Raw genomic sequence first — 230,686 nt, 5'->3', positions numbered from 1 at the left:
GTGGGTATAGCCTATGGTTTGGAGTTGAGCCAAATCACTTACTGCATCCAACTTTTCATAGTATTTGACAATCAAATCGTATCGGGTGTGCCAATCACCGATAGGGTAGCCTAGAAATTCTTCCGGAGAAGGGATAGCAGGATCAAAACTTTCGCCTGGAAAGAAGTAATCTACTTGTGCATTGGCTTGCAAAAAGGTGAATAAACTTAAAATTAGTGCGGTTAGTAGTCTTTTCATATTTGGTAATTTTCTGAAAATTAGGAAAGGAATTTGGCCTGACAATGAAAAATCCATCAATGGTTTTTTGATTGCGTTCATTTGGGCTTAATTTAATGGAATAAAAATTTTACCCTAAATAATCTATTGTATGAAGACTTCTTTGAAACTTCTTTTTGTCTGCATGTTTTTGTGTGGATTTAGTGTCACCACTTTTGCTCAAAATCCAACTCCTCCCCAATTACCGCCACAGGCTACTGAGTTTTATACCCCTGTTCCACCTAAAATTATTCCCGGAAGCCAGAATAATCTTCCGCCATCTGATGCCATAGTTCTATTCGACGGAACAAGCCTCAATAATTTTGTCTCAGCGAAAGACGGTTCAAGTCCAGCTGATTGGAAAATAGAGAATGGCGAATTGGTTGTGGTGAAAGGAAAAGGTGATATCCAGTCCAAGCTTCCATTTGGAGATGCTCAATACCATGTAGAATGGTCAGCTCCTACAGAGATTGTAGGAGAAGGGCAGGGTAGAGGTAATTCTGGATTCTTCCTGATGGGTATGTATGAAGTACAGATTTTGGATAGCTATGAAAGTAAAACCTATACTAATGGACAAGCTGGAAGTATTTACAAGCAGTATCCTCCCTTGGTGAATCCATTAAGAGCTCCCGGTGAATGGAATTACTATGATATCATATTCAAAGCGCCAAGATTTGATCAAAATGGAATGTTGACTTCACCTGCGACCGTGACGGTTTTGATCAATGGTGTGGTCGTGCAAAACAATGTGATTTTAAGAGGTCCAACTGAGTACATAGGAATACCCAATTATAAGGCACATGCGGAGAAATTACCAATAAAGTTGCAGGATCATGGGAATCCAGTGAGATTTAGAAATATCTGGGTAAGACCTTTGTGAAGGTAGAAGTGAGAAATCTAAAATTTGAAATTTCAAAAATGGAGTCTCCGATTAATGGTTCATGTTTATTTAATATGGATATCCGCTTTCTTACCAGTAACAACAAAATACGGCTAATTGTCTGCTAAAAGGATCAGAATCCGGAAGCTTCGGTCTTCGGTCATCGGTCTTCCAATCGGTCAAGCAAAGAAAATAAGGCAACTGGCATGATTGCAGATAATCAGATATTTAATAAAAATCTGGAGACAGCTAATTATGAAATCTTATACTCTTCAAATTTCCCAGGCAATCACCCAATAACTATTAACTCTAAGCCTTAATAACCTAAAACATCATGTCATCAAGAAGAAAATTTTTGCAAAACACCATGCTCCTGGGAGCTGGTTTAAGTATGCCCAGTATTTTAACTGCGGCGGATTTTGGAACTTTTACCCGAAAAATTAAACCCTCAGATCAGCTCAATTATGGAGTGATTGGTTGCAAAGGGATGGGGTGGTCCAATATGAATGCCCATCTCAAAATCCCAAATGTCAACTGTGTGGCTTTGGCAGATGTAGACCAAGCAGTATTGGATCAGAGAACGGAAGATGTTTTCAAACTACGTGGTACAAGGCCTAAGCAATACAAGGATTACCGGAAAATGCTGGAAGATCCAGATATAGATGTGGTGATTATTGGTACTCCAGATCATTGGCATTGCCTGAATATGGTTGATGCTGTTTCTGCCGGAAAGCATGTTTATGTAGAAAAGCCCATTGCGAATACCATTGAGGAGTGTCAGTTGATGGTGAAAGCTCAGGAAAGATATGGGAAGGTGGTGCAAGTAGGGCAATGGCAGCGTTCCGGCTCTCAATACGACCAGGCTATTCAGTATGTCAAATCAGGTAAACTTGGCCAAATCCGATTGGTAAAATGCTGGGCTTATCAAGGATGGATGAAACCTGTGCCCGTACTTCCCAATGGCCCTGCGCCTACCGGAGTTGATTATGATATGTGGTTAGGTCCTGCTCCAAAGCGGCCTTTTAACCCAAATCGATTTCATTTTAATTTTCGTTGGTTCTGGGATTACGCAGGAGGATTGATGACAGATTGGGGTGTACATGAAATAGATATTGCCCTTTACGCCATGGGAGTCAGCGCTCCAAAATCCGTGATGGCTTCAGGTGGGAAATTTGCCTATCCTGATGATGCTTCTGAAACTCCAGATACTTTGCAGACGGTGTATGAGTATGATGGATTTAATATGCTATGGGAGCATGCTACAGGAATTGATGGAGGAAATTATGGAACTACAGAAGGAATCGCCTTTATAGGAAATAATGCGACTTTGGTGGTGAATAGAGGAGGTTGGAAAGTAATCCCTGAAACAGAGAATGTCGACGGACAAAGAGTACCTAAAGTGGAGGAAGTTCCTCATACCAGACCCTCAGGCCCAAGTGCATTGGATCTACATGCGGTCAACTTTGTGGAATCCGTCATGGCCAATGACCCCAGCCAATTGAAATGCGCTATACAAACAGGTTCGGTAGCCGCTATCAATGCGCAGATGGGAAATATTGCTTACAAAACTGGTAAAAAGGTTTATTGGGATGCTACCAAAAATCTATTTACCGATATAGAAGCAAATCAATTGATCAAAGCCAATTATCATAATGGCTGGAAGTTACCGGTAGTTTAATGTTTGGATATAAGAAAAGGCATGGACCCCTAATCCATGCCTTTAAGATTTAAAAAAAATATCAACTCATTAAAACCTTAGAATAAAAGTCAAATTATTTGTCATTCATATTAGAAGTAATTTCATCCGCAATTGCTTTTAATTCTTCTTTGGAAAATTTTTTCCCCATCCATTTTACAGGACTGTCTTTAGAGACTATTTCACTTATATATGTCTTTTTAGTAGGGATTGAAAAAGAATAATCAGAATTTGATGATTCCTTTACTTCAAAGTATATGGTTGTTTCGCAACTTGATTCATCAGAAACTTTCACGAAATAAGAACCAGCTTTTAGATTTTCGGCAAGCTCTTTATCCTTTAATCCATGACTCCACTCAATTTTCAATGTTGAATTATCGAAATTTTTAATGCCTAATTTGGCAGTACCCAATTCGTTGGATTCAATATTGGCATTTTTGATTTCTAATATTTCTGCAAAAATTGGCATAGGTGGTTGCACCACAAATCTTTCTTCTATCTTGTTTCCATCCTTGTCCTCGATGAAAACAGTGTAAGTGCCAGCATTCAAGTCACTCAGAATATGATCTGAGACTTTATTTCTTGAGGAGATCTTGTATGGTGGATTCCCACCTTTAATGTCTATGAAAGCAAAACCCTTATCGTCAAAACTGCAAAGTTTGAGTTTGCCGGAAATGTTCACTCTCAATACAGCATTTTTCTCGTTTTCCTCACCATTTTTTTCAGTTGCATAACTGAAGGTAGTAAGGCCTAGAAACAAGAACAGGATACTTAATGTCAATTTTGCTTTCATGATCCTATATTTTCTGTTGTTTGTAATTCAATTTTTTGCTTTTCGTATAACCTTTAATGAGTTATATGTTTTAGAATAATATTTTATGTAGTTCATATACACTAAAATGATATTCTACATATCCTTATTATTTATATTATTATATGCTATAAATTCTTTATGTCCAAATAAAATTCTTGAATTATTTTTAAAATACTGAATATCATTTTTTTCAGCTAATCATAAATAGCTAGGAACTTCAACCTCTTATTTGATAAATACAGAAATCTTAATGTGGAAAAATGGCCCCTATAAATGCGTCTATAAAAATCTAACTAGATAGGATTGGTTCCTTTGTTAGATTGCTCGTGTATTAAATTGGAGATTTTAATAAAGCGAAAAATTAATATTAACTTTTATGGATATCCGCTTTCTTACCAGTATTGACAAAAATACGGCTTATTGTCTGCTGAATGGATCAAGATCCGGAAGCTTCGCCGTGGCTGGGTTTTCGGTCATCGGTCGCCTGTACTGAGCGAAGTCGAAGTATTCAACCAGTTAATCAAGGAAAATAAAGGAACTGGCATGATTGCGGATAATCAGAAAACCATTTAAACCTAATCCCAAATCCAAGTGCCCACCGAGCCTGCTGGTAAGGAAACATCAAATACTTTGCTTCCTTCCTTGATTTGAAAAGCTTGAAGTTCGGAACTTTCATTGAGGGCAATCAATACACGTTTTCTATCCGGCCTTAAAAAAGCCACGTTTGGTAGGTTTGAGATCTCTGGGCTGTCAATTCTTACAGAACCTGGATCAACAAATTTGCTTGCATGCGCTATTATATAATATGCAGGATTTCTAGTCACTTCCTCACCATCAATAGTCACTGCGCCCAAGCACCTGTCGCAACCTCCTCTGTCGGTATGTGGAGTTAAAGTCGGGTTGGATGTAAGGTTCCATTCCAACACAGTTTTCGCCCAATTCCTTGTCGCTCCTATAATCAGATTTTTTGTGTGCCAAGCCAGATCACCTGGGAGATTTCCCGGTGCACCTATCCATTGCTCCGTGAAGTAGATGTTTTTGTCGGGAAAAGCCTGATGAACTTCCGATAAAGCTTCGATTTTGCCTCCATATAGATGAAAGGCAGAACCGTCTATATAAGGATACGCAAGTGAATCCTCTAAAACCGTGATTGGATAGTCTGGCCTATCGGCATTATGATCGTAAATGACGATTTTGGTTTGGATTCCAGCCTCTTCAAAGGCAGGCCCCAAATGTTGGCCAATAAACCTAGCCTGCTGTTCGGGCAACATCAATAAGGATGGATTATTTCCAGGATGTAGCGGTTCATTTTGAATGGTTAAGGCATGAATAGTGATGCCTTGCGCTTTCATTGCCTTTATATATTTAACCAAGTATTGGGCATAGCTAGCTTCGTATTCTTCCAGTAATGATCCACCTCTGGTATCTCTGTTATCTTTCATCCAGGAAGGAGGGGACCAGGGAGAAGCCATCAATTGTATTTTTGGGTTGATGGAAATAATTTCTTTTAAGATTGGAATTACATCCAAAGTGTCTGGACCTAAGGTAAAAAACTCCAATTCAGGATCTACACCCAAAGAATCTGATAAGTCATTGTAGGAAAAAGGATATTCATTCAAATCAGAGGCTGCAACAGATAGTCTTAAATAGGAAATTCTGATAGATTTTTCATCGTCCCCAAAAAGCTCTTTTAGCAAATCAAGTCTAGCAGAGTCACTCATGCCCAAAAGGTGTTGAGCGCTACCTTGAGATAAAGTGAATCCAAACCCATCCATCTCCTGATAAATGATTTCAGAATCTATTGCTAGGCTTTGCTCTGACTCCGAAATGAAATACACATCCTGCTTTTCAAACAAAATGGGTTGATTGGGATCAGTCAACCAAAATTCAATTTCCTGCTTAGGTTTGGCGCAAGCAATGCATGTTATTAAAAGCAATATATAGGATAGTCTTTTCATAGGCATAAAAAAAGCTCCAAGATTAATTGGAGCTTGAATTTGTGTTAAATCATATCAGAAAGCAAGAGCTGCTAGTCCCAATTTCGATTTTAAGGGATTAATGCCCTTGGTTACTTGGTTGGTGTATTTTTGGAATAAAGCCTGAGTTAGCAATTGGGTTAGGAAACTGTTTCTTTTTTCCTTCAGGTTCAAAAAGCCAGCTTTTTTATCCTCATCTGAAGCATCCCCTTTATTGATACTTATCAGTTGATCCACAAAGCTCTTGTTATTATCCATCAGTTTGCTTTCCTGATCTTGATTTAAGCCTAATCCTTTGGTGTTATTCAACACCTTTAAAACCTGGGCTGCCATGTCCATTTTGGGGGCTTTCAGCGTTTGTGAGTGCGCTGTGAAAGCAAATAAAGAAAGGCAGATAACTGTTAATACTAATTTGATTTTCATTTCTAAACTTTTTGGTGATTAATATTGTCTAATTTGAGTTTATGCCACAAAACAACTTAGACGTTATAAAAGCAGCTTAAAAGTCAAATTCTACCAAACATCGGTCATCGGTCATCGGACACTTTTATCTCCCGTTTTCGGTTCTCCAACTTCACTTTCGATGCTCGCGGAATTCTGGGGAGTTAAAAACTACTTAAACAACCCTTTACCCATTCCCATCAGGCCCCCTAGATCCATTCCGCCTTTATCTCCTCTGCCAAGTAATGTACCTAGAATATCAGCACCTCCGGCTCCAGGGCCTCCCTGAAGAGCCTTAGCTACAGAATTCATGATGTCATTATTCGCCATTGGAGCGTCATTGACTCTTTTATTAAAGAAGTTCATGATAAAAGGTAAAGCGGTCATTGCAATGCTCATAGCTTGCTTGCTGTCTATTCCTAATTTATTCATCAAACCGCTGGATAAATCCCCGGCAAGGTTTTGTACAACCGGACTGTCTGGATCTGTATCATTTCCTGAAAACATTTCCTTAACCGCATTCAAATCTCCAGCTTTAGCCTTACTCTGAAGAATATTCGAAAGGGTAGATTCAATTGCACTTGCTGCACCCGGTCCGGCATTAACTCCTGAGTTGGACAGTAATTCTTGTAAAGGGCCATCGGCCATTTTTAATAGTTGGTCAATCATAGTCGTTTTTTTTATTCTTTAAAATGGCGATTTTGGCCCTTTTTTCCTAATTGAAATGAAAAAGCTCTTGGTTTCCCAAGAGCTTTGATGACTTAATTGTCTTTTTTAGGTCTAAAATAACGGATCGGAGGAGCTGGCTCAGGCTTCAGTTCTATACCCTCTGTAGCTAATCTGCTTAATGCTTCCTGCACCGCTCTTTCTAATTGTGGGTCCTTTCCGGATGCAACTTCTTTCGGTGTTTGCTCCACAGGAATATCAGGTGAAATTCCAACGCCTTCCACTGCCCATTCTCCATCTACGTCATAAAATCCCCCTCGAGGAGCCACCATTCTACCTCCATCAATAAACGGAGGAGTATCCCAAGTTCCTACCAGGCCTCCCCAGGTCTTGGTTCCAATCAGTGGCCCAATTTCCATTTTATTAAACAGGTAAGGCAAGAGATCTCCTCCTGACCCTGCGCGACCGTTTATGAGCATTACTTTAGGTCCCCAGATTCCAGAGATAGGTTGAGTAAATGGGGTATTCCCTTTTACTCGGGAGTTAAAGTAGCCCATGAGCTCCCGACTCATGATATCCACCATATAGTCTGCGGCAGATCCTCCTCCATTGTTCCGCTCATCGATAACAGCGCCCTTTTTATCCTGCTGCGCAAAATAATAGCGATTAAAATAGGTATAGCCTGGCTGACCGGTGTTAGGTAAATACACGTAAGCCAGCTTTCCTCCGGATAATTCATCCACCTTTCTTTTGTTGCTTTCTACCCAGTCCATCATTCGAAGAGAGCCTTCATTGCCAACAGGTTCTGTTGCGATCATTCTTGCTCCATCCATTCCGGGTTTGTTATTGAGATGTAGAGTGGTATATTTTCCGGCAGTTCCTTCGAAATAGGAATAAAGATTTGTATTTGGCTTAATCTCTTTTCCATTGACAGCCACTATGTAATCTCCGACTTTTGCTTCATTGCCAGGATGTGCTAAGGGTGCTGTGAGACTAGGGTTCCAGCTCTCGCCATTGTATATCTTTGATATTTTGTAATGTCCATTGATTAGCTCGTAGTCAGCTCCCAATAAGCCTATAGGAACTCTGTCTATTTCAGGAAAGTCTCCACCTCTGGTGTAGGAGTGCCCTACTGCTACTTCACCGCCGATGATATCAATGATATAATTCATGTCTGTTCGATGCCTAACATGATTAACCCACGGCTTGTACCAGTCATAAATTTCATCCCAAGGTGCTCCATGTACATTGTCCACGTAGAGGAAATCCCGCTGATATCTCCAGCCCTCCCGATAGATTTGTTGCCATTCGGCCATAGGGTCGACTTTTACTTTCATAGAGGAAATGGCCTTCAAAGCTCCGTCTCCTGGTTTTTTACCAGTAGCATTGGTTTCTAGAATTGCCCAAGTCGAGCCAGATCTGTAGAGCAGAGACTTTCGATCTTTTGAAACGACCACTTCATTCACCCGACTTAAGAACTCCTCAGCTTTTCTCTTTTTCAAATCATATTTTTTCAGGACAGTCCCTTCATTGGGGATACTTTCCATGTAAAAAACCGATCCTGAGGGTGCGGGAGCCAATCCTGTATAATTTCTAGCAGCAATATCCACGGCAACAATCCTACGATCCAGATTGGCCGGATCAATTTTGACTGTCACAGCAGCTTTATCCTCTTTCTTTTCCTCCTCCTTGGCTTTCTCTTCATCGCTTTCAGGCAAGAGAGGGGATTTATCACTTGCATCTAAAATGGCCAAGTAAAGACTTCTAGTCAGAGGTCTGTCATAGCTACTCATGTCCAGCCAACCAGAATTCAGTCCATAATCTGTGGAGGCTAGGAAATAAAGGTATTTTCCGCTTTCATCCCATACGGGTGTAATGGCATCAGCCAATTGATCGCTGATTTGGATTTTTTCATTCGTGTCTACGTTAAAAACAAAGATGGATTTAAATTGATTTTCCATCAGTTTGGAGTATGCAATCCATTTTCCGTCAGGAGACCAAACTGGATTCATGGATCGGTTGGGATGTGCAAAACGATCAGTTTCCACGACCCTTGCACTACCGGAATCTATGTTTACTATCCAAATTTGATAGTCCGTATCCGTAAAAGCCAAATGCCGTCCATCAGGAGCCCATTCGGGTTTGAAGAAGAAACTGGGATCCGGGATTACGATTTTTTTGGAAATTTTACTGCCTGTTTGATCTGCAATCACCAATTCGTACTCTCCGGAGGCATCCGAAAAATAGGCAATCTGAAGTCCGTTAGGGGACCAAGCAGGGGATCGTTCTGCAGAGGAGGAAGAGTTGGTAATATTTCTTCCTGAACCATTTTCTTTGGGGATGGTGATGATTTCCCCTCTAAATTCAAATGCTGCCCGCTGTCCGGTGGGAGAAAGATATGGGTTTTGAAGGCTATTGGCGGAGACATCTACCCACCGTTCTCTAGCCCAATGGAAGTCCCCATTCACCTCTATTGGAATTTGTTTTAAACTTTTATCCTGAGGATTGAAGAGATGAATATATCCTCCCTGTTCAATAACAATGGCATCCGGTCCCGCATCTATGGTTTTGATATCAAAGTCTTTCAAGAAAGTTTCTTGTTGCTCCGTCCCAGTCGCTGGGTCAAAAGACCATAAATTTGCTAAGTAATCCCTCTCTGAAATATAATACACCTTATTTCCAAGCCAGACAGGGTCTGTATGTCTCTCTCCATCCAACTGAGGAGTCATGGTCAATTCCAAAGAATTTCTGTCTACAATCCAAATTGGTTTGGCTTGTCCTCCTCTGTGATTTCTCCATTCCGGGTCCCAAAAGGCAATTTGCTGATAAGCAATATGCTTCCCGTCCGGTGAAATTTCACCATTGACTGCTCTTGGAATTTCCAGGGACTGAGGCATTCCAGCTTGAACAGAAACCTCATAAAATCTAGACTCCTGGGTAGGGTGACCTTCGCGGGATGAAGTAAATATGACCTTGCTGCCATCGGGTGTCCAGCCCGTTACCAAATCATCTCCTGGATGCCAGGTTAACCTTTGGGGTTCTCCACCTGAGGAAGGAATCAAATACACATCTGTGTTTCCATCATATTCACCCGTAAAAGCAATGTATTTACCATCAGGGGAAAAGTGGGGGAGTCGTTCTTCTCCCTCATTGGAAGTGAGGCGCATAGCTTGTCCTCCTTGCCTGCCTACTTTCCAGAGATCATTGGCATAGACAAAGACGATTTCTGATTGGGAAAGAGTAGGTTCCCGTAAAAGCTGAGTTCCCTGGCCCCAAGCCCAACAACTTGAGCCTAAAATCAGGAAAAGAGAAAGGATTTTTTTCATATTTAAGATTGGATTTGGGTTTGGTTAAAATTAATCCAAAAAACAAAAGAAATCTAACCATTGATGGATTAGCGGTTCCATTCAAATTGAACTGAAAAGGGTGGGGGATAAAAAAGATACGAATATTCGAAAAGCTTTTTATTAAAATTCAAAGTATTTAAAATTTGTAAATCACCTTCCTTTCTTTATGGATTAGTGGCTCAATTAAGACCAATCATCATTTTCCCTTTTTTACCTTCATTTCTATTTTTTAGCTTGATGGTTCAGAAAAAAAATCAACCCATGCAACCTATCAAAATAGCCACGGCCCAATTCGAAAATCGAAGCGGAGACAAAGCCTATAACCTAAGTGTAATCGATCAACTTTCTGCTCAGGCTGCGCAAAATGGAGCTCAGGTGATCACATTTCATGAATGTTGCATTAGTGGTTATTCCTATGCGAGAAAGCTCAGTAAAACTCAACTCCTGGAAGAAGCTGAATTTGTTCCAGATGGAGAATCGATTCAGTGCTTGATAGAGATTTCAAAAAAGAATGGAATTGTAATCCTTGCAGGCTTGTTTGAAAAAGATAAAAATGGGCAAGTTTATAATACCTATGTCTGTGTCAATCAAGAGAGGTTGCTCGCCAAATATCGTAAGCTCCATCCGTTTATTCATCCCGATTTAAGTCCGGGAAATAGCTATGTAACCTTTGATTTGTCGGGTTGGAAATGTGGTATTTTGATTTGCTATGACAATAATATTATAGAGAATGTCCGTGCCACCAAACTTTTAGGAGCTGATATCATTTTTATGCCCCATGTAACCATGTGCACCCCTTCGACTCGGCCGGGAGCAGGTTTTGTTAATCCTAAACTTTGGGAAAATCGTGAGGCCGACCCAACCTCATTGCGAATGGAATTTGATGGGCTGAAGGGGAAGGCTTGGTTGATGAAATGGCTTCCAGCCAGGGCTTATGATAATGCGGTTTATGTGATTTTTTCCAATCCTATTGGGATGGACGATGATCAGTTGAAAAATGGTTGCTCCATGATTTTGGATCCTTTTGGGGATATTTTGGCGGAGTGTAGAAGCTTTGAAGATAGTTTTGAGATAGCTACTATCGTTGCCGAGAAACTCACACAAGCCGGTGGACATCGCTACCTACAGGCACGTAGGCCAGATCTTTATAGGGATATTTTTAATCAGTCTCATCAGTCGGAACAGAAAGTGGTTTGGCTGGGAAAGCAGTGAATAAATAGGTCTATGGCAATTCTTAATGATTCGTCTTCTTTAAGTATTGCTTAGCCAAGAATGCATTATTAAAATTTTTTGAACATCCTCTTTCTTACCAATAAAATGACTTATATGGCCTAATATTAGCCCAAAGGATCAGAATCCGGAAGCTTCGCCTGGCCGTGGCTGGGTCATCGGTCATCGGTCGCCTGTACTGAGCGAAGTCGAAGTATCCAATCGGTCAAGCAAAGAAAAAATGTTAATTGGCAACATTGCGGATAATCAGATAAAATTTTTTAAAAAGGAATGGCGCTTCGGCCCATTTGAATAAGCATTCAACTGATAAATAAAAGCTATAGCCCAGACGCTTTTCCATCAGATTAAATTTTCGTAAGGATAGGATCTGGCGCACTTTTTTTCTTCAAGTCCGCAACCTAACAAAAAAAATCTCAGACAATTATCGGCAATCCCAGGGATTTCCTTTTTCTTTTCTCCAATTCCCATATCTTTAGGGGAAGTTTTTGATTTCTTTTTTCATGACCATATCCGAATATCTTCAGTCCCTCAATTCCCGATTCAAACTAGGCTTAGCCACTGAACATACATTTCGAGGTGATTTACAAAATCTATTGGAATCCCTTGTTCCAGATATCAAAGCGACTAACGAACCCAAGCGTCAAGCCTGTGGAGCTCCTGATTACATCTTGACAAACAAGAAAGGAATTCCCGTCGGCTACATCGAGGCCAAGGATATTGGGGATAATGATCTGACCGGATCCAAAAAGACCGGAAACAAGGAACAGTTTGACCGCTATAAGGGATCCTTGGATAACCTGATCTTCACTGATTACCTTGATTTCTATTATTACCGGGGAGGAGAGCTGGCTACCTCCGTTCGGATCGGTGTCATCGATCAAGGAAAGATACTTCCCCTTCCACATAATTTCCCGGCTTTCGAACTCCTCATTAAGGAATTCACCACGCATATTGGCCAGTCTATTAAGAGCCCCAAAAAACTGGCCGAAATGATGGCCGGTAAAGCCCGGCTTCTGGCTAATGTGATTTTCAATGCATTGGAGAGTGATGATGAGCACCAGGATAATTCCACGCTTCGTGAGCAAATGGCGGCCTTCAAGGATATCCTGATTCATGATATTACGAATAAGCAGTTTTCGGATGTCTATGCGCAGACCATCGCCTATGGGATGTTTGCCGCGCGACTCTATGACAATAGCCTGGATACCTTTAGCCGACAGGAAGCGGCCGAGCTCATCCCCAAGTCTAACCCTTTCCTGAGAAAGCTCTTCCAATACATCGCCGGTTATGACCTCGATGACCGGATCACCTGGATAGTGGATGCCCTGGCGGATATTTTCAGGGCGGCAGATGTCAAGTCCATCTTGAAAAACTTCGGCAAAGCTACCAAGATGGAGGATCCCATCATCCACTTTTACGAGGACTTCCTGACCCAATATGATCCCAAGCTTCGCAAGCAGCGAGGAGTCTGGTACACCCCGCATCCCGTGGTGAACTTTATTATCCGCGCCGTGGATGAGATTCTGATCACCGAGTTTGGCTTGCCCATGGGTTTGGCCGATACCTCCAAGACCAAAATCAAAGTACCCATCCCTACTCATGACAAGAGACACAAAGGAGGAATGGTCGAAGTCGAGCAGGAAGTGCATCGGGTGCAGTTCCTCGATCCAGCAACGGGTACAGGCACCTTTGTGGCGGAGGCGATTCAGCAGATCTATGATAAGATGAAAGGGCAGCAAGGAGGCTGGAACTCTTATGTAGAGAACCATCTACTTCCCCGGATCAATGGCTTCGAACTCTTAATGGCTTCCTATGCCATGGCGCACCTGAAGCTGGATCTCTTACTCAAGGAGACGGGCTATTCCCCTCCTTCAGGAGGGGCTAGGGGAGGTCAAAGATTCCGCATCTACCTGACCAATTCCCTAGAGGAATACCACAAGGACACCGGAACACTCTTTGCCAACTGGCTCTCTGCTGAGGCCTCCGAAGCCAATCAGATCAAGCGGGATGCGCCGGTGATGATTGTGGCTGGAAATCCGCCTTATTCTGGAGTGTCCTCAAATAATGGTGAATGGATTTCAAGGTTAATCGAAGATTACAAGTATGTTGAAAATCAACACATCAATGAGAAAAAACATTGGCTCAATGATGATTATGTGAAATTTATCCGCTACGGACAACACTTTATAGAGAAAAATGGAAGTGGAGTCCTTGCCTTTATCAATCCCCATGGATTTTTGGATAATCCTACCTTCCGTGGAATGCGGTGGAATCTATTAAAGACGTTCGATAAAATCTATACGATTGATTTGCATGGGAATAGCAATAAAAAAGAGACTGCACCAGATGGTTCAAAGGATGAAAATGTGTTCAATATTCAACAAGGAGTCAGTATAAACATATTTATAAAAACAAGCCTTAATTTAAAAAATGCAGATATCTATAAATATGATATATATGGAGAAAGAAATTATAAATTTGAATTTTTGATAAATAATTCTTTGAAGTCGATTTTATTTAATAAAATAATACCTACTTCTCCAAATTTTACTTTTAAAAACTTTTCTGAAAATAAAGAAGTATATGACGGATTTATTGGAGTAAATGAAATTTTTAAAGTTGTTAACACTGGATTAATGACATCAAGGGATGACTTGTTTATCGACGTCAATAAACAAAACCTCATTCAAAGAGTAAGGAAAGCCTTTGAAGGAAATTATGATTTGGGTTTTCAGAAAAAGTTTAATGTTTTCAATTCAGGGGGTTATAGATTATTAGAATATATTGATAAGTCTAAGTTTTCAGAAGATTGTGTTAGAAAAATCACTTATAGGCCATTTGATAACAAATATATTTATTATAATGTTGGGTTGACTAGTAGGCCTGCCTATGAAGTTATGAAGCATATTCTGAATGTTAATGATAATTTATTGTTGTTAACAGCCCGAAGTAATAAGTCTGAAATAATTTCTCAATTTTTTATTACTAGATTTTTATCTGAAGTCAAAACATCCGAGAGAACCACAGGAAGTATTGCTATTCCCCTCTACCTCTATCCCGAATCTTCCGATCAATTAAGTTTGGGTTCGGCTGAGACCCGCACGCCCAATCTGAATCTAGAAATCGTGGATCAGATTGCGAAGGGCTTGGGTCTGACTTTTACTCCTGAGAAAGGTGAAGAAGGAGAAGTCTGCTTTGCGGAAAGTGGGAAAGTTATGCCAGAATATCGGCAGGCCTTTGCGCCGATTGATTTGTTGGATTACATCTATGCCGTGTTGCATAGCCCTACCTATCGGGAGACGTACAAGGAGTTTTTGAAGATTGACTTCCCGAGAGTTCCTTATCCTACGGATGCTGCAAAATTCTGGGAATTGGTAAAGTTGGGAGGAGAGTTAAGAGCCTTGCACCTGATGGAAAGCCCAGTTTTGAATCAGTTTATCACCCAGTATCCTATCGGTGGAGAGAATACCGTAGAGAAGATTCGATTTGAAGAGAACTTTTCCAAAGTTTCGAACTTTGGAAAAGTTGGCCGTGTCTATATCAACCCCGACCAATACTTCGACTCCGTCCCCGAGATTGCCTGGAACTTCTACATCGGCGGCTACCAACCCGCCCAAAAATGGCTAAAGGACCGAAAAGGAAGAATCTTAGATTTTGAAGATATTATGCACTATCAGCGGATTATCAAGGCCCTCGTCGAGACTGATCGGGTGATGAGGGAGATTGATGAAATTAATTTTATGGAAGGGGGTAGTGGTGAAAAAAGTTAAACAACTACTATGGGATAATATAATTTCAATTTTAGCATTAGCTGGGTTTATTATTTTAATTTCTACAATTTTATTTCCTTGTATTTTACCAGAAGGAAAAGAATTTGAAGCCATAATTGGAGTTTTAATTTTCTTTTTTGGAGTACTCTACAATGTGTTAACTTACAAAATTTCTGCTGATAAATTTTCTAAGGAGTTATTCAATGAATTTAATAAAAGATTTGATGAAATAAATGAAGAATTGAATAATATATTATCTGGTAAATTTACTTCATTTTCGGGCAGCAATAGAACTGAATACGATGTTATTATTGATTATCTTAACTTATGTTCAGAAGAATGTTATTGGTTTAAAAAAGGTCGAATTGATATCAAAGTATGGAATTCATGGAAAAAAGGAATGCTTCATTATTTAAAACATGAAAATTTTATTGATGTGGTGGATAAACAAAGAGAGGAAGAAGATTCCTATTATGGACTCTACAAAGAATTAAATTTATAATACAATGGAAGTTTCAAGTACTTATAAGGAGATAATAAAATTATTGTCAAGTTTAGAATATATTGAAGATCCAATTAAGCGGATGGAACTATTTGCATCTGCTTTAAGCTTATCTGGTACTTCATCAATAGCAACGCCGCAGTTGAATAGTGAAATAATTCAAAAATCAATATTTGAATCGTGGAACAAATTAATGAGTATAAATAATTCAAATGAAGTGACTTCTATTGATGTCAAAAATATCAACACTTTGTATGTGTCAAAATTTCTTGAAATTATCACTAAAATTATTAATGAGTCACTATTAGAATTTAGTAATAAGGTTCAAAGCCCAACTTGTATTAAGTCTGAACTGAATTACAATTTAAGAACTATATTTAAGATTATTATTGAATTAATTTTTATTTTAAAAACTTTTAAAGTTGAGGAAGTGATCGAGAATAAATTTGTTTCTGAATCATTAAAAATATTTGAACTTGCTAAAAAATTTGGATATGGGGTTTATTCACGAAAAGAAAACTTAGAGATGGAGATTTCTGAACTGGAAGTTGATTTAAAAAAAATTGATACGAATGATTTTTATGATTCAAATTTGATCAATTTACTTGATCAAATAAAGAAAACTAATTCATGGAAATTTTTTCGAAAGATTAATCAGAAAAACGAAGAAATAAAAAAATTAAAGATTGAACTTGATAATTGTAAAATTAATTTAAAAAATAATTTTTTGAAAAGAATAGATAAAATACGTAAAGAGATTTTGCAATTTGAACCAGTATCCCGAACAGGAATAGACGATTTTAAATTCAAGGAATTTAGCGATTTCTCAATGAGTAGTCATGCAGCGCTATTAAAAGAAACTACTCTTATAAGGTTGAAAGAGTTTTTAAATTTAAAAATTACTGAGATTGATAGTAAGTATGATTTAATTAGTGTTCAAGAGCTGTATACCGAGTTTTTGTCAACCTTGGAAATATATAAAAATTCATATCTGAAAAATAAACAAAATTTTCAAATAACAGAATCTGATATTAATCAAATGTTTAAAGAAATACTGGATGAAATTTGTGAAGAATACTTTGATTAAGTATTTAAAACTAATTAAAATTTCGCTAGTAAATTAATTTCTATATATAACCACAAATTTTTTACCTGCTTCACAATTAAGATTTGATCAAATTAATGGTGATTAATTTTTAAGAAAACATTTTTTATAAGCCCTAATCATTTTCGAATGCCTCGCTTTTCTCAAATAGCCTTTCAAAAGCAGATCCAGCTCTTGGAGTTCAAGGTAGGAGCAGCTTCGTAGAAACTGCTCCACGGTTATTTCTAGGTGGAATTTTTTTTGGATTTTAGGCATGACTCACCTCCCCCTTCTAGTTGTAGAAAATATAGTTTGGGATAAGCGTAGATTGCATCTACACTTTCATATCCTTCGGAATTTGTAATTCCCATTTCCCACAAGTTCAACCCCTACAGGGTTGCTAAAACCAATAACGACCATCCATTGCCACCCCCGGTTCCACCGGGGGCTATTGAAAGGTTCGATCCTTACAGGATCGTTTATTTTCCTATGATGTGTTTCCAATCACGACCCCTGATAAGGGGTCAAACTTTTGAAGTGTGCCGGGCATGGCACTATACTATAGGGTGCGCTATCTCAACGGAGAGAGCAAGTCCCGAGGGGGCCATCTGACGGGAACCCCATAGCCAAAGCCAAGGGTGTTCCGGGCGACCGGAAATCTGAAGGAAGGCAGCGGCAAAATCCAGATGTGGACGAACAGAAACCGGATAGTAGGCTTGCAGACTTGGGGAAGTGCGCTTTGAAGCATCTAATCCCAACAGTCAGACGGAAGGTCTGTGAGTAAATCGGGCTGCATCGGAAGAAAGTATAGTGTCTTACCCCGGGAGATCTGTGGCAGGGGCAATTGCCGGAGGTACGAGCGAGTGCTGAAGGAATCCAAGCCGACAGAAGTCAGCAGAAGGCGTAGTACTGATATAAACAGGAAGGCCCGAATTTTCTAAACAAGGAAGCGAACTTAAAGTGAGTAAAAAGAACGAACCATCGAAAACAAGCGCAAATGCCGTACAGACCGAACTGTTCACCGGCAGGCTTGACTCTGGTCTTCCAAAGGGAGGCGGAACTTCCCGAAGGGATCAGAGGATGGAGTTATTTTCTCGACTGGAAGAGCAGCGTACCTTGACCAAGAGTACAATGGACAGCGTGAGCGACACCCTCCATCTACTTCATGCTTTCAAAAGAGTCAGGGAGAATGGAGGCTCAGCGGGTATCGACGGAGTTACGCCGAACGATTATGCGCAGAACCTTGCATTGAGGATCAATTCCCTCCAGCAGCGGCTAGACTCAGGTACCTATGAACCGAGTGCGGTCAGGGGAGTTGAGATTGAGAAGCCAACGGGGGGAACACGGCTGTTGGGAATCCCCACGGTAGAGGACAGAATAGTGCAGCAGAGCATTCAGAATGAGCTACAGCGAATATTCGATCCCTACTTCAGCGAAAACAGCTTTGGATTCCGTCCGGGCCGTTCAGCACATCAGGCGATAGAGCGGGCCAGTGACTATGTTAAAGAGGGTAAGATATGGGTGGTGGACATTGATCTAAAAAGTTTCTTTGACCAGATCAACCATGACAGGCTCATGAATAGGCTTAGGAACAGTATATCTGACAAGAGACTGCTGAAGCTGATACACAAGTTCCTGCGGGCCGGCCTGATGAAGGGCGGCTTGGAAACCCAACGAATGTCGGGTACTCCACAGGGAGGCCCCTTATCACCCCTTTTGTCAAACATAGTATTAGATGAACTGGATAAAGAGCTTGAAGCAAGAGGTCTGAGCTTTGTCCGATATGCAGACGACTGCAATATCTTGGTCAGCAGCGAGCGATCGGCTCACCGGGTTTTCGAATCGATGGTTGCATTTATCGAGGGTAAGCTCAAACTGAAGGTAAATCTTGAAAAGAGTGGTGTCAGGCGATGCGATGAGGTCAAGTTCCTAGGCCATACGGTTATGGGTGATGGCAAAATCCGTATAGCCGACAAAAGCATCGAGAGATTCAAGAAAAAGATCAGAGAGGTGACCAAACGAAATCGGGCCATTCCATTGGGAAGGCTGATATCGGAAACCAATCTGATCATTCAGGGCTGGGCAACCTATTTTCGCAAATGCAACACATGGCTGAGCGGACTTAAGGAGATGGATGGGTGGATACGCAACCGAATCAGGTGCTATGCCCTGAAATCCCACGGGCGCAGATATCCGACATACTGTTTTCTGAGGTCTTTGGGAGTGGAGACGAAACGGTCATGGAATGCAGTGAAATTCCATGGTTGGTGGTCTATGGCAAATCTTAACTATGTCCGCAATGGAATGGGCCTTGCTTGGTTTGCAGGATTGGGCTTAAGATCACTGGTCGTTGTACAGAAAGGTTGAAACTTTAGAAGAAACCGCCGCGGTACGTTAAAGCGTATGCCAGGTGGTGTGGGGGGGACGGCGGCTCGACCGCCTACCCATCCCGATTAGCCGCGGGTGAAACCCGTGGAAATCACGGTTCAATGGCAATGGTTTTCCCGACCCTGTAAGGGTCGAACTCATTTCATCCTTGCCAATTTTGAATTAATTCACGATTTTCAAATCATCTCCCATAAGTTCAACCCCTCCAGGGTTGCCAAAACCAATAACGACCATCCATTGCCACCCCCGGTTGCACCGGGGGCTATTGAAAGGTTCGATCCTTACAGGATCGTTTATTTTCCTATGATGTGTTTTCAATCACGACCCCTGATAAAGCCTGTCCCGATGAACGCAGGGATATCGGGAGGGTCAAACATTTCAATACCTGTGCGCCCCCCTTCTAGTTGTAGAAAATATAGTTTGGGCTAAGCGTAGATTGCATCTACGCTTTCATATCCTTCGGAATTTGTAATTCCCATTTCCCACAAGTTCAACCCCTACAGGGTTGCTAAAACCAATAACGACCATCCATTGCCACCCCCGGTTCCACCGGGGGCTATTGAAAGGTTCGACCACTATGTGGTCATGATTCTAAATCATCGAAAATTAGTTTTCCGACCCCTGATAAGGGGTCAAACTTTTGAATAGCCGCGGGTGAAACCCGTGGAATTGATGATGGATAAATAATGGTTTTCCCGACCCTGAAAGGGTCGAACTCTATTTCATACTTGCCGTTATTGAATTAATTCACGATTTTCAAATCACCATTTTTTAATCAAAATCAATACGTCATGGCCACACATACCCAACTTTTATATCACCTTGTTTTCTCCACCAAACACCGTGAACCCACGATCGTTCCCGATCAAAAAAAACGTCTTTTTGCCTACATCCACCAGCTTCTGACCAATAAAAACTGCCATCTATACCGAATTAATGGGGTGGAAGATCATCTACACATTTTGACTCATGTCCATCCTACAATATCTGTTTCTTCTTTGATTAAAGACATTAAATTGGCAGCAAATGATTTTATAAAAAAGGAAACAATTTTTCCAAAATTTAAAGGTTGGCAGGATGGTTATGGTGCCTTTTCAGAATCGATTAAAGAAAAAGACCGGTTGATCAAATACATCAAAAATCAAGAAGAGCATCATCGGAATTTCTCGTTTAAGGATGAGTACTTGGCGCTTTTGAAAGAATACGAAATTGAATTTGATGAGAAATATCTTTTGTAGTTTTAACCTCGAAACCCCAGAAGTTCAACCCCATTCGGGGTTGTTGTCCACCATCTTGACCTTCATTTCCCCCGGTTATACCGGGGGCTCCGCCACGGCGGACAAGTTATTGAAAGGTTCGACCACTCCGTGGTCATGAATTCCACAATTGATGATCAAGAAAATTTACCGACCCTGAAAGGGTCCATCCTCTGAATAGCCATGGGTGAAACCCGTGGAAAGGATGATTTCATTAAAATGGTTTTCCCGACCCCAACGGGGTCGAATTTTTTTGATTTCTGGCTCGGATTTTTAATCTTAATTCAGTCTATTTTGATCACTTTAAAAAATACTTCGCTGAAATGTTCAAAATCAGAATCCTTTGTCAGGAGGGTTGCACCTACTGCGTAGGCCGTAGCGGCAATCCACAAATCATTTTGACCTATGGTTTTTGACTTTCCCGGATTTAAACTAGGGTGATTATTTTGGCTATAAGCCTGAATTTCAGCAAAGGCTTTCATAAGCTTATCATCCTTACCATCAATGCTCAGCGTAATTGATTTTTCCAGTAGTTTTCTCCAACGTTCGGTTTGCTTTGCTCCATAACCTCTTCGGAGAAAAAAGCCCTCAATTTCTCCTACACTTATTGCCGAAATCAGGATTATACAACTTGGATCGGTTAATAGCTTATGCTCTTCTTCTATTTTTTGAAAAGTACTGTCTCCCCTCATGTAATGGAGAATTACTGATGTATCTAGAAGGAGCTTTCGCATCAATCCAAACTTTTTAGTAGCTCATCAAACTCCTCATCCGTTTCTTCTCCGGGCCAAGAACCCACAATCAATTTCAGGGGATTTAGGTCTTTTCCCTCAGCAAGTTGCCTTTGGATCTGTTCTTCCAAATTTTCATGCTTGGGTCTTTTGGAAAAAAAGTCATCTCCTGCTTCTTTATCGAAGATCCGCTCGATTTCAATGCTGAACCTCTTTCCGGGTTTATGATGCATGGTTCCTGTCACGGTTGCTTCTTTTCCCCACCATGCGGTGATATCATGAGGAATAAAATTCTCAGAGAGAAAAGCATCAACCAGTCCTTCTTGGGTCAAGATCTTTACCCGCTGATTACTGAATTTCAACTCTTCAATTCTACCACTGACAATTACCGCTTCTGGAGAGGGAATTTCAGTTTCGGTAATTTGTATTTTTTTGAAATCTGATTTGACTAAAGTGAAACCCTCTATTGAACCCTCATTGGTAATTGAAAAAATCTCTCGATCGCTTAAAAATGATTTTTTGAACGTCAAAAGATCCTTTAAAAGTGGTTTATCCAAGAGGTCACTTTTTTCTGGGTTTTCAAGTGCTTCTTTAAAGGATTCTACCACCAGCGAGATCGGAGTTTTTTCATGAAGATCTTTTTGGTAGTCTAGCCTGAATAAATCTGTTTGGAACGAGGGAAGTGTCTTTTCAAATCGCTCAGACTCCAGACATAAAATAGTACTCCCTTTTTGTACCCCAGTCAGGTTAACTTTCAGGGCGTCAGTCAAGTTGAATGATTTTTTAGCTTTACTTAGTCCTTTTATTCGTAATAAAAGCGCTCCCTCTGCAATCTTTTTGAGGCTTTCGGCTATACTACTTAGCCTGAAAAGATCAATGCTTCCGTCAGAATCTTCTGATTGCTCTATTTTGAGTTCGTACTTCATTTTCTATAGTATTACGCTGAGACCAGGATTTGATCTTATTTCCCCAACAACTTCTCCAACCTTGCCATCATCTCATCCTTTTCCTTTAGCATCCGCTCGTAAAGAGCGATTTTTTCTTCGTGCAGTTGGATGATTTTATCCATCGGATGAAAAGTACAATTATCATTCTTTTGGTAGCCGATTGCACCATTATCAAAAGTATTCGCAATGATATTCACTGCTTTTTCCTCATCAAACTTCTTAATTGCTTCCACGGGGATTTGGAGGATTTCGCCGACCTGACGAAGTAGCTCCTCCTCAATCTCTTCTCTCTGCTCTAGAAGACTGATCTTCTTTTGGGACCATTCAGGTCCAAGTTCGAAAGCCAAGGCCTCCTGCTTGATGCCCATCATCTCCCGAAATCGTTTGATATTTCTGCCGTGGTGGATTTTTTCGCTCATAGTCTATATCTCTTGCTTAAAAATAAGAATTTCCTTCGAAATGGATCAAACTAAATTATTCCATTGTCAAGCATGATCCAAGGAAATTTGGATTTTCTATGACAAGCATTGACTGAATAAATGGATTGGGCTAAAGCCCGGAAAGGCTGCTGCATAATTTCTATCCCCCAGCTAAAGTAGGGGGCTAATCAAGGGATTCATGAGATAATTTATTTTTGGATGCAACCATTTGAATAGGAATGGTGCTTTAGCCCATTTATAAGAGGACAAAGCAAGCTTGGATGGGCTTTAGCCTACTTCTACAGAATAATTTATCCCCTGATCCTTCTAAAGCATCCATTTTCTGAATAGGCTATCTCAAAGACAGTCCTGAATTTAGGCCCGAAATCAAACGCCTAAATCATGTATCACTACCTCAATACATTTGAAAATGAAGGGATCTGTGAAGATCTGATGGATTGCCACATGGGCTTATATCGATTTTTCTGTGATTATTCGGAACTGAGCTTCTGGAAAAATGACCTTTCAGCTATTTTTGAACAGGTCTTGCAACATAATCCAAGTTTCAAGCTCCTAAGCCCCAAATCGATAATTAACCAGGGAGGGGAATTTTTGCATTTGATTTATATCGGATTTTTTCTCTTCCAAAAAACTCAATTCCCTCCCTGTCCAAACCCATCATGGAAAGAACTTATTCTTAAACATACTAGAAAGAGAAGCCCTTCTCTAGTTGATAGAATCCGTCATTTACCGCAGTACCTTAATCCAAAGGAGATTCAAGATCCCTATTTAGTACTCAAGGACTTTTATTATCGACGGCAATGTTTCGATTGGGCCAGAAGGTGGAATCAACTGATTGAGGAATCGTTCACCAGTATAACTTGTCTCGAACCTGAGGATATAGCATTGTTCCAAGCAGATTTTAGGGGTTTTTATAAACTCCTAGAAGCTATCTATCTGATATATGTCCGCCATTTCTCTCCTGAAATGCCAGATGGATACGATTCCTACAATTTAAACTTTCCCGTAATGTTTTAATTCAACTGCCAACAATCATGGAAAACACCTTCAGAACATTTAGAAAAAAATACCGCTGTCAGTCCAAGGAGCAGGCTTTTAAGGTATTGGATGATATTTTTGGCACCATTGCAGATCTTCCCTATTGGATTGCTAAGGTTACTGCTATTCAAAATTCAGTTTTTGATTCTCGATTCATCCCCCACAAATTACTTCCGGATGCAGTACACTACAACGGTCAGGTATTTTTAAAGCTCATCAATGCAAGCATGTTTTTAATGGATTTTCCGCCGATATCGAAGGAGGAACTGAATTGGAAACACCTGATCGATGATTTAATTGAAAGCAGATATTTAAATCAAGAAAAACCAGATGCTTTTTATCATCTTTTGGCCTATTATCCACGGCATCTTAGCCAAGGTCAAATATTGAATCCAAGTAGATTTATCCGAAAGTTTTTTAAGCGTAAAAGCCTTGAATCCTGGATTCGTCGATGGAATCATTTCCGGGAAACAGCCTTTTACAAATTTTCTATTACAGAGGGTAATGAAGGATCGTATTTTAAAGATTTTCAATACTTCCTTAAGCTAACAGAGGCTTCCTACCTGATATACGTTCGTCATTCTCCCACCCAAAACCCAAACAGCTATGCTTCAATTTGAGACTAATCAAGCGCCTGACGATCTATTCAACCTATTTCCAAAAAATGAAATCAATAAATACCTCTGGGAAATGCTTCAAGGTTGGATCATATTCTTAACCCAGCGGGAAAAGGATGATCTGGATATTGCAACCCGAATGTACTTTTATGAGCTTTTGAATCATTTGCTGCGTCATCTTGACCGGAACCGAGAGTTGTCCAAAGAAGCACTATCTACAAGAGAAATTGATGCACTCGGTTTGGCACTTATCGAACTTCTACATCCTTTGGCCATATACTGGAAAGAATCAGCTCAAATCCAGCACTGGTATATTTTACTCCCACATTTAAGTCCTGACGAACATGATGAATTAGAGACTGTGATTGGTTTTTTGGGCTCTTGTCAGTCAGGGAATCAGATTCATTGCATATCGGCTTCCTACCTTAAAAAGAATTTGGAAATAGGCAATCCCTACCTTTGGTCCGAAGTTCTCCCAAGTGAAGCATATTACCTTGCACCGGGTTTTGAACCACTTCCCTTGCTTAAGGACAAAGAGCAACAGCAGGTATTCTCAAAAGCAGTAGAGCGACTTGAGATAGGATTAAAAAAGGCAGAGGAATTTTGGGTGTTGGCACAGCAAACTGAAGGGAATATGAAACCCTTTCTTTTGCACCAAACTACCGAAATGGCCTTAAGATCCATCCTGTTTGCATGGGAAAAGCTGGACAAGAAAACCCATGAAATTCGAGTTTTGCTCCGCTTCGCCAGTAAATACAATTCAAAATTTCAAGAAGTTTTTTCAGGAGAAGATGAATTAATCTTGAACCTGATCGACAAATGCTACACCAATACCCGGTACAAGGAGGATTTCAAGGTAGAACAGAAATACCGATTAAAATTGGAGCATAAGGTAAAGCAAATCTTAAGCTACTCAACTGATGAATTGGAAAGATTAAAGGGTTTGGCTCTTGCAAAGGGAAATTATAATTGATATTGGGCTTATTCCCAGGGTATCTTTCATTTCCACCCCGATGGATCGGGGCAGATAGCAATTTTAGGGCATTTGCTTATTAATAGGAGTGAGCCTTTAGGCCATTCATAAAAAAGTGAATGGTGACAATTGGCTGGGCTTTAGCCAAAATCTAAAGAATAAAATATCCCTCAATCAATCTAAATCATCGCCTTTTTGAATAGGACAGAAATCCTGAAATAAAGAATTTGGTATTCAATCAAAATAAAATCTATCATGAAACCAATTGTAATCCACTTATCCAATCTTGTCGATTCTGCACTTAGTATAAATGGAGACATCCATATTCATCATTCCGAATTCGATAGCAATATCCTCGATTTGCTTTTACGCTCTTTGGAGATCAATAGAAAGTTGATTTCGGGTTTTTGTACCGAATGGCAAAATGAAGAAGATCTCTACACAGAAATCCAAAAACTCATCAAGCAGCAGCGTACTTTGGAACTTGATGTGGCCAACAACCTAAAATCAAAATCAGATGGAATGCAACTTTAAAACATTTAAACGGAGATTTCGAATAAGCTCGGAAAACCAAGCTCTTCAAGAGGTGGATAACCTTTTGGAGTCCATCGCAGGTTTTCCATATTGGGTAAACAAAATGAAGATTATTCAACAACAGGTTTTTAACCATGAACCTGCCTGGGAGGATTTATTTCCTGATTGTATATTTTATCAAGGAAAGCTGATTTTGAAATTTATCTATGCCGGGGAGCATCTTATAAACTGTAGACCGAGCCCTTTGGTTTCTGCTCAATGGGATAAGATCATAAGTAACCAACCTCAAGATATAAAACTTAAAAATTATCCGGATTATGTGAAGTTGTTGGTTGAATCTCCCAAACACCTGACTAGTGAGGAGATCCTCGATCCCTGTTCTTTTTTGAACAAATTCTATCGTAAAAGATCGGCAATTCAATGGGCGAAACGCTGGAATCAATTTAGAGAGTATGCGACATTCACATATTCAATTTGCGAAGGAGATGAGGGCGAATATCTCGAAGATTTTGAGTATTTCTTAAAACTAGTTGAGGCCATCTACCTCATTCATTTATCTCAAAAATATATCCCTTTGGCAAATTCATAATTAACTGAAGTACAGTTTTTAACTGATAAATCGAGTAGGTGAATTTCCAAGAATATATCCAATAAGAAAAATCTTTAGAACTGGAAGTTTTCCAAAATTTAAACCCATCCAATCATGATACCATCTGAAATTAATTATCACAAAGAAGAGTTATTTGATTCAGTAGCTGAATCGTCTACGGAGATCTATCTTTGGGAGCTATTGCAAGCCTGGATGATTTTTCTTTCTCAAAGAGACTTAAATGCTGTGGAAGTCAGTAATCGACTTTTTTTCTTTGAATTATTAGATAACCACCTTCAAAAGGGTAGAGAAGAATTCGATCGAAACCGGCTGAAAAACACCCTTGAAGGCCTAAAAACTAATCCTCCCACATAGTTTTCAGTTTACTGGAAGTGTAGCAGCTTTATCCCTTATTTTTGACTTTTTGGGCTTTCAAATTTCACTATGGCTTCAGCAAATCTTCTATTGAAATGATGTCCGGGATTAGTTGAGTAGAATATTCTTATTCAAGAATCAACCCAGATACATACATTTACACCAATTATCAAAACTTGATATGATCAGGTTTATTTAGGGTATTTGTAGGGTTTTTACAGCTTAGATTTAGGGTTAAATCTTATTTAAGGGAGTATAAAGCCTCATTTTTGATTTAATCTGATATTAAAATATTAAGGGTTTAATTGATTTATTTATCACAACCAATTAAATTACCTTTAGTTTTAATTAAAATTGATCTAAAATGGGAAATCTACCACCAAAAAACATCTTCTTCCCCCAAGGGAAAATCGGGAATTTAGTTTTTTATACTCTTAATGGGAAAACGGTAGTTCGGACCCGTCCAGGAGGAACTCATAAAAACAAAACTCATCCCTCTAAACTTCAACTCCTACAGAGAGAAAAACTAAAAACTATTAATCAATTTCTTAAACCTCTAAAACAGGTGTTGGATTTCGGCTATCAGGAATTTCTCACCCAGAGCAAAAAGGGTGTACATTTAGCCTATTCAGAATTAAATCATAAGGGATATAACCATGATCGGAATCCTAAAATTGATCCTGCTTTTTTGAAAATCAGTAAAGGAAGTTTACTGGAGCCCCAAAATGCATTTTTTGAAAGAGTGTATTCTGGAATCAGGATCCATTGGAGCAATAATTCAGATGAAGGAAAATCAAGGTCAAGTGATGAGGCTTTTATAGTTCTTTACCAGCCTGATGCGGAAAAGTATATTTGGATAAAGGATCAATTTAAAAGATCTGATGGTTTAGCGGAAATTAATCTTAGCGAGGCAAATGGCAATTTTCCATGGCATATTTATTTTGCTTTCAGTCAATTCAATAGTTGGAAAAAATCTTACACCCTTTCAAATTCTATTTATTTGGGAAAATTGGTTTTATAGCAAGACTTTCAATGCCTCTTTAGATAATATAATAGAGTGATTCAGAGCCCTGAAGGGGCGACCTGTTTTTTTGCCGATTGGCACCGTGATTATTTATTCAAATCAATTTATTATCGACCCCAAATGGGGTCAAACCTTTCAATAACCGCGGGTGAACCAAAGGTGCAACCCGTGAATAAAATGATCCAGTGCCAATGGTTTTCCCGACCCCGAAGTGGGTCGAACTTTATTTTGATCTTTTTTTTCCTTCACAGAAGTTCAACCCCGTTCGGGGTTGTTGTCCACCATGGTATCTGGGTCGATCAAACCCCCGGTTCCACCGGGGGCTATTCAAAAGTTTGACCACTTTGTGGTCATGATTCCAAATCACCGAAAACTAGTTTTCCGACCCCTGATAAAGCCCGTCCCGATGACTGAAAGGATATCGGGAGGGTCAAATTTTTCAATACCTGTGCGCCTCAGACGTAGCCATGGGTAATGGATAAGCGAAGCGAATCCATACCCATGGAAAAGATGACTACCTTATAATGTTTTCCCGACCTCGAAGCGGGCCGAACTTTATTTTGATCTTTTTTTTCCTTCACAGAAGTTCAACCCCGTTCAGGGTTGTTTCCCACCATGGTTTGTTATGTTACCATTTCCCTAGGTTGCACCTAGGGCTATTGAGATGTTCGATCCTTTCAGGATCTTTTACTTTCCCATAATGTGTTCCAAATAATGACCCCTGATAAGGGGTCAAACCTCTGAATAACCGCGGGTGAAACCCGTGGAAATCACGCATCAATGGTAATGGTTTTCCCGACCCCGAAGCGGGTCGAACTTTTTCTTCCAATTACAGGACGTGCCTTTGGCACTTTTGGCACACTATTTCAGAATTTATGAATACCTCATAATTTATTAAGGAAGAAGGTTATGGATGCATAGCCCAGCCCTGGAGGGGCGTTTTGTATTAGCACCAAATTCGATTTGGGGCTTAGATAATATAATAGAGTGATTCAGAGCCCTGAAGGGGCGACCTGTTTTTTTGCTGATTGGCACCGGGATCATTTATTCAAATCAATGTATTTTCGACCTCGAAGCGGGTCGAACTCTTTTTTGCTGTCACAGGACGTGCCTCCGGCACCTTCACTTCGGTCTCCCGTCTTCCATCTTTTTGCCCCAAATCAAAGGTTTTTGACTGCAGAAATCATTGAGGTTATTTAGATTTATTTAATTCCTTTTTCATGATCTGAATTTGTCTGAACTCATCCTTCAATTTTTCAAAGTCGAGGCTATATTCGTAGATTTTTTGATATCCTGATTTTTCATAAAATCTTTTCGCCTGATGTTTGGAAACCATTGCCTCCAACCAAATAGCATCTAGTTTCTGCTCTTTGGCTATATTTTCTAAGTATTTCATCAATTGAGCGGCGATTCCCTGACCATGAGTAATTCGGTCCAGATAAAGTCTATGGAGCTTCATAGCATTTGGAATTTCCACTTCTCTGGGAGAAAAAGGAAAATCATATTTAAATATTCCTACCTTCTGCTCGTTCCACTCCACAAAAAAATAATGAGTTCGACTGCGTGAAATCTCCTTGGATAAATTTTCTCTGTTATAAATTAACTCTAAATACCAATCGCCGGTATCCTGCCAGAAATCCGAATAAGCCTCCTTATAAATTTTATGCATGAGTTGATGAAGCAATTCAAAGTCTTGCTCTCGTATCGGAATTAACTTGAGGCTATCCGTTAATTTTATCATGGTGTTAAAATTAAAAAAAAGGCCATTTCAAAAGCAAACGCATGTCAGCCTAAGCGTAGTCGAAGACCATTTCAATCTTTCTGGCCTACATTTCGACTTCGCTCAATGTGACAAATGCATTACTAATGAAACAGCCTTTTAGATATTTTTAGGCTCTTATTTCCGCTTCAAGGCCTTCTTAGCAGCTTTCACAATATTCGCAGCATTGAGACCATATTTCTCGAGAAGGGCAATGGGAGTTCCTGACTCTCCGAAACTGTCATTGACACCCACATATTCCAAGGGAGCTGGATTGTTTCTTGCCAAGGTCTGAGCTATCGCATCTCCCAATCCACCATTAATCTGATGCTCTTCAGCGGAGACGGCACATCCGGTCTTCTTGACAGATTCCAAAATAGCCTCTTCATCCAAAGGTTTGATCGTGTGGATATTGATTACTTCAGCAGAAATACCTTCTTCTCTTAGCATAGCCTCAGCAACATTCGCTTCCCAAACCATATGACCTGTAGCAAAGATGGTGACGTCTTTACCATCTATCATTTTCCAGGCTTTTCCGATTTCGAATTTTTGATCAGCAGGTGTGAAAATAGGCCAACTTGGGCGTCCAAATCTTAGGTAAACAGGACCCTCATACTCCGCAATCGCCAAAGTGGCAGCCTTGGTTTGGTTGTAATCACAAGGATTGATCACAGTCATATGGGGAAGCATTTTCATCATTCCCAAATCCTCCAGAATCTGGTGAGTTGCACCATCTTCACCTAAAGTCAAACCGGCATGAGAAGCGCATATTTTGACGTTTTTATTCGAATAAGCAACGGATTGTCTGATTTGATCATAAACCCTGCCCGTTGCAAAATTTGCAAAGGTTCCCGCAAAAGGTATTTTGCCTCCTATCGCCAAACCAGCGGAAATGCCTATCATATTTGCTTCAGCAATTCCTGTTTGGAAAAAGCGCTCAGGGAATTCTTTTTGAAAAGCTCCCATTTTCAGAGAACCAATCAGATCCGCACAAAGGCCAACTACATTTGGATTTTTTCTTCCTGCCTCCAGAAATCCGTCACCAAATCCTGAACGAGTATCTTTTTTCTCAGTATATGTAAATTTTAAGTCTAAGCTCATGATTTTCTTTGTGTTGGGTAGATTAATAATCGCCTAAGGTTTCCTCTAATTGTCCTAAGGCATCGGCTAATTGCTCGTCACTAGGAGGGGAGCCATGCCACTTGTGAGTTCCGACCATAAAGTCAACCCCATAGCCCATTTCTGTATACAAGAGATTCATTACAGGCTTACCTTTTCCTGTCAAGGACTTGGCTTTTTCCAATCCCTCAAGTACGGAGCTTAGATCATTTCCTTTTTTGGTTTCGATTACTTCCCAACCAAAAGCTTCCCATTTGGCCTTGAGATTTTTTAGATCCATCACTTCTGTAGTTGGACCGTCGATCTGTTGGCCATTATAATCAACTGTGGCAATCAAATTATCCACTCCAAAATGAGCTGCATACATGGCTGCTTCCCATACCTGACCTTCCTGCAATTCTCCATCACCCATTAGGATATAAACCAGGTGATCATCTTTGTCCAGTTTTTTGGCCTGAGCTACGCCAAGTGCTACGGATAGGCCTTGCCCCAGGGAACCTGATGCTACCCGAATACCGGGAAGGTGTTCGTGGGTTGCTGGGTGTCCCTGCAGTCTGGAATTGATTTTTCTGAAGGTTTTGAGTTCATCAACAGGAAAATAACCGCTTCTCGCTAAGACTGAATACCAGCCTGCGGAGAGGTGACCATTGGAAAGGAAGAAAATATCCTCACCTTTTCCATCCATTTTAAAGTCAGGATTGTGTCTCAATTGATCAAAATACAAAGCCACAAAGAATTCTGCGCAGCCAAGTGGAGCTCCGGGATGTCCGGATTGCACAGCATGCACCATTCTCAGTACATCTCTTCTGAGTTGAGTACAGATTTTTTGGAGTTGTTCGATAGATTGTTTTTCCATTACGGAGGTTTATTTTAGGATTTGAGCAGTGTGTTCTTTGGTTTTTACTTTTTCTATAATCTCCTCTATTTTCCCCTCTTCATCAATTACAAAAGTGGTTCTTGCAGTCCCCATATACTTTCTTCCATACATGGATTTTTCCACCCAAGTGCCATAGAGCTCGTGAACTTTTTTATCCTCATCTGCAATCAAAGAGAATGGAAGCTCCTGCTTGTCTATGAATTTTTGGTGAGACTTTTCAGAATCGGAACTGATCCCCAAAACTACATACCCGGCTTTTTGCAGGGCTTCATAATTATCTCTGAGGTTACAAGCCTGAGCAGTACAGCCGGGAGTATTGTCTTTAGGATAAAAATAGAGGATTACTTTTTTCCCTTTAAAATCAGAGAGTTTGATGGTTTCTCCCGTTTCAATTTTTGCTTCAAAATCTGGTGCCTTTTGGCCTACTTCTAATGACATACGTTTAATTTTTTTAATAAAACATGAATTAAGCGATGGTTCCTTTCCATTCGGCTACATTACCAGCCATGTCAGTTACCCTAAGAATAACAGGTCCGCGGAAGGGATGTTTATCCAGTTTTTCTGACCAGATCAATGCCTGCTTATGCTCATACCGCATCAACACCCATTTCCCATCTACTTTTGCTTCGAAACTCTGAATTCCGGATAAATCATCCCGAATGGAAAAGCGGATTTCTGTGGAATTTACTCTCACAGGAGTTATGCTGGGAGCCTTGATGTCTTCAGCAAGCATAAAAGTACCAAAATTTCTGGTTTTAAAGCGGATTGCTCCGTCTTCCCAAGTTCCTCCTACAAAAGATTTACTGCCTCTGCTATTGACTTGGTATACATGAGTTCTGGATTTATTCAAATTTCCTGGACTGGTGTTCCAGAGCACTTCCATGGAATTCCATAAATATTCCGAAGGGTCATTGATTTGTAATCTTGCAGCGCTACCGGTTCCACTTTCCTGAATTCTTAGATATAGGTCATCTAATAGGGTATTTTTATCAAATTTGATTTGAACATCTCTTTGCGCAAAAAGCTTTTCTTCTCCAGCAGGAATGGCTGCTTTGAGTGGGGTGCTGATTACTTCTGAGCAAAGATCAATTTCTTCAGGAATTCCAAATTGCATATCCCACAAATAAGTCCGGCTATTTGCATCTTGATAGGCAGGCAGCATTTCAAAAGTCCGGGTACCCACGTAAAATTTAGCCAAGCCTCCGAGTTTGGATACTGGAGCCTTAATTTTAAGAATATTTCCGATATAATCCACTTGAGCTTTACTAGGAGTGGCTCCATCTGCGACTACAAATTCCTGATCCTTTCCCTGCAATGAGAATTGAATTTTTTGAGTATTTCCCAAAGCATCGATCAGGCGCAATTCATAAATTTTTCTTTTTCCCGGCTCCAATTCCAAATGTCCTATCCCAGCCTGATGAGGTCTGAGATATTCAAATTTCAGGTTGGGTTGATAGTAGAGCTTCGAAAATCTGTTTTGGTGCGTATGCAGCAAAAACTGTCGGGTAAAATTGAAATCTACTTTATCAACTGTTAATTGAAAAAGCAATGAGTCATTTTCCCTGATTTCAAAATATGGAAACCCATTTCTGTTACTAGCTCCGTCCAATTGGTCAAAGCCTTGCACTTCAATTCCTACTTTCCCCGTGATTTGAATGGTTTGAGGTATTTTGTATACGCCACCACTAGCAGTTGGAGTGAACTCCATTCTCTCAAATTTTCCATTAATTCTGGAATCAATTTGAAGGGGGACAAGTGCTAATTTCTGTGGAGTAGGAGCTATGTTGTCAAGGATTTCCGGAAAACCAAAAAGAAGCGGATCCATAGCCCTGTCCAGACTGTCTCTAATTTCAAAATGTAAATGAGGACCACCTGAACTCCCAGTGTTTCCTCCATCAGCTATGCGTTCTCCTTTTTTGAAACTCAGTTCTCCTGGGGTAGGGTATAACTCCAACTCATTGACTTGGGCTTCGTACATGCGTTCTATCATGTACTGATGAAGCTTGGGATTAAAATTTCTCAAATGCCCATAAAGGGTTATGTGCCCCGTTGGATGCTTTAGATAGATGACATTTCCATAGCCGTAGGTGGAGATTTTGATTCGGTGAACCCAACCGTCTGCCGCTGCATAAATGGGTTCTCCTTCTACTCCGCCAAATTTGTAATCAAGTCCTGTGTGGAAATGGTTGGGTCTTAATTCAGAGAAATTTCCGGACAAATAATTCCTTCCTCCAGGTTTGACAGGTGATCGAAAGTAATCCCGAATGACTCCCTGAGAGAATGAATTTTGACCAAGAAAAAGAAATAAAATGAATACGGGTAGTAGTTTACTTAACTTCAAAATCAAGCATTTTTTGGGTTCCAATGAATCCTTCCAGTCGATCTCCAATTTTGACAGGACCTACTCCTGCCGGAGTTCCTGTGTAAATCAAATCGCCTTTCTTCAACGTGAAAAATTGGGAAACGTATTCAATGATGGTGTCAAAATTAAATAGCATCAAGCTGGTATTACCTTGTTGTTTTATCTCCCCGTTGATAGAGAGGTGAAAGTCAATGGATTGTAAGTTTTCAATCTCTGAAACAGGGATAAAATCACCAATAGGAGCTGAGCCGTTGAAGGCTTTTGCTATTTCCCATGGCAAACCTTTGGCCTTGCATTGATCTTGAAGATCACGGGCCGTAAAATCAATTCCCAACCCTATTTCCTCATAATACCTATGAGCAAATTTCTTTTGAATATACTTTCCCTCTTTATTGATTTTTAATACCAATTCTGCTTCATGATGAATGTTTTTCGAGAAATCAGGATAGTAAAACGCTGCCCCATTTTTCAATAAAGCTGTGTCTGGTTTCAAAAAAACTACCGGATTTCCGGGCGTCTCATTTTTTAATTCTTCAATATGAGCCGCATAATTACGGCCAATGCAGATAATTTTCATAGGTTTTAAGGCTTTTATAAAGCTTGAAAATGGTAGGAATTTCCAAACGTGAAAATAAGCATATCCTTGGCAAAAAGTGGATGAAAAGCCGAGAATAAGGATAATTTTACTCGGATGGCTTGAAGCGTATCAAGAGTTTTCCCTTTTCATCAAAAAACTCCAAAAAGTTATCCGGTGTGAGTTGATATTGGGTGGTGGATTGGACAAAGCTAAAACTTCCTTCTTGAATGGGGTTTTGGCCAAGGCAAATTTTATCGGCCTCCAACCGATAATAGGTATGCGCTAATTGAATTTTTCTTTCCCCTACTTCTCCCATACCTGTGATTCCTTTAAAACAACCTCCATACGTTTCAAGCGTTCTGCTTAATTTTTGAATCCGAATAAAAATTGGAAAATAGGGTTGTTCTGGTATGGATATATTTTGCCAAGTTCCCTCGATAGATCTTATCCAATCTTTTTGTTTCTCTAAAATGGACTTCAATTTGAATTTTTGAGAAGGTTGATCCACTTCATATTCTACTTTTAGTTTGTAAAAATATCCTTCTTCAAATTTAAAGCCTTTAATTTCGAAACTCTCCGATTGACGTTTCCACTTAGAGTAATCTAGCTCTTCATTATCTTGAGTAAGAAAAAAAATTCCTGCTTCGGCATTGGGATATAATTCTGAATTCAGGAGATACGGATATACCCAAATGATTTTTGTTTCCTTTTCAGCACAGGAAAATAAAATGGCTAAAAATAGGCATAAGTATTTGCTAGCCTTCATCTCAAATAATTTATCCCAGACAGGCACTTTCCTTTTTATAATAAATGTAAGGATAATTACTTTTTATTGGAAACTAACCCAATTCTGGAAAGGGATTATATCTATAATTAACTGATACAAGCCTAGAGTATAGGCTTCATTTATCCAAAAGATATAGTTTTATACCTGCTATCTTTTGATAGGAAATTATCTTATATCCGGCTATAGAATTATCCAATTGCATTGAAGAAGCTAATTCTAAGCTTAACCAAATGCTTATTTTTAAATTCATCAGCTACTCCTGAAATTAAAAGGCAAAGGAGTTGGGAGAAATATTCAGAGTGACAAAAAAGATCCGATCAAGGAAAGGTTTATTGCTTAAACTTGATAGAGCTTACAACCTTGAATAGTTCAGAAGCCCAGTGTTCGTATACTTTTCCTGATGGGTGCAACTGATCCTCAACGACCATATCAGGCTGAGCACCTACTCGGCGATAATGTTCAGTAATCTCCACGAACTTCACTCCAAATTTCCCGCAAACGCTTTTCTTTGCCTGGTTGTAGGCATCGATTTCAGCAGCAACTTTCTGCTTGTCAGTGGATCTTTTATCAGCAAAAGGAGTGACTCCCCAATCGGGAATAGATACGACCACCACTCGGTTTGGTCTATTTCCTGCAAATCCAATTGCTCTTAAAAGCATTAATTCAAAGTCAACCCGATAATCGTCTACGGATCGTCCTCGGTATTGATTATTTACTCCGATTAATAAGGTGACTAAATCATAGGGAGTGCCTGTTGGAGCAGCTTCATTGATTCCTTTATCCAATTCGTCAACAGTCCATCCGGTTTTGGCAATGATCTTAGGTTTGCCCCACTTGAGTTCGGTCTGAGTATTTAATTTTTCAACCAGAATGTTGGGGTATCGATCCTTTTCAGGTACTCCCTCTCCAATCGTATAACTATCTCCTAATGCAAGGTAGGTTAAAGGTTGATCTTTCACGGTGGTAAAATTTTGGGGTAGCTCTATGCTCGCTGTGTTGCAAGCTAAAAGAACTGATATAAAAATAAATAAACTATACATTTTCATCTGTTTATAATTTGTTTTTCAAAGGTCAGTACCTGTCCCGAAAATCGGGATGGAATCTTCGCATTGATTCCCCGATACATTGGGGCGTTTCTCTGTGTGTCACTTTGGGTCGTGCTCGATTTCATCTGTTTATATTTTGATTTTTAGAGGTCAGATGGAATGCCCAAAATAATCATCCCCTTGTGTGAGATTTTTCCTCATGGGCATTTCATCTGTTTATAATTTGTTTTTCAGAGGCCAGTACCTGTCCCGAAAATTGGGATGGAATCCCTGCCTGCAGCAAGCAGGTCGTACCTTTTCCCTGATACATTATGACATACAAGTGTGGGTCGCTTGCGTCGTGCTCGATTTCATTAGGATTGAAATACTGGTTTCAGCAACTCTATTGAGCCTTTTGTCGAATCCATTCTGACTTCAGCTCCATTAGGAATGATGAATTGTTTAGAAATATGGCCAATCATTGCACCTGAATAAGCTGGAATATTAAGAGGTAAAATATAATCATCCAAAACCTGATCTACGGATAATGAACCATATCCACCTCCCGGCTCACAGTCACTGCACTGACCAAAAATAAACCCTTTAATCTGGTCTAATGTTCCATTGAGCCTCAGTGTACTCATCATTCTATCCACTTTATAAGGATCTTCTCCAATATCTTCTGTGTATAGAATGGCATCTTTGAAATCTGGATAGTAAGGAGTGCCACTCAAAGCTGTCAATACGGTCAAGTTGCCACCCAAAATTTTCCCTTCTGCTGTTCCTGCTTTGAGCACTTGAATTCTGTTGTTTTTAATGACCAAATCATCTCCTTTAACTTGTTCATTTTTATATTGAACCAGTTTTTTCTCAAAAAACAGTTGATTGAAGGCTTGAACATTGAAACTGTTCCAACTGCCGGTACCATTGGGTCCATGAAATGAAATAAGGCCTGTTTGGGAATGAATGGCACAATGAAGAGCGGTAATATCCGAATAGCCCATCAAGGGCTTTGGATTATTTTTGATCAGTTTATAATCGATCAATGGTAAAATCCGAGCTGCTCCTGAGCCGCCTCGGATACAAATAATTGCCATGACAGTCGGGTCTGCAAACATTTGGTTTAAATCAGATGCTCTTTCCTGATCTGTGCCAGCCAAATGACCTCTTCTGTTTTTTAGATTTTCTCCGAGCTTAACTTGGAAACCAAGGGCTTCCAATGCTTCTTTGGCGAAGGTGAATTGCATCCTGTCGGCAGTAGCAGCTGAGGGACTTATTAACCCGACCACATCTCCTTTTTGGAGGGATTTTGGGAGTAAAGTACTTGGGTTACTTTCAGAAGAAATGGAATTGAATCCGAAGAAAGGACTGGCTCCGGCCAAGACACCGAGTGATTTGAGAAAAGTGCGTTTGTTCATCCAATGAAGATTTTTGTGAATTTAATTCAATTACAATATATCCCTGGTCATGACCAGTACCTTTTCCATTTCTCTTCTTATCTCAGAAGCTTTCCAGGGATAGTTGGAATTCATGAAAGCAAAGCAATAGAGCTTTCCCGACTTAGTTTTAATTAGTCCAACCAAGCTGTGATTATTACTTATAGTACCAGTCTTTGCAAAAATATAAGCTTGGGCTGCCTGATAGTTATTTTTGATCGTACCGGATTTACCGCCGGTCGGAAGAAGTTCAAATAGCATTTGATCAGGTACTACCCGATACAATTTTTCAAAGAGCCCCACCATCGTTCTGGGAGTAAATAAATTATATCTGCTCAAGCCACTGCCATCCACCCAAATAGGTTGATCCGGTAAATCCGATAAATAGGTTTTGATAATGTATTCTATCGCCCTTTCAGAATTTAATTCACCAAAAAGCCGATCTGAAATCATCAATAATAATTGCTCTGCTAAAAAATTGTCCGATTCCAGCATCATTTCTTTTAAAATCGGGAATAAAGGTGCTCCTCTCCAAAGTTTATGGTTTTCAGGCAACTTTTCTGCCTTGTAAATCCAATTCTTCCCCGTCTCATTTTTCGCGAACTCTGTCAAAAGCTGTGGGGAAGTAATAAATGGTAGAAAGTCCTCTCTTCCTCTGTAAGAATCGGGGTTATAGTAAAAAGTATTGGAATGGAAGTCTCTTTCCATGTCCTTTGTTTCCTTTTCATTGGTACGGATCGATGACTGAAATTTTGTTGGAAAGACTTTAGGGTTGACTCTTCCTGCAAATACGTGCATTACATTCCCATAGATGGGGAGAGAAGATCGTTCAGCTGCATAATAATATAAGTAATCATCCCATTGCCATCCTGCTCCAAAAGGTGTGGACTTAAGGTTGGTGTCTGAAAATTGAATCACGGAATAAGGCTTGAAAAAATCCTGAAATTTGGGTTGGGGCAATTTTTTATATTTCCAAGAAGGATCTCCAGCTCCCCAAATCTTTAAGGTGTCCCCTGATTGGACATATCTTAGGGTTTGGGTGCTATCATTCAAAATTAAGATACTAGAAAACAAGGTAAATAGCTTTGTGACTGATGCAGGAGTAAATCTCATTTGAGAGTTTTTCTCATATAAAACCCGCTGGGAATCCAGATCATAAAGCATAAAACCTGTCAAATGTCCTGAAAAAAAGCTCCCTTCTCCTAAGGCATTTTCCAATTTGATATACTGATCTCTTGTCAACTGGGCCTGAGCCTGCTGAAAGACGATCAAAAAAAGAAAAATAGTAATAATTCTAATCTGCAAGAATTTGGTCATTGCGAAGTGCTGAGTAAAATAATCCAAGCCAACCCATGATAAAACCTACTCCACCTAATGGAGTAATGGCCCCCCACCAAGTTACACCAGACAGGGAAAGAATATAAAGAGATCCTGAAAAGACGATTATTCCGAAAACCATACTCCAGGAAGCAAATACCAAGCTTTTCCAATTGGGTTTGGTCAATTTGATAATACCGATTAAGGCAATAGCCAAGGTATGGTAAAAGTGATATTTCACCGCCGTTTCAAAAGTGTCGGCTCTTCCGGTGGCCGCCAATGTATCTTCCAATCCATGTGCCCCAAATGCTCCTAAGCCTACAGCTATAGCTCCGGAAAGTCCGGCTAGCATGATCAATTGTTTTCCGTTCATTAGCTCTTGATTAATAATTTCTTGCTCCAAAAATTGCAGAACCTATCCTGACCATAGTACTTCCTTCTTCCTGCGCAATCAAATAGTCTCCACTCATGCCCATGGATAAAATTTCCATTTTCATGAAGTCAGGAAGGGGATTGGTTTTGAGTTCTTCGAAGTGATTTTTTAAACCCTGAAATTCTCTTCTGATCTGTTCTTCATTTTCGGTGAAGGTAGCCATCCCCATCAAGCCTTTGATTGTTACATGACTGAGCTCAGAAAAGTCTGGGTCTGCCAGCATCTCATCCATCTCTTTTCTGTCAAATCCGAATTTGCTGTCTTCTTCAGCAATATGCATTTGCAACAAGACAGAGATTTTTCGATCTATCTTTTTTCCTTGCTTATTGATTTCTTTTAAAAGCTTGAAGGAATCCACTCCATGAATCAAATGCACGTAAGGTGCAATGTATTTGACTTTATTTCTCTGCAAATGCCCGATCATATGCCATCGGATATCTTCAGGGAGTTGAGGTTGCTTCTCCTGAAGCTCTTGAACTTTGTTTTCCCCAAAATCCCTAATCCCAGCACTATATGCCTCTTTGAGGTCAGTTATAGGCTTGGTTTTGCTGACTGCTACAAGTAAGCATTCTGGATTTTTAAAGGTTTTTTTTACGTTTTCAAGATTTGCTTTGATATCCATTTTCTATTTTTAAGCTCTTAAATTTTTGAAAAAGGCCAAGACAAAGATATGGCGATCATCAGTACTTTACTAAAGAAAGGCATTCGCTTGAGAGAAAGTTTAGAGCAAGAGTACTCTCAACCTATAGAATTGCAAAAACAGGCTTTGAAAAAACTGCTCATAGCCTCAAATAGAACTGCCATTGGAGAAAAATATGATTTTTCGGGAATTTTAAAATCTTTCAAAGGAGGAAACGATCAGTTTTATGAAAAATTCAAAAACTCAGTTCCGATTTATGATTACGACAAAATCTATGAAGAATGGTGGCATAGATTACTAAATGGAGAAAGAGATATCACTTGGCCGGGAAAAGTAAAGCATTTCGCCTTGAGTTCAGGTACATCGGGAGCCGCATCGAAATATATTCCAATCACTAAAGATATGGTGAGGGCCATCCGAAGAACAGGAGTGAGGCAGATTTTAAGTCTTTCGAAATACGACTTGCCTAAATCACTTTTTACCAAAGGTATCTTGATGTTGGGAGGGAGTACCGATTTGGAATTTAATGGCACCTATTTTTCTGGTGATCTAAGTGGAATCACTGCTGGAAAGTTGCCTATTTGGTTTCAGCGTTTTTACAAACCCGGGAAAAAAATATCCAGAAATAAGAATTGGGGAGACAAGCTAGATCAAATAGTCGAAAAAGCACCTAAATGGGATATTGGGATTATTGTGGGAGTTCCAGCCTGGTTGCAGATCTTATTGGAGAAAATCATAGAAAAATATCAAGTGGCTCATATTCATGAGATTTGGCCCAATCTTCAGATTTTTGTCCATGGAGGGGTTTCGTTCGAACCCTATAAAAAAGGTTTTGAAAAGCTATTGGGAAAGCCGCTTACTTATATAGAAACCTATTTGGCTTCTGAAGGATTTTTGGCCTTTCAGGCTTTGCCGGGAAGAAAGTCAATGAGACTGGTATTGAACAATGGGATTTTCCATGAGTTTGTGCCTTTCAACGACAAAAACTTTGATGAAAATGGCTCCATTCGCCAAGACGCAGAAACATTGAAAATTGATCAGATTGAGGAAGGAAAAGATTATGCAATACTGATTTCAACTTGCGCCGGGGCTTGGAGATATTTGATTGGGGATACTATTCGCTTTGTTTCGAAGGAGGAGTCTGAGATCATTATCACTGGCAGAACCAAGCATTTTTTGAGTCTATGCGGAGAGCATTTGTCGGTGGATAATATGAATAAGGCAGTAGAGCTTGCTTCTAACGAGTTTGATATTACAATCAAAGAATTCACTGTTTTGGGCGAGCCTTACAAAAATTTATTTGCCCACCATTGGTACATCGGAACCAATGATGCAGTGGATGCCCAGCAATTGGGAGAAAGAATTGATGTCCTGCTAAAAGAGTTGAACGACGATTATGCTGTAGAGAGAAGGCATGCCTTAAAGAAGGTGTTTTGTGAGGTTAGACCCAGTTCTGACTTTTATGATTGGATGAGAAGTCAGGGAAAGGAGGGAGGTCAAAATAAATTTCCCCGAGTTCTTAAAGGAGAAAAAGCCGAATCTTGGAGGGTGTTTTTGAAAAAGAAAGGAGCCGACTTTTGATCACTGCTTTACTGGAAGGCTTGAGTATGGGGCTCTTGCTTTCTGCCCTTATCGGCCCCGTTTTCTTTACGCTGATTCAAAGTAGCTTGGAGCATGGATTTAGATATGCTGCTTTGGCCGCTTTGGGGATATTGGTGTCCGACTGTATCTATGTTTTGGTCACCTATTTTGGTGTCAGCTATCTTTCTGGAATTGATCATTTTGAATTCGTTTTAGGGGTTTTCGGAGGCCTGGTTTTATTTGGTTTTGGGATTAGTAATTTGATGAAAGCCAAAACTTCCCGTCCTAATTCTGGAGGGATTACTCTGCCAATCCAAAAAAAGACAGCTTTTCTCAAAGGATTCAGCATCAATGGAATCAATCCCTTTGTGCTGTTATTTTGGGTTTCGATAGCTAGCTTAGTGCATTTGAAACCTGACTATGGAAAAGCGGAAGCAGGTATTTATTATTCAGGTATTTTAGGAACCGTTTTTTCAATTGATCTACTTAAGGCTTATGTAGCAAAAAAATTAAGGCCATTAGTAACACCTAGATTGATGAAAATATTGGGCTTTTTGGTGGGACTTATCATGATAGGATTCGGTACTAGGATGATTTATTGGGCTTTAAACCAATAAAAAAGAGGCTGTCTCATTATATAGTTACTACGTCAGCCTGAGCAGAGTCGAAAGCCTTCTTCTAATCTGGCCAACATTTCGACTTCGCTCAATGTGACAACTCCACTATTGAGACAGCCTCTTTAAATTTATAAGCAGGAAATGAATTAGTCTGCTAGGTATTTTTCAACCATTGCGTATGGCATATCGAAAGCATCAGCTACTGCCTTATACACGATTTCACCTTGAATTACATTCAATCCTAATTTCAATTCTGCATTGTCATTACAAGCTTGTTTCCAGCCTTTTTCTGCAAGTTGGATTGCGTAAGGAAGGGTTGCGTTAGTCAATGCCAAAGTAGAAGTGTAAGGTACAGCTCCTGGCATGTTAGCCACACAGTAATGAACCACATCATCAATGATGAAGGTTGGGTTCTCATGTGTAGTCGGCTTGCAGGTCTCAATACAGCCACCTTGATCCACGGCCACGTCAACTAAAACGGTTCCTGGCTTCATATCTTTCAACATATCTCTGGTGATCAAGTGAGGTGCTTTGGCTCCCGGGATCAACACTGCACCAACGATCAAATCAGCAGATTTGATCATTTCTCTGATGTTGTATTCGTTAGACATCATGGTGTTGACATTGGCAGGCATGACATCATCCAGGTATCTCATTCTAGGAAGAGATACATCCATGATTGTCACGTCAGCTCCTAAGCCGGCAGCCATCCAAGCAGCTTGGGTTCCTACGATTCCACCACCTAAGATCAAAACTTTAGCAGGCAATACACCTGGCACTCCACCTAAAAGAATTCCTCTTCCTTTCAATGGTTTTTCGAGGTAGTTAGCACCTTTTTGAACAGCCATTCTACCGGCAACTTCAGACATTGGAATCAAGAGTGGAAGGCTTCTGTCAGCTTTCTCTACAGTTTCATATGCCAAACATACCGACTTGCTTTCAACCATAGCCTTGGTTAGTGGTTCGTAAGAAGCAAAGTGGAAATAGGTGAACAACAATTGGTTTTCTCTGATGAGTTTGTATTCAGATTCAATAGGCTCTTTTACCTTCATGATCATTTCTGCGATCTCGTAGGTAGCTTCTATAGTTTGAAGAATTTTTGCGCCTGCATTTTCATATTCTTCATCTGGGAAACCACTACCTTCTCCAGCTGTGTGCTGTACGTATACAGTATGGCCTCTTTTTACCAATTCTTTCGCTCCTGCAGGAGTAAGAGCTACTCGGTTTTCGTTGTTTTTAATTTCCTTTGGAACACCTATTATCATGGCAAGTCTATTTGGATTTAAATATGGCGGCAAAGATAGTAAGCCAGTTTATTCTAATCGCATTTTTAAGAATAGTATTTGGTCTCATTTTGAAAAATCTTGAAAATCAAAAGATTCTTCTAAAAATCGGCTGGAAAATGCTGATTATTTCAAAATTTAAATTTTAAAAGTTGAATATTTTGAGAATATAGTATCGATAAAAACCTGATTTGCAAAATAATCTAAACTCATAGAAATCGAATATTTGATCAGTGTTGATGGTATTGACAGAATAAAATTTGTTGCTGGACTAATATTTAACCAAAATACCAAATTTTAAACTGAAAATAAGTTCAGCTTAAATTTGTAAAAAAAAATGATTTGGCTATTTTTGATCTGCACTAGAACTGTGCGCACCCAAACCCAAATAACTTTAGATTAAACAAGTCTATGTCAGAATTACAAAAGATAAAAAAAAGCAAGCCTTCCTTCGTCCCGGAGCCTTCAGCTATTTTGGAAGATTTTAGAATAGCGATGATTAGCAGACACGCTTCCCTGATGGGAAGAAAAGAGGTATTCATGGGAAAAGCGAAATTTGGTATTTTTGGTGATGGAAAAGAGCTTGCTCAAATTGCAATGGCAAGGGCTTTTCAATTAGGAGATTTTAGATCAGGTTATTACCGTGATCAGACTTTTATGATGGCTTTGGGTGAGTTAAATGTTAAGCAATATTTTGCTCAGCTTTATGCTTACACTAATGTAGAGGAGGAGCCGGCAAGTGCAGGTAGATTAATGAATGGTCACTTTGCAACCCGCTCTTTAAATGAGGACGGTTCTTGGAAGGATTTGACTAAAATGAATAATTCGGCAGCTGATATCTCTCCAACAGCTGCTCAGATGCCCAAACTTTTGGGCTTGGCTTATGCTTCAAAGCTTTTCAGAGTCAATAAAGGCATGAAAAAACTAAAGCAATTCTCGGTCAATGGTAACGAGGTTGCTTGGGGTACTATCGGTAATGCTTCTACTTCAGAAGGAATGTTTTTTGAATCCATCAATGCAGCTGGAGTCTTACAAGTGCCGATGGTGATCTCTATTTGGGATGATGAATATGGAATCTCGGTTCCTAAAGAATTTCATACCACCAAAGGAAGTATTTCAGAGGCTTTAGCTGGTTTCCAAAGAACTGAGGAAAAACCTGGTTTCGAAATCATCAAAGTAAAGGGCTGGAATTATGAGGCATTGCTTCAGGCATTTCAAGAAGCTGGAGAATTAGCAAGGACAGAGCATGTTCCCGTTTTAATTCATGTGGAAGAAATGACTCAGCCTCAGGGGCACAGTACTTCTGGTTCACATGAGCGATATAAGTCCAAAGAAAGACTGGACTGGGAAAAAGACTGGGACTGCATTAAAAAGTTTAGAGAGTATATCCTTGAAAATGAATTGGCTACTGCTGATGCTTTGGATAAAATAGAAGCAGAGGCAAAAGCTCATGTTAAAAAAGAGAAAGAAGCTGCTTGGTCTGATTTCAGCGGTGAAATCAAAAAAGAACTAAACGAGGCAGTTGCCCTGATTAAATCAGCAGCTAAAGACAGCACCCGGAAAGTGGTGTTGGATCAGTTGGCCGATGAACTGAAAAAAACAATCAATCCCATTCGGAAAGATGTGGTTTCAACAGTTAGAAAAGCTTTACTGCTTTTAAGATTCGATTCTAATTCTGGAAAGAATGAATTGAAGGCTTGGTACGAAAAGCAAAACGAATTAAACCACGATCGCTATAGCAGCCATCTTTATTCTCAGTCTGAATGGTCTGTATTGAAAATTGATGAAGTTCCTGCTGAATTCAATGAAAAGTCTGCTGTTGTGGATGGACGTGAAGTTTTGCAGGCATTTTTTGACAATAAACTAGAAAATGACCCTCGATTCTTCGCATTTGGAGAGGATGTAGGGAAAATCGGTGATGTTAACCAGGCTTTTGCCGGTCTTCAGGCAAAACACGGAGAGTGGAGAGTCAGTGATACCAGTATTCGTGAATGTACCATTATAGGTCAGGGAATTGGGGCTGCTTTGAGAGGCTTGAGGCCTATTGCTGAAATTCAATATTTGGATTACCTGCTTTATGGACTTCAAATGTTATCTGATGATTTGGCGTCTCTCCAATACAGAACCAAAGGTGGTCAGAAGGCTCCTTTAATCGTGAGAACCCGTGGTCACAGACTGGAAGGAGTATGGCATGCCGGATCTCCTATGGGTATGATTCTTTCTACCTTGCGAGGAATGGTGGTCTGCGTACCGAGAGATATGACTCAGGCTGCTGGTATGTACAATACTTTGCTCAAGTCTGATGAACCGGCTATTGTAGTAGAATGTCTTAATGGCTATAGACTGAAAGAGAGGCTCCCTGAAAATATTGGAGAATTCACAGTTCCTTTGGGTAAACCAGAAATATTAAGAGAAGGTACAGACTTAACAATCGTGACTTACGGTTCCATGTGCAGAATCGTAATGGATGCTGCTCAGGAATTGTCTGAAATAGGAATTGAAGTAGAAGTCATAGATGTACAGACTTTATTGCCATTTGATGTGCATGGCATTATAGGGGAGTCTGTGAAGAAAACGAATAGAGTAATCTTTGCTGATGAAGATGTTCCTGGAGGAGCTTCAGCATTTATGCTGCAGCAAGTGATAGAAGGTCAAAAAGTGTTTAGATATTTGGACTCTGACCCTCAGACATTACCGGCTAAAGCGCATAGACCTGCTTATTCATCAGATGGAGATTATTTCTCCAAACCAAGTATTGAAGACGTGGTGGAGAAGGTTTACAGCATGATGCATGAGGTAAATCCTAAAACCTTCCCTGCGCTGTAATTTGATTAGCATAAAAATAGAAAGGGCGGTGATCATTCACCGCCCTTTTTGCTTTAGGGTGTATTTCTAGTTATCTGCCTGAGTGTTAATTCCGGGCTGGATACTTCATTACTTCGATTCAATTGCCTATCCTGAATTTGAACGTCAATTCTGATAGTGTCATTTCGGAAGATAGCTTCCCAACCTGAGGAAAGCATGGCATACTTGATATTTCCTTCTACTGCCTGCCCTTCTTCTGAAGTTAATATTCTTGGAAATCTTCCATTGAAAGTGGTGAAGAATGGAGGGTCTTGCCATCTAAATTCGGTAAATCTCCCATTTCTTTTGATGAAGAACTTCACAAAAATGTTGTACTGATTGGGGTTCTGTCTCACCCAAATAGTATCATTGACAGTTTGATTATTGACAATGGGGTTGATTACATAATCAATTGGATTGTATGTCGGTGCTGAAGGAGGTCTATTGCTGTATGTAATTAAGTTTCCTGCAGCATCCCTCTGAAAATCAAAGGCATTGAATGGAGGATTGATATCTGTTGCAGATAAACCTAAATCTCCTTCTGCATCTTGAAAATCTATCCCAACAATCAAAGAATCCGGTCCGGCAGTAGGTACGTACTCCAGTGACTCGAAGGTAATGGAAGGGACTGTTGGAAAATTATCCGGTGGATTCACGCATGCTCCCACAAAAAGGACAAGAAAGAATAAGCTGAAATAACTTTTTAAACGCATAAGGCGGATTAAATTTACAAACAGAACCAATTAGGATCCGATTGGGTTGATGCAAATTATAAAACGATGCAGGATTTTAAAAGTTTTTCTGAGAAGGTAGAGAATTTAAAGTCTGAAAACTTTGAAAATCTAGCTTTGGAGATTTTTGAGTTTCAGGCAAAACACAATTCCATTTATAGTGCTTATCTGAAGGCAAGGAAAATTGATCCTAAAAAAATCAATGCTTTAGGGCAAATACCTTTTTTACCAATTCGCTTTTTTAAAGACTTTCCAATTGTATCGGGGCCTTTGGATAAATTCAAAGGTTTCTTCTCAAGTTCCGGTACCACAGGAATGATTACCAGCAAACATTATTTCTGGTCTGAGGACTGGTATTTACAACAAGCGCAAAAAACTTTTGAAGAGGTATATGGTAGTCTGTCAGATTTTCACGTATTGGCTTTATTACCCGCATATTTAGAGAGAAAAGGGAGTAGTTTGGTGTCTATGGCTTCTCATTTTATCGAAAAGTCGGGCTCGGAGCATTCTGGTTTTTACTTATACAACCATGATGAGCTTTTGCAAAAATTGAAGCTCCTCTCTAAGGATTCAAAAAAGGTGCTGTTATTGGGTGTGACATTCGCGCTTTTGGATTTGGCAGAAAAAAAAGAATTATTTCCTAATGCTGAAAATTTAATTGTCATGGAGACAGGAGGGATGAAGGGGAGGAGAAAAGAAATGATTCGGGAGGAAGTTCACCAGATTTTAAAAGAATCTTTTCATGTTGATAAAATCCATTCTGAGTATGGAATGACCGAGTTGATGTCTCAGGCTTATTCAAAAGGGGATGGAAAATATACCTTACCTCTCAGTTTGCGCGTTATGTTAAGAGATGTCAATGATCCTTTGGAATGGACTAATCGTTCTCAAGGCGGAATCAATGTGATTGATTTGGCTAATTTCCATTCCTGTTCTTTTATAGAAACTCAGGATCTGGGCAGGATAGATGAGAAAGGGTATTTAGAAGTCTTGGGGAGATTTGACAATTCTGAGATTCGCGGATGTAACTTGTTGGTTCAGTAATTGCTTACTTAAAATTTATTAAACATATTTGAATAGCTTATATTCTTGATCAATATCAAAAGAGTCTCAAGCACATTGGAGTTAGAGACGATTTTAATTCGTCAGGAAGTTGAAGTCGACCAAGAAAAGAAATAATTAAATACACATGAAAAAATTAGCCACTATCGCATTATTGATCGGAATTTTAGCACTAGGTGCATGTGCTTCCAGTAAGCCTTGTCCTGCCTATGCAAAAGCAGAAGTTGGGCAGAAAGCTAACGTTTAAAAAAAATGCTGACTCTTAGTAGTCAGCATATTTTTTAATATCCTCCAGGCTAATAGTGGGTTCCCCCAAAATTACCAGACGTTCCACGACATTTCGTAGTTCCCTGATATTGCCTGTCCAAGGAAATTCCTGAAGTTTTGCCAAAGCATCTTTGGTAATCCCTTTTTTAGCATCTCCGCTTTCCTGAGCTATATCGTCTAAAAACTTGTCTATCAACAAGGGTATATCATCTTTTCTGTCTTTCAAGGCAGGAACCTGAATCAGAATTACACTAAGTCGGTGATATAAATCTTCTCTGAATCTTCCTTCTTCAATTTCCTTTTTAAGGTCCTTATTTGTAGCTGCTAGTACCCTCACATCTACTTTGATATCCTTATCACTACCAACGCGATTGATCAGATTCTCCTGAAGAGCTCGAAGTACTTTAGATTGTGCTGAAAGAGACATGTCTCCAATTTCATCCAGAAATAGCGTGCCTCCTTGGGCTTGCTCAAATTTCCCGGCTCTTTGCTTATGGGCAGAGGTAAAAGCACCTTTCTCATGTCCAAATAGTTCTGATTCTATTAATTCAGAAGGAATAGCTGCGCAATTGACTGCCACAAAAGGATTGGATACTCTGTTACTTTTTTGATGAATCCAGTGAGCAACCAATTCTTTACCTGTTCCATTAGGGCCTGTGATTAATACCCTGGCATCTGTAGGAGCTACTTTTTCAATAGTTTCTTTGACCAATAAGATAGGCTTGGATTCACCTACCATATCAAACTTCTTGGAAAGTTTCTTTTTTAGGACTTTGGTTTCAGTCACCAGATTTTTTTTATCCAATGCATTCCTTACTGTAAGAAGCAGGCGATTGAGATCGGGTGGTTTTGGGATAAAATCAAAGGCGCCTTTTTTGGTGGCTTCTACGGCAGTTTCAATACTCCCATGTGCAGAAATCATGATAAACTGAGGTGATTTTTCCAAAGCCTTAGCTTGGTCCAGAACTTCTATTCCGTCCATTTTGGGCATTTTTACATCACAGAGAACCAGATCGAAGTCCTCTTCCTTCAATTTGGCCAGGCCTTCTTCACCATCTTTGGCCTCACTCACCTCAAATTTTTCGTATTCCAGGATTTCCCTGAGGGTGGCTCTGATGACTTTTTCGTCATCAATGATCAGTATTTTTGACATAAGGCTAATTTAAGAGAAAAAGTGCAAGTCTGTAAGCCGGGTTCTGTTTCTTCTGAAAAATCAGAAGAAGCCTGTCATTTATCTAGTCCTGACTTCGCAGTCAGGATCTATCGATCTACCCACCCCGGAATCCCCGAAAGGAATCGAACGAGCAGCTCTTTGCCCGAGGCCTATTTGATCTTTCAACCCATAAGGTTTGCCATGCGCTGAATGTCACCATCCAACCGGTAGGCTCTTACTCTACCTTTTCACCCTTACCCCTATAGCTATCGGGGCGGTATATTTTCTGTGGCACTTTCTGTATATCCACCTTTTCTGATGAATACCCTTCCCGTTAGGAAGTATGGCGCTCTGTGTTGCCCGGACTTTCCTCCTTTCCGATAGAATCGGAACGGCGACAAGCCGACTTGCACGGAATAAAGAACGCTAAAAATCTTCAAAAGGATTCTATAAGATTTTTAAAGACTGTCTAAATAAGCCGAAAAAAAGATTAAAATATTATTTGGATTAATTATAAACAGGCTCTACTTTTGTTTTAATTTAAAATTAATCCAAATAAATAATAATGAGATTATATCAGATTTACTGTGTTGTTCTTTTGGGCTTCTTATCTTTTTCATTAGAAAATATCGTTATAGCTTCTGAGTCCAAAGAAAATGAGCTTTCTGTAAAAGGAGTTGTATATGATACAGAGCAAAACCCTGTTTCTTATGCAAATGTCTATGTAAAGGGAACGGTAAAAGGTGCCCTTACGGACGCGAAAGGTAAATTCCAGCTTTTTGATTTAGAGAAGGGGGTTTATGAGGTACAAATATCAGCAGTAGGATATAAGACCAAATCTCAAGTAGTAGAGGTAGATGCCAATGGAGTCTTGGATTTGGGCTTGGTAGTATTGGAAATAGGTGTGGAAATGCCTGAATTCTCAATAATTGCCAACAAGGATAGGATTTTTAGCCAAGTTCCGGGTGCAGTAAACTATCTGAATAAAGAGGATATCAAATCTTTGATGCCTGTTTCAGGAAATGAAGTATTCCGAAGGGTATCAGGATTGAATGTGGTGGACGAAGAAGGGTTGGGTATGCGTGTCAATATTGGGATTAGGGGACTCAATCCGGATAGAAGCCGAAATGTATTGATGCTCGAGGATGGTGTTCCTGTCGCTTTGGCACCTTATGGGGAACCGGAAATGTATTATAGTCCAGCGATTGATAGAATGGCAGGAGTGGAGATTTTGAAGGGTTCAGGACAGATTTTGTACGGCCCTCAGACCATTGGAGGCGTAGTGAATTATATCACACCTAATGCTCCTGAGACAGAACAAGGGTCGGTACAAATACAAGGAGGTCAAGGGAGCTTTTTCTCAGGCTTGGTTAATTATGGAAATACCTTTGGTAATACAGGTCTGCAAGTAAATCTTCTTAGAAAATCAGCAGATAATGTAGGTCCTACCCAATTTGGAATTACAGATTTTAATACCAAGTTTCTTTTTAAATTAAATGAAAAGAGCGAGTTAGGAGCCAAATTTGGTATTTATGATGAAAGATCAAACTCAACTTATATAGGATTGAATCAGGTGATGTTTGATCAAGGTGGGCAGGATTTTACCCGACTTGCGCCTGATGATAGGCTTGATGTATCGAGATATAGCTTAAGCTTTAGTCATGTGTATAGATTTAATCCTGATTTTAAATTAAGGACTATTGCCTATGGATATACCACAACCAGAAATTGGAATAGACAGGACTTTTCGATCAATAATTCCAATACCCCTCCCTCCAATTGGACAGGGGTAGTCTGGGGAGATACATCTATTCCTGGTGGTGCGATTTTTATGAGAGATGGAACAGGTCAGAGAAACCGGCAATTTGAAGTGGCAGGAATTGAGCCTAGGATTGAATTGAATCATGGTCTTTTTGGGCAAAAGAATGAGTTGAAAGCTGGTGTTAGATTCTTGGTGGAAAGTGCCAAAGAACAGCGTGTAAATGGAACCAAGGCTGGTGTGAAAAGCGGAAACCTCATCGAAGATGAGTTGAGAAATGGCCGGGCTTTCAGTGCTTATTTTCAAAATGAAACTGAATTGGGAGAAAAGGTTTCTTTACATGGAGGTCTACGCTTTGAAAACTTTAATTACGAGAGAAATATCTTTAGGAGGAATTTCTCTGGAATCGGGGTAAGGGATACTTCCATTGTAGCATCAAATGCTGTCAATGAAATAATTCCAGGCGTAGGATTTACAGTGAAGCCTACCAATACTATTACTCTTTTCGGCGGAATTCACAAGGGGTTTGCTCCTCCTAGAACCAAGGATGCCATTACCTCTACCGGGGATGCTTTGGATTTGGAAGCTGAAAGAAGCTGGAATTATGAGGCAGGCGTTCGTTCTGAGTTGAATAACTGGATCTATGTTGAAGCCACAGCCTTTTTGATGGACTTTTCCAATCAGATCATACCAGTATCTGAATCTGCCGGTGGCTTAGGATTTGGTGTAGTCAATGCCGGTGCTACCCGTCATCAAGGATTGGAAACATCTTTCATTTTTGATCTATCGAGAGCATTTGGTCTGAAGAAGTGGGCAATAGATTATGACATTCAGGCAACATTCATTGACGCTTATTTTTCTGAAGATAGATTTATCGGCGATGTAAATATTAATGGGAATACGACCCCATATGCTCCGGAATGGTTGTTGAATTCCTCCTTAGCGATAGAATCTGAGAGTGGATTTTCGGCCAGATTGACATATAATTTTGTAGGAGATCAATTTGGAGATGAGGTTAATTCCATAGAGCCATCTGCTAATGGAAGAACTGGATTAATTCCTTCTTTCTTTACCTTGGACGCCGTAGTAGGTTATGAAATCAAGAAGGCCAATTTGGGCTTCAATCTTTCTGTCAAGAACCTCACTGATGAGCGATATATTTCTACTCGCAGACCTCAGGGAATCCGTGTTGGATTGCCAAGATTTATAACAGCTGGAGTTAATTTTAATTTTTAAAAAAAAAAAATTCAAAAAAATTAAAACTTCTGAAAACCTTTTGGTCTATGCAATGTTCTTATTGCCAAAGGCTATAAATAGCTTTTCTTCATAGTGCTGGGTTGAGCCGCTCCGAAAGGAGCGGTTCTTTTTTTGTCCCTTTTAATTATCTTTTAGGAATGAACTCAGATAAGAAATCAAAATTTGAAAAGCTGATCAAAAAGATCAATTGGTATCCACCCTATTTATTTTCAGGGATTAAAGTGGTGGATTATAATGAGGAGTTTACCTATTTCAAAACTCAGTTGAAATTGACTTGGTGGAATAGGAATTTGGTTGGGACAGCTTTTGGCGGATCATTATACGCCATGTGTGATCCATTTTTCATGTTTATTTTGATGATTAATCTTGGAAGGGATTATATAGTTTGGGATAAAACCGCATTTATTGATTTCAAAAGCCCTGGTAAGGGACGTGTTTTCGCTGAATTCCGCTTGAGTCTGGCAGAAATTCAAAGAATCAAGGCGGATGTAGAACAAAATGGTAAAGGAGTCTTTGAATTTCCTTGTGAAGTTAGATCCGAAAGCGGTGAGCTTGTGGTCAGTTTGGTAAAAGGTGTTTATGTAAGAAAGAAGAACTTTGATTCCAAAAACTGAGTTGGCAATTCAATAGGATATGTACCTTTGTTCAAAATAAAAGTCTATGATACTGGTTGGAAATGCGGTTTTGTCTGACGACATCAAGGAGAATTTTTTTGTATGCGATTTAGAGGCCTGCAAAGGTGCATGTTGTGTGGAAGGAGATGCAGGAGCACCATTAGAAGATGAGGAAACCGAGATCTTAGAAAAAATTTACCCCATAGTCAAAGATTATATCACAGAAGAAGGACGTGCCGCTATTGAAAAACAAGGCGTATGGGTGATAGATAAAGACGGAGATAAAGGCACTCCAACTATCGGCGACAATAGAGAGTGTGCTTATGCGCTTTATGACGAAAAGGGTGTCTTAAAATGTGGAATAGAACAGGCGTATTTGGATGGGAAAATCGATTTCAAAAAACCTATTTCCTGTCATATGTATCCGATCAGAGTGACAAAATACGATCAGTTTGATGCCTTGAATTACGATAGATGGCATATTTGTGACCCTGCTTGCCAGCTTGGGAAAAGCCTTCAGGTTCCGCTTTACCGCTTTCTTAAAGATGCCTTGGTAAGAAAGTATGGAGAGGACTGGTACGAGGAATTGATTCAGGAGATAGAAGGCTAATTTTTATCCGGCTCCTTGATAAGCTTTCAATAGCCAGCCTTTCACCTCATCATTCCAATCATCTGGTCCAGTCAAATTGATTTTATGACTGCACATGCCATTGGTTTTGCTGTCGATTTCCAGTATTCCCTCGGGTTCCTGACCTTTTAAATTCAATCCGATTTCCATTCGGTTTTTTGTTGCAGGAATGATCATCGCAAACTGCTTTTTCCGCCTTACACTGACATAGGCCTTTTTTGGGGCAAACTCGATATCTTTTCCGAAACTCTCAATTTCCTTTTTAATACTCTCGTACAGGGCGAGGAAATGCTCTTTTCCCTTATATTGTTCCTGTACAAGAGTATCAAGATCATCAGCAGAGCCTGCATCGGATTTAAGTGTTTTATGGGCAATTAGATTCGCAAATCCATGGGTGAAGCCATGGTCTCCTTTAAGAAACTTAAGTATTTCTCCGTGCTTTTCTAGTTTTTGCTTTTTGACAAGATCAACCCATTCTTCCAGACTTTTTCCTGTGTTTTTCTGGAGGTTTTCAATCATAGTTTTGGCTGCATCATCCATATGTCCGGGCTTTGGTTTATACTTTAATATAAACCTTCTTTTTATCCATCCATAATCCTATCAGCCAGATGAGGAGCATGTAGCTGATGGCAAAAAGGAAAGAAGCGTTTTTTGGTCCGAGCCAGGAGGTGTAGAAATTATCATAGAGAAATCCTTTGAAAGTACTTTCTCCCACCGGAATCATATAGAAAATAGAGATGACAATTCCAGATAAAACATATAGTATTAAGGGGTTTCTGCCGAAAACCTGAAAGAAATAAGTCCAGGATTGCTGGTTCTTTACTTCTATCAAATAAATAAGAGCTCCAAGAATTATCAAGTCCCAACCTACAGTTAATAGTACATAGGAACTGGTCCATATTTTTTTATTGATAGGGAATCCCAAATTCCAAATGTAAGCTCCAGCAATTAATATCACCCCTGAAATCAAAAGAGTTCTGACAGTTGAAGGAAGATTCCCTTTGCTTTGGATAAACTTTCCAGCGATATATCCTGCTAAGACATTGACAATAGAAGTAAGAGTGCTTAAGATTCCTTCAGGGTCAAAAGGGATTCCCTCTCCCATATACATTCGATCAGAACCTATTAATACTAGATCTAATTTTAAAGCTGCATTGCCTTCTAGGCTATAGGGTGCAGCTGCATCTCCAAAGAAGTATAGAATTAGCCAGTAGGAGAGTAAAGCTATTCCTGAAAAAATCCAGGCAATCTTGGGTCCTCCCCAGTAGAGGATCAGGGCTGCAAAGAAATAGGCCAGAGCTATTCTCTGTAAAACCCCGAAAAAGCGGACTTCGGAAAGTGAAATAAATTCTATTGCTCCTGATTCGTTGTAATCAAAGAATGGAAATGCATTCAATAGCCAACCGATTATAAAGATCAATAAGGTTCTTTTTCCCACTTTTTTGAAAAACTGGGAAGAAGGCATGTCATTTAGCTTTTTCATGGCAAAACTCATCGCGTTGCCTACTACGAATAGAAACGTTGGGAAAACCAAATCAGTGGGCGTGAAGCCATGCCAATCCGCGTGGGCTAATGGACCATAAAGATTAGACCAGCTGCCAGGTGTGTTGACAATGATCATAAATGCAATGGTCATGCCTCTCAAAACATCCAAGGCTAGGTACCGATTACTTAAACCGGATTGAATAGGTATTTGAGTCATTTTGGGTGAGGGTCTTTTTTTGAATTTTTACTGAAAGGGTGAATATAAAATATTATCTTGTTTGGGTCACTTTTAACAAAATGATTAGCACTTATATGAAGCAATTCGATATTAAAAAATTGGAGGTAAATGAGCCAGTAAAATTATCCGAAAGGTCAACTTATATGGATTTGGGTCTTTCTGAGAAGAAACTCAAGGATGAATTAAATGATGTACGGGAAGATTTGAGTAAGCATCAAGACACTATGTATGCCCATGGTAAATATGGAGTATTGATTTGTTTGCAAGGAATGGATACTGCAGGAAAGGATAGTTTGATTCGGGAAGTGTTTCAGGAATTTAATCCCCGGGGAGTAGTAGTCCATAGCTTCAAGGTTCCCACCAGCAAGGAACTGAAGCATGATTATTTATGGAGACATTACTTGGCCTTGCCGGAAAGGGGGAAGTACGCGGTGTTTAATAGAACGCATTATGAAAATGTCTTAGTGACTAGGGTGCATCCTTATTATATCATGGGAGAAAATATTCCTGGAGTCGAATCAGTGGAAGACATAACACCTGAGTTTTGGGAAAAAAGATTTGAACAAATAAGAAATTTCGAACAGCATATCGCTGAAAATGGAGTCGTCGTTTTGAAGTTCTTTCTTCATCTGAGCAAAGAGGAACAAAGGCAAAGACTTTTGAGAAGACTGGAAAATGAAAAGCATAACTGGAAGTTTTCCCCCGGTGACTTGAAGGAAAGAGCTTTGTGGGAAAAATACCAAGAATGTTATGAGGAGGCTATAAATAAAACTTCCTTACCTCATGCCCCTTGGTATATTATTCCGGCAGATAATAAAGAAGCAGCTAGATTATTGGTTGCTAAAGTGATTCAAGAAAAAATGAATGAACTGGAAGGAATCAAAGAACCTGAGCTGGAAGATGAAGTAAAAGCTAAATTGGGAGAATACAGAGAGATGCTTTCTAAAGAATCGAATGATTGAACTGTAAAAAATAATTTTTGAATTCAAGACTTTTGATTTAACTTAATTGCTTGATTTTTAAATTAATATACTTCTTTGATGCTATGAGACATTCTGCTTTTTTTCTGATGTTATTTTTGTTGGGTGCTTGTTCCTGTGAAAAAGACTCGAAGGATTCTAACCTTACCACAGAACTTTCTGATCCTTTTGAATTGGTTTTTTTAGATGATATTCAATTCAAACCTTTCAAATTGGGTTCGGTTGATTGCCCCAATCCTAAAGCTTGTGAGGCGAAGGTTTATAAGTTAAAAAAAGAGGTGCAAAAACATCTGAAAGATGTAATAAAACTTCCCAAAGACATCAATTTCCAAAATATTAGTGTCTTAGACAATAAAGTCAGTGTATTGATAGATGGGGTTTCTAAGCAAGACTCATTACTTATTCAATCTTACGTTAATTCTAATTCTTCAAAATTTGAAACAAAAGCTGATATAGAAATTCAAGGCAGAAGACCTATGATGCAGGCTGAGCTTTTTCCACAAGGCAGGAGACCCATGATGCAAGAACAGCTTCGCTACGATGATGTAAACCAAACCAGTAAATTCATTCAATTAATTCGTGGGGGCGTTACGAGTTTTCCAAGCATTTCGAAGAGAGTTTGGATTGTTGATACAGGCGTGGATACCAGGCATCCTGATATTATTTTTGAACAGGCTGAAATTGATTTAAGTAAATCTTTTGCAATGAATTCAAATGATCCTTTTGAAGACCCCATTGGACATGGAACCAACATCGCAGGAATAATAGGAGCCTCATCGGCATCACCAGGAGCCAATGAATATCATATGAATGGCGTATATCCAAGAGCTAAAATGGTCTCTTTGAAGGTTTTTGATAATAAAGGAAAATCAACTGAAAACCGAGTAAAAAATGCGTTAGAATATGTATTACTGAATGGTGCTTCTGGTGATATTGTTAATTTAAGTATAGGTCAACAAGGATCTGGCCCAAATTTTTGCATCAGTGGAAAAATCAGAGATAAAATCATAGCCTTGGTTGATTTTGGAATAGATGTCGTAATGTCAGCTGGTAATGAAGCTGAGCCCTCTAATACCAATTTCCCGGGTTGTATCAATCATGAAGGAACTGGAGGAAATACTGCCAGAACTTATACCCTTGGTTCAGTAGAAGTTGATGCCTCCAACAATCCTCTATTTTCTTTCTTCTCGAATTACGAAATCAATGAAACAGATGGTATCATCGATTATTTAGAACCCGGCGAATATATCTTCACTACTGGTCATTTAGAATCTGATCTAATTCCAAAGTACACAGTAGTGTCAGGCACTTCTTTTTCAGCAGCAATTTTCTCAGGAATCCTTTATGGGAACCCTAATCCAGTGATCTGGAAAACAGTTCAAAGAGGGGCAGCCCCAGGCCAAGGAGATCCTGTTTATATAGTCGGAAAGATTCAATAAGTAGTTGAAAAGCCTATTTATCTGAAATAAAGCTTATTAAAGCTGAGCGCTGTTCAATTTTATATTTGCTTTTTCCAAGTAATGTTTGAATTTTTTCAATAAAACTTAGTAAGTTGAGTTTCAACTTAACGTATTTTATTATGAGAAAAGTGTTTTTTATCCTAGCTCTGATGATTTTTTCATCTTTAGGATATAGCCAAAGCAAGAATTTTGTAGTGGTTTTCAAAGATAGTTTTGAGGAGCCTATCAGAAAAAATCAAACTAGAAATCCAAACAGGCAAATGCAGGCAAATCAAAATGCTGGCAAGAGGACTGAAAAATTAAGTAAAGTCGATAACTTTTTAAGACAAAAAAACATTGCTCCCGGTAAGGCCAAAAAGTTTGTTGATGGAGCTGTTGGCTTTGTAGCTAATCTAAATTCTTCTCAGGTTAATCTCCTTAAATCTGATCCTTCGGTAGATAGAGTGGTGGAGGATTTTACCATGCAAAGTAGGCCAAGAATGCAAAGCTCACGACCTAGAATGCAAGGGGAGAGCTTAGGAGATTTGTTCTACAATGAATCAACCAAATCGAGTTGTGCGATTCCTTTAATGGGAGGCTCTCAGCGCTCTAATTCTAGTTCTTCTATATGGATCATAGATTCAGGGGTAGATTCTAAACACAATGACTTAAACGTAAATCCAAATCGAAATTTCTCTGTTTCATTTATATCCACTGAGTCGGATCCATTTGCCGATTTTGCCGGACATGGTACACATTGTGCTGGATTAGCTGCAGGTTCAGGAAGTGGCAATCCAGGAATAACTGGAATGTCGCCTGGAGCAGAGATTATTTCTCTCAAAGTGCTGGATAAAAATGGAATGGGTAGCTGGTCAAGCCTAGTATTAGCTTTAGATCACGTGGAGAAATTTGGAGTTTCCGGTGATGTAGTCCTCATGAGTCTTGGAGCTCCTGTTGGGCTCAATTGCGCTAACTTTGAGCCATTCCTAAATGGTATAATATCCGATTTAGGTTCCAAAGGAATCACCGTAGTAATGTCTGCTGGGAATGACAGTTCTTCTGCAAACGAAAACTTGCCTGGTTGTATCAACGGCTCCAATGTTTTTACAGTAGGAGCATTAGACTTTACTTGTGAAGGTATGGGTGGGTGCAGTGGCTTATCCAATATGGGAAATCCACCAATTGATTGGTTTGCACCGGGAGCTAATCTAATTTCCACTTTTCCTGGAAACCAATATCAGGTAATGTCTGGTACATCTATGGCTGCAGCCTTGGTGGCAGGATTGGTTCATTCCAAAGGCGGAGCGCCTTCCAGCATGTCTACTATACAATGTGGAGGGATTACTTATTCCGTAGCAGGTCGCTAGTCTGTAATTCTTGATTCATCTCCATTCGCTTCTTCTGTAATTCGCTCAGTAAGGAGCGAATGGGCTGATGACTCAAATAATTTTTAAAAATCGGGTTATTGACTAATTGAAAGTCATCTCTAAACCCTCTGTTAAAGGCCTCTTTTAAGTAAGCGCTTGACTGATTAATATTTCCTCTTACGGCCTCCAGTTGTGCCAAATCAAGCCATAGGTTGAAATCCTCTTTGAAATCTTCCAAGGTTTCTTTTCTAATAGAAATGGCTTTATCTAAAAGTACGTTTGCTTCCTTGGTTTTACCCAGGGTTTTGTAGATATAACTTAGGTAAACCGGAGAGATAAAGTATTCGTCGGATTCATAATCCGGTTTTTTTCTTAAAGATTCCTCTAAATAAAAAGCCGCTTTTTCGAAGTCACCCGCAAAAAAATGAATTGTTCCGGCGGAGACAAAACCCAAAGAGGTGGTGTCATTATTGACAAGAATTACCTGATTTGCCAGCTCTATACCTTCTTGAATTTTATTCTGCTCAAAGTATGTAAAGGCTTTTTGCTCGTAGCTAAGTGGGTCCTTTTGAATTTCTATAGATTGATCTATCCAATTATGGGCCTCATTAAATTGATCTAATACTCGGTATATCCAACCAGTAATCTGATAAGGTAGGTGGTTAGTGGGATTGAGAGTAGCTGATTTTGATTGAAGTTTTAATGATTTGGCCAAGTCTCCACTGATAAAATATACAGTTGCGAGATTGCCCATCGCAGTACTTAGGTTGGGATTGAGTACCAAAGCCTTTTCAAAAGAGATTTTGGCATATTCATTTTGTCCCTTATAGTAATAGGCTGAGCCTTGTGCAGTAAATGCCTCTGCAAGGTAAGGGTCAATGGCCAAAGCCTTGGCGCTGGCTTCCATACTGGAATCCAACCATTGGTCGCCTTCACCGAAATAAAGATACTGAGCATAGGCATTCGCCAATCCGGTGTAGGCTAATGCATATTCTGGGTCAATTCTTACTGCTTCTTTGAATAATTCTGCCGCCTCCAGGGTCGTCTGCTTTCTATATAGTGAATAAAGCTCCCTGCCCTTTAAATAGAGTTCGTAAGCATCAAAGCTACTTGTCTGAGCTTTGTTTAACTGATCTTTTTCGGCTGCACTGAGATTGCTGTTGAGTACACGTGCGATTTCTGAAGCGATTTCTGCTTGAATCTCAAAAATGTCGCTGACTTCCCTGTTATAAGTTTCTGCCCAGAGATTCTTGTTTTCAGATGGGTCGATGAGCTGCACGTTGATCCGGATTTTATCTCCAATCCATCGAATATTACCTTTCAATATGGTGCTTACTCCTAAGGTATTGGCAATGGAATCCAATGGAAGATCGGGTCCTCTGAATGGTTCTACCGCATCTTTGGTGATTACTTTAATGCTCCCGATTTTGGAGACCTGAGTGATAACATCGGCAGTCAGTCCTTCAGAGAAAAACTCTTGTTCGGAGTTGTTACTTAAATTGGTGAATGGAAGTATAGCAACTGATTTATCTTTTTCCCAAACAGAAGTATTCCATAGAATAGAATAGATCAAATAGGTCAAAAGAATGAAGGAAACACTCAAAACCGCCCAAAACTTCCAAGGGTTTTTTTCTTGAAAATGGATGTTGTCCAGTATTTGAGAACGTTTTGGAATCGCACAAGGCGGATTGGTGACCGCATGAAGCTGAACCGGATGCTCCACATTTTTGAGGCGGAACATTCCCAGTTTTTGGGTATTAAAATCGGTTTTGAAAGGTAATTGCTCTCTTGCTTTTTCTGAAATCAAAATACAGGATGGAACCCCTATGCCTTGAATCCTTGCAGTTAAGTTTACCGCGTCTCCAAACACATCCCCGTGATCAAAGATGATTTCTCCACAATGTAAACCTATTCGAATTTGCATGTCAGGAATACTCTGAAGCCTCTTGTGGATCTCTATACTGGCTTCCAAAGCTTCAGGAACCGTCTCAAAAGTAGCGAGTATGCCGTCACCGAGTTCTTTGATGATATTTCCCCTGTAGCTACCCAGAATTTCTGTATGGATTTCCAGGTTTTTTTTCATCAAATCAAAAGCATGATCCTCATCTTTTCCCATGAGTCGGGTATAGCCAACTATATCTGAAAAAAATACAACAGATTGTTTTCTATTATGATCCTGACTCATAAAAATATATTTGAGGAGCTTTTCTGATTATTCTGCACATTTCCTGCTACAAACTAGTCAATTTTGTATCCTAAGTAAGCAAAACTTTCTCTAAACTTGAAGAGATTTGTGATAGCTATAAATACAGTTTTTCTTAGAAAAGTTTAATTGTTTTTAATCCTCAGATGATACTTGCTTAAAATATCGTGTTGGAGGCTTGTTTTGGTGAATTTCAACTTTGTGCATAACTCTAAAGTGCTCGGATATCCTGTTTTTCCAGTTCAGAGCTCAATCGGTTTCTTTTCTCCGAAGCCTTACCCTCCACTAAAAAGCTTCAAAATAGCTTTTGTTCATGCTCAATTATCTCCAGCATTCCAGTAAGCCATTCGTTCCAGCGTATTGACTTCGATGGAGTAAAAGCCGAATTCTTCTACTACTTTTCCTTGGATTCTGTAAATCGCCCGACCTTTGAAGGGGTATTTTTTGACCACAGGAGGGAAGTGGACGGTATCTATCCAGTCTCCGTTCCTATCCAGAAAAGTCCCGAAGTTCATCACCTCTCCTTTGACTGTTCGGGTATATTTAACCGTTACCAAATAGCCCAAGACAGTTACCTGTTTGCCTAAGTACTGTGTCATCTCCCGGGCTTTGATTCCTTGAATGCTTTGGTCTTTGACCAGATGAAAAGGTGAGTCCAGTGGAAATTCCAGAATATCGATCTGATCCAATATTTCCTGCCGGATATCTGTTTCGTCCAGATCGGGTACTTGAGGAGGCTTTTTTCCGAAACTGATTTCTGCTGTGGGAGAACGGAAGAGTTCGTGGGTGCTCACGACCGACTTCCTCTTATTTTGGAGGAAATGAGCTTCCCATAGGAGTTCTTGCTTGGTTTTTCCTGTAAAACGAAAACAGGTCATTCGGATCAAAATCAGAAGCTGCTCCAAGCCAATTTCTACCCTTGCCACAAAGTCTGCCAAGCCCAGAAAAGCACCATTCCTTCTGCGTTCAGTCAGTAGTTTTTCTACGGTGGCCTTTTCCAGGTATTTCATATGAATAAATCCCAGAAATACCGTCTTGCCATTGATACGGGTTAGGTATTCACTTTCGTTGAGATGGGGAGCCTGAATCTCCGCGCCATTCATCCGAAGTTCGTGTACATAGAACTCGGTATGGTAAAAGCCCCCAAAATTATTGATCACTCCCACCATAAACTCCAGCGGGAAATAGGCTTTCAGGTACAGGCTTTGGTAGCTTTCCACGGCAAAAGAGGCCGAATGGCCTTTGGCAAAGGAATAACCTGCAAAGCTTTCGATCTGATGCCAGATTTCTTTCGTTACCGAATCTTCTCTTCCCAGTTTTTTACAATTGGCGAAAAACTGATCCTTTACCCGCTGAAATTCATCTTTGGAACGGGATTTTCCACTCATGCCCCGTCTCAGTACATCCGCTTCGGCGAGACTCAGCCCGGCAAAGTAATGGGCTACTTTGATCACATCTTCCTGATAGACCATGATGCCATAAGTCTCCGGCATGATCTCCCACATGACCGGGTGTGCCTGTTTTCTCCGCTCTTCGCTGATGTGTCGGAGAATATACTCCCGCATCATTCCCGAGCGGGCTACTCCCGGGCGGATAATAGAGCTGGCAGCTACTAGTTCCAGGTAAGTATCCGCTTTCATCTTGGCCAGTAGCATGCGCATAGCTGGGGACTCCACATAGAAAGCACCGATGGTATGCCCAGTTTTCAGGTGTTCCTTGATTTTCGGATCCTTCTTAAATTTCTCCACCTGTCGGATATCCACTTTGATTCCCTGATTTTGGTAAATGATTTCCAAGGCAGATTTGATGTGTCCTAATCCCCGCTGACTTAGAATATCAAACTTGTGCAGTCCAATGTCCTCTGCAATGTGCATGTCAATATGGGCTAGAGGGAAGCCCTTTGGTGGCATCTCCGTTGCGGTGTAGTAGTGGATAGGCTTATGGGAAATCAAAATTCCGCAGGCATGAATGGTCAGATGCGAAGGCATATCATGCAAGACTTTGGAATACTTGATGATCAACCTCCCAAATTGGTCCGGCTGATAGCCAGCTTTATCTGCATGATGGATCAGGGATTCGATGTCAGTTTTGGGTAGCCCGAAGACTTTTCCCAATTCTCTCAGCATGGAATTGTACTGAAAAGTGCTGTAGGAACCCAAAAGGGCAACGTGTTCGTGCTTGCCCTGATTGTATTTGCGAAAGATATAATCGGTGACTTCATCCCGGTCGGTCCAGCTGAAATCAATATCAAAGTCGGGAGGATTTTCCCGGTAGAGATTGATAAAGCGCTCAAAGTACAGGTCTAATTCAATAGGATCCACATCCGTGATGCCCAGGCAATAAGCCACGATGCTATTGGCTCCAGAGCCACGACCCACATGATAGAAGTTGCGCTGCTGCGCAAAAGTGACGATATCGTAATTGATCAGAAAATAGGAGACGAAGCCCTTTTGCTGTATGAGTTCCAGTTCCTTTTCTATCCGCTGACTGATCTGTGGTCCGAGTTCCGGGTAGCGTCGGATAGCGCCTTTGAAAGTTTCCTGTCGCAGAAAATCAAAGTCTTCCCAGTCCGAGCCTAGAATATCCCGTTTGTTTTTGACAGCCTGAAAGTAAAAGGAGAACTGGCATTGTTCGAGCAGTTTCTGAGCGTTGACGAGTAGATAGCTGTGATTTTCGCAACGGGCTATCATGTCAGCGTAGGAATAGAACTGATCACTGGGGTCAGCTTGCTCTTCCGGAGAAAGTTTGCTGAGCAGGGTATTCAAGTCCATGCTGCGTAAAAGACGGTGTGCATTAAACTCTAGTTTGGAACTGAAGGTCGCCGGCTGTAGGAGTACCAGTTTTTCTTTTTTCCGGTACCAAGGAGAGATGAGGAGCTTGTTGAGCTGCCCGGGATGCACGCCGATGAATTCATTTTCCCGCAGGTGAAAAGCTTTTTCAGAAAAGGGATAGATGATAAAGCTATGCTCAAATTCAGGAGCTCTAGGTTTGAATTCCCGCTTGTGGATCAAATGTTCCGATAGATGCTCATTCAGTTCAAAAAAGCCTTCCTGATTTCGCGCTAAACCGATGTACTGTTGCTGAACTCCATTACGGAAGTCGATGCCTACGACAGGATGAATGCCTGATTGCTGTGCCGCCCTGATAAAAGGGAATATACCGGCAGTACAATTGATATCGGTCAGTGCCAGGGCATCAAGTTTTTTGCCCTTCGCCTCAGCGATCAGCGCTTCCACAGACATCGTCCCGTATTTGAAGCTGAAGTGAGAATGGCAATTTAAAAACATTGATGATTTACGATTTTTGAATTACGGGGTGTAGGAGAATCTTTGTTTTGGCCACTGTTGTCCTGCTTCTCCAGAAGCTGGACTAGATTTGCATTAATGCTGTTTCTAGAAAAGCAGCATAACGGAGACTTTTTAGAGGCTTATTTCTGTAAGCTAAATGTCAATATTATTAACATTTATATGTTTATAATGTAAACAAAAAGTACTCTTCCTGTCAAGTATTTTGATAGGTTTTGGAAGAAAATGTCAGAAAAGTAAATTTTGAATTTGGATATCCGCTTTCTTACCAGTATTGACAGAAATACGGCTTATTGTCTGCTAAAAGGATCAGAATCCGGAAGCTTCGCCTGTCAGCCGTGGCTGGGTCTTCGGTCTCCGATCGCCTGTACTGAGCGAAGTCGAAGTATCCAACCAGTCAAGCAAAGAAAATAAGGCAACTAGCATGATTGCGGAAGTCAGACTTTGAATTTAGTCTATTATAATTCCATATTTTTCCAATAATCCGGGTAGGCCATACAAATCAAATCGGGCTCCTTTGATTTTATTGATTTCAGGATCTAGACGGAGATTTTGGGTATTTCGGAAATCAACTTTCTCCAAGACAGTCTGATCAAATACTGTCCCGGATAAGTCAGAGCCTTGAAAGTTTACCTCAGTCAGATTGCATTGGCTGAAGTCTACCTCAGTCAGTTTGCAATTTTGAAAGACTGACTTTTTAAGTTGGAGATTGAAAAAGTTGCTGTAATCCAGCTGAGAGTTTTGGAAATTGAATTCCAATAAAAATGGGTTGGCTGTATTGAAATGCACGCCCAGCATTTTACAGTTTTCGAATTTGACCTGCTGAAAGGCTACTTTAAATACCTTGGCATTGCTCCAGTCGCAGGATTTGAAAACACAATTCTCAAAAGAACTTCCATGAAAATTGAAATTGGAGAAATTGCAGTTCTCGAAGCAGCAGGAATCATACTCACCAATTTCAAACTCAATTTGGGTCAGGTTAATAAACTTTTGATCGGAAAAGTAGGCCATGATTTATACCGGATTAAATGCCTGCCAAATCCCATTTTGCAATGGTGTCTTGGATCAATTTCAGCACTTTGTCATTGACTTTTCGGAAGTATTCGTCTGCTTGGTTTTGGTCAAAATTTGGATAGCCCTGTCCTTCCTGATAGAGTCCGATTGATGAAGGGAAAGGAACTGCGGACCAAGCTCTATTTTGTGGGTAGGCTGTAGCCTGATTGGGATTGTATCGTTCTTTGTGAACTAGACTAGGATCAATAGCCTGAATATAGGCTGTCTCATTCAAACCTGCATGACCTCCATCTTCCTTAAAAACTTCCATGGTCACATCCGAAGCATAGGTCCACCAGTTGATCACTAAAGTGCGAACACCCAATTCATTGGAAACTTTTTCGGCAACCTGTTGGAGAACGGCAGTTTGACCTCCACCATGACCATTCAGGATAATGATGTTTTTAAAACCATTTCTGGCCAGCCCTTTCAAAATATCCCGGATAAAAGGGGCATAGGCTTCTTCTGAAATTTGAAAAGCCCCCGGATAATTTGCCATGGAGCCGGTGATTCCATAATTTAGCGTAGGAGCGATGAGCGCATTCAGTTTGTCTGCCAAGTCTTTGGCCATGGCAAAGGGAGCGGTATTATCAGCTCCGTTATTGATAACGCCATGAGGTTCTAAAGTGCCAGTAGGTAAGAGGACCGTGTTGATTTTTTCTGGGACAAATTCTGCAAACTCCATCCAGTTAATTCTATCCATTTCCCGTGTACTGGGATTTTGCGGATAGGCATGATTTACTAAGCAAAATAAGGTCAGGAGGGTGGCTAAAATACTTTTCATCAGTGACATCTGTTTTAGTAGGAGATTTTGTCTGTTTGCTTGTTTTTTTTGATTTTTTCAAAACTCAAAATGATTTCGGTACCTTTTCCTACCTCACTTTTGATCTCGAAAATTCCTTGATTTTTATCCATAAATTGTTTTACAAGCTGCAAGCCCAAACCTGTTCCTTTTTCATTTTGGGTTCCGTCGGTTGATTTAACGCGTACCAGTCGGGATTTAATTTCCTCTAATTTTTCAGCATCAATTCCTATTCCGAAGTCCTTGATATGAAGCTTTTGGTAAATTTCTTCTTCGTCTGACAGCCAGATATGAATTTGACTGTTTGGTTTTGAAAACTTGATTGCATTATGAAGACAGTTTTGAAAAATGATACTGATTTGATGAGGGTCAACCAGTACTTTTTCAGCGCTTTCTAAGTCTGAATAAGCAATGTGAATGTTCTTACTGCTTGTTTGATATTCCAAATGTGCAATTTGATCTCTAAGCATTGGAGAAAGCTGAGTTTCCACCCTATTAGTTAATATTCCATCTAATTGAGCATGAGACCATCGGAGAAGCTCGTTGAGCATTTGCTCTGTTTCAGTTACTTGTCGAATCAGCATTTTTCTTACTTTTTGAGATTCTGATTCGCTCAAGAAACCTTTCTCTTCAATTTCCAATAGCTGCTTTACAGAGTTGATAGGGGATTTCAAATCATGGGAAAGAATAGAAAAGAGTTTGTTTTTCTCCTCATTGATGGCTTCCAATTTTTGATTTTGGTTTTCTATTTCTGTTTGTTTGGCTTCCAATTGGGTATTGATTTCTTCTTTTTGTTTCAGAAGTCTGGCATATAGTAAAAAACCAACAATCGTTACTATTAGAGTAATGATCAAAGTGATAGCTAATTTGCTGTTGAAAGCTGCTTCTTGCTCAGCAATCTCTTTTTCTGTCAGTAAATTCAAATTGTCTGCAGCTGTAAGCTGTAATTGAAGGTAACTGATTTCGGAGTTTTTATTTTCACTGTAGAGGCTATCTGAATAGGCTTTATTGAGTTTAGTGTATCTCAAAGCATTAGCATAGTCTCCAAGATTTTCATAAGCTTTTGCAATTACTTTGGTAGCCCTTTCCTTATCCCAAAATGCTTTGGCTTTTTCAGCAAGCTGCTCAGCAATAAGTCCATATTGCAATGCTTTACTGGGGTTTTCTCGAACCAGGTAGATTTCCGCCAATCCGGTATTGGCAAATGTTTTCTCCCAAGTAGTAACTTCTGGTTTGATACTCAAGACTCTGGTATAAAACTCTTCTGCCTGAGTTAGGTCATTTAGTTCAAAATTTATCTTGGCAAAGCGGTTTAAAGCCATTGCGTACAATGGTTTTTCTTTGAATTTTTCCAATAGGTTCAATGCAGTGGTCAGGGATTCATTTGCCTTTTGGTATTGCTTTAGCTCCATCTCCGCAATGCTTTTATTGAAATAGCTCTTGCCTAGCCCATAATCATCCGCTAATTCTCTGTTTAGTCGAATACATCGTTCCCAGATTTCAATGGCCCTGGCATAATCGTGCTGACTCAGGTAGATAAGTCCGCGTCCATTTAAAGCATACGTCAATTCTTTTTTGTCGGGGTTTCTGTTGAAAATATCATTTGCTTTAGAAAAATTTCGCATGGATTCTGCATAATTACCCCTGACATAATGCAAAGAGCCCATCATATTGACCACTCTTCCTAAGTCTTTCTCATCCTGAGATTCCATGGCCAATTTTTCGGCTTCCTCAAGAAACATCTTTGCACTGTCCCAGTCTACATATAAGTATTTTTCACCTTGGGTAAGCAAAGAGTCAATTTCTTTTTTATCCTGAGCTAGGCATAAGAAGGTGCTGAGTGAAAAAAATAAAATTGATACAAATCTAAAATAGGGTATCATGACTTGATTAAAACAAAGGCTTAATGAATGATTGAATTTAAATCAAGCTTTGGAAATTAAAAATTGAATTGAAGAAGAATTCTGTTTTTAATAGGGGCTTCAAACTTGAATTTTTTTTAAGCTAAATCCAAACTGCCTTCCATTCTCGTATCTGTTTTCAGATAGTTTATAATGAAAAAATTTAAATCTGGGAAATAATTAAATAGTTAATCAAAACCTACTGATCGGACTATTGAATAGATGTCCTTTGAAAAGCATAATTTTTTGAATAGTTGAGTTGGGTAAAATGTCGCTCCGAAAGGGGCGGCATTTTTGTTTAAAAAAAGCAGGCAATGAATTAAAGCCTGCTTTTTTCATCAAATTAGTCCAAACATTTAACAGTAGGATTCCATTTTTCGAAAATTCCCTCCGGATTATTTTTCCAAACCCAGACATGAAGTTGATAGTTTCTGAAAGGAAGAGGTAAGGGAGGCTGAACTTCTTCAAATTCTTGATTTCCGAAATATGGGATATCTTCATTTTCTAAATCCCATAAGTCTGCTACAATTACAAACTCCACTCCAACAAGTCTCATCCTTCCATTGGATTGTTCTTCATAAAGCAAAGCTTCAGGTTGGGTGGGGTCAAATTCTCCATCAACTTCAGGAAAATTGACAAAATGATACCCCATTCCTCCATCTGGAGAAGCAACGCAACCTGAACCTTGGATATAGCCATCATCTATAGCAATATCAAATTTTTGATATTTAGCTGTTGCTGCTCTTAAGTTTGCTAACATACTAAGAGTCATAGGATCCATCCGAAGATTTTCCAGCGGGTTGGGAAATGGACTATCTTCCAAGTATTCAAGTTGAGGATCATTCATCGGATCCACAGTTTCTATGTCATTTGGAATACAAGAGCTTATTAGAAAAATCAGCAATAAGCATAGGGGGGGTATTAAGGAATAATTTCCTTTTAAAGATTTCATAAGTGTTAGGTTTTGTTGGGAAGTAAAGAATAGATAAAAACTCCTTGACGGAGACCGAGAGCATCCCTCAATGGGAGGTTTCAAGGTTAATAAATAAAATTAAGTGACTGAATAAAAGTAAATTGAATGGATTATTCTAATTTAAGGTTAGACTAAATCTCCACCGATTGAACTATCCAAAGAAATTTTAAAAAGGCTGAAAGGCTGTAATCTGGGATGATTTAAAAGTTCAGGATGCTCAAATTCCTCTATAAATTTCATTCCGATTTTACGCATCACTTGTAAGGAGGCATGATTTGCTGAAGTGGCGTAAGAATATATTTCTTCTAAGCCTAACTGTGAGGCATAACCTATGCAGGCAAGGGCTCCTTCGGAAGCAAGACCCTGATTCCAGTATTTTTTCGCAAGTCGCCAACCTATATCAATACAGGGAGTGAAGCTTGCTTCAAAATCCTTCCTTCCCAAACCTATGGTTCCGGCCAATTCACCACTTGCCAAAAAGTCTACCGCGAAATAACAAAACCCCTCTTTTTGAAAGGTTTGATTCATCTTTTGAATGCGCTTTTGGCTTTCTTCCAAAGTGAATGGTTTTTCGAAAAAATACATGATTTCGGGATCAGAATCTATTTGAAAAATGGCTTCTAAGTCGGATTCAGACCAAGTTCGAAAACCTAACCTTTCACTTTGGAAAATGTATTTCTTCATGGATTTAATTCGCTGAGCAAAGAATTAATATCAAGTCTTCTGGTGTACATAGTCAGCTCTCCTGATTCATCTTTGGGCCAAAGTTCCCGAGGTCTATCCCAATAAAGCTCTACGCCATTTTCATCAGGATCATCCAGATACAATGCTTCAGAAACTCCATGATCTGCAGCTCCTGTCAAGGGGTAGGAATGATCTGACAGCCTTTTGAAAAGAAAGGCTAGGTCTTTTCGGGTAGGGAAAAGGATTGCCGTATGAAACAAGCCAGGTGAGTTTCTTGGGGCAGGGGGAGAGTTCTTACTTTGCCATGTATTCAAACCTATGTGATGATGATATCCTCCCGCTGAAATAAAAGCTGCATCTTTTCCATATCTCATCATTAATTCAAAGCCTAAGAGCCCACAATAAAAGTCAATCGAACGCTCAAGATCACTCACTTTCAAGTGGACGTGACCAATGCTGGTTCCAGATGGGATTTTATAGTTATCCATTTTACCAATTAGGCTTAATTCCAGGTGCGAAAGGAAAACTCAGGCTTTTATAATATTCTAAGTCTCCTTCAGGTTGTTCAATTTCAGAAGGAAAAGGTCTATTTGCAAATGTCTGAAAATAAAGAAGACAGGCATTTCTCCACCATTCAGCCTCTTTAACTTGAACCTTCAATAGCTGATTAACATGATCAAATCGTTCCTCATCAATGACATTCTCCAATGATTGCCAAGTCTGGAGAAAACTTCTGGAGCTTTTGACTCCCTGATCATAATGTAAAGTGATTTCTTTCCATAAAGTATTTCCTGATTTCAACTTAAAATCCCAAGAGAGATGGTGAAACCACAGCAGGTATTTCTCAGGTATTTTCTTCGGATCAGACCAGACTTTTGCGATTTCAGGAGCGTACTGATTTAAGGCATTACTCCCTGAGGAAGTTCTATCAAAACCTATCCCATCTGATCCTGCACGATGGTAATAAAGGGATGTCCAGTCAGCTCTTCCACCCTCGACCCAAGGGCCAGGACCATAGTGATGACTTCTTCCCATTATATGATGCAGGCCCAAAGGAGTCATGTAATTGACAGCGGCCTCATGAGAATTAATCATAATTCCTTGAATCTTTTCAATTCCACTTAACTTAGGCCCAAAGGTTAATTCTGACCATTCTTTCGATATTTTTTCAGAACTCAAATAGGGATCCCAGGCTAATCTTCCGAAGGCATACCAGTTGGACTGCCCGAAAAGATGCCCTGTCCAATTTCTATCAGTTCCAATATTCGATACTCCAGCCATCAAGGTTAATTTTTGCCCAGAATCTGTTCCGTCAATAATTTTAGCCACTGTCGATGAAGACTTTGGTCTATAGGTTTTAGATTTCAATACCTCCTCCCAAAAAGTGCCCAAATAGACCAATTGAGTGGCCTGTCCCAAATATTCTTGGGTGATCTGAAATTCCATCCCAAGATTGGTATTTTTTACAGCTCCGAATAAAGGATGGAATGGCTCCCGAGGTTGGAAGTCAATTGCCCCATTTTTCACCTGGATAATCACATTCTCCTTAAATTTTCCATCCAGAGGTTCAAATTCCAAATTTGCCTGTTTGTGGCGATCCTCATCAATTTCGTGTGAGTATACAAATGCTCTCCAAATGACCAATCCTTTATATGGAGCGAGAGCATCTGCAAGCATATTGGCTCCTTCTGCATGATTTCTTCCGTATTCATGAGGACCGGGCTGTCCTTCTGAATTAGCCTTAACTACAAAGCCACCAAAATCTGGGATGGCTTCATAAATCATCCCTACTTTTTCCTTCCAAAATGCTGCAACATCGGGATTTAAAGGATCAGCTGTTTCCAATCCACCGAGTTCGATGGGGGCCGAAAATCGGGCAGTTAGATAGACCTTAATCCCATAAGGGCGGAAAATATCTGCCAAGACCTTCACTTTTTCTATGAAGTCCGGTCTTAAAATCCAGGCATTTGCATTCACATTAGTGAGGGAAACTGCATTGATTCCTAAACTTGCATTGGCCCGGGCGTAATCTATGTACCTGGGATCCACATAGCCTGGAAGCTTATGCCAATCCCAAATGGAAAAACCAGCATAGCCACGTTCTACCGTTCGGTCTAAATTATCCCAGTGATTCAGCATTCTGATTTTCACCTTGGGACTATCTGATAATTCTTCCTTAAAGTCTACCTGTTCTCTTTGAATTTCCTGGAGTAGTCTAAAAACGCCGTACAAGACACCTATTGGTTTGTTTCCAATAATGCTAAAGTAGGTCTTACCTTGAAGCTCAATTGGACCCATCCAGTAACCTTCATCTCCTAAATTTTTGATTTCCATTTGTTGGTCTAAGCCTATGACCTGAGCAAGTTCCTCTCTGGTACCCAGCCACATTTTAGCCGCATTGATCCGGTCAGTTGCATAGATTGGCGATTTCCCGATCATTTTCGGAATAGCCTTTTCCATCTCAAATTGGATGGCGTTGTATGTTGGGTTTTTTCCAAAAAAGTAGATTCCACTGAATAATGATTCGGCTTCGGATCGAATAGTGGGAATCTTGATGGAACTGTAGTCCAACCACAAATCATAGCCGTCCTTGGCCTGAACGGATTGGATGCAGAAGAAAAAAAGAAAAGCGTAAAATAGGTTTTTCATAGGTTTATTGGTTGACGATTGAAGTTCTCGAAAAATCAAACTTTTTCCTATAGCTTTTTGATGGATGTAAGGATTCTTTAGAATGCACGACATTTTTTGTCAAATTCAATCTTTCACTCCTTCAATTTGATCAAGCTTTCCTATCTTCAAACTCACTTTTTTCCGAGCTATGTCAGACAAACCTTTTATCATCTACAAATCTTCAGCAGGATCTGGGAAGACCTATACGCTTACGCTAGAGTATCTCAAGTTGGCACTAAGGCAACCACCAACAGCTTTCAAGCAGATATTAGCAGTGACTTTTACCAATAAGGCCACTCAGGAGATGAAGGAGAGAATTTTAGATGTGCTGTCAAGATTGTCTCAGCAAGTGGATGAGGCGGAGTTTATGGATCAGGAATTAATGAAATTTCTGCAAGTGGATGCTGAAGGTTTGAAGCATAAGGCGAAGGCTACACTGACGGCAATCCTGCACGATTACAGTCATTTTTCAGTCAGCACGATTGATAGCTTTTTTCAAAAAGTAGTCCGTGCATTTGCCCGTGAGATTGATCTCAATGCGAAGTTTGATGTAGAATTAGATCAGGATGGAGTTCTCGAAAGGGTAGTAGATAGAGTTGTCATGCAGGTGATGGATGATGAATTCCTACATAAATGGCTGGTTGATTACGCCACTGAGCAGATCCAGAATGGGAAAACCTGGGATATTCGGAGAAATATTCAGGGCTTGGGGAAACAGATTTTTCAGGAGAATTTCAAACAACATGCAGGCGAAATCAAGTCCTTTTTGAGTGAGAAAGAAAATGTCGATCAACTCCAAAAACTGGTTAAGAGTCGAAGAGATGGTCTTATCAAAATTGGTAAAGATTTAAAACAGCAAGCCAATGAAATACGAATCGCTAATGGCTTGGAATGGACAGATTTTAGTGGTAGTTCCAATTCCTTTGCAAAGAAGTTTGATCAACTCGGTGATAGAAACAAGGTCGTTCCAGATATTACAAAAACAATGGTGGAGGCCATTGATAATCCTGGAAAATGGTATGCTAAATCAAGTAAAAAAATCAATGAAATTGAAAGTGCTTTTCAGTCAGGTCTAAATGATATTCTAAGGCAATTTGAACCCTTGCTTTTCCAATGGAATACCATCAGCGCTATTTCTAGAAATATTTACGTTTATGGAGTTTTTAGGAATCTATTGGATGATTTATCCCTGATCAAATCCGAAGAAAACATGCTTTTGATTTCGGATGCCAATGAGTTTCTCAAAGAAATCACCTATGAAAATGACGCCCCATTTATCTATGAAAAAGTAGGGAATCAATACCAACATTTTTTGATAGACGAGTTTCAGGATACTTCGGGTTTTCAGTGGGCTAGTTTCAAGCCTCTACTCGAAAACTCCCTTTCTTTTGGTCATCGTAATCTTTTGGTAGGGGACGTTAAGCAGTCTATTTATCGTTGGCGTGGAGGAGAAATGAAACTCCTCCTTGAAAGGGTAGAAGAGGAGATAGGTGCTCATTTGATTGAATCCAAAAATCTGGCAACTAACTTCCGGAGCTTACCGCGGATTATCGAATTTAACAATGCATTGTTTGAAACGCTCCCAACTTCTTTTGAGCGGGTGCTTTCTGACACTTATGGGGTGGATGATCCAAGTATTTTGTCCAAAGCCTATGCCGATGTAAAGCAAAAAGTATCCTCGAAAAAAAAGCAATCTAATTTCCAAGGTATGGTGCGGATGGAATTCTTGGAAGAGAATAAGGAGCTGGAAGAGGATGGTAAATTTGATAAACAGGTCCTTGAAAAAATTCCAGAGCAGGTCAGGAATCTCCAGGATTTGGGCTATCAGTTGAAGGATATCGCTTTTTTGGTTAGAACCAAGTCAGAAGGTGAGCAGATTGCTGATTGCCTCATGCTAGAACCTGCCAGCGATCAATACCGATACGATGTGCTTTCGGATGAATCCATGTATTTGCATAAGGCAGCCTCAGTCAAAGCCCTGATCGCTGCCCTTTCATACTTGTATCAACCCGATGATGAGGTGCAGTTTAAGACCATGTGGTATTATCGAGCTGTACTTTTAGATCAGAAAGTTGATCATAACCTTTTTTCCTTGGATCAGATTGATGAAGATTTTGCTAAGGAGATTGAATTATTTAAAGCGCAGGAACAGGCATTGTTGCAGCTTCCTTTGTTGGAAATGACCGAAGAGTTGATTCGCATACTTCGAATTCAAGAGACGGGATTGGAGAAGGCCTATATTTCTGGATTTCGGGAAGCGATCTTCGATTTTATTTCAAAAAACCGCTCAGATCTGGGAGCTTTTTTGGATTGGTGGCAAGACAATAAACAAAAGCGCACGGTGAAGATTCCTGAAGGACATGATGCCATGCGAATTCTGACTATTCATAAGTCTAAAGGACTCCAATTCAAAGTGGTTTTAATGCCATTTTTGAAATGGACCATTTTTGATACCACCAAAGACAATATCGTTTGGTCTCCCTTTAAAGATGCCGAAACTGGAATTCAGGCAATTATCCCATTGAAGCTGCAGAGTAGCCTAGCCCAGTCTTTATTCGCTGAAACCTATGGTGAAGAGGCAATATTGGCCTATTTGGATAGCTTGAATATGATCTACGTGGCTCTTACCCGAGCAGAGGAGGTATTTTGGTCTCTTTCTCCCTATAAGGGTTCTTTTAATTCTCAAAATTACCTAGAGCTCCATCTGCAGCAGATTTTAGAAGTAGGAATTCAAAATCTGGGAACCTTAGAGAAAGAGTCAAAGATCTTTCAATGGGGAGATTGGCCAGAATCCAATATTCCTGATCAAACGGTATTTCAAACGCCACCCTTGCGCTGGACTTATAAGAAATGGCAAGAATTATTGGAGGTCAAACAATATGCTGTAGACTTTTCCGCTGAAGGTATGGAGCAGCGGAAAAAGCGAAATTTTGGCTTGCTTGTTCATGAAATTTTAGAGAAATCCAATACCCTGGCTCAGGCTAAATTGGAGCTGGAAAGTCTATATTTTGAAGGGAGGTTGAGTTCAGAAGAGAAAGAAGAGGTCCTCTCTCAGCTTCAGGCATTGTTCGAAAATCCACTTTTTGCTTCTTGGTTTGATCCAGCTCAGGATTCATTGAATGAGCAGGGCATTCTATTGCCTGGAGGTAAACAGAAAAGACCTGATCGTATTCGCCTCCACCAAAGGGAAGCAGTGGTGGTAGATTTTAAAACGGGAGAAGAACGGGACAGCTATGGCAAGCAGGTCAAGGAATATATGGAACTCGTTAAATCACTCACCGCAAAGCCATGCAAGGGTTATTTATGCTATTTAGAAACTGGAAAAATCGAAGAAGTACATGCATAATTTTTTAAGAAATACTGCTGAAAAAATCCTGAAGGAATCAGAATCTTTAAGAGAGGTAGTTGTGGTTTTACCTAACAGAAGAGCTGGATTGTTTTTTACGCAGCATATGGGAACCTTGATTGATCAGCCCACCTGGATGCCTGAAGTTAAGACGATTGAGGACGTATTTTATGGATTTGCGGGAAAACGTCCGGCAGATGATTTAACACTGATTTTTGAATTGTACCGGGTTTATGGGAATTTGCACCCTGAGCCCGAGTCATTTGATCGCTTTTTCTTTTGGGGAGAAATGATCCTAAAAGATTTCAATGATGTGGATCAGTTTATGGCCGATCCGGATAAACTCTATCACCATTTGGCCGAAATCAAAGAGTTGGAGTCGGATTTAAGTTTTTTGACTGAAAATCAAATTGAGTTGATCCGACAATTTTGGAATTCCTTTATCAGCCAAGACAAGAAGCATCAGGAAAAATTTCTGAAATTTTGGCAAGTACTTAAACCGCTTTATCGTTCCTTTCAAGCTTCCCTCGAGGTATCTGGATTGGCTTATTCAGGTAAGCTGTACAGACAAGTGGCCATGGGCCTAAGTGAAATCCAAAAGCCCGATAAAAAGTATATCTTTTTGGGCTTTAATGCTTTTACCAAAACGGAAGAACTCCTGATTAAACATTTTATCAAGGAGTTTGGCGCAGAAATCCATTGGGATGTTGATGCTTATTACACGCTTGATGGCAACCAAGAAGCTGGACTATTTTTCCGTGAGTATAGAAAGGATATCATTTTGGGTCCTACATTTCCCAAGGAGCTTCCGGATTTGATTCAAAGTAAGGATTCGAAAATTAAAACCTATGCCACCCCTCTAAAAGTGAATCAGGCAAATTTGGTAGGTTCATTATTGGAACAAATTCCGGATCAGGAAGCGCTGGAAGAGACAGTCGTGATTTTACCGGATGAGCAATTACTCTTTCCGGTTCTGCATTCTCTACCTGAGCGCATCAATCAGGTCAACGTGACCATGGGGTATCCGGTTAAAAATGCTCCTGTCTATGCTTTTTTAGAGGCTGTTTTAGAAATGCAGCGATTCATAAAAATAGAAAATGGAGAGTCTTTCTTCTATCATCAACCTATAAAGAACTTGCTTTCGTCCACTTATTTGAAAAGTGTAAATGAGGGCTTTTGCAAAGGAGTGTTGGGAGAGATTCAGGCCATGAACAAGGTGTATATTTCCAGAACAGAACTTGGAAAGGGAGGTAAGCTTTTTGAATTAATTTTCCAAAAGCTGGAGGCTGACCAATTATTCCCTTACCTGAGCACACTGATGCAGGAATTGGCCGAATTGCTTAAAGACGACATGCTTCAGCGCAACTACCTTTTCCAATGTTTCAAGCAATTGACCCGATTGCGGGAAACCTTCGAAAAAGAGGAACAGTTTTCGGTTGATCGGGAGTTTTTTATCCGCTTGTTCCGACAGGTATTTCAGGAAGTCAAATTGCCTTTTGAGGGAGAGCCACTTCGTGGACTGCAGATCATGGGGGTATTGGAATCCCGTAACCTGGACTTCCGTCGGGTTATCATTTGTAACATGAATGAAGACAGTTTCCCACCATCGGCCGGTCTGAATTCCATGATTCCATTTTCTATCCGAAGGGCTTTTGGATTGCCTGTTCAGGAACAAAATGACGCGATTTATGCCTATACTTTCTATAGACTACTGCATGCTGCAGAAGAAGTTCATATGATTTACACGACTGCTGCAGATCAGGGTAAGGCAGGAGAAAAGAGCCGATACCTGCAGCAGATGGAGGTTGAACTTAATCAAGACCTTTCTGAGGAAGTTATTTATGTTCCCATAGACCAAAAATCGACCGACGCAATCCGGATTGAAAAGACGCCTTCCATTCTTCAGACCTTGGAACGGTATTTAGTAGGATCGGATGGACACTCGGAAACTGCCTTTTCTCCTTCTGCTTTAAATGTCTATTTGGATTGCAGACTTAAATTTTACTTGCAATACATTGCTGGAATCAAAGAAAAAGAGGAAGTGAGCGAGGAGATTGATGCCGGTGTGTTTGGAAATTTGGCTCATTACAGTTTGGAGAACTTATATTCAGGTTTTATCCAACGAAAAAAACGAACTCAAATCGAAGAAGGGGATTTCGTTGAATTACGAAAAAACTGGATTTTTCCAGCAGTTGAAAAAGCCATTCGCGATTTTTATCATCTCGAAGACGAGGCAGAAACCAAACTCAATGGTCAATTGGCCATTGCTCGGGATGTGATTCAGGGCTATGTGGATCAGGTCTTAGCATATGATGCAAGCACAGCACCTTTTCGTTTAATCTCATTAGAAAAAGAAAAAAAGTACCAAACTACGCTGCAGATCAAAACTTTGAATGGTGCTCGTCGTGTGGCTTTGAGAGGAATCATTGACCGGGTAGATGAACTTAATGGGGTGATCCGCTTGATAGACTACAAATCTGGTGGAGATCAGAAAACCTTTCCTGATCTTGATGCGCTTTTTGACCGTAGCTTAGAGAAAAGGAACAAAGCGGCCATGCAAACACTGTTTTATGGATTAATCTATCAAGGAACCCATCCTGAAAATACTGCTCCATTGAAGCCTGCAATTTTCAATTTAAAAGAGGTGTTCAATGATAATTTTGATCCCTATTTGTACCAAAAAGAAGGTCGAAAAACCGGAATAGAAGTCCTGGATTACAAAGACTACGATCCGGATTTTCAAACCAAATTAAAAGAACTGCTCGAGGAATTATACAATCCAGAAATCCCCTTTGATCAAACAGAGGTTTTGAAAAAATGTGAGTATTGTCCGTATAAGGAGATTTGTGGGAGGTGAAGATGGTGTAGTGTATGTACGATGTACAAAGTACTATGTACCAAGTAAGAATTTTAAATAAGTATATTATTAGAAGTTGAGTATTTAGATTATTGAAATGGTTTTATTCCTCTTTTAAAAAGTCGGATACCAGATTATTATTTTGTGATTCCATTTCACAAGTCCAGCGTCCATTTTCATAATGGAGTTAGATACTATTTAGTCCTCTGATTTAGGTTACAATATTGGGGTTAGTTTGTTTTTCAACATGGACTCCAATACTGAAATTCAATCAACTTTCCTTCCCGAAAAAGAAAGAAAAACCCATCATCGGCATCAGTAAATCGGCCCTTAATACTAAATAATAGCTCATCATCTTTTCCGGAAATTTCGATGGGTCCAGCTTTTTTTTCCATAAAAAACTCAACTTCCTGAAGGGTGCTTTTTCCACTGAATTCAATTTCCTCAAAATACGTCCACTTCATTTCACCTTCCGGATCGAAAAGAACCAATTCTGAAATATAACCTTCCTCAGTATTCCCTATCCAAGTGACGTGATCATAGGTTAGCTGATGATAGCTTTTTCCCTGCTCCTGATTGGAATGGAAACCACATTCGTAGTTAGTTTCCGTGCTCTTTGTTGGTCCGTACTTTTCAAAAATCCCCTTCAGTCCCTGTTGCCGAAATGCCAATCCATCGACATAAATATATTCTGGCAAGAAGGTCTTTTCCTTTGGTGCGAAAAGAAGGACCAAAGGCATTAGAATTGAAAAAATAGCCTTGATCATCAATCTTCAACTTCCACGATCACCTCGATTTCAACAGCAATGTCATTCGGAAGGGCTGCTACACCTACTGCCGAACGGGCATGTTTTCCTTTTTCTCCAAAGACTTCCACCATCAGATCAGAAAAACCATTGATCACGGCAGGATGTCCGGTAAAGTCTGGTGCCGAATTCACCATACCTAGCACCTTTACAAATTGCTTGATTTTACTTAAGTCTCCTCCAGTTGCTGCTTTAAGCACCGCGAGGATTTCAATACCGGTCTCCCTAGCAGCCTGATAGCCTTCCTCAGGACTCAAATCTGCTCCTACTTTTCCATAAATATCAGGTCCATTCCCAGCCAAAAAGATCAGATTACCCACTTGTTTCCACTTTACATAATTGGCAATAGGGGCACTAATTTCGGGAAGCTCTATTCCCAATTCTTTTAATTTTTCTTCTGGGCTTTGTGCATTGCTAAAATTCGAAAAGCAAAAGAAGATAAAAACGAGGGCAAGTAATTTTTTCATTGGATTTTTGATTGAACCAACCTAATCTAGCAGAATAATTCATAACTACCTATTTAACCTATCTGTAATTGTGGAAGCTATTCAAATCATCCCTTTCGAAAATTCTCTCCGGGCTCATTTTGAAATTATCAATAAGGCTTGGGTTGAAGAGTTGTTTGCTATAGAGCCATTTGATAAAGAACAATTGGAACAGCCGGAAAAAACGATTTTGGAAAAAGGAGGCGCCATTATTTTCGCCAAAAAAGGAGAGGAAATCGTAGGTACTGTTGGGCTTTCCAAAATCGATGAGCAAACCTATGAATTGATCAAAATGGGCGTTTCCAAGAATGCACAGGGCTTGGGGATAGGGAAGAAGCTTGGCATTGCAATTTTGGAAAAAGCCAAAGAAATGGGTGCCCGTAAAGTGGTTTTATATACACATACTAAGCTTCAGGCAGCATTGAAAATATACCAGAACTTAGGGTTTCAAGAAGTGCCAGTTCGGGATGGGAAATATTGCAGATGTGACTTGATGATGGAAGTGCAGCTTTAATGAGCTGATTTGCTGATTTTTATCAGTTTTTTCACTGACCTTTTTCAAAGGAATTTGTCCTGCTTTTCATGAACTTGTGGGTACATCAAAAATCTAGAAGCCATGAAAACTATAGCTGTTCCATTTGATTTTTCCTCTTATTCTCTTGCAGCCCTCAAGACTGCACAGAAAATAAGCGCAAAAACCAATGCCAATATTTTAGTGATTACGGTCATTCCTTCTGAAGTCGACTTTGAAAAACTTTCTGAAGAAGCCAAGAAGAAATACTCTGAGCTAACTGAGCAAAAACAAGAAGCTGAATTAGTTTTACCTGAATACGTTCGTGAAATAGCTCCGGCAAAATCCCAGATTGATTATCAAGTAAAAGTAGGTGTTCCTTGGGAAATGATATTAAGGACTATTAAAGAGGAAAATGTTGAGCTTCTGGTGATGGGAGCTTATGGAAAAGGTTATTCTGAGGGGAAATTTATAGGCTCTACCTTGCAAAAAGTATTGAGAAATTCTCCTTGTCCTGTTTTGGCTGTGAAGGAAGCCTTGGATGGAAATGATCTAAGGAAAATTGCTTTTTGTTCCAATTTCCATCTTAAATCAAGAGAAAGCTTTTCAATCATTAAATCCCTCCTTAAAGCATTCAAGTGTAGTGTTCATTTGCTTTATGTGAATACTCCCGATCACTTTACTTCTTCCGAGGAAGTCAAAAAAGGAATGGATATGTTTCAAAAAGGAAATGAGGAAATTGTTTTTCATCAGCATATTCACAATGCAAAAGAAGTGGAAAATGGAATTATCAACTTCACTTCTGAAAATGGTATCAAATGGATAGCAATTGAAACAGGCCACCATGAGAAAAGTCTTTCTTATCAAGTAGGAACTACAGAAACGGTCTTATTTAAAGGCAATTTGGGCGTTTTGAGTATCAAGCAGTAGCCTGTTTTGGTTGATCTAGATTAGATGATTCAGTTTTTGGGTGTTGCCAATGCAAGACGGCAACACCCAAACTGTAAAGACTTCTACAATATTCATTTCCAACATTGCTTAAGGTAGAAAAAGGAATATCTGTCTGATGGCTTTTTGCTTCTTTGTATAAGTCTTCCATAAAAATTTGATCTTGATATTGAAGTTGCTGTAGCCATTGAGGTACATCTCTTTTTTCTTTTTCTTCCAGCCTCAGTTGTTCTATTTGTTCAAATAACACTTTTGCATGATCCTGGATTCTAAGCAGGAATTTTTTCGGGAGGTTTCTTTCAGCTGATTCTAACTCTTTAATGTTTTGGGTGATGCCCTTCATAGCTTTAGCTGAATAAACCATGGACCTAAGCGATTCCATGAGCGAACTTAGATGTCTTGCCTCAACTTCAGAGATTGGTTCGCTTTGAATCTTTATATGATACTCTGTAATTTCGTCTTCGATTTCTTTGATTTCGTTGTAGACATGGATTAATTCAAATGAGCGGCCCAATACTTTTTGCCAAATACTTTCATGTTCTCCTGCTTTTGCCTCGATTCCCAGAGTCTCCTTGATAAAGAATTTGGTGCGGTCGAAAACCGAGTCTAGCTCTTTCTCTACAGCTTTAATGGCTGCTTCTGGAACAGAAGTGTCTACGTTGTGAATAAATGAGGTTAAGCTAATTTTTTTGGTTTTAAAACGTTGATTGATCCAAGATCTCAAAAAACCCAAAAAAGGAAAGAAAATGATAATCCCCGCTAGGTTCATCAAAGTGTTGAATACAACCAATAAGATCAAATGATCTCCTCCAATTCTACTGTTTTCTAAGATGGTGATGAAATAGGGGATAAATGGAAAAATCAGTATCCCAGTACAGAAATTAAATATGAAATGGACTGAAGCCAACCTTTTTTTATCGGGAGTTCCACCAATTGCTCCCAGAATAACAGTGATGGTTGTTCCAATATTGGCTCCCACTGTTGCAGCTGCCGCTTGATCTAAAGTGATTACATCCGAATTTAATGCACTGAGTAAAATTACCAGTGTAGCTGAGCTGGATTGAATCAAAGCAGTGAGAACAATACCCAGCCCTAAAAAGAATATCAGCCTTACCTCTGCAAATTGACTTAATTCCATTTTTTGAGCCAGCAATTCAATGGAGGTTTTCATTAAATCAATCCCAAAAAATAAAAACCCGAAACCTAATAGAAGGAGGCCAAAATTTTTCAGATATATTCTTTTACTAAAAAATTGATAAAAAAGGGCTCCTATTCCTATAAATGGGAGTGAAAAAGAAGAAATGCTGATTTTAAACCCTAAAGTGGCAACTATCCATGCGGTAACTGTAGTCCCTAGGTTAGCTCCTAGTATTACTCCAATGGAGTTTTGAAGGCTGATGAGACCTGCTCCTAAAAATGCTAACACCATCAAAGTAACTAAAGAGCTACTCTGTAAAATTGAAGTAATAAAGGTTCCTGTAAGGATACCTTTCCAGCTTTTGTTGGTGAATTTTTGGAGTAGGGTCCTAAAGGATTTTCCAGCAAGTTCTTTGAGCCCACTTTCCATTTGGTGCATTCCCAAAAGGAAAATTCCCAATCCTGCTATAAATTCCCAATAGTTAAGATTTTCCATAGAAAGATATTACCTCGTTTAGAGGAAATCATTTACGGAAATTAATGGAAATATGAAGAATGAAAAATGATAAAAAGCAGGTTTACCAGAATCTGAATCTCTTTTCGTTAACTCTGTTTCTGAAAATCCAGTTGTCAAAAATATCTCTGGAGAAGTGGATTTCCAGCCCAACATTGACAGTCATGTAGCCATCAAAGCGGTAAGTAAGGCCCGAACCTCTACGTATTCTTCCACCATTACGGAGGATTTTATCTACATCCGGCATTCCATTGTCATCCAAAAAATCTGGGTTTCTAATAGCCAGCCTCAATCTATCGGGATTTCTTCCCGTTACATAGTCATCGACTAAGTCCAGGTAAAATTCACTGACATTATAAGCCGAAATATCATCCATGTAATCAGTCAAAGTGAACCTGTAATTTCCTTCAAATGTCAAATCCATGTAGACATTAAGTTTGTATTTGAATCCCAATCCCATAGGAAAAACTACAATATACCTTTCATAAGGGTTGCTTTCTAATTGAAGAGGTCTCAGATCTACCCATTCTCCATCAAGTTGAGCTTCTGGGTTATTGGTGGACATACCAATTCCAACGAATATATAAGGGTTCCAGAGTGGTCTATGAATATTAGGAACCTTTACAGGGTCCCAATAGTATTCGATAATTCCTGTTACTTCCCAATTCTGAGCTCGGAAATGAAGATTTCTGGGAGTTCTGAAGGCTCTTGGATCCGAAGGAGGATCTTGACCCGACATTTTATAATATGAAAAATCTCCTCTTGCCCGTAAATGAGTTCCTATTGTATAATGGAATGCAATATTCGCATTCCAATCCGGCTGAACCCCTTCATTATATTTCCAAAAGGAATATAATTCTCCAAAATACTGGGTAGGACCAATACTGGCAGAAAAAGACCATGGCTCCTCAAAACGATAGCGATAGAAGCTTTGGGAGATAGACTCAAAGCTGATAAATAAAAATAATATTAGAAGTAACTTTCTCATCTTTAGGCCATTTGTAAGCCTACTCCTCAGGTAATTTATCGAAAAATAGCCTAATTTTTTAAATTTTCAAATCCTGATTTTAGATGCAAGTCTCTTTGTGGGAATGGAATTTCAATTCCTTCTTCGCCAAATCTCTTAAATACTTCATAATAAAGTTGGCTTTTGAGCACATTGGGTCTATTGATATATTCTGAGGTCCAAACCCTTAAAGTAAAATTAATGGAGTTATCGCCATAATCCGAAAAGAGCACATCAGTTTCAGGAGTGTTAAGTACCCCCGGATTTTTCTTGGCCACATCCAACAAAATTTCTTTGACCCTTTGTGGATTTTCTTTGTAAGAAATCCCAACAGGAAAATTAAACCTAACCATTCTATCCGAGTGGGACCAGTTAATTACCTGACTATCTATAAATTGACTGTTTGGGACAATAATGGTGATATTATCGTTGGTGACAATCATTGTGGAGCGAGCAGAAATTTTGATTACATCACCAGTCACATCTCCAACCTCGATTCTATCCCCAACTTTTATGGGTTGCTCGAATAGAATAATCAAACCACTGATAAAGTTGTTGGTCACATTTTGCAAACCAAAACCAATACCAACACCAATTGCTCCGGCAAGAACACCAAATGCGCTGAGGTCAATCCCGTTTGTTTGTAAAATCGAAAAAATACCCGCCAAAATCAGAAGGTATTTGACCATGGTTCCGATAGATTGTCTGGTCCCGGTGGTGATGTCGTAGCGCTTTAATATCTTATTGACTAGGAGTCTTCTCAGCCATTCCGAGATCACAAAAAGTGCGATAAATGAAAAAATCAGGGTAAGTAGTAAGCCTATAGTCAATTTAGACTCTCCCAAATTAATTAAACTGATATTTAGGAGTTCTTCTAGCCAATCTATAAAATTAGAGACAGGAGCTGTTTTTGTATTATTTGCTTCACTTTGCATAGAAAATCGCTGTATTTTTCGAAATTCGTCGATTAATCATCAGAATTGAATACCCAATCTAAAGTAATTTTAGCTGGATTAAAAAATCCATATTTTATTTTGTTTACAGGTTGGAAATTTTCCCCTTCTGAAATTATCGATTGATTTTAGTTAATTTTGTGACATGAGTAAACACAGAGAAGAACTCGAGCACCGATTAAAACTCCGAAATATTAAGCTTTCCGATTTCGATGATATCCGTGATATCATGGTATCGATATACAAAGACAAAGGCATGGCCTGGACCCGTCAGGAATTGAAGAACCAGCTGAAGGTTTTTCCTGAAGGACAGATTTGTATTGAAGATAATGGAAAGGTAGTCGCTGCTGCTCTCAGTATAATTGTTGATTATTCTCAATTTGGAGATAACCATACTTACGATCAAATCACCGGATTCGGTAAATTCGATACCCATGATGATGAGGGTGATACACTCTATGGCACGGATGTATTCGTACATCAAGAATATCGTGGCATGCGATTGGGTCGTCGACTTTATGATGCCCGTAAAGAGCTTTGCGAAAACCTGAATCTCCGCTCTATCATTGCAGGGGGAAGAATTCCAGGCTATGCTAATTATGCCGATGAAATGACTCCAAGGAAATACATCGATTTGGTCAAGAATAAGGAGATTTTCGATTCCGTTCTTTCATTCCAACTCGCCAATGAGTTCCACGTGAGGAAGGTGATTACGAAATATCTTCCGGAGGATATTGATTCCAGAGCTTATGCTACTTTGTTGGAATGGATCAATATATATTATGAAAAAGACGAAAAGCTTATCGGAAATAAAAAATCCATTGTTCGTTTAGGATTGGTTCAATGGAAAATGAGAAGGTTTTCCAATGTAGATGATCTGATGCAGCAGGTTGAATTTTTCGTCGATACTGTTTCTGGATATAAATCGGATTTCTGTCTACTTCCTGAATTCTTCAATGCTCCGCTATTGGCTGAGTTTAATGATATGGATGCCTCAGAAGCAATCCGAAATTTGGCAGACTACACGGAAGAGATTGTAAGTAGAATGAGTGATTTGGCGGTTTCTTACAACGTGAACATCATCGCTGGATCCATGCCGGAATATGATGGCAAGAAACTTCGAAATGTAAGTTACCTGTGCAGGAGAGATGGTACACATGCCAAGCAATACAAACTTCACATTACACCAGATGAAGCAGCATATTGGGGGCTTCAGGGCGGAAATGGAATCAATGTTTTTGATACGGATGCAGGAAGGGTTGGAATTCTAATTTGTTATGACGTGGAATTTCCTGAATTAGGGAGAATCCTTGCAGAGCAAAACATGGATATTTTATTTGTTCCTTTCTGGACGGATACAAAAAATGCTTTCCTACGAGTAAATACCTGCGCAAGATCGAGAGCAATAGAAAACGAATGCTATGTAGCGATCACAGGGTCGGTGGGTAACCTTCCAAAAGTGGAAAACATGGATATTCAATACTCACAGGCTGCTATATATTCCCCTTCAGATTTTTCATTTCCACATGATTCTATCGTAGCCCAAGCATCTGAAAATGCAGAAACTACAATTGTCGCGGATGTGGACTTAGATCTTTTGACTAAGCAAAGAAAAGCTGGAAGTGTAAGAAACTTAGAACAACGAAGACTAGACCTATACTCTATACAATGGAAACAGAAGAAATAATCAATCAACTCTTTTCCGGGATTTCAGAGGAGGTTTTGCAAAAAGCATCCGCTATCAAATTACTGATTACTGATGTAGATGGTGTGCTGACCGACGGTGGGATCATCTATGATGACTTAGGCACGGAGTATAAGAAATACAATGTCAAAGATGGCTTGATTGTACAGCATTTGAGAAAAAACCGCATTATGGTGGGTGCAATTACAGGTCGTTCATCCAAGGTAGTGGAGAATAGGTGCGAGGAATTGCGTTTTGATTTTCATTATCACGGGGTAAAGGATAAATGGAAAAAACTAAGCGAAATCCTGGAAACGCTGGAAATAGAACTGCATGAGGTCGCCTATATTGGAGATGACCTGATTGACCTGCCTATTTTAAGTAAAGTTGGATTTTCAGTGGCTCCAGCAGATGCATTGGCATATGTCAAATCTCAAGTGAATTATGTCACCCTTGCTGCTGGAGGCAAAGGTGTTTTCAGAGAAGTAGCAGACCTAATATTACATTCCAAAGGCAGATTGATTCCTTTGGTTGAAAATTATATCGTAAAAGCAAAAGAAGATGAATAGAACCACTAGCACCATGAAAATCAGAGAGGGAATTGTTTTAGGTTCCGATAAACCTGTCCTTTTCTCTGGCCCTTGTGCCGTGGAGAGCTATGATATTTGTCTGGAAATAGGAACGAAGGTGAAGGCTTGGGCTGAGGAAAATGGCTTTCACTATGTTTTTAAAGCCTCATTTGACAAAGCAAATAGAACCTCTTCCAATTCTTTCCGAAGCATAGGAATGGATAAATCTTTGGAGGTTTTGCAGCGGGTAGGTCAAGCTTTGAATGTGCCCTTGGTAACGGATATTCATGAAAGTTATCAGGCAGCTGAAGTGGCCGAAGTAGTAGATGTGCTTCAGATTCCGGCTTTCTTATGTAGGCAAACGGATTTACTTTTGGCTGCAGCAGAGACCGGAAAGGCTGTAAAAATTAAGAGAGGTCAGTTTATGGCTCCTGAAGACATGCAGTATGCAGTCAAGAAAGTAAGATCTGTTGGAAATGAAAATGTCTGTTTGACCGAGCGTGGGTTCTCATTGGGATATCATAATCTGGTTGTAGATATGAGAGGTCTTCCGATCATGCGACAATTTGCTCCTGTGGTATTTGATATCACGCACTCAGTTCAACAGCCTGGAGGCCAAGGCGGAAGCAGCGGAGGTCAAAGAGAGTTTGCTCCGGTTTTAGCGAGAGCAGCGGCCGCAACTGGAATAGATGGCTTCTTTATTGAAACCCACCCAGAACCAGCAAAGGCATTGAGTGACGGACCAAATTTGATTCCTCTTGCCAAGATGGGAGAATTTTTGGCTATGTTGAAAGAGTCTTGGGCTTTGGGAAGAAAATACCAGGATTTTAAGGTCGAAGAATAATTCAAAATTTATGAAAGCTAATAGCCACTATATAAACCGCTTCTTTTTGATTGCGGTTTTTTTATTCTCAGGAGTTTGCTCGGCTTTTGCCAGTCAAAAGGAGGTTGCTGATAAGATCAGATTTATCCTGGAGACCGATCAACCCCAAAGAAAATTGGAAGTAAGGGGCTTGCCATTATTGACATCCAGTGAAATTCATACTCTTTACGGAGCGAGAGAGTTTAACCCAGTTTGGTCTTTCAATGGGGAATTGACCGAATTTGCTTATGAGATGCGATATGAAATCATTCAGTCAAAATATGATGGATTGAACCCTGAAGAGTATAATTTGAAATTAATTCAGACCTATTTTGAAGCTTTTGAAAGTAATAAAAAGAAGAAAAATGCGAATGATTTCAGTGATTTGGCAGACTTTGATTTGCTTTTGACTGATGCGTTTTTCAAGCTGGTTACTCATTTGGAAGTTGGAAAAGTTGACCCATCATCCTTGAAAAGTAACTGGGGAATTGAGCCTATTCAAAAGCAATTAGACTATATAGAATTACTGCATACAGCTCTTATGAGAAAGGAAATTCGGCCAGTGATCCAGTCTGTTTATCCTAAATTTGAAATCTATCGAAAGGGCAGAGAAGTAGTCAGAAATCTCGAATCCATTGCGAAAAATGATTCTTTGGATTGGAAACCAGTCAAAGAAAACAAATCAATTAAAGTAGGTGAGACTAATTCTGCTATTCCCGCTTTACGAGATAGATTGATTTTCTGGGGATATCTTGTCGGATCTACTGTTGCTGATAAATCGTCAAAACTCTATGACTCTCTTCTTTTTGAAGCGGTAAAAAGATATCAGGCAGACAATGGACTTGAAGCAGATGGAATCTTAGGTAAAATGACTTTAGAGGCTCTCAATCAATCTCCAAAAAGTTTGATCGATAAAGCTTCAGTAAACTTGGAAAGGCTGAGGTGGCTTCCGGACACCATTCAAAATTCCACCTACATTTTGGTCAATATTGCCAATTTTGAATTGGACTTTATTGATAATAGGGACACGCTTTTTTCTGAAAAAGTTATTGTTGGCCAGCCTTATCATCAGTCTCCAGTCTTTTCAGCTCAGATGAGTTATATTGTTTTCAGTCCATATTGGAATATTCCTTATTCCATTATGCGGAATGAAACCCTTCCTGCCATTCGAAAAAACCCCTCTTATTTAACTAGAAATAATATGGAGGTGATTACCCGATCAGGGAAATATGTAGATCCTTCTACTGTAGATTTTAGCAGCAAGTCCTTTCCATACTTGATTAGGCAAAAGCCAGGGCAAAATAATTCTCTAGGCCTAGTTAAGTTTATGTTTCCGAACAAGTACAGCGTTTATATTCATGATACTCCCACGAGAAACTTATTTGAAAAGGAAGAGCGAGCGCTCTCGCATGGTTGTATCAGATTGAAAAACCCCACCCAACTAGCACAATTACTATTAAAAAACAATCAAGATTGGGATTCACAAAAAATTGAAAAAGCTATGAATCAGCCTAGAGAACAAATTGTAAACCTGGACAAAAAGATACCCGTTATCTTGGTTTACCTTACTTTCTGGGCGGACTCAAATGGAAAGGGTCATTTCAGATCAGATATCTATCAGCGTGACTCTGAGATTTTAGCGGCCCTAAGATCTTTTTAAGGTTGAGCTAGTTCGGAATTTTCTAAGTAGTCAGGAGCTTTGCCGAACACAAACATTAATGATCCTTCTTTTATAATGTCTATTGCTTCTTTGCTGATATCAGGGGGTAGTGCTGGACAGCCTAAGCTTCTTCCTAATCGTCCTGTAGCCTTCGCAAATTCTTCCTTTGCATAATCTGCGCCATGGATAACTATAGCTCTGTTTCGTGCTTGATCATTGATTCCCTTTTCCAGTCCATCGATTCTCAAAGAATAGCCGTGCTTCCCAAAATAAGTCTCTGCTGTTTTAAAAAATCCTAAGCTACTCTTATAAGATTCGGGTTTATTGGAAAAAGATTCAGCCATCAATTGACCGGAATTTCTACCGTGTGATACAACTGTGTTGATTAAGATTTCTGATTTTTCCATATCGATTACCCAAAGTCTTTTCTCGGTAGATGGGAGGCTGAAATCGATAATTGTCAATACAGGATTTTCCAGTTTATGCTCCAACTTTTCCCACCCATGCATAGCAAGCTCAAAAATTTCTTTAGAAGGAACCAAAGGTGCATCATCAACTATCAGTTGATAAATTTTTTCACTTTCAGATATTTTAGAGGGGTTGGGAGTAGTAGTCGTGTGGATGATATTTGCTGTTAAAGCAAAGCTTATTAGCGTGTGAATTATGGTAGGTAGGGTCATAGTTTTTCCTTCTTTACAAAAGCCAAGCCAAATATTTAACTAGGATATTATTTGATTATCAAGGACTTGGCTAATCTGGGTGATAAGCGAACGTCCACTTTAAGGAACTAAAATAAAGTGGACTTTTGTTCCTTTTACGGTGAAAATTTCTATTTATTGCCTCTGAATTTGATAAATGGTTAATTTTGCCGACTGCAAAAAATAAATGGTTGAACAGCAGGAGTTTGAAATTTCTGTTTAAAGAATTTGAATAAAAATTAAACAAAAATAATTGAACTGCTGTTCAGAGAAGTAATGAAAGTAACCGTATTCCGCAAAGAGCACTTCAACGCTGCGCACAGGCTTAACAATTCTGCCTGGTCACCTGAAAAAAACCAAGCTGTTTTTGGTAAATGCAATAATCCCAATTACCACGGACACAATTATGATTTGATAGTAAAACTCAGGGGAGAAGTTGATCCTGATACAGGATACGTTTATGACATGAAAGTGCTTAGCGATCTTATCAAAAAGCACGTATTAAATAAATTTGACCACAAAAACCTAAACTTGGATACCGATGAATTCAAAAATCTCAACCCTTCCGCTGAAAATATTGCAGTGGTTATTTGGAATATTTTGAGGGAAAAAATTGATCGGAAATTCGAATTAACGATTCGACTTTATGAAACAGAAAGAAACTTTGTTGAATACGATGGGAATTAATCTGTCCCGGGCTTCATTTGAGGAAATCGGTGAAGAGCATGTTGGAACTTCTTTAGAAACTCCTTTGAGAGAGGATGCTTTCGAAATGGATGATGATTTAAAAGTGGAATTGATTGAAAAGCATTTCCGTGAAATCATGAACATTTTGGGATTAGACCTCACAGATGATAGTTTGAAAGGTACTCCTCATCGGGTGGCCAAAATGTATGTGAAGGAGGTTTTCGCAGGTTTGAATCCAAAGAATAAGCCAGCTGCAAAACTTTTTGAGAACAAGTACAAATACAATGAAATGTTGGTAGAAAAAGATATCACGTTTCATTCTCATTGCGAACATCATTTCGTTCCGATCTATGGTAAGGCTCATGTGGCTTACATTTCTAATGGAAACGTGATCGGTCTTTCAAAAATCAATAGAATAGTACAGTATTTTGCCAAAAGGCCTCAGGTTCAAGAAAGATTGACCATGCAAATTGGTAATGAGTTGAAAGAAGTTTTAGGCACTGAAGACGTAGCTATTATCATGGATGCATATCATATGTGCGTCAGCTCAAGAGGTGTTAATGATACCAACAGTTCAACCGTTACTTCCTTTTATTCAGGTAAGTTTGAAAGAGACGAACAGGCTAGAAATGAATTTCTGAAGTATATCAGTTTAGAAAAGTAAAATATATCCTACTAAACCAACTTTAAAACCGGGCAAAAGCGCGGTTTTTTTTGTTTTTCCCAAAACAAATTCCTTCATCAAATGCTTTTATACATGAAACCAAACAAGTTATGCAAGGAAAAAATATTGTTATCATCGGAGGAAACTCAGGAATTGGAAAAGCTATTTCGGAATCATTGAAATCAAAAGGTGCAAATCTCTATTTGTACTCCAAAAGTGGTGATGGAACTACTGAATTGGACATCACCGAAGATTTTGACCAGTTACCAGATTCACCTGATGTTATTGATGGTTTGGTTTATTGTCCAGGCACTATAAATCTGAAGCCTTTTCATAGAATTAGCAAAAGTGATTTCCAAAAAGAATTAGACATTAATTTTTTGGGGGCAGTCAAAGTTTTGCAAGCTACTATGAAGGCTTTGAAAAAGTCTGATTCGCCTTCAGTTGTAATGTTTAGCACGGTTGCAGTTCAGACTGGTATGGGTTTTCATGCCGGTATTGCAGCAGCAAAAGGTGCTGTAGAAGGGCTGACAAGATCATTGGCGGCTGAATGGGCTCCTTCAAAGATTCGAGTAAATGCTATAGCCCCATCTTTGACAGACACCCCATTGGCAAATGCATTGTTGTCATCTGATGATAAAAAAGAAGCAAGTAATAAAAGACATCCTATCGGTAGATATGGAACTCCGGAAGACATTGCTAATGCTGCAGTATTTTTGCTGTCTGAGGAAAGTTCCTGGATGACAGGTCAGATAGTGCATTTGGATGGAGGAATGTCCAATCTTAAATAAACTTTAAACAATTTCAATAGAATTTTGTCATTACTTAGGGTACGGTCCCGAGAAGAACGAGCTGTGAATATGAAGACTCCACCTGAATCATTCCTATTGTTTAAGGAAGAATTGAGGAAAGCCCAACTCGAAAAAGAAAGGCTAAAGAAAGACTATGAGAATAAGCTTGCAGAAGTTAATCAAGAGCTTGCGAGACTGAAAGAGCAAATTAAGTCTCAGCAGGACATGATGCGGACTACTCTCGAATATGCCTCAAACCTAGAAGTTCGCTTGGAGCAATTCAAAGACGAAGTCAATCAATCTGAAACCAAGCGTAAAAATACAGTCTATTAATCCCTCACCATCTTGCCATGAACGACACCTTATATCCATCAGAAACGCGAGATTTTGAACTGGCTTTTGAAGAAAAGTATGCACGCGTTTTAATTAATCCTGACAAAGGAATTGTGATTTGTGAATTACTTGCAGACTATATCCCCATTGAAGATTTCAAGGAAACATTCAATCAAATAGGTGAGAAAGTTAAAGCAGGTAAGTACGAAAAATTCATTTTCGACAAGAGATCTCTAAGAGCCTTCCATCAACCTACAATGGAATGGTATTTCATTCATTGGAAGAAAGATATGTTAGCATATGGTGTGAAAACCCATCGTAAAATCCTTCCAGATGAAAAGTGGTTTGAAAAAATGGTTCAAATAGCAAAGAATCAGATTTTGGAAACCTATCCAGATAATATTATTGATCAATTGGATATCAAATATTGTGATACCATTGAAGAGGCAATTAAAAAATGATCAAGCATTTCAGCAAAGAGGATATTCTGGAATCTGACTCATTCTTCAGAAGAAATCTGATTAATTGCCTATCAGGATACAAAAGCCTAAACCTAATTGGTACAAAGAGTAAATCTGGGATCAATAATTTGGCTCCTTTTTCTCAGGTTTTTCATATAGGTGCATCTCCTCCATTGGTGGGGATTCTCTTTAGGCCTCATACTGTTCAAAGAGATACGCTGGAAAATATTCTGGAAACAGAGGTTTTCACGCTCAATCATGTTACCCCAGAATTTTACAAAGAAGCTCACTGGACCTCGGCTAGATGGGAGGGTTCTGAATTTGAAAAAACTGGGCTTGAAGAGGAATACTTGGAGCAATTCTATGCCCCTTTTGTTAAAAAGAGTCCTCTCAAATTGGGCTGTTCATTAGTTGAGACACAAACATTAAAAATTAATGAAACTGTTTTGCTGATAGCTTCTATAGATCACATTTACGTGGAAGAAAAAGGGCTAAGGCAAGACGGATCTCTTGATCTAAATATTTTGGAATCTGTCACAGTTTCAGGTCTGGATGAATATCATGTCGGTGAAAAGCTAAGTAGACTCAGTAACGCCAAACCTGATAAACTTCCCCAAGAAATTTAAATCCTCGAAAGAGGATTTTATTTTTTATGAGTATTTGATAGTTTTGGAAAAAGACTTTTTATGAAATTTTTCTTTTCTACTCTTATCGCAGTTTTGGTTTTATACTCCTGCAGTCAAAAAAAATCCGAGGAAATCTCAGGTTCTTATGTCCCAGAATTAGTATTGGTAGACAGTATGCGCATAGATCGAATGGTCGTTCCAACTTTGCTGGATTATTCTGATGATGCTCAGAAATTTTTGTTTTTCGATTTTAAAAGCAATGAATTTATCCTAACAGACAATTCTGGTAATATTCTCAAGGTTGCTAATCGAGCTCAAGACGGGCCTGATAGTTACAAATCCGGATATTTTGAAGCCTCAAGATTTATTTCTAATGATAAAATTTTAGTAAAAACTTTCTCAGGAAATTTTATTTACAATCTTGAATTTGAATTAATTGAGCAGCATCCAACACAAATTCACATTTTATCAAGGTTGATGGGAGATACTCCCAGTCTTATTTCAAAAGATGGAATGGTATTTATGTTTGGGTTTAGGGAAAGTGAGCAGGATCAATTTTTAAAAAATGGTCTAATGGAAATGGATACTTATGATTTTCTTAAAGTTGGTACTGCAGATGGAAATCAGCTTCATTCTTCTAAAGTCCCGAAATCATTAAACTATATTCAAGATAAAGGTGAATATCTTAGTTATGAACCAAATGCTTATTTGAAAAATGATCAAATTTTCTTGCAGTTCAGATTAACGCCAAAACTATATCAGTATTCTTTTCCTGAATTGAATCTTTTGGATTCTATAGATTTAAATCCTGGTGAAAATTTTAAAATTACAAAGCCGACAATCCCCAATCAAAACTTCGATGTATTTTTCGAGGATCTACGAGGTTCTAGGTATCAGAATTTCACCTTTTCAAATGATTATTTAATAACCTGGTATTTGAAAGGAGCACCGGATGAAGAAGTTGATGCTTTAGATAGGAGAGTAGTTGGGGATGAAAGGTTTATGAGTGTGCAAGAAAAATATAAAACGCCTGTCTACCAGGTTTTAAAAGATGATAAAAAGCTTTGGGAAGGGGAGTGGCCAATTAAACTTCAGGCAAAAAAAGAGTTACTCTATTCAGTTAATGCCAAACCAGGTGAAGACCCGAATGCTGAAGAAAGAGATTTTCAGACTTTTTACTTTTATGAGTTGAAATAAACAAAATTGGGGTTCTATGGCTTAAATTAATCAAAGATCTCTATCCAATTGAATTTGCTAGAACTTACAGAATCTGGGTTGTATTGTCCTCCCGCCCAAGTATTTATAGATCCCTGGAGGCCGGTTGACAAAGCGCTAATCACCCACGCGCATTCAGACCACTCTCGTTGGGGCATGAAGGCTTACCTAGCTCATCATCACTCTGCGGAAGTAATGAAACTGAGGTTAGGAGAGGATATCAATCTTCAAACCCTCGAATACGGTGATGATCTTTTAATTAACGGAGTAAAAGTTTCTTTTCATCCTGCCGGACATATCCCAGGGTCGGCTCAAATTAGACTGGAGCACAAAGGCCGTGTAGCTGTAGTTAGTGGTGATTATAAAGTGGAAAATGATGGACTATCAGCTGCATTTGAGCCTGTTAAGTGCCATGAATTTGTATCAGAGTGCACGTTCGGGCTCCCGATTTATAAATGGGAAAGTCAACAAGAGATTTTCAATCAAATCAATTCTTGGTGGCAAGAAAATGCAGCTGAAGGCCGAAATTCAGTGCTATTTGCTTATTCTTTGGGAAAAGCTCAAAGAATATTACAAAACCTGAATCCTGATATTGGTGAAGTTTTCGTTCATGGAGCAGTCTGGAACACCAACCAAGCTTTATTGGCAAATGGCATTTCCCTTTGGGATGTCCCAAAAGTCACTCAAGAAATTCCAAAAAGTAAATACAAAGGGGCTTTGATTATAGCGCCACCATCGGCCATGGGAACTCCCTGGATGCGAAAATTTTCTCCCTATAGGACAGGGATTTGTTCAGGCTGGATGGCAATTAGAGGCACCAGAAGGAGGAGAGCAGCCGACAGGGGATTTGTTTTATCAGATCATGCTGATTGGGAGGGATTGATACAGGCAATTACTGCTACTGAAGCTGAAAAAGTCTATCTGACTCATGGTTCCACTGCCGTTTTTGGGAAATACCTTCAGGAAGAAAAGGGGATAGATGCAGTTGAGTTAAAAACCTTATTTGGAGAGGAAGAGGATACGCAGTAATTATTATTCTATAAATAGCTGATAATTAGTTTATTTATGAATTTTACTGGAATATTGTTTAAAACTATCACCAAATTTTCTTTGCCGTATTTCAGCAAACCGACCATCCTGCTTACCTTTGCGCATGGCAGAACAAATTTTGATCCTCGATTTCGGTTCTCAGTACACCCAACTCATCGCCCGAAGAGTTCGAGAGCTGAATGTTTATTGTGAAATTCACCCTTTTAATAATGTTCCTGAGATCAATGATGATATCAAAGGGATCATTTTATCCGGGTCTCCTTGCAGCGTAAGAGATGAAGGAGCTCCTGATTTGGATTTGGATAGCTTGAGAGGCAAGCTTCCGATTTTGGGAGTTTGTTATGGATCTCAGCTTTTAGCGCATAAATATGGGGGCGAGGTGCTTCCTTCCACGATTCGTGAGTACGGAAGAGCTAATCTTGACCATATTGACCTGCACCATGATCTTCTAAAAGAAATGACTCATGGTTCTACTGTTTGGATGTCTCATGGAGATACCATCAAAAAATTACCGGAAGGTTTTAAAGTTATTGCCAGTACTTCTTCTGTAGAAGTGGCTGCATTTAAGATTGAAGGAGAAAAAACCTACGGGATACAGTTCCACCCTGAAGTAACACACTCTACGGAAGGAAAAAATCTTCTAAGAAACTTCGTGGTTTCTATTTGCGGATGTGCTCAGGATTGGACCTCTGATGTATTTATTGATGCGACTATTGAAGATTTGAAATCTAAAATTGGATCCGATAAAGTAGTGATGGGCTTATCCGGTGGTGTGGATTCATCAGTTGCTGCAACTTTAATTCACAGAGCAATTGGTGATCAACTTACCTGCGTATTTGTGGATAATGGATTGCTTCGAAAGAATGAATTCGAAGAAGTACTAGAATCCTACAAAGACATGGGTCTGAATGTGATAGGTGTAGATTCCAAGCAAAGGTTTTATGATGCCTTGGCTGGATTAACAGATCCTGAAGCCAAAAGAAAAGCAATCGGGAGAGTCTTCATTGAAGTATTTGACGATGAGGCTCACAAAATTGACGGAGTTAAATGGCTGGGTCAAGGTACGATCTATCCAGATGTGATTGAGTCAGTATCCGTCAAAGGTCCTTCTGCCACCATTAAATCTCACCACAATGTAGGAGGACTTCCAGATTTCATGAAGCTATCCGTTGTTGAGCCTCTGAATACCTTATTCAAAGATGAGGTAAGAGAAGTGGGAAGAGCTTTGGAGATTCCCGAAACCATTATTGGAAGACATCCTTTCCCTGGTCCGGGTCTAGCTATACGAATCTTGGGAGATATCACTGCTGAAAAGGTAAAAACCTTGCAAGAGGTTGATCATATTTTTATTCAAGGCTTGAAAAATCATGGCTTATATGATCAAGTTTGGCAAGCTGGTGCAATACTTCTTCCTATTCAGTCTGTAGGGGTGATGGGAGATGAGCGTACCTACGAAAGAGTGGTTGCCTTGAGAGCAGTAGGTTCCATAGATGGAATGACTGCAGATTGGATTCATTTACCGTATGAGTTCTTGGGAAAAATGTCCAACGAAATCATCAACCGTGTAAAAGGTGTGAATAGAGTGGTCTATGATATTTCTTCCAAGCCACCAGCAACAATCGAGTGGGAATAATTTTAAAAAATCAATAAATGTTAAAACCCGAGGCTTTGTCTTCGGGTTTTGCTTTTATAATCTATTATGGTCCAAACTTTGGGTTTGGAAATAATGGCTTAAATTTGTCTATTCAGTTTGATTCATACCCTTGATTCATGAGAAAATCCTTCCTTTTCCTATCAGTTTTTTTCATTAGTATTTTGGCTTGGTCTCAGAATTTACCTGAGAGTTATAGACGAGCACAAGTTCAATTAAATTCCGGGTCCTATTGGGAGGCCATGAATTCTTTTAAGGAATTTGTTTCTGTTGAAAAATATGGGAATCTAGCCAATTACGCAGCATTTCACGGAGCTCAGGCTGCTTTGGGTGCCAATCAGCCTAATCAAGCCATAGATTTTCTTGAACCTCTTGCATCCCGAAATTGGAATAAAGGCGAGGAGGCTAAATACCTTTTAGCAACAGCATACTTTCAAAATAGTCAGGCACTGCAGGGGCTGAAGGAAGTTAGCCAGCTTCAAAATGAAGAGATCAAAAGAAAAGCGCAGAATTTAATTTATGAATTTCTAATCAAGCAAAGCCCTGATTTCTTGATTAGAAATTTGAGAGAGTTTCAGGAATTATCCGGCTACACTGCAGCTTTAAGTACTGTTTTGAATAGCAAATCGGTACTTTCTTCAGAAGAAAGAGCACTGTATTATGAGCTTCAGAGAATAGGAGAATTAAGTGGTTCATCTAAAATCAAAGATGAGATTTTGGATATTGTGGTAATTCTTCCTTTTACTGATGGCAGGTCTGGAGAAATTTCTCCATCATCATTTACCTATGAATTATTTGAAGGGATTCGGTTTGGTGTAAATCAACTTAAAAGAGAAGGGAAAAGGGTGAATTTGATTTCCTTTGATTCTAAGCGAGATTTAAACCACTTGCAGAATATTCTGAAAGAACCTGCAGTAAAACGTGCCGATGTAATAGTTGGACCTATTTACTTGGAGGAATCTGATTTAGTGAGCGCATTTGCGGAAAATGCCAAGATTCCTTTTATCCATCCTCTTTCCAATTTGGGAGAAAGATTTCAGGATAAGCAGTATAGCTATTTATTCAGACCATCTGCTGAGAATATAGTAGATGGAATTATTCAAAATCTGAAATCTCAAAGGTGGGGTAAAAGAGTGGCCATTGGATACAGCAATAGTTCAAGGGATGAAAAAATGAATGCCTTTCTGAAGGAAAAATTGACAAAAGAAGGGTTTAGAATAGTGGATTCCCAACCTTTGAATCCCAGAAATGCAGCTAGTTTTCTTGCTGATTTAGGAGTAAGGCCTGGAAGAGATAGTGCCAATTTGAAGGTAGATCAAGTGATAATGCTGACCGATGATCCTGCCATTGCCCAGTCTACACTTTCTTTGATAGAATCAGTAACAACCTCTTTACCGATTTTGGTAATGGATTCCTGGCTTGGTTTCAATTTTGCGAATTTTGAAATGTTGGAGGATCCGAATTTCTACTTTATCTCCAATAATTCTCCAGCTTTGGATAAAGAGGCAATGATTGCGTTTAAAACGGATTTTTATAACAAAAATTTAGTCTTCCCTTCTATGAATGCTGTTTTGGGGAAGGAGCTAATATTTTGGCTTTCCTCCAACTTAAGCCCGAGCTTTGGGTTTGATCTTAGGAGGAGCTTGAATCAACAGCAGTTTCAACAAGGAAACATAACCTGGGGATTTAATTTTCTGAACAGCAATTCAAATAATTATGTACCTGTATTCGGTTTTGAATACGGTGAATTGAAACCTTTAACAAATCAATGAATATTTCTGAAAGCAAGCGGCTTTTTGCCCATGCCCAAAATTTTATTCCAGGTGGAGTAAACTCACCAGTCCGTGCATTTCGTGCAGTGGGGGGTGATCCTATTTTCATCAAAAGAGCCGATGGGGCATTTATCTTTGATGAAGATGACAACAAATATATAGAGTTGATTAATAGCTGGGGGCCGATGATTATTGGCCACAATCATGCTCTGATTAGAGAGGCCGTGATTAAGGCTATGGAAAATGGAACCTCATTCGGGGCTCCTACCGCTAGAGAAATAGAAATTGCCGAATTGATTATCAGTATGGTGCCTTCGGTAGAGAAAGTGAGGATGGTTAATTCGGGAACTGAAGCAACCATGTCCGCGATTCGTCTGGCTAGAGGGTATACAGGTCGGGATAAGATTGTCAAAATGGAAGGGCATTATCATGGTCACGGAGATTCATTTTTGATTTCTGCTGGTTCAGGTGCTATTACCATGGGAAATCCCGATTCACCGGGCGTCACCAAAGGAACTGCAAAAGACACCCTGCTTGCTCCTTATAATTCTTTGGATGCAATTGAGAAATTGGTGGCTGCTAATAAGGGAGAAATTGCGGCTTTAATTTTAGAGCCAGTTCCCGGTAATATGGGCTTGGCTACTCCTATGCCTGGCTATTTGGAAGGTTTGAGAGAGATTTGTACCCGGGAGGGAATCGTTTTGATTTTTGACGAAGTGATGACAGGATTTAGATTAGCTCCCGGTGGTGCGCAAGAACTATTTGGAGTAACTCCTGACATGACTACTCTGGGAAAAATTATCGGCGGTGGCATGCCAGTAGGTGCTTATGGTGGCAAGAAAGAAATCATGGAGCATGTTTCTCCAGCAGGACCGGTTTATCAAGCAGGTACATTATCAGGAAACCCCATAGCCATGGCCGCAGGCTTGGCAATGCTGAGGCATTTGAATGCGCATCATGGGATTTACGGAGCTCTAAATGAAATCGGAAGAAAAATTTCTGAGGGAATAAAGAAGATTAATATTGAATTAGGCTACTCTTACACTGTTAATCATTTAGGCAGTATGTATTCCTTATTCTTTTCTGATGAGCCTGTGATTGATTTTGAATCTGCAAAGAAGTCAAATACAGCGCTTTTTGGTAAGTACTTCCAAGCTATGCTGAAAAGAGGAGTTTACTTAGCTCCTTCTCAGTTTGAGAGCTTATTTCTATCCACTGCTTTGACAGATGATTTGATTCAAAAAATTCTGGATGCTCATAGAGAAAGTATGTTGGAAATCCATTCATAAGTGAAAGGCCGTTAATTCGGCCTTTTTTTATGCCCACTCATAAATTGGCTGACCTGTTTGTGAAAATTTCAGGAAAGCTTTCGGGTAAATCCCTTAACTTCTTCCCCAAGAAATTTTATTTACCACCAACCCAAAAATCCATGAAGCTAAAATCATTTCTTCTGGCATGCATATTCATTTCACCTTTTTTGTCTGGCTATGGACAAAAGGTAGATGAAGCCTACAATGCTAAAATCAGGGAGTATACTACTGACACAAGATTTTTGCCCACCTCTGTTTTAGACGTTATAGATCATCCAAGTATTCCATCTCCCTCAAAGCATTTTGGAGAAATAATAGGAGCTCCAGGTGTCATGCATAGAACATCTGACATTTATCAGTATTACCAATTATTGGCGGAAAAATCAGATCATTTATCCATACAGCAGGTAGAAACTACTGAAGAAGGAAGACCGATTTATCTGGTGGTGATCGGGAATAACGAAAGTATGAATGGTCTGGATACTTATAAAGAATACCTTGATCAATTAGCGGATCCTAGAAAAATCTCAGCTGACCAAGCTGAAGATATTTTTCAAAAAGCGAAGCCTGTCTATTATTTGAATGGTGGAATGCACTCTACAGAAATGGGTTCACCGGAAATGCTCATGGAGCTTGCTTATCGTTTGATTACAAGTGAAGACAGAACTGTCAAGCAAATTCGGGATAATGTGATTGTTTTAATTAACCCTGTCTCTGAGCCGGACGGTAGAGATAAGTTGGTGGATTGGTATTATAGATTTACCAAAGCCAGAACTGAGTGGGATGACGGGTTTCCAAGATCAGCTCCTTATTGGGGGAAATATGTGTTCCACGATAATAATAGAGATGGGCTACAGGTTTCCCAGGCTATCACAAAAGGGATATTTTCCATCTTTTACGAGTGGCATCCTACGGTCATGCTGGATCTTCATGAGTCTGTGCCTTTACTTTATATTTCAACAGGTACAGGTCCTTATAATGAACAAGTTGATCCTGTGACTATAGGAGAGTGGCAAGTTATGGCTAACCATGATATTACCACTTTGGCTGCTCAAGGCATGCCTGGAGCTTTTACATGGGCGTTTTATGATGGTTGGTGGCCAGGATATGGGATTTGGGTAGCTAATAACCATAATTCCAATGGACGCTTTTATGAGACTTTCGGAAATGCCGGGGCTAATACCTACCTAAGAGATTTATCCAAATCCCGATATGCAGGGGACCCTGCCACCACTAGAGAATGGTATAGACCTGATCCTCCAACAGAAAAAGTGTATTGGTCTGCGAGAAACAATATCAATTACATGCAGGCAGGAGTATTAGCTTCTCTAACCTACGCTGCCCAAAACGGAGAGCAGTTATTGCGGAATTTTTATCAAAAAGGGGTGAATTCTATCCGAAGAGGGAAGACCAAAGGTCCAAGAGCTTATGTGATCCCAAAGGAACAACGAGATCCAGCCATGGCAGCTTATTTGGTCAATCAATTGAGAGCTCAGGCAATAGAAGTTCATCAGGCAGAAAATGAAGACTATGTCATTCTTTTGGATCAGCCTTATAGAAATTTAGCAGTTACGCTTCTTTCAGAACAAAATTATCCAAAAGATGCAAAGTTTCCTCCCTATGATGACATTGCTTGGACTTTGAGTTACTTGTACGGGGTAAAAGTTGATGCAAAAGATTCGATTGATTTTGATGTGTCTTCTTTAAAAATGCTGGAAAATAATGCTGTTTACAAAGGAGAAGTTAAAAGTTCCGGCTCCACGTATTACATTTCCTATAAGGCCCAAAATAATGTCTTACCGGCACTTTACTGGATCAAGCAGAAAAAGAGTGGCGCGGATATTCAAGTATTGAAATCTGAGTTTGCCCTCGAATCAGATACTTTAAAATCTGGTTCAATTATGATCAAGGGAATAAGTTCTTCCGATTCTGAAGAGTTATCCGAAAAATTTGCTTTGGATTTAATAAGAAGCAATTCAGCGCCGAAGCAGTCAGATCTGCAAAAAGTAAGCTTGCCAAGGGTAGCTATATATCATACTTGGATTAATACGCAAGACGAAGGTTGGTCCCGGTTTACCTTTGAGCAAAGAGAAATTCCTTACACTTCTATTGATAAAGATGATCTCAAAGCAGGAAATCTAAATTCCCGATTCGATGTAATCCTAATCCCGAGAGCTAGGGGAGAAGCTGCGGATTTTATCCATGGAATAGACAGCAGGTTTGGCCCTATGCCTTATACCAAGACTGCAGATTTTCCTTCTCATGGATATCCAGATCAAACCAATGATATGACTGGTGGACCTGGATTTGTGGGAATTGATCAATTGAAAAAATTCATTGAAAATGGTGGAGTTGTAATCAGTATTGATAATTCTACCAGAATGATAGCTGAAACTGGAATCACAAGGGATTTAGAGTCTTATACTGCCTCAGGTTTATTTCATCCAGGTTCAGTAGTCACTGTGAAAGCAAAGAATACATCCAGCCCTATTTTATATGGGTATCCAGAAACCTTTTCGATTTTCAAGGGGAATGGCCCACTTTACCAAGTTGACTTAGCAAAAAGGGATTTGATGGTACTACAATATGGAACCAAACCTCTAAAAGATGAAGAACCATACACTGGGCCAATTATGGGGATGGAGAACCCAAACAAAACCCTTGAAAAGAAAGGAGATTCAGGAAAACAGGCTCCGTATGTAAGATCTGGTATGGTGCGAAATGAGCAAACCATCATCGGTCATGGAGGAATATTCAATGTGCCGATTGGTAAAGGCAGAGTAGTGGCTTTTACTTTTGACCCATTACATCGTTTTCTTAATCACCATGATGCTCCTTTGGTTTGGAATACCTTAATCAATTGGAATCATTTGGGGCAGTAAGGAACAATTTGGCCTTTTTTTAGATTTTAAAAGGAAGTCAGGGATAGACGAATTTTAGCAAGTAGGTGCTTGTCTTAGCTTTTAATTTGGGATGATTCTTGGCTTTAATATTACTTAAAAAATAAAACTCAATACATTAATTATGTCAGTGAAAGTTTACGGAATCAAGAATTGTAATACGATGAAAAAAACCTTTGACTACCTGGATTCAAAGGGAGTTGATTATGAGTTTATCGATTACAAAAAGCAAAAACCCTCTTTCGATCTCTTAAACAAATTTTTAGAAAAGACTGAATTGGGCCAATTGGTCAATAAGAAAGGAATGACCTACCGTAAGATGGACGAGCAGCAAAGGAAAGACTTAGAACAAAAAGAAACTGCCGTTCCTATTTTGGCTGAAAATTCCAGTATGATTAAAAGGCCCATAATCCTGTATCCGGATACAAGTTTGACTTTGGGTTTCGATGAGGAGTTGATTTCAGAGAAATTATAAAAAAAGCCTGGTAGAAATTAACTGCCAGGCTTTTTTCTTATTTCCTGATTATTTTTCAACAGGAAAATAATCGGGTAAATTTTCAAGTATGTCCTTAGTCATTGCATCTAAGGTGAAATCTGGTTGCCAGCCCCAATCTTCTTTGGCTTTGCTGTCATCTATACTGTCTGGCCAAGAATCTGCAATCTGCTGCCTAAAGTCTGGTTGGTACTCTATTTCAAATTCAGGGATATGTTTTTTGATGCTTTCGAAGATTTCCTTTGGAGTGAAACTCATTCCTGCCAGATTATAACTGGATCTAACTTTTACAGCCTCCTTGGGAGCATCCATCAAATCCAAGGTCGCCTTAATAGCATCAGGCATATACATCATTGGGAGGTTGGAATCCTCTCTGAGAAAACAATTGAATTTTTCCCCTGCCAAAGCCTTATGATAAATATCTACTGCATAATCAGTAGTTCCACCTCCAGGAAGGGATTTGTAACCGATTAATCCTGGATATCTTAAGCTTCTGACATCTACACCATATTTTTGGAAGTAGTACTCGCACCATCTTTCTCCTGCTTGTTTGCTAATTCCATAAACCGTGTTGGGCTCTTTAACACAATATTGTGGAGTATTGATTTTTGGAGTATTTGGTCCAAATACAGCAATGGAGGAAGGCCAATAGATTTTATCCAAATTGGTTTCTTTTCCAAGTTCTAAAACAGAAAGTAAGCTTTCCATATTTAGATGCCATGCGAAATGAGGATTCTTCTCTCCAGTCGCAGAAAGGACAGCAGCTAAATGGTAAATCTGACTTACATTTTCTTCTTTTACCAAATCGTAAAGCGCTTCTTTGTTCAATACGTCCAGTACTTCAAATCTGCAGTAATCAAAAGAATCTCTTGCAGAATCCCTTAAATCTGTTGCGATTACTTGCTCTCCTCCAACTCTATCCGCTAATGCTTTGGTAAGTTCTGAACCCAGTTGTCCAGCAGCGCCAATGATTAAGATTTTTTCCATTTCCAGGTGTTTAAAAAAGCCCTCATCCTTCCGAGGCTTTTTGTTTATATTTGGGTTTGCTTGCGCAAAAGTAAGAAAAATCAGAGGGTCAAACAGAATTTTTGACCAATGGGAATCGAAAATTATCAGTAAATAAAATTTTAAAATGTACGATCAATTTAAACCCAAATTACAAGAGGAATTAAAATCCATAGAAGAGGCAGGATTGTTTAAGAGAGAAAGAGTAATTACCTCTCCTCAAGCTGCTGAGATTACAATATCCGGAGGAAAAAAGGTATTAAACTTTTGTGCTAATAATTACCTGGGTTTGTCCTCGCATCCTAGAGTGATTGAGGCTGCTAAAAAAGCAATTGATACCCACGGTTTTGGGATGTCATCTGTTCGTTTTATTTGCGGTACTCAGGATATTCATAAAGAACTTGAGAGAAAAATCTCTGAATTTCTGGGCACTGAAGATACAATCCTTTACGCTGCTGCTTTTGACGCAAATGGCGGGGTGTTTGAGCCATTATTAGGCCCTGAGGACGCTATTATATCCGATGCCTTGAATCATGCTTCAATCATTGATGGCGTTCGTCTGTGTAAGGCTATGCGCTATAGATATGAGCATAACAATATGGAGGATTTGGAAGCACAACTGAAAGATGCTGTCGCTAAAGGAGCCAAACAAAAAATCATTGTGACTGATGGAGTATTCTCCATGGATGGAACCATTGCTCAACTCGATAAAATTGTAGCATTGGCAGAAAAATATGAGGCTTTGGTGATGTCAGATGAATGTCATTCAACAGGCTTCATGGGTAAAACCGGTAGGGGAGTTCACGAGCTTTGCAATGTAATGGGTAAGATGGATATCATTACCGGCACATTAGGTAAAGCTCTTGGTGGTGCTTCAGGTGGTTTTACATCTGGAAGAAAAGAAATCATTGAATTGTTGAGGCAGCGCTCAAGACCTTACTTGTTTTCTAACACTTTAGCTCCTTCTATTACAGGTGCATCTATAGCTGTCCTGGATTTGTTATCAGAGACTACAGAATTACGGGATAAACTAGAAGAAAATACCCAGTATTTCAGAGCAAAGATGACCGAGGCTGGATTCGATATCAAGCCGGGTACTCATCCTATTGTACCTGTGATGCTGTATGATGCGGTGTTATCCCAAAAAATGGCAGAAAAGCTATTGGAAAAGGGAATTTATGTGATAGGATTTTATTATCCTGTAGTTCCTAAAGGGCAAGCTAGAATTCGTGTTCAAATCTCAGCCGGACATGATCGCGAACATTTAGATCAAGCAATCAATGCTTTCATTGAAGTAGGAAAAGATTTAAAAGTTATTTAAAAATAATCTGATTATCGGCAATCTTGTCACTAACCGTATTTTCTTTGCTTAACGTGTTGGAAGACCGATGACCGAAGAATCGGGATTCTGATTATTTGGCCTAATTCTAAGCCATATTCTTCTTCTTACTGATAAGAAAGCAGATATTGACATAAAAAAAGCCGAACATTCAGTTCGGCTTTTTTTATGATTTACTGGTCATAGCCAGTTTTCTTTTCTTTTTCATTTCGTAGTCTTCCAGGTTTTCAAACCTAGAGTCTACATCTAAGCTGTTGAGGTAATCGTTCAGGGTTTCCCTTACCTCTTGGAAAGACATATTATGCAAAACTTTACCATTTTTTGCCATTGAAATCTGGCCAGTTTCTTCTGAGACAATGAGAATCACTGCATCAGTTGCCTCCGACATCCCTATACCTGCCCGGTGTCTTAAACCAAACTGGGCAGGTACTTCGCGTTCTGTTACAGGCAAAATACAACGAGCTGCTTTTATTTTCCCGTTATGAATAATCACAGCTCCATCATGGAGTGGGCTGTATTTATTGAAAATCGAAACCAATAACCTTTTAGAAAGCTCTGCATCCAGAATATCTCCACTTTCAGCGTAAAATTTCAGTTCTGTGCTTTTTGAAATAACCATTAATGCGCCGGTGTTGGAACCCGCCAAAGTTTTGGACGCATCAATTATAGGACTGATATTGAAGGAGGAATTGTCCTTTTTTCTCCAAAAGAATAAAATGTCTTTCCAGACATTATCGTCTGATAATAAGGAAGATCTTCCAATCAAAAGGAGGAACTTTCTGATTTCAGGCGCAAAAATGATAATTGCCGCGATAACACCTACTCCCATAAATTGGCCAAGAATAGAGGAAAGTAATTCCATTCTAAGGGCACGCACTAATAGGTAAACAAGGTAAATTGAGAGGAAGCCCAAGAAAATCTTGATCGCAACACTCCCTTTCAGCAATTTGTAGACTTGATACAATAGAAAAGATACCAACGCAATATCGACCATATTGACGATGGATATTTCTAAGAATCCTATTTTAAAAAGTAAGGTCAAGGGTATAATTGTTTATATAATTTTAGGGTTTCATTTGCTTCTTTAACGTCATGAACTCTCAGGATGTTAGCACCTTTCAAAAGCGCTACCATATTTAAGGCAGTTGTTCCATTGAGGGCTTCCGAAGAATCACAATCCAAGGTTTTATAAATCATGGATTTCCTAGAAAGTCCTGCTAAAATAGGAAGTCCCAAGGCCTTCAAATAATCTAAGTTTCTTAAAAGAAAATAATTTTGATCTAGGTTTTTTGCAAAGCCAAAGCCCGGATCAATAATTACATCTTTGATGCCAAACTTTCTTATAACATCCAGTTTTTCCGCGAAATAGTTCAATATTTCAACAAGAATGTCAGAATAGTTCGTTTTTGTCTGCATTGTCGCCGGATTTCCCCTCATATGCATCATGATATAGGGAATTTTTAGCTTTGCGACTGTTTCAAACATTTCTTTATCCAACTCCCCTCCACTGATATCATTCACAATATGAGCACCCGATTCTATTGCCTCTTTGACAACTCTTGATCGAAAAGAATCTATGGAGATAAGCACTTCCGGAAACTCTTTATTAATCCAAATTATAGGTTGGATCACTCTATTCAATTCTTCTTCTACACTAACTTCCGAAGCACCCGGGCGGCTACTATATCCACCGATATCTAAAATGCTTGCCCCTTGCCGAATCATTTCTTCGGCCTTCTTCAAAATAATGTCCTTTTCCGCCTTTACTCGACTTTTATCAAAAAAAGAATCAGGAGTACTGTTTAAAATACCCATAATTTGTGGCTTTTCCCAATGAATAAGCCTTCCCTTAATTTGAAGTGTATATTTTTGAGGAAATAATTTATCTTCGATCGAAGAAGTCACGCTGTTGGCAGGTAACATTAAATTAGAATAAATTGGAAAACAAAACGAGTAACGAATATACGCAAGTAATTGCCCGTTGTAAAGAACTATTCCGCAAGAAAACCATCGATTATGGGACCGCTTGGAGGATATTAAGACTTTCTTCAATTACAGATCAAATTTTTATCAAAGCCCAGCGAATCCGTTCTATTCAGGAAAAAGGAAATCAGAAAGTTGAGGATCCTATTGTAGACGAATTTGTGGGTATCATCAATTATTGCCTGATCGCATTATTACAAATTAGTTTTGAAAAAGATGAAAGGATGGAAATCCCATTTGATGACATAGAGCCTGTGTACGATAAATGGGTCAGTCAAACCAAAGGACTTTTGGAAAACAAGAACCATGACTATGGAGAAGCATGGAGAGATATGCGGGTGAGCTCAATGACAGATATTATTTTGATGAAACTTTACAGAGTAAAGCAAATAGAAGACAATGAAGGCCAAACCTTGGTGTCTGAAGGAATAGAAGCGAATTACCAGGATATGATTAATTACTCAGTGTTTTGTTTAATAAAATTGAATTACCATGCTTAATAAAGGAATATTGTGGGTTTTGAGACTTTTGGTAGGAGGTCTATTTATTTTCTCTGGTCTAATCAAAGTGAATGATCCTGTCGGAACTGCTATTAAGCTGGAAGAGTATTTTGACGTTTTTTCTAATGACATTGCTGGATTTTTCATCTATTTCAAGCCATTCGCCTTATATATAGGCGTTGTTTTGGTTGTGCTCGAGGTAGTTTTGGGAGTGATGCTCATTTTGGGTGTAAAGAGTAAATTGACTGCCTGGGCATTAGCGGCTATGATTCTCTTTTTTACATTTTTAACTTTTTTCTCAGCCTATTTCAACAAAGTAACTGATTGCGGATGTTTTGGTGATGCAATAAAGTTGACTCCATGGGAGTCTTTCTATAAGGATGTGATCCTAATGATTTTGATCGGAGGGATTTTATTATTGAGAAATCACCTTCCAACTCATGCGCCGGGATGGGCTAAAAAATCTGTCATAGCAGTGGCAGTTTTATCTTTGATTTTATCAATCACAGCGATTAGAAATCTGCCTTTTATTGATTTTAGAGCATATAAAATTGGGGTCAATATCCCCAAAAGTATGCAGCCATCCTCTCCATTGCAATATTCATATGTCATGAAGAAAGATGGGCAAACAGTGTCTTTAGACCAATATCCAACAGAGGAGGGATATGAGTTTGTGGAAATGGTATTAAAAAATCCCGAAGCCCTTCCAAAGATTTCTGATTTCGCGGTTTGGAATGAAAACGGAGATTATTCTGAAGAAATTTTTACAGGAAATAAATTGTTGATTTTAATTAGCAATCGAGCTAAGATGAGTTCTTCAAATTTGGATGAAATTGATGCTTTGGTGAAGGACTTAAAGAGTTCTCCTATCCAAGTGGTTTTGGTTGCAGCGGCATCTCAAGAAGAGATCGATCAGTTGTTAGTAGACCAAGGTTGGGATATCCTTGCTTTGCAGGCTGATGCTACTGTAGTAAAGACAATAGTAAGGTCAAACCCAGGCATCATGTTACTTAAAGAAGGAACCGTTATCGGTAAGTTTCATCATAACAATACTCCTGATGCTTCAGAGGTTTTAGATTTGTATATTCAATGAACGAAAATTTAAAAGTAGTTTTGGTAGGGCTTCCAGGTTCAGGCAAAAGTACTTTTGGAAGACAATTAGCTCAGTCCTTGAATTTTCCCTTTTATGATTTGGATGCTATGATCGAGCAAAAAAATCAAATGAAAATCCCAGACATTTTTTCCAGAATGGGAGAGGGGAAGTTTAGAGAAATGGAATCTGAAATGTTGGCTCAGGCATTAAGTTATGATAGGTCATTTGTCCTAGCCTCGGGAGGAGGTTGCCCTTGCTTTAATGACAACATGGATTTGATTAATTCACAAGCAATTTCTGTGTACTTAGATGTACCTCTAAATGATATTTCTGATCGCTTGGAGGGAGCTAGAATTCAAAATAGACCCATGTTCCAAGGCATGGAAGGAGGTGAGATTATCCTTAAATTAAAAAACCTTCTGGCAGAAAGAGAAGAGTATTACAATATGGCAAAAATAAAGCTCAGCGGATCTGATTTCTCCACTGAGCTTTTAATATCTGAGCTAATTCACCAGCTTAGAAAGTAATTCCTAAAGTCAGAACCCCTGAGAAAATACTATTATTCAACTCAGTGAATGGTCCAATATTATTTCCCTGCTGATCAAGTACTTGGTAAGAGTTATATAAAGCGTTCGATCTTCTGTTTACCACAGCAAAATCGATCGTGAAATTATTTAATCTGGCTCCAAATCCTCCACTATATTGTTGCATACTTCTATCGAAGTTAGAGTTGCTATATGGATCTCCAAAGTGTGCAAAGCCTGCTCTTATTCTAAAAATATCCAATCTTGCTTCTCCACCAAGTCGGAAATTTAATGTGCTGGTATAGAAATCTCTGATAGCTTGGTTATCCGGACCTTCATTAAAATCATTGGAATTTAATCTTGCAGCGCTAAAGTCTACATAATCCACATCTGCTGAAATAAATCCATTTTTCCCTAAAAAGAAAGTCGCTCCGGCTCCAACTTTTAATGGTGAGTTTAGCCCGTAAGAACTCAGTATGAAATCTGTAGCAGCCTCCTCTCTTCGTAAGGTTATATCTTCTGGAGCGTAGTAGAAGTTATCAAACTCAGCTATAATTCTGGCATCATATTCTTCATTTAGGGAGTACCAAGTTGGACTTTGGAAGTTGAAACCAAGATTCAATTGGTCAATTGGCTTATAGATTAAACCTAAATTTAAATTCACTCCTGTCCCGTTGATAAATAAATTTTCTCTGAGAGAAGTATTGAACAATGGGCCTTCCGCAAACTCTTCATTATAAACTTTTCTAGAGGCAAAATTTAATGATCGAATTCCCAAGGATCCTCCCACAAATAGCTTATGGTTAAAGTTTGCTCCATAAGAAAAGGTTATTTGACTTGCATTTCCTTCTTGCGTGATGTTTTCATCTTGAAAAGCTCCGATTTCAAACCCAATTACCGGATCATATTCACCTGGAATTGCATTTCCATTGGAATCCAATAATGGATTGATCAAATAAGTATTATATGCCAGTCCTGTTAAGCCCATTCCTGGGATTTGAGACTCCGGAACTCCGATTGCATTTTGTAGATAGAAATCTATGATGGAAGTAGAACCAATTTCATCTGAGAAAAAGCCATATTCCGTATTAAAATTAGCGATCCTTTGGATACTGATACCAAATGAACCTCCCTTGAATGCACCTCTATTTAAGGGGCCTTTAGGGTTGGCGAAAACGACTGAAAGATTGGGGATAGAAAAATTACTGGTATTATACTGTCTAGGCTGTCCCAAGTATTGGGTATCTACTCTCCAGTCCGAGTAACCAAATGTGATACTGGCCTCAGATGTTCTAAAGAAGCCGAGTCCAGCCGGATTTCCAGCAATATTCGAAACGTCACCTCCTAAGGACCATTGAGTTCCTCCTATACCAATCATTCTTGCTGAACCAGCTGGTACATTTTGGCTAAATCTTAATGCATCCTCAAAATATCCACTTTGACCATAAGATAGTGTAGACAAAAAGAGAGTGAATGCTATGAAAATAGAAGATTGAACTTTCATTAAATAAATTGTTGATTTCTTAGATATAACGGGAAAAATGTACTTTTTGGTTAGAATTTGGCAAAAAAAAGGGGGGAATTAATTCCCCCTTCCTCCTCTAGATCCTGATGAGGAGCTGCTTCCGCCGCCCCCTCCTCGGGATCCACCAGAACTCATTCCTCCTCCGCCGGAAGAACTTCTACTTGGTACGCTTACGCTACCTCCGGAAGAACCTCTGCTAGGAGTATAAACACTTCTTGAATTTGTACCGCTTGAACCTCTGTTGTATGAAGGACTAGCACTTCTACTTGGTACCGCGCTTCTATTATAAGAAGGACTAGATGATCTACCATAGGATGGACTTGAAGAAGGTCTTCTATAATTATCCATGCTACTTCTGGAATTTGTATTTCCGTAAGATCTCATTGTTGGTCTTGCTGAAGGCATTGCACTTCTTGTTCTAATCGAAGACGATCTGTCTAAAGCAGGTGAACTTGCAGACCGGGCCCCAACTCTTGAAGTTGAAACTCTTGATCTACCTGAGTTGTAATAGTCATTTTGACTTGAGCTGAAATCACGAGAAGTAGATCTTGCTCTATCTGAACCTACTAGGCCTCGATTTTGATTCAATACGTTTCTTCTGGCCTCGGCTCTTGCTGTACTTGGTAAAGCTGCTGAACTAGCTCTATCAAAACCTGCACCTGCTAAGCCGGCACCACGTGTTGGTCTAGCTCCTCTAACAACTCCTCTGTTGCTAAATTCACTTCCTGGAAGGACGTAAATTGGATTACCCGCATATACTGGAATGCCCCAGCCTGGATAACCTCCCCATGCATAACCTGGGAATCCCCATCCTCCAAATCTAGGTCCAAAACCTGGTCCCCAGAAAGGATCATAGAAGCCCATTCCGAAAGGTCTTCCAAAAGGTCCATAAAATGGATTACCCCAGCCAAAACCTAAATTTACATTAAAGCCTGGTCTGAATCCCCATCCTGGACCCCAGAAAGGGTCGAAGAATCCGAATCCCCAAGGATTGAAGCCATACATCAATCCCATATTGAAGTTGATGGAAGGATTGCTGAATGGACTGGTATTAGCACCACCCACTCTATAATTATTGTATGCGTCGATATTTCCTGAATTTTGTTGCCCTTCAAATTCATCAAAATAAACTACCTCATCGCCAGTTTCTACTGATTCTGATTGGTATCTTGAAAGGTAATCAGGGTTAACGTTTCTGCTAGAAAAACTTTCATCAGGTACATTGCTCAAAGCATCAAACTCCTGAAAAGTCTCAGGCCTGTTGTTTTGAACCGCATACTGACTTACAAGTTTTGCGTCAGAAGCCATAAAGTACAAGTTATCCGTCTCGCCTCTAGATGCCATCTGAGATGTACTGCAAGAAGCCAGGATAAATGTCCCTATGACTGCTGGAGTTAATATTTTTGAAAATTTCTTCATACTAGAAGTTGGATTGTTACTATGTTATACGGCGTACCGAGTGAAGGGTTATACTTTTTAAGTTATATTTGCCCCGCTCAATTTAGCAAAAATATAGACATTTCATATCCAAATCAACAAGTATGAGTAAAGGATTACCAAAGCGTAGCGAGGATTATTCCCAATGGTACAACGAGTTAGTGAAGCGTGCCGACCTAGCCGAAAATTCAGCAGTAAGAGGTTGCATGGTTATCAAACCCTATGGATACTCTATTTGGGAAAAAATGCAGGCCGAGCTAGATCGAATGTTCAAAGAAACTGGCCATACCAATGCATACTTCCCTTTATTTATTCCTAAATCATTTTTGAGCAAAGAAGCTTCACACGTGGAAGGCTTTGCCAAAGAATGCGCGGTAGTCACTCATTACAGATTGAAAAATGCAGAAGATGGTTCTGGGGTTATTGTTGATCCAGAGGCAAAATTGGAGGAAGAACTGATTGTAAGACCTACTTCTGAAACAGTTATTTGGAGCACTTATAAAAATTGGATTCAATCCTATCGTGATTTACCGCTTTTAGTTAATCAATGGGCAAATGTGGTAAGATGGGAGATGAGAACTAGGCTTTTCCTCCGTACCGCTGAGTTTTTATGGCAGGAAGGGCATACCGCTCATGCTACCAAAGAAGAGGCGATGGATGAAACTGTTCAGATGATGAATGTTTACGCTCAGTTTGCTGAAGAATTCATGGCCTTACCGGTCGTAAAAGGCAGAAAAACTGAGAATGAAAGATTTGCCGGAGCTGATGAGACCTTCTGTATTGAAGCAATGATGCAGGACGGCAAGGCGCTGCAAGCTGGAACTTCCCACTTTCTAGGCCAAAATTTCGCAAAGGCATTTGATGTAAAATTTGCAACCAAAGAAGGAGGGCTTGACTTTGTTTGGGGAACTTCTTGGGGAGTAAGTACACGTCTGATGGGTGCCCTAATCATGGCTCATTCAGATGATAACGGATTGGTTTTGCCTCCAAAATTGGCTCCAATTCAGGTTGTCATTGTTCCTATTTACAGAGCGGAAGAAGAGTTGAATGCTATTTCCGAAAAGGCGAATGAAATCATGGCTGCTTTAAGAAAAGTTGGTGTCTCTGTCAAATTTGATAATAGGGATACACACAAGCCAGGATGGAAATTTGCAGAGTATGAATTGAAGGGAGTACCATTGAGAATAGCGATAGGCCCAAGAGATCTCGAAAATGGAACAATAGAATTGGCCAGAAGAGATACTTTAACAAAGTCTACTTTTGATCTTTCATCTGAACCTATCGAGATAATGATTCCTAAATTATTGGATGAGATTCAGGATAGTATTTACCAAAAGGCTTTAAGCTTTAGAAAAGAAAAAACTACTGAGGTCAACTCTTGGGATGAGTTTCAAGAAGTGTTAAATAATAAAGCAGGATTTGTATCTGCTCATTGGGATGGAACTTCTGAAACCGAGGATAAGATCAAGGAGTTGACAAAGGCAACGATTCGTTGTATTCCTTTGGATCAGAAAGAGGAAGAAGGCAAATGCATTCTCACTGGTAAGCCATCTCAAGGCAGAGTCTTATTTGCTAAAGCTTATTAAACTTCACCCGGATTTAATTCCGGGTTTTTTTTTGCAAAATGTTAAGGGTTCAATTGTTTCTAGTATTTTAGGAATCTAATCTCTTAATCAATGAGTGTTGTCATTTTAGCTAGTCTTTTGGGAATAGGATTAATATTGCTGCTAGCAGAAGTATTATTCATTCCTGGAACCACTGTAGTAGGGATATTGGGATTAATAATCAGTTTGGCTGGAGTCATTTATGCATTTAGTATTTATTCTCCAGAAACTGCTTGGTGGATCACCGGCATTGCCGCAATTTTGAATTTGGCGGCAATGATTTATGGGTTTCGATCAGGGGTTTGGGATAAGTTTTCCCTCAAGTCCGCAATAAAAGGAGGCACTTTCGACGGAAGGACTTTAGGATTGGAAGCCGGCATGAAGGGAAAGGCAATTTCAGATATCAAGCCGATCGGAAAAGCGTCCTTTGAGGACTCTATATATGAAGTAAAGTCCGAGTCAGGTTTTATACCAGTTGAGTCTGATATTACCATTATCAAGGTTGAAAACAATAAAATAATAGTCAAATAATATGGATCCATCTAGTTCAATTTTCATTTTGATTGCCGCATTTGCAGGCATCATTTTACTTTTCATCTTTTTATACTTTGTGCCGGTTAATCTTTGGATTACTGCTCAATTTGCCAATGTTAGAGTAGGCATTGGGGAGCTTATCGGAATGAGAATTAGAAAGGTGCCACCAAGCATCATTGTGAACTCAATGATTACAGCCACTAAGGCTGGATTGGATTTAACCACCAATGATCTGGAAACCCACTATTTGGCGGGTGGTAATGTGCCTAATGTTATTAGAGCCTTGATCTCTGCTGATAAGGCCAATATTAACCTGACCTTTAAGCAGGCAACGGCCATTGATTTGGCTGGTAGAGATGTGTTTGAAGCTGTTCAGATCTCTGTAAATCCAAAAGTAATCAATACGCCTAATGTAGCCGCTGTGGCCGCTGATGGGATTCAACTGATTGCAAAAGCAAGGGTTACTGTAAGGGCAAACATCGCTCAATTGGTTGGTGGAGCAGGAGAGGACACCATTTTGGCAAGAGTAGGAGAAGGGATTGTGACCTCAATCGGTTCTGCTGATACACATAAAAGCGTATTGGAAAACCCTGATAAAATCTCCAAACTAGTATTACAAAGGGGGTTGGATGCGGGAACAGCATTTGAAATCCTATCCATTGATATTGCTGATATCGATGTGGGGACGAACATTGGAGCAAAATTACAAATAGATCAGGCTTCTGCAGATTTGAAAGTGGCTGAAGCTAAAGCTGAAGAAAGAAGAGCTATGGCCGTTGCTTTGGAACAAGAAATGAAAGCTAAAAATGTAGAAATGAGGGCTAAAGTTATTGAAGCAGAAGCAGAGGTTCCTAAAGCTTTGGCTGAGGCATTCAGATCAGGAAAACTGGGAGTGATGGATTATTATAGAATGGAGAATATCAAGTCAGATACTTCTATGAGAGAGTCTATTGCAAAATCGGATGATGATTCTAAAGATTCTGGAAAATCCAGAGGAGATAAAAAATAAGAAAGGGGCTTAATTGCCCCTTTTTCTTTTTCTTCCCTGCGTTTCAGGTTCTACAACCAAGATTGGCTGGTAACTTCCCCTAACCAAAATTTGCCTGTTTGCATTATCAAAAAGGATTTCCTCATAATCAAAGGGTAAGAGCGTTTCTCCTTTTTCATCTATTAGCCCGCTCTTATTATTTTTTCTGGCTATGACCCAATTGGCTCTTTCCCTTTTTAAATATTCATAATCAGGGGAAAGAACTTGCTTTCCATTTGGGTCCAGCAGGCCAACCTTTTGATCATTTTCTACCAAGAAATAGCCATTATCGATTCTGCAAATTTTGCTGAAACCTCCAGGAGTTAATTGATTGCCTTCTTTGGAAAAAAGGTAGAATCGATTTTCTTTTTTACCTACACCAAAACCACCTTGAAAGGCTTTTATTTCTTCCCATTCTGGGTTAAGAATAACTTTTCCATAATTGTCAATGGCACCCCAATAAAGACCGGACTTAATAGCAGCTATTTGCTCGGAATAATTAAGCGAAAGATCGTATGTCGGTTTGATCAGCCATTTTCCTTCTCTATTTACATAGCCATATTGCCCCTTTTTTCTGGCAGGGAAATAACCTTCGGATCCATTTTCTATTTTCTCCAAGCTATCTGTCGGATTAACCAACCACCCTTTTATTCCAAGTAAGCCAAGCTTTCCGTCTCTGAATCTGACATTATACAGATCTTGATCGATTCTTATTACCTCTGTCATTCCTACAGCATCCAGAAGAATTCCATCTCCCTCCATCACTCTTCGGAGTTTTCCATGAATATATTCAAGCATCAATCCGTCCTGATAAGTGATTTTGTGGTAAGAATTATACCTGATATTTGCTTGGACCAAATCGCCTTCAATGAGTACATATTGCCCCTCATCAAAGCCATAATAGAAATTGCCTTTGGTATGCTGTAATTCATCAATTACCGGATCTAGGACTAGATTTCCTTCAACATTCACCAAGCCATAGCCGTCCTTGGTCTTTGCCAAAATATATTCCCCATCGTTGTCCTCTAACTTCTCAAATGGCCGATCTGGATTAGAAGAAAGCGGAAGAAAGTAGGAGTTTCCTTTTCGGGAAATGATTTGTCCAACGTTTGAAATTCTTGCTTCATCAAGTTCCCCCAAGTAATTTGTTGTCCCTTTTCCTCTTTGATATACCCAATACTCGTTTCCTTTTCGAGCTAACAAAAAGTTGTAATAAGTTTGAATTTCATCAAACTCCAAATTGAGGACTTTTTGACCGTACTCATGATAAGCACCAATGCCCTTTTCTCCTTTCATAAGAATCCAGGGTTCCAAAAATTGATAAATCTCTTTTCCTTCTAATTGGACTGCTGGTTTATAATCATTGGACAGTAAGAATAGTCCATTTTCATTTTTTCCAATCTTTACCGCATCGCTCAATATGGCGATGGACTGATAGACCAATCTGCTTTTCAGCTGGAGATCATAATCGTAAACTTCCCATGTCTGGGCTTTTGTAGAGAAATGAATCAATACAGTGCATAATAAAAGTAGGAAAGTAGAGCGTAAAGTTTTGGTCATAAGACGACTTGCAATTGAGTGGATACAAAAAGACCAAAAGAGGAAAGTCCCTTTTGGTCGTTTAATGGTATGAATTATTTTTAATTTTCAGTCTTTTCCTGATTCAAATCGAATAGATCTGAAATGAATTCTATCATTTCCTCAGCCTCATCTCTTTTACAGGCTGCTCTCAATTGAACCACTGGAACCTTGAGGACTTTTTGCATCATGCTCTTGGTAATCTTGTCGATTACTGCAAATTCCTCATCGGAAGCATTTTTCATAAATCTAGCCAGTTCTTCTTGCCTGATTTGCTCTAGAGACTGCTTCAATTTATTGATGGTAGGGGATACAAGCATCTCCTTTTTCCAGCTGGAAAATTCCTCAATTGTTTCTTCGATGATTTCTTCAACTCTTGGAATGGCAGCAAGACGCTTATCCAATGCCTCTGTAGCTTTACTTCGAATGTTGTCTACATTATATAGTATAACTCCAGGGATATCTTCAACTGTAGTTTCAATAGATCTAGGAACCGAAAGGTCAACCAGTAATTTGTAGGATTGAATTTCAAAATCACTGATCAATTTCTTGGTGATAAAGGGTTCTGAGCGCTGAATGGAGCTAACAATAACATCAGCTTCTTTCATTGCATCCAAACAATCATCAAAAGGAACTACTTCAAAGCCTAATTCAGCAGCAATTGCTTCTGCTTTAGATTGAGTTCTATTGGTGATTTTGACTTTGGCATCAGGGAGGTAGACCATATTTTTAGCCACATCCTCTCCAATTTCACCTACACCAATCAATAAAACCCTAGGCTGATAAGTATTTGATGTTAAACTCTCAATCAGTTCGATAGCAGCATAAGACAAAGAAGCAGCACCGTCTCGGAAGGAAGTTTCCTGTACAATCCTTTTATTGGTAAAAAATACCGTGTGCATTAATCGATGAAGAAATGGACCTGCCATGTCTAAATCGGCTGCTGCCTGATAAGCTCTTTTTACCTGATTTGATATTTGAATATCTCCAACAACTTGGGCTTCTAGACCCATGGAGACTCTGAATAAATGATTGATTGCAGACTTGTCATCATTGAAAATCTCAAAATAATCGAAATAATCAACGACATCAGTCATTCCTTTTTCCAAACCAATTAGCTTGATGATCTCCGTGCTAAGATCCAAATCATGGCTGTAATAGACCTCTGTCCGATTACATGTAGATAGGATCAAAGCATCACCTAGGCTGAAAAATTCTTTCAGCTTGATTAAGATACTGTGGATAGCTTGATCATCTAATGCTATCAGTTCCCTGATTTGAACAGGGGCGGTTTTGTGTGATAAACTTAAAGCTCTAAATTTTATCTGCATAGCATCAGTCTTGGGTGCAAATTTAAGAGACAAATCAGCTTCAAAGGATTTTTTCTTATAATCCTTAATCAATTTAGAATTCGTCTAAATTAAATTTAACCTTTCAAAGTTCGGTAATTTTTGAATGTTAGTCCAATATTCTTAACTTATACGTTATTGAAGAAATCTATTGATATTTTTTTATGATTAAGAAGTTTTTTTATTTCCTCAAACTCTATCTCGGCCTTAGCAACAAAGAGTCCAAAGGTTTGGTGCTGTTTGTTCCGTTTTTATTCTTAATAATCTGTCTTCCTTTTTTCATACAAAAGGTTCAGGGAAGAAAATCAGAGATAAAACAGTCTAGAATAGATTATTTAATTGACTCTTTATTGATAAGTGGTTTTGAGCCAGCTACTTCTCCTTTACCTATTTTCAACCCTTTAGATACGGGAAAAGTTATTTTTCCGGCCTCAGTTCAAAAAATATTATTCTCAGAGGCTGATTCTATCACATTGCAGATAGTTCCGGGCATAGGGCCAGCAATGGCATCAAGGGTTATTAAATTTCGTGAGAACTTAGGTGGATTGGTTCATAAGGATCAATTAAAGGAAGTATTTGGAATGAAAGAAGAGGTAGCTGACCAAATCTGGAATTATTTTGACTTTGATCGACCTAGTCTAAGGAAAATCCCAATCAACCAGGCTGACATTAATACGCTAGCGAAACATCCATATATAGGTTACGGGGAGGCTAAGGTGATTTTTGCTTTCCGAAATCAACATGGGCCATTTTCAAGCGCGGATGATCTCTTAAAAATTAAAATATTCAAGGAAGATTGGGTGAATAAATTGTCTCCTTATCTCTCATTTTCAGATTAATTTTTAAGAATTCCTGCCATCTTTGGGATATGAAATCCGAAGAAGGAAAACTTCAATTACCGATTTTAAATTTACCCGACATTCAGTCGAAGATTTCTGAAAGAGAACAAAAATTCTGGATTTTCGACAGTTTAAGAAAAAAGGAATTGGTCCTGACTCCGGAAGAATGGGTTAGACAACATTGGATTTCCTATTTGATTTCAAATTTGAATTACCCTAAGGGCTTGCTAACCTTGGAGAAAGGCCTAAAATACAATCAGCTCCAAAAGAGAACTGACTTAGTGGTTTGGAATACAGAAGGAAAGCCCTATCTATTAATTGAGTGCAAAGCTCCTCAAGTACCCATCAACCAAAAGACTGTAGAACAAGCCTGCCTTTATCATCACCAACTTCAGACTGAATATCTAATTTTGAGTAATGGTTTGGTTCATATATCTCTCCGGTGGTTATATGAAGAAAAGAAATTTGTTCAGCTTAAAAAGTTTCCGGAAGCCCCGAAATAGTTGCTTATTTTATGATATTAGTCAGTCTTTTTTTATCTTGAATAATTGAAACATATATAAAGACCCAGCATGTCTAATCAACCTCATAATACGCCTTGTGAACTCTGTGCCAGTCGCAAATATTCCTTAATGTCGGACTTGTCACATGCGCAGGTTTGCTCAATTTCAGATCATAAAAATTTGATTTCTCATCGGAAAGGTCAAATTCTGTATTATGAAGGCACCAAACCACTAGGAATATTTTGTATCAATTCTGGAGTAGTAAAAGTTTATAAAACAGCCTCAAATGGGAAAGAACAAATTGTCCACTTAGGAAAAGAGGGCGACTTTTTAGGTTATGCCGCCCTGCTGGGTGAAGAAAACTACACCAATTCAGCTATGATCGTTGAGGATGCTAAGATTTGCTTTATCCCAAAAGAGGCATTTTTAAATACTTTATTAGGCAATACTCAATTTTTTAAAAGAGTGACAAAGGAATTGAGTCATGAATTGGGAGTGATGGAAGAAAAACTTACTGATGCAACGCAAAAAAGTATTAGGGAAAGATTAGCTTTTGTCTTGATTCATCTTGCGAGTTCATACGGTATTGAAGGGGGAGATAGTCAGAAAATTGATTTGATTTTAACTCGAGAAGAAATTGCTGGAATCGTTGGTACAGCTACGGAATCCGTAATCCGTCTGCTTTCTGAATTCAAGAAAGATGGCCTGATAGAGTTTGAGGGTAAAAAAATAATCATAAAGGATAAAAGAGGTTTGGCGAGACTTTCGGATTTCTATGCCTAATCAGAACCATATTGTATTTTTTGAAGTTTTGTGTGTATGAAAGCACCAAAACCCGGCATTTTCTCCTTAATTATTGGTTTGATTCTATTTTCGATTATCCCTTTCAAAGAGGCACTTCCTCAGTCTTTTGCATATAAGACCTTGTTGAGTACGCTCTATGAAAAAGATTTCCCTGTGCTCTACCCAGAAGAAATCGATGATCTATCTTCTTATCAAGTTCTTGATACCCGTGAAAAAGAAGAGTACCAAGTCAGTCATTTAAAAGATGCGATTTGGGTTGGGTATGATCAATTTCCAACCTTTAATTTAGATCGTTTAGATAAGTCAAAACCGGTGCTAGTGTATTGCACAGTGGGAGCAAGATCTCAAAGTGTTGGGAAAAAGCTGGTAGAAAATGGCTATGAAGTTTACAACCTCTATGGAGGTATTATTCATTGGGCCAATGAAGAGTATCCATTGTACAAGGGCGAAAAAAGAACAGATAAAGTTCATACCTATACACGTGCCTGGGGCATTTGGCTCAACAAGGGCGTGAAAGTCTATGAATGAAATGTCAGACTCAGGACAATACGTTAATTTGCTCAATCTTACTTTTGCTTAACCTCGTAAATGATTCCAAACAGACACATTATGAACATTATCAAAACAGTGATCATGGTATTTTTAACCATGACTATTTTAAGCTGTAAAAACTCCAGCATAGGAATGGCAGGTACGACTCCACCAAGTCATGAACTTTGGGATCAGTTGCTAAAAAAACACGTGAAGCCAAACGGCTTGGTAGATTATAAAGGTTTCATCAAGGACAAACCTCAATTGGAGAAGTATTTAAATTCACTTTCAAACAATGCTCCTGACAGAAAGGCTTGGAGTAAAAATGAACAGCTTGCTTACTGGATTAATGCATACAATGCTTTTACAGTAAAATTAATCGTAGACAATTATCCTGTTGAGAGTATCCGTGATTTAGGACCTAAGTTGAAAATTCCTTTGATTAAGGATGTTTGGCACTATAAGTTCTTCAGCATTGGAGGTCAAGAGTCCAGTTTGGATGAGATAGAACATGGAATTCTTAGAAAAGAATTCAATGAACCAAGAATACATTTTGCTATCAATTGTGCATCTATTTCCTGTCCACCTTTGAAAAATGAGGCTTATGTTGCTTCTAAAATTGATCAGCAACTGGATCAGTCTGCGAGGGAATTTATTAATAATCCCAAGTACAATAAAATCTCAAAAGATGAGGTTCAGATTTCATCAATTTTCTCTTGGTTCAAAGGTGATTTTACCAAGAAAGGTAGCTTGATTGATTATCTTAACAAATACAGTAAAGTAAAAATCTCTTCCAACGCTAAAGTCAATCATCTAGATTATAACTGGAGTTTGAACGAGTAGAATTTACAACCAACCACCAACCTTTCACCCAGTAATGTCTCAAACCCGGCACATAGTTATCATTGGAAATGGAATATCAGGGATAACCTGTGCCCGACATTTGAGGAAGCTGGATAGTGATGTCAAAATCACTGTTATCTCAGGAGAAAGTAAGTATTTCTTTTCTCGAACAGCCCTAATGTACGTTTACATGGGGCATATGAAGTTTGAACATACACAGCCCTATGAAAATTGGTTTTGGGAGAAAAACAGGATCGATTTGAAAGAAGGGTGGGTCAAGCAAATCGACTTTAATTCGAAGGTTCTTCTGTTTACCAATGGTGACTCTATATCTTTTGATCAATTGGTGATAGCGACGGGTTCTAAGCCAAATAAGTTTGGTTGGCCTGGTCAGGATCTTGCCAATGTTCAAGGTCTTTATTCCAAGCAAGATTTGGAGTTAATGGAAAAAACCACTGAGTCGGGGGTTTCTCATGCAGTTATTGTAGGAGGGGGCTTGATAGGTATTGAAATGGCTGAAATGCTCTCCTACAAGAAAATCAGTGTCACTTTTCTAGTTAGAGAAGCTGGCTTTTGGAATAATGTCCTACCTAAAGAAGAATCGGAACTTGTAGGCAGACATATAAAAGAACATCACTTTGATTTGAGACTCAATGCTGAGTTAGATGAAATAATTGGCGATCAAAACGGAAAAGTTAAAGGAGTAAAAACCAAAGATGGTGAGTTGATAGATTGTCAGTTTGTAGGATTGACGGCTGGAGTTTCACCGAATATTGATTTTCTTAAAAATTCTGACTTGGATTTAAAAAGAGGAGTTTTGGTAGATCAATATTTCAGAACCAACTTGCCTGATGTATTTGCCATAGGTGATTGTGCAGAGTTTAGGGAAGTGCCCGGGAAAGACCGCAAAAATATTGAACAGGTTTGGTATACGGGAAGAATGCATGGAGAGACGCTAGCTCATAATTTGATTAAAAAGCCTGTACAGTATAATCCTGGAGTTTGGTTTAATTCAGCAAAATTTTTAGATATAGAATACCAGACATACGGAACTGTTCCAGCTGATTGGGAAAAAGATAATGCGATCAATTTCTATTGGGAGCACAGTTCAGGTAAAGTGGCATTTAGAATGCTGATGGATCAGGAAAAGAAAATTCTTGGAGTTAATAATTTTGGGTTTAGGCTTAAGCATGAGTTTTTTGATAAAGCAATTAGCCAAGGTTGGACTGGAGAAAAAGTGATTGCTCATTTATCAAAAGCTAATTTTGACCCGGAATTTTATGCTCCTTATATCAGCGAAATCCAAAAGGTCTACAAAGACCAATTTGGTGGAGAATTTACTCCTTCCAAAAAATCATTTATTCAAAAACTACTAGGAGCAAGATTATGAAATTAATTCAAAAATTAGGCTTGGTTTTGTTTCTAGGAGGATTGTTAGCTTTTACTATCATTCCCTTTTTGGGCAATTATCAACTTTCTGAGGAGATAGTTTTATCTCAATCCAAAGAAATCCATCAGGAGTCAATGAATGAAATATTGAGTCCCCTCTATGGAAAAACCTATCAGACGAATTTCACATTTATTTCTGAGGTTAATGGTAAAATTGATGACTACAATCAAGAACGCAAGGATAATCAGCAATGGGATCAGGTAATATGGGATGATTACACGTTTCCTTTGACAAAAGCATCTGTGCAAAGTCCAGTCAAGTCCCAACCCTTACTTTTTTTGTTTCTGTCTATTGGCTTGGTGGTTTTGGGAGGATTATTATATAATATTCCCAAACATCAAGGAGAGCCTGAAGGAATAAAGAACAATGGAATTTTTCACTCTAAAATGAAAAATAGAGGTTGGTTGGGTATGATTACCGGAACCTATCTAATCTTATTCTATATCATTCTATACTGGTTTCCTGCCTACATGGTAAATGCTGTCTGGATGGTCAATCCCCTAAGCCTTTTACTATCCGGAAATCCTGCTAGCCAATGGTTTTTGTATGGATTTATTTACACACTTGCCATTTTGGTGATGGGTATCCGAATGTTTAGAAAATACAGAGGAAATAAATACCAACAGCTTAGAACAGCGTCAGTCATGTTTTTTCAGACTGCATTTGCTTTCCTGATACCAGAAATTTTAGTATTGCTCAACCAGCCCTATTATGATTTCAAGAATATTTGGCCATTAGATTATGATTTTTTCTATGATTATCAGATAAGCACATTTCTTTCCAGTGGAGGTGTAGGTATGTTCATGTTGATATGGGGCATTCTATTAATAATCATTGCTGTACCTCTTTTCACCTATTTCTATGGTAAAAGGTGGTATTGCTCTTGGGTTTGTGGATGCGGTGGACTAGCCGAAACTGTTGGAGACCCTTATAGACAGCTTTCTGACAAAAGCTTAAAAGCTTGGAATATTGAAAGATACCTGATCCATGGGGTTTTGGTTTTGGCGGTGGTGATGACCTTGATTACTATTGCAAACTATTTTTCATCATTTAGCTTTTTGGGAAATGTCACCAACCAGCTACATTCGTTTTATGGATTTGCAATTGGTTCCGCGTTTGCGGGAGTGGTTGGAACAGGCTTCTATCCATTTATGGGAAATAGAGTCTGGTGCAGGTTTGGATGCCCTTTGGCCGCCTATTTAGGTATGGTTCAAAGGTTCAAGTCTAGATTTAGAATTACGACCAATGGTGGTCAGTGTATATCATGTGGCAACTGTTCAACCTATTGCGAAATGGGAATTGACGTCAGATGGTATGCTCAAAGAGGACAGAATATTGTGCGCTCTTCTTGTGTAGGTTGTGGGGTTTGTTCTGCGGTTTGTCCAAGAGGAGTATTAAAACTAGAAAATGGTCCTGAAGAGGGACGAATTAACGAAAATCCGATTTTGATCGGTAACGATTCCATTAAAGTCAATGCCTGAGATCTTAGCATTCATTCTTCTGGGGATATATCTCTTGGGAATGGTACTCATATTTATTTATAGTTTGGCCCAAGGGCATCTATTGCTTTTTTTCTTTAAGGAGAAAAGAAATCCTCAGCCCACACCCTCCAATCCTTCCGAGTTGCCACAAATCACCGTTCAGCTTCCTCTTTTCAATGAAATGTACGTGGCTGAAAGGTTGATAGATGCTGTTTCAAAACTGAATTATCCATCTGAGAAATTAGAAATTCAGATCTTGGATGACAGTACTGACCAAACCAAAGAATTGATTCAGGAGAAATTAAAGGAGTATCCCACAATTAACTTTCAATACATTCACCGAACTGATAGAAAAGGTTTTAAAGCTGGAGCTTTAAAAGAGGGGCTGGAAGTAGCTAAAGGTGAATTTATTGCCATTTTTGATTCGGATTTCATTCCTGATCCTAATTTCCTGCTACAAACCATTCCTTGGTTTTCAGATTCAAAAGTAGGAATGGTTCAGAGTCGTTGGACTCATTTAAACCAGCATTATTCATTGTTAACCCGACTACAGGCTTTTGCACTGGATGCTCATTTTTTAATCGAGCAAATGGGAAGAAACCGTCAAGGTGCATTTATTAATTTTAATGGTACGGGAGGTATTTGGAGAAAGGAAACTATACTTGATGCGGGGAATTGGCATGACGATACCCTTACTGAGGACCTGGACCTGAGTTATAGAGCTCAAAGAAAAGGTTGGAAATTTATCTACAGGCCTGAAGTGGAATCACCTGCAGAACTTCCTCCCATCATGTCAGCTATTAAATCCCAGCAGTTCCGATGGACCAAAGGTGGGGCAGAATGTGCGGCTAAACACGGGGCTGCAGTTCTAAAGACAAATTTGCCAGCACATGTGAAAATTCATGCAATGGCTCATTTATTTAACAGTACCATATTTTTGGCTATACTGATTGTCAGTCTGAGCAGTATTGGGGTTTGGTGGTTAGTAGATCAGCAAATTTTAGGTCCAGGTTGGATTCAATTAGCAAGCTTTTCTTTGGTGGGCTTTGCCATTATATCCTTGATCTATTTGGTTTCCTATTTCTATAGAAAGCAACATTTTTTCAAAAGCTTATTCGAGGCTATTTTTCTATTACCCTTATTCCTGTCTGTTTCCATGGGAATGGCATTACATAATACCCAAGCGGTTATGGAAGGCTTAACTGGAAAGAAATCACCCTTTATCCGGACACCAAAATTCAATTTGGAAGGAGGAAAATTCAGTCTTCGCACCAATCAATACATCAATTTAAGAATGCCAATAACGACTTGGTTGGAAGGTGCCTTGGCTCTTGTTTTCATTGGAATGGTTGTACTTGGAGTATTTCAACAAAACTATCTCTTCCTACCTTTCCATCTGATGCTAGCGGTGGGTTATTCCCTAGTTTTCATCAGTTCCTTTAAATCTTATGCCCTAGGGCGATAATTCATGTTTCCAAATCACCTAATTGACGTCATCATTCCTGCATTTAATGAGGAAAAATCTATTGCCAAGGTTATACAAGATATTCCCAGCTGGGTTAGAAATATTGTCGTTGCCAATAATAATTCAACAGATCAGACTGGGTATGTAGCAGAGCAGGCGGGAGCAGTAGTCGTCTTTGAAGGACAAAAGGGCTACGGGAAAGCTTGTTTAACAGCCATGGATTGGATTCGATCTCAGGAAATTCAGCCTGATATTGTGGTTTTTTTGGACGGAGACTATTCAGATTATCCGGAAGAAATGACAGGTTTAATCCAGCCAATTATCAATCAACAAGCAGATATGGTGATTGGCTCGAGAGCTCAAGGGGAGCGGGAATCCGGGTCCATGACTTTTCCTCAGGTCTTTGGTAATTGGCTTGCCACAACCATGATGAAATACATTCAAGGAGCTAAATTTTCTGATTTAGGCCCTTTTAGAGCTATTGTATGGCAAAAGCTCATGGACATCAATATGGTGGACCAAGATTATGGTTGGACTATAGAGATGCAGATCAAAGCCCATAAAGCAGGTCTGAGGTATACTGAAGTTCCGGTAAGGTATAGAAAAAGAATAGGAGTGTCCAAAGTCAGCGGTACTGTTAAAGGAGTTTTTGGTGCTGGCTATAAGATTATCTATACGATTTTTAAGTATTGGTAATTTTGGCAATCTTAGAGAAGTTTTTAAATCTTCATACTTATGAGAAATTCCCGAAACATATTACTGATATTTTTGCTGGCATTTTCTATTTACGCCTGCGGCCCCAAAGGTAGGGATGGAGTAGAAGAAGAACAGTTTGCAGGCTATTGGTATCAGGGTCAAGCCGAAATCAATGTTTTTGATTTGGAGCAGGTTAGGTACGGAGAATCCAGAAATGGTACTGCCGTATTAATTTTTGTGACGGAGGATTTTTCCAAAAGGAAACAGGTGAAGCTAGATGATCCCTCCGGAGCAGGAAGGGATGCCAAAAAGGTTATGAAGCTCAACATGACGAGAGAGTTTGTCACAGGAGTTTACCCTTATAATACTATGCTGTCAGTTTTTACACCCATCTATGAGGAGCTCAATTCCTATAAAATAGTCTCCTCGGTCACAGAATGGTGTGGTCAGGCATTTACTCAGATGAATTGGAAAAACAGTGCCTATAAAGTGCAGTTGTTTTCATATTTTGAATCGGAAGGAGATCAGGAGCTGAAAATCGATGCCAAGGCGGAGGATGAGTTATTTAATTTGATTCGCTTGAATCCTGATTTGATTGTTGAAGGAGATGCCAGATTAATTCCGGGATTGACTTTTCAAAGGTTTTCTCATGTAGAACTAAAAGACTACCGCGCTGATATAAGCAAAAATGACCTAGGTGAAAACAGCTCTGAGTTGATCGTGGATTATCCGCAACTCAGAAGAACCCTGAAAATACAATACAAGAAATTTTTTCCATACGAAATCTTAGCCTGGGAGGAAATCCAAACCAAAAGCAATGGTGATCAGGAAGTGACTAAAGCTACTCGAAGAAGTCTCAATATGCTGGATTATTGGAATAAAAATGAAAAATTATTTGAGCCTCTGAGAAACGATTTAGGAATTGAAAAGTAATAAGCATAAGGCGTTATTATTAATTTTTGGCGCTTTTCTAGTCATTGGTGTTTATTCCTTAGGATACTCTATTTCCAGAGAGAATTTCCCATATCTCTTTGCAGCATTTTCCCTTTCTTTTTTGGGGATGTATGGAATATATAAGCTTCAGAAATATCAGGAAATATGGTTGGGTATATTTCTTTTTGGATTTTTGCTAAGGTTTATATTATCTCACTCAATACCTTTATTATCAGATGATTATGCTAGATTTCTTTGGGATGGTGAAATAGTCAGATTAGAGGGGAATCCCTATGACAAAACTCCTCAGAAATTGGTAGAAGATTCAGCCAACGAGCTGGAGTTTTTTGAGCGCCTTTATCCTTATTTGAATTCTCCGAATTATTATTCAGTTTATCCGCCGTCCAATCAATTGTTGTTTGGATTGGCTGCGGAAGCCAGTGGGGAAAACACGCTTTTCGGAATAATTTCACTCAGATCTTTCTTATTGCTTGGTGAGCTTTTGGTCTTTTTCGGCTTACTCAAGCTGTTCCGAAGGTTTGATGTGCCATTGAGAAACTTGGTTTTATATTGGCTCAATCCTTTGGTGATATTAGAAGTCATAGGCAACCTTCATTTTGAAGGCATAGTTCTGATGTTCCTCTTAGGTTCATTGATCGCATATTCAAAAAACAAGAAATTTCTAGCTGGCACTTCTTGGGGCTTAGCCATAGGAGTAAAGCTTCTGCCTTTTGTCTTCCTACCTTCTTGGTTGTTTTTTAGAAAAATTAAATTCAGTCCGTTTTTTTGGATTGGAACTCTATTAGCTGTTTGCATTTCATTTATTGGGTTAGTTTGGGATGATGCCTGGATTAATTTTTTACAAAGTATCAGATTATATCAGGGAAAGTTTGAATTCAATGCTTCAATTTATTACCTGCTCCGAGAGGTGGGCTTTTGGATCAAAGGCTATAATACAATCGAGACTTTAGGTAAAGTTCTAAGCTTGACCTTTGTGATTTGGGTCTGGTTTATTTCTTGGAAAAAAGCGCCCAAGTCACTTTTTAAGCTGGCAGATTTATGGGTATTGATCTATCTGAGTTACTTATTGCTTCAACCAGTTATACATCCTTGGTACTTAATTCCAGGATTAGGATTGAGTTTGATGACTGGGAAAAAGTCCTTTTTGGTATGGAGCTTTGCAGTGATTTTTTCCTATCAGGCATATGGAAACCCTAATTTTGAAGAAAGCAGCTTTTACTTGGTGCTAGAATATGCTTTATTGCTGATAGCTTTGGTTTGGGATTATCGCCCTCAATTCTTCTCTACTCTCAATAAACTTTCAAAAAATGAATCTTAATAAAAGATATGTCCTCTTTTTAATTGTATCGGCCGCATTAGTTTCTTGTACTCCCTCGGAGGAAAAGCAGGCAAAAGATATTCTTGAAAAGTCGATTGAAGCACATGGGGGATGGAATGCTTGGGATAAAGTAGAAACTATCCGATTCAGAAAGTGGACTAGATTATTACTCGAAGATGGAACAGTTGAGAGTGAAACCGATCAGTTTTTAAGCTTTAGGCTACAACCTTCTTTTGAAGGAACTATCCGCTGGGAGAAAGATTCTGTGGAGCATTTAGCTCATTTTGACGGAGAGTCCATGCATTATTCTATTGCCGGAAACCCTGTACTAAACCCGGATTTTTTAGCTTCTAAGAAGAAGGATTTTGATGCTGCTTTTTATGTCATAGCCCAGCCGTGGAAATTATTGGAGGATGAAGGGGCTAAACTTACCTATATTGGTAAAAGAGAAATTTTTTCAAAATCAGTAGAAGTAGTTAAAGTTGATTATGGTCCCGGGAAAGATATTTGGTGGTATTTTTTTGATGCTGATAGCTATATGATGGTAGGAAATGAAGTTCAGCTTTCCGATCACAGAAGCCGGATCGAAAACTTGAATTATTCTTATGCTGATCCGTTTATATTCTACGGAGAAAGAAAAAGCTTTAGAGTAAACGAAGCAGGCGATAACACCTTTTTGAGGGCCGAGTATAGCTATAGTGATTTTGAAATTGAAAATGTTAAATAACAGAAAATGAAATATTTAATAATATTTGTTTTAAGTATTACATTAATATCATGTAACTCAAAAACGGAAGCTGAAAAAATTGTGGATTTGGCAATTGAGGCACATGGAGGAAATAACTATCCCAATTCTTTGATTGAGTTTGACTTTAGAAATATTCATTATACGATCTATAAATCAGAGAACTCATTTGAGTATATCAGGGAGTTTGAGGATTCCACTGGAATGGTGAAAGATGTACTCAATAATGAGGGTTTTACACGAACCGTCAATTCTGTAAAGATCGATACTTTAACAGAAGAAAGAATAGGAGCATTTTCAAGATCTGTAAATTCTGTTGCATATTTTGCTTTTTTACCTTATGGCTTAAATGATCCTGCAGTAATCAAGAAATATGTTGGAAAAATAGAGTTGAACGGAGAGTCTTATCATTTAATCAAAGTCACTTTTCAAAAAGAAGGAGGAGGAGAAGACTTCGATGATCAGTTTTTATATTGGATAGGGGAAGAGGACTACTTGATGGATTATTTAGCATACAGCTATCATACTGATGGAGGTGGAGTGCGTATGAGAGAAGTGAGCAATGCTGTTGAGAAAGGTGGAATAAGGTTTCAGAATTATTTAAATCTTAAACCAGAGGATAAAAATACTCCTGTTGACAGCATGCAAGTCCTTTATGAAAAAGGTAAATTAGAATTACTTTCTGAAATCAATCTGGAAAACATTCAGGTTCGGGAGTTAAAAAAATAAATTTTATGAATCCTAAATCCCTTACTTTTTCAAATAGCGACGGCATCAATCTTTCGGCTCATTTATATATGCCTTTAGATAGAGAGCCTAAATTTTATGCAATTTTTGCCCACTGTTTTACCTGTTCCAAAAACTTCTCTGCCGTCAGTAGAATATCCAAATCACTTTCTCAAGAAGGAGTAGCGGTTTTTAGCTTTGATTTTACCGGATTAGGAAGGAGTGAGGGAGATTTTGAAGATAGTACATTCAGTTCTAATATCTCAGATTTACTGGATGCAGCTGCTTTTTTAAAGGAGAATTACGAGGCTCCAAAAATGCTAATTGGTCATTCCTTAGGGGGTGCAGCAGTATTATATGCCTCTCCTCATTTGGAAGAGGTAAGTGCTGTTGTGACCTTGGGAGCACCAGCTGATCCATTACACGTAAAGCATCTTTTTCAAAATAGTATTGAGGAAATAGAAGAGTCAGGAAAAGCCAAAGTTTTCATAGGAGGTCGTCCTTTTCAAATTAGCAGTGAGTTTGTCAAAGACCTTGAGAAGAAACCTATAGACAGCTTTCTAAAAAAATTAAAGAAGTCATTATTGATCCTTCACTCACCGCAAGATGAGATTGTTGAGATCAAAAATGCTCAGATGATTTATGAAGCTGCTTTTCATCCTAAATCATTTGTCTCTTTGGACGGGGCAGACCATTTGGTGTCCAAAACTGAAGATGCTGCTTACATCGGTCAGGTGATTGCTTCCTGGAGTAATCGTTATATTGAATCCAAGCAAGCAGTAGAGAATGACACCAAAGGTAATCCTGTGATGGTTCGCCTAAGTAAAAATCAAGGCTATACTACGGATGTTAAAACACCTTTTCATCATTTGATCGCAGATGAGCCAAAAGATGTGGGTGGCAATAATCTAGGACCTACCCCCTATGATTTATTGATGGCGTCATTAGGGACATGTACTGCAATGACCTTGAAAATGTATGCAGAGCGAAAAAAGTGGAACCTGGATGAGGTGAGAGTTTACTTAGATCATCAAAAAGTCCACAAAGAGGATAGTGAAAATCCTGATGAACCATCAGCCAAGGTATCTCAATTTACCCGGGTGATAGAATTAGAAGGAGATTTGAATCAGGAGGAACGGCAAAGATTGCTCGAAATAGCGAATCGATGCCCAGTCCACAGAACTTTAGAAGAAGATATCGTCATCCATACCGTACTCAGCAAGTGAAAAATCTCCCCATGAAATACCTCTTAAGTTCGGTTGCTTTAGTCTTCATATCTTCCTTTTTCTGGTTTTTTTCCTTCGATTCTAACCTTCCTGTATGGAAAGAAAAGTACAATGGCGTCTGTTGGGTAGGTAGTAGAAATCCACTACAAGGGGGAGAATTTCAGGAATTAGCCGCCAATGGTATCAATGCAATTTCCCAAACTCCATTTGGTTGGCAGTCGGAAATCAATAATCCCGAAATCAGGTGGCAGGTTGAAAATGATAGGCAATGGTGGGGAGAATCTGGTAGAGGAATCTCAGCTACTCTGGACTCTTCGCAGAAGTTCAATATCCACAATATGCTCAAGCCGCATCTTTGGGCTCGTGGAAGTTGGCCGGGTGAGATCGAAATGACTAATGAAGCTGATTGGAAAATTTGGTTTGAAAATTATGAAAACTTCATAGTCGACTATGCCCGCCTTGCTGAAAAAGAGGGGATTCCAATGCTTTGTATAGGAACTGAATTGGAAAAAACCTCCCAAAGGGAAGCAGAATGGAGGAAAATTATTCAAGCAGTAAAAAAAGTCTATTCCGGTCAATTGACTTATGCTGCCAATTTCACTGAATATCAGAAAGTGAATTTTTGGGATGAATTGGATTTTATTGGAATCCAAGCCTACTTTCCTTTATCTGATAAAAAGACTCCCAATCTTAAAGATTTGAAAAGATCTTGGGAAAATCACATTCAAGAAATTGAAAAGCTGGTTAGAAAAACTGGAAAACCTGTTTTATTCACGGAGATAGGATATTGTAATACAGTAGATGCGGCAAAAGAGCCTTGGGTTTGGCCGAATGAACGAAAAGAGATAGCCTTGTCAGAAAAAATTCAGGCTATTTGCTATCAGTCGTTTTTTGAAACGGCCTATCAAAAAGACTGGTTAGCAGGAGTATATTTTTGGAAATGGTATCCTGAAGGAAAAAGGCGGGATCCTGACTTTACTCCTCAAGGACTTAAAGCCGAGAAGGTGATGCAACAATATTTTCTTGTTGACTGAATTCATTTCCTACTGTGACTTTTGTCATTTTTTTCATGTAATGGATAAGCTAGCTTTAATAAGCTTAATAAGCAGTCCATTTCTAACCAAACTTCAAGAGTCATGAAAAAGAACATGGGTACCACAGATAGAGCAATTCGATTGACGATCGCCGCCATTCTTGTCGCTCTCTACTTCTCAAATTTTATATCCGGAATCATTGGAATTGTGGCAATTGTGATTGCTGCTATTTTCACTTTAACAACCCTAGTTGGTTTTTGCCCACTATATACATTGGTGGGAATCAACACCTGCCCAAGAGCAGAAAGTAAATGATAATGCGTAATAGTTTGGCGAAAAGCTAGAAGTCATGCTTCTAGCTTTTTTCTTTTGGGAATTTTTAGATGAACTTTTTTGAAAATTTTAGTAAATAGTAGTTTCAAAATCAATAAAATCAAAAAATGAAGAATAATCCCAGAAGAGAGTTTTTGAAATCTACAGGTCTTTTTGGATTAGGCTTGGTTGGTGCAGGGTCAGCTCTGGCACAGGAGTCTAAAATTTTACCCTTTGAAGCTCAATATGGAAAGCAAAGAAATCAGGCTTTCAATATGTCTGGTTACACAGCTCCCAAAATTGACACTGTGAGGGTGGGTATCGTGGGCTTAGGCATGCGCGGCCCTGGAGCTGTGGATAGGCTTAGTAAAATTCAGGGAGTTGAGATAAAAGCCCTTTGCGATCTTTTACCTGATCGCGTTGAAAAAGCGAAGGAAATGCTGAAGGGAACACCGCATCAGCCTATTTCCTACTCTGGAAATGTCTATTCCTGGAAGGAAATGTGCGATCGAGAAGATTTAGATTTGATTTACATTGCTACACCATGGGAGTGGCATACACCTATGGCAGTTTATGCCATGGAAGCTGGAAAACATGCGGCCGTTGAAGTTCCCGCTGCGAGAACTTTGGATGAATGTTGGCAGTTGGTAGAAACTTCTGAGAGAACAAAGAAGCATTGCATGCAATTGGAAAACTGCTGTTATGATTTCTTTGAATTGATGACTTTAAAAATGGCTCGGGAAGGATTTTTCGGAGAGGTGGTCCATGTGGAAGGTGCCTATATTCATGATTTGCTTTGGTTGAACTTTGACAAAGACAAAGGCTACCAGAATATGTGGAGACTGCGGGAAAATTACAGAGATGGAAATCTTTATCCTACCCATGGTCTAGGTCCAGTTTGCCAGATTCTTAATATCAATCGTGGAGATCAAATGGATTATTTAACTTCATTGAGTTCTAATGATTTCCAGATGAAAAAGAAAGCTGAAGAGTTAGCTCAAGAGGATCTTTTCTGGGCTGAATTTGCATCTAAAAATTACCGAGGGAATATGAACACAACCATGGTAAAGACGAAGCATGGTAAATCAATCATGATTCAGCACGATGTAACCTCACCAAGACCTTACAGCAGATTACATGTGGTAAGCGGTACAGAGGGATATGCACAAAAGTACCCGCAACCTAGAGTTTCCAAAGGTCATGCTTGGATGAAGGAGGAAGAGATGAAAGAATTGGAGAAAAAATACACTCCTGAAATTGTTCAAAAAGTGGGTGAGTTAGCGAAAAAAGTAGGGGGCCACGGCGGTATGGACTTTATGATGGATTGGAGACTAATTGATTGTTTGAGAAATGGATTGCCGTTGGATCAAGATGTATACGACGCGGCACTTTGGAGCTGTATCAGTCCATTAAGTGAGTGGTCTGTGGCCAATAAATCCAATTCTATCGATGTTCCGGATTTTACGGGTGGAAGTTGGAAAACCAATGCGCCAGTTAAAATAACTTTAGAAGGAGGGGGCAATACCCAAGTGCGGGTTTAAGTTTCCACATGACCTTGGGTACGGGGATGGTTGACAAAATACATGTTCATCATCCCCTTATTTTTTACATCTATTTCACCTCTAAATTCACATGCATAGGTACTTTTGATCTCATTGAAAAAGTCCTCGGAGACATTGATTTTGCCAGTTTCAGAGTTACTCTCCATTCTCGAGGCGATATTGACAGTATCGCCCCAAATGTCGTAGGCAAACTTTTTATGCCCAACTACTCCTGCTACAACAGGACCCAAGTGAATACCTATGCGGATTTGAAATACAGGTTTGTTATGCAATCTACTTTTTTCATTGTATTGATCAGTGAATTTTAAAATATCCCTTGCAGCTTCTAATATGCGCAGCGCATGGTCCTCGCTTGGGATAGGAATACCTCCAGCTGCCATGTATGCATCTCCTATGGTTTTGATTTTTTCCAATCCGTATTCATCCATAATCTCATCAAAACGAGTGAAGAATACTTGGAGGTTTTGAACCAATTCATCAGGACTCAACCTTTGAGCTATTCTTGTGAAGTCTTTGATATCCACAAACATGACTGAGACCTTTTCATACAGTCTTGCAGAGGCTTTGCCTGTTTTAATCAGTTCTGTTGCTATTTCCTTTGGAAGAATATTGAGCAAAAGGGCATCACTTTTTTGTTTCTCTTCTTCTAATTCCCTTGTTCTTTCCTGAACCAACTTTTCCATATTCTCATAGAGCAAAGCATTCTCAATGATTCCCCCGATTTGAGCAGCCATCAATCTCATCAATGAGATTTGATTTTTCGAGAAAGCATTTTTTGTCAGAGAGTGAGTTAGGTAAATAATACCTGAAATCTTGGACTGATTGATAAAAGGAATACACAGAATTGATTTTAGCCTTTTGGACTTTACAATTTCATCGGAATCAAAGGGTTTGGTTGTAAATGCATCTTCAATCAAGAGAGGTTCTTTGCTCGCTTTAGCATAATTGATTATTGCCGGACTGACTGCTTCAGTTTCATCCAGATCCTCTTTAGGAAAATGGGTATGAAGTTGGTGGTTTGCCATGGTTGACACCTCCAAAATCCACTTTCCATCTCGATTGATAAGAAAATGTCCTTCCTGTGCACCGGTATTTTCCATGGCATAGGTAATTAGCTTTTCCAAGAGAGCTTCCAATTTAATTTCACTCACCAATGCCTCCATGGTCTTCACCAGGGTTTGAGTGTCAATCTGCCCAATTTCTGTGGAAGAGCTTGAAAATTCGTAGCGACTGGCTTTAGAGGAAGTGGAATCGTCCTCTTCATGAAGAAGGAAAATAGACTTTGACACACACCCAATTCTTTTCGCCTCTGCAGCTGCCTGATTACTCCAATATTCAGACTTAGGATTCTTTTCTTTTTTGAAAAATTGACTGATTAACTCAGCAAACAGAATGTAATATCGAGTATGCTTTAATTCCTTTAAATTTTCCGCACTAACCTCTAGCTTTTCATGATCTAGCTGCTTGGTTTCATAATACTCTAAACTTGCCTCAAAAATATTCAAGTAGGGAGTATAGCAGACCGGATTAAGTTTGGAAAGGGATTTTAAGTCATCAATGGTTTCCTGAATCATTGCCTTTAAATCTGAATCACGGAAGCTGGAACTTCCAATCTGAAACATCAGAAATACTGCATTGAGTCCACTGTTTATATTGTAATAATGGATAAAAAATGAGGTGGGCTGGTCTTTGCTATGGCTTGGCAATTTGTCAAAATAATCAAATGCCTCACCATACTTTCCAAAGAACATCAAGGTAGAACCTATGTAACCATAATAAGACATCAGAAAAATATGATTGGTCTCCTTTAAAGCGATTTTATAGTTGTCTTCTAACTTTCTTGGCAATTCTTTCAGTGCCTCGTTAATATTTTTACTTTCTTCTAAATAAACTGCCAGACATTTTTCAATAATTTGAGTGATTGCCGCCTGATTAGCAAAGTTGTACTGAATGGCAAACTTTTCTGTTTCCAAGGCTTCTTTATGCTGGGCTTCGTAATCATCACCGACATGAAACTTCAGTGCTGTTCCGAAAAATAAATTCCAGCAGGCATACTCCATATTTCCATATTCCAGCCCCTTCAAATATCCCTCATAGGTTAAAGGAACGCTGTCGACAATGTTCTTTTTGATATGGGAGGTGAATGAAACGTACATCATATTGATGGTTGCCGCGTACTTCATTCTTTCCGGACGGGTAAGGAGTTCCATGGAGTTTTTTACCACCTCATATCCGTCTGATGGCTTTTTAAGGGCAGTTGTCAAGATCAATCCGTAGGAAGCTATTCCAATTACCGATTCAGGCCCCATTCCTTTTTTCAAAGTGAGTTGAATCATTTGGAATATTAAAAGCGGATAAGTTGAAATATTGACAAAAAAGTAGGAAGATAGGGATGCCAATAAGAGTTTGAAAGTAGCAAGAGCCAAAGGATCTGTAGCCTCTGGAATGTCTTTGATTTTACTCAGTTTCTTCCTTGGGAGTAATAATTGGATTTTGATGGCATGGAATATAACCTGGATTTTAGATGCTTTATCCGGGATGTGAATTCCAACTTCTTTCAGTGCAACTTGGGCAACCTCAACAGCTTTTTTGGGTAAATTGGCAAAACCCAAGCATCTTACAATCACTTCATTGACCAATACTCGCTTGACTTGGTCATCCGCTATGTGAAACGCTAATTTTTCAAATTTTGCCTGCTTCACTGGGTCTCTTAGAAGATATGAGTACTCCAATGCACCTAAGTAGAGTTCAAATTTTTCCTCGTTACCCAGCTTATCATCCAATAACTCAATTCCTTTCTCGGTAAAGCTTAAAGCTCCTTCAAATGAGGCTGATTGTGCAGATTTTCTTCCCGAATCCAATAAGAGCCAGCCGATTTGTTCCTTGTTTTTGGCTTTCAATACCTCCTTGTACCCAATGGCAAAATGAAGCCCTATCTCAATAGGCTTCTGGGCAATTTCTGATTGAGAAAGTTTATTTAAATAAATCTGACCAACTTCAAAATGAAATTTACTTTCTTCAGTTTCCTCTAATAATGCATAGACAGCTTGCTGAATTCTTGCATGTGCAAAGCGAAAACGTATGTCTTTATTGGTTTCTCCATAGTATTCTGGAATATACTTATAATCATTCCCAACAGGAATCAATGAGCCTTCCTGAATTAATGGCCATAAATATTGGTGAATCTGGGTCATATGCTGCCCGGTGATCAGGGATAACTGAAAAAGAGAAAACTCCATCCCAAAAACAGAGGCAACTTTTATAACTTGAAGTGCTTCTTCTGGTAATTCCCGAATTCTTAAAAGCAATAAATCGACAATATCTTCACTAAGGTTCTGAGCATTGATTGTTCTTATATCCCAAGTCCATTTATTACTGTCATAGTCAAATTCTAATAGCTTTTTGATATAAAGCGATTCTAAAAATTTATTCAATGAAAAGGGATTTCCCTTGGTTTTAGAATAGATCAGTTCCGCAAGACTGGCTACTTCCAATGACTCCAGTTTTAGCGTGTCGGATATGAGCGCTCCCACATGATTCAAGCTCAATGGAGCCAAATGCAGCTCTTTGATAATTAGATAGTCCTCATCCAGATTATTGGACTTGATGGTTTTGATGGCTTGGGTGAATGGATGGAACTCATTGGTTTCATTGTCCCGATAAGCCACTAAAATCATCACATGGGAAAGACTATAATTATTGAATAAACTTTTCAACAATTCTATAGAAGCATCATTGGCCCATTGGTAATCATCTAAGAATAATACCAGGGGAGTATCTTCTGAAGCTAAACTTTGCAAAAAAGCATTAATCGTGAATTGTATCCTTTGTTGGTTTTCATAACCAGTTAAGTTTACCAATTGAGGTTGAGGGGGAAGAATATGCTTCAGATTGGGAGCCATTTCCAAAATAATTTGTCCCAAACCCTTCAAATCTTTATTGAGCTTTTTTGCCCAATGAGCCTGCACTTCTGTGGTTTCTACCAAAAGCCACTCAGCAAATTGCCTAAAGGCTTTCACAAAGGCTAAATAGGGGGTTTGCCTATCCAATACATCAAATGCTCCGGATAAGAAAAGTCCATTTTTCACCGAACTCTCTTTGTATAATTCCTGTGAAAGAACGCTTTTTCCTACTCCACTAAAGCCACCAATTGTCATTAAGACTTTCTTCCCCTCACAAGCAAGTTTAAAATGCTTTGATAGCTCTTTGATTTCTTTTTCTCTCCCATATAGCTTCTGAGATATATGAAGTTTAGAGGCAATGTCAGTGAGACCCGGCTCGAATTCAGGTATTTTTCCCGAAGCATTCCAATTTTCTAAAGCGAAATTTAAATCTGCCAATAAACCAGGAATGGACTGATACCTTTCTTCTGCATTTTTTTCCAAAAGTTTGAGTACTATTTTGTCCAAAGCCTCTGGTATGTCTTTATTTATTTGACTTGGCGGTACAGGATTGATTGCAAGGTGACAATGAATCATAGCCAAAAGGTCCGAGCCCACGAAAGGAGGCTGGGAGGTAAGCATTTCATAAAAAGTAGCACCCAAGGCATAGTAATCACTCCTTTGGTCCAATTTCCTATTCATTCTCCCTGTTTGCTCTGGAGATATGTACTCTATCGTACCAGAAATTGTAGATAATGGCTCGTATTGTAATTCTATATTTTCAATAGAGGACCCAAATTCATAATCAATTAACTGACAGGCAGAAAGGTCTTCAGCTACAATGATATTTTTTGGATTAAGATCATTGTGAAGTGCTCCTTTGGAATGTAAATCCTGAACTTCATGACATAGTTTGATTGCCAATTCCAGAAAGCTTTTTGTGTCAAGTGATCCTTTTTCGAGTGCTTCTTTTAAGGTGCTTCCCGGGATGAATTCTCTTACCATCACCACTCGGCCATTGTAAAGAATTACCTGAGAATTGACTTCATTATGACTGGATCTACCGGAAATCATCGCCTCATTATGAAGTCTGCCCAAATCGCCGGTTAGATCTTCTTTTAGCAAGATGGTGTCACCAGATTCACTTTGACCTGTAAAAAGTTTACTCCTATGGCTTTCATAGTGCAGTTTTAACTTCTGTATTTGAGGGATTTCTTTCACTTTTTATTCAAAATGTGGATAGATGTTTTTTTCGAAAAAGTCTTCCAGAAATTTAGTATCGGCTTTGATTTTTATGCCTTCGATTACTTCTCCATAATCCTCCCTAACCGGGATTTTATAGCTTTGATCTGTGGTATCTGCCTCAGGCATCCAAGAAGTATGAAGGGTAAAACCAAATTTCACTTCTTCATTTTTCATTTTGCAAATCGGACCCTTTGAGATTGAAGTGGCATCAAAAACCCAAAATTCACTGCTATAAGTCCAGCCCCCTTCGGGAATTTCAGTTCCTACCTGAACCGGGCAAAATAAATAGCCATCTAATTCTTCTGGAATACTTGGGTCAGGAGTTTTGCGGGGAATAAAATGAACCCCTCTTATATAAGTTTTTTTGGCACATTGATAATAATCTTCAGTCTCCATGGTTTCGAGATTTACTCGAGTAATACTGAATGGCAATTCTCTCTTAGTTGCCTCTTTGATGTCATCCAGAGAAAGATCCCGATGCGGATAATCCTTGTACAGGTTATAAACAAATTTGGTGAGCAAGTTTGAGTCAGTACCATCACTGACATACCAAAACTGTTTAATGGTCGGTACTACCTTGTCTGCAGAAAGAATATCTCTATAGGTATAAAGCACGATAGTCCAGGTATTTGGGCCTATCACATCTTCTTTCCACTTTCCAGGTTCTTCTAATACTTTGCTTTTTTCCTCTAACACCTCCAGTGAATTGCTATCAATTCTCCACTTTCCCAGTCTACTAATATCCATACTGCCTACTGCGAATAGTGAGTAGTAATTAGGATCGACAGGCTTGTTGTCCAAAGCTCTTTTATCGAAAGTTCTAACCCATTCAGCGATACAAGTTGCAGCATTATGAACTCCGTAAAGAGTGATAACTCCATCTGGATTTGCATAATCGCAGCTGTAATGGATAGTTTCCAAAGGAATCGGCTCTTTCAGTCTATAAGCAGTCAGTTTTTCTTTGGAAGGATCCATATCTTTCCTTTTGACAAGGTAGACAGTGGTAAAGGCTTCCATTTTTACAGTGCTTAAACGTCTTATCAACCTTTCTATCACCTTGCTTTCCGGGAATGGATTATCAAAAAGTAGGTCCATCGCAAACTTAAAAGAGCAATCTGTTAGAATGATAAAATCCTCGGTGATTCCCAATTGATGCATGCATTCATAAATGGCCAGTTTATCCCCAGTCTGGTCTTCAAGTTCCCAGCGCTTCATAGGACCGTTGCCATCCCATGCAAGTAAAAACATGAATACATCTCCTTTTGGCTCATCATTGTCATGAGGTTTTCCATCGACGTGATGATTTAGGTTGGTGAAAAAACCTTTCACTTCTTCATTCACATGATCGTGGTCGGGATGATCAACCAGTTTATGCGCCAGAGCTTCTAACTTATCTTTAAAAGACTCTTTATTATGCCTTAAATGATGAATAGTTTGCTCCATGTGAGTAAAGGAACCTTTATCTCTGGAGTAATTGACGGTGTAAACCTCCTTGGTAAGCGGATCAAATACGGGGTGCGCTGAGGTTTGGGCAATTCCAAAAGGCCAAGGAACCATGGGGGGCTCCGCGGTCATCCATTCAGTGCTTTTGCCCATTGGGGTAATAATTTCCAGACTTTTGGGATCCAGTAAATAGGGCCTTCCAACATCATAGGTGGCCATCAAACTTCCCTGTTTCTGCCCATTGAATTTGACAGGCTGAGTAGCTGTGTTCAGTTCGTTTCTAGAGCCGAAAACCATACTCATTCTAGTGATTCCCATATTATGGAAACCCATCAATCCATGATGTTTAGTCCCTTGTTTTGTTGCTTCATCTGCATAAAAACAAGGTGTTTTCATCAATTTGGTCTTAACCTCTGGGCTTGATTGGTTCAGATTGACCTGAATAACCATACCGTCTCCATTCATTATAGGTGAACCAAATTCGGGATTATTCTTTCCTTCTTCTGTTTTTTCCGGGAAAGGAAGGCCTTCGGAGTTAACTGTTCCTACAGGAAGTGAAACATGAAAAACCCCAAAAATATTCGCTGGAAGTTTCCCTTCAATTATCTTTAATTCACCAGTGATTTCTTTCCTTGAAGCTTTCAATAAGGGTTCACCTTGAATCGCCTTTATTTCAGAATTTTTCTTAAAAAAATTCAAAATGGCATTCCATGTCTTTTTCAAAATCATTAAATAATCAGGCTAGGTAAAAGTAAATTAATCATTATAATCTACTTTTTTTTAGCTTCTTAGCGAAAAATTAAATGAAAATAGTTTGATTTTCTTGACAGAATAGGTAGTTCGTCCAAGTTGAAAATCTCAAAAAATTACAATAACTGTCAATTCTGAATCGATTTGATTGATTTTAGCGTAAGGCCTTAGTTACCAGCTCTTTGATTTTAGTACGGTCATTTTGATAATCAGCTAGGTCAATTAGCTCAATTTTTCGAAAATCAATGGGATGGCTCTCACTTTGAAGAGCTATATAACCAGCTTTTAGAGGGGTTCCATCGAGTTTAATCAAACTATCTAAGGGACTAACAATCCCTCCTCCAATCTGAGGTTTGTAGTAGGAAATAACGGTGTCTTTTTCCACCAAATGATGAATTTCTTCATCTCCCAAAACTATCAAATAGGCCTGAACCCATTGATCTCCATGATATGTTTTGGAAGTGGAATTGATACAATGAGGAGTGAATAAAGTATCTGCCATAACCACATGGGTTCCCGGAGTACATAGATTACAAGTGCTTCTTTCATCACTGCCATTCCCACCCAAAAATTGTGCTTCGATAGATATTGGAAAATCCTGATCTGTTAAAATAGTACTCGGATCTTGGGAGTGTAGCATGGCTCCACTATTTCTGTATGCCCAATTTTCACCTTCCGGAGCTTGATCTCCAACAAACCTATATTCTACCTTAAGTAGGTAATAAGAGAAAGGTTTTTTGAAAAAAATATGCCCATATCTTCTTTGAAAAGCATCATATGCGTCATATCGAACTTGAAGCAGTCCATTATTTACCCGAAAGGTCTCTCCGAAATTATCATTCAATTCGTACCCCCTGATTTTTATATGCCAATCCTCTAAATTCTCTCCATTGAAAAGGGAAGTCCAGATTATATCTTCTTCACTTTTTTCACTGCTCTGGCAAGAGAACAAAATGATTGAAAAAGCAAATGCTAGGTATTGAAGTCTCATTTTTATTTAAATCTAAAGGTGGCGATTATTGGATAGTGATCTGAAAAGGGCTTATTTAAAACCTCATAAGAGATCAGTTCCAGTTTCTCAGGATTATACCAAATGTAATCTATTCTCCCTGTATAGGATTCGGATGAATAAGTTGCTTGAGTGTTTTTCGCCACTTGACCTGCATCAAGCCAATTTTCTGGGATGCTGTGATATTCCTCAGAATCAGGCTTGAAATTTAAATCCCCCATCCATAAGATCACATCCTGTCGACCTTGAACAAAGTTCAAAATAGAAGCTACTTGTGCCAATCGATTTTCAGGATATTCATGACAAAGGTGAGTTCCTCCGACTAGCCAGGTTTTCTGATCAATGTTTAATCTTGCCCATGCCACCGATCTGGGTTCGCCACCCTTGGGAGTTGGAAGTAATTGGGTTTCGAAATCTGCACCTCTTTTTACTAAAATACCTTCACCATATCCTCCATCTGAATAATCCATCGCCTTTGCAAAATAGCCCTGCATGCCCGTTTGCTTGGCCAGTTCTTTGACCAAATCGGTTTTTTGCCCATAGATGGGGGTTAGTCTATTCGTCATGCTATCTACTTCCTGAAGAGCAACTATATCAGGATTTAATTCATGGATCAGATTGGCCAAGCTATCTAGATTAGGCTTTCCCCTTTGGTAAGGATTTTCTCCATGGTAAATATTATAGGTCATTACCTTTATATTCTGTGGATATCCCTGGAGGTTCATAACTCCACAAAAAAAAATAAATAAAAGAAAATGAGGAAGTTTCATTGATTGAATATTAGTGCTTTGAATCGTGCATGAAATCAAGATAAGTCTTTAATATAAGCTAAGTAGTACATAATCGAATAACTCCTTATATTTCTCTTAATTTTTAGTAAATGAAAAAAGCTGTACTCTTCTTCATCATTTTCACTGTTGGTATAGGTTTGGCCTTCTTTGGCCTTGATTTTTTGTTGGCCAAGAAAATCGATAAACTGATTAATGAGAATCCGGAAAGGCAATATGACCTGCTTTTTGAAAATGTTGATGTCAATATTCTGAGAGGCAGAGTAGAGTTGAAGCATATTTTGTTGGACCCTTTAGAGGAGGGATTGCCAGTTGAAATCACTGGTTCTGTAGAACAAATAATATTCTCCTCACTCAGTATTTGGGATTTGATTTTTAACAATGCCGTGGATATAAGTGAAATTAAGCTGATCAATCCCTCTTTTAGGCTGATTAAAATTGACTCACTTTCCAATTTACAAGATAATTCAAAAGCCTTTCAGAATCTTTTCGGGGATTTAATCTCCAGAGGGATTGTCAGAGATTTCGTCTTAGAGGGAGGTAAAGCAGAATTATTGATTCAGGAAGACAGCCTTAGATCTTTTGGGTTTTTCACAGATCTATTTATTCATGCTAAAGGTTTGAAAACAGATAAAAGGATTGTGACTCATGTGGTTCCATTTGAGTTGAATCAGATTCAAACAGGACTGAAGAATTTATTTTTACAAATGAATTCTAAGCAGTCGATTAAGATAGGAGCCATTGATTTTGATTTTTTGAATGAAAGCTTATCCTTTCAAAATGTTGCAATGCGCTATGATCAGGATATTGAAAAAATTTCTTTTGACGAAAAGTATCAGAAGGATCTGATAGAATTTGAACTGAGGGAGTTGAATTTTGTGGGTTTAGACGCGGAGAGTGATTTGTATGGGAACTGGTCTATCATTGCAGATAAAATGATTTTGGACTCCTTGATTTTCACAGATGTTAGGAATAAGAATAAACCAAGAGACAAAGAAATCAAAAAGCCCATGTTTGCCGGGATGCTTTCGGGAATTCCAATTCCTCTTCAAATTGATACCCTTCAAATTCGAAATAGCCACCTGACCTATATTGAAATCCCCGAAGGACATTCCAAAGGACCAAAGATTTCATTCGAAAAATTCCATGCAGACATATATGGGGTAATTAGCATAGATTCACTTCGAAGGTCCAAGGAAATGACTATGGAGGTGAAAACAGAATTTTTGGGACAAACTCCCATACAGGCAAATTTTACTGTTCCATACAATCAGGAGCTTTTCAAAATGAATCTCAACTTAGGAGCCATGGACTTAACTATTTTAAATCCCATCATTGAGCCAATGGCGGCATTGAGAGTGGAATCAGGAAAGCTCCGCAAATTGAGCTTACAGATGGATTCTTGGGAAGTAGCATCCAACAACCAGATGGTCTTTGATTATGAAGGTCTCAAGCTAGAAGTGCTAAAAGACGGCACTTCCAAACAAAAAAACTCTTTGCTCAGTGTCATAGGAAACATTGCGATTAGGTCTGAGAACCTACCCGAAAAAAAGAATTATCGAATCGCTAATTATCAAACCAAAAGGAATGTATACCGCAGCCCTTTCAACTTTATTTGGGAAAGCACCAAAGGTGGCCTGCAGGAAATTACCCCCGGTGGGCTCACCAAATTGCTGACAGGAAGAAAAGATTCTGAAGGAAAGCAGGAAAAAAATCAGAAAAAATAAAGCTTTTTGCTTTCCGTCACATTTTGTCAGAGAGGAATACTAGGACTTTTATAAATTTAGGCATGAATCAAGAGTCCAATGAAAAGCTGGAACTGGCAGCGAAGTTTGTTAACAGTACAGCAGCCCCCATTTTTTTAACAGGAAAGGCAGGAACGGGAAAGACAACTTTCCTCAGAGAACTTGCCGTCAAAACCCATAAAAATTATGTAGTCGTAGCACCTACAGGGATTGCGGCCTTGCAAGCTAAAGGTGTGACCATACATTCCCAGTTTTTACTGCCTCTAGGAAGTTTCTTACCTGTTAAAGAACCTGAAGGGAATTACACGGATCAATATGGATTCTATACTCAACATACCTTGGGAAGAAGACATCCTTTGAATAAGATCAGAAAATCTGTATTGAGATCTATTGATCTACTGGTAGTCGATGAAGTCAGTATGCTACGAGCAGACATTTTGGATGCTATCGATTATAGAATGAAAAGTGTCAAGGGGAATTTTAATCAGCCCTTTGGAGGAGTCCAGGTCTTGTTGATAGGGGATTTATATCAATTACCTCCCATTGTAAAGGATCATGAAATGGCAATTTTGGGAAGATTTTATTCCAGCATGCATTTTTTTGAGGCCAAAGCTCTTAATCAATCCGGCTTGGTTTATCTGGAACTGGATAAGATTTTTCGCCAGAGAGATGAGGTTTTTATCAACTTACTGAATCATCTCAGAGATAATCAGCTAGACGCAGAAGATGTCAGATTATTGAATAAGCACTTTCGAACTCAGGAGGAAATCAAGGAAGAAAAGGATTGTATTACCATCACTACCCATAATTACAAGGCAGATCAGATTAATCAGAATGAGCTCAATTCACTTTCTGGGCCTTCTTTTTTTTACCGAGCTGATATAGAAGATGATTTCCCGGAATCCTTGTTTCCCTTGCCAGAAAAACTCGAATTGCGAGAAGGAGCTCAAATTATGTTTGTCAAAAATGACAGCTCAGGCTTTTCCTCCTATTTCAATGGAAAGTTGGCAACCGTTACAGAACTCAGCGATAATTCCATTACTGTGATTATGGCCGATGAAACCGAGGAATATACTCTGAGAAAGGAGGTTTGGGAGAACAAGAAATATCTTGTGAATCCTCAAACAAAAGAGCTTGAAGAGGAAGTCGTAGGAACATTCTCCCAGTTTCCAATCAAACTGGCTTGGGCAGTAACAGTGCATAAAAGTCAAGGCCTTACGTTCGACAAGGCAATCATTGATGTAGGAAACGCCTTTGCTCCAGGTCAGGTATATGTGGCTCTTAGCCGCCTGAGAAGCTTGGATGGATTGATCCTCAGAAGCAGAATTCAAAGCGGCTTGATTTATTCGGATCAGCAGGTGGTTAATTTCTCCCAAGGAGCCAAAACCCATCAAAAACTGGATGAGGCCTTGGAAGTTCATCAGCGAAATTACCTCCAGCAACTTTTGGAAAACACCTTTCAGCTAAGGCCTATTTATAAAGAGATCAATGATCATCTATCCGGTCAGGAAGGAAAGATGGAGTTCGCATTAGAGCAAATGCAACAATGTCTGCCTTCTATTCGGCAATTGATTCAATTGGAATTGGAAAATACCGAGAAGTTCTCTAGACAGCTCGTCTATTTGTTGTTTGAAAAAGACCAAGACAAATTAAGGGAAAGGTTAGAAAAAGGAGTAGCTTATTACAAAGGTCTCTTTTTGGATATTCTAGAGAAGCTTGCACTTCAGTTGGTGTTGGTTTCGAATTTTTCTAAAACAATGGCATATCAAGAAGAAGTGGAAGCTATAGAGGAGATGTTTATTCGAAAATATCTGGAAATCAATAAGATAAAAAGGATAGTTCAGGCTGTTTTAGAAAATGATATTCCTGGCAGGATGGATGATATCGAAGATAAGTTCAAAGGCTTGAGAAGACAGTTTTATGAGAAAGCAAAGGACTTGGCCTCTGATAAATTGAAAGACATCAAGTCAAAAACCGGAAAGGTAAAAAAGGGAACTGCACAGCCTAAAAGACAAAAAGGAGATTCTCAGGAGCTTACTTTTCAGCTTTTTGAATCAGGAAAGGGAATAGCAGCAATCGCATTGGAGAGAGGGTTAGCAGAGTCTACTATTAAGGGTCACTTGGCTGATGGGATTGTTTTAGGAAGAATTGAATTGGAAGATTGCCTTCCCGGTGAAACTATCATTGAGATTCTTGCCAGCATGGAAAAATTCAAAAGCATGAAAGAGCTAAGGGAGCATTTCTCAGGGAAATATGATTACGGAACCTTAAAGATGGTCATTGCAGGAAACAAGACTGTATAAAAAAGGGAAGCCATTTGACTTCCCATTTTCAATCTTAATCCTTCTTGCTGTAATATCGATCATGAAATTGATAGCGTGCTTCAACATTCGATTTCTCTTCTTTAGAAGTCACGTCAATAATAAGATAAGGAGGATTAGAAATATTGCCTCCCATTGAAGACCATTGAGCTAAACCTTCGCCATTCGGATTTCCAGTTTTGATAAAGTTGGCGAAATAGCTTTGCATTTGATTGGATACTTTATAATCCTCGGCAGTCCAAGCATATTCTTTGACCAGGGGGAGATTACCCATTGCATATTCTATTTCGCAAGCATGTGGTGCTCCAAGAGCCTTTGGGGCTTCCTGGCCATTTCTTTCCATAGTTCCTCCCGCCAATCCTGGCATTAAGTTTTGATCTTTTAGAGGAGGTCTTAGCTTGCTGTATAAATACCGATAAACCGGCTGATTTGAATTTTTAGCATGTAAATCCAGCCATTTCCATGTACTGTAAGAAATAAACCTATCTGCTGCAAGGTTGGTTGCTGCCCATTCGACTTCTGCAGGAGTATTATGGGGATGAAGTTTCAATACCTCTTCCCATTCTTGAGGATAGGTTTCTTTCACCTTTTCAATAAAAGCTTCTTTGGTAAAAGGCTTGCCCTGCATAAAGGCCATACCTGGAATTTCAGCAGAATTCCAACCTGCCAATAAAGGAACTTGCGCCTGTTCACCAGCTTCAAAAATTTCAGGGAGTGTTTTAGGAAGGAAGTATCCATCGATTGTCACAGGAAATCCGAATCTTTTGGATTCCAAAAACATCTCATACAATTCGCGGGTGGAAAGGGATCTAAGCTCTTTCAGTGAGCTTACTCCCGCCTTATCAGCAAATTCTTTTCCATTAGCTTCTGCTTGTGTTAATGGCATTGGAGCCAGAGTAGGATGAATTCCTGCGCCACTTTCTCCAATTGCACCTGCGATCAGATTTTTTGAAAGGGGAGAGGCCATCTGATAGCTTACTGAGATTGAACCAGCCGATTCTCCTGCAATTGTCACTTTTTTGGGATCTCCACCGAATGAAGCAATATTATTTTGAACCCATCGTAAGGCCATATTTTGATCCATTAATCCATAATTGCCAGAACCTTTGTAGGATGTTTCTGCACTCAATTCAGGGTGAGCAAAGAACCCAAATATTCCCAACCTGTAGTTGACTGTAACAACGACAATTCCTTTTTGAGCCATGCTCTCTCCATCATATCTTGGCTCAGATCCGTCTCCGGCAGAAAATCCTCCTCCGTAGAAATACACCAAAACTGGGAGATTTTTACTGTCTCTTTTAGCTGGGGTCCATACATTTAGATACAAACAATCTTCGCTGATTCCATCAGAGCGAAAATTCATATCGCCAAAAATGGGAGCTTGAACAGCTCTAGGACCAAATTTTTTAGTCTCCCTAATTCCAGCCCAAGCTTTGGCAGGTTGAGGAGCTTTCCATCTGAGGTCTCCGATAGGGGCTTGCGCAAATGGAATACCTAAGTACTTTTGTATTCCTGTCTTGGTATCATACATTCCTTCAATAACTCCTGTTTCAATTTTCGTTTGAACATCAAATGAATTGGAGGTTTGTGCTTTGGCACTGAATGAATGGACTTGGATGGATACCATAATCAAAAAGAAGGCTAATTGAGTTTTCATAGCATTGATTATTGTTTCATTATGAAACAATAGTACTTGCTATTTGGCTTATTTCCTATTTATTTGAATAAATTTTGTAAAGCATGGCTAGTCCGCACCTAAATCAGTATCTGCCCCATATCGCCTACGATTCTGTGGTATTTGGTTTTTCAGGGGAGAAACTTAAAATTCTCATCATGGAATATCACAACACAGGCTGGTTTGCTTTGCCTGGTGGTTTTGTGAAAATAGATGAACCTTTGGATGAAGCGGTTAAGCGAGGGCTGAAGGAGAGAACAGGACTTGATGAAATTTATTTGGAGCAATTTCACACTTTTGGTTCTTTAGAGCGGGTTCAGCCAGAAGTGATGAAAAAGATTCTAGAGGCTCAGAATGGAGATATTCCAGATAATCATTGGTTGTTGGATCGCTTTATTTCCGTCTCTTATTATGCTTTGATAGACTATGAAAAAGTAGAGCCTAAGCCTGATGCCTTATCAGATTCTATTGGATGGTATGGAATAGACGAAATTCCAGATTTAATTTTTGACCATAGCTTTATTGTTCAAAAAGCCTTAGAACATTTAAGGGCACATCTTGATCAAAAGCTGTTATCAGTAAACTTACTTCCTACACGCTTTACCATGAAAGAGCTTCAGAATGTTTATGAGGCTATTTTGGGAGAAAAATTGAATAGAGCTAATTTCCAACGAAAAATGCTAAGCTTAGATATTTTGGAAAGGCATGAAAAGCTCTTTTCAGGAGGCTCTCACAAAGCTCCATATCTATACAGCATTAAAGGAAAGAGCAATTCTTAACCAACCTTATTGCAAAGGCTGGGTAAGAACGCTAAGAATTGTTGTGATTCCTTCTCTATAATTCCCCAGTCTGATATTTTCATTGGGGCTGTGCTGATTATTATCTGCATTTACTGTGGGGATAGTCACAGCCGGTATTCCCAATGCATCTACGAAAGGAGAAATTGGAATACTTCCACCAGAAATTCTGATTTGAATAGGCTCTTCCCCGAAAGCTCTCACCATCGCTTTTCTTAACCATGCTCCAGCCTCTGAATTCATAGGGGTTCTAAATGCTTGGTATGAAATGGTATAATTCATTCTCAGCAATTTGGGATACATCATCCTTTCCTCATCTGTAGGTTCATCGCTGATGATATGAAATCCTTGTTTTTTGATGTGATCTTGAATTAAGGCAAAAAGCCTTTCGGGATCGGATTCTGGAACCAAACGCATATCTAATTCAGCCATTGCTGTTGCAGGTACTATAGTTCTGGCTTCAGGACCTACCCAAGCAGATTGCATCCCTCTGATATTTAAGGATGGATATTGGATGCTTTCTTGATAGCTTTGGCCTACCTGGTCAGTTCTTCCTAGACCCAGACGTTTCTTGATAGCTGCCTCATCATCAGGGACAGCCTCAAGTATGGCCTTTTCCTCAGAACTAAGATTAATTCCATCGTAAAATCCAGGAATAGTGACTCTTCCATTTTCATCTTTCATACTTGCCAATAGCTGCGCAAGAAGAAAGCCGGGATTGGGTGCATAATTCCCATAATGTCCTGAATGCTGTGGTACTTTTGGACCATAAGTGGTAAGAGTCATTTCAGAGATTCCTCTTGCTCCATAGCTTAATGTTGGCAGGTTCGAGGTATGTCTTGGTCCATCCATAATCAGCATCAAATCTGCACTCAGTTTATCTTTGTACTGCTTAACAGCACCTGGTAGTCTTGGAGAGCCTTGTTCTTCCTCAAAATCCAAAATAACCTTCACATTGTAATTGGGTGAGATTCCATTTTTAGATAGAGCATCCCAACCTGTCAAAAACATGGCAAAAGGTCCTTTATCATCTGAAGTGGATCTTGCAAATATTCTCCAATCAGGATCGTATTCATCTAATAGTTTCGCCATAGGGATGATTTCCCATGCCCCTTTGTCATTTTGAACCTTAAGTTCAGGAACGTAAGGGTCTTTTTGATGCCATTTACTTCTATCCACAGCCTGCCCATCTATGTGGAAATAAAAAAGCACAGTTTGAGTTGCCCCGGGTTGATTCTTTTGAGCCAATAAAAGCGGAATTCCTCCTGTATCTAATCTTTCTGAGCTCCAAGCTCTTTCACCAAACTGTCTTTCGCACCATAGAATATTGACTTCTATTTGCTCAGGATAAACCGCATCGTTAGGCATAGCCACTATTTCATTTAAGAGCTTGACGCCTGATTGCCAATTGTCAGATGTCATTTGCTCTAGCTCACTTTGAGATGGAACTTGGGCAATGATTTTTGAGCTCAAGAATAAAAACAGGATGAATATTGTATTTTTCATAGATAGAAGCTTTGCTGGAAATTAGATAAAACTATGGGTAGGAACAAGTGGAAAAATTGCCAATGGTTATTGGAAATACTGTAAAACAGTTATCGAGATTCAAACATGCTAAGCTTTTCCTTGTTCTTTTTAAAATTACAAAAGCTTAAAATGAGATTTATATCAGCTCTCTGTTTTCTAATGATGGTTTTTTCTCCTGCTTTTTGCCAGGAAAGTTCATCCTATACATACCAATCACCAAGTAGGGATGGTTCGGGTAAAATTTACATGGGTCGTGAAATTTCCCTGATTATGGGTTTTCAGGGAAAAGCCTGGCTAGAAAGAAACAGTAGAGAGCAGGAAGAAAGTGTTTCTTTAGCTATCAAAAATCTTCCGGTAACAGAGGAAAGTGTGGTTGCGGATATTGGAGCGGGTTCGGGCTATTATACTTTTCGTATCGCTCCAAAAGTACCAAAGGGTAAAGTATACGCGGTTGAAATTCAAGATCCAGCCATAGACTATCTCAAGTCAAAAAGTAAAGAACTAGGCTATAGTAATGTGGAGGCAATAAAGGGAAGTGCCACCTCACCTAATCTTCCGGCTAATTCAGTGGATTTAGTGATTATGGTAGATGTTTATCATGAATTAGAGTACCCTAAGGAGATGCTGCAATCAATTCGAAAATCTTTAAAGCCCGATGGGAAACTATTACTGATTGAGTATAGGGGAGAAGATGCTTGGATTCCAATAAAACCTTTACATAAAATGACGGTAGATCAAGCAAAGAAAGAATTGGAGGCTAATGGGTTTAAATTCATTGAAAACGGGAAATTCATGAAAATCCAACACTTCCTGATATTTGGGAAAGAGGATTAGTGATTTTTGAAATTCTAATTTTTCAACTTGACTAAAGGATAATTCAACCCATTTACTTCATTTCTAACCACTATATATTTATCTAGGCTTTTGAATAGTTCGGTCAAGTTTCTAAATCCATAAGACCTAGGGTCAAAGCTTGGGTCTATTTTTCTGAGGGAAGCACCGATTTTAGCAATGTGAATTTCTTCTTCTTCATCTGATGAAATTTCAAAAGCACGATCAATAAGATGCATATCCAAATTGGATGAGAATTTCTTTTTTCTTGAATCTTCCTGATTCGAATTAGGCTTTTTGGTTTGTTCTGATGTTTTTGAATCTCTGTTGCTTGTATCCTTTTCATCTTCCACTTCATCGCCCAGATTTTCTGCAAAAGTGAAAATCTCACATGACTGTACAAAAGCCTGTGGAGTAAGTCTACGACCTATTCCCATGACAAACATGCCTTCTTCCCGAATTCTTTTTGCAAGTCCAGTATAGTCTGAATCGGATGATACAATACAGAAGCCATCTACCGAATTGCTATGCAAAATATCCATCGCATCGATGATCAAAGAGCTATCTGTAGAGTTCTTTCCTGTGGTGTATGCGAACTTTTGAATAGGACTAAAGGAATGTAGGTTGATGACCTCTTTCCATGAATTCATTTGGGGAGTAGTCCAATCACCATAAATTCTCCGAATGGTTGCTTTCCCGTATTTAGATACTTCTTCCAAAATTTCTTTGATCAATTTGGCTGAGGCGTTATCTCCATCTACGAGGACTGCAAGATTTGATTTGGTATCTCTCATTAAAAATGTGTTAGAGTTTTATTTAAACAAGTAATTCTAAGTTATATAAGACTGTTTTTACCCAGGTAGTTCCATAACTAGTAATGAAAAAGGGCGAATCTCGCCCTTTCTCTGATCTGGTTTATGGAGTTTATTTGAGTTTTTCCTTGAAAAAGGCGATGGTTCTGTCCCAAGCCAACTGAGCAGCTGCCTCATCATATCTAGGAGTGGTATTATTATGAAATCCATGGTTGACACCCGGATACATATGCATGGTATATTCAACATTATTGGCTTTGAGGGCTTTTTCATACTCTTCCCATCCAGCATTGACACGCTCGTCCAGTTCGGCATAATGAACTAGTAATGGTGCCTTGATCTGAGCTGCTTCTTCGGCCGATGGCTGTCCTCCATAAAAAGGAACTGCCGCACCGAGATCAGGAATTTTCACGGCCATCATATTAGAAATCCAACCGCCAAAACAGAATCCAACTACCCCAACATTTCCATCACAATCCGGATGGTTTTTCAGGTAATGATAGGCTGCGATAAAATCCTCCAGCATACTATCCCGATCTCTTTTTCGCTGCATTTCTCTGCCTTCATCGTCATTGCCTGGATATCCGCCTAGAGGCCATAAAGCATCGGGTGCTATGGAAATAAAACCAGCCACTGCGCATCTCCTTCCAACATCCTCAATGTAAGGGTTTAAGCCTCGATTTTCGTGAACGACTACAATTCCTGGAAATTTTCCTGAACCTGATGGCTTGGAAAGCAATCCCCTGATTTCTCCTCCGCCTTTTGGTGAATTGTAAAGCACATAATCAGAGCTCTGCATGCGTTCATCATCTGGCTGAACTGTTGCACTGGTAATGTAATCAGGCATCATGGTGCTCATCAAAGTAGCCAAGGTAATTCCACCTACAGCATAAGCAGAAAGCTTTTCCATGAAAGTCCTTCTATCCAGTTTATTGTGTGCGTAATAGTCGTAAAGGTCAAAAACTTCCTGAGGTATATCCTCTTTCTTTAATTTATCCATGATTCCAATTTTGGGTGTAGCATTAAGTTGCGAAAAAAGGAAATAGAATCCATGAAAAAGTTGAATCACTCATCAAAGCGAGGGATAAGTGGCAAAATCAATCAGTACTTCTAAATTTCAATTGTAGCCCCATGAGGAAATTTCTCAGAATCTGATCCTTACATACTCGGTATTGATGTTGGTCTGGTTTTCTGAAAAACGCGCTCAATTCATGTTTGCTGATCCGAAATTTCCTTAACTCAAAGACATCCAGCATATCCTGATCTTTCATGCTTAAGGCTATCTTCAGTTTCCTTAATATCATGTTATTATTCAGGGATTTCTCGGCTGCAGGAGTTTCGCCGTCCTTTTGGCCTCTTTTCAAAACAATAAATCCATTTAGAAAATGAGCCAACTCTTTGTCATATATCTGTTTGTATTCAGGATCATCTTCTTTTTTAAGCCAGTTGCTGACTTCCTCTCTGGTACTTTCCAGTCCTCCTTTTTTGAAAAGATCGATCATTTCAAAATCATTGAAATCGAAAGTGAATCGAAGGGTTCTCAGAATATCATTATTACTCATAAATCGCTGCTTGTTTCAAATCACTAAGATACTTACAAAAATTAGATGAGGTCTTTTAAAGTGAATTTGCTTTCCAATTGGTCTTTTCCCAAAAAATCAGTGGATCTTTGTGACAGCAACTATCAAAAAAAGAGTGACTCAAGTTCTATTTATAACTCCTCCATTTACCCAGCTGAATACGCCCTATCCCGCTACGGCTTATCTCAAAGGATATTTAAAAACCTTGGGATATGAATCCAAGCAGATGGATTTAGGTATTGAACTGATCTGGAAAATTTTTTCAGTGGAGGGCTTAGGACAGATTTTTCATCAAATTGAACAAAGCCAGATTGAACTGTCTGAAAATTCTGCTAGAATCCTGAGGCTTAAGAAGAAGTATTTGCAAACCATTGATTCTGTTATTGCATTTCTTCAGGATAAAAACCCGACTTTGGCATACACCGTCGTAGAGGGTGATTTTCTTCCTGAGGCTTCCCGCTTTGAGCAAATGGATGATATGGAGTGGGCTTTTGGAACCTTAGGGATTCGGGATAAAGCCAGATACCTTTCCACCTTATACTTGGAAGATATAGGAGACCTGATTACTGAGGCGATAGACTCGAATTTTGGATTTAGTAGATATGCAGAAAGATTAGGCTTGAGTGCGAGAGAATTTGACGAAATGGACGAGGCACTCAAGCAACCCAGTGGACTTTTGGATGAGTGGATGTGTCAAATTTTAGACGCCAAAATCAAAGATGTCAATCCAAAATCAATTGCCTTTTCTGTTCCTTTTCCGGGGAATTTATATGGAGCTTTAAAATGCGGTCAGTTTATAAAAAAGGCTTATCCTGATATCAAAGTATGGATGGGAGGGGGATACCCCAATACAGAGCTAAGATCCTTGAAAGACCCAAGGGTATTTGATTATATTGACTTTATCACTTTGGATGATGGAGAGGCTCCTGTCAAGTTGTTATTGGAATATCTGGATGGCAAAAGACCAGTTGATGAATTAAAAAGAACATTTATTCGGCAGAGTGGTGCAGTGAGATTTATAAATAATTCTGCTGTAAAAGATATTCCCCAGCGAGAAACCGGAACTCCAGATTACAGTGACTTGCACTTGAGAGAATATCTCTCAGTGATCGAAGTGGCTAATCCCATGCATAGGCTTTGGTCGGACGGAAGGTGGAATAAGTTGACTTTGGCGCATGGTTGCTATTGGGGTAAATGCACTTTTTGTGATATTTCTTTGGATTATATCCAACGCTACGAACCCATCAATGCCTCCATTCTTTGTGATAGGATAGAGGAAATCATTGCTCAGACTGGTCAGAATGGATTTCATTTTGTAGATGAAGCTGCACCTCCAGCTTTGATGAGGGATCTCGCTATTGAAATTTTACGAAGAGGCCTATCGGTAGTTTGGTGGACCAATATCCGCTTTGAAAGCAGTTTTACCGCTGATCTTTGCAAGCTCTTACGGGCGTCAGGATGCATAGCAGTATCAGGCGGGTTGGAAGTTGCTTCGGATAGGCTATTAGAGCTTATAAAAAAAGGCGTGACAGTTGGGCAAGTGGCAAGAGTTTGCAATCACTTTACCCATTCAGGGATTATGGTTCATGCTTATTTGATGTATGGATTTCCTACTCAAACTGCCCAGGAAACCATTGATTCTCTGGAAATGGTTCGACAGCTGTTTGAAAGTGGGGTATTGCAGTCAGGTTTTTGGCACCGATTCGCCATGACTGCTCACAGTCCAGTTGGCTTGGCACCAGATTTATTTAAAGTGAAAAATGCTGTTTCAGGACTGGGTCGCTTTGCTAATAATGAGTTGCAGCATGAGGACCCAACGGGAGCAGATCATGATCTTTTTGGAGAGGGATTGAGGAAATCACTCTTCAATTACATGCATGGAATAGGATTTGACGTTCCGCTTCATCAGTGGTTTGATCATCAAGTACCTTCAAGCAGTATTCCCAAGAGATATATAGAAAAAGAGCTTCAGGAAGAGCAGTTTCTTTTGAAAGATCAGCAAAGAATAATTTGGATAGGTGAGCAGCCTGAATTAGTGCCTTCAGAAGAGGAAGGTTTTGCTGAACTCATTTTTTCAGGTAAGAAAGAGGATTTTGCCTTGGAGTTACCTGAGGAGTTTGCGGAATGGGTTTACTCTTTTTTGGAGAATGTCGGCTATCAAAATCAGCTTCAAAGGCTGAAATCTATCAAGGAGGATTATGAAGAAAAATTGGGAGATTTTTCCGAATTGGCCGAATCTGAAGTTTGGCAAATATTAAGGGAAAATGGGCTTTTGATCTTTTGATATCTAATTATAGGTTGATAGTTTCGGAGAATTTAATTTGGTTTTCTGCCGAGAAAAATTGTTAAATTGACTCAATATTTAGCCAACATGGAAGAAGAGATTTACCAAAATGTAAAAACTGAGAAAACATCTCGTGAGAGGCAGACCTTTTATAGAGTTACTTTTAATAACAATTCTCAACTTTTGAAAATAGCTGATAACAAGGCAAATATTATCATCAGTATCAATGCATTAGTGATTTCATCTATGGTAGCCCTGGTTGGATACGGATCAGTTTCCAATCAAATAGACATGTCCAATTTGGTGATGTTAATCCCTTTGGTAGTTTTTATTCTTACTTCATTGACATCTACTATCTTGGCTGTTCAGGCAGCAAAACCAAAGATAGTTGGCAAATCAAACCAATCTGTTGAAAAGCGATCAGTCATTTTCTTTGGCTCCGTCTCAGAATTTACCAAAGATGAATACTTGAGAGAGCTCAATGAAACTTTGAAATCCAAGGACGAAATTCAGGATCAAATGTCCACTTCCTTATACTACCAAAGCATGGTGCTCAATCATAAATACAAATTGTTGAGACATGCTTATCAGGCATTTATTTTAGGATTAGTGATCGGAGTAATTGCCTTATTGCTACAGATATTTTGATTAATCTACCCTGTTGAATTCGATAGAATTACCTAGCTGCAAGTTGTAGCTGATGTACTTTCCTTTTTCATCCTCTTTAATCTCTATTTTCTCTCCGCTATTTCCTAACTCAACATTTTTCCAGTTAGAAGGAAGATAGGTCTTCAGTGTAAGTGGAATACTGTAGATAGCGGGGTCTAGTTCAGATTTTAGTGAAATTTGAATCTTTTTGTCCGATTCAATACTAGTACTGATTTCACTATTCATTCTTGCTCTCAAAAACTTGGTGACATCCCTGAATGTGGCGATCCATAATTGATTTTCATTTGCCTTCATGTAGGAAAAATATTCCACTAGTTCATTTCTTGTTTTAGGTTCCCAACCTAAGTTTTCAACACCATGAAAAACTAAAACCAACCATGTATTATCGTGCTTCATAACTGTATCTATCCAAGATTTCATTTCACCAATTCCAATTTTGCTTACGGGGCCTCTTTGCCATTGCACATATTCTTTATTTGATTCGCCAGGAGTCATTTTGCTTCCTCGGTTAATTTCCTCCAACCAATCTTCAGGCATTCTATTTCTCAAAGAAGGATAAATCTTATGAGCGTATTCCATGACCCGTTCATTCTCTGTTCCATAAGGCCCCTCCGCACTAAAGATTGATTCTTCTCCTATAAATTGGAGAAGATCAGCTTTACTCTGCTCCAACTCATACAGCATGTTTATTTCGTCAAGAACTGCTAACCTGGGGTGTGTGACAGTGTGTGAAGCTATCTCATGTCCCTGTGCGGCATAAGATTTATACTGATCCCAAGTGGTAGTATCTTCCACATTGTTATGAAATACTACGTCATTGGTGTTTTTCATTTTGCCTTCCCGTATTTTTTGGTAGCCTTCATCCAGTAGAAGATATGCTTCTTTTACTTTTCCTTGCTCGAATAGAGAACCAACTCTAGCATGATAATCCTCCGCCTCAGAGGTGCCTGTAAATGCAATTAGAGAGGCTCGCTCAAAGAAGTTAGTTGAATCAGTGGGGATATTGGCGGTTTCTTTAATTATTTCTTTGGGGTCTCTTCCTATGAATTTTCCCTTACCGGATCCATCTACTTTTCCTGTAATGATGTAAAATGTGGCAGGAAGCCCCAAACTATCCATGATAGGTTTGGCGATGGTAAATTGATTGATAATCCCATCATCGTAAGTGACTGAAATTGCTCCTGATTTATCATCAGGCCATTTTGTGATCTCTGTAGTTACAGTGACGTTGTTTTGACAAGCAAATAGGCCAAAGGCAAATAGAAAGAATATTCCGTAGCGCATGGTTTGATAGGGGTGATGTTTCGAAGTCTAATATCCTCAAAATGATATCAAAGGTCCAACCGCTGATCAAAAAGAAAAAGAGGCTGTCTCATAAATAAATCTAATGTCAGTCTGAGCGGAGTCGAAGGCATTTCCTATCGTTGTGGCCTACATTTCGACTTCGCTCAATGTGACAAAATGCACTTTTGAGACAGCCTCTTAGATTTAATAAGTGTATTTGACATAAACTCTCCGATTAATCTTCTGACTATCCGGAGCCAGTTTTATTTGGGATTGCTCGCTGGCTTGATCTGCCATGATTCTAAACATAGGACCTGGGCTAGGAGGAGAGTCCACACTTACATGGTAAACAGAAATATTTCTTATCCCTAAAGTTTCTGCAATAAGGAGAGCCCTGGATTGTGCATTTCTCAAAGCATCGGTCAATAAGGAATTCTCGAGTGATTTTTGAGCAGTTTCTGATACCTGAAAGCTTAAATTAAAACTCATATCTCCTGATTCTTGGATAGCCTCTGCTATTTTTTGCAAGTCTTCATTTTTACTTCCGGTGACAATCCTGAGTGTCTGTCTGGCAACATAACCACTGTCTCTGGAAACCCCACTTCGGTAAATTCTATTAATATCTACAGAGTAATTGTCTGCAATTAATTTATAGTCCTTAATCTTGGCTTTTTTGAGAAGGTCCGCTAAGCGTTGAGTTTTGTTATTGAGGATTTTGGTGGCATCACTAACTTTCATGCCTTTTTCTTCAAGCATAATATTAAAAACTGCCTCGTCAGGGGAAATAAGTCTTTCTGCAAATCCTTCAACCTCAATCAAAGGAACTTGCTGAATTTGTTGGGCGAATACTTGAAAGCCAAAAATGGCAGCAAGTAAGGTTAATGCTATCTTTTTCATAATATTTTCATGTGTTTATAATTTGATTTTTAAAGGTCACATGGAATCTCGCATATTTCCCTCTAACCATGGGGTCATTCCAGTGTGTTTCGGCTCCGATATGCTCGATTTCATTTAAGTAAAAATGGCTTAGTACAATAATTACTTCCAAAACGCGGTCCAAAATTCATATGCTACAGGAATTGCTCATTTAAAAGAAGTGTTTTGACAAATTTTAAGAAAGCCCTGATTTAATCATATTTCAATTTAGTTGAATTCTTTTAAGTCTAAGACTATTTAATACTACTGATACGGAACTGAAGGCCATCGCCGCTCCAGCAATCATTGGGTCTAATAAAAAACCATTGATGGGATAAAGTAATCCTGCGGCGATAGGTATTCCAATGAGATTATAAATAAAAGCCCAAAATAAATTCTGTCTAATTCCCATTACAGTCAGATGCGAAAGTTTAAAGGCCTGAGAGATTTTTTCCAAATCTGATGTAATCAACGTCATCTTGGCTACATCCATAGCAATATCTGAACCATGGCCCATAGCAATGCTGATATCCGCCTGGGCAAGAGCTTCCGAGTCGTTGATACCATCACCAACCATCGCAACCACCTTTCCCTGAGCCTGCAGATTTTTAACATATTCAGATTTATCAGATGGAAGTACCTCCGCGCGGATATTTGTGATAGAAAGTTCATTCCCAACAGCTTCGGCTGTTTGTAGGTTATCGCCCGTTAGCATGTGAACTTCTATCCCTGATTTTTGGAGTTGATGGATTGCGGATTTTGAACTGGCTTTGATTTGATCTTTTATTCCAATGATGGCCAAAACTTGATTGGAATTCGCAAAATAAACCACAGTTTGAGCTTGATCTTTCCAAGAATTAGCTTCTGATTTCAAATCGCCATCCAAAACAATATTATTGTTTTCTATCAAGCGCTGGTTTCCGACATAATAGGTTTCTCCATTATGAATAGCTTTTATTCCGAGCCCAGTAATACTTTCAAACTGAGCGATTTTAGTACCCTGAATTTCTTGGGTTTTTAAATAGTTGACAATAGACCCCGCAAGTGGGTGCTCAGATTGAGATTCAATAGCGAAGAGCAATGATAAATTTTCCTCTGTGACATCCTCTGAACGAAGCCATTTGATATCGGTAACGCTAGGTTTTCCTTCTGTAATTGTCCCAGTTTTATCCAATACCAAGGTGTTAACCCGATGTCCAATTTCAAGACTTTCTGCATCTCGGATAAGAATATTGTTCTCTGCTCCTTTACCCATCCCAACCATGATGGCTGTAGGAGTGGCCAATCCTAAAGCACACGGACAAGCTATGACCAGAACAGCAATAGAAGTTAATAAAGCATGGGTAAAGGCTTCATCACCTCCAACTAGCATCCATATGGTAAATGTTAGCATGGAGATCGCAATGACTGTTGGGACAAACACTCCTGCAATTTTATCTACCAGCTTTTGAATAGGTGCTTTACTTCCCTGAGCTTCCTGTACCCTTTTGATGATTTGGGCTAAGAGAGTGTCAGAGCCTACTTTTTCAGCAATAAACTGGAAGCTTCCTTTTTGATTGATGGTTCCTGCAAAGATTTTATCGCCCGTTTTTTTGGAAATCGGAATGGGTTCTCCACTGATCATACTTTCATCAATGTAGGACTCACCAGATGTTAATTGCCCATCTACGGGTACTTTTTCGCCAGGTTTAACCAATAAAATATCTCCCTCCTGCATCTCTTCTATGCCTAGTTCTACCTCGTTTCCATCTTTAACAAGGTGAACTGTTTTGGGTTGGAGACCCATAAGTTTTTTCAAAGCGGAAGATGTACTGGATTTGGCTTTCTCCTCTAGCATTTTTCCAAACGAAATAAAGGTGATAATCACCACTGCTGCCTCATAGTAAACATGGGCTTCCAAGCCTCTTGAAGTCCAGAATTGAGGATAAATAGTATTGAAAAATGAAAAAAGGAAAGCTATACCGGTACTTAATGCGACAAGCGTATCCATATTAGCCTTGCGATGCTTTGCCTGCTTATAGGCATTGATAAAAAATGTCTGGCCAAAGTAAAATAGAACTGGTACAGAAAGAGCCATGCTAATCCATTTTCCTGGTTCCCAGGACATAAAAAACATACCCAAAATGAAGACAGGAATACTCAGGATGGCGGATCCTATGGTTTGTCTTTTGGCCTTCTGGTATTTTTTATCCTGTTCCTCGTCTACGGATTTCTGGAGATTTTCAGAATCCAAAATTAATCCATAACCGACTGCTAAAAGCGCTTCATGCAATCCCTGAGGGCTGACTTCATCTGAATACTTTACTTGGACCGTGTTTGTGGCAAAATTTACCAAAGCTGATTGTACACCTTCAGTATGTGAAAGGATAGTTTCAACACTGGAAGCACATCCCGCACAGGTCATGCCCGTAACTGGGAAGGTTGATTGATGAATTACCGTATTTTTCATGCTTCAAATGTCAGATAATAGTTAAAAAAACAGCTTACAAAATTTTGGCAGTTTTTATCAAAATTTTGACCTAGTTGCCTTTTCTAGTTAAATGCTATCCAAGGAAACCCTCGAGATTTTCCTGGAATTTTTAAATTCACTGGGTGTCATGCCTGTCTCCTTTTTAAATTGGGCAGAAAGGTATGAGGAACTACTATAATCCAACTGATAGGCAATTTCAGAGAGATTCAGTTCTTCATAGGAAAGAAGTTCTTTCACTTTTTCAATTTTCTGTTTTGAAATATATTTTTCTATGGTAATTCCTTCTACTGAGGAGAAAAGCCTACTCAGATAACTGTAATCATGTTGTAATCCGCTGGAAATTAATTGAGAGAAATTTACTTTTCTTTCTCCCTCTGCCTGATGAATTTCTTTGATGATTATAGCTTTGATTTTAGAAATTAGGATGGATTTGGGTTCCTCCAATAATTCAAAACCTAATCCTGACAAATCACCAGCTAGCTGATTTTTTGACGATGTTGAGATTTCTGAATCTAAAGTGACAGTTCCTAACTGAATGCTACTGAATGGGATATTATGCTCTTGCAACAGACTTTTAACTGCCTCAATGCACCTGTGGCAAACCATGTTTTTAATTCTTAATTCCATTTTATCTAGAATTCTTGATCCTTTAACAATCAGGAAGCTGTTAATAATTCCAGAATGAGGTAGAAAAGGGAAGGGCAAAGTAAACAGCCTAAGCCTGTATAGAAGGTGGCTGAAACTGCTCCATAAGGAACAAGTTTAGGATCTGTTGCTGCTAGACCTGCAGTCACTCCACTTGAAGTCCCCATTACTCCTCCATATGCTATAGCCGCAGTAGGGTTATCAAGCCCGATTCTTTTGGCAAAAATGGGAGTCAAAACAGTGACAGCGATAGTTTTTACAACTCCCGTTGCAATGCTCAGGGCAATTACTTCGGAACTGGCTCCCAAGGCTCCTCCCGTGACTGGTCCAACAATATAGGTACATGCCCCGGCACCAATTGTACATAAACTGACAGCATCTCGGTATCCAAAGGTCCAGGCAATGAGTACTCCTGCAATAAAAAATACCAATGTACCGGTGATAAGAGATGCAAGGCCAATCCAACCGCTCTTTTTGATTAGAAAGAAACTGGCACCCATGACTGTAGCAACGATAGTAAAGTCTCTAAACATTGAGCCTCCCAGAAAACCAACTCCTTTAAAAAGCTCTAGGTCAGCAAGACCCTTGTTTCCATTTGTAATCAAACCTCCCAAATATCCTAAGCCCAATCCAGCAAAAATTGCTATTGCAGAGCCAGGTATTCTACGCTTGAAAATTGCTCGACTTAACCAATCCGAAATAAAATAAAGGAGCCCAATCAGTAAAAATGCTAAAATCAGCCCATTTTGATCGATTACTTTAAATAGTTCCTGCATCGGTTCTAGGCTTGAAGTTTTCAATCAAAAGCTTGAATGCAAAAAAGGCTAGAATCACTGGAATTACTCCAGCTAAAATGGCCAATATTCCTGATGATAAGGCTGATTTCACGTTGAGGCTAGCTGCCATGGCAATTACCACAGGTATATAAAGCTTTCCCCAGAAATTAATACCAAAGTTCATTTCTGAATCCAGAAGATTCCTTTTTGTTAACCATTCTTTGCAGAGCAATAAAATAATCATGGCAAAGCCGACTCCCCCTACATTTGCATCTATACCCAAAATAGAACCCAATATTTCTCCTGCCCACTGGCCCATCAAAAATGAAAATGCGAGTAAAGCTAATCCGTAAATCATATCAGAAGAGTTTTTTAAGTTCGTTTTTGGTCACTTTACCCATGGCATTTCTTGGCAAATCTTCGAGCTGTATATAGTTTCTTGGGATTTTATAAGCGGGGAGTCGTTCTTTCAGCCAGGATATTAGTTCTTCTTTTTGGATAGCCTCTGAGCAAACAATTCCAGCTGCTACCAACTCTCCCCATTCCTCATCCGGAATACCTATTACTCCACAATCTTTGATTAGAGGATGTTTACGAAGCACTTCCTCTATTTCCAGAGCTGATATTTTATAACCACCGGATTTGATGATATCCACGGAATCTCTCCCCAGTAATTTATAATATCCATCTTCGATGGTAGCTATATCTCCGGTCTTGAACCAACCATCTGAGGTAAAGGCTTTATTTGTTGCTTCTGGTTTCCTCCAGTATTCTTTAAAAACGCAGGGGCTTTTTACCTGTATTTCTCCCGAGTCGCCTAGTTCTATCTCTTTATTGTTTTCATCCACAATCCTTATTTGAACCTCCGGTAGCGGGAAGCCAACATGACCGGCTCTTCTTTCTCCCAGGTAAGGATTACTTAGGGCCATTCCGATTTCAGTCATTCCGTAACGTTCCAGCAAATAATGCCCCGATAGGCTTTTCCATTTTTCCATAACTGAGACAGGTAGAGCGGCTGATCCTGAAACCATCAGACGGAAACCCTTCATTTTCTCCTTCAATTCTTTTTGATCCGATTCTGAGAATGATTCAATTGCTTGAATGAGTTTGAAATACACTGTAGGTACAGCCATGAAAACATTAATTCTTGTCTGAATAAATGCTTTCAAGACCTCTTCTACTGAAAATGGATGAATAAACTGAATACAGGCACCTGACCACATGCAGCAACCTAAAACATTGATGATTCCATGTACATGGTGAAGTGGTAAAATCCCCAGAGTATAATCGTTTTGACTCCAATGCCAAGCCTTTACCAATGTTGAAATTTGTGCTTCAATATTAGCATGAGTAGTTAGCACGCCTTTAGGAAGACTGGTGGTGCCGGAAGTGTACAGGATCATAGCACCTCGTGTCAAGGAGATTTCAGGGAGATTTGTGCTATGGGATTTATTTTCGGTTAAAGACTCAATATTTAAACTTCGAATGTTTCCTTTTTCTACAATCGGAGTTAAGATTTCCTGATATTCATTTCCAAAAAGCAAAATTTCTGCTTCTGTATCATCCATTACATACTGCAAGGAGGGAAGAGGGTAGCTGATGCAAAGCGGAACAGCAATACCACCAGCCATCCATATAGCCCATTGGGTTTTGACATAATCAAACCCAGGTGAAACCATAAATGCCACGCGTGTCTGATTCAAATCAGGTTGTCCTTGAAGTAGGATGCCGGCTAAATTTTGGGCCTCTGTCAATAACTCTTGGTAATTATAAGAGCCTTTAGCGTCAATGATGGCGATGTTGCTGCTAAATCTCTCAGCGTTTTGGAATAGGGTGAGCATTTGAGAAAATTCTTTTTTCCAATATAGGAAGTACTTTACTGATGAAAGAAACTTTAAACACCCTAAACTTCCGCCATTGGAAAAATCAGGCATAAAAAAAGCTCCGATTAATACCGGAGCTTCAATTAATAAGTGCTGATGTTATTTTTTAACAGCAGGTTTCGGACCTTCTTGCTTGCTTACTTTATCACCGTCCTTCAGTTCTTTGCTCACCACGAAATATGGACCTGAAATGACTTGATCTCCTTCCTGTAAACCTTCCAATACCTCAATGTTTTGGAAATCAGAAATACCAGTCTTGATTGTCTTCATTTTCGCCTCTCCATCTTGCATCACAAATACCAATTCACGCATTTTGGTAGAACCGTCCGCCAAAGTATCCAATTGATCTTCTCTTGTGGTAACTGCAGAAAGCGGAAGAGATAACACGTTTTCTTTTTGATTGGTGATGATCTCCACAGCGGCTGTCATCCCTGGTCTAAACGGATATTTGTTTCCAGCTGCGACCAAATCAGCATAAGAACTATTGAGAATTCTGATTTTCACTTCGAATTCCGTAACTGCATCTGCTGAAGGTTTGGTATTCGCTGTGTTTGCAATGCTAGTTACTATTCCTTTGAATTTTTTTCCTGAGAAAGAATAGGCATCTACTTCAATAATGGTCGTATCACCCTTGCTCAATCGAACAATATCATTCTCATTTACATCTACCCTTACTTCCATTCTGGAAAGGTCAGCTATGGTTAGCATTTCAGTACCCGCCATTTGTTGTGTTCCAACAACACGCTCACCTTTTTCTACCAAAAGATTGGATACAATTCCGCTTACCGGGGAATAAACGTTGGTTAATCGTAAATTTTCAGCCGCTTCGTTTACAGTAGCTTGAGAACTTTTCACAACAAATTCTGCAGCCACTACGCTTTGCTTTGCTGCTTCTAAGTCTTTTTGTGCTGTGATGTAATTCGCCTGAGCCTGCTCAAATTCGGAGTCTGAGATAGCCTTTTGCTCATAAAGTTTCTTTTGTCTGTTGTATTCCAGTTCACTTCTGGTATACTGTGCTTCTGCTCTCTGAAGACTTGCTTTAGCCTGTGCCAAATTGGCTAATTGCTGGTTCAAGTTTGCACGGCTTCTATCTAGTGCTGAAACAAAATTATCAGGTCTGATTTTCACTAGAAGTTTACCGATTTCTACAGAATCACCTTCAGCGACATTAAGTTCTATAATTTCACCGGCAACATCCGGGCTAAGGTTTACTTCAATTTCCGGCTGGATTTCTCCGGAGGCACTTACCTTCTCAATGATGGAATTTTTTCCAACTGAAGCTACTTCTACATTGGTGACTTTTTCCCCACCAATCCATCCTGCCGCACGGCCGATGATTGCAAAAACGATGATAACACCTACTATTCCAAGTAGGTAGTAAAGGAGTTTATTTGATTTTTTATTAGCCATGGCTTAGTTAAGGTTGATAGGGTTTCCTAGATAGAAATCAAGGACTTTTACTCTGAAAATATAGGTGTATTTAGCGTTCAATAAATCGGCCTGAGCATTGAAGTAATTGGCTTGAGCCACTTGAAAATCAACTGAATTAATAGCGCCTAGATCAAATCTTTGCTGTGCTATTCTAAATGATTCCTCCAAGCTTTTCACTCTAGTCACAGAAGCAGAGTAGGATTGCTGAGCAGCCAAAGCTGAAGTGTATGCTGATTCAATATCCTGTCTCAATTGATTTTTAACTTCTATTTCAGTTACTTCAGCAAGTTGCCTCTGTACTCTTGCTCGCTGAAGAGATGCTTTATTGCTTAATTGAGAAAAGATGGGAATGTTCAATTGCAAATTCACAGACTGAGAAAGGTTGTTTTCTATCTGAGTGGTGAATGCATCGAGTTCTCTCCCAGGGATTCCTCTGTCCACATAGTTAGAGAAAACATTGGCTCCAATGCCTAAGGTTGGTAAAAAAGCTCCTCTTGCTGCTTTTACTCCATATTCTGCACTTTCAATATTTTTCTCAGCTGCTTTTAATTCTGGCATAATTGCTAAGGCACTTTCATAAATCTGAGAAGGATTTTCAGTTGCCATTAGAGATTCGTTGATTTCGAATTTAGGTTCAATTACCTCGAATTCATCCGTGAAAGGAATTTGCATCGCTTGGGCCAGATTTAACTTTGCTATCCTAAGCGAATTTTTTGCATTGATTACTTCCAGTTCATTAGTAGCATTTTGAGCTTGTAAATCCAATTGATCTGAAAGGGGAAGAGAACCAGCCTCTACCAAACGAGTGGTTCTTGCCAGCTGATCCTTTGTTGTTTTCAATTGATTTTCAGCAATATTCACTTGCTCTCGGTTGAAGACAACATTCACAAACAAATTGATCACATTCAGGGTGATATCATTTTTGGTTGCTTCAATATTGTACAAACCCGCCTCGATGTCAGCTTGTGCCTGATTGATTGAGCTGTTGATTCTTCCTCCAGCAAAAATACTGACATTGGAGTTGGCGAATAAGTTGATGTTACCGATCCTTTGGGTTTCAAAGAGGTTTGTAACCGGGTTGATGGATCTACCCCATCTATATCCTGAGCTAGCGCCTGTCTGGAATGAAGGATATCTACTTCCTTTGTTTTGAAGAAGGGTAGCTTCATTGCTGAGTTGGTTCAGTTCTGATCTTTTGAGGGAGAGGTTGTTCTCTAAAGCAATTTGAACAGCTGTTTCCAGATCATAGGCTCCGGAGACATCTTGGCTCATTGCAGAAAAATAACAACCAATAACCCAAATAATACTAAGTATAAACTTTTTCATGTGGTGAGTTAAAGGTCAATATCTGGTATGTAAATTAATTCTTTTATCCAGGGGAGTGATTTCAGGTATTCAATAGTGATTGGGTTGATTCCGGAATCCATTTCAATTACATGGCAGGCCAGGTCGTTTTTGCCTTTTCTCGACACCGACATAGTAGCAATATTGGCTTTTTCCTGAGCTATAACCGAAGAGATGAAAGCAATAGCTCCTGATACATCTTGCGCTTTGATGATCAATGTGTGCATCTGAGCAGAGAAATTGGCAACAAAACCATCCACCTCAGCAATATTAATCACGCCTCCTCCTAAACTTTCTCCAACTACTTCTACTTTCTTTTCTCCTTTAGTTAAAAGGAGTTTAATCGTATTAGGATGATGCACAGATGAATTACCGATCGATTTAAACTGGTATTTAAAATCTATTTCCTCTGCAATTTTTAAGGCATCTTTTATTCTCTCATCATCGGTTTTAAAGTCCATTAGTCCTCCAATGATGGCTCTATCACTGCCATGGCCTTCATAGGTTCTGGCAAATGAATTATAAAATACAACTTGTGCTTGATCTGGCTTGGAGCCAAGAACTCTAATAGCAGCTCTTGCTATCCTTACAACTCCTGCCGTGTGCGATGAAGATGGGCCAATCATTACAGGTCCTATCATATCAAAAATGCTACTTTTTCCAGCCATTGCCCGAAATATCCAATTTTGGTGCTAAAGTCAAATCTATTTGTAACTATCGCCTAAAATTGCCAATTAATGGCCATTTTAGAGGCATATTATTTCTCAATTCTTAAAATTTAACTCCATTCTAAATAGACAGTTTAGAATAATGTCCGATTACGTACAAGGCTATGAGCGATTTTGAAACAGTTCTTTATAAATCTTCCGATTCTGAGACATGGCTATCCGATCCCATGGGAAGGATTCCCAATCGAGCCATGTATTTTGGAGATGGTCTTTTTGAAACAATGGTCTATGATGGAGAGCAAATCAGGTTTTGGGATTACCATTGCGAAAGGCTTTCATCCGGCTTGACTTTACTAGGATTTGAAGATTTTAAAATTCCGGCAACAGAAATTACACATTTAGCGGATTTTTACGGAAGTGGAAAACCGCTTAGAATAAGGTGGACTGTTTATCGAGAGGGATTGGGAAAATATAGCCCTGAGAGTAATTTAGTGTCCCAGGTACTTCACTTTCAGTCTTTTCATGCAGCACCGAAGTTGAAGGAAATTGCCGGTTTTTCTGATAGTATATTTCTGGTCGGAAATGCTTTTTCCTCACTTAAAACAATTTCAGCGCTTCCCTATGTCCTTGCCAATCAAGAAAAGGTGAAAAAGGGCCTGGATGAATTGATTTTAATGGATAATACTGGAAATATTTCTGAAGGTAGTACATCCAATATTTTTTGGATGAAGGATGGAAGGATTTTCACGCCATCTCTATCGACGGGTTGTATTGATGGTGTGGGAAGGAGAGTTTTAATTGAAAAATTAGCTCAAATGGGATTTGAAGTAAATGAGGGAGAGTTTGGACAGACTGACTTATTGAATGCTGATTTGGTTTGGGTCAGCAATGTCACGGGTATCAGTATGATCCATCAAATTGAAAATCAAAAATTTGATCCAAATCTTCCTGATTTTCTGGAAAACATTTTATGATTCTTGCTTAAAATGAAAGAATAAAATGAAGACCTTTCTTCTAAAATCTTATATTTATCGCTTTAATCAAACCAAACACCTTTTTGTATTAAAGGAATTAACCATAAAACCCAACCTATTTAAATTATGCTCTTAGAACCCTTAGACCTGGCGGTATTTATAGGATACTGTCTATTGATTATCGGAATGGGGCTTTTTGTTTCTCAAGAAAAAAAAGGTCACGTAAAAAACTCCTCTGATTACTTTCTTGCTTCTAAAGCACTCCCTTGGTGGGCAGTTGGAGCTTCTTTGATTGCTTCCAATATTTCCGCGGAACAATTTATAGGGATGTCTGGATCAGGCTTTGCCCTTGGTCTTGCCATTTCTACTTATGAGTGGATGGCAGCAGCGACTCTCTTAGTCGTAGCGATATTCTTTTTGCCAGTTTATATCAAGAAAGGTATTTACACCATGCCAGGATTCTTGCTGGATAGATATGATACCAGAGTGCGTACTACCATGGCCATTTTCTGGCTTTTATTGTATGTTTTTGTCAATCTTACCTCAGTTTTATATCTAGGCGCACTAAGCTTAAATACCATTCTGAATGTTCCTTTGGTTTATGGAATTATAGGTCTGGCTTTGTTTGCGATGATTTACTCCATTTACGGAGGATTAAAAGCAGTTGCTTGGACAGATGTAGTGCAAGTGGTATTCTTGATTGTGGGTGGCTTGGCTACTACCTATATCGCGCTTCAAATGGTAGGCGGAGGAGATGCTTGGGAAGGCATTGGCTTATTAAGAAAAGAGGTTCCTGGACATTTTTCTATGATTTTATCGAAAGGTGAAATGATGATTCCTGATGGTCAGGGCGGAACAAGAGATGCTTATCTTGACCTTCCGGGAATTTCAGTCTTGGTTGGCGGTATGTGGATTACCAATTTAAGTTACTGGGGTTTTAACCAATACATTACCCAAAGAGCATTGGCCGCAAAAAGTTTGGATGAAGCTCAAAAGGGGATGATTTTCGCAGGTTTCTTGAAATTATTGATGCCATTGATCGTGGTGATCCCTGGAATTGCAGCCTTGGTAATTGTCAATAATGGTCTGGATGCGACATTCATAGAATCCATGAAAGATCCTGGTACTGGCTTGATCAAATCAGATAGAGCTTACCCTACTTTATTACAATTACTCCCAGTGGGTCTAAAGGGCTTGGCCTTTGCTGCTTTGACTGCTGCAATTGTGTCATCATTGGCATCTATGGCTAATAGTACCTCTACTATTTTCACCATGGATATCTACAAGAAGTACTTTGGTCAAAATGCATCTGAGTCCAAGCAGGTTTCTGTAGGAAGGATTACGGCAGGAGTAGCATTTTTTATTGCTGCATTGGTAGCTCCAGCATTGGGTCAATTGGATCAGGCATTCCAGTTCATTCAGGAATATACCGGATTTATCAGTCCGGGAGTTTTCGCTATTTTCTTCTTCGGAGTTTTCTGGAAAAAAACTACTTCCAATGCAGCTTTAGTGGGCGCAGGATTAAGTATCCCACTATCCATAGTTTTGAAAGTAGTGTTCCCTGCTTTACCGTTCATTGATAGAATGGGTGTGGTATTCTTGATACTTGCTGCCTTGATGATTATTATCAGTTTGGTAGAAGGAAAAGGAAAAGATCATCCAAACAGCATTGAAATCAATAAGGCATTGTTCAAGACAAGCCCAGGTTTCAAGATTGGGGCATTCATCATTTCTGGAATCATTGCCGCTCTTTACATAGTATTCTGGTAAGAGATGAGAAAATTATTATTAGGACTTGATTTAGGCAGTTCTTCTGTTAAAGCGTCTCTTTTGGATGCCGATACAGGGAAATCTTTAATATCAAAGGCCTTCCCGAGCCAGGAAATGCCCATTGATTCACCTGAATCAGGTTGGGCAGAACAAGACCCTGAAATGTGGTGGAAATATGTGGTGCAGGCTAGCAACTTTGTAATTAAGGAGGCTCAAGTCAAAAAAGGTGAGCTTCAAGGAATTGGAATTGCCTATCAAATGCATGGATTGGTTTTGGTTGATAAAGACCAGAACGTCTTACGATCCTCCATTATCTGGTGTGATAGCCGAGCTGTTTCAATTGGAGAAAAAGCTTTTCAAACAATAGGGGAGGAATATTGCCTTTCTCATTTGCTTAATTCTCCGGGTAATTTTACTGCATCCAAGTTGCGCTGGGTAATAGAAAACCAGCCCGAGTTGGCAGCAAAAATTCACAAAATGATGTTGCCTGGTGATTTTATCGCCATGAAATTGACTGGGGAAATTCTAACTTCTGAAACGGGTCTTTCTGAAGGAATTTTCTGGGATTTCAAGAAAAATGGAATAAGTGAACAGGTACTCAAAAACTACCAAATCGCTGAGTCATGGATTCCAGAGGTGGTTCCTTCTTATTCATTGCAAGGGAAGGTGAATTCCAAGGCCTCCCAACTCACAGGAATTGAAGAAGGTGTTCCTGTTTCTTACCGTGCGGGTGACCAGCCTAATAATGCATTTTCATTGCAGGTTCTAAAGCCCGGTGAGTTGGCTACTACAGCAGGGACTTCCGGTACCGTATACGGTGTATGCGATACACCTTTATATGACCCAAAATCACGGGTAAATACTTTCGTCCATGTGAATCATACAGAAAAAAAGCCTTCATACGGTGTTCTTTTATGTGTCAATGGAACTGGTATTTTAAATAGCTGGGTGAAAAAGGCTATGGGAGCTTCCAAAATAGATTATGAAGAGATGAATCAATTTGCCCATTCTGCTGGAATTGGGGCTGGGGGATTGACTTTTATCCCTTTCGGAAATGGAGCTGAAAGAATTCTACAGAATCAGCAGCTGGGAGCACATCTGCTTGGGCTTGATTTACTGAAACACGATAAAAGGCACTTAATGAGAGCAGCCCAAGAGGGCATAGTTTCAGCTTTGACATTCGGATTTAGAATCATGAAAGATATGGGACTGAACCTTAAGACAGTCAAAGCTGGTAAAGCAAACATGTTCTTAAGCCCAGTTTTTAGGCAAGCTTTTATTCACATGAATCAGGTAAGCTTGGAGCTGTATGACACCGATGGGGCTCAGGGAGCTGCTAGAGGAGCTGGAATAGGAGCTGGTGTTTATGGATCTGAAACCGAAGCTTTTCAAGGACTGGAACTGCTTGAGACTTTCGAGCCTAATGAGAATTTTATAGAACCATATGAGGAAGTTTATTCCCGTTGGCATAAGTGCCTGGAGGGAATCCAAAAAATGGCCTTATAATTACTGAAGACAAACCTAAATAAACCTATTATGACGAAAACCTATTTTAAAGGGATTGACAAAATTTCCTACGAAGGAAAAGAAAGCGACAATCCATTGGCCTTCCGTTATTATGACCCTAATCGAATGATTGGTGGAAAAACGATGAAGGAACATTTCAAATTTGCTATAGCTTATTGGCATTCCTTCTGCGGAACAGGTGGAGATCCATTTGGTCCTGGAACAATCAGCCATCCTTGGGATGCTAATCCAGATCCTATCCAAAGAGCAAAAGATAAAATGGATGCTGCCTTTGAATTTATCACCAAAATTGGAGCTCCTTATTATTGTTTTCATGATATCGATCTGATTGATGAAGGAAACTCTTTGGTAGAATATGAAAAACGCATGGAGATCATTTCTGACTATGCACTTCAAAAGCAAAAAGAAACAGGGGTAAAATTACTTTGGGGTACGGCTAATGTATTTAGCAATCCTCGCTACATGAATGGAGCCTCGACTAATCCAAATTTTGATGTAGTGGCATGGGCAGGAACCCAAGTGAAAAATGCGATTGACGCTACCATTAAGTTAGGTGGTGAAAATTATGTTTTCTGGGGAGGACGAGAAGGATATATGTCTTTGTTAAATACTGACATGAAAAGGGAAACTGAGCACTTAGCTCAATTTCTTGGTATGGCTAGAGATTATGCAAGAAAAAATGGGTTCAAAGGGACTTTCTTTATAGAGCCCAAGCCGATGGAGCCAACTAAGCATCAATATGATTATGATTCAGCAACTGTTATCGGCTTCCTGAGACATTTTGGCTTGGACAAAGATTTCAAGTTAAACATCGAAGTAAACCATGCTACCTTGGCTGGACATACTTTTCAGCATGAATTGCAAGTAGCAGCTGATGCTGGTATGCTAGGAAGTATAGACGCCAATCGAGGAGATTATCAAAACGGTTGGGATACTGATCAATTTGCTTTGAATCTGCAGGAATTGACTGAGGCCATGTTAGTATTGTTGACTTCAGGCGGTCTTCAAGGCGGAGGAGTGAATTTTGATGCTAAAATCCGTAGGAACTCGACGGATATGGATGATTTATTCCTTGCACATATTGGAAGCATGGATGCTTTTGCCAGAAGTATGATGATTGCACAGGACATCCTGGAAAAATCAGATTACCTAGAAAGAAGAGTTCAGAGATATTCCAGTTTCGATTCAGGCAAAGGGAAAGATTTTGAGCAAGGTAAATTAGGCCTAGAAGATTTACGAAACTATGCTGCTCAAGTAGGAGAGCCAACCCAAATCAGTGGTAAGCAGGAATACTATGAGAATTTATTGAATCGTTTTATTTAAATTAAAGAGGCAATCGCCTCTTTTTTTATGACCAGACTATGAGAAATATACTTGCATTACTTCTTATTACCTTTCTGTTTTCCTGTACAGATAAATTTGAATCTGTAGTAACGCTTCCCTCTGTTCTAAGCGATGGAATGGTTTTGCAAAGAGACAAACCGGTTACCATTTGGGGAAAAGGAATCCCAGGAGAAAAAGTACGAGTAAGTATTGCCGGGTCAATTTCCAGTGGAAAAGTATTGCCTGATAGTACCTGGAAAGTGAGTATACCTGCCAATGTAGCTGGAGGTCCACACCTCATGCAAGTAAATCAACAACAAGTGAAAGATGTGTATTTCGGGGACGTTTGGCTTGCCGGGGGACAGTCCAATATGGAGTGGCCTTTAAAGTCTGGGGTGATAGGTGCCAAAGAGGAATATGAATCAGGAGGAATTCCTTTGATTCGTTTTTTTAAAGTTGAAAAATCTTACGCAGCTATTCCGAGATCAACAATTCCACCAGCTGAATGGCGAAAGGCAGATAGTTCTAATTTGATGGATTTTTCAGCCATAGCCTGGTTTTTTGCGAAAAAAAATCACCTGGAAATGGGAGTTCCGGTTGGAATTATAGAGTCCAATTGGGGAGGAACTCCTGCAGAAGGATGGACTAAAGCAGAGATTTTGGCTGAAATGCAGAATATGTCCTTTTCTGAGGAAGCATTGGATATGCAAGAAAATCAGGAGAAATGGGAGAGGGAATTTCAGGCAAATGAAAATCGGAGAGAAATGAGGGATATGATGGTTCATCATCCAGATTCTACGTCGGCAAAGGATGCATCATCTGTTTCATACAACGATTCAAACTGGAAGAGAATTAACCTTCCAGCAGATAATCCTCTTTCAGATATTGCATGGTTGAGAAAATCATTCAATCTGACTAAGGTTTCTGATCTGGAGCTTATTTTACCTGCGATTGATCAAATGGCTTTCATTTACATCAACGGAAAACTGGTTCATCACAAAGACTGGGGTTCTGTAATGCCAGATGTTGAAGTTCCGGCCGATCTCTTATTTACCGGAAAAAACGTGATCACAATTAGAGTCATCAATACCTGGAACAATCAACCAAGAATTGGAGAAAAAGGTATGATGTATCTTCTTCAGGATGGTAGAAAAATAAATCTAGAAGGAACTTGGGCATATTCCAATGATTTGGTCGAGCCTAAACTTCCAGAGGTAAAGTGGTATAACTGGATGCCGGGAGCCATGTACAATGCCATGATTCACCCCTTGGTGAATTATACTTTAAGAGGGATTATTTGGTATCAGGGTGAAAGTAATGCTGGTAGAGCAGGAGAGTACCAAGTTCTGTTTTCTACTTTGATTTCAAGTTGGAGAACAGCTTGGAATTCTAATGAGCTTCCATTTCTCTTTGTTCAGTTAGCGAATTTCATGGAAAGAAAGGAAATGCAACCAGAAAGCAACTGGGCAGCATTGAGAGAAGCTCAGCGTAGAACTCTAGAGCTTCCGAAAACCGGAATGGCTGTAACAATTGATATCGGGGAAGAAGATGATATTCACCCCCGAAATAAAAAAGATGTAGGGGAGAGGCTTTGGCTCCAAGCAAAAAAGATCGTTTTTAATGAACAAGTGGTTGCTTCAGGTCCTGAAATTAAATCCATATCCAAAGATGGAGCGCATTTAACTTTGACCTATGAGTCTATAGGTGAAGGCCTGACTCTGGTAAAAGATGGAGATGTATTAGGTTTTATCATCAAAGACCAAAATGGCAAGTGGCATCAGGTTAAGGGACAAATTGAAGGAAAAGATCAAGTGAAAATTCCATTGGAAAGTGGAATTGAACCTATGGAACTACGCTATGCCTGGGCCGATAACCCTGAAGTCAACTTAATCAACTCAGAAGGACTTCCTGCTATCCCATTCCAGAAAATAATGGCTAAGAAAGAGGAGTAACCCTATTTTTCTTTCACATCTTGAACTTGCTGCATTTGATTGACCAATTCCGCATATTCTGGACGTGAAGGTATTTTAACCACGTTTTCCAAAAAATCAATGCTTTCAAATAGGACTCCTTCCCAATCTTTGGAGGTAATGGAGCTGGCTATTACATGGTCTCCTGCCTGAGGGAATGCCACTTCTCTCTTTAGGGACTCAGGAGTGGATACCTGTTGATACATCTCGAGCATTTTGGGAACAGAAACCACAAAATCCTGCTCTTCTGCACTTTTATAATAATAGCCTAAAAATAAAGGCTGATTTATCTTTTTGAACGTGTTTTCATTCATCATGCTGTATAATAATACAGCTAAACTTTCATAAGCGTGGATATGGTAATCTTCAGACCAAAAAGCAGCTTTATCACCTTTTCTTTCCTGATGAATAACACTGTTTTCCATCATGGTTTTTTCCATTAGAAACTTTGACCAAGGCTTGAAAAGAGGCTCTAGCCTACCTCCATTATCCCTCACAGCTGGGGAGTAAAGCATGATGGCTTTAATATCTTCTTGCTGACTAGCTAGGAGTAGCGTCAATGCTCCTCCCATGGAAGTGCCAATTACAATTACTTCATCTCCCAAGCTTTTTCCGATTTGATAAGCTTCACCTGCAGCATCAGCCAGTTTTTGAGCACTTAAGTACTCCATACCGTTCTCTCGTCTGATTCCATGCTCAGGTAATCGGGTTACAAAAAGGTTGGCCCCAAAATGGTCTGCTAAAAATCTATGCACAGGATCACCTTCCATAGGACTGGCTCCAAACCCGTGAATATACACGATAGAGTAGGGTGTTTTTCTTTTATTGGCGCTGTCAGCCCAAATGATGTATGCCTCATTTCCAGCTTTCAATCCTTTTACAGTATCCTCTCTTTGTTGGATATATTCAGAAAGCTCATTGACTCGAGTAGGAACCTCAGGGAATTGGATTAGTAATTCCTGCTCTTCCACTTTTGGGCCCAGCATATAGACTATGGCAATAACCATTGCAGTGGCAAAAAGCCCAAGGAATATTTTACGAAGCATATCTCTAGTTCAGTTTCAAAATTGGAGAGCTCGAATTTACGACGATTTGGTTACCATTTTTCAGAAATAAAAAAGTCCTTGTTTTCAGTTGTGAGTTATTGGAGATGTTACCCTTAAAACTAAGCCCAATCAACCTGTCGAATTTTCTAAAATCTCTGATCTCCGACAATCGAATACCTTCTAAATTTTCAAATAGATAAGAAATATCAGAACCAGCCTGAAGTTCGCCATAGGACTCTGTCAGGGTGATAGCGATGTTGGAGATATTTCTAAAATCATAGATCGGCAAGCAACTTAAGGCAAAGGCTCTTCCAAGCTGAGAACTACCTGTAGAGTTCTCGGATAATAATTCAGGTTCTAATTCCAGTACCACTTGGAAGTCTTTTGAATCAACGGTATCTGTTGATTTAGAGTAAGTATTATTTTTATAGGGCAGGTACAGCACTTTGAGATCTATTGCATTAGCTGCCCGCGGTGGTGGACAAGATTCGTATAAATCAGGTAATTGCTCTTGAACACATGAAGGCCCCACCAAAAAAGCTAAGTATCCAAAACACAGAATCAAAGTGCTATTGATAGATTTTGAGGTAAATAGTGTTTTCATAGCAAGTGATAAGATGCTTTTAAAGAAAATAAATCATTTTTATTTGAATGTCAGAATCCTAGATAGAAACATTCATTATATATACTTAAATATCTGAAAATGAGTTTTATAAAACATGAAATAAATATACTCAGAATGAAGTCGGGATAAAAACACTCTTTTGCTGAAGTAACAGAAATTAAATTTCTGGAAATTTTGATGTATCGATTTACTAATATTGCCGTATAAGCAAAAAAGTACAATCATGAAAAGAGCCCTTTTATTTTTCCTGTTCCTCCTAGTATTCAATTTCGTCAACGCACAGGAACCTGTTCCTTCCCGCTCTGTTTATCTCGAAATCGGTGGGCCGGGACTTCCATATAGCTTCAATTATGATTTTCGATTTGATAAAGAAAGAATGGATTCCTGGGGTATGAGAGTTGGGATGGGAGGTTATACAGTTTCTGATAACGATTCTTTTTTCTCAATACCATTGATGGTAAATAAGCTATATGGGAAGGGTCCACATTATTTTGAGTTAGGATTTGGCGCCACTTTTTTTGCCTTTGATACCTATGACAATACCTATTGTATCGATGGTTTTTTCAATCAAAACGGAGAATATGTGTGCAGGCAATACTCCTCTGATAGTTATTATAGTTTTATCCTAGATGTAGATGGTTCTCCTAGTGTAATGGGAACGATGAATTTTGGTTATAGAAAAGTCCCTGTGGATGGAGGTTTTACTTGGAAGGTCAATATCAACCCCATATTTAACAACAATGGTTTTTGGCCACTCTTTGCAGGAATAGGCATTGGTTATTCATTTTAAAAGATTATGAAAAAATTTGTAGTAGTATTTTTATTTCTTTCCCTGATTGGACATTCTGCTTCCTACGCCCAACAAACAGAGAGAGAGCAAGGCAGAGGAGTTTATTTTGAGCTTTTTGGTAGCGGCCTTACCTATTCTATCAATTATGATCAAAGATTTGAAAAGCGATTTGATGGATTGGGCTTCAAAGCGGGTCTTTCCTACATTGGAGTAGATGGCACCTCTGTGGCAACTTTTCCCTTAGGATTAAATTACCTGCTTGGGAAGAATGGAAAATACTTTGAAATGGGTTTAGGTGGGACTTACTTGGCGGGAGCCGATAGATCAAATACCTTTTTCTCAGGAGATAGCAGAACGACAGGAGATGGATTTGTGGGGAATTTGATTCTAGGCTATAGAAGTGAACCTCAAGATGGAGGATTTTTGTTCAGGGCCTCTGTCACGCCAATGTTTGGATCAGGGTTTTTCTGGCCCTTTTATGCTGGTTTCAGTTTTGGTTATGCTTTTTAAATTTCAAAACCATAATCTCTCTCAACCTTACAAATTCTTGTTTTATAGCATTGATACCATTTGAGTTTGCCTAAAGTTTGGGCCTCTAGGTGATCTAGATTTTGCTTCCAGATTTTGATGGATTCCAAATCCTTCCAATAACTAACCGTGATTCCTACTTCATTTCTTGCGCTTTCGTGCCCAAGATATCCTGCTTGCTGACTGGCTAAGTTTACCATCAATTTTGACATTTCTGCATAGCCAGCTGTTTCTTCGCTTAAAATCGAAGAAAAAATCACTGCATAATAGGGGGGAGCTGGAGTCTGAGCTAGCATCTGTATTTATTTTTCGTATTCCATATAGTTTTTAGTTTTTTGGAAAACCTCGTTACCAAAAGTTTGACTTACCAAATACAAAGCCAAATCAATCCCTGCAGAAATTCCAGCCGCTGTAAAAAGCCGATCCCCTGATTGAACAAATCTGCTTTTTCGAATAGGAATAGAGGTAGGGCTTAACTTTAAAATATCATCATAAACCTCATGATGTGTACAGAATTGTTGTTGATTTAGTAAGCCAAGTTTGGCAGGTATCCTCGCACCAGAACAAACAGTCATAGTCCACCTTGAAGACTGGATAAGTCTATTTAGCTGATTTAGGGAATTTTGTTTTTCGATCACCCTTTTGCTTCCGTCTCCACCAGGGATTACTAAAAAATCTAATTGCTCAACTGAATCAAATGATTTAGCTGGTTTCACTGTCAGATTGCCAATGGTTGTTAGGCTGTTTAAGGAATCTCCTATAGTAAATACCTCGAGTTTTTCTTTACCGATAATTTCACTCGCTACTGAAAAAACCTCAAATGGTCCTGCGAAATCAAGAACTTCTACATCCGGAAAGATGTAAACACCTAAGCTTAATTTTTGTCCTGATTGGGCCATATCTGATGAATTTGAACTAGTAGAATTTTGGAAAATGAAATGAAGTTAATCCTGATTATTTGTTCTGATTAATTTTTGAGAGTTTCCTCCTTTGATTTGAATCAAATAATTATTTCTGCTTAATCAAATTATAAAAACCCATCGTAATTTTGTATGCAAGACGAGTAATTATTTTCCATAGGCAAAATATTATTTCGTTTACTGTATTCTATTTATCGTAAAGATAAGATCTCATAGGGTTAGTTGATTAAGAGTACAAACCAAATAGGGCTCCTTCCCTGAAAAAGGAATAGTGATTTTTGTTTATCACCAAGAGCCCCGGCCTAAAACCGGGGCTTGTTTTTTACTTATCCAAGCTTTCCAACACCATTTTAACCAGCTCCGCCTTGTCTTCATTAGGTATCCATCTGGCTACGATGAGTAGATCATTTTCAGGGTCCACATAGATCATGTTGGTTCCTGCTCCAATATGTAAAAAGGCAGATTTTGGAGCTGCAGGAACTTGTTTCAAGTCTTCATTTAAAAAGTAATTCATGAAACCATAGGAAGGATTGGCCGGAGTAGGGGTCTTTGATTTTTTGATCCATTCAGGAGCTATCAATTGTTTTCCATTCCAAGAACCATTTCTAAGAGTTAAATAGCCAAACCTTGCCTGATCCCAAGCGGAAAGCATCATTCCTCCTCCCCAATGAGATCCACCACTGACTGATTGAATAATCTGACCATCAATGATTACAAAGGAGTTTTCATAGCCTGTCCAGCGCCAAGTATCACTGGCGCCTATCGGATCCATGATTTTTTCTTTCAAGACAGTTGGAAGTGGTTTTCTCCATATATTCAAAAGTGCTAATGCCAATACATTTACTCTTGTATCATTGTATTCATACACAGATCCAGGCGCATTTTGCGGCCTTGCTCTTTTTTTGGCTACTCCTTCACTAGGTCTATCTGCCCAATCAGGCTTACCCCATAAGCTTCCTTCCCAATCTGAAGTTTGTCTCAATAAATGATCCCAAGTAATGGTTCTGTTATGTTCTGTGTCAAAAAGCTCAAAAACATCCTCTTCAAAAAAATGATCAGACTTATTAACCATCAATTTCGCGGGTTCATAGGGGTAAATCGGGGCCATGTAAGGATAGACCAGATCATTTTCGTCTGCGATTAAGCCTTCTTGGACAGCTAATCCAGCGGTGGTAGATAAAAAGCTTTTGGCGACCGAAAATGTCAAGTCGACTCTATTAGGTTCACCCCATTGACCGACTACATATCCTTTGTAAATAATGAGACCTGTAGCAGGACCTCTGGTTTTCATTGGACCCACAGGATAGCCGAATGGTTCGCGCCCAAAACCAGATTCATAATGTGCTATTTTTAAATTTGGATTTGCATCGCTTTCATGAGTTTTGGCAAATTGAATTGCCTGAGCAATTTTGTCCGAATTCATACCCAATTCGGAAGGAGATTTTTGCTCCCATGTGCCCTTATTTGGGAAATAAACCTGGGCAATGGATAGTTCTGAAAATAAACAAAGGATCAGGGCAGTAATGTAGAATTTTGTCATGATTGGATGATTTATTGCGATTTTACCAAAAAAAGAAAGTAAAGCCTCACCGTTGATGTATTTGAGGAATATGGTATCAAAATTAGATCATATCAAACTCTTTCTTTTTTCCTTGGTTAAATTTCTGAACTTTATAAGCAAGTAGATTAGAATACACATTGTTTTACCCAGCAAAAAAATGAAAGAGGAAAAAATTTACATCATTGGTGCAGGAATATCAGGATTGATTGCCGCTTTGGAATTAGAGAAAGCAGGATTTTCTCCTGTAATATTGGAATCAAGCGATCAAGTTGGAGGTAGAGTTAAAACTGATGTGGTAGATGGATTCCTTTTGGACCATGGGTTTCAGGTATTGAATACTGCTTATCCCGAGGCCAAGAAATATCTGGATTTTCAAGCCCTTCATTTGAAGACTTTTGATCCAGGAGCAGTAATTCTTAATTCGAAAGAGTCCTATATCATTTCAGACCCAATGAGAAATCCATTGAAAATTATGGGGATGGTATTTTCTAAGGTTGGGACCTTTTTGGATAAAGTGAAAATGTTTGCTTTGACTCAGGAATTGAAGAAAAAGACCAATGAGGAAATTTTTAACACTCCAAGTTTACCCACCCTTCAGTATTTGAAAGCATATGGGTTTTCTGATCAAATAATTACCAATTTCTTCATTCCTTTTTTCAGAGGAGTTTTTCTTGAAAAACAATTAAATACCTCCTCCAGAATGTTTGAGTTCGTGTTTAAAATGTTTTCCCTTGGTCATGCTGCCGTTCCTGAAAAAGGAATGGGTGAAATACCTAAACTCTTGCGGAAACAGCTTAGCACAACTCAAATCTATTTTAATACTGCTGTTAAGGAAGTACAGGGAAATGCAATCCATTTAGAAAACGGTGAAACCTTATTAGCAGATAGAATCATCATAGCTGTTCAACCTGATAAAGTGATGAAGCAGCTTCAGGGGCAGTTTGCTGCTCCTAGAAAAGTGATAAATATGTATTTCTCGCTACAAAAATCTTTCTTGGCAAGACCTATGATAGGTTTATTAAATGAGGGGAAGTATGTGAATAATATTGTGTTTATGGATGATGTTTCAGATGCATACTGTAGTTCTGATAGATCATTATTGTCGGTGACTGTTTTAGAATCTGAATTAGAAGAAAAAGAGCTAGTAAAAGCTGTTCAAAGTGAGTTGGAGGTCGTTTCTGGGATCAAGTCAGAATATTTTAAGTTGATAAAAACTTATCAAATAAATTATGCTTTGCCAGTCTTGGATGATTTGAAATATACAATTCCATTTACTGAATGTAAGATTACTGATCATGTCTTTTTAGCAGGTGACTACTTATTAAATGGTTCAATAAATGCAGCTATGACTTCGGGAAGAATCGCCTCTGAGGCTGTTGTACATTCTTATATGCCAACTCATTAAGTATACTTTGGATCATACTTTTTTCGGTTTTTATATATATTATATATTTCTTTCCGTAACTTTTGAGAGTTTAAATCACCACCCCCAATGAACTCTAAAGACCTCAAACTTGAAAAGGATACCATTCGACGGCATATATTGCTGATTGGTATCCTTTTTTTATTCTCGAATTATACATTAGCTCAAAGCTTGGTGAAAAGCCAAATGGATCAGTTGGACTCCATCGTCAGGCCTGCTTCCAATTCAGTTGGATTTTCAGTCGTAAAAGATAGCGACCTGGCCAATTTTAAATCCTCCCTTGAAAGTCAATTGAAATCTATTGAGGATGAATTGGCCCAGATTTCCAAAAAGAATGATTCCCTTCAGTATTTGGTGGATTTGGGAAAAACAGAGTCTTCTAATGAGACTCAAACGGAACAAAAACCTGTGTTTGCATCATCCAGCGATTCGGACCTACCAATTCCCCTTCCTATTTTTTATGCGATTATAGTAGTATTAATCATTTATGCAGGATATTTAAGCCTCCGTTTTTTTTCAAATCAAAGCATCCTAAGGACTAATGAAGAAAGGATTATTAATATTGAAAAAGAATTTGAGGCGCATAAAAGAAGGGCTGTAGAAAGGGAGAGAAAACTCAAAAGAGAATTGATAGATGCCAGAAGGGATCAGGGAATTGAACCGGAGGAGGACGAAGAATAGGTTGGCTTAAAAGTATTGCTATAGGTTAAATTCCTTTCCTTAATCAGGAGTATCACCAACTACATATTGTAATCCATTAAGGAAAAACTCCAAAAGATCCGGATTCTCAAAACTCTGGGCATTATGAGAGGCTGCTGAATACATTACTCTTCCTTTTCCTTCCGACTTGATCCAAGCCACATAGGTTTTTCCAGCAGTAAGTTCCTGGTTTTTTCTTTGATCTTTGATTTCAGAATTATTGAAAAATAGCAAAGGTTCGAAGGCTAATTCTGAATAGGCATTTTTGTAAAAATAAGGTTCATCCACATGAACAAATCCATTAGCAGGAAAATGCTTTACAAGAGGATGCTCAGCATCTTCTAATTGAATATGGATAGTTTGCTGAGGAGGATGGTAGTCAAAACTAGCGCCCACCAATTTGCTAAAATCCATAGAGTTATTTTGAGTAGTTACTGCTCCGTGTAATAGGAATAAGCCGCCTCCATTTTTGACATAATCGATTAGATTTTGCTCTAACTCCATAGCCTTGCTCATGAGAGAAACGGAATCCTTATTCTGCTCAATATTCAATTGGTCCCAAAATAAGTTTCTGTGTTCTGGTTTTGAACAGGTATTATTCATCACCACAGCATCATATTGGGCTAAATTCTCTTTCTCAAATTGGTGGATATCTATACTTTCTACAACCTCAAAGGCACCACTTTTCTTACTGATAATTTTGATCATTTCTGTGGTATGGGGAATTACCCAATGCTGAAAGCCAGTGTAAAGAGAAAAAACCAATATTTTTTTCTTTTCTGAAAAGGGAAAATTAGTTTTCGAGGGAGCAAGTTTTTCTATTTTCTGAAGCCATTCTTCGGTAAGTGCTACTTCTTTCAAATCCTGACTTAGGGCATTAAGTGTAGCAAAAGCAGCAAGCGAAAAAGTCAAAATAAATTTTTTCATGGGGGTTGGAGAGTAAGAAGTCAAATTAAATAATATTCATGATCAGAGCCAGCTATTTAATGGTGAACGGGTGTTTTTTGTAAACAGTCTAGTCATTTTATGAACACCTAATTGCTTTTGGGGGTTATATACCTGAATAGAATTTTTATGAACATTGAAACGGAAACTTTTGAAGAGAAAAAACTAACTGTTGCCATCGCTGGGGCAGGAGGCTATATCGGTCGATGGTTTATTCACCAGTTCAAAGATAAATACAACATTATAGGCCTTAGCAGAAGAAAGGTCAAGCATAATCCCAATCCTGAAGTAACATGGAGACAGGTAGAACTCTATTCCATCACCTCTACAGTGGATGCTCTAAAAGACGTGGATGTGGCGATTTACCTCGTCCATTCTATGAACGCTTCCACCCGGCTAAATCAAGGGAGCTTTGAGGATACGGACCTATTATTGGCGGATAATTTTAGCAGAGCTGCCAATATTAATCATGTTAAGCAAATCATTTATCTGGGAGGTTTATTGCCTGATGAGCCTGAAGAAAAACTGTCTCGTCACCTTCGAAGTAGATTGGAAGTAGAGCAAACTTTAGGTTCCAGAAAGGCAAAACTAACTGCTTTGAGGGCTTCTATTATTGTAGGACCTGGTGGATCTAGCTTCGACATGATCAAGAATCTCGTAGACAGACTTCCTGTGATGATGTGTCCCAAATGGACTGAGTCTGAAACTCAACCCATTTCTTTGAGAGATACTTTAGATATCATGGATACTTGCATTGGGAATCCAAATGTTTATGGGAAAGCTATAGAAATTGGCAGTCCTCAAGTGATGACTTATAGAAGTATGTTGGAAAGAACAGCTGAGGTCATGGGGAAAAAACGCTTGGTCTTTTCAGTTCCTGTTTTTTCCTTAGGCCTAAGTAAATTTTGGGTTGGTCTTTTTGGTGATAGCCCTCCACAATTGGTTTCGCCTTTAGTGGAAAGCTTGATTCATACGCTTACAGTTTCTCCAAATTTGGCATTTAAAGAGAAAAAAATTGATTATCTCAGCTATGAAGAGTCTGTCAGCATAGCATTGAACTCCAAGGAAAAACCGATTTTACCCAAATTCTATAAGAAGAAAGGTGTTAAGAATACGGTAAGAAGTATTCAACGAATGGCGAATAAAAATGGCCACACAGCCACCTGGGTAGGAAATCGATATAATATTTGGTTGCCCAGTTTTTTTAAGTTTTTGATTAATGGAAAGACGACAGAAAGAGGGGATGTGGGCTTTCATTTGCTTTGGGGGAAAAAGCCCATGCTGCAATTGACCATGATTCCTGATAGAAGTGATCAAGAAAGGCAATTATTTTACATAACAGGAGGATGGCTTGTAAAACGCTTTGATTATGGATGGCTGGAGTTTAGAGGAGTTTTAGGAGGGAGGTATATTATCACAGCTATTCATGAGTTTGTTCCCAGGTTGCCTTGGTTCATTTATGTTAATACCCAAGCAAGATTTCACCTATGGGTTATGAATCGTTTTAAAAAATATTTAGAAAGAAAAGAGGATTAGCACGTCTTTATCCCTCTTAAATTACGTAAGAAAAATAAGGCTCAGAAATCGCTCTCTTAATCAATATTAGATTTTAGCACAAATTGTCAAAAGGAAAGGTAGAGATATCAATATTTTGATTTTCCAACGACCTCAAATAAATCAACACAAATGAAATCAGTGAATTTTAAAAATGGAGATTCCATTCCTCTTCTTGGACTGGGAACTTGGAAAAGTAAACCGGGAGAAGTTAGGAAGGCAGTTTTTTGGGCAATCGAGGCTGGGTACAGGCATATAGATTGTGCGGCCATCTATGGCAATGAAAAAGAGGTTGGACAAGGTTTAGCAGACGCTTTCGCTGCAGGCTTGGCGAAAAGATCTGATTTGTTTATCACCTCCAAATTGTGGAATGATAGTCATCGCTTCGAAGATGTTGGACCTGCCTTGGATAAAACGCTCAGCGATTTGCATTTGGATTACCTGGATCTTTATTTGATTCATTGGCCCATAGCATTTAAACATGGAGTAAGTTTTGCCTCCCACAGAGAAGAGTTTTACACCTATCAAGATGTTCCATTGACCCAAACTTGGGAAGCTATGCAGGAACAGAAAAAACTTGGAAAGACCAAGCATATTGGGGTTTCAAATTTCAATCAGAAAAAACTAACTGAGTTGATGAGCATGGATGGACAAAAACCTGAAATGAATCAGGTAGAAATGCATCCTTTTTTACCCCAAATTGATTTGGTAGAATTCTGTAAATCCAATGGAATTCTTATGACTGCTTACTCACCTTTAGGCTCACCAGACTCCAGAGGTGAAAAACATCAAAATGATCCTGTTTTGCTTAGTAATCCAACTGTAAAAGAAATTGCGCAAAGACATAAGATATCGGAAGGACAGGTTTTGATTGCCTGGTCAATACAAAGGGATGTAGTGGTGATTCCGAAGTCTGTCAATCAAGGGAGAATTCAGGAAAACTTTCAAGCCTCCCAGGTTGAGCTGACAAAGCAAGATGTAATGGAATTGAATGAAATAGGGGTTTCCCATCGTTTTGTAGATGGCTCATTCTTTACAGGTCCTCAGAGTCCATACAAACCAACTGATCTTTGGGATTAAAAAAAAAAGTCCCGCAAATTAATTGCGGGACTTTTTTAATCTTCTACTTCTAATTCTTCGAGTATATCAGCGAGTTCATCAAAATCTTTCAGGCCGGGCTTTATTTCTTCTCCGCCTTCCAGAGAGATACCAAATAAGCCCAGATCGTCTACTAGTTTTTTTACATTGAATGCTGAAATACCTGAACCTAAGATGACTTGAATTGATTTCGCCAAGATTGATATAGTAGTCAATTCATCTTTATTCAGTTTTTCATGATCCGCTTTTAGTAATAAATAAACCCCTTCACTCTGAAGTTTTTCTGCAACTTGGCTTTCAATATGTGCTAATTCAGCTATATCTGCCTGAAAAATGAGATTTTTCCCAGTGTCTTTCAATTTGAGTAAAGTGTCCAGCCGCTGATGTTGAATCCAAGTTATGTTCGGATATTTTTCCAATTTCAATTGGATGATATCTGCTTCCTCTGTTTCAAATTCAGCAGCGAACTCCAAACCAGAAACCCAACCCGTAATTTCTTCATACTGAGTTGGATTAAGAAATTTCTGTGAACTCTCTTCCAAATTGAAACCCAATACATCCACATACATCCCAGCACAGTAACGGGCATCACTGAGGTTGGTAACTCCATCTATTTTTACAAAAGTACTTAGCGCCATTTTTTTGAATTATTCCGCTAAGGTAAAAACAAAGGTCATTTTGACCATAGAGTTCAGCATCTAAAAGAGGATATTTGACTTATTCCTTCTATTTTTAGGTTGATGAAAATAATATCTACAAAAGCAATCTTTAGCTTTTTGATTCTATTCAGTTTTTTTTCCTGTGAAAGGGAGTTAGAAGAACCCATGCAAACTGTGGGTTTGGATTACATTTCCTTAAGAATAGGCAGTCAATGGGAATACGAGGTTTCTCAAACCATTTATTTTGGAGAAAATGACTCTGAAGACTCAAACTTTTTTTACAGAGACAGAATTCGAACTGTCTTTGTCAATGACGCGAAAGAGCAGGTTTTTATAATTCAAAGAAGCAAATCCGAAGACAGATCAAATTGGGTGAAGGAAAAGGATTATACACTTTTGGTGAGAGAGGGGAATATTGTTAGGACTATAGACAATCAACCTATAGTAATTTTGATTGAATCAATTCGTGATGGAGCCACATGGGATGGCAATAAATATAGAAGTCAAAATTCCGATGAGTTTGTGGCAAAAAGAGTAGGGGACACTTCTTCAGAAATATTTCAAATCGAGCAAGAGGATTCTGATGATCAAATTACATTCAGAGATATTCGCTATGAAAGCTATGAAAAAGGGATTGGAATGGTGGAGTTGTACTATGAAGTATTAACTTATTGTTCTAGAAATGATTGTTTGGGTGAACAATTAATTGACTCCGGGAGTAAGATTCATATGAAATTATTGAATTATGAGAGCGAGTAAGCTATTGGTTTTAACCTTTATTTATTTTTCGGCAGTTGGATCTATTTGGGCGCAGGATAGATATGCTGTTTTTTATAAGTATAAACCTCAAAATGGATTAAGCTTAGACAAGCCTCAGGATTTTCTGACTTCGAAAGCCTTACAGAGAAGAGCGAGAGAAGGAGTACAGGCAGACAGTACTGATTTACCAGTGGCGCAGAAATATGTAGATGCTGTATTTGAAAAGTCAAATTATATTCTTTATCAAAGTAAATGGCTGAATGCTTCGATTATAGTGGCTGATGAAGCTGGAGTGGCTGAGATAGCTTCCTTCCCTTTTGTTGATAAAGTCACGCTCATAGGTAGGGGATTTCTTCCTAATCCCAATGCTAGGGTAGGTAGAAGACTTTTCGCATCATCTACCGCAAAAGCTTGTAAATCGGACAGTAAATCTGAAAGAGTTTTGGAAAGCATGGAATCTCCTTCTGATTTCCAGAATAAACTTTTGGGAATCGATGAAATGCACAAATTGGGTTTCAAAGGAGCGGGCATCACCATAGCTGTCTTTGATGCTGGTTTTCCCGGTGCAAATACCGCATCTTCATTAAGTCATTTATTTCAAAAAAATCAGATTGTTGCAACACGTGACTTTGTTAGACCTTGGAATAACAATGTTTATGGCGATAATCAGCACGGAACAAACGTATTGTCTTTGATAGCATCCAATGAGGATGGGAAAATAATAGCAGGAGCTCCTGATGCCAGCTATATTTTGGCTATGACAGAGGAGGTAGCGACTGAGTATTGGGTAGAGGAATACAATTGGCTCAGAGCAGCCGAATTTGCAGATTCTTTGGGTGTGGATATCATCAATAGTTCTGTTGGATACTGGGACTTTGATGATACTTCTATGAACTATACCATCAACGATTTGGATGGAAACACTACCACTATCACCAAAGCAGCCAATATTGCAGCATCTAAAGGTATTTTGGTAGTAAATAGTGTAGGAAATTATGGTTCTAGAGTCTCCTCTTTAGTAGCTCCAGCCGATTCTCCCAATATCCTAGCTATAGGATCAGTAAACCAGGACCTTTCTGTTTCAGGTTTCAGTTCGAGAGGTCCCACTGGCGATGGCAGGATCAAACCTGATTTGGCAGCATATGGGAACGGTACAGCTTTAATCAGGTCTAATGGGAATGTGGGTTTTGCTAATGGAACCTCTTTTTCAGCTCCACAAGTTGCAGCATTAGCAGCTGGCTTATGGCAGGCTAAACCAGAATGGACCAGAGCGGAGTTGATAGATAATCTTCTGAGAAGCGCAAGTCAATTTGAAAAGCCGGATAATCTTCTAGGTTATGGAATTCCTAACTTCTTCAAGGCTTATTATGGAGAAATCCTGAGTGTCGAGGAAAATGAGGAAGCTATTTTATGGAAGGTTTACCCTAACCCAATTGAGGAAAATGAGTTGAGCATTTATTTTGGAACCGGTAATGAAGCTTCATTTGAATTAATTGATTTTAGCGGAAAATCAGTTTTGAAATCCACTATCCTAAGAGGATCAAATCAAAATCCTTATTGGGTTAATTTGGAAGGAATCAAACCAGGCCTTTATCTAATTAGACTCCAAGAGGGTAAATTGATTAAGCAGACTAAGTTATACAGGTATTAAAAAGGACAGGTTGATCGAAATAGTCCTTAAAAGAATTATGAAACCAAAAATTGCACCCTCCATCCTTGCAGCAGACTTCGCCAACTTACAGCGCGATGTAGAGATGCTTAACGAATCCGATGCAGATTATATTCATGTGGATATCATGGATGGTTTATTTGTTCCCAATATATCTTTTGGCATTCCGGTTACTGAAGCTATTCACCGCCATGCAAGAAAGCCTTTGGATGTGCATTTGATGATCATGGATCCGGATAATTATCTGGAGGCATTTAAAAATGCAGGAGCTTCTATCATCAGTGTGCACTATGAGGCTTGTAAGCATTTGAATAGATCGCTGCAGGCAATCCGTCAATTAGGAATTAAGGCTGGTGTTGCGATTAATCCTCATACGCCTGTAGAGCTTTTGAGCGACAGTTTAGAAATGCTGGATTTGGTTTGTATCATGTCTGTTAATCCCGGCTTTGGAGGGCAAAAATTTATAGAAAATACCTATTCCAAGGTTTCTCGTTTGAAGGAGATGATTGATACTAAAGGCTCTGAGACATTAATAGAAATTGATGGCGGGGTAAATCTTGATAATGCTCCCAAATTGATGGAGGCAGGAGCCGATGTTTTAGTAGCGGGTAGTTTTGTATTTAATTCTTCGAATCCCAAGGAAACAATTTCAGAATTAAAAAATATTTAGATATATAATTTAGGTTGAATACCATTTATCCTAAAAAACCTTAATTCTAGCGATTTTTACTTGATTTTTTGACTTTAAGGTATTTCTTTGAAAGCTTATCGTAAACTAAACTCACTAATGATTATGAAAAAAGTATTGTTATTTGGAGCTTTCTTTGCTTTCTTAGGTTTAACTGGTTTTGCACAAGAAGCAAACGAAGAGCCTGTGACTGATGAGGAAATTGAAAAATACGCCAACGTCGAGTTTTTAACTGCTCAGTTTGTCAATGACAAAACAGAAGAATTAAAAAATATGATTTCTGGAAATGAAATCTTTCAGGGCGGTGCAAGATACAATGAGATAAAAGCTGTATGGGGAAATGAGGAAAAAATGGCTGAAGCCAATGTGACTGAGGATGAAATTGCAGCTTTCCAAGGAGTACTAGATTTCATGGCTTCATTACAAGAAGAAGCTAAAGAGTATAAGACAAATTTAATCATGGATGATGAAATCCTAGGTGTATCAACTTACAACAAGGTTAACGGCGCTAAATCAGATCCTGCGATAAAAGAAAAAATAGATTCTATAGTTGAGTCAAAAAAAGCTCAAGCAGCTGCAGCTAAAGAAGCTGAAAGTGATGGAATGTAAAATTAAGTTTAATTAATAAATTATTCGACACCTTCTTTGGAAGGTGTTTTTTTTTTTTAGTTTTAACCATCGCGATATTTAATTAATCTTTTGGGATTCCCTTTTTTCATTTACTTAAAATCAAATGCTATGAAAAAAATTAAAATTCTTATTTGTTCTATGATGCTGCTTTTTGGGGTTTCATTTTCTGGTGCTAATTCAGCAGTAGCCAACGAATGGTGGTCTCTTTATGAAATTATCGGGGATGATGGCACATTATATTGGGCCGATTGTATGCCGGTATCTGGAGATTGTTTCGTAGTTGCTCCTCAACCTTAATTAGTAGTGGTGGTTTTTCGATCTCTGATTGAAAAACCACTTTTTTTATTAAAAATTTTAGGGGATTTTATTAACCTTGGCTTTAAATGAAGAACTATTTAATATTTTTTTTCATTTTACTTTTTTCATGTAAACAAAATAATCAAATTTCATTAACTGATTTTGAGATAGAAAAAGCTGATTATTTTGATATTCCTATTGATGACAGTACATCCAATTCTCCATCTGTTTATCATCAATCGTATAATGGGGATTATATATTCTATAATATCCATACGAAAAGTTTGGATTTTTTTAAAAATGAATTTGGCTTAAATAATCGAATTTATTTGCCTTTCGAAGGGCCAAACTTGATTAGAAAATTCCTAGGTTTTCAGATCTTAAATGATAGAATTTTTATAGCAGACCTTGGTAGAATCGTTGAAATTGATTTTGAAGGTAATATTATCGCAGATATTGGTAACCTTAAAAATTCTACTGGATTTCTCGTTTCTCCAAGTTTCTTTGGTTCCAATAAGTCCTTTCTTAAGGAAAACGTACTTTATTTTACAGCTTTTGATTATATGGCATTAACAAAAGATCTGTTGAATGGTCCATTTATTTATTCATTAGACTTATCATCCTTTGACCTAAAGGAAGTGGCTGAATATCCAGGATTTAATTTGAATTCAATTTCCAACGATTATTTTTTTCATAATAATATCATTATTCAAGATAAAATCCTGATTTTCAACTATTCTGCAAGAGATGTTTATTTAAACGATACGAGGTCAAGGAAATGGAAAAAGATTGAGGTTTTATCAAAGGGTCATTTTGATATACATGAATTCAAAGGGGACAAAACGAATAACAATGACTCAAAAAAACATTTTTTTCAAAATGGCATATATCGAACTTTGATTTTTGATGAACATAAAAATATGTATTATCGAATATACTCCTATCCTGATGGTGATGAAAAATCAAAAAAAAGAAGAACAAGATTAATGATCTTAAATAGTAGTCTCGAATTAATTCAAGAAATTGATTTACCCAATTTTTTGACCCATATAGGTGCCCATATTACTAATGGTGGACTGTATTTAATTGATGGAAACTTTTCCAAAGAACAGGAGAATAAAATTAGGTTTGTTAAAGTATATCCTCATTGATGAATCTAATGCAAAAGCCCGAGTTTTGGCGATAATTTTATTGCTTAAGCTATTTTTAGAAAGGTGCCATTAGTTCAATTTGCATAGTTCGCTTTAGTTGCAATTTTTATTCTTACTTAAAATTACTTAATCTATTATTGATTATTATGTTTTATGAATATCCGTTTTCTCACAAATATTGACAAAAATACGGCTTATTGTCTGCTGTAAGGATCAGAATCCGGAAGCTTTTGCCTTCGGTCATCGTTTGCCAGTGCTGAGCGAAGTATCCAACCTGTCAAGCAAGGAAAATAAGGAAACTGACATGATTGCGGATAGTCAGATAACGTTTTACCTCTTTTTTCTAGTAATTGTAATGCTCAAAGTTCATTTGATAGAAGAGTGCCTGATTGCAAAATTCATATGGCTTGATCCTTACTTCTATTAAAGGTTCTCTTGTAATAGAAGTTTCAGATCGTCCTTAATAAATTGGAAAGAAATCAATTTTTTGCTACATATTTCTTTAATTTAAAATGCGGTACAGGTTATCGTGGTTTATCCTATCTCTATTTCTACACCAAACAATCTCTAATTTTCGTTAACATTTTATGAATTCAAAAAATTTTCTCTTTGCATTGCTCATATTTTTGATTCCTATATCATCTTTTGCTCAAGACGAAGATATTTTTGGAATCAGCAGAAAGGCCAAAAATCCTAAAAGTGAGTCCTCTGTAGGAAATTTGAGCAGGAATATCTTAGAAATGTTTGCCGTAGAGATTTCAGGGGGAGCTGCTTATCATCAATTTGGAACCAGCTTTTTCTCAGAAAACCCCAGTCTATATCCGCTAACACAGTTTCAAAATTTTGAAGAGCCACTGGATATTTCTGAAGAAAATCCTTTGGTGATGCGCGGTAATGATTGGACAGCTCCATTATTCAATGCAGGACTGAGAATTAATGTTTTTAACCTCCTTACAATCGGAGGGGGCTATGGTCAGGAATGGGGAAATCTTTCTCCGATCCGAGGTGGAGATTTCGAATTTGAATTCGAAGGAGCCTCCTATCAAGTTAGTAAATTGTACGGAACAGTTGGATTGGTTCTTTGGGACGCCAATAAAAGAGCGAAGTTTTTGCAATGGCAGTATAGAAAATATGCCGGTGCTAACATTTATATGCAGTCCGAATTGAAACAAAGAGTGAGGCAATTGTATCCTTGGAGAGTCATATTAGAGGGTGAATTTGGACAGTTAACACTAAAAAAAGCCTTTGATCCTTCTTTAAATGCCAATGGAAATTATACCCCCCGCTTGGCCGTTGCTAACGAACCTTATTATGGAATCGGTCTGCGATTAGAGCGTGATTTTTCAGAATATACCAAATTGTTTATCAAAGGAGGAGCTGAATTTAGGAAGTTTACCTTTGCTTCTTTTGACTATTCTGAATTGCAAAACATTGACCAACAGGTATATGCGATGCAGTTAGGTTTTTCTGTGCGTTTCCCTGGAACAAAAAGATGTAAAGTTCAGGGTTGTGGTGTAGTAATGAAACACATGCACAATGGAATAGAATATAGAGGCAGTTCAATTTTTAATCTACAGAATAGAAAAATAGGCCAATGGTATTAAGCTCGTTTTTCCTTGCCTAGAGTTCACATTCTCTTTTCAAAAGCTTAGGCTTTTTACTATCTTGCAGGCTTAATATACCCTGTGAATAGCATACTATGGCTCAAGGAGAAAACGAGAACATTATACCCATTAACATTGAAGAGGAAATGCGCGGAGCCTACATCGATTATTCGATGTCGGTTATTGTTTCAAGAGCGCTTCCGGATGTCCGAGACGGACTCAAACCAGTTCATAGAAGAATCCTTTACGGGATGCAGGAATTGGGAGTATTACACAACAAACCTTATAAAAAGTCTGCCAGAATTGTCGGTGAGGTACTAGGTAAGTATCACCCGCACGGTGACTCAGCAGTTTATGATACCATGGTTCGTATGGCCCAGCCTTGGTCTTTGCGATATCAGTTGGTAGATGGACAAGGTAACTTTGGTTCCATCGATGGAGATAATCCTGCAGCGATGCGTTATACCGAGGCAAGGTTGAAAAGAATCGCCGAGGAACTTCTGGTAGATATCAATAAGGAAACTGTTGATTTTCAGTTCAATTTTGATGACTCTCTAAAAGAGCCGATTGTTCTTCCTGCTAAGGTTCCTGCTCTATTACTTAATGGAGCTTCCGGAATTGCAGTAGGTATGGCTACTAATATGGCACCTCATAATTTGACAGAGGTGATCAACGGCATCGTAGCCTATATAGATAATAGAGATATTACGGTAGCAGAACTGATGGAGCATATTGTAGCGCCTGATTTCCCGACCGGTGGTATTATATATGGTTACAATGGAGTTAAGGCTGCCTTCGAAACAGGTAGAGGTCGTATTGTAGTTCGCGGAAAAGCGAATGTAGAGACCAAAGAAGGTGGGAACAAAGAAATGATTGTCATCACCGAAATTCCATATATGGTGAATAAGGCGAGCATGGTAGAAAAAACCGCTGCCTTAATCAACGAAAAGAAAATTGATGGAATTTCTGCCATTCGCGATGAATCTGATAGATCAGGTATGCGAATCGTATACGAACTGAAAAGGGATGCGATGGCGAATGTTGTTTTAAACAACTTGTACAAGCAAACGCAGCTACAGACTTCATTCTCAGTAAATAACGTGGCCCTTGTTAAAGGAAGACCACAGACCCTGAACCTGAAGGATCTAATCGTACACTATGTAAGCCATAGGCATGAAGTAGTAGTAAGAAGAACCGAGTATGAGCTAAGAGAAGCAGAAAAAAGAGCTCATATTTTGGAGGGTTACTTGATCGCTTTGGATCACTTAGACGAAGTAATTGCTTTAATTAGAAATTCAGCTGACCCAGAAACTGCTAGAAACGGTTTGATGGAAAGGTTTGAATTAAGTGAGATTCAAGCCAGAGCGATTTTGGATATGAGATTGCAGCGTTTGACAGGAATGGAGCGCGACAAAATCATCCAGGAATACAAGGAAATTATGGCTTTGATAGAGGAATTGAAAGAGATTCTTGCTAACGAAGACAAAAGAATGGAGATTATTAAGACGGAACTTCAAGAAATGAAGGATCGTTATGGAGATGATCGCCGAACTGAAATTGAGCACAACGCGGAAGATTTCAGCTATGAAGACATGATCCCAAATGAGGAAGTAATTATTACTGTTTCTCATCAAGGATATGTTAAAAGAACAGCCCTTACAGAATATAAAACCCAGGGTAGAGGTGGAGTTGGTTCTCGAGGTGTAAGCACCAAAGAGGATGATTTCACTGAATACTTGTTTACCGCGTCTACCCACAATTACTTATTGATATTTACCGATAAAGGGAAGTTATTCTGGTTGAAAACTTATGCCATACCTGAGGGTGGAAAAACATCTAAAGGTAGACCAATCCAGAACCTGATAAATATTCAGCAAGACGATAAGATTAGGGCGATTATTCAAGTAGACGACTTGAATGATGAAGATTATGTGAATAATCACTTCTTGGTAATGGTCACTAAACAAGGTGTCATTAAAAAGACTACTCTTGAACAATATAGCAGACCAAGGTCTAATGGTATTATAGCTCTTAATATCAGAGAGGATGATCAATTGGTCAATGTAGATATGACTAATGGAGATCAACACATTGTGATTGCAGCGAAGTCAGGACGAGCTATTCACTTCCACGAATCAGCTGTAAGACCGATGGGAAGAACTGCCACGGGTGTTAAAGCCATAACCTTAAATAATCTTAACGACTATGTGGTTGGCATGGTATGTGCATCCGAAGAAAATGCAACTCTGTTGGTAGTTTCTGAGAAAGGATATGGAAAACGTTCTAACCTTGACGAATATAGAATTACCAATCGTGGGGGTAAAGGTGTCAAAGCCATGAACACTACCGAGAAGACCGGTTCACTGGTAGCGATCAAAGAGGTAGTCGACACAGATGATTTAATGATTATTAATAAGTCCGGAATTATTATCAGGATTTCAGTGGATAATCTAAGAGTCATGGGTAGAGCCACCCAAGGAGTACGATTAATAAAAGTTGGGGAAAATGATGAAATTTCTTCTGTTGAAAAAATCTCGAAAGAAGAAGATGTAGAAGAAATAGATTCTTCCCAAATTGCAGAAAATTCTTCTGAGAATTCAGAAGATAAAGATGAATAACCAAACAATTTATAACGCTAAATAAATGAAGAAGCTAATTCTATCAATGGTTTTGGTCGGCGCAACGACTTTGGCCTTTGGACAAAAGAAAGTGGTACGCTCAGCAGAGAAAAACTTTAAAAACGGTGATTTAGCCACCGCTCTTTCTGAAGTGAATACTGCTCTGCAAGACCCTGAAACTGGTGCTGATCCTGAAACACATTTGTTGAAAGCAAAGATCCAATTGAAAATGTTCGGATCTGACTCTTCCAATACAATGGAAACTTTAGAAAAAGGTCAGGCCGCTTATGAGACTTTCCAGCAAACCCTTGAAAAAGCTGGTGCGTCATCAAAAACAGGTGAGGCAGTTTTGGAAGATGATATTCCTGGTGTACCTGAAAACTTGAGACCATACTCTATTAACACGTTAAAAAACACCTCATTTGATAAAGCCATTAATCAATACAATGAGGATGACTTTGAAATGGCCTATGAGTTTTTCAATCTGGCAGGAATGGTAGACAAAACTGATACTACTATTCATTACAATGCTGGTTTCTTGGCAAATGATCTAGGTAGATTTGAAGATGCTAAAAAACACTTTAGCTATTTGCTTGAGATCCCTGAATACAATAAGCTAAATGCTTATTACTTCATGGTGCAAATTTTAAGTACTGAGGAGAAAAACCCAGAAGCCGCTTATGATATTGTAATGGCTGCTAGAGAAGATTATCCTTCAGATAAAATCTTGGCTGAGTACGAAATTCAGTTGTTGCTTCAATTGAATAAAATGGATGAAGCAATGGCTCAAATCAAAGAGGCACTAGCTAATGATCCGGAAAACACTTCCATCTTGTTGAGATCTGGTTACTTGAAAGAGCAATCTGGTGATATTGACGGTGCTTTGGCTGATTATAAAAAGTCTGTTCAGGTTGATCCTGATTTCTACGAAGGAAACTACTATGCAGGAGCTCTTCTATTGGAGAAATCTAGAGAAATTCTTGCTGAGCTAAACTCACTTTCTGATGCTGAGTGGGAGAAGAGATCTGAGGCAATGGGTAAAGAAGCAAACCAGTATTATTCAGATGCAATTCCTTACTTTGAGAAGTCTTTGCAATTGAGACCTGATGATACAGATATCATGGGTATTCTATACCAGATTCACACTCGTTTGAAAAACACAGCTGAAGCTGAAAAATACAATAAGAAATTGATCGAATTGTTAGGTCCAAATTGGATGGAAAGATAATCTCGATTAAATATTGAAATAAAAGGATCACATTTTTGTGATCCTTTTTTATTTGTTTGGAATAAAATTTACTTTTTGAAACAAGAGTTCAGGTCTTCATCGTATAAATGGACTTAAAATTGCACTCGAAATCCCTTATGAATTCAATTATTTCTTTGCGGCTTTTTTTGGTTTTAGGAATAATGGTTTTTTCTCTTCCATCATTGGGACAACAGAAGTATCAGAAAATTCTGGAATTGTCCTATGAAAATGGACCTATGATCAGTAATGGGAAAGATTGGGCTGATGAAATTAGAGACCTTGTATCCTATCGTGGAGCTGATATTAGATTAGGCTGGAGAAAAACCTCCAATAATTTTTATAATAAATTATATCGTTACCCGACTTTTGGAATTGGTTTTTCTACGGCTCTTCCTTATTATCCTGAAATCGGCAGACCCCAAGGAGTTTATGGTTTTGGAGAGTTTCCATTTTCAAATAAAAACCTAGACAAAAAACTTTACTTGGCCTACTTCGCTCAATTGGGGTTGGGTTTTAATCTTAATCCTTATGATTCTTTGGATAATCCATTGAACCAATATATAGGCTCAGAGCTCAATGCCTATATTCATTTTGGTTTTAAAGCAAACTATAGGCTCAATCAGGACTTTGAACTGTTTTCAACAATAGGATTGAAGCATTATTCTAATGGTGCTACCAAGCGCCCTAATGCCGGAATTAATCTGGCTCCAATTGCTTTTGGAGTACGATATAATATTGATAAAATCAGCCCCGAACCACTTAGATCAATCGATTATCCAGAACTTGAAAAGCGGGGATATTGGAATTTTGCTCTGTATTTAGGCTCAAAAAATTATGAGGTTGGAGACCCTTCTTATTTCAGAGGTGGATTTGGTGTCAATTACTTGTGGGATGCATCCTATAAGTACAGGATTGGACTTGGTTTAGATTATTTTATAGCCCCGGGATTCGAATCGAGATATCCAGGCAGGGAGGGTACCTTTTCTAATCAATCTTCCTTGGCAATCGTAGGTTCATGGGAATGGAAACTGAATGATAGGCTGTATATGCCAATAGGTTTGGGAGCTTATCTCCACTACAATTCTGAAAATCAGGAAAGTTGGTTTTATGAAAGAATAGGTGTTAGATATAAAATCAATGAGCATTTATTCGGGGGATTACAGATTAAAGCTCATAAAGCCAAAGCTGATTTCTTTGAATTTACTATCGGTTACACAATCCCCGGAAAAATACAAAAGGTAGTTGGTAATTGAACTTTTCCACTAATCACAAAAAATTTTTATTTCCGTCCAGCAAAAGGTAGTTTGTGAAAGTTTTCGCGAAAACTTCCTATGCTAAACCCAAAACTAACACACTGCTTGCTTGCCTTTATGGCAAGTCTTATTTCTTACCAATTACAATCTCAATCTCTTCCCTCTTCAGAGCTTTATCATGAGCTTTTAAAAATTGAAGAGACCAAGAGAGTACTCTATGTAGCAGCACACCCTGACGATGAAAACACCCGGCTAATATCCTATTTAGCTAATGAGGAGATGGCTCAAGTTGCTTATTTGAGCCTTACGCGTGGAGATGGTGGCCAGAATTTGATAGGACCAGAGTTGGGGATTGGGTTGGGACAAATTCGAACTCAGGAGCTACTCAAGGCTAGAGAAACAGACGGGGGAAGGCAATTTTTCACCCGGGCCAAAGACTTTGGCTATAGTAAAAATCCAGACGAAACCCTGACTAACTGGGAAAAGGAGCAAATACTAGCCGATGTTGTATGGGTCATTCGCAAATTCCGACCGGATATTATCATCACAAGATTCAATACCATTCCTGGGGTAACACACGGGCATCATACCACATCTGCTATTTTAGCAGAGGAGGCCTTTGATTTAGCAGGGGACCCAAAGGCCTTTCCAGAGCAGTTAAAGCATGTGGAAGTTTGGCAACCGAAACGGATTTTTTGGAATGCTTATAACTTCCGTGGAGAATTTGTAGAAGAGGAGGGGCAAATATATCACGCATTTCCTACTGGAAATTTCAATCCTCTTTTGGGACAGACATATAGTCAAATTGCGGCTGATAGCAGGACCATGCATAAATCTCAGGGCTTCGGCTCCACAGCTGGAATTGGAGAAGCTTTGGATCATATTCAATTTACCAAAGGGGAGGGATTTACTGACTCACCTTTTGATGGGGTGAAATCAAGGTGGAATGAATTGTCTAACTCAAAAGAAGTTCAAGATCTTTTGAAGAAGACTATCAAAGATTTTGACTTTATAAATCCTGAATCAAATCTTCAAAATCTATTAGCCCTAAGGAGAACTTTTGCTACTCAAAAAAGTAAAGCCACCTGGTTTCTTGAAAAGAAAGAAGCACTGGATCGACTGATTCTGCAAGTGTTGGGTATAGATTTCGAATTCAATACAAATAAAGAAACCGGTTTTCCAGGTTCAGAAGTACAGGGCTTTTTCATTTTTAATAATCCTTCCAAAAGTGCTGTGGAAAATCTTGAATTTGAGGTTTTCAATTCCATCTTAAAAGGCGAAAAAGACCAAATCTCCAATAATCAGCCTGTAGAAATCGATGTGAATTTTAAGATTCCAGATAATGCTTCCTTTTCTCAACCTTATTGGCTAAAAGACTACAAGGAAGGAGACGCGATGTATACCGTCAAGGATCAGACCCTTATTGGTAAGCCTTTCAATGATATTCAGATAGGTGGAAATGTGAACTTTACTTTAGGAGGAGAGCAATTTTCTTTCCCCGTTCAGCTATTTCATAAATTCAATGATCAGGTGGATGGAGAGGTGAAGCAACCTTTCACCATAATTCCCAAAATAGATCTTAGCCTTTCCAAAGAAGCAGTTTTTCAGTTGCCAACTTCTAACCCAACTTTGGAGGTCACAGTAAATTTCAAAGATCAAATTGCAGATGGAAAGCTGAATTTTAAAGGTTTAGAGCCAAATCAATATCAAATATTGGAGGTAACAGATAATCCTGTTTTGAAGCAGAGAATTTACAAGGTTGGTTTTCTCCCGAATGGAAAGGGGAAAAAGATGATCACCGCTCAATATATCACCTCAGATGGAGCAGTATTCGATCAAATCACCCATCATATACGATACAAGCACATTCCGAATTTGACCTACTTTACTACTGCAGAGGTTGCCTTAATTCAGGAAGATTGGAAAGTTTCAGGTAATGTTTTGGGATATATTCCCGGTGCGGGAGACGATGTGCCACAGGTGCTTGAAGCTTTAGGTTATCAAGTAAAAATGATTGGGCCTGCTGATTATACAGTAGAAAAATTAGCTGAATTCAAAACCATTATTGTCGGTATCAGAGCTTACAATACAAATCTAGATTTGGCCTCCAATCAGCAAGCTTTAATGGGGTATGTCCGTTCTGGTGGCAACTTGATCGTGCAGTATAATACTTCATCTCCTTTACTTACCAATCAATTGGGGCCTTATCCTTTTACCATAACAAGGGATAGAGTTTCTGTGGAAGGGGCGGAAGTATTGGCAGATTATCAACACCCACTACTAATAGGGCCAAATCCAATCACTGCAAGTGACTTTGAAGGTTGGATTCAGGAAAGAGGCTTGTATTTTGCTGGAAGGCTTTCAGAGGAGTACAGCACACCTTTGGTGATGAATGATCCTGGGGAAGACCCAAAAACAGGTTCATTGATTTATGCAAAGTATGGTAAGGGAACCTATGTGTATACCGGGCTTTCCTTCTTTAGAGAATTACCGGCAGCCGTTCCCGGTGCAATTAAATTATTCATTAATCTGATCGAACAATAATTTGGAAGAGCGAGATATCAAATGGAGAAACCTGTATATTGGCTTAATGCTTAGTTTAGGCGGATTGATCGTGCTATTTTTCTTGCTAATGAAATCCTTCTCATGAGTTTAATTGATTGGATTGTACTCTTTGGAACCTTGGGTTCCATTGCCGCTTATGGTATTTACATGACCAGAGGCAAAAAGAATCTAGATTCTTACCTGAGAGGGGGTAATACTATGAACTGGTGGACCATAGGGCTTTCCATTATGGCGACTCAGGCTTCTGCTATTACTTTTCTCAGCACACCAGGGCAGGCTTATGAAAGTGGAATGGGCTTTATCCAGTTCTATTTCGGCTTGCCATTGGCTATGATCATTATCTCAGTTTTTTTTATTCCTATTTATTACAAACTGAAAGTCTACACTGCTTATGAGTTTCTGGAAAATCGTTTCGATTTAAAAACCAGAACACTCGCAGCCTTATTATTTATTGTGCAAAGGGGGCTAGCGGCAGGAATTACCATCTATGCGCCGGCGATCATTCTTTCTACCTTATTAGGCTGGAACCTAACCTGGACTGTAATTTTCATTGGGGTTGTTGTCATTATTTACACCGTTTCAGGAGGAACTAAGGCAGTGTCCATTACGCAAAAGCAACAAATGGCAGTAATGATGGGAGGGATGATTTTGGCAGGAATTATAGTGATACAGCTGATACCTGTTTCATTAACCGAGGCGCTGCATGTGGCTGGGAAAATGGAGAAACTAAATATTGTCACCTTTGAATTTGATCCATCTGATCGATATAATGTCTGGTCAGGAATGACTGCAGCGGTATTTTTGTTTTTATCTTATTTCGGAGCAGATCAAAGTCAGGTTCAGAGATATTTATCCGGTCAGTCCCTCTCCCAAAGCCGAATGGGATTAATAATGAATGGATTTTTAAAGATTCCCATGCAATTCATTATTCTTTTCATCGGAGTAATGGTCTTCGTTTTTTATCAATTCTATCAGCCTCCGGTCATATTCAATCAAGTTCAAACAGAAAAGTTGGAGGATAGTCCTTACTCTGAGGAATATCAGATTTTGAAAGACAATTACACTCGAAATTTTGAAACGAGTAAATCCAGCTATATGGAAATGCTGGCAGCGATTGAAAAAGAAGATGAGGCCAAAGAAAGAGAGTTGCAGCAACAACTTCAAACACTCAAGGTAGAGCAAAATCAAATCAGGGATGATGTAAAGGAGTTAATTGTCAAAAATGATCCTGTTGCTGAAACTAGGGATACGGATTATGTATTCATGCGCTTTGTCATGGATCATTTACCAAAAGGAATCATTGGATTACTCTTTGCGGTAATATTTTCAGCGGCTATGTCATCCAGTGCTTCAGAGTTGAACTCATTGGGATCTACAACTACCATAGATCTCTACAAGCGTTCCATGAAAAAGGACGGAACGGACAATCATTACGTCTTTTCTTCTAAATTTTTCACCGCATTTTGGGGGGCAGGGGCTATATTATTCGCCATATACGCTTCCCTTTTTGAAAATCTAATTCAAGCTGTGAATTTGTTGGGTTCCTTGTTTTATGGAACAATCCTTGGAATATTCTTAGTAGGATTTCTGATGAAGTGGGTGAAAGGTCAAGCTGTTTTTATTTCAGCATTAATGTCTCAAGCCTTGATATTATTGATTCATTTCAGAAATGGTGTAGGCCTTTTTGGAATTGAATGGGAAATAGGGTTTCTCTGGTACAATGCCATAGGGTGTTTGTCTGTAATGCTATTCAGTACAATTATCCAGTTTCTGAAAAAATAAAGAGGCTGTCTCATAAATAGCTTTAGTGTCAGCCTGAGCGCCTGCCTGTCGCAGACAGGGAGTTGAAGGCCATTTCTATCTTTTTGGCCTACATATCGATCCCGTTCAATTGTCGGGACGATCAGTGTGACAATTTGCGCTTTTGAGACAGCCTCTCTAAGAAATCTTATCGTGAAGAATATTAATCCAAACTTTTGATCAATCGCTCGTTGAGCCCTACATAATCTGGGTTTTTGGCTTCTTCAGCCATCTTCATTGACTCTTTTGCTGAGGTTTTAGCCGCTTCTTTTTTGCCTAATTTCGCTTCAATTTTAGCTTTAAGATGCATGGTCCAATATTTTGGATCTGAGGATACAGATTCAGAAATCCACTCATACGCTTGGTCCAGATCTTTATTATTTGTGAAGTAATAGCTAGATGCAGCATAAAGTAGGCTTGGATCTTTGGTTTTAGTATCGATTACATTTTCCTTGATTTGCGCCATCACAATAGGATCCACCTCTGTTGTGATTCTAAAATCCACTCTGGTATTTTCCCATTTCATAGAAAGGTCAGCTCCATTGTCAGTCATGTTATTGAAGCTGATTTCAAAAGTTTCGTACTTTCTGCTTAGTTTATTGGGGGTAACATCAAACCTAAGAATATCATCCTCTGGGCTATATCCAATTGCTCCCCAAAGCTGAGTGTTTTTGGATAGAACTACTGTCCATTTATTTTTCCCCGGAATGCTGTATAAAGCATATTTACCTTTTGGAATGCTATTGCCTTGAATATTCACTTCTGTTGAAAACTCAACAGTAGTTGCCGAATTGGCACCAGTTCTCCATACCTGTCCAAAGGGAACCAATTCCCCGAAAATCTTTCTTCCTTTTGTGCTCGGTCTGGAATAATCTACAGTGACATCTGTTAAACCAACTTTTTGAGAAATTTTGGCTGAAGGTGATGCCTGAGGCATTTGAATTTGCTGTGCGAACCCAAAACTGAAGGAAAATAGGGTAAATAATAAAATTGGAATAATTGACTTTCTCATTGATATAAATTTAGTTTAAATACGTTTTGTTAAGCTTCAAGAACTTATCAATTTATGTGCCTTTAAATACCATTGCGGTATATTGGAATGAATTTTTTATTGCCTTTGTTTTAAGCTATAACTGTCTATTAAGGCTTAAAATTCTAGGAAGTTCAAAAATAATTTCTTTTTTGATCAGTGGGCCTATGATTCTTTGCAGTTATTCGAAAGGAGTAAAGGAATTTAGAAATTTGCATTATGAATTTAGCAATCATTTGTCCCGGGAAGAATCCAGAACCATGGATTGAAGCATTAAAATCTTACAAGGAGGATTTAGATATTCAGGTTTATCCAGAAATTACTGAACCTGAGAAAGTTGAAGCAGTTCTTGTTTGGCAGCATCCCAAAGGGATTTTATCTGATTTTCCGAATCTGAAGCTAGTTAGTTCTATGGGAGCTGGCGTTGATCATATTTTAACTGATCCCAGTATTCCGGCTCACCTTCCCATTGTTCGAATCGTAGATGATAGACTCACTTGGTCTATGACCAATTATGTGGTGATGGGAGTGTTGAACTACCATAGACAAATCACCCGATATCAAAAGGATCAAAAGCGTAAAGTTTGGGATATGAGTAATCCTGAGATTCCTGTGAAAGTTGGTGTCATGGGAGTAGGGGCTTTAGGCTATGATGTTTTGGAAAAGTTAGATTTTATGGGCTTTGAAGTCGCTGGTCTTGGTTTTACTGCCAAAGAGAATTTCAAGTTCCCATATTATACCAAAGAGCAACTGAATGAATTTTTGCAGGAAATAAATGTGGTCGTTTGTTTGTTGCCATTGACCAAGGATACTGAGAATATACTTGATATGGAATTTTTCAAATCCTGTCAAAAAGGGACTTATTTGATCAATGTGGCGAGAGGAAAACATTTGGTAGAAGAGGATTTAATCAATGCTATAAATGAAGGATATATCTCAGGTGCCTTGCTTGATGTTTACAGAAAAGAGCCCTTACCAAAAAATCATCTATTTTGGGATCAAGAAAAAATCACCATTACTCCTCATATTGCTAGTGTTACTAACCCAAAAGCTGCCGTTCCTCAAATTTTAGAAAACTTTAGTAGAGTTAAGAATAACCATGAACTATTAAATCCCGTAGACCGTGAAAAAGGATATTAAACTGCACGAATGAATAAAACACATACTATACTTTGTCCGACTGATTTTTCTGAGTGTTCTCTGAATGCAATTGAATATGCTGCTAGGATAGGAGAAAAGTATAATTCAAGGCTAATTCTGTTTCATGTAGCCAATACGGAAGATTATCTTAAGCTATCTCCTATGGACATCAACGCTGTTTATCAGATGGATTTTTTAAAAGATAAACTTAAAAGCTTGCATAAAGCGATAGAACGGGAGAGTTTGCCAAATGGATTGGAATCCTGTGAGTGGAAAATAGTAGATGGAAAAATTGTGGAAGAATCCCTGTCTTTGGCAAAAGAAGTCAAGGCGGATATTATTGTTGTGGGAACCGAAGGAATGAATGAGTTAAGGAAAAATATTATCGGTTCTAGAGCGAGTAAAATAGTAGAGCAATCCGAAATAGATGTTTTGGTAGTCCCAAGAAAAGTATTTTTCAAGAGACCTAAAAAATTGATTTTTGCCACCAATTATTTGGAAGAAGATAAATTGGCCGTGCAAAAAATCATAGATCTTGCCAGGTACTATGATGCCGAGGTGGATATAGTTCATGCGAGTCAGGGTAAACGTGCCACGGATAAATCTCTTCATCAAATTATGACAGATGAACTTAGACCCTTTATCAAGTATGATAAGGTCAACTATGTGTTGAAAAGCTTCCGCGACGATCTGGCTTTGGGTTTGGAAAATTACCTGCAAACCTCCAAAGGGGATATGCTGATAACTCTCAGTGAAAAGAAGGATTTTTTCGATAGGGTATTTACCAGGAGTCTTTCAAAAAAAATGGCTTATTTCATCAATAAGCCACTTTGGGTAATCAAAGGTTTTTGATTTATTGAAAAGGTTTTTTCAGGAAAGTAATAAACTCTTTCCTGGCCTTTTCATCCACAATTACTGATTTTAAAGTTTTGAAAAAATAGGATAAAGTCAGCTTTTCTTCCTCTTTGGCAATGGGCTGAATAGGCTTCTTTTCTTCAGTTCCAATCTTCGGAAGTGCGTCTTCTTGATCTTGGTTTGGTTTGTATCCTACCAATTCATCCGCTTTTTCAAAACTCTTTTTTGAATGTGACTGATAGCCGAGTTTTTCTTCCACCAATCCTTTATTGTTATAAGCTACTGCATCCTCAGGATCCAGTTCAATTGCTTTTTCATAATCCTCAATAGCTCCCTTCAAATCACCGATTCTGTCTTTGAAAAAAGCCCTGCTGCTATATCTATAGGGATTGGATGGGTCTAAGTTAGCTGCCTTATCAAATTCAGTTAAGGCTTCTTCATTTCTTTTGAGCAGGTGAAGAACAACAGCTCTATCAGAAATGAAATTGGTATTGTAGGGTTCCAGGGCTACGATTTTATCAAAATCAGCCAAGGCATTTTCTGTTTGACCTAGCCTGGATAGTATTCTCCCTCTATATAAAAGCAATTCTGTGGAAGAGTCATCCTTTTCTATCAGGAAGTTAAAAACCTCTAGCGCTTCCTGAAACTTACCTTCTTTATATAAACTGATACCTGTTTCGAAATTCATATTCAATCGTTTTATTTAATACAAAATTAATCCCTGAATAGTTTTGCCAAATAAACTTCCTTTGGTTTTTGTTCCCATTCGGACTGTCCTGTTATCTTTAAAGCCGAATCAGTTGAGTCTATGCCACAGAATCCAGTTAATGTTCTTAAAGATCTGCAAGGAGGGAAATTTGCTCCTATTTATTTTTTAGATGGAGAAGAGCCTTTTTACGTGGATTTGATTACCAGTTTTATTGAGAAAAACGCCATTGCTGAGCACGAGAAAAGCTTCAATCAAATTGTGCTTTATGGAAAAGATTCCAATATGGGATTGATTCTCAACAATGCCCGAAAGTTTCCTATGATGGCTGAAAGGCAAGTAGTCATTGTCAAGGAATTTCAGAGTTTACCAGATCTAGGCAAAGAGGATTCAGTAAAGCTTTTGCAGGGTTATCTTCAAAATCCTTTGCCCAGCACCATTTTAGTTCTGGCGCATAAGCATAAAAAATTGGATGGTAGATCTGCGCTATACAGAGACTTAGATAAAAAAGCAGTCTATGTAAGATCTGATAAAGTACAGGATTATAAACTTCCGGCTTGGATAGATGCTTATTTCAAAGATATGGGGCATAGCATTGAACCCAAAGCTTGTCAATTATTAGCAGACTCCATTGGAAATAATCTGGAGGTATTGACCAATGAGGTAGGTAAAATGTTGATCAATTTTCAGGGAGCCACTCAGGTAACTGTAGATCATATCTCCAAGTACATTGGCATCAATAAGGATTACAACAATTTTGAATTACTAAAAGCGATTGGTTTTCGGGATGTGGGAAAAGCTAATAAAATCATTCACTACTTTTCTCAGAATCCAAAAGCACATCCGGTAATTCCACTTTTCTCCCTGATTTACAATTACTTTACCAGGATAGCGCTGATTCATCAATCCAAGGTATATTCAGATTCCCAGGTAGCCAGTGTAATCGGAGTTCCTCCCTTTGTTGCAAAGGAATACGTGATCGCAGCCAGAAACTATAAATTGGGCAAGGTAATTGAGGTGTTCAGATACATCAAAGAGGCTGATCTTCGTTTTAAAGGAGTTGACTCCGGGAGTTTGAGCGAATCAGAAAACCTCCGCGAGCTTGTGTATAAGATTTTACACTGAACCCCTTATTCCATTTATGAAATACCACCTGGTGCTTCTAGCAAGCCTGGGTCTGTGTTTGAAAGTCCAAGCTCAATCCGGTTTGTACCAAACCAGTCCCCAGCGATCTATCGATGAGCAAGTCGAGTTGTTTGATAAGCAGCTTTTTTCTGCCGCTCTTTTGGATAATCTGCAAATCCAAAACTTACCATTAAGTTCCGAACAAAGTAGGAGTGGACAACTTCATGCAGCCATGTCTGCTTTGCAGTTGGAGGCTCCCAATGGACCCGGCTTAATGAAAACCTATATACTGGAAAATGGAAATCATCCATCTGTAGCTACTGCGGGCTTATATATGGGGGATCATTTTTTCTATAAAAGAAATTATAGGGAAGCTCTAGAAGGATATAGCTTAGTCAAAAGCGAAAAATTAGATGCGGAAGCTAGGGCAGATGTATTATTTAAGCAGGGTTATGCATACTTCCAATTGAATGAATACTCCAAGGCAGCTCCTTTTTTTGATCAAGCAAAGACTTTAAACCAACCGGTAAGTTTTGATGCCTATTATTACTCAGGATATATCGCCCTGAAAAACGGGAATTCACAGAAAGCTATCGCAGATCTTCAAGCGGCTTCTAAGTCTCAGTTTTATGCCAATAAAGTTCCTTATCTATTGGCGGCCATGTATTATGAGCAGAAAAATTTTGATGAATTGATTTCTTACGCAGAACCCAAATTAGCATCAGTTTCTAATCTGGAAAGGAAAGAAATGATTCACTTGTATTTGGCAGAGGCTTATTTTGCAAAAAAACAGTTTAACAAGGCAGCTGAGAATTATGATGCTTTCGTCAATGCCAGAAAAGGAGAATTGACTCGTGAGCAGGTATATAAAGGAGGGATAGCTCAATTTGAAATCAAAAATTATCAGCGTGCAGCTGATTACTTAAAAGTCTCTGCTTCTTCTAATGATGAATTGGGCCAAGCTTCAAGCTACTATTTAGGACATTCTTATCTCAAATTGGATAATTTCCAATTTGCCAGCACTTCTTTCAAGGCTGCTTCAACTTCCACATTCAACAAGAATATTCAGGAGGAAGCTATTTTCAATTATGCCAAGGTCAATTTGCAAAAAGGGAGCTTTCAGGCTGGAATTTCAGGCTTGGATGAATACTTGGAAACTTATCCTCGAGGCAAATTTAAAGGCGAAGCTGAAACCCTATTATCAGAAGCTTTGATTAACACCAATGACTATCTGCGTGCAATAGAGCAGATGGACAAAATCAACAACAAGTCACCAAGAATAAGAGAAGCCTATCAAAAAGTAGCCTTTTATCAGGCAATGGTATATTACAGGGATCAGCGATTCCCAGCCGCTATTTCTTATCTCAACAAATCTTTGGAGTATCCCATTGACAAGGATTTGATTTTGGAATCACATTTTTGGAAAGGTGAGATTTATGCTGCTTCCGGTGATTTGAATGCTGCTATTAAATCCTATGAGACAGCGATCAATTTAGGTCGTACCACTTCAAGTTCCTACATCAATAAAAGTCTTTATGGATTAGGTTATGCCTATTTCAATAGCCAAAAATATGCTCAGGCCGAACAACAGTTTAAGACCTACACAGATAGACTCAGAAATAGGAATGATAAGGAGAATTATGGTGATGCTTTATTGAGATTAGGCGATTGCTATTATGTTCAAAAGCGATTCAGAGAATCTGAGCAAACATTTCAGTTGGCAATTACAGAAAGAAATGAAGGGATAGATTATGCCTATTTCAGATTAGCCGTTGTACAAAATTTCCAATCAAACAATAATGCAGCATTGGCCAATCTGGAAAGGTTGATTTCAAACTATCCGAACTCGCTCTATTTAGAAGACGCACTTTTCCAACGAGGTCAGATTTTCATGGAGGAAACTCGCTACTCCGAAGCTGCCAATGCATTTACTGAATTGATCAACAAAAGACCAAACAGTCCTTTTGTTCCTTATGCCTTGGAGGGTAGAGCTGTAGCCAATTTCTCTATGAGAAATTATGATAACACGATCAGGGATTATAGAGCAATTCTAGATCAGCATCCAAATTCGCAATCATCAGAAACGGCACTGAAAGGATTGCAGGAAACTTTGGCTTTGCAAGGAAGATCCGGCGAGTTTTCGGATTATTTAGAAAATTACAAGAGGTCCAATCCGGATGGTGGATCAGTGCAGTCTTTAGAGTTTGAAGCTGCTAAAAGCTTGTATTTTGAAAAAAGCTATTCACAGGCTACCAGATCCTTTGAAAACTATCTGAGATCCTACCCCCAGTCTGCACAGCGTTCCGACGCATTATATTTCTTGGGAGATTCCTATTTGCAGTTGGGAGATAAAGAAAAAGCATTGGTTTCATTCAGAGCTTTGGAAAAAGAGCCTGCTTCTCCACAAAGATTGAAGGCTATTCAGAAAATTGGTAGCATAGAACTTTCCAAAGGAAATTATGAGCAGGCGATTCCTTATTTGGAGACTTCCTCTCAGAATGCAAGAACCAAAATAGAAGAAGCGGAAGCTTTGGAGGGCTTAGTGTTGGCTTATTTCCAAACACAAAAGCATAATCAAGTGATAAGCACTGCTGAGAGGCTGGAAAAACTGGATGGGATCCTACCTCAGGCTAAACCTAAAGCCCTGCTCTTCAAAGCAAAATCCCAATTAGCATTAGGTCGAAGAGATGCAGCCGAAATCAGTTTGGCAATTCTGGTGGATGGATTTAAAACTGTGCAAGGTGCAGAAGGCTTATTCCTTTTGGCAGATTCTTACAGAGCAAAAGGTCAAATTGAGCAATCTAACAATGCCATTTTTGATCTGTCAGGACCTTTTGTGGATTTTGACTACTGGTATGGAAGGATGTTTATCCTGCTTGCCGAAAATTATATTCAATCAGGAGAAAGCTTCCAAGCGAAAGCAACACTAGAATCTATTGTAGAAAACACTCCAAATGCTGAGATTAAATCAATGGCTCAAGCTAAACTTCAAAACCTTAAATAATCATGAAAAAGCTTTGCATACCTTTCTGTTTAGCGCTGGTATTTGGTGCAGGTGCTGAAGTTAAAGCTCAGATTCAATCTCGTGGAGAAGTTCAGGATCAGGAGTTTGTCATCCGTAAAGACAGAGTTTTGACTTTGCCCACTCAGCCTAGAATTTTTGAGAAACTTCCTGTTTTGCCTCAGCCCAAAGGTCTGAGTGATTTTAATTACCAGGTGAATTTCTACGAATTAAATCTGCCTCCGGTAAAACTGGAAGCTGAGCCCGTTCAAAAAAATTATAGACAGGAGAGAATAGATTTATATCCGGGCTTTCTGAAGGCGGGTTATGGTAATTTTGCAAGTCCCTTGTTGGAAGCCAGATTTATGGCTACAGAGGTTTATGATTGGAATTACGCCATAGATTTGAGACATCAAAGCTTTGGAAAGGGTCCGGTTTTGGCTGAAGAGTCCAAAGAGTCTCATTCTACTTTGGGAGGTTCGGCTAGTTATTTCATGGATCAGGTTGAACTATTTGGAGGACTTCGTTGGGCACAGGATTCCTATTCCTTTTATGGAGTGGATAGTGCTTTTTATAATAATCCCAATTTGGAGTTCATGGGCTTTGATGGAAATGTCCTGAACACGGTCAAAATTGAAGCCGGAATTCGGGATATTGAAAAGACCGGACCGGTTTCATATGAAGGTAAAATCAATTTCAGAAACTTCAAGGACAGTTATTTTGTCAATGAAAATGAATTTGGTTTGAATGCTAAAGGTAAGTTTCGACCTAGTGATGACTGGACAGGTAATCTAGGTTTCGAATACTTCTTTACAAACACAGAAGATGAATTATACCAGGGGAATAGGACGTATTTCGCCATCAGGCCGCAAGTAGCTTATCAATATGAAGCTTTCAATTTTTCCGCGGGACTGAATATTATTTCTGAAAATGATAGTATACCGGGGAAATCAAGTGATTTTAGGATTTTTCCAAATTTAAAAGCCAGCTATCAGTTTGCTGAAGAGTTTGGTTTTTTTGGAGAGTTTAGTGGTGATGTTCAGCGAAATACCTACTACAGTTTTGTCATGCAAAATCCATTTTTGGGTCCTTCCGAGCAACTCCTTAATACGGTTAATAATTACAAATTAGCAGGGGGAATAGAAGGACAATTCCAGGGGAATTTTCATTACAAGGCAGGAATTGATATCAGCCGGTTTAATCAATATCATTTCTTCGTGAATTCTGGTGCAGATACCTCTCGCTTTGAAATAGTTTACGATGATAAGGTCAGTGTATTCAATATCAATGCTGAATTAGGTCTCAAATTATCTTCCATTTACAGCCTCAATTCGAGGCTGGATATATTCCAATACGACCTCAATCAACAGCAAGAAGCCTGGCACCGACCAACTTGGCAATTGGGAATCAACAACCAAGTTACTCCATTTAAGCAATTGCTAATTCAGGCTAATGTCAATGTAATGGGTGGTTTGAAGGGGAGAGGATATTTGTCTCCTTCAGACGCTGCAGCGATGCTTCCTTATCCTGTGGTCAAGCTAAAGACAATTGCAGACCTCCAGTTAAAAGCAGATTTTAAAATCACAGAAAAAATCGGTGTATTTGCTGAAGGCAACAATCTATTAAATGCTCAAAACACCCGTTGGTTAAACTATCCAGTGAGGGGAGTGCAATTAATTGGTGGAGCTTGGCTGAAATTCTAAAAATTGGTTTGCCTTTCCGGGCAAATAACTTAGTTTCGTAGCTACCTTTTTATAAAATGGCAGAAAAGAACTCTGAACAACGTATGTGGTTTGATCCGAAAGATTATGGACTTCCTTATGTGGAAGTTAAACCCTTGCATAATCCAAAGAGTGAGGCTACCAAAAATTTAGATTCTGAATCCAAAGAAAAAAAAGTAGAACAGGTGATCCCTGTAGCCAAGCCTGAAGAAAAAGAGAAGACCAAAGTAGCTACAGAAAAGCCTGAACAAGTCTTGCCGGTAAATGAAAAAGCGAAGGTTAGTGATAAGGTAGAAGCTGAAAAACCAGCTGAGCCAAAAATTATAGCCAAAAAGCCAGAGCCAGTAAGTCCGAAACCGACCCCAAAAAAATCTAATTCTTGGGTTGTATATGCTGCCATCATTGGCTTGCTATTGGTCTCGACCATTGTTTGGCAGTTGATGAAAGAGGAGAAAGCAGACTCTCCTACAGAACAAGCATCTCAGAGTTCCATGACCCCAACAGAGAGTCCTGCGAATACTACCGAAGAAATAAATAATACATCAAAAGAAGAAAATCAAGTAACTGAAAATCAGGATTCTATTTCAAATTCTAATGCTCTTTCCTCATCACCTCAAGAAAGTACTGAAACTGGTACAACTATTGATCGTAAAGAGGAGAGTTCTTTGATTCGAATTGAAGCAAGAGAGGCAAGACCCCGATATTTTATCGTAGTGGGTAGTTTGCCAAACGAGCGACTAGCAATTCAGGAGTCTGACCAGTACAGAGATCGCACGAGGGAGCTTTATTTAATAGCCCCTTATGATGAGGTCTCTAATTATCGATTGGCCATAGGGAAATATAGTTCCTTTAGTCAAGCGAGTGCTGAGTTGGATAAAATCAAAGAAAACTACACCGAAGCATTATGGATTTTGAAATATTAATATGATTCTTCTTCAAACCCTCTCAACAGATTCATTTTCTGCAGCTGACAGTCTTGGAATGGATGCAGCTGGACAAAACATCGGACTACTTGACCTCCTGATTAAAGGTGGTTACATGATGATTCCGCTTTATTTACTCTTCATCTTAGCAATTTTCATTTTTATTGAAAGGCTAATGACCTTGAAGAAAGCTACTGCAACATCTTCCCATTTATTGGACCAAGTGAAAGTTTTGGTTTCCAGTGGTCAAATAGAAAAAGCAAAAATTCTCTGTGCTGGTGAAAAAACACCAGTGGCTAACATGATCGCTAAAGGTATTGAGCGAATCGGATCTCCATTGAAAAACATTGAAGTTTCTATTGAGAATGTAGGTAAAATCGAAATCTACAAGCTTGAGAAAAATCTCAATCTATTGGCAACTGTTTCAGGTGCTGCTCCTATGATAGGTTTCTTGGGTACAGTGGCAGGTATGATTCAGGCATTTATAGCAATTGCCCAAGAGGAAGGAATGGTTTCTCCTAAATTGCTTTCCGAAGGGATATATGAGGCCATGATCACTACAGCAGCAGGACTGGTTGTGGGTATTTTGGCTTATTTAGGATACAACTACCTGGTTACTCAGGTTTCTAAGTTGGTACACAGCATGGAATATTCTTCCATAGAGTTTATCGAATTACTTCAAGAGAAATAAGATGGGACTCCAGTCAAAAAATAAAGTAGAAACTGCTTTCAGCATGTCATCTATGACAGATATTATCTTTCTGTTGTTGATATTCTTTATGTTGACATCCTCATTCATTACGCCATCAGGTCTTCCTGTAAATCTACCTTCCAGTGAAACATCTGATATTGCTCTTCAGGAGGTCACAGTATCGGTAACCAAAGACCTGCGTTATGCAGTAAATGATAGAGTAGTAGCACGAGATCAGATTAAGGCAGAATTGACCAATTTGTTGGCAAATAAAAAAGGACAAGTCGTATTACATATTGATAAAGAAGTACCTGTGGAGTATTTGGTGGAAATTGGCGGTATAGCTGCTGGTTTGGAAGCCAATGTTTCTATCGCTACAAAACCTTATTAAAATGGAATTTTGGGATGCAGATAAAGTAGAAAATCAAAATAAAAGGAGATCAGGTTTGATCACCCTTTTGATCAACATCCTATTGTTGATTGCTTTTTACTTTATTGTAGTCTGGAAGCAACCTATTCCACCTTTACCTACTTTTGGATTGGAGTTAAACCTAGGATTTACTCCTACAGGTTCTGGCGATAGAAATTCAGCAAATGCCCCTTCCGAAACGGTAACTCCTGTTACTGAGGCCGCTGCTCCTGGAGAAATTGCGCCACAAGTAACTCAGCCGGCTACACCCGCTCCAAGTACTAAGACTGAAACAGCAAAACCCAAAGCAACATCTAAGCCAGCTGCAAATGAAGCAGTAACCACTAAGCCTTCTCCCATCAAGGGTGAGAAAAAAGCCGTGGAGACTACCAAAAAACCAGAGCCTGCCAAAACTGAACCGGCAAAGACAGTGACGACCCCTGCAGAATCTAAGGCAGAAGAAACTGTTCAGAAAGCGCCTGAACAACCAAAAATTGACCAGAGAGCGATTTTTGGTGCGGGAGGCACAAAAGGTAAGGGAACAACTCCTGCCTCTGGAGGTGCACAAGGAAGCTCAAATGAAAAGGGTGACGAAGGTGATCCTAAAGGTACTGTAGACGGTAGAGCGATAATGGGCCAAGGTTCCGGACAAGGTACCAATTCAGGTGCGGGCTACAGCTTGGATCTTGCTGGATGGGATTTTGCTTCCAGACCTAATATCAATGACCGGGTAAGTACAAGAAACGGCAGGATAGTTTTTAAAATCACAGTGGATGACTCAGGTCGTGTGGTTCAAGCAGTACCGTTGGAGTATAATGTATCCAATGATGTATTGGCTTATTACAGACAGGTAGTCAATCAGATTTCCTTCAAAAAACAGGGAGGAGCTGTTGCCGATTTCTCCACTGGAAAAATTACTTTCATTATCAAGGTAGATTAATTATGACCTATCAGGAAACGCTGGATTACCTGTATCAGGCACTTCCTATGTTTCAAAGGGTAGGTGCTGCTGCTTTCAAAAAAGACCTGAGTAATACTATTGCCCTTTGTGAGCACTTAGGCAATCCTCAGCATCAATTCAAATCAATCCATATAGCTGGAACGAATGGAAAGGGAAGTTCTTCTCATTCTATAGCAGCAATTTTGCAAAAGGCTGGTTACAAGACCGGATTGTATACCTCACCACATTTAAAATCCTTTACCGAACGAATAAAGATCGACGGAGAAGAAATTCCGGAAATCTCTGTGATTGATTTCGTTGAACAGAATAAAGCTTTTTTAGAGGATTTAAGGCCCAGTTTTTTTGAAATGACTGTGGGTATGGCTTTTTGGTACTTTGCCAAGCAGCAGGTAGATATAGCCGTAATTGAAGTGGGTATGGGCGGACGACTGGATAGCACCAATGTGATCAACCCTGAGATTTCACTTATCACCAATATAGGCTGGGATCATATGCAATTTTTGGGAGACACCTTGCCTCAAATCGCCGGAGAAAAGGCAGGCATTATTAAGCCTCATACGCCGGTAGTAATTAGTCAAACTCAAGAGGAGACCACTTCGACATTTAAAGAAAACGCAGCTAAGCAGAAAGCACCTCTTTATTTTGCTGATCAAATCTGGAAGATTGAAAAGAATGGAGAAGAGGCGGGGAAAGCGATTTATCAGGCTAGTTCCGACAAAGCAACCTTTTCATTTAAATTTGAGCTATTAGGGAATTATCAAAAATGGAATTTGCCTGGAATTTTTGAGACTGTATATCAACTGAAATTGAAGGGTTGGAATATAGAGTCTCAGGCAATCATTGAAGGTTTGGATAGTGTTGTTGCCAGTACTGGTTTGAAAGGAAGGTGGCAAACCTTGTATGAAAAGCCTTTGACAATCTGTGATACAGGGCATAATGAGCCGGGTATGATAGAGATTGTTACTCAGATTGAGACTTATTCTTATGAGCAATTATGGATGATTCTGGGAATGGTGCAGGATAAAGATGTAACCAAAATTCTCAGGCTCTTACCTCAATCTGCAAATTTTATTTTTTGCGAAGCGAATATTCCCCGTGCTATGAAGGCCAGTGAGTTGGCTGAAAAAGCGGAAAGTATAGGGATTAAGGGCCAAATAATGGCTGATGTAAATGATGCAATTCAATTTGCTAGAAAAAAAGCAGGACCAAATGACTTGATATTTGTAGGAGGCAGTACTTTTGTGGTCGCTGAAATCGAAGAGCTGTAATAATGAGTAGAAAAAAACTGGTTCGTTTTAAGGAAAACGAATTAAATCCGAATGTAGTCCAGGCTGGCAAAGCAATTTTTGAAGAAATCAAAGGTAATTGGAATGAAAAGCAGTTTAAAAATCCTAACCCTCTTGTGGTTGAATTAGCCTGTGGCCGTGGAGAGTTTACTGTGGGTTTAGCCAGAGTTTTTCCTAATCAAAACTTTATTGGGGTCGACATCAAGGGAAGTAGGATTTGGAAGGGTAGTTCTACTGCTACAGCAGAAGGAATTGAGAATGTGGCCTTTTTGAGGACTCAGATTCAGCAGTTGGATCAGTTTTTTTCAGAAGAAGAAATATCAGAACTATGGATCACTTTCCCAGATCCATTTCCAAGAGATGGAGATGAAAAAAGGCGATTAACTTCTCCCAAATTTTTGGATATGTATAAGTCCTTGGTGAAAAGAGACGGAATTATTCATTTTAAAACGGATAATACTGGCCTTTTTGATTACTCATTGGAGCTGGTTCAGTCCAGAGAAGACATAGAAATTCTAGGATTTACTCATGATTTTTATCAAAGTGAATGGAAGGATGATCACTTTGGAATCCAAACCCGATATGAAAAGATGTTTTCCGAAAAGGGTGAAAAGATCAAGTATTTGAAATTCCATTTCAGGAATTAATCAAACTTCAATTTGACCTTTTCTAGGTAAAACGTTCCTAATACCTTTTCCAAAAGCAAATCTCTATCTACTGGTTTGGTGAGATATTCGTCCATTCCTACAGATATTGCTTTTGCTTTGCTTCTTTCTGTAGTATCGGCAGTAACTGCTATAATCGGGATATTTTGATGATGTGAACCTGCCTGGCCTGCTCTTATGGCCTGAGTAGCTTCATATCCGTCCATTTCAGGCATTTGAAGATCCATCAAAATCAAGTCAAATTGCCTAGCCTGCATTTTATCCAGCGCTTCCAGTCCATGATTTGCAAAATCATAACTGATTCCTTCCCACTTTTTGAGGATAGATTTGATTACTAGCTGATTGACAGGGTTATCCTCAACGACTAATATTCTTTTTTCCTTAAGTAAATTATTTTTCTCCGCTAAAATTAGCTCATTGGTCTCCTTTGCTGCTTTATCAAATTCTAATTTGATAATGACCTCTGTGCCTTTATTCACTTCACTTTGAATTTGAATCTTGCCATGGTGTAATTCGACCAAAGCTTTAACAATGCAAAGCCCTAAACCAAAGCCACCAAATTTTCTTTTATCATCAATTTGCTCCTGAATAAATGATTCATATATCCTGTCAAGCTTCGCCTTTTTTATGCCTGCGCCTGTGTCTTTGATGGAAAAGGTCAGTAGATGTTTGTCTTTTTTATCTTCATAATCAAGCACTTCCAGTTTTATCGAACCTTCATTGGTGAACTTGACAGCATTATTCAAAACATTCCCAAGAATCTGACGGAATCTAGTTGCATCTCCAATTGCGCGTTCAGGCAATATTGCTTTTTCTTCATAAGCAAACTGAAGGCCTTTATCCCTAGCTTGTTGGTAAGTGATGGCTTTCAATTCATTGATTACTTTATGAACACTAAAAGGTCTGCTTTCTAGATTCAGCTCATTTTTTTCAATCTTAGAATAATCAAGAATATCGTCAATGGAGGAGAGAAGGGAGAGCGATGAGTATTTGATGACTTCCAGATTCTCCTTGACCTTTTCATCTGGCAAATCCCTCATGATGGATTCTGATAGTCCTAAAATCGCATTGAGAGGAGTTCTCAATTCATGACTCATATTAGAAAGGAAGTAAGACTTTATTTGGTTGCTCTCCTCTGATTGCTGCAAGGCCTCTTCTTGAGCTTTTTCTTTCTCTGATCTCAGTAGACTGATTCGGTTTGCCATGGAGAGTGACAAGAAAATGATTTCAAGTCCAGTTCCGATTTTAGAAGCGTTTTCTGTGATAAAGGTATTGGGTATTACACTGAAATTATTCAATATAAAAAGAATAAAGCCTAGGGTAAGGAAGAATATACCGATGGTGAAAAATGCGTCTATCTTTTTTCCTTTGATGTACCCAATAATTATGGAAGAAATTACTAATAGCAATAAAATTAGAGCTAAGCCATTTGCCGCTGGATAGTATAGTTGCCACCAGGCATCCACGAATATCACAAAAACAAACAAAGCGATTATTCCAATAATTAATCCTGAAAAAATCTTATTTAAAGCTTTACTGATTTCTTCAATTTGGATATAAACCTGAGTATATCTTCCAAATGCTAAAGTTGAAAAAACTGCAGCGATTAGAATGCTTTTATCTGCTAAAAAACCAGGCGATTGAAAGATGTATTGGTAGAGGTAACCATCTAAGCCTAAGTGTAATAATGCTACAGAGAATACATAAGTGATATAGAGTAAAAAACTTTTCTCTTTGATACCAAAATAGAAAAATAGATAGGTGATTCCTGTTAATAATAAGATGCCATAGAAAATCCCATAGATCAACTGATCGAAATAGGAGCTGCTGATTAATGAACTCGGGGAGTTTAATTCCAAAGGGAGATTGATGACTTCTCCATCACTTTGATAGTTGATGAAAAAATCAGCACTTTTCCCGGCTTCAAGCTTGAGCGGAAAAATGGTCTTTCTATGATCAAATGCCCGATCTTCCCATCTGACTAGATCTCCATTCGTCAGTTTTTGATTGATCAGCCCTTCTTGAACTTGATATAATACTACTGAATCCGTGATGGGTCTTCCAGTTTCAAAGAAAAATACTTTATCCTCTTCGCTATCATTTGTCAAACTGAATTTGACCCAATAATTAGAAGTGGTAAAACCAAGATTTGAATTTCTATTTGGTATATCATTGAATGGTAAAATCTCTTCATTAGAGAGTATACTTTGTATGGTATATATAGAGTCCTTGGCATCGAAAAGCTTAGAGTCACGGAATACAGAAAATGGGTATTCCCTAATTTGTGAAACATTTACTTGTGCGTAGGTCAATCGCGGCAAAAATAGGATAAGACCTAGAATGATGATCTTAACTATTTTATTTTTCATAGGAATCTAAAATTAAGGTGTCAAGATTACGACAGATATACGAGATTCCTTTCGAATTCAGATTATTGAACTTGAAATTATCAAAAATGTAATCCTTAATAATTTAATTAAATGATAAGTACTACTTCTAGTTACCTATTCATTTATATAAATAATTTCCGATGATATATAAATAGAACCGATCAAATAAAAATATAACCAAATCCTTAAATCACGAAATTTGGATCTTTATAAGACGGATTGGGATATTTATAGAATCCTTCCCCTGTTTTCTCACCCAGTTTCCCTTGATCGATATAAGTTTTATGGTGTGCTGCGAATGCTTTAGATGCTGAATCTTCTCTGGATTTGGTCACATGCCAAGCTGTATCCAATCCAATACTATCCAAAATCCCAAAAGGCCCCATTGGCATGTGGAAATTGACCATCCAAGATTTGTCGATATCCTCTACAGAGGCTACTTCTCCCGTTAATAGCTTACCGGCTGCACCTATCAAGGCTAATAGCATGGTATTAAAAATGTACCCAGGATTTTCTTTTTTCACTAAAACTGGAACTTGATTCAAACTTTTTCCAAATTTCTCCAACAAAGGAATCAGACTTGGGTCAGTTCCGGGATGAGGCATGATGTCTACAACCCGAGAGTAGAAGACGTCATGAAAGTGTAAAGCACAAAATTTTGAAGGCTTACCCGAGATATCGGCAAACATGGAAGGAAGCAAATAGGATGTATTCGTAGTAAGGATGGTTTTTTCAGGTGCTAATTCACCAAACTGCTTCCATACCTTCTTTTTCAATTCAATGTCTTCTGTGACGCTTTCATTGATTAGATCTGCATCTTTTACAGCCTTTTCTGGATCTAAAGTAAAGTAGACCCTAGAAAGAATTTTTTCCTGATTTTCCTTCAGATAAGCTCCTTTATCGAGTTGTGCCAATATCTTTTTCATTGTTTCAAATGAAAAATCAAGTGCTTTATCTGTAATGTCAAAAATCGAAACCTGATACCCTGAAATAGCTGCCTGTAATGCTACTCGGGATCCTAAAGTTCCTGCTCCAAGAATACAAACGTTTTGGATTTCCATATTAAATAGTTTCTGTGATGATACTGTTTTTAGCTTTCTTTCCTGCGGCTTTTACTACTTCAATCAAAACTGCAAATCGAGGGTCAGCAGCCTGTCCTAACTTATATCTTTTATAAATCTGCTGTGCAATTACTCCTACCTTAAAGAGCCCAAAAACGTAATAAAAAAGGATATTGCTCAGATCAAGTCCGCTGTGTAAATCATAATAGGAGATAACTTCCTTTCTCGTGAAGTTTCCGGGAAGATGAGTCAGGTTAAACATCTTGAGGATTTCAGGATCATCTGATTCTGCCCAATAAGCCAAACTTGTCCCCAAGTCCATCAATGGATCTCCTACAGTTGCCATTTCCCAATCCAAAAGAGCCTTGATTTCAGTGATATTATTCTGGTCTAAGACCAGATTATCATACTTAAAATCATTGTGGATGAAGCCGACATTTTCTTGATCGGGGATATTTAATTTCAACCATTCTGAGGTTTTTTCCATTTCTGGAATCACCTCTGTCGCTGCGCGGGAATAACGGTCCGCCCAACCCAAAACTTGCCTATTGACATATCCTTCCGGCTTTCCGAGATTAATAAGACCAGATCGATTCAGCTCCAAATGATGAAGCTCTAAAAGGGTATCTAAGGTGTGTTTGGATAGATTTTGGAAATCAGACTCAGTGATTTGAACTCCTTGGGGAATTTTATTTCTCAAGACAATACCCTCCACAAATTCCATCATGAAGAATGGCGATCCTAAAACCGTCTCATCTTCAAAAAGTAAAACTGGTTTGGGACTTTTAGAGTATCCTGCTCGTTGTAATGCTTCCAATACATTGCTTTCCCTGACCATGTCATGGGCACTACTGATTTGATAACCAAAGGGTGGTCGTCTCAGTGCATAGCGATGGGTGGGGGTTTGTACCAGGAAAGTGAGATTCGAAAAACCTCCAGATAGAGCTTTGATTTCTATGGTGGAAGGATCCCAATCGAACTTTTCATGCAACAAGTCCTTGAGTTTATCAAATTCTAGCTCTTTCATTTGCGCTGGTAGTTTTTCAAAATACTTCTTGCCAGAGAGGATTTATGCACCTCATCCGGTCCATCGTAAATTCTGGCTCCTCTTTCATGTCGGTACCAAAAAGAAAGTAGCGTATCATCGGTGACACCCAATGCTCCATGTACCTGAATAGCTCGGTCTATTACTTTCATCAATACATCGGCTACAAAAAATTTGATAGTAGAAATCTCCTCCTTGGCAGCTTTGGCTCCTTGCTCTTTCATTTTTCGGGCAGTATCCAGCACCATCAATCTGCTCGCATTGATTTCAGCTCTACTTTCCGCTATCCAATTTTGAATGGTTTGCTTTTCTGCAAGACTTTTGCCCGGTGACAGCTCTCTATCAACTGCTCTCTGACACATCATAGAAAATACGCGTTCACAAATGCCTATCCATCTCATGCAATGATGAATTCTGCCAGGCCCCAATCTTTCCTGCGCAAGCACAAAACCTTGGCCTTCCTCCCCAATCAAATGAGTTGCATGAACTTTGCAATCTGTGAATTTTACTTCGGCATGGGAAAAATAATCTTCTCCAGTTTCTCCCATAATAGGGATGTTTCGTACTAATTGATAACCAGGATTATCTAAAGGAACGATCACCATACTTGCCTTTTGGTAAGGTGAATTTGCTTCCGGATTGGTTACAGCCATGACTATCGTAAATGATGCCCCATCCGCAGCCGTGGTAAACCATTTGTGACCATTGATGATATAATGATCTCCTTCTCTTTTAGCTACTGTGCTTAGATTGACAGGATTACTGCCTGCATTTTCCGGCTCTGTCATCGCAAAGCAACTTCTGATTTCTCCTTTTTGTAAAGGTTTTAAAAACTTTTCCTTCTGGAAATCAGAGCCAAATAAATGCAACAGCTCCATGTTCCCTATATCCGGAGCATTGCAATTAAAAACGTAATGTCCTAGCGGGCTTTGACCCAGAATTTCTGACACATGGGCAAATTCCAAAAGACTCAACCCTAAGCCTCCTTCTTTTTCAGATAGATGAGGCGCAAATAAGCCGAGCTTTTTTGCCTTTTCTCTCAAGGCATTTAATTGAGGTAGGTAAGACTTAAAAGGTCCTTGGACAACTTTCAAATCAATAGGAAATAGCTCTTGCTTTACAAAGTCCCGGTATTGATTTAAAATGCCAGCAAGATCGGTTTTGGGTTTATTTTTCGAATCAATCATACATTAAATAGTAAATCCTCCATCAGCCGTAAAAACTCCTCCTGTTGTGTAGGATGAAGCCGAGGAAGCTAAAAACAAGGCCATTGCTCCGATTTCTTCACTGGTACCGGCTCGCTTGATTGCGAGCTGTTTCATCACCACGGACATGATTTTATCATTAGTCCAAAGCGCCTCTGAAAACTTCGTTTGGATTAATCCTGGGCAAATGGCATTTACTCTGATTTTGGCATCTCCCCATTCCTTTGCATATACTTTAGTTAGCGAGATTAAGGCAGATTTGCTGACAGAATAAATACCTAATCCGTGTTCTGGCGAAATGCCTCCAATAGAGCTGATGTTGATTACTGATGCTTGTGCTGATTTTCGGAGATGTGGAAAACAAAGCCTTGTAAGCTCAAAAGGAGCTTTGACGTTCACATCCATGATTTTATCAAATGCTTCCAGGCTCGTTTCATGCACTGGGCCAAAGACTGGATTGGAAGCAGCGTTATTGACCAGAATATCAATTTGACCATATTTCTCCACTGTTTTTTCCACCAATTGAGGAAGCTCTTCCATATTCCCCACATTACAGGCTATTCCAGTAGCCTCATAGCCACGTGATTTAAGATGATTGGCCATTTCATCCAATGCTTCTTGCTTTCTACTGCTAATGACCACTTTTGCACCTGCTGCTGCAAATATTTCGGCAATTGCCAATCCAATCCCTTTGGATGCTCCAGTTATCAGAGCTACTTTGTTGTCTAATGAAAAAACGCTTGATAAATCCATTGAAAGTTTATTTTTTATCTCTTGTTCAAGATAGAAAAAAATCAAGCGGTAGGTAAGTCTATGTACTAATATATTTCTAGTTTTATTTTGCTTAAATTGGCAAGTAGCTCTTTTAAAATCGAAACAATGTCAGCTAACTATTTATTATTTAAAAGCAAATAGCTGTGAAACTGAATTTATAGATTGGTTTCGATGATAGGCATTACTACCAAAAAATAAATATTTTAAATGGATATCCGCTTTCTTACCAGTATTGAAAAAATACGGCTTATTGTCTGCTGAAAGGATCAGAATCCGGAAGCTTCGCCTGCCTGCCGCGGCTGGGTCTTCCCTGTCTGCCGGTAGGCAGAGGTCATCGGTCGCCTGTACTGAGCGAAGTCGAAGTATCCAACCAGCCAAGCAATGAAAATAAGGCACCTGGCATGATTGCGGATAATCAGAACATTTTAAGACTATTCATATCAACTAAAACTCCATGAAAGAAGTAATTTTTGAAAAAACCGGTCTTCCATCAGAAGTCCTTGAACTGAAAGAATCTCCAATGCCTCAGCCTAAAGAAGGCCAAGTGTTGATTAAAGTCACTGCCAGGAATATCAACCCATCGGATATCATGTTTATCAGAGGGATGTATGGAATCGCTCCGGTATTACCAAGCAGTGCTGGATTTGAAGCAGCAGGAGTAGTAGAAAAAGGAGATGCCGGAGGAATTTTGAAAGAAGGTACCAGAGTAATGTTTTCCGCAATCGGTACTTGGAAAGAATATGTTTGTGTTCCTGCTTCTCTAGCGATCCCAATTCCAGAGGGTATGCCAGATGAGGTGGCCTGTCAGGCTTTTGTTAATCCTATGACGGCTTATGGAATGCTGGAGAAATCAGGCCTGAAAGAAGGTGACTGGTTGCTGATCACAGCAGGAGCTTCTGCATTCGGGAAGTTTGCGCTTCAGATGGCCAAGGAAAGAGGAATCAAGGTGGCTGCCACTGTAAGACATGATGACCAAATCGAGTATTTGGAAAAAATGGGTGCAGATTTAGTGATCAATTCTGAAAAAGAAAAGATACAAAAAGTATTGCCGGAAAAAACCGATGGCGGTGTCCATGTGGTATTCGATGCGGTAGGAGGGACCTTGGGAGCTAAAGCACTAGCTTCACTTCGCCCTAAAGGGAAAATGATGGTTTTTGGGGCATTGAGTTTGGAAAATATGCCTGTTAACAGCGGTTTGATGATTTTCAATAACCTTCAAATTGAGGCATTTTGGTTGAGTACTTGGATGGATGAAACTGATCCAAAGACTAGAGGTCAGGCCTTTTTGAAAGTTTTTGGCTTTTTGATGAAAGATGATTCCAAAATTGATATCGCAGGAAAATTCCCTTTGGCAGCATTCAAAGAGGCTCTGAATTCCTACGAAATGCCCGGTAGAAACGGAAAAATTCTCTTAGTGAGTTAATTTCTCGCAAATCATTCTTTATAAAAAAAGGGAATGGCCATCTTTGTACTTTGAAAACTAAAACAAAAAGACAGAACGTAATGAATTGGGACAAGCTGGATAAAGAGCTAACCGAAATTGTTGAAAAAAGAAATCAACTCGCGCAGATGGATTATAATCATGAGGATTACGATGATCTTGAAGAGGAGATCCATGACTTGGAGGATGATTTCAATGAGGATTATGAGACAGTTTTAGAAAAAGAATTAGAGAAAATTTACTCCGTGTTGAAATCGGATACTGATATTCTTCTTCCTACGGCTTATATCGCTAATAAATACAAGCCCTTATTACCGGATGCCAATGGTATAATCAGTTATGAAGTAGGAGGTCAAGAAGGTGTTCCAATTGAATCGGATCAATTTGACAGGCAGGATGTAAGGATTGTGCTAGTTCCTAATCCAGCTAGGTTCGTGATGCTGATCAATGGAAGGCAATTGAAGGATCTTTGGAGAAGCCGTTAAAATAATCTGATTATCCGCAATCTTGCCTATTACCATATTTTCTTTGCTTGACCGATTGGAAGACCGATGACCGATGACCGAAGCTTCCGGATTCTGATCCTCTGGGCTAATATTAGGCCAAATAAATCTTATTACTGGTAAGAAAGCGGATGTTCATAGAAAATTAAAATGCTGTCTAAAAAGTGCAATTTGTCACATTGAAAGTCCAGTCAATCGTACAGGGTCGTAATGTAGGTCAAAACGATAGAAATGACCTTAGATTCAGCTGCTTTTTAAAACAAATTAAAATCCGAAATTTTACTTATTTCGGATTTTTTTTATTGTGGAAAGTAGGTTTAGATAACTAAAAATCCTGCTTCTTCAATTAATCATTTTCTTTTTTCTCTTTGTTCTTTTGCCTTGAAGCAAAAGAACCAATCCCGACAGCTGTACGGGACAAGACAGGGCAAAAACGAAAGTTTTTGAGCCAGAAAGAGCGCTAGGAAGCTCCAACCCTGCCGTTGGCAGGCCATAGCCGTCAGTTTAGC

Annotated in this window: 193 protein-coding genes and 1 other RNA gene (1 of these 194 cut by a window edge); 112 read left to right on the top strand and 82 right to left on the bottom strand. The window is 39.0% G+C overall.

What is annotated here, in order from left to right:
- A protein-coding gene (locus tag B2906_RS08925; RefSeq protein ID WP_286938267.1) for a M14 metallopeptidase family protein crosses the window boundary here: on the bottom strand, positions 1-237 show its 5' end (the start). It extends 2,304 nt beyond the left edge of the window; only the first 237 of its 2,541 coding nucleotides appear in the window; the start codon lies at positions 235-237; the stop codon falls past the left edge of the window.
- Positions 238-400: 163 nt separating this feature from the next.
- Here B2906_RS08925 and B2906_RS08920 point away from each other — a divergent pair, with 163 nt between their 5' ends.
- Both B2906_RS08920 and B2906_RS08915 read left to right on the top strand, forming a co-directional pair.
- Positions 401-1,135: a 3-keto-disaccharide hydrolase gene (locus B2906_RS08920; RefSeq protein ID WP_286938414.1), complete on the top strand. Its 735-nt coding sequence runs from the start codon at positions 401-403 to the stop codon at positions 1,133-1,135.
- Between the two features lie 334 nt (positions 1,136-1,469).
- Positions 1,470-2,813 (top strand): Gfo/Idh/MocA family protein, encoded by a 1,344-nt coding sequence (locus tag B2906_RS08915; protein WP_286938257.1) that lies wholly within the window; start codon positions 1,470-1,472, stop codon positions 2,811-2,813.
- Between the two features lie 94 nt (positions 2,814-2,907).
- Here B2906_RS08915 and B2906_RS08910 read toward each other — a convergent pair whose 3' ends face one another.
- The 5 genes from B2906_RS08910 to B2906_RS08890 form a co-directional block, all read right to left on the bottom strand.
- On the bottom strand, positions 2,908-3,624 hold the full coding sequence (locus tag B2906_RS08910) for a hypothetical protein (RefSeq protein ID WP_286938254.1): 717 nt from the start codon (positions 3,622-3,624) through the stop codon (positions 2,908-2,910).
- Between the two features lie 596 nt (positions 3,625-4,220).
- Positions 4,221-5,609, bottom strand: coding sequence for a glycoside hydrolase family 30 protein (locus B2906_RS08905; protein WP_286938251.1), 1,389 nt, complete (start codon positions 5,607-5,609; stop codon positions 4,221-4,223).
- Positions 5,610-5,657: 48 nt separating this feature from the next.
- Positions 5,658-6,044: a hypothetical protein gene (locus B2906_RS08900; protein WP_286938241.1), complete on the bottom strand. Its 387-nt coding sequence runs from the start codon at positions 6,042-6,044 to the stop codon at positions 5,658-5,660.
- A gap of 189 nt (positions 6,045-6,233) precedes the next feature.
- Complete coding sequence (locus B2906_RS08895) at positions 6,234-6,731, bottom strand: DUF937 domain-containing protein (protein WP_219958562.1); 498 nt, start codon at positions 6,729-6,731, stop codon at positions 6,234-6,236.
- A 92-nt stretch (positions 6,732-6,823) separates the two neighbouring features.
- Positions 6,824-10,054, bottom strand: a complete 3,231-nt coding sequence (locus tag B2906_RS08890; RefSeq protein ID WP_286938231.1) for a S41 family peptidase — start codon at positions 10,052-10,054, stop codon at positions 6,824-6,826.
- A gap of 282 nt (positions 10,055-10,336) precedes the next feature.
- Between B2906_RS08890 and B2906_RS08885 the strand changes: the two genes are divergently transcribed.
- From B2906_RS08885 to tnpA, 6 genes are all read left to right on the top strand, one after another.
- On the top strand, positions 10,337-11,287 hold the full coding sequence (locus B2906_RS08885; protein WP_286938227.1) for a nitrilase family protein: 951 nt from the start codon (positions 10,337-10,339) through the stop codon (positions 11,285-11,287).
- A 518-nt stretch (positions 11,288-11,805) separates the two neighbouring features.
- On the top strand, positions 11,806-15,075 hold the full coding sequence (locus B2906_RS08880) for a type ISP restriction/modification enzyme (protein WP_286938226.1): 3,270 nt from the start codon (positions 11,806-11,808) through the stop codon (positions 15,073-15,075).
- Positions 15,032-15,577 carry a hypothetical protein gene (locus B2906_RS08875; RefSeq protein WP_286938221.1) on the top strand — a complete coding sequence of 182 codons (546 nt, stop codon included), beginning with the start codon at positions 15,032-15,034 and terminating at the stop codon, positions 15,575-15,577. The genes B2906_RS08880 and B2906_RS08875 overlap by 44 nt, the downstream gene beginning before the upstream one ends.
- Before the next feature lie 4 nt (positions 15,578-15,581).
- Positions 15,582-16,664 carry a hypothetical protein gene (locus tag B2906_RS08870; protein WP_286938214.1) on the top strand — a complete coding sequence of 361 codons (1,083 nt, stop codon included), beginning with the start codon at positions 15,582-15,584 and terminating at the stop codon, positions 16,662-16,664.
- Positions 16,665-17,621: 957 nt separating this feature from the next.
- On the top strand, positions 17,622-19,028 hold the full coding sequence (gene ltrA, locus B2906_RS08865; protein ID WP_219958393.1) for a group II intron reverse transcriptase/maturase: 1,407 nt from the start codon (positions 17,622-17,624) through the stop codon (positions 19,026-19,028).
- A gap of 812 nt (positions 19,029-19,840) precedes the next feature.
- A complete protein-coding gene (gene tnpA / locus B2906_RS08860; RefSeq protein ID WP_286938205.1) occupies positions 19,841-20,287 on the top strand; it encodes an IS200/IS605 family transposase in 447 nt (148 codons plus the stop codon).
- 302 nt (positions 20,288-20,589) lie between these two features.
- Here the strand turns inward: tnpA and B2906_RS08855 are convergent, their stop codons facing one another.
- From B2906_RS08855 to B2906_RS08845, 3 genes are read right to left on the bottom strand one after another with little or no spacing between them, the layout of a single operon-like run.
- Complete coding sequence (locus B2906_RS08855) at positions 20,590-21,039, bottom strand: type II toxin-antitoxin system VapC family toxin (protein ID WP_286938181.1); 450 nt, start codon at positions 21,037-21,039, stop codon at positions 20,590-20,592.
- The gene (locus B2906_RS08850; protein WP_286938176.1) at positions 21,039-21,962 is read right to left on the bottom strand and encodes a hypothetical protein; all 924 of its coding nucleotides are present in this window, start codon (positions 21,960-21,962) and stop codon (positions 21,039-21,041) included. Before B2906_RS08850 ends, B2906_RS08855 begins: the two co-directional genes overlap by 1 nt.
- Before the next feature lie 35 nt (positions 21,963-21,997).
- Positions 21,998-22,402 (bottom strand): XRE family transcriptional regulator, encoded by a 405-nt coding sequence (locus B2906_RS08845; protein ID WP_286938173.1) that lies wholly within the window; start codon positions 22,400-22,402, stop codon positions 21,998-22,000.
- Between the two features lie 402 nt (positions 22,403-22,804).
- Between B2906_RS08845 and B2906_RS08840 the strand changes: the two genes are divergently transcribed.
- The 7 genes from B2906_RS08840 (at position 22,805) to B2906_RS08810 (ending at position 27,570) form a co-directional block, all read left to right on the top strand.
- Positions 22,805-23,440 carry a hypothetical protein gene (locus B2906_RS08840; RefSeq protein WP_286938164.1) on the top strand — a complete coding sequence of 212 codons (636 nt, stop codon included), beginning with the start codon at positions 22,805-22,807 and terminating at the stop codon, positions 23,438-23,440.
- 17 nt (positions 23,441-23,457) lie between these two features.
- On the top strand, positions 23,458-24,081 hold the full coding sequence (locus B2906_RS08835) for a hypothetical protein (protein ID WP_286938156.1): 624 nt from the start codon (positions 23,458-23,460) through the stop codon (positions 24,079-24,081).
- Complete coding sequence (locus tag B2906_RS08830; protein WP_286938150.1) at positions 24,068-25,051, top strand: HEPN domain-containing protein; 984 nt, start codon at positions 24,068-24,070, stop codon at positions 25,049-25,051. Before B2906_RS08835 ends, B2906_RS08830 begins: the two co-directional genes overlap by 14 nt.
- A 255-nt stretch (positions 25,052-25,306) precedes the next feature.
- A complete protein-coding gene (locus tag B2906_RS08825; RefSeq protein WP_219958570.1) occupies positions 25,307-25,585 on the top strand; it encodes a hypothetical protein in 279 nt (92 codons plus the stop codon).
- Positions 25,586-25,637: 52 nt separating this feature from the next.
- Positions 25,638-26,174, top strand: a complete 537-nt coding sequence (locus B2906_RS08820) for a hypothetical protein (RefSeq protein ID WP_286938142.1) — start codon at positions 25,638-25,640, stop codon at positions 26,172-26,174.
- A gap of 114 nt (positions 26,175-26,288) precedes the next feature.
- Positions 26,289-26,549, top strand: coding sequence for a hypothetical protein (locus B2906_RS08815; RefSeq protein WP_219958583.1), 261 nt, complete (start codon positions 26,289-26,291; stop codon positions 26,547-26,549).
- Positions 26,550-26,913: 364 nt separating this feature from the next.
- The gene (locus B2906_RS08810; protein WP_286938140.1) at positions 26,914-27,570 is read left to right on the top strand and encodes a DUF6266 family protein; all 657 of its coding nucleotides are present in this window, start codon (positions 26,914-26,916) and stop codon (positions 27,568-27,570) included.
- Between the two features lie 1,195 nt (positions 27,571-28,765).
- Here the strand turns inward: B2906_RS08810 and B2906_RS08805 are convergent.
- The 12 genes from B2906_RS08805 to B2906_RS08750 form a co-directional block, all read right to left on the bottom strand.
- A complete protein-coding gene (locus B2906_RS08805; RefSeq protein WP_286938138.1) occupies positions 28,766-29,314 on the bottom strand; it encodes a GNAT family N-acetyltransferase in 549 nt (182 codons plus the stop codon).
- Positions 29,315-29,470: 156 nt separating this feature from the next.
- Positions 29,471-30,433 (bottom strand): transketolase family protein, encoded by a 963-nt coding sequence (locus tag B2906_RS08800; RefSeq protein WP_286938137.1) that lies wholly within the window; start codon positions 30,431-30,433, stop codon positions 29,471-29,473.
- Positions 30,434-30,455: 22 nt separating this feature from the next.
- Complete coding sequence (locus tag B2906_RS08795) at positions 30,456-31,307, bottom strand: transketolase (protein WP_286938136.1); 852 nt, start codon at positions 31,305-31,307, stop codon at positions 30,456-30,458.
- 9 nt (positions 31,308-31,316) lie between these two features.
- A complete protein-coding gene (gene bcp, locus B2906_RS08790; RefSeq protein ID WP_219958588.1) occupies positions 31,317-31,766 on the bottom strand; it encodes a thioredoxin-dependent thiol peroxidase in 450 nt (149 codons plus the stop codon).
- A gap of 28 nt (positions 31,767-31,794) precedes the next feature.
- Positions 31,795-33,669: a M23 family metallopeptidase gene (locus B2906_RS08785; protein WP_286938129.1), complete on the bottom strand. Its 1,875-nt coding sequence runs from the start codon at positions 33,667-33,669 to the stop codon at positions 31,795-31,797.
- Positions 33,656-34,267, bottom strand: a complete 612-nt coding sequence (locus B2906_RS08780) for a fumarylacetoacetate hydrolase family protein (protein ID WP_219958590.1) — start codon at positions 34,265-34,267, stop codon at positions 33,656-33,658. The genes B2906_RS08785 and B2906_RS08780 overlap by 14 nt, the downstream gene beginning before the upstream one ends.
- Before the next feature lie 106 nt (positions 34,268-34,373).
- Positions 34,374-35,033, bottom strand: a complete 660-nt coding sequence (locus B2906_RS08775; RefSeq protein WP_286938126.1) for a DUF4377 domain-containing protein — start codon at positions 35,031-35,033, stop codon at positions 34,374-34,376.
- Positions 35,034-35,383: 350 nt separating this feature from the next.
- Entirely contained in the window at positions 35,384-36,013 is a 630-nt protein-coding gene (locus tag B2906_RS08770; protein ID WP_286938121.1) for an SGNH/GDSL hydrolase family protein, read from the bottom strand.
- Positions 36,014-36,453: 440 nt separating this feature from the next.
- Entirely contained in the window at positions 36,454-37,497 is a 1,044-nt protein-coding gene (locus B2906_RS08765; RefSeq protein WP_286938105.1) for a S66 peptidase family protein, read from the bottom strand.
- 30 nt (positions 37,498-37,527) lie between these two features.
- A complete protein-coding gene (locus B2906_RS08760) occupies positions 37,528-38,820 on the bottom strand; it encodes a D-alanyl-D-alanine carboxypeptidase/D-alanyl-D-alanine-endopeptidase (protein ID WP_286938098.1) in 1,293 nt (430 codons plus the stop codon).
- Positions 38,810-39,205: a DUF423 domain-containing protein gene (locus tag B2906_RS08755; protein ID WP_286938092.1), complete on the bottom strand. Its 396-nt coding sequence runs from the start codon at positions 39,203-39,205 to the stop codon at positions 38,810-38,812. The genes B2906_RS08760 and B2906_RS08755 overlap by 11 nt, the downstream gene beginning before the upstream one ends.
- A 10-nt stretch (positions 39,206-39,215) precedes the next feature.
- Entirely contained in the window at positions 39,216-39,887 is a 672-nt protein-coding gene (locus tag B2906_RS08750; protein WP_144604760.1) for a YggS family pyridoxal phosphate-dependent enzyme, read from the bottom strand.
- 48 nt (positions 39,888-39,935) lie between these two features.
- Between B2906_RS08750 and B2906_RS08745 the strand changes: the two genes are divergently transcribed.
- Together B2906_RS08745 and B2906_RS08740 are read left to right on the top strand one after the other, a co-directional pair.
- Positions 39,936-41,486 (top strand): GH3 family domain-containing protein, encoded by a 1,551-nt coding sequence (locus B2906_RS08745; RefSeq protein ID WP_286938085.1) that lies wholly within the window; start codon positions 39,936-39,938, stop codon positions 41,484-41,486.
- Positions 41,483-42,103 carry a LysE family translocator gene (locus B2906_RS08740; RefSeq protein ID WP_286938081.1) on the top strand — a complete coding sequence of 207 codons (621 nt, stop codon included), beginning with the start codon at positions 41,483-41,485 and terminating at the stop codon, positions 42,101-42,103. The genes B2906_RS08745 and B2906_RS08740 overlap by 4 nt, the downstream gene beginning before the upstream one ends.
- Positions 42,104-42,249: 146 nt before the next feature.
- Here the strand turns inward: B2906_RS08740 and ald are convergent, their stop codons facing one another.
- On the bottom strand, positions 42,250-43,368 hold the full coding sequence (ald, locus tag B2906_RS08735) for an alanine dehydrogenase (RefSeq protein WP_091654269.1): 1,119 nt from the start codon (positions 43,366-43,368) through the stop codon (positions 42,250-42,252).
- A 429-nt stretch (positions 43,369-43,797) separates the two neighbouring features.
- Between ald and B2906_RS08730 the strand changes: the two genes are divergently transcribed.
- The gene (locus B2906_RS08730; RefSeq protein WP_286938072.1) at positions 43,798-46,212 is read left to right on the top strand and encodes an alpha-ketoacid dehydrogenase subunit alpha/beta; all 2,415 of its coding nucleotides are present in this window, start codon (positions 43,798-43,800) and stop codon (positions 46,210-46,212) included.
- A gap of 53 nt (positions 46,213-46,265) precedes the next feature.
- Here the strand turns inward: B2906_RS08730 and B2906_RS08725 are convergent, their stop codons facing one another.
- A complete protein-coding gene (locus B2906_RS08725) occupies positions 46,266-46,943 on the bottom strand; it encodes a hypothetical protein (protein WP_144604768.1) in 678 nt (225 codons plus the stop codon).
- A 66-nt stretch (positions 46,944-47,009) separates the two neighbouring features.
- On the opposite strand from B2906_RS08725, the gene B2906_RS08720 reads away from it, so the two are divergent.
- Complete coding sequence (locus tag B2906_RS08720) at positions 47,010-48,005, top strand: acyl transferase (RefSeq protein ID WP_219958599.1); 996 nt, start codon at positions 47,010-47,012, stop codon at positions 48,003-48,005.
- 280 nt (positions 48,006-48,285) lie between these two features.
- Here B2906_RS08720 and B2906_RS08715 read toward each other — a convergent pair whose 3' ends face one another.
- Entirely contained in the window at positions 48,286-49,443 is a 1,158-nt protein-coding gene (locus B2906_RS08715; RefSeq protein WP_144604772.1) for a sigma-54-dependent transcriptional regulator, read from the bottom strand.
- A gap of 16 nt (positions 49,444-49,459) precedes the next feature.
- Positions 49,460-49,857: RNase P RNA component class A (gene rnpB, locus B2906_RS08710), an RNA gene on the bottom strand.
- A gap of 151 nt (positions 49,858-50,008) precedes the next feature.
- Here rnpB and B2906_RS08705 point away from each other — a divergent pair.
- The 3 genes from B2906_RS08705 (at position 50,009) to B2906_RS08695 (ending at position 53,683) form a co-directional block, all read left to right on the top strand.
- Positions 50,009-52,438 (top strand): TonB-dependent receptor, encoded by a 2,430-nt coding sequence (locus B2906_RS08705; protein ID WP_286938057.1) that lies wholly within the window; start codon positions 50,009-50,011, stop codon positions 52,436-52,438.
- Between the two features lie 158 nt (positions 52,439-52,596).
- Positions 52,597-53,073: a DUF4442 domain-containing protein gene (locus B2906_RS08700; RefSeq protein ID WP_286938054.1), complete on the top strand. Its 477-nt coding sequence runs from the start codon at positions 52,597-52,599 to the stop codon at positions 53,071-53,073.
- Positions 53,074-53,119: 46 nt separating this feature from the next.
- Complete coding sequence (locus tag B2906_RS08695; protein ID WP_286938052.1) at positions 53,120-53,683, top strand: DUF3109 family protein; 564 nt, start codon at positions 53,120-53,122, stop codon at positions 53,681-53,683.
- Positions 53,684-53,686: 3 nt separating this feature from the next.
- Here the strand turns inward: B2906_RS08695 and B2906_RS08690 are convergent, their stop codons facing one another.
- Together B2906_RS08690 and B2906_RS08685 are read right to left on the bottom strand one after the other, a co-directional pair.
- Positions 53,687-54,241, bottom strand: a complete 555-nt coding sequence (locus tag B2906_RS08690) for a DUF4287 domain-containing protein (protein WP_286938046.1) — start codon at positions 54,239-54,241, stop codon at positions 53,687-53,689.
- A 16-nt stretch (positions 54,242-54,257) separates the two neighbouring features.
- Positions 54,258-55,403, bottom strand: a complete 1,146-nt coding sequence (locus B2906_RS08685) for an acyltransferase family protein (protein ID WP_219958604.1) — start codon at positions 55,401-55,403, stop codon at positions 54,258-54,260.
- Between the two features lie 95 nt (positions 55,404-55,498).
- Here B2906_RS08685 and B2906_RS08680 point away from each other — a divergent pair, with 95 nt between their 5' ends.
- The 3 genes from B2906_RS08680 (at position 55,499) to B2906_RS08670 (ending at position 59,210) form a co-directional block, all read left to right on the top strand.
- The gene (locus B2906_RS08680; RefSeq protein ID WP_286938034.1) at positions 55,499-56,386 is read left to right on the top strand and encodes a PPK2 family polyphosphate kinase; all 888 of its coding nucleotides are present in this window, start codon (positions 55,499-55,501) and stop codon (positions 56,384-56,386) included.
- A gap of 83 nt (positions 56,387-56,469) precedes the next feature.
- Positions 56,470-57,843, top strand: coding sequence for a S8 family peptidase (locus B2906_RS08675; RefSeq protein WP_286938025.1), 1,374 nt, complete (start codon positions 56,470-56,472; stop codon positions 57,841-57,843).
- Positions 57,844-57,983: 140 nt separating this feature from the next.
- Positions 57,984-59,210 carry a S8 family peptidase gene (locus B2906_RS08670; RefSeq protein WP_144604788.1) on the top strand — a complete coding sequence of 409 codons (1,227 nt, stop codon included), beginning with the start codon at positions 57,984-57,986 and terminating at the stop codon, positions 59,208-59,210.
- On the opposite strand, the gene B2906_RS08665 is transcribed toward B2906_RS08670, so the two are convergent.
- The 9 genes from B2906_RS08665 to B2906_RS08625 form a co-directional block, all read right to left on the bottom strand.
- Positions 59,185-61,395 (bottom strand): adenylate/guanylate cyclase domain-containing protein, encoded by a 2,211-nt coding sequence (locus B2906_RS08665; RefSeq protein ID WP_286938019.1) that lies wholly within the window; start codon positions 61,393-61,395, stop codon positions 59,185-59,187. The two genes, B2906_RS08670 and B2906_RS08665, sit on opposite strands and share 26 nt — an antisense overlap.
- 335 nt (positions 61,396-61,730) lie before the next feature.
- Complete coding sequence (locus B2906_RS08660; RefSeq protein WP_286938018.1) at positions 61,731-64,700, bottom strand: DNA polymerase III subunit alpha; 2,970 nt, start codon at positions 64,698-64,700, stop codon at positions 61,731-61,733.
- A gap of 468 nt (positions 64,701-65,168) precedes the next feature.
- Entirely contained in the window at positions 65,169-65,729 is a 561-nt protein-coding gene (locus B2906_RS08655; RefSeq protein WP_286938011.1) for a pentapeptide repeat-containing protein, read from the bottom strand.
- 13 nt (positions 65,730-65,742) lie between these two features.
- Positions 65,743-66,555: a creatininase family protein gene (locus B2906_RS08650; protein ID WP_286938009.1), complete on the bottom strand. Its 813-nt coding sequence runs from the start codon at positions 66,553-66,555 to the stop codon at positions 65,743-65,745.
- A 14-nt stretch (positions 66,556-66,569) separates the two neighbouring features.
- Positions 66,570-68,456 (bottom strand): tetratricopeptide repeat-containing sensor histidine kinase, encoded by a 1,887-nt coding sequence (locus tag B2906_RS08645; RefSeq protein ID WP_286938007.1) that lies wholly within the window; start codon positions 68,454-68,456, stop codon positions 66,570-66,572.
- A 361-nt stretch (positions 68,457-68,817) separates the two neighbouring features.
- A complete protein-coding gene (locus B2906_RS08640; protein ID WP_286938005.1) occupies positions 68,818-69,426 on the bottom strand; it encodes a hypothetical protein in 609 nt (202 codons plus the stop codon).
- Between the two features lie 147 nt (positions 69,427-69,573).
- Positions 69,574-70,131 (bottom strand): GNAT family N-acetyltransferase, encoded by a 558-nt coding sequence (locus tag B2906_RS08635; protein WP_286938003.1) that lies wholly within the window; start codon positions 70,129-70,131, stop codon positions 69,574-69,576.
- Positions 70,128-70,619, bottom strand: a complete 492-nt coding sequence (locus B2906_RS08630; RefSeq protein ID WP_286937995.1) for a VOC family protein — start codon at positions 70,617-70,619, stop codon at positions 70,128-70,130. The genes B2906_RS08635 and B2906_RS08630 overlap by 4 nt, the downstream gene beginning before the upstream one ends.
- 1 nt (position 70,620) lies before the next feature.
- The gene (locus B2906_RS08625) at positions 70,621-72,780 is read right to left on the bottom strand and encodes an alpha-glucuronidase family glycosyl hydrolase (RefSeq protein ID WP_286937992.1); all 2,160 of its coding nucleotides are present in this window, start codon (positions 72,778-72,780) and stop codon (positions 70,621-70,623) included.
- Positions 72,781-72,949: 169 nt separating this feature from the next.
- On the opposite strand from B2906_RS08625, the gene B2906_RS08620 reads away from it, so the two are divergent.
- Complete coding sequence (locus tag B2906_RS08620) at positions 72,950-76,147, top strand: UvrD-helicase domain-containing protein (protein ID WP_286937987.1); 3,198 nt, start codon at positions 72,950-72,952, stop codon at positions 76,145-76,147.
- On the top strand, positions 76,140-79,004 hold the full coding sequence (locus B2906_RS08615; RefSeq protein ID WP_286937977.1) for a PD-(D/E)XK nuclease family protein: 2,865 nt from the start codon (positions 76,140-76,142) through the stop codon (positions 79,002-79,004). Before B2906_RS08620 ends, B2906_RS08615 begins: the two co-directional genes overlap by 8 nt.
- A gap of 242 nt (positions 79,005-79,246) precedes the next feature.
- On the opposite strand, the gene B2906_RS08610 is transcribed toward B2906_RS08615, so the two are convergent.
- Together B2906_RS08610 and B2906_RS08605 are read right to left on the bottom strand one after the other, a co-directional pair.
- Positions 79,247-79,771, bottom strand: a complete 525-nt coding sequence (locus tag B2906_RS08610; protein ID WP_286937974.1) for a hypothetical protein — start codon at positions 79,769-79,771, stop codon at positions 79,247-79,249.
- Entirely contained in the window at positions 79,771-80,277 is a 507-nt protein-coding gene (locus B2906_RS08605) for a RidA family protein (protein WP_091654225.1), read from the bottom strand. The genes B2906_RS08610 and B2906_RS08605 overlap by 1 nt, the downstream gene beginning before the upstream one ends.
- A 70-nt stretch (positions 80,278-80,347) precedes the next feature.
- Here B2906_RS08605 and B2906_RS08600 point away from each other — a divergent pair, with 70 nt between their 5' ends.
- Together B2906_RS08600 and B2906_RS08595 are read left to right on the top strand one after the other, a co-directional pair.
- Positions 80,348-80,809, top strand: a complete 462-nt coding sequence (locus B2906_RS08600) for a GNAT family N-acetyltransferase (RefSeq protein WP_286937967.1) — start codon at positions 80,348-80,350, stop codon at positions 80,807-80,809.
- Between the two features lie 102 nt (positions 80,810-80,911).
- On the top strand, positions 80,912-81,736 hold the full coding sequence (locus tag B2906_RS08595) for a universal stress protein (protein WP_219958624.1): 825 nt from the start codon (positions 80,912-80,914) through the stop codon (positions 81,734-81,736).
- Here B2906_RS08595 and B2906_RS08590 read toward each other — a convergent pair.
- From B2906_RS08590 to B2906_RS08580, 3 genes are all read right to left on the bottom strand, one after another.
- Entirely contained in the window at positions 81,726-83,387 is a 1,662-nt protein-coding gene (locus B2906_RS08590; protein WP_286937946.1) for a Na/Pi cotransporter family protein, read from the bottom strand. The genes B2906_RS08595 and B2906_RS08590 overlap by 11 nt on opposite strands.
- An 82-nt stretch (positions 83,388-83,469) precedes the next feature.
- Positions 83,470-84,393 (bottom strand): hypothetical protein, encoded by a 924-nt coding sequence (locus B2906_RS08585; RefSeq protein ID WP_286937941.1) that lies wholly within the window; start codon positions 84,391-84,393, stop codon positions 83,470-83,472.
- 50 nt (positions 84,394-84,443) lie between these two features.
- A complete protein-coding gene (locus B2906_RS08580) occupies positions 84,444-85,346 on the bottom strand; it encodes a mechanosensitive ion channel family protein (RefSeq protein WP_286937928.1) in 903 nt (300 codons plus the stop codon).
- 163 nt (positions 85,347-85,509) lie between these two features.
- On the opposite strand from B2906_RS08580, the gene B2906_RS08575 reads away from it, so the two are divergent.
- Genes B2906_RS08575 through B2906_RS08560 form a run of 4 tightly spaced genes read left to right on the top strand, consistent with a single transcriptional unit; the run spans position 85,510 to position 90,139 of the window.
- The gene (locus B2906_RS08575) at positions 85,510-87,051 is read left to right on the top strand and encodes a bifunctional GNAT family N-acetyltransferase/carbon-nitrogen hydrolase family protein (RefSeq protein ID WP_219958628.1); all 1,542 of its coding nucleotides are present in this window, start codon (positions 85,510-85,512) and stop codon (positions 87,049-87,051) included.
- Positions 87,033-87,617, top strand: coding sequence for a KdsC family phosphatase (locus B2906_RS08570; protein ID WP_286937920.1), 585 nt, complete (start codon positions 87,033-87,035; stop codon positions 87,615-87,617). The genes B2906_RS08575 and B2906_RS08570 overlap by 19 nt, the downstream gene beginning before the upstream one ends.
- On the top strand, positions 87,610-88,461 hold the full coding sequence (gene kdsA / locus B2906_RS08565; protein ID WP_286937919.1) for a 3-deoxy-8-phosphooctulonate synthase: 852 nt from the start codon (positions 87,610-87,612) through the stop codon (positions 88,459-88,461). Before B2906_RS08570 ends, kdsA begins: the two co-directional genes overlap by 8 nt.
- A 10-nt stretch (positions 88,462-88,471) precedes the next feature.
- Positions 88,472-90,139 carry a L,D-transpeptidase family protein gene (locus B2906_RS08560; RefSeq protein ID WP_286937916.1) on the top strand — a complete coding sequence of 556 codons (1,668 nt, stop codon included), beginning with the start codon at positions 88,472-88,474 and terminating at the stop codon, positions 90,137-90,139.
- Here the strand turns inward: B2906_RS08560 and B2906_RS08555 are convergent.
- The gene (locus tag B2906_RS08555) at positions 90,136-90,819 is read right to left on the bottom strand and encodes a murein L,D-transpeptidase catalytic domain family protein (RefSeq protein ID WP_286937912.1); all 684 of its coding nucleotides are present in this window, start codon (positions 90,817-90,819) and stop codon (positions 90,136-90,138) included. The genes B2906_RS08560 and B2906_RS08555 overlap by 4 nt on opposite strands.
- 294 nt (positions 90,820-91,113) lie before the next feature.
- On the opposite strand from B2906_RS08555, the gene B2906_RS08550 reads away from it, so the two are divergent.
- The 13 genes from B2906_RS08550 to B2906_RS08490 all read left to right on the top strand — a co-directional run bounded on the left by B2906_RS08550 (position 91,114) and on the right by B2906_RS08490 (position 104,772).
- A complete protein-coding gene (locus tag B2906_RS08550; RefSeq protein ID WP_286937901.1) occupies positions 91,114-91,524 on the top strand; it encodes a 6-pyruvoyl trahydropterin synthase family protein in 411 nt (136 codons plus the stop codon).
- On the top strand, positions 91,484-92,188 hold the full coding sequence (gene folE / locus B2906_RS08545; protein ID WP_091654207.1) for a GTP cyclohydrolase I FolE: 705 nt from the start codon (positions 91,484-91,486) through the stop codon (positions 92,186-92,188). Before B2906_RS08550 ends, folE begins: the two co-directional genes overlap by 41 nt.
- A 110-nt stretch (positions 92,189-92,298) precedes the next feature.
- Positions 92,299-92,979 carry an SDR family NAD(P)-dependent oxidoreductase gene (locus tag B2906_RS08540; RefSeq protein ID WP_286937898.1) on the top strand — a complete coding sequence of 227 codons (681 nt, stop codon included), beginning with the start codon at positions 92,299-92,301 and terminating at the stop codon, positions 92,977-92,979.
- A 69-nt stretch (positions 92,980-93,048) separates the two neighbouring features.
- Positions 93,049-93,312, top strand: coding sequence for a hypothetical protein (locus tag B2906_RS08535; protein ID WP_091654202.1), 264 nt, complete (start codon positions 93,049-93,051; stop codon positions 93,310-93,312).
- A gap of 17 nt (positions 93,313-93,329) precedes the next feature.
- Complete coding sequence (locus tag B2906_RS08530; RefSeq protein ID WP_286937892.1) at positions 93,330-93,773, top strand: hypothetical protein; 444 nt, start codon at positions 93,330-93,332, stop codon at positions 93,771-93,773.
- Positions 93,770-94,399 carry a flavin reductase family protein gene (locus B2906_RS08525; protein ID WP_286937884.1) on the top strand — a complete coding sequence of 210 codons (630 nt, stop codon included), beginning with the start codon at positions 93,770-93,772 and terminating at the stop codon, positions 94,397-94,399. The genes B2906_RS08530 and B2906_RS08525 overlap by 4 nt, the downstream gene beginning before the upstream one ends.
- A gap of 60 nt (positions 94,400-94,459) precedes the next feature.
- Positions 94,460-95,596, top strand: coding sequence for a hypothetical protein (locus B2906_RS08520; RefSeq protein ID WP_286937882.1), 1,137 nt, complete (start codon positions 94,460-94,462; stop codon positions 95,594-95,596).
- Positions 95,597-95,644: 48 nt separating this feature from the next.
- Positions 95,645-96,643 carry a ligase-associated DNA damage response exonuclease gene (locus B2906_RS08515; protein WP_286937878.1) on the top strand — a complete coding sequence of 333 codons (999 nt, stop codon included), beginning with the start codon at positions 95,645-95,647 and terminating at the stop codon, positions 96,641-96,643.
- A 124-nt stretch (positions 96,644-96,767) separates the two neighbouring features.
- Positions 96,768-98,297, top strand: a complete 1,530-nt coding sequence (guaA, locus tag B2906_RS08510; RefSeq protein WP_286937872.1) for a glutamine-hydrolyzing GMP synthase — start codon at positions 96,768-96,770, stop codon at positions 98,295-98,297.
- Positions 98,298-98,434: 137 nt separating this feature from the next.
- On the top strand, positions 98,435-100,087 hold the full coding sequence (locus tag B2906_RS08505) for an ABC transporter substrate-binding protein (protein WP_286937851.1): 1,653 nt from the start codon (positions 98,435-98,437) through the stop codon (positions 100,085-100,087).
- Entirely contained in the window at positions 100,084-101,376 is a 1,293-nt protein-coding gene (gene hemL / locus B2906_RS08500; protein ID WP_286937847.1) for a glutamate-1-semialdehyde 2,1-aminomutase, read from the top strand. Before B2906_RS08505 ends, hemL begins: the two co-directional genes overlap by 4 nt.
- Before the next feature lie 140 nt (positions 101,377-101,516).
- Entirely contained in the window at positions 101,517-104,279 is a 2,763-nt protein-coding gene (locus tag B2906_RS08495; RefSeq protein WP_286937845.1) for a M14 family metallopeptidase, read from the top strand.
- A gap of 142 nt (positions 104,280-104,421) precedes the next feature.
- Complete coding sequence (locus B2906_RS08490; RefSeq protein WP_286937841.1) at positions 104,422-104,772, top strand: Spx/MgsR family RNA polymerase-binding regulatory protein; 351 nt, start codon at positions 104,422-104,424, stop codon at positions 104,770-104,772.
- A 48-nt stretch (positions 104,773-104,820) separates the two neighbouring features.
- Here the strand turns inward: B2906_RS08490 and B2906_RS08485 are convergent, their stop codons facing one another.
- Positions 104,821-105,777, bottom strand: a complete 957-nt coding sequence (locus B2906_RS08485; RefSeq protein ID WP_286937827.1) for an NAD-dependent epimerase/dehydratase family protein — start codon at positions 105,775-105,777, stop codon at positions 104,821-104,823.
- Between the two features lie 145 nt (positions 105,778-105,922).
- Between B2906_RS08485 and kbl the strand changes: the two genes are divergently transcribed.
- Positions 105,923-107,116 (top strand): glycine C-acetyltransferase, encoded by a 1,194-nt coding sequence (kbl, locus tag B2906_RS08480; RefSeq protein WP_286937824.1) that lies wholly within the window; start codon positions 105,923-105,925, stop codon positions 107,114-107,116.
- 184 nt (positions 107,117-107,300) lie between these two features.
- Here kbl and cdaA read toward each other — a convergent pair whose 3' ends face one another.
- Complete coding sequence (gene cdaA, locus B2906_RS08475) at positions 107,301-108,176, bottom strand: diadenylate cyclase CdaA (RefSeq protein ID WP_219958644.1); 876 nt, start codon at positions 108,174-108,176, stop codon at positions 107,301-107,303.
- The gene (folP, locus tag B2906_RS08470; RefSeq protein WP_219958645.1) at positions 108,173-109,057 is read right to left on the bottom strand and encodes a dihydropteroate synthase; all 885 of its coding nucleotides are present in this window, start codon (positions 109,055-109,057) and stop codon (positions 108,173-108,175) included. The genes cdaA and folP overlap by 4 nt, the downstream gene beginning before the upstream one ends.
- A gap of 14 nt (positions 109,058-109,071) precedes the next feature.
- Between folP and B2906_RS08465 the strand changes: the two genes are divergently transcribed.
- Genes B2906_RS08465 through B2906_RS08455 form a run of 3 tightly spaced genes read left to right on the top strand, consistent with a single transcriptional unit; the run spans position 109,072 to position 111,237 of the window.
- On the top strand, positions 109,072-109,617 hold the full coding sequence (locus tag B2906_RS08465) for a DUF1599 domain-containing protein (RefSeq protein ID WP_091654178.1): 546 nt from the start codon (positions 109,072-109,074) through the stop codon (positions 109,615-109,617).
- Positions 109,610-110,710: a BT_3928 family protein gene (locus tag B2906_RS08460; protein ID WP_219958646.1), complete on the top strand. Its 1,101-nt coding sequence runs from the start codon at positions 109,610-109,612 to the stop codon at positions 110,708-110,710. Before B2906_RS08465 ends, B2906_RS08460 begins: the two co-directional genes overlap by 8 nt.
- Positions 110,707-111,237 (top strand): shikimate kinase, encoded by a 531-nt coding sequence (locus B2906_RS08455; RefSeq protein ID WP_219958647.1) that lies wholly within the window; start codon positions 110,707-110,709, stop codon positions 111,235-111,237. Before B2906_RS08460 ends, B2906_RS08455 begins: the two co-directional genes overlap by 4 nt.
- On the opposite strand, the gene B2906_RS08450 is transcribed toward B2906_RS08455, so the two are convergent.
- Entirely contained in the window at positions 111,227-112,738 is a 1,512-nt protein-coding gene (locus tag B2906_RS08450) for an OmpP1/FadL family transporter (RefSeq protein WP_219958648.1), read from the bottom strand. The two genes, B2906_RS08455 and B2906_RS08450, sit on opposite strands and share 11 nt — an antisense overlap.
- Positions 112,739-112,816: 78 nt before the next feature.
- Positions 112,817-114,178, bottom strand: coding sequence for a hypothetical protein (locus B2906_RS08445; protein ID WP_255590573.1), 1,362 nt, complete (start codon positions 114,176-114,178; stop codon positions 112,817-112,819).
- 122 nt (positions 114,179-114,300) lie between these two features.
- Here B2906_RS08445 and proS point away from each other — a divergent pair, with 122 nt between their 5' ends.
- The 3 genes from proS (at position 114,301) to floA (ending at position 117,343) form a co-directional block, all read left to right on the top strand.
- Complete coding sequence (gene proS, locus B2906_RS08440) at positions 114,301-115,782, top strand: proline--tRNA ligase (protein WP_219958649.1); 1,482 nt, start codon at positions 114,301-114,303, stop codon at positions 115,780-115,782.
- 90 nt (positions 115,783-115,872) lie between these two features.
- A complete protein-coding gene (locus tag B2906_RS08435; protein WP_219958650.1) occupies positions 115,873-116,331 on the top strand; it encodes an NfeD family protein in 459 nt (152 codons plus the stop codon).
- A 1-nt stretch (position 116,332) separates the two neighbouring features.
- Positions 116,333-117,343 carry a flotillin-like protein FloA gene (gene floA, locus B2906_RS08430; RefSeq protein WP_219958651.1) on the top strand — a complete coding sequence of 337 codons (1,011 nt, stop codon included), beginning with the start codon at positions 116,333-116,335 and terminating at the stop codon, positions 117,341-117,343.
- A gap of 9 nt (positions 117,344-117,352) precedes the next feature.
- Here floA and B2906_RS08425 read toward each other — a convergent pair whose 3' ends face one another.
- Both B2906_RS08425 and hemA read right to left on the bottom strand, forming a co-directional pair.
- Positions 117,353-118,921, bottom strand: coding sequence for a WG repeat-containing protein (locus B2906_RS08425; protein WP_219958652.1), 1,569 nt, complete (start codon positions 118,919-118,921; stop codon positions 117,353-117,355).
- Positions 118,922-119,001: 80 nt separating this feature from the next.
- The gene (gene hemA, locus B2906_RS08420) at positions 119,002-120,270 is read right to left on the bottom strand and encodes a glutamyl-tRNA reductase (protein WP_219958653.1); all 1,269 of its coding nucleotides are present in this window, start codon (positions 120,268-120,270) and stop codon (positions 119,002-119,004) included.
- A gap of 182 nt (positions 120,271-120,452) precedes the next feature.
- Between hemA and B2906_RS08415 the strand changes: the two genes are divergently transcribed.
- The 17 genes from B2906_RS08415 (at position 120,453) to B2906_RS08335 (ending at position 136,756) form a co-directional block, all read left to right on the top strand.
- On the top strand, positions 120,453-121,127 hold the full coding sequence (locus tag B2906_RS08415) for a ComEA family DNA-binding protein (protein WP_219958654.1): 675 nt from the start codon (positions 120,453-120,455) through the stop codon (positions 121,125-121,127).
- Positions 121,128-121,156: 29 nt separating this feature from the next.
- A complete protein-coding gene (locus tag B2906_RS08410; protein ID WP_219958655.1) occupies positions 121,157-121,630 on the top strand; it encodes a type I restriction enzyme HsdR N-terminal domain-containing protein in 474 nt (157 codons plus the stop codon).
- Positions 121,631-121,699: 69 nt separating this feature from the next.
- Positions 121,700-122,413 (top strand): Crp/Fnr family transcriptional regulator, encoded by a 714-nt coding sequence (locus tag B2906_RS08405; protein ID WP_091654161.1) that lies wholly within the window; start codon positions 121,700-121,702, stop codon positions 122,411-122,413.
- A 36-nt stretch (positions 122,414-122,449) separates the two neighbouring features.
- Complete coding sequence (locus B2906_RS08400; protein ID WP_219958656.1) at positions 122,450-122,962, top strand: rhodanese-like domain-containing protein; 513 nt, start codon at positions 122,450-122,452, stop codon at positions 122,960-122,962.
- Between the two features lie 81 nt (positions 122,963-123,043).
- Positions 123,044-123,808, top strand: coding sequence for a DUF547 domain-containing protein (locus B2906_RS08395; RefSeq protein ID WP_255590575.1), 765 nt, complete (start codon positions 123,044-123,046; stop codon positions 123,806-123,808).
- Between the two features lie 34 nt (positions 123,809-123,842).
- A complete protein-coding gene (locus tag B2906_RS08390) occupies positions 123,843-125,198 on the top strand; it encodes an NAD(P)/FAD-dependent oxidoreductase (RefSeq protein ID WP_286937725.1) in 1,356 nt (451 codons plus the stop codon).
- Positions 125,195-126,739, top strand: a complete 1,545-nt coding sequence (locus B2906_RS08385; protein ID WP_286937717.1) for a 4Fe-4S binding protein — start codon at positions 125,195-125,197, stop codon at positions 126,737-126,739. Before B2906_RS08390 ends, B2906_RS08385 begins: the two co-directional genes overlap by 4 nt.
- Positions 126,732-128,204, top strand: a complete 1,473-nt coding sequence (locus B2906_RS08380; protein WP_286937713.1) for a cellulose synthase family protein — start codon at positions 126,732-126,734, stop codon at positions 128,202-128,204. Before B2906_RS08385 ends, B2906_RS08380 begins: the two co-directional genes overlap by 8 nt.
- Positions 128,205-128,207: 3 nt before the next feature.
- Entirely contained in the window at positions 128,208-128,900 is a 693-nt protein-coding gene (locus B2906_RS08375; RefSeq protein WP_286937705.1) for a glycosyltransferase family 2 protein, read from the top strand.
- Between the two features lie 39 nt (positions 128,901-128,939).
- Positions 128,940-129,833, top strand: a complete 894-nt coding sequence (locus B2906_RS08370) for a hypothetical protein (protein ID WP_286937700.1) — start codon at positions 128,940-128,942, stop codon at positions 129,831-129,833.
- Entirely contained in the window at positions 129,823-131,172 is a 1,350-nt protein-coding gene (locus B2906_RS08365) for a glycosyltransferase 87 family protein (protein ID WP_286937697.1), read from the top strand. The genes B2906_RS08370 and B2906_RS08365 overlap by 11 nt, the downstream gene beginning before the upstream one ends.
- Positions 131,162-131,899, top strand: coding sequence for a DUF6503 family protein (locus tag B2906_RS08360; protein ID WP_286937683.1), 738 nt, complete (start codon positions 131,162-131,164; stop codon positions 131,897-131,899). The genes B2906_RS08365 and B2906_RS08360 overlap by 11 nt, the downstream gene beginning before the upstream one ends.
- A 6-nt stretch (positions 131,900-131,905) precedes the next feature.
- A complete protein-coding gene (locus B2906_RS08355) occupies positions 131,906-132,646 on the top strand; it encodes a DUF6503 family protein (RefSeq protein ID WP_286937673.1) in 741 nt (246 codons plus the stop codon).
- Between the two features lie 5 nt (positions 132,647-132,651).
- Positions 132,652-133,869, top strand: coding sequence for an alpha/beta fold hydrolase (locus tag B2906_RS08350; RefSeq protein WP_219958665.1), 1,218 nt, complete (start codon positions 132,652-132,654; stop codon positions 133,867-133,869).
- An 11-nt stretch (positions 133,870-133,880) separates the two neighbouring features.
- Complete coding sequence (locus B2906_RS08345; protein ID WP_255590578.1) at positions 133,881-134,903, top strand: glycoside hydrolase family 113; 1,023 nt, start codon at positions 133,881-133,883, stop codon at positions 134,901-134,903.
- Between the two features lie 102 nt (positions 134,904-135,005).
- Positions 135,006-135,218, top strand: coding sequence for a YgaP family membrane protein (locus B2906_RS08340; protein ID WP_144604897.1), 213 nt, complete (start codon positions 135,006-135,008; stop codon positions 135,216-135,218).
- A gap of 125 nt (positions 135,219-135,343) precedes the next feature.
- Positions 135,344-136,756, top strand: a complete 1,413-nt coding sequence (locus tag B2906_RS08335) for a Gfo/Idh/MocA family protein (RefSeq protein ID WP_286937656.1) — start codon at positions 135,344-135,346, stop codon at positions 136,754-136,756.
- Here B2906_RS08335 and B2906_RS08330 read toward each other — a convergent pair.
- The 4 genes from B2906_RS08330 to B2906_RS08315 form a co-directional block, all read right to left on the bottom strand.
- Positions 136,753-141,879 (bottom strand): adenylate/guanylate cyclase domain-containing protein, encoded by a 5,127-nt coding sequence (locus tag B2906_RS08330; protein WP_286937650.1) that lies wholly within the window; start codon positions 141,877-141,879, stop codon positions 136,753-136,755. The two genes, B2906_RS08335 and B2906_RS08330, sit on opposite strands and share 4 nt — an antisense overlap.
- A 3-nt stretch (positions 141,880-141,882) precedes the next feature.
- Entirely contained in the window at positions 141,883-144,075 is a 2,193-nt protein-coding gene (locus B2906_RS08325) for a carotenoid oxygenase family protein (protein ID WP_219958668.1), read from the bottom strand.
- 175 nt (positions 144,076-144,250) lie between these two features.
- The gene (locus tag B2906_RS08320; protein ID WP_144604905.1) at positions 144,251-145,087 is read right to left on the bottom strand and encodes a 3-keto-disaccharide hydrolase; all 837 of its coding nucleotides are present in this window, start codon (positions 145,085-145,087) and stop codon (positions 144,251-144,253) included.
- 2 nt (positions 145,088-145,089) lie between these two features.
- Complete coding sequence (locus B2906_RS08315; RefSeq protein ID WP_186300065.1) at positions 145,090-145,794, bottom strand: endonuclease/exonuclease/phosphatase family protein; 705 nt, start codon at positions 145,792-145,794, stop codon at positions 145,090-145,092.
- 191 nt (positions 145,795-145,985) lie between these two features.
- Here B2906_RS08315 and B2906_RS08310 point away from each other — a divergent pair, with 191 nt between their 5' ends.
- Both B2906_RS08310 and B2906_RS08305 read left to right on the top strand, forming a co-directional pair.
- A complete protein-coding gene (locus B2906_RS08310; protein WP_286937628.1) occupies positions 145,986-147,620 on the top strand; it encodes a DUF748 domain-containing protein in 1,635 nt (544 codons plus the stop codon).
- A 62-nt stretch (positions 147,621-147,682) separates the two neighbouring features.
- Positions 147,683-149,941 carry a helix-turn-helix domain-containing protein gene (locus tag B2906_RS08305; protein ID WP_144604910.1) on the top strand — a complete coding sequence of 753 codons (2,259 nt, stop codon included), beginning with the start codon at positions 147,683-147,685 and terminating at the stop codon, positions 149,939-149,941.
- A 34-nt stretch (positions 149,942-149,975) separates the two neighbouring features.
- On the opposite strand, the gene B2906_RS08300 is transcribed toward B2906_RS08305, so the two are convergent.
- On the bottom strand, positions 149,976-151,616 hold the full coding sequence (locus tag B2906_RS08300; RefSeq protein WP_144604912.1) for a carboxylesterase/lipase family protein: 1,641 nt from the start codon (positions 151,614-151,616) through the stop codon (positions 149,976-149,978).
- 83 nt (positions 151,617-151,699) lie between these two features.
- Between B2906_RS08300 and B2906_RS08295 the strand changes: the two genes are divergently transcribed.
- On the top strand, positions 151,700-152,413 hold the full coding sequence (locus B2906_RS08295; RefSeq protein ID WP_091654129.1) for an NUDIX hydrolase: 714 nt from the start codon (positions 151,700-151,702) through the stop codon (positions 152,411-152,413).
- A 6-nt stretch (positions 152,414-152,419) separates the two neighbouring features.
- Here B2906_RS08295 and B2906_RS08290 read toward each other — a convergent pair whose 3' ends face one another.
- A complete protein-coding gene (locus tag B2906_RS08290) occupies positions 152,420-153,937 on the bottom strand; it encodes a M20/M25/M40 family metallo-hydrolase (RefSeq protein WP_144604914.1) in 1,518 nt (505 codons plus the stop codon).
- Between the two features lie 150 nt (positions 153,938-154,087).
- Here B2906_RS08290 and B2906_RS08285 point away from each other — a divergent pair, with 150 nt between their 5' ends.
- The gene (locus B2906_RS08285) at positions 154,088-154,792 is read left to right on the top strand and encodes a class I SAM-dependent methyltransferase (protein ID WP_144604915.1); all 705 of its coding nucleotides are present in this window, start codon (positions 154,088-154,090) and stop codon (positions 154,790-154,792) included.
- A gap of 14 nt (positions 154,793-154,806) precedes the next feature.
- On the opposite strand, the gene B2906_RS08280 is transcribed toward B2906_RS08285, so the two are convergent.
- The 3 genes from B2906_RS08280 to B2906_RS08270 all read right to left on the bottom strand — a co-directional run bounded on the left by B2906_RS08280 (position 154,807) and on the right by B2906_RS08270 (position 157,163).
- Entirely contained in the window at positions 154,807-155,583 is a 777-nt protein-coding gene (locus tag B2906_RS08280) for an NYN domain-containing protein (RefSeq protein WP_144604917.1), read from the bottom strand.
- A gap of 130 nt (positions 155,584-155,713) precedes the next feature.
- On the bottom strand, positions 155,714-156,601 hold the full coding sequence (locus B2906_RS08275; protein ID WP_286937590.1) for a dienelactone hydrolase family protein: 888 nt from the start codon (positions 156,599-156,601) through the stop codon (positions 155,714-155,716).
- A 97-nt stretch (positions 156,602-156,698) separates the two neighbouring features.
- Positions 156,699-157,163, bottom strand: a complete 465-nt coding sequence (locus B2906_RS08270; RefSeq protein ID WP_144604921.1) for a DUF1456 family protein — start codon at positions 157,161-157,163, stop codon at positions 156,699-156,701.
- A gap of 109 nt (positions 157,164-157,272) precedes the next feature.
- Between B2906_RS08270 and B2906_RS08265 the strand changes: the two genes are divergently transcribed.
- A complete protein-coding gene (locus B2906_RS08265; protein ID WP_250161327.1) occupies positions 157,273-159,465 on the top strand; it encodes a B12-binding domain-containing radical SAM protein in 2,193 nt (730 codons plus the stop codon).
- 66 nt (positions 159,466-159,531) lie between these two features.
- Complete coding sequence (locus tag B2906_RS08260) at positions 159,532-160,113, top strand: Pycsar system effector family protein (RefSeq protein WP_245756402.1); 582 nt, start codon at positions 159,532-159,534, stop codon at positions 160,111-160,113.
- Here the strand turns inward: B2906_RS08260 and B2906_RS08255 are convergent, their stop codons facing one another.
- From B2906_RS08255 to sdaAB, 10 genes are all read right to left on the bottom strand, one after another.
- Positions 160,114-161,418, bottom strand: a complete 1,305-nt coding sequence (locus B2906_RS08255) for a polysaccharide deacetylase family protein (RefSeq protein ID WP_219958677.1) — start codon at positions 161,416-161,418, stop codon at positions 160,114-160,116. It abuts the gene before it with no gap.
- A 204-nt stretch (positions 161,419-161,622) separates the two neighbouring features.
- Positions 161,623-162,315 (bottom strand): SIMPL domain-containing protein, encoded by a 693-nt coding sequence (locus B2906_RS08250; protein WP_219958678.1) that lies wholly within the window; start codon positions 162,313-162,315, stop codon positions 161,623-161,625.
- Positions 162,316-162,556: 241 nt separating this feature from the next.
- Positions 162,557-164,782 (bottom strand): heavy metal translocating P-type ATPase, encoded by a 2,226-nt coding sequence (locus tag B2906_RS08245; protein ID WP_219958679.1) that lies wholly within the window; start codon positions 164,780-164,782, stop codon positions 162,557-162,559.
- A gap of 87 nt (positions 164,783-164,869) precedes the next feature.
- Positions 164,870-165,430, bottom strand: coding sequence for a helix-turn-helix domain-containing protein (locus B2906_RS08240; RefSeq protein WP_219958680.1), 561 nt, complete (start codon positions 165,428-165,430; stop codon positions 164,870-164,872).
- A gap of 29 nt (positions 165,431-165,459) precedes the next feature.
- Positions 165,460-166,224 carry a malonate transporter subunit MadM gene (madM, locus tag B2906_RS08235; RefSeq protein ID WP_219958681.1) on the bottom strand — a complete coding sequence of 255 codons (765 nt, stop codon included), beginning with the start codon at positions 166,222-166,224 and terminating at the stop codon, positions 165,460-165,462.
- On the bottom strand, positions 166,208-166,582 hold the full coding sequence (gene madL / locus B2906_RS08230) for a malonate transporter subunit MadL (RefSeq protein ID WP_286937539.1): 375 nt from the start codon (positions 166,580-166,582) through the stop codon (positions 166,208-166,210). Before madL ends, madM begins: the two co-directional genes overlap by 17 nt.
- Before the next feature lies 1 nt (position 166,583).
- Positions 166,584-168,065 (bottom strand): acyl-CoA synthetase, encoded by a 1,482-nt coding sequence (locus B2906_RS08225; RefSeq protein WP_286937533.1) that lies wholly within the window; start codon positions 168,063-168,065, stop codon positions 166,584-166,586.
- 141 nt (positions 168,066-168,206) lie between these two features.
- Positions 168,207-169,517: an efflux RND transporter periplasmic adaptor subunit gene (locus tag B2906_RS08220; RefSeq protein WP_144604936.1), complete on the bottom strand. Its 1,311-nt coding sequence runs from the start codon at positions 169,515-169,517 to the stop codon at positions 168,207-168,209.
- A 3-nt stretch (positions 169,518-169,520) separates the two neighbouring features.
- Positions 169,521-170,864 carry a TolC family protein gene (locus tag B2906_RS08215; protein ID WP_219958684.1) on the bottom strand — a complete coding sequence of 448 codons (1,344 nt, stop codon included), beginning with the start codon at positions 170,862-170,864 and terminating at the stop codon, positions 169,521-169,523.
- 8 nt (positions 170,865-170,872) lie between these two features.
- Complete coding sequence (sdaAB, locus tag B2906_RS08210) at positions 170,873-171,550, bottom strand: L-serine ammonia-lyase, iron-sulfur-dependent subunit beta (protein WP_219958685.1); 678 nt, start codon at positions 171,548-171,550, stop codon at positions 170,873-170,875.
- A gap of 164 nt (positions 171,551-171,714) precedes the next feature.
- Here sdaAB and B2906_RS08205 point away from each other — a divergent pair, with 164 nt between their 5' ends.
- From B2906_RS08205 to B2906_RS08185, 5 genes are all read left to right on the top strand, one after another.
- Positions 171,715-172,524, top strand: a complete 810-nt coding sequence (locus B2906_RS08205) for an aminotransferase class IV (protein ID WP_219958686.1) — start codon at positions 171,715-171,717, stop codon at positions 172,522-172,524.
- Between the two features lie 126 nt (positions 172,525-172,650).
- Positions 172,651-174,294, top strand: coding sequence for a sodium/sugar symporter (locus B2906_RS08200; protein ID WP_091654103.1), 1,644 nt, complete (start codon positions 172,651-172,653; stop codon positions 174,292-174,294).
- Between the two features lie 3 nt (positions 174,295-174,297).
- The gene (locus B2906_RS08195; RefSeq protein ID WP_286937517.1) at positions 174,298-175,800 is read left to right on the top strand and encodes a xylulokinase; all 1,503 of its coding nucleotides are present in this window, start codon (positions 174,298-174,300) and stop codon (positions 175,798-175,800) included.
- A 30-nt stretch (positions 175,801-175,830) separates the two neighbouring features.
- A complete protein-coding gene (xylA, locus tag B2906_RS08190; protein WP_286937501.1) occupies positions 175,831-177,144 on the top strand; it encodes a xylose isomerase in 1,314 nt (437 codons plus the stop codon).
- Between the two features lie 38 nt (positions 177,145-177,182).
- Positions 177,183-179,096 (top strand): sialate O-acetylesterase, encoded by a 1,914-nt coding sequence (locus tag B2906_RS08185; RefSeq protein WP_286937494.1) that lies wholly within the window; start codon positions 177,183-177,185, stop codon positions 179,094-179,096.
- 2 nt (positions 179,097-179,098) lie between these two features.
- Here B2906_RS08185 and B2906_RS08180 read toward each other — a convergent pair whose 3' ends face one another.
- Together B2906_RS08180 and B2906_RS08175 are read right to left on the bottom strand one after the other, a co-directional pair.
- The gene (locus tag B2906_RS08180) at positions 179,099-180,160 is read right to left on the bottom strand and encodes an alpha/beta hydrolase (protein WP_286937488.1); all 1,062 of its coding nucleotides are present in this window, start codon (positions 180,158-180,160) and stop codon (positions 179,099-179,101) included.
- Between the two features lie 4 nt (positions 180,161-180,164).
- Entirely contained in the window at positions 180,165-180,764 is a 600-nt protein-coding gene (locus B2906_RS08175; protein WP_286937482.1) for a hypothetical protein, read from the bottom strand.
- A 244-nt stretch (positions 180,765-181,008) separates the two neighbouring features.
- On the opposite strand from B2906_RS08175, the gene B2906_RS08170 reads away from it, so the two are divergent.
- Positions 181,009-181,575 (top strand): hypothetical protein, encoded by a 567-nt coding sequence (locus B2906_RS08170; RefSeq protein WP_286937471.1) that lies wholly within the window; start codon positions 181,009-181,011, stop codon positions 181,573-181,575.
- A 6-nt stretch (positions 181,576-181,581) separates the two neighbouring features.
- A complete protein-coding gene (locus tag B2906_RS08165) occupies positions 181,582-182,085 on the top strand; it encodes a hypothetical protein (RefSeq protein ID WP_091654092.1) in 504 nt (167 codons plus the stop codon).
- Here B2906_RS08165 and B2906_RS08160 read toward each other — a convergent pair.
- The 3 genes from B2906_RS08160 to B2906_RS08150 all read right to left on the bottom strand — a co-directional run bounded on the left by B2906_RS08160 (position 182,082) and on the right by B2906_RS08150 (position 184,563).
- Entirely contained in the window at positions 182,082-182,399 is a 318-nt protein-coding gene (locus tag B2906_RS08160; RefSeq protein WP_286937465.1) for an antibiotic biosynthesis monooxygenase family protein, read from the bottom strand. The two genes, B2906_RS08165 and B2906_RS08160, sit on opposite strands and share 4 nt — an antisense overlap.
- 6 nt (positions 182,400-182,405) lie before the next feature.
- Positions 182,406-183,002: a DJ-1/PfpI family protein gene (locus B2906_RS08155; RefSeq protein WP_286937460.1), complete on the bottom strand. Its 597-nt coding sequence runs from the start codon at positions 183,000-183,002 to the stop codon at positions 182,406-182,408.
- A 343-nt stretch (positions 183,003-183,345) separates the two neighbouring features.
- Entirely contained in the window at positions 183,346-184,563 is a 1,218-nt protein-coding gene (locus tag B2906_RS08150; RefSeq protein ID WP_219958694.1) for a serine hydrolase domain-containing protein, read from the bottom strand.
- A 178-nt stretch (positions 184,564-184,741) separates the two neighbouring features.
- On the opposite strand from B2906_RS08150, the gene B2906_RS08145 reads away from it, so the two are divergent.
- Entirely contained in the window at positions 184,742-185,989 is a 1,248-nt protein-coding gene (locus B2906_RS08145; protein WP_219958695.1) for an NAD(P)/FAD-dependent oxidoreductase, read from the top strand.
- Positions 185,990-186,076: 87 nt separating this feature from the next.
- Positions 186,077-186,688, top strand: a complete 612-nt coding sequence (locus B2906_RS08140) for a hypothetical protein (protein WP_219958696.1) — start codon at positions 186,077-186,079, stop codon at positions 186,686-186,688.
- 39 nt (positions 186,689-186,727) lie between these two features.
- Here B2906_RS08140 and B2906_RS08135 read toward each other — a convergent pair whose 3' ends face one another.
- Positions 186,728-187,633 (bottom strand): ThuA domain-containing protein, encoded by a 906-nt coding sequence (locus tag B2906_RS08135; RefSeq protein ID WP_219958697.1) that lies wholly within the window; start codon positions 187,631-187,633, stop codon positions 186,728-186,730.
- Positions 187,634-187,780: 147 nt separating this feature from the next.
- On the opposite strand from B2906_RS08135, the gene B2906_RS08130 reads away from it, so the two are divergent.
- Together B2906_RS08130 and B2906_RS08125 are read left to right on the top strand one after the other, a co-directional pair.
- The gene (locus B2906_RS08130) at positions 187,781-189,187 is read left to right on the top strand and encodes an NAD-dependent epimerase/dehydratase family protein (protein ID WP_219958698.1); all 1,407 of its coding nucleotides are present in this window, start codon (positions 187,781-187,783) and stop codon (positions 189,185-189,187) included.
- 150 nt (positions 189,188-189,337) lie between these two features.
- Positions 189,338-190,285, top strand: coding sequence for an aldo/keto reductase (locus B2906_RS08125; protein ID WP_286937429.1), 948 nt, complete (start codon positions 189,338-189,340; stop codon positions 190,283-190,285).
- Positions 190,286-190,320: 35 nt separating this feature from the next.
- On the opposite strand, the gene B2906_RS08120 is transcribed toward B2906_RS08125, so the two are convergent.
- A complete protein-coding gene (locus B2906_RS08120) occupies positions 190,321-190,941 on the bottom strand; it encodes a phosphoribosylanthranilate isomerase (protein WP_286937422.1) in 621 nt (206 codons plus the stop codon).
- 102 nt (positions 190,942-191,043) lie between these two features.
- On the opposite strand from B2906_RS08120, the gene B2906_RS08115 reads away from it, so the two are divergent.
- The 12 genes from B2906_RS08115 to B2906_RS08060 all read left to right on the top strand — a co-directional run bounded on the left by B2906_RS08115 (position 191,044) and on the right by B2906_RS08060 (position 207,227).
- A complete protein-coding gene (locus tag B2906_RS08115) occupies positions 191,044-191,721 on the top strand; it encodes a hypothetical protein (protein WP_286937416.1) in 678 nt (225 codons plus the stop codon).
- Positions 191,708-193,372 (top strand): S8 family serine peptidase, encoded by a 1,665-nt coding sequence (locus tag B2906_RS08110; protein ID WP_286937413.1) that lies wholly within the window; start codon positions 191,708-191,710, stop codon positions 193,370-193,372. The genes B2906_RS08115 and B2906_RS08110 overlap by 14 nt, the downstream gene beginning before the upstream one ends.
- A 37-nt stretch (positions 193,373-193,409) precedes the next feature.
- On the top strand, positions 193,410-194,060 hold the full coding sequence (gene rpe, locus B2906_RS08105; RefSeq protein WP_286937409.1) for a ribulose-phosphate 3-epimerase: 651 nt from the start codon (positions 193,410-193,412) through the stop codon (positions 194,058-194,060).
- Positions 194,061-194,183: 123 nt separating this feature from the next.
- Positions 194,184-194,687, top strand: coding sequence for a hypothetical protein (locus tag B2906_RS08100; RefSeq protein WP_286937387.1), 504 nt, complete (start codon positions 194,184-194,186; stop codon positions 194,685-194,687).
- Between the two features lie 129 nt (positions 194,688-194,816).
- Positions 194,817-195,005, top strand: a complete 189-nt coding sequence (locus B2906_RS08095) for a hypothetical protein (RefSeq protein ID WP_286937378.1) — start codon at positions 194,817-194,819, stop codon at positions 195,003-195,005.
- An 86-nt stretch (positions 195,006-195,091) separates the two neighbouring features.
- On the top strand, positions 195,092-196,156 hold the full coding sequence (locus B2906_RS08090) for a DUF4221 family protein (RefSeq protein WP_286937377.1): 1,065 nt from the start codon (positions 195,092-195,094) through the stop codon (positions 196,154-196,156).
- Positions 196,157-196,743: 587 nt separating this feature from the next.
- On the top strand, positions 196,744-197,760 hold the full coding sequence (locus B2906_RS08085) for a hypothetical protein (RefSeq protein WP_286937376.1): 1,017 nt from the start codon (positions 196,744-196,746) through the stop codon (positions 197,758-197,760).
- Between the two features lie 95 nt (positions 197,761-197,855).
- Positions 197,856-200,378 carry a DNA gyrase subunit A gene (gene gyrA, locus B2906_RS08080; protein WP_219958705.1) on the top strand — a complete coding sequence of 841 codons (2,523 nt, stop codon included), beginning with the start codon at positions 197,856-197,858 and terminating at the stop codon, positions 200,376-200,378.
- A gap of 25 nt (positions 200,379-200,403) precedes the next feature.
- Positions 200,404-201,606, top strand: coding sequence for a tetratricopeptide repeat protein (locus B2906_RS08075; RefSeq protein WP_219958706.1), 1,203 nt, complete (start codon positions 200,404-200,406; stop codon positions 201,604-201,606).
- A 137-nt stretch (positions 201,607-201,743) separates the two neighbouring features.
- Positions 201,744-202,880: an acyloxyacyl hydrolase gene (locus B2906_RS08070; protein ID WP_219958707.1), complete on the top strand. Its 1,137-nt coding sequence runs from the start codon at positions 201,744-201,746 to the stop codon at positions 202,878-202,880.
- Positions 202,881-202,958: 78 nt separating this feature from the next.
- Positions 202,959-205,424, top strand: a complete 2,466-nt coding sequence (locus tag B2906_RS08065) for a PIG-L family deacetylase (RefSeq protein WP_219958708.1) — start codon at positions 202,959-202,961, stop codon at positions 205,422-205,424.
- 102 nt (positions 205,425-205,526) lie between these two features.
- On the top strand, positions 205,527-207,227 hold the full coding sequence (locus tag B2906_RS08060) for a sodium:solute symporter (protein ID WP_286937362.1): 1,701 nt from the start codon (positions 205,527-205,529) through the stop codon (positions 207,225-207,227).
- Between the two features lie 181 nt (positions 207,228-207,408).
- On the opposite strand, the gene B2906_RS08055 is transcribed toward B2906_RS08060, so the two are convergent.
- Positions 207,409-208,257: a DUF2911 domain-containing protein gene (locus tag B2906_RS08055; protein WP_219958710.1), complete on the bottom strand. Its 849-nt coding sequence runs from the start codon at positions 208,255-208,257 to the stop codon at positions 207,409-207,411.
- Between the two features lie 237 nt (positions 208,258-208,494).
- Here B2906_RS08055 and B2906_RS08050 point away from each other — a divergent pair, with 237 nt between their 5' ends.
- Positions 208,495-209,415, top strand: a complete 921-nt coding sequence (locus B2906_RS08050) for a 2-hydroxyacid dehydrogenase (protein ID WP_219958711.1) — start codon at positions 208,495-208,497, stop codon at positions 209,413-209,415.
- Between the two features lie 9 nt (positions 209,416-209,424).
- The gene (locus B2906_RS08045; protein WP_144604996.1) at positions 209,425-210,267 is read left to right on the top strand and encodes a universal stress protein; all 843 of its coding nucleotides are present in this window, start codon (positions 209,425-209,427) and stop codon (positions 210,265-210,267) included.
- Between the two features lies 1 nt (position 210,268).
- Here B2906_RS08045 and B2906_RS08040 read toward each other — a convergent pair whose 3' ends face one another.
- Positions 210,269-210,958 carry a tetratricopeptide repeat protein gene (locus tag B2906_RS08040; protein WP_144604998.1) on the bottom strand — a complete coding sequence of 230 codons (690 nt, stop codon included), beginning with the start codon at positions 210,956-210,958 and terminating at the stop codon, positions 210,269-210,271.
- A 120-nt stretch (positions 210,959-211,078) separates the two neighbouring features.
- Between B2906_RS08040 and holA the strand changes: the two genes are divergently transcribed.
- Genes holA through trmB form a run of 9 tightly spaced genes read left to right on the top strand, consistent with a single transcriptional unit; the run spans position 211,079 to position 221,740 of the window.
- Positions 211,079-212,101: a DNA polymerase III subunit delta gene (gene holA, locus B2906_RS08035; RefSeq protein WP_144605000.1), complete on the top strand. Its 1,023-nt coding sequence runs from the start codon at positions 211,079-211,081 to the stop codon at positions 212,099-212,101.
- A 16-nt stretch (positions 212,102-212,117) separates the two neighbouring features.
- Positions 212,118-215,105 carry a tetratricopeptide repeat protein gene (locus B2906_RS08030; RefSeq protein WP_219958712.1) on the top strand — a complete coding sequence of 996 codons (2,988 nt, stop codon included), beginning with the start codon at positions 212,118-212,120 and terminating at the stop codon, positions 215,103-215,105.
- 2 nt (positions 215,106-215,107) lie between these two features.
- A complete protein-coding gene (locus B2906_RS08025; RefSeq protein ID WP_219958713.1) occupies positions 215,108-216,805 on the top strand; it encodes a TonB-dependent receptor in 1,698 nt (565 codons plus the stop codon).
- Positions 216,806-216,861: 56 nt separating this feature from the next.
- A complete protein-coding gene (locus B2906_RS08020) occupies positions 216,862-217,746 on the top strand; it encodes an SPOR domain-containing protein (protein WP_219958714.1) in 885 nt (294 codons plus the stop codon).
- A gap of 1 nt (position 217,747) precedes the next feature.
- Positions 217,748-218,437, top strand: a complete 690-nt coding sequence (locus B2906_RS08015; RefSeq protein ID WP_091654044.1) for a MotA/TolQ/ExbB proton channel family protein — start codon at positions 217,748-217,750, stop codon at positions 218,435-218,437.
- Position 218,438: 1 nt separating this feature from the next.
- A complete protein-coding gene (locus B2906_RS08010) occupies positions 218,439-218,828 on the top strand; it encodes an ExbD/TolR family protein (RefSeq protein ID WP_091654043.1) in 390 nt (129 codons plus the stop codon).
- Position 218,829: 1 nt separating this feature from the next.
- Positions 218,830-219,786, top strand: coding sequence for an energy transducer TonB (locus B2906_RS08005; protein ID WP_219958715.1), 957 nt, complete (start codon positions 218,830-218,832; stop codon positions 219,784-219,786).
- Positions 219,787-219,788: 2 nt separating this feature from the next.
- Positions 219,789-221,075: a bifunctional folylpolyglutamate synthase/dihydrofolate synthase gene (locus B2906_RS08000; protein WP_219958716.1), complete on the top strand. Its 1,287-nt coding sequence runs from the start codon at positions 219,789-219,791 to the stop codon at positions 221,073-221,075.
- 2 nt (positions 221,076-221,077) lie between these two features.
- Positions 221,078-221,740, top strand: a complete 663-nt coding sequence (gene trmB / locus B2906_RS07995) for a tRNA (guanosine(46)-N7)-methyltransferase TrmB (RefSeq protein ID WP_091654037.1) — start codon at positions 221,078-221,080, stop codon at positions 221,738-221,740.
- Here trmB and B2906_RS07990 read toward each other — a convergent pair.
- From B2906_RS07990 to B2906_RS07970, 5 genes are all read right to left on the bottom strand, one after another.
- Positions 221,737-224,127, bottom strand: coding sequence for a hybrid sensor histidine kinase/response regulator (locus B2906_RS07990; protein ID WP_219958717.1), 2,391 nt, complete (start codon positions 224,125-224,127; stop codon positions 221,737-221,739). The genes trmB and B2906_RS07990 overlap by 4 nt on opposite strands.
- A gap of 206 nt (positions 224,128-224,333) precedes the next feature.
- Complete coding sequence (locus B2906_RS07985) at positions 224,334-225,209, bottom strand: 3-hydroxyacyl-CoA dehydrogenase (RefSeq protein ID WP_219958718.1); 876 nt, start codon at positions 225,207-225,209, stop codon at positions 224,334-224,336.
- Position 225,210: 1 nt separating this feature from the next.
- Positions 225,211-226,236 (bottom strand): phosphotransferase family protein, encoded by a 1,026-nt coding sequence (locus B2906_RS07980; RefSeq protein WP_219958719.1) that lies wholly within the window; start codon positions 226,234-226,236, stop codon positions 225,211-225,213.
- Complete coding sequence (locus B2906_RS07975) at positions 226,233-227,441, bottom strand: acyl-CoA dehydrogenase family protein (RefSeq protein ID WP_219958720.1); 1,209 nt, start codon at positions 227,439-227,441, stop codon at positions 226,233-226,235. The genes B2906_RS07980 and B2906_RS07975 overlap by 4 nt, the downstream gene beginning before the upstream one ends.
- Before the next feature lie 3 nt (positions 227,442-227,444).
- Positions 227,445-228,212, bottom strand: coding sequence for an SDR family NAD(P)-dependent oxidoreductase (locus B2906_RS07970; protein WP_219958721.1), 768 nt, complete (start codon positions 228,210-228,212; stop codon positions 227,445-227,447).
- A 475-nt stretch (positions 228,213-228,687) separates the two neighbouring features.
- Between B2906_RS07970 and B2906_RS07965 the strand changes: the two genes are divergently transcribed.
- Both B2906_RS07965 and B2906_RS07960 read left to right on the top strand, forming a co-directional pair.
- The gene (locus tag B2906_RS07965) at positions 228,688-229,656 is read left to right on the top strand and encodes a zinc-dependent alcohol dehydrogenase family protein (RefSeq protein WP_219958722.1); all 969 of its coding nucleotides are present in this window, start codon (positions 228,688-228,690) and stop codon (positions 229,654-229,656) included.
- 80 nt (positions 229,657-229,736) lie between these two features.
- Positions 229,737-230,159, top strand: a complete 423-nt coding sequence (locus B2906_RS07960; protein ID WP_219958723.1) for a hypothetical protein — start codon at positions 229,737-229,739, stop codon at positions 230,157-230,159.
- Positions 230,160-230,686: the final 527 nt, after the last annotated feature.

The organism is Algoriphagus sp. UBA3586, assembly GCF_002376385.1.
Lineage (GTDB): Bacteria > Bacteroidota > Bacteroidia > Cytophagales > Cyclobacteriaceae > Algoriphagus > Algoriphagus ornithinivorans.
This window is presented reverse-complemented; position numbering and strand designations above follow the sequence as displayed.

Bases quoted from the DNA above. Each gene is read 5' to 3' on its own strand.
- B2906_RS08535 (WP_091654202.1), top strand. From the start codon at position 93,049: ATGAAGACTCCACCTGAATCATTCCTATTGTTTAAGGAAGAATTGAGG.
- floA (WP_219958651.1), top strand. From the start codon at position 116,333: ATGGATCCATCTAGTTCAATTTTCATTTTGATTGCCGCATTTGCAGGC.
- B2906_RS08605 (WP_091654225.1), bottom strand. From the start codon at position 80,277: ATGAAAAAATTACTTGCCCTCGTTTTTATCTTCTTTTGCTTTTCGAAT.
- B2906_RS08150 (WP_219958694.1), bottom strand. From the start codon at position 184,563: ATGACAAAATTCTACATTACTGCCCTGATCCTTTGTTTATTTTCAGAA.
- B2906_RS08030 (WP_219958712.1), top strand. From the start codon at position 212,118: ATGAAATACCACCTGGTGCTTCTAGCAAGCCTGGGTCTGTGTTTGAAA.
- B2906_RS08070 (WP_219958707.1), top strand. From the start codon at position 201,744: ATGAATTCAATTATTTCTTTGCGGCTTTTTTTGGTTTTAGGAATAATG.
- B2906_RS08810 (WP_286938140.1), top strand. From the start codon at position 26,914: ATGGGAAATCTACCACCAAAAAACATCTTCTTCCCCCAAGGGAAAATC.
- B2906_RS08775 (WP_286938126.1), bottom strand. From the start codon at position 35,033: ATGAAGGCTAGCAAATACTTATGCCTATTTTTAGCCATTTTATTTTCC.
- B2906_RS08005 (WP_219958715.1), top strand. From the start codon at position 218,830: ATGGAATTTTGGGATGCAGATAAAGTAGAAAATCAAAATAAAAGGAGA.
- guaA (WP_286937872.1), top strand. From the start codon at position 96,768: ATGGCAGAACAAATTTTGATCCTCGATTTCGGTTCTCAGTACACCCAA.
- B2906_RS08890 (WP_286938231.1), bottom strand. From the start codon at position 10,054: ATGAAAAAAATCCTTTCTCTTTTCCTGATTTTAGGCTCAAGTTGTTGG.
- B2906_RS08450 (WP_219958648.1), bottom strand. From the start codon at position 112,738: ATGAAAGTTCAATCTTCTATTTTCATAGCATTCACTCTCTTTTTGTCT.
- B2906_RS08410 (WP_219958655.1), top strand. From the start codon at position 121,157: ATGAAATCCGAAGAAGGAAAACTTCAATTACCGATTTTAAATTTACCC.
- B2906_RS08615 (WP_286937977.1), top strand. From the start codon at position 76,140: ATGCATAATTTTTTAAGAAATACTGCTGAAAAAATCCTGAAGGAATCA.
- B2906_RS08155 (WP_286937460.1), bottom strand. From the start codon at position 183,002: ATGGCCCAATCAGGACAAAAATTAAGCTTAGGTGTTTACATCTTTCCG.
- B2906_RS08595 (WP_219958624.1), top strand. From the start codon at position 80,912: ATGAAAACTATAGCTGTTCCATTTGATTTTTCCTCTTATTCTCTTGCA.
- B2906_RS08275 (WP_286937590.1), bottom strand. From the start codon at position 156,601: ATGGATAAATTAAAGAAAGAGGATATACCTCAGGAAGTTTTTGACCTT.
- B2906_RS08855 (WP_286938181.1), bottom strand. From the start codon at position 21,039: ATGCGAAAGCTCCTTCTAGATACATCAGTAATTCTCCATTACATGAGG.
- trmB (WP_091654037.1), top strand. From the start codon at position 221,078: ATGAGTAGAAAAAAACTGGTTCGTTTTAAGGAAAACGAATTAAATCCG.
- B2906_RS08170 (WP_286937471.1), top strand. From the start codon at position 181,009: ATGAAAAGAGCCCTTTTATTTTTCCTGTTCCTCCTAGTATTCAATTTC.
- hemA (WP_219958653.1), bottom strand. From the start codon at position 120,270: ATGCAGATAAAATTTAGAGCTTTAAGTTTATCACACAAAACCGCCCCT.
- B2906_RS08530 (WP_286937892.1), top strand. From the start codon at position 93,330: ATGAACGACACCTTATATCCATCAGAAACGCGAGATTTTGAACTGGCT.
- B2906_RS08195 (WP_286937517.1), top strand. From the start codon at position 174,298: ATGAGAAAATTATTATTAGGACTTGATTTAGGCAGTTCTTCTGTTAAA.
- B2906_RS08160 (WP_286937465.1), bottom strand. From the start codon at position 182,399: ATGCTAGCTCAGACTCCAGCTCCCCCCTATTATGCAGTGATTTTTTCT.
- B2906_RS08845 (WP_286938173.1), bottom strand. From the start codon at position 22,402: ATGAGCGAAAAAATCCACCACGGCAGAAATATCAAACGATTTCGGGAG.
- B2906_RS08000 (WP_219958716.1), top strand. From the start codon at position 219,789: ATGACCTATCAGGAAACGCTGGATTACCTGTATCAGGCACTTCCTATG.
- B2906_RS08870 (WP_286938214.1), top strand. From the start codon at position 15,582: ATGGAAGTTTCAAGTACTTATAAGGAGATAATAAAATTATTGTCAAGT.
- B2906_RS08660 (WP_286938018.1), bottom strand. From the start codon at position 64,700: ATGTTTTTAAATTGCCATTCTCACTTCAGCTTCAAATACGGGACGATG.
- B2906_RS08700 (WP_286938054.1), top strand. From the start codon at position 52,597: ATGAACTCAGATAAGAAATCAAAATTTGAAAAGCTGATCAAAAAGATC.
- B2906_RS07990 (WP_219958717.1), bottom strand. From the start codon at position 224,127: ATGAAAAATAAAATAGTTAAGATCATCATTCTAGGTCTTATCCTATTT.
- B2906_RS08040 (WP_144604998.1), bottom strand. From the start codon at position 210,958: ATGAATTTCGAAACAGGTATCAGTTTATATAAAGAAGGTAAGTTTCAG.
- B2906_RS08905 (WP_286938251.1), bottom strand. From the start codon at position 5,609: ATGCCTATGAAAAGACTATCCTATATATTGCTTTTAATAACATGCATT.
- B2906_RS08755 (WP_286938092.1), bottom strand. From the start codon at position 39,205: ATGAACGGAAAACAATTGATCATGCTAGCCGGACTTTCCGGAGCTATA.
- B2906_RS08390 (WP_286937725.1), top strand. From the start codon at position 123,843: ATGTCTCAAACCCGGCACATAGTTATCATTGGAAATGGAATATCAGGG.
- B2906_RS08665 (WP_286938019.1), bottom strand. From the start codon at position 61,395: ATGAGTCAGGATCATAATAGAAAACAATCTGTTGTATTTTTTTCAGAT.
- sdaAB (WP_219958685.1), bottom strand. From the start codon at position 171,550: ATGGCTGGAAAAAGTAGCATTTTTGATATGATAGGACCTGTAATGATT.
- B2906_RS08435 (WP_219958650.1), top strand. From the start codon at position 115,873: ATGAGTGTTGTCATTTTAGCTAGTCTTTTGGGAATAGGATTAATATTG.
- B2906_RS08020 (WP_219958714.1), top strand. From the start codon at position 216,862: ATGGCAGAAAAGAACTCTGAACAACGTATGTGGTTTGATCCGAAAGAT.
- B2906_RS08120 (WP_286937422.1), bottom strand. From the start codon at position 190,941: ATGGCGCTAAGTACTTTTGTAAAAATAGATGGAGTTACCAACCTCAGT.
- B2906_RS08025 (WP_219958713.1), top strand. From the start codon at position 215,108: ATGAAAAAGCTTTGCATACCTTTCTGTTTAGCGCTGGTATTTGGTGCA.
- B2906_RS08425 (WP_219958652.1), bottom strand. From the start codon at position 118,921: ATGACCAAAACTTTACGCTCTACTTTCCTACTTTTATTATGCACTGTA.
- B2906_RS08060 (WP_286937362.1), top strand. From the start codon at position 205,527: ATGAGTTTAATTGATTGGATTGTACTCTTTGGAACCTTGGGTTCCATT.
- B2906_RS08705 (WP_286938057.1), top strand. From the start codon at position 50,009: ATGAGATTATATCAGATTTACTGTGTTGTTCTTTTGGGCTTCTTATCT.
- B2906_RS08610 (WP_286937974.1), bottom strand. From the start codon at position 79,771: ATGATCAAGGCTATTTTTTCAATTCTAATGCCTTTGGTCCTTCTTTTC.
- B2906_RS08445 (WP_255590573.1), bottom strand. From the start codon at position 114,178: ATGAAGAAATTTTCAAAAATATTAACTCCAGCAGTCATAGGGACATTT.
- B2906_RS08850 (WP_286938176.1), bottom strand. From the start codon at position 21,962: ATGAAGTACGAACTCAAAATAGAGCAATCAGAAGATTCTGACGGAAGC.
- holA (WP_144605000.1), top strand. From the start codon at position 211,079: ATGCCACAGAATCCAGTTAATGTTCTTAAAGATCTGCAAGGAGGGAAA.
- B2906_RS08900 (WP_286938241.1), bottom strand. From the start codon at position 6,044: ATGAAAATCAAATTAGTATTAACAGTTATCTGCCTTTCTTTATTTGCT.
- B2906_RS08745 (WP_286938085.1), top strand. From the start codon at position 39,936: ATGGCGATCATCAGTACTTTACTAAAGAAAGGCATTCGCTTGAGAGAA.
- B2906_RS08045 (WP_144604996.1), top strand. From the start codon at position 209,425: ATGAATAAAACACATACTATACTTTGTCCGACTGATTTTTCTGAGTGT.
- B2906_RS08825 (WP_219958570.1), top strand. From the start codon at position 25,307: ATGAAACCAATTGTAATCCACTTATCCAATCTTGTCGATTCTGCACTT.
- B2906_RS08540 (WP_286937898.1), top strand. From the start codon at position 92,299: ATGCAAGGAAAAAATATTGTTATCATCGGAGGAAACTCAGGAATTGGA.
- B2906_RS08495 (WP_286937845.1), top strand. From the start codon at position 101,517: ATGAAGCTAAAATCATTTCTTCTGGCATGCATATTCATTTCACCTTTT.
- madM (WP_219958681.1), bottom strand. From the start codon at position 166,224: ATGCAGGAACTATTTAAAGTAATCGATCAAAATGGGCTGATTTTAGCA.
- B2906_RS08525 (WP_286937884.1), top strand. From the start codon at position 93,770: ATGATCAAGCATTTCAGCAAAGAGGATATTCTGGAATCTGACTCATTC.
- B2906_RS08720 (WP_219958599.1), top strand. From the start codon at position 47,010: ATGCAGGATTTTAAAAGTTTTTCTGAGAAGGTAGAGAATTTAAAGTCT.
- B2906_RS08010 (WP_091654043.1), top strand. From the start codon at position 218,439: ATGGGACTCCAGTCAAAAAATAAAGTAGAAACTGCTTTCAGCATGTCA.
- B2906_RS08460 (WP_219958646.1), top strand. From the start codon at position 109,610: ATGCTTAATAAAGGAATATTGTGGGTTTTGAGACTTTTGGTAGGAGGT.
- B2906_RS08830 (WP_286938150.1), top strand. From the start codon at position 24,068: ATGCTTCAATTTGAGACTAATCAAGCGCCTGACGATCTATTCAACCTA.
- hemL (WP_286937847.1), top strand. From the start codon at position 100,084: ATGAATATTTCTGAAAGCAAGCGGCTTTTTGCCCATGCCCAAAATTTT.
- B2906_RS08110 (WP_286937413.1), top strand. From the start codon at position 191,708: ATGAGAGCGAGTAAGCTATTGGTTTTAACCTTTATTTATTTTTCGGCA.
- B2906_RS08570 (WP_286937920.1), top strand. From the start codon at position 87,033: ATGGAAACAGAAGAAATAATCAATCAACTCTTTTCCGGGATTTCAGAG.
- B2906_RS07960 (WP_219958723.1), top strand. From the start codon at position 229,737: ATGAATTGGGACAAGCTGGATAAAGAGCTAACCGAAATTGTTGAAAAA.
- B2906_RS08630 (WP_286937995.1), bottom strand. From the start codon at position 70,619: ATGGATAACTATAAAATCCCATCTGGAACCAGCATTGGTCACGTCCAC.
- B2906_RS08135 (WP_219958697.1), bottom strand. From the start codon at position 187,633: ATGAAAAAATTTATTTTGACTTTTTCGCTTGCTGCTTTTGCTACACTT.
- B2906_RS08315 (WP_186300065.1), bottom strand. From the start codon at position 145,794: ATGACCTATAATATTTACCATGGAGAAAATCCTTACCAAAGGGGAAAG.
- B2906_RS08140 (WP_219958696.1), top strand. From the start codon at position 186,077: ATGAACTCTAAAGACCTCAAACTTGAAAAGGATACCATTCGACGGCAT.
- B2906_RS08685 (WP_219958604.1), bottom strand. From the start codon at position 55,403: ATGACTCAAATACCTATTCAATCCGGTTTAAGTAATCGGTACCTAGCC.
- B2906_RS08580 (WP_286937928.1), bottom strand. From the start codon at position 85,346: ATGCAAAGTGAAGCAAATAATACAAAAACAGCTCCTGTCTCTAATTTT.
- B2906_RS08370 (WP_286937700.1), top strand. From the start codon at position 128,940: ATGAGAAATTCCCGAAACATATTACTGATATTTTTGCTGGCATTTTCT.
- B2906_RS08645 (WP_286938007.1), bottom strand. From the start codon at position 68,456: ATGATACCCTATTTTAGATTTGTATCAATTTTATTTTTTTCACTCAGC.
- proS (WP_219958649.1), top strand. From the start codon at position 114,301: ATGAGTAAAGGATTACCAAAGCGTAGCGAGGATTATTCCCAATGGTAC.
- B2906_RS08015 (WP_091654044.1), top strand. From the start codon at position 217,748: ATGATTCTTCTTCAAACCCTCTCAACAGATTCATTTTCTGCAGCTGAC.
- bcp (WP_219958588.1), bottom strand. From the start codon at position 31,766: ATGTCATTAGAAGTAGGCCAAAAGGCACCAGATTTTGAAGCAAAAATT.
- B2906_RS08180 (WP_286937488.1), bottom strand. From the start codon at position 180,160: ATGCTTCGTAAAATATTCCTTGGGCTTTTTGCCACTGCAATGGTTATT.
- B2906_RS08715 (WP_144604772.1), bottom strand. From the start codon at position 49,443: ATGTCAAAAATACTGATCATTGATGACGAAAAAGTCATCAGAGCCACC.
- B2906_RS08240 (WP_219958680.1), bottom strand. From the start codon at position 165,430: ATGGAATTAAGAATTAAAAACATGGTTTGCCACAGGTGCATTGAGGCA.
- folP (WP_219958645.1), bottom strand. From the start codon at position 109,057: ATGTTACCTGCCAACAGCGTGACTTCTTCGATCGAAGATAAATTATTT.
- B2906_RS08380 (WP_286937713.1), top strand. From the start codon at position 126,732: ATGCCTGAGATCTTAGCATTCATTCTTCTGGGGATATATCTCTTGGGA.
- B2906_RS08185 (WP_286937494.1), top strand. From the start codon at position 177,183: ATGAGAAATATACTTGCATTACTTCTTATTACCTTTCTGTTTTCCTGT.
- B2906_RS08325 (WP_219958668.1), bottom strand. From the start codon at position 144,075: ATGATTTTGAAAAAGACATGGAATGCCATTTTGAATTTTTTTAAGAAA.
- B2906_RS08100 (WP_286937387.1), top strand. From the start codon at position 194,184: ATGAAAAAAGTATTGTTATTTGGAGCTTTCTTTGCTTTCTTAGGTTTA.
- B2906_RS07965 (WP_219958722.1), top strand. From the start codon at position 228,688: ATGAAAGAAGTAATTTTTGAAAAAACCGGTCTTCCATCAGAAGTCCTT.
- B2906_RS08075 (WP_219958706.1), top strand. From the start codon at position 200,404: ATGAAGAAGCTAATTCTATCAATGGTTTTGGTCGGCGCAACGACTTTG.
- B2906_RS08415 (WP_219958654.1), top strand. From the start codon at position 120,453: ATGATTAAGAAGTTTTTTTATTTCCTCAAACTCTATCTCGGCCTTAGC.
- B2906_RS08305 (WP_144604910.1), top strand. From the start codon at position 147,683: ATGAATCAAGAGTCCAATGAAAAGCTGGAACTGGCAGCGAAGTTTGTT.
- B2906_RS08290 (WP_144604914.1), bottom strand. From the start codon at position 153,937: ATGAAAAATACAATATTCATCCTGTTTTTATTCTTGAGCTCAAAAATC.
- B2906_RS08635 (WP_286938003.1), bottom strand. From the start codon at position 70,131: ATGAAGAAATACATTTTCCAAAGTGAAAGGTTAGGTTTTCGAACTTGG.
- B2906_RS08725 (WP_144604768.1), bottom strand. From the start codon at position 46,943: ATGCGTTTAAAAAGTTATTTCAGCTTATTCTTTCTTGTCCTTTTTGTG.
- B2906_RS08165 (WP_091654092.1), top strand. From the start codon at position 181,582: ATGAAAAAATTTGTAGTAGTATTTTTATTTCTTTCCCTGATTGGACAT.
- B2906_RS08690 (WP_286938046.1), bottom strand. From the start codon at position 54,241: ATGGATGATGCAGCCAAAACTATGATTGAAAACCTCCAGAAAAACACA.
- B2906_RS08395 (WP_255590575.1), top strand. From the start codon at position 123,044: ATGAACATTATCAAAACAGTGATCATGGTATTTTTAACCATGACTATT.
- B2906_RS08065 (WP_219958708.1), top strand. From the start codon at position 202,959: ATGCTAAACCCAAAACTAACACACTGCTTGCTTGCCTTTATGGCAAGT.
- B2906_RS08655 (WP_286938011.1), bottom strand. From the start codon at position 65,729: ATGGCCTACTTTTCCGATCAAAAGTTTATTAACCTGACCCAAATTGAG.
- B2906_RS08345 (WP_255590578.1), top strand. From the start codon at position 133,881: ATGAAATACCTCTTAAGTTCGGTTGCTTTAGTCTTCATATCTTCCTTT.
- B2906_RS08255 (WP_219958677.1), bottom strand. From the start codon at position 161,418: ATGCGCTACGGAATATTCTTTCTATTTGCCTTTGGCCTATTTGCTTGT.
- B2906_RS08285 (WP_144604915.1), top strand. From the start codon at position 154,088: ATGAGATTTATATCAGCTCTCTGTTTTCTAATGATGGTTTTTTCTCCT.
- B2906_RS08490 (WP_286937841.1), top strand. From the start codon at position 104,422: ATGTCAGTGAAAGTTTACGGAATCAAGAATTGTAATACGATGAAAAAA.
- B2906_RS08355 (WP_286937673.1), top strand. From the start codon at position 131,906: ATGAAATATTTAATAATATTTGTTTTAAGTATTACATTAATATCATGT.
- B2906_RS08590 (WP_286937946.1), bottom strand. From the start codon at position 83,387: ATGGAAAATCTTAACTATTGGGAATTTATAGCAGGATTGGGAATTTTC.
- B2906_RS08085 (WP_286937376.1), top strand. From the start codon at position 196,744: ATGAATTCAAAAAATTTTCTCTTTGCATTGCTCATATTTTTGATTCCT.
- B2906_RS08625 (WP_286937992.1), bottom strand. From the start codon at position 72,780: ATGAAAAACCTATTTTACGCTTTTCTTTTTTTCTTCTGCATCCAATCC.
- B2906_RS08560 (WP_286937916.1), top strand. From the start codon at position 88,472: ATGAAAGCTAATAGCCACTATATAAACCGCTTCTTTTTGATTGCGGTT.
- B2906_RS08375 (WP_286937705.1), top strand. From the start codon at position 128,208: ATGTTTCCAAATCACCTAATTGACGTCATCATTCCTGCATTTAATGAG.
- B2906_RS08675 (WP_286938025.1), top strand. From the start codon at position 56,470: ATGAGACATTCTGCTTTTTTTCTGATGTTATTTTTGTTGGGTGCTTGT.
- B2906_RS08340 (WP_144604897.1), top strand. From the start codon at position 135,006: ATGAAAAAGAACATGGGTACCACAGATAGAGCAATTCGATTGACGATC.
- B2906_RS08050 (WP_219958711.1), top strand. From the start codon at position 208,495: ATGAATTTAGCAATCATTTGTCCCGGGAAGAATCCAGAACCATGGATT.
- ald (WP_091654269.1), bottom strand. From the start codon at position 43,368: ATGATAATAGGTGTTCCAAAGGAAATTAAAAACAACGAAAACCGAGTA.
- B2906_RS08145 (WP_219958695.1), top strand. From the start codon at position 184,742: ATGAAAGAGGAAAAAATTTACATCATTGGTGCAGGAATATCAGGATTG.
- B2906_RS08815 (WP_219958583.1), top strand. From the start codon at position 26,289: ATGATACCATCTGAAATTAATTATCACAAAGAAGAGTTATTTGATTCA.
- B2906_RS08765 (WP_286938105.1), bottom strand. From the start codon at position 37,497: ATGAACAAACGCACTTTTCTCAAATCACTCGGTGTCTTGGCCGGAGCC.
- B2906_RS08915 (WP_286938257.1), top strand. From the start codon at position 1,470: ATGTCATCAAGAAGAAAATTTTTGCAAAACACCATGCTCCTGGGAGCT.
- folE (WP_091654207.1), top strand. From the start codon at position 91,484: ATGAAACAGAAAGAAACTTTGTTGAATACGATGGGAATTAATCTGTCC.
- B2906_RS08270 (WP_144604921.1), bottom strand. From the start codon at position 157,163: ATGAGTAATAATGATATTCTGAGAACCCTTCGATTCACTTTCGATTTC.
- B2906_RS08505 (WP_286937851.1), top strand. From the start codon at position 98,435: ATGAGAAAATCCTTCCTTTTCCTATCAGTTTTTTTCATTAGTATTTTG.
- B2906_RS08205 (WP_219958686.1), top strand. From the start codon at position 171,715: ATGAGCGATTTTGAAACAGTTCTTTATAAATCTTCCGATTCTGAGACA.
- B2906_RS08585 (WP_286937941.1), bottom strand. From the start codon at position 84,393: ATGAGAAAGTTACTTCTAATATTATTTTTATTTATCAGCTTTGAGTCT.
- B2906_RS08245 (WP_219958679.1), bottom strand. From the start codon at position 164,782: ATGAAAAATACGGTAATTCATCAATCAACCTTCCCAGTTACGGGCATG.
- B2906_RS08115 (WP_286937416.1), top strand. From the start codon at position 191,044: ATGAAAATAATATCTACAAAAGCAATCTTTAGCTTTTTGATTCTATTC.
- B2906_RS08875 (WP_286938221.1), top strand. From the start codon at position 15,032: ATGAAATTAATTTTATGGAAGGGGGTAGTGGTGAAAAAAGTTAAACAA.
- B2906_RS08680 (WP_286938034.1), top strand. From the start codon at position 55,499: ATGAAGCAATTCGATATTAAAAAATTGGAGGTAAATGAGCCAGTAAAA.
- B2906_RS08405 (WP_091654161.1), top strand. From the start codon at position 121,700: ATGTCTAATCAACCTCATAATACGCCTTGTGAACTCTGTGCCAGTCGC.
- B2906_RS07985 (WP_219958718.1), bottom strand. From the start codon at position 225,209: ATGGAAATCCAAAACGTTTGTATTCTTGGAGCAGGAACTTTAGGATCC.
- B2906_RS08795 (WP_286938136.1), bottom strand. From the start codon at position 31,307: ATGGAAAAACAATCTATCGAACAACTCCAAAAAATCTGTACTCAACTC.
- B2906_RS08805 (WP_286938138.1), bottom strand. From the start codon at position 29,314: ATGATAAAATTAACGGATAGCCTCAAGTTAATTCCGATACGAGAGCAA.
- B2906_RS08250 (WP_219958678.1), bottom strand. From the start codon at position 162,315: ATGAAAAAGATAGCATTAACCTTACTTGCTGCCATTTTTGGCTTTCAA.
- B2906_RS08895 (WP_219958562.1), bottom strand. From the start codon at position 6,731: ATGATTGACCAACTATTAAAAATGGCCGATGGCCCTTTACAAGAATTA.
- B2906_RS08130 (WP_219958698.1), top strand. From the start codon at position 187,781: ATGAACATTGAAACGGAAACTTTTGAAGAGAAAAAACTAACTGTTGCC.
- gyrA (WP_219958705.1), top strand. From the start codon at position 197,856: ATGGCTCAAGGAGAAAACGAGAACATTATACCCATTAACATTGAAGAG.
- B2906_RS08385 (WP_286937717.1), top strand. From the start codon at position 125,195: ATGAAATTAATTCAAAAATTAGGCTTGGTTTTGTTTCTAGGAGGATTG.
- B2906_RS08320 (WP_144604905.1), bottom strand. From the start codon at position 145,087: ATGAGACTTCAATACCTAGCATTTGCTTTTTCAATCATTTTGTTCTCT.
- B2906_RS08225 (WP_286937533.1), bottom strand. From the start codon at position 168,065: ATGCTCACCCTATTCCAAAACGCTGAGAGATTTAGCAGCAACATCGCC.
- B2906_RS08880 (WP_286938226.1), top strand. From the start codon at position 11,806: ATGACCATATCCGAATATCTTCAGTCCCTCAATTCCCGATTCAAACTA.
- B2906_RS08835 (WP_286938156.1), top strand. From the start codon at position 23,458: ATGGAAAACACCTTCAGAACATTTAGAAAAAAATACCGCTGTCAGTCC.
- B2906_RS08780 (WP_219958590.1), bottom strand. From the start codon at position 34,267: ATGAAAATTATCTGCATTGGCCGTAATTATGCGGCTCATATTGAAGAA.
- tnpA (WP_286938205.1), top strand. From the start codon at position 19,841: ATGGCCACACATACCCAACTTTTATATCACCTTGTTTTCTCCACCAAA.
- B2906_RS08750 (WP_144604760.1), bottom strand. From the start codon at position 39,887: ATGGATATCAAAGCAAATCTTGAAAACGTAAAAAAAACCTTTAAAAAT.
- B2906_RS08670 (WP_144604788.1), top strand. From the start codon at position 57,984: ATGAGAAAAGTGTTTTTTATCCTAGCTCTGATGATTTTTTCATCTTTA.
- B2906_RS07980 (WP_219958719.1), bottom strand. From the start codon at position 226,236: ATGAAAGAGCTAGAATTTGATAAACTCAAGGACTTGTTGCATGAAAAG.
- B2906_RS08455 (WP_219958647.1), top strand. From the start codon at position 110,707: ATGAACGAAAATTTAAAAGTAGTTTTGGTAGGGCTTCCAGGTTCAGGC.
- B2906_RS08095 (WP_286937378.1), top strand. From the start codon at position 194,817: ATGAAAAAAATTAAAATTCTTATTTGTTCTATGATGCTGCTTTTTGGG.
- B2906_RS08055 (WP_219958710.1), bottom strand. From the start codon at position 208,257: ATGAGAAAGTCAATTATTCCAATTTTATTATTTACCCTATTTTCCTTC.
- B2906_RS08300 (WP_144604912.1), bottom strand. From the start codon at position 151,616: ATGAAAACTCAATTAGCCTTCTTTTTGATTATGGTATCCATCCAAGTC.
- B2906_RS08090 (WP_286937377.1), top strand. From the start codon at position 195,092: ATGAAGAACTATTTAATATTTTTTTTCATTTTACTTTTTTCATGTAAA.
- B2906_RS08335 (WP_286937656.1), top strand. From the start codon at position 135,344: ATGAAGAATAATCCCAGAAGAGAGTTTTTGAAATCTACAGGTCTTTTT.
- B2906_RS08400 (WP_219958656.1), top strand. From the start codon at position 122,450: ATGAAAGCACCAAAACCCGGCATTTTCTCCTTAATTATTGGTTTGATT.
- B2906_RS08200 (WP_091654103.1), top strand. From the start codon at position 172,651: ATGCTCTTAGAACCCTTAGACCTGGCGGTATTTATAGGATACTGTCTA.
- B2906_RS08175 (WP_286937482.1), bottom strand. From the start codon at position 180,764: ATGAAAACACTATTTACCTCAAAATCTATCAATAGCACTTTGATTCTG.
- kbl (WP_286937824.1), top strand. From the start codon at position 105,923: ATGTACGATCAATTTAAACCCAAATTACAAGAGGAATTAAAATCCATA.
- B2906_RS08730 (WP_286938072.1), top strand. From the start codon at position 43,798: ATGTCAGAATTACAAAAGATAAAAAAAAGCAAGCCTTCCTTCGTCCCG.
- B2906_RS08550 (WP_286937901.1), top strand. From the start codon at position 91,114: ATGAAAGTAACCGTATTCCGCAAAGAGCACTTCAACGCTGCGCACAGG.
- B2906_RS08295 (WP_091654129.1), top strand. From the start codon at position 151,700: ATGGCTAGTCCGCACCTAAATCAGTATCTGCCCCATATCGCCTACGAT.
- rpe (WP_286937409.1), top strand. From the start codon at position 193,410: ATGAAACCAAAAATTGCACCCTCCATCCTTGCAGCAGACTTCGCCAAC.
- xylA (WP_286937501.1), top strand. From the start codon at position 175,831: ATGACGAAAACCTATTTTAAAGGGATTGACAAAATTTCCTACGAAGGA.
- B2906_RS08910 (WP_286938254.1), bottom strand. From the start codon at position 3,624: ATGAAAGCAAAATTGACATTAAGTATCCTGTTCTTGTTTCTAGGCCTT.
- B2906_RS08485 (WP_286937827.1), bottom strand. From the start codon at position 105,777: ATGGAAAAAATCTTAATCATTGGCGCTGCTGGACAACTGGGTTCAGAA.
- B2906_RS08920 (WP_286938414.1), top strand. From the start codon at position 401: ATGTTTTTGTGTGGATTTAGTGTCACCACTTTTGCTCAAAATCCAACT.
- B2906_RS08885 (WP_286938227.1), top strand. From the start codon at position 10,337: ATGCAACCTATCAAAATAGCCACGGCCCAATTCGAAAATCGAAGCGGA.
- B2906_RS08220 (WP_144604936.1), bottom strand. From the start codon at position 169,517: ATGGCTAATAAAAAATCAAATAAACTCCTTTACTACCTACTTGGAATA.
- kdsA (WP_286937919.1), top strand. From the start codon at position 87,610: ATGAATAGAACCACTAGCACCATGAAAATCAGAGAGGGAATTGTTTTA.
- B2906_RS08650 (WP_286938009.1), bottom strand. From the start codon at position 66,555: ATGAAAAGTATTTTAGCCACCCTCCTGACCTTATTTTGCTTAGTAAAT.
- B2906_RS08280 (WP_144604917.1), bottom strand. From the start codon at position 155,583: ATGAGAGATACCAAATCAAATCTTGCAGTCCTCGTAGATGGAGATAAC.
- B2906_RS08640 (WP_286938005.1), bottom strand. From the start codon at position 69,426: ATGAAATCTTTAAAAGGAAATTATTCCTTAATACCCCCCCTATGCTTA.
- B2906_RS08360 (WP_286937683.1), top strand. From the start codon at position 131,162: ATGAATCTTAATAAAAGATATGTCCTCTTTTTAATTGTATCGGCCGCA.
- B2906_RS08310 (WP_286937628.1), top strand. From the start codon at position 145,986: ATGAAAAAAGCTGTACTCTTCTTCATCATTTTCACTGTTGGTATAGGT.
- B2906_RS07975 (WP_219958720.1), bottom strand. From the start codon at position 227,441: ATGATTGATTCGAAAAATAAACCCAAAACCGATCTTGCTGGCATTTTA.
- B2906_RS08800 (WP_286938137.1), bottom strand. From the start codon at position 30,433: ATGAGCTTAGACTTAAAATTTACATATACTGAGAAAAAAGATACTCGT.
- B2906_RS08350 (WP_219958665.1), top strand. From the start codon at position 132,652: ATGAATCCTAAATCCCTTACTTTTTCAAATAGCGACGGCATCAATCTT.
- B2906_RS08840 (WP_286938164.1), top strand. From the start codon at position 22,805: ATGTATCACTACCTCAATACATTTGAAAATGAAGGGATCTGTGAAGAT.
- B2906_RS08555 (WP_286937912.1), bottom strand. From the start codon at position 90,819: ATGACCCTACCTACCATAATTCACACGCTAATAAGCTTTGCTTTAACA.
- B2906_RS08575 (WP_219958628.1), top strand. From the start codon at position 85,510: ATGAGTAAACACAGAGAAGAACTCGAGCACCGATTAAAACTCCGAAAT.
- madL (WP_286937539.1), bottom strand. From the start codon at position 166,582: ATGATTTACGGATTAGCTTTACTCGCATTTTCATTTTTGATGGGCCAG.
- B2906_RS08695 (WP_286938052.1), top strand. From the start codon at position 53,120: ATGATACTGGTTGGAAATGCGGTTTTGTCTGACGACATCAAGGAGAAT.
- B2906_RS07970 (WP_219958721.1), bottom strand. From the start codon at position 228,212: ATGGATTTATCAAGCGTTTTTTCATTAGACAACAAAGTAGCTCTGATA.
- B2906_RS08520 (WP_286937882.1), top strand. From the start codon at position 94,460: ATGAAATTTTTCTTTTCTACTCTTATCGCAGTTTTGGTTTTATACTCC.
- B2906_RS08620 (WP_286937987.1), top strand. From the start codon at position 72,950: ATGTCAGACAAACCTTTTATCATCTACAAATCTTCAGCAGGATCTGGG.
- B2906_RS08125 (WP_286937429.1), top strand. From the start codon at position 189,338: ATGAAATCAGTGAATTTTAAAAATGGAGATTCCATTCCTCTTCTTGGA.
- B2906_RS08215 (WP_219958684.1), bottom strand. From the start codon at position 170,864: ATGAAAAAGTTTATACTTAGTATTATTTGGGTTATTGGTTGTTATTTT.